Consider the following 226,170-nt stretch of genomic DNA (forward strand, 5'->3'; position numbering starts at 1 on the left):
GCGGGGTGGGATCCGTTATGTTGACCAGCGCAACGGCGAGCCCAATGCCCAGTGCCAGCCCGGTAAGCGCCTGCAGTCCCTGGCGCACGGATCCGGCGACGTTGTGGTACATCGCCACCAGGGCGCCCAAAGGGGCGTAGTAGGGGTAGTCCGCCGCCACCCCGGGCATGAGCGGTGCGATCAGGAAAGCCAGGCCGGCCGCCAGGGCCGCCTTCGCGGCGAGCTGGAGGCGCCGGGCCGCGAATGCCGCTGACAGTCCTGTGACTGTCTGTTTGAGAAACCGGGTCCCCCTGGCCCACCGGACGTCCGGACGTGCTTGAGAATTGCCCATCCGCCCAACCTTAGGTGGCCGATCCTTTCAGGACAACACTGCTGGTCAGGAGGTCATAGACCCCGGGGAAAGGGGGAACTACGCTGATTCTGCGGCCGAGCGGCGCACCTCGGCAGCCAGCCGGTGGGCCTTTCCGGGGGTCCGTCCTTCCTCCTGCCGCCGCGGGATGTAGCCAAAGCCCAGTGCGTAGGCGGGATCGGCGAAGCCCAACGCGGCGTTGGCCCCTTCATGGCCGAAGGCGCGATGGCTTCCGAAGTTGCGCGAGGGGTGCGGCTTCATGAAGACGACGGCGAAAGCGTTGTCCAGCCCGGAGGAACGGTCCAGTCCCCACACTTGCTCCCGTGACATGATTTCGATCGTTTGGGGGGTGAGGAAAGGGCTTCCACCTTCCACGCCGGTAGTTGCGGCGGCATACAGCCGGGCCAGTCCCTCAGCGGACCCCACGCCTCCGGCTGCTGACATTCCTGCGGAGCGGACGGCCGGGATGTTGGGAAGCTCCATGATGCCGCTGACGGGTGCATTGCTGTTCAGGCCCTCCAGGCTGAGCGGATCCCCCATGGCTGGTCCGGGGCGTCCTGGTAGAGGACGTCCCGATAGCGGGGTTCCAGCTCTTCGGGCAGGCCGAGGAAGAAGTCGACGCCCTCCGGCTTTCGGATCCGCCGCTCATAGACGCTTTGGAGTGATTCCCCAGCCGTCCGGCGGCAGAGTTCTTCCATGATGATGCCGATGGTAAGGGCGTGGTAGCCGAACTGCCGGCCCGGGTGCCAGATGGGGCGGGCGGCCGCGAGTCGGGCGGCGGCGGCCGGCGTGGTGAACTCTCATCCAGGCCGAAACCACCCTCCAGCCCCACGAGTCCGGCCTGGTGGGAGAGTGCTTCTCGGACCAGGAGCCGGTCCTTGCCATGCTCGGCGAACTCAGGCCAGTAATGCGCCACCTTCCCGTCGAGATCCAGCAGGCCGTCCTGGACCAGCAGGGCGATCACCATGGCCGCCACGCCTTTGGAACAGGAGTACGCACCCGTAACGGTGTCCGGGGTCATGCCAGGACCGCCGGTGAGGCCTACCACCCGCTCTCCGCGGTGATAAGCGGCAAGCTGGGCGCTGTAGCCCGCATCTTCCGCCAGGAAGGATTCGAACAGTTCCAGCACGTTTTCGTATCCGGGCGCTACGTAGCCTTGAGAAGTCTGCACTTTGCCAGTTTACCGAGAAAGCGTTTCCCCCTACCTTTGCGGGCCGTGTCCGGCTGCCACCTCTTCGCCTTGCCTGACCGGTCCCGGAGGGGTTCCGTCCCCGAACGGCCTGCCGCCGAGTGATTCCCGGGCATGGTCCTCGAGCCAACCGCCCAGGTCGGGGCCGGCAGGGACGATGCCGGTGGGGTTGATGTCCTCGTGGACAATGTAATAGTGCTGCTTGATCTGTACGAAGTCGGTGGTGTCGCCAAAACCCGGTGTCTGGAAAAGATCCCGTGCGTAACCCCACAAAGCGGGCATCTCACTCAGTTTCTGCCGGTTGCACTTGAAGTGGCCGTGGTAGACGGCATCGAACCTGGCCAGGGTAGTGAAAAGTCGGACGTCGGCCTCGGTGATGGTGTCGCCCACCAGATAGCGCTGGCGGGACAGCCGCTCTTCCAGCCAGTCCAGGGCTGCCCAGAGTCGCCCGTAAGCGGAATCGTAGGCCTCCTGTGAACCGGCGAAGCCGCAGCGGTACACACCGTTGTTGACCTCCGCGAAAACCCTCTTATTCACCTGATCGATCTCTTCGCGAAGGTGCTCCGGGTAGAGCTGTGGCGCGCCGGGCCGGTGGAGTTCCGTCCATTCTGTGGAAAAGTCGAGGGTGATCTGCGGGAAATTGTTGGTCACCACGGCGCCGCTGGACACCTCGACGATCGCCGGGACGGTGATACCTCGGGGATAGCCGGGGAAGCGCTTGAAATACGCTTCCTGCAGTCGTTCAATGCCGAGGACGGGGTCCACACCGCCGGGATCAAGGTCGAAGGTCCACGAGCGTGAGTCATGGGTGGGGCCGGGCTGGCCTAGGGAAATGGCGTCGTCCAGGCCCAGCAGCCGGCGAACGATAACGGCCCTGTTCGCCCAGGGGCATGCCCTCGCTGCGATGAGGCGGTAACGTCCCGGTTCCACCGGCCAACCGGGTTCGCCGTTATCGCCCGGCCTGCCGTCCCTGGTGATGCGGTCCTCGATGTAGTTCGTGTCGCGGGTAAATTCCGCACCGCCCTTTACATAGGCGCCGCGGGTGCTGTGTTCGGCCGCCTTACCGTCTGCGGCCTGCTGGATGCTGTCGGTTTCCTGGCTCATGGCACAAGCCTATGCGCCGCGGAGCAGGATCAGGGAGATCGGCTGCCACGCTACCAGCCAGGACCCGGTGACCAGGCCCGCAAACAAAGTGATCCAGATGGCCGAAGGCACGGCAGTGGCCCGGTACAGCAGATAGGCGTCGGACGTTGGAAGCCGGTCCCTCCTGCGGAGGTGGACGTGTGTCAGTTTGAGCAGGTCCCGAACGGCCCCCACCAGCAGTGCCAGGCCAAGGATGACCGCCACATGCCCGACGAAAGCGTCCGGCACCAGGAGGATCAGGGCGAGCGCGGCGACAATTGCGGAGGCAGTAATGAGGAAGCCTGCCACGTTGCGGAGGAAAAGCAGTGAAGCAGACAAGGCCACCGCGCTGCCCGCGATGGCTGCCGGCCCCCACCCGTTGAATCCGCACACCACGAATGCGGCACCGACGAGAGCAGGCACCGGATATCCCCAAAAACACGACCATGCGGCAGCAAGCCTGCTCCGGCTGTAGCTCGTAGTGGTCCCCGAGTGGTCAAGGCGCAGACGTATCCCCGACAACCGCTGCCCGGTTGTAAGGGCGGCAAAGGCGTGGCCCATCTCGTGGACCGCCGTGGCAAGCAGGCCGAAGTATTTCCAGGAGCGCCGGGGGATTGAAAGAACAGTTGCTGTCAGGACCGCCAGCAGGAGTTCCGGAAAGGTGATGACGGGAAGATCTGTGCGGTGGAAGGATTCGACCAGTGCCCGCCAGACATCTCCGGGTATGTTCATTCGCTCCTCCGGGAACGCGCGTGGTCACTCGTAGCCATTGCGGTCAACGCTACTGGGGGTGGGCGATGCTTAAAGCCGAAAGGCACGCCGGCCTGCAGCGTGCCTTTAGATCCGGCGGAGCTGCGGACTTCTCCGCAGCACCAGGTCGGCTGTGTTTACTAGCCCTCGCACTCGGTGCAGTAGCTGTGGCCATCCTTCTGGCGGGCAATCTGGGACCGGTGACGGACCAGGAAGCAGGAGTAGCAGGTGAATTCGTCCTCAGCCTGCGGAATGACCTGCACCACGAGTTCCTCGGCGACGAATTCGCCACCAGGGACGCCTGCGCCGTCGAGCCCGTCAGCCTCATCCAGTTCAAGGACAACGCTGCGCGCGTCGGGAGCATTTGCTGACTGGAGCTGCTCGAGTGAGTTGTCCTGCGATTCCTTGACGTCGGAACGCAGTTCGTCGTAATCGGTTGCCACTTTGGGTGCTTCTCTTTTCTTTGGTTCGCCTGTCGCGTATGAAACGTACAGCATCAGGCGGGTATTCCCCAATAGGCGGAGTATATTTGCCGCCGCCTGGGTAAAGGTTCAAGGAGGCGGGGCACAGGTTTATCAGGCTATTGTGGCCGCACGAGCAGCGGAGGCGCGGCAAACGGCGCGGTCTCCGCCCGAGTTGAAGGGGCGTTTGTGGAACAGCTCACTGCAGAGTTCGGTGGTGCCGGGCAGGTTGGCACAGGTGTGGGACCGGTGCTGGAAAAGTTCGATGCCGTATCCAGGATAGTTGTGCTGCGCGGTGGCGGACTGGGTGACTTGATTTTCGCAATCCCCGCGATGGCCGCGCTTAGGGCCGCTTATCCCGATGCGGCCATCACGCTCCTGGGTACCCCTATACATAAGGCATTGCTTGCGGCTGTTAAGAGTCCGGTGGACGAAGTGTGCGTCCTGCCGTTCTCCGAAGGCGTCCGGCCGGGAAGCGAAGACCCCGCGGAACTGGACGCATTTTTCGAGGAGATGAGGGCGCGCAGATTCGACCTCGCCGTTCAGGTTCACGGCGGCGGCCGGTATTCAAACCCTTTCCTGCTGCGGCTGGGCGCACGGCACACCGTGGGTACCCGGACGGCTGACGCCGCCAGCCTGGAACGGACCGTCCCGTACCTCTACTACCAGCACGAGCCCCTGCGGGCGGTGGAAGTGGCTGGTTTTGCCGGCGCTTTTCCGGTTGACTTGGAAGCGCGGCTCGAGCCTGTTGAAGGGCTGCGCCAGGGTGCTGCCGTGACGGACGACGACGGCGGGCAGCCCCTCGTGGTGATCCATCCCGGCGCAACGGATCCCCGCCGTCGTTGGCCGGCTGAGCGGTTTGCTGAACTTGCTGCCACGTGCGCCGCTGACGGCTGCCGGGTGGTGATCGATCGTCGGGGACAAGAGTGAGCAGGAGCTCGCGGACCGGATTACCGGCATGGCGGAATCAGGTGCTGTTCATTCCGTGGCAGGCGAACAGGACATGCCCGGCCTCGTGGCGCTGTTGGCGGACGCGGCCGTGGTGGTGGGAAATGACAGTGGCCCCCGCCATCTGGCACAGGCGCTCGGGGTGCCCACCGTAGGCATCTTTTGGGCAGGAAACGTCATCAACGCAGGAGCATTGGGCAGAAGCCTCCACCGCATCCACGCATCGTGGGTGACGGCTTGCCCCACCTGCGGGATAGACGTCACGCAGGTTGGCTGGACAGCGCCCCGTTGTCCGCACGACGACTCGGTGGTGGCCGGGATCCCGGTGCCTGATGTGTACGAGGACGTCCGAAGTCTTGTGGCCACCGGAGCCGCTAAGCAGGATGCATGAGCGGCGGGGGAGCCTTGGAGAGTGCAGGCAACAACAGCCTGATCGATGGAAAGCCCGAGCTTCTGGTCCTGCGCGCCCTAAAGCTGGGTGATCTGCTGGTTGCAGTGCCCGCGCTGAAGGCGCTTCGCCGGACGTTCCCGGAACACCGGCTCAGGTATGCAGCCCAGGGTTGGCTTTCGGAGGCGCTGGGCCTGGTGGGGGGCTATGAGCTGCTGCCCACGCACGGTCTTGACGAACCGCTGGCCATGGATCCGGGCGTGGTGGACGTTGCCGTTAACCTGCACGGCAGCGGTCCCGAGAGCCAGGGACGGATTGAAGCCCTCAAAGCGCGGCACACCATAGGGCATCGAAGCCAGTACCGGGACGGGCCGCCCTGGCGCCCGGAACTGCATGAACGGGAACGGTGGGTCCGGCTCCTGGAGTGGCACGGCATCGAAGCGGACCCGCTTGATGTCCGGCTGAACAAGCCGCACCTCCCCAGTCCCGTTCCCGGTGCCACTGTCCTCCATGTGGGGGCGGCATACGGCAGCCGGCTTTGGCCTGCCGAACGGTTCGCGGCCGTCGCAGCGGCCCTGGCCGGAGCCGGACACAACATCGTCTTCACGGGAGGCAGTTCCGAAAAGGACCGGGCTGAAGACGTTTGCGGCCGTGCCGGGCTGCCGCCGGAGGCCGTGCACGCCGGGCACCTTTCGCTGGGGGAGTTCGCAGCCACCATTGCCGCCGCCCGGCTGGTGGTCTCGGCCGACACCGGAGCCGCGCACCTGGCATCTGCGTACGGTACACCGTCGGTTGTGCTGTTTGGGCCTGCTCCACCCGAGATCTGGGGACCGCCGCCGGGGCCGCATGTTGTCCTGACCCAGGCTGGGCTGCGGCGGGGTGACACGTTCTCAGACAAGCCGGATCCGGCGCTGTTGGCAGTCACTGTGCAGGATGTCCTGGCTGCTGTCCGGGAGTTGGATTTGTTTTAGCCAAAGGGTGCATCAAGGCGCCTGAAGCCTAAAATGGAGGCATGGGCACGGAGATGGCAATCGCCTTGGTGTTGTTGACGACGCTGCTGTGGATTGCGGTGACGCTCGCGATTTTGTCTGCCATTGACCGTGCGGAAAGGAAAGCCCGCAGGCAGGAACGGCGTGCGAGCCGGACAGGCAAACGCAAACCAAAGGTTGAATATCAGCCTGTTGCTCCGGGGTCCCATGTTGAGGGGCGCGGCCGGCATCCACGGTCCCGGAGGCTGCGTCCGCACTGATCGGGAGTCTGCCGGTGCTGCAGCATCCCGCCGTCATGATGACGGATGCTGCGGAATGCAGCCGGCTGTCGGGAAAAAGCCTTCCCGTGTAGAGGCAAGTATTGGCAGCATTTCGGCCGGGTGCCCTTCCCGGCGCGACTGGAAGGGATCACTTGTCCTTCCGGGCGCGACCGGTAGGATCCCTAGAAACGGCAATGCTGATACATCTACTGAGGGTGGGTAATGCATGTTTCGCAGGACGCGATCGCTCGGGCATCTGCTGGTGGCCGGGTTGGCCACTATCAGTTTGGTTTTTCTGTCCGCCTGCGGGTCCGGGGATGAAAAGTCCGTGCACTTCACCGCTGCCGGAGATATAGGGCTGGGCGAGGGCGCTCTGACTGTGCTGGACACGATTGCCGATCTGGAGCCGGACTTCAACATCGCGCTGGGCGACTTTCCCTACGAACCTGACGCCGATCAGGAGTTCTGCGACATGGTTACCGGAAAGCTGGGCTCGGATTTTCCCTATCAGTTGATTGCGGGAAACCATGAGAGTGACGGCTTGGACGGGGATATCAACAAGTTGGCCCAGTGCCTGCCCAACAGGCTGCCTGGGTTGCAGGGCGAATACGCCAAGCAATGGTTTGTGGACGTTCCCCAGGAAGACCCTCTGGTGCGAATCATCCTTATATCACCGGGGATTCGATTTCCCGACGGCAAGCTGGATTATTCCAAGGGCAGCGAACGGTGGCGGTGGACGGAATCCGCGATCGACGGCGCGCGGTCCAGCAACATCCCGTGGACCGTAGTCGGCATGCACACGCCTTGTTACAGCATGGGCCGTTACGACTGCGACGCAGGGCAGTCACTTACCAATATGCTGATCAGCAAGAAGGTGGATCTCGTTCTAAATGGCCACGAGCACCTGTACCAACGGACTCACCAGCTCGGGTTAAGTGATGATTGCGCCTCCGTCACTGCCAAAGAGGTCAAGAAAAAGTGTGTGGTCGACACCGGAGACTCCATGACCCAGGGCAAGGGAACTGTTTTCGTCACGTCGGGCATTGGCGGGCGGGAACCCCGCGAGATCAACCGCGACGACCCCGAGGCACCCTATTTTGCCTCGTGGTCTGCAGGCAACCACAACTTGACCCTGGGGACATTGGAAGTGAAGGCAACCAGCACCCGCATGGATGTGAAACTTGTCCCCGCTGCCGGCTACACCTTCTCCGACTCCTTCAGCATTCACAAGTGATCCCGACTTCCGTTATCGAGCCGCCGAAAGCGGGTGCAACAGCCCAGCCGTCAAATTTCGGGTTCCTCTTCCTGTTGCACTCCGGCGACAACAACCGAATGAGGGCCAGGACGCCCGGTCCGGACGAGGGTGGCGATGGCCCGCGCAATCTTCCTTCCGCCCCGCGATGAAGGTTCGATCGGGTTAGCGTAGTCCTCATCTTCGTTGCAGATAAGCCGCAGGTCGATCAGCGGTGCTCCTGCGGAAAAGGCAGCACGCGTAATGACATCGTTGAAGAGGGACAACGCAGCCTTGATGACCTGCTGGTTCGGCTCGGATGGGGGAGTGTCATAAATGGTGCATACGGCCGCGGGCAGGCCACGAGCCAGGACGGCAGGAAGCATCGCCCGGTAGTCGGCGTCGAACCTGTCCCTCGCCGCGCCAAGCAGAAGCAATGCCTCCGCCACCGAAGCAGGATGCTCCTGCAGCAAAGGCGCGTAGCCGAGGGCATCGTTTCCGCCCACGCTCACCACCAGGTGGGTAGCGTCCAAGGGGAGTCCGCCCAGTTGGCGGGCGACGCCGCTGATCACGTCTCCGTCCAGTGCAAGGAGCGAGCATTTCCACCCCGGCAGTTCTTCCCGCAACTGGCTAATGACGTCCGGGCCGCCGTCAACGTAGGCGGCGTTATCGAAGATGGAATCGCCCAACAGGACCACGTGGCCCGTTTCCTGGCGCCCGTTCGATGCAAACTCCATGAGGCACATGTTGCACCCTCGCTTAGATATTTGCTACCTGCCGGGACGCGGCCATCAAGGGACGGCGCCGCCGGGATTCCTTGACCCCTTCTGGTTTCCTGTAAATTACGCGTAATTTGTCCAACGAAAGGAATTTTTGCCTCCTTCGGGCCTTACGATGAACGCGTCTCATCACTCTTAACCCATGGGGGAACCTTTGAGCTATCCGCAATACCCAACGCACCAGGAGAATCCGCAGCAGGGCTGGCAGGGCGGGGAACCGCCGCTCTGGGCTCCGTACTACGGGGCGCCCTTTCCAATAGCCGTCAAGCGGTTCTTCAAGAAGTACGCTACATTCTCGGGGCGGGCCAGCCGCAGCGAATACTGGTGGTGGACACTCATCGCCGCCGCGGTGAGCATCGTCCTTAACATCATCATTGGCGCCGGATCAACGACGTCGAGCGTTACTGGCGCGACGACTCCCGGCCCGGGCGCCACCTTCGGCTACATTCTGCTCGCCGTCTGGGCTTTGGCGACGATCGTTCCCTCACTGGCACTTTCGGTTCGACGACTGCATGACGGAAACTTCAGCGGCTGGCTGCTGCTGCTTATCCTGGTTCCGTTTCTGGGCGCTGTCGCACTGCTTGTGTTCATGATCCTGCCGTCCAACCCTGCCGGCCAGCGATTCGACCAACCGGCCGGCGCGTAGCCAGGAATAGTTGACCAGGAGGATCCGGCTGGACCACCAATGCAGAAGGGCCCGTTCACACGGACGGGCCCTTCCCGCTTGCCCGGGTGCGTCAGGAACGGCTCCGGGTCCCTCAGAGGCAGGGCAAAGAATCTGGCAGGAAAACGTGTTGACCAGTGAACCTGGATAAGGGTAGGTTATCGATTCTCGTTATTAACGATTACCGATAAATATCTGGGGGAATGATGAGGCCGACATACAACACTGACCGCCCATACAACGGAGGAAAAAAGTGGTTTCCCGTGCGGATGCGCTCTTCCTCATGATTGCTTCGGTAGCCGCTTCAGCCGCAACCACGGCGGCGACGGTGGCCGGAATTGCCGGGTATTTCACCGGTCCGGTAACTCTGGAGCTTCCCATTGCCACCGACCACCTGACAGTCAGCGAACTCGGACTGCAAGCCACCGGCCATTACACGGCTCTCCAAGCTACTGTCACAAATCTCCCGTCCGGGGACGCAGTCTTGCTGTCCTGGGCTGCGGCCCTAAATCAGATCGGAATTCTGGGCATCCTGGTACTGGTGTTCATGCTTGGATACAGGCTTAGGAGCTCGACCCTGTTCACCGCGGGTTCAGTCTGGATTGTCGGCGCCTGCGGAGCCGTCCTGGCGGTGGCAGCTACTGGCGGGCAGGTAGTCGACCAGATCGCCCGAGGGCGCCTTGCTGAAGCTATAGGGGTCAACAAGCGGAGCGCGGAGGAAGGCGTTATCTTCGTAGGTGAATTCGATTTGACACCGCTTATGGCCGGGTTGGTCCTCGTCCTTGTCGCCTGCGTCTTCGAGTACGGGCGCCGTCTCCAGAAAGACGCAGAAGGGCTGGTCTGATGCCCGCAGATGATTCCTCCGACATCCACTGCCGTCTCGATGAACTCCTTGAAGCGCGGGGCATGACCCTGACTGATCTCAGCAGGCAGGTCGGAGTAAGCCTGGTGAACCTGTCGGTGCTCAAGAACAACCGGGCCAAGGCCATCAGGTTCTCCACCCTGACGGCAATCTGTGACGTGCTGGAGTGCCAGGTTGGGGACCTGCTCGTAACTACCCGCTTCAAGTCGTGACCCAAAGGTAACCATCCCCAGTGCGCCCGTGAAGACGCTGTACGGCATCTCGTTGATCATCCTGGCCATCGGAACGTCAGGCTGCGGTATGGATCAGCTAAGTCCCAAAGGATATCCGGACGAACTGGGCGTGTGTCCGACGATCGGCTGGAGCAACTCGGCCGCCGTGGTCCTCGAGGGGCCGGCAGGCAGGGCTACCGCCCGCCGAACGCTGCGCGTCCGGATGGCCGGCAAGCGGAGCGGGCGGGACGTCTGGGTTGCGGCTATCGCTGGGCCTCCCCGCGCGTGCGCGCCGGGGAGTAGACTCACCGAAACGACGGATGGGGGACTCATGGGAATGCCAGCAGCGGCGTCACCAGCGGTGGCCGGCTACAACGGCATGGCCATCGTGTCCGTGGTATGCGCCGTCCTTGCGGTGGCCGGAACCATCTGCCGGATACTTCCTCGGAGTATTCGGGATCCTCACTGCGGTACTGTCCTTCGCCGCCTCCTCCACATGTCGGGATAGGGTGGTGCCCTCCATGAAGCCGATCATCCTTCTCGACATCGACGGCGTGCTCAACCCGAAAGTCCGCCGCGGGGACGGTGAGACTCCTGACCCGCAGCTCTCGGACGGGAAGGTTGCCCTGGTGCGGCGGCTCGCTTCCAAGGGCCGGATCGCTTGGGTGTCGACTTCACCTGCCGACGTTTTGTCTAGCCTGGAGGACCAGTTGCGTCTCGATGAGGAACCGCTGCGCGTAACCCTGACGATGAAGGACAGTGACGTTGATGAGCCAACCCCGAAGCTCCGGTCAGTAGCGAGGTGGCTGGAAAGGATGGAAGCCGACGGGAAGGCGGACTGGGACGCGGTCGTGTGGATCGACGACGTCCTCGGACCGGACGTGCACGAGTGGGCCCACGGTTACAGCAAGCCCGTCCTCCTGGAGAAGCCGTCGCCCGAGAAGGGGCTGACAGAGGAGCATGTTGTGGCGGTCCAAGTGTTCATCAACGACGGCTCTTGGGGGTTTCCATAGTGGTTTATTCATCTACGTCTTGGTCGAGAGATTCTTGGATATTGACGACCGCCAGGTGCCGCTGTTGCCTGCTCCGGCTTCATGATGATTGCCGGCCCCAAGATCGATTTCAACAAGGTTGCTAATGACGACTGCTTCTAAATCAACCGAGCGCAACTACTGGTTGGCATTGTCGGCCCTGTTCGGAGCGACGGTTAGTGTTGTGGCCATGACGGACCCGCCGTGGTCCGTGGCGATGGTCGTAGCCTTCGTTCTGTTCGTGGTTCTGCAGAGCATCAACTACAGACAGATCAGTCGCTACATTCAAGGGAAGCTTGCTACTGCCAACCCAGGGGTGGGAATCCTCGGTGCCGTCTTCGGCGGCGCAGCGGTGCTCATCCATGGCAGCCCGATAGCCCTGTGGGCAGGGCCCGTCCTGGGGCTCGTAACCTTCGTCGTTATGTACCTGTTCCTGCAGCGGTTTGGCCGCTTTCACCACAGTCCCAACACGAACTCCATCTGAACCAACCAGCGTCAGTTGATGGCCGTACGGGTGGGCATCACCAGACCCGTACGGCCCTCAACTCGTTTCGCGTCGTTGAGGCAGCAATTCGTCAATATCGCCGTGAGCCCTGCTGTTTCAAGAAATAAAGGCGGCGGCACCTTTCAAGGCGGGGCTGCGGCAGGCGGTTGGTGGACCTACTCCATCGAGTCGCAGCACAGAGTGCCGGGTCCACCAACGTCTGGACCAGTAAGCACCCCAGGTCAGCGTCTACTGCTGAATAAGCCCTCCATGTCCAGGGCGATCCCCGTACTGAAGTTTAGAAAGTGTCACGACGGCGTCGACCTGAACCCGGGCGCCAAGGGGCAGCCCGGCCACCTGGAGGGTTGTGCGCGCAGGAAAAGGCTCCGGGAATCGCCGGGAATAGACGGCGTTAATGGCTTGGAAGTCGTCGTAGTCGGTCAGATAGATGGTGGTGCTGAGGACATTCGCCAGGGAAATTCCCACTTCTTCGAGCAGGGTCTCCAGATTGGTCAGCATGGCCTCGCACTGGTCTTTTACCTCGGGGGAGACGAGACTGCCGTCGACGGGGCTTTGCCCGATGATCCCGGCCGTGTAGCCGGTGTCGCCGTGCCGGACAAGATGGGAAAAAGGGGCGGGGGACTGGTGCAGGTTGGGACTGAAGTGGTGGCTGGGCATCCCCTTGTCGGGTTCAGGCATTTTGGGGCAGGGCGTCTTTGCCCGCTCCTCAACGGGTTCGAGTTCCTGGAACAGGGTCACCTGAAGCCCGGCCGGCGCAGCGAGCCGTGAGTTCAGTGACCGCCAAGGGGTTTCCCGCGGTGTGGCGATCAGTTCGGCCCCTGCCTCGACAAGCTTGGTCGTCACGGCCTCCGTGTCCTCCACTTCGAAAGCGACCCGGAGCCTGGCGCTGGGCTGACCCTCCGCTTCCACCCGGTCGATGAGTTTTACCTGTGCAGGGTTGGACAGTTCGAGAGTGGCCCGGCCGGCATCAAGGATGGTGACGCGGGCATCGCCTTCTCCCTCATAGGCTTCCTGCTCCGGCAGCCCCAGGACATCGCGGTAGAAGGTCAGTGCCTTGTCGTAGTCGTCGGCTTCGACAACGAGGCGGAGCTGGCGGACGGGTGCTTTCGCTTTTTCCGTGGTCATGCATGTACCGTAACGTCCGCGCGGAAAGGCTGCACGGCAGGACTAGCGGCCCTTACTGCGATGCGCAGTGGGTCGAGGATGTCGGACGGTCCGCCCAGGCCTAGGCGCCGGCCTTCCTGACGTACTCCTCCACGGCGTCTTTTGGGATGCGGTAGGACTTGCCGAACCGCATGGCGGTCAGGGTGTGGGCGTGGACCAGTCGATAGACGGTCATCTTTGATACCCGCAGTACCTGGGCCACTTCAGCGATGGTCAGGTAGTGGCTGGGCAGGGTTGGGTTGGACATGACAATCTGGCTCCTGCACTGGGACCGGCTAGTCCTGCCGCCTCACCTGGCGGTGGTCGTAGAAGAAGATCTGTCCTGCTGTTTCCAGCCCCACAAACACGCCGTTCTTGACGGCCACCAAACCTTCCCTGCGGCCGTTGAAGGGATCATCACCGACGACTGGTTCACCGATTCTGAAGGGAACTGCCACCGTATGCACCCTGGCCAGGGCGTCATGGACAAACTCGGACAACCGGCCGGGTCGAGTCCGCAACATTGAGGTACTGGCTGGGGTTGCCCACATAGGATCCTCCTTCGCAGTAGCATCGTCGCTGATGCACTGGTGGTGGTGCGGACCGGCAAGCTGCGGGGAATGGTCTCCGTACCGGAGAAGCACCGTGGATGAAGACTAAGTCGTGAACCACACCAGCCACAAGAGCTAACTCTCACCTCAGCAGAATCGTAACCATCTACTTTTACGGATCCGTGCGACTTGGGGTGCAGCCACCCGAAAACGACTAAGACGTCGGCGGCTCGGGTATGAGCTTGCGCCGCTTCATCTCCGCAGTGATGTGCCCCGCGACGATCCGTTCTCCGATGCCTCATGAGGCTTCAATCACACTGGTGGTGCCGGTGAACATGATCCCGGAGACGCTGGCATCTACGACACCCCGATCCAACCTCAGGTGCGGCCGGTCTCATGAGCCCACATGGCGACCTCGACCCGATTACGCGCGCCGAGCTTGCGCATCAGGCTGGCCAGATGGGTCTTGACGGTGCTGGGACTGATGTGGAGATCGGCGGCGATCTCACTATTGGTTCGGCCCTGCGCCACGGTGAGGAGCACTTGCTCCTCACGGGAGGTGAGCGGTTCTATCGGCTGCGCGGATGGTCCCTTCTGGGATCTGGCAAACGCCGCAAGTAGGCGGACGGTGACGCTGGCAGCGATCAGAGCATCACCATCGGCTGCAGCGTGGATCGCCTGGGTCAGCAGCGCAGGTCCGGCGTCCTTGAGCAGGAAGCCCCGGGCGCCGGCCTTCAACGCCCCATGGACATACTCGTCGAGGTCAAAAGTGGTGATCACGACGATCGGCAGGGGGTCGGTGACCTCGGGTCCGGCGAGCTGGCGGGTGGCTTCGATACCGTCCATCAGCGGCATGCGGATGTCGAACAGGCACACGTCCGGGTGCAGCTGACGCGCCAGGCCCACCGCCTGTCGCCCATCGGTGGCGGCGCCCACGACCTCGATGTCGGGCTGGGCGTTCAGCAGCATCGTCAGGCCGGTGCGCACGATGTCCTGATCGTCGGCGATGAGCACCCGGATGGTCATCGGGGAGCGACCGCTCGGGGCAGCATCGCCTCGACCCGCCAGCCACCGCCCGCGCGCGGGCCAGCGTGGAACGTGCCACCCAGCAGCTTGGCGCGTTCCCGCATACCGACCAGGCCGTAGCCCGACGGGCTGCCGCCGGCCGTGCTGACGGCACCATCGTCATCGACCGTCAACTGCACCCGTTCGGCGTCACCCACGACACGCACGGCTACCCGCGTCGCGTAGCGGGCGTGCCGTCGCGCGTTCGTGACCGACTCCTGGGTCAGGCGGTAGAGCGCGGCCCCGACCACGGGGCTGAGATCGTCGAGCTCACCGGACAGCTCCACGTCGACCTGTGGCCCTCCCTCGGCTTGACCGGCGAGCCGCCCGAGGTCAGCCAGGCCCGGGCGTGGCGCGAAGTCCGCCCCCTCGGAGGCGCGCAGGACACCGACCATGGTGCGCAACTCGGTCAGCGTTCGCGAGGCCGCGTCCTCGATGACAGCAAGGACCTCAGCGGCACGCTCGGGGTGCGACGTTGCGACGGCACGTCCGGCCTGGGCCTGGATGGCGATGCCGGAGACGTGGTGGGCGACCGTGTCGTGGAGGTCACGCGCCAGCTGCTCGCGCTCCCGAGCTTTGGCCTCGTCGATGTCGCGGGTGCGCGTGTACGCGTGGTAGCGGATTGCAGCGCCCAGGGCTGCGGCGAACAGGAAGAAGGCGTATGCACCCACCGTATCTTCCGGGCTGGTCGGGTCGGCGACGTGGGTGATGACCAGCCAGACCAGGATGACCCCCAGGCCGGTCGCGGCCTCGCGGCCGGCTCCCCAGCGGAACAGCGCGTAGGTCAAGACGAGCACGCCCCCGATGCTCGTCAGCAGACCAGCCTCCTCGCCCGCGAGGATCCTCGCGACGTCCACAGCCGTCAGTGTGCCGAAGGAGATCGCGACCGCCGCCAGGGGGTGGGTGCGGCGCCACCACAAGGGAGCAAGGACCACAAACACGGCGGCGAGCACCAGCGGGCGCGACGTTAGGTCCTCGCGGAGCACCGCCTCCACCACCGACCACGCCAGGAGCACCGCGACGAGCGCCCCGTCCCGCCACACCCGCCGCGGGGGGTTCGCCGGTCGAGGCTCAGCCCACAACGAGCGCAGCGCCTTCGTCACCATCTGTCCAGCTTAGAGCCAGCGCGGCAGCGGCGGATCAGCCGAAAGCACGAGTGAGAGACCATGCCATCGGCCAGGCGAACTCCAGCCTCCGGGCCGATGTGCCCGCCGCCGGGCTCAGCGATCGTGGAACTACCGATCCTCACCACAACAACGGAGCCCATGATGAGAACACGTCAACCCACCAGCACACTGGAAGACCAGCGGATCCCGGTGCAAGCCAAGCTCGCGGCAGCCTGGACCAGCTTGATGTTCTTCTACATCTACATCGACTACTTCCACCTCTACAAGCCCGGCAGCATCGACCAAATCCGGAGTGGCGAAATCTTTGTATTCGACATCAGCGGGCCGTTGTTGACCATTTTCGTCGTGGTCATAGGGATCCCGGCCCTGATGGTGATGCTCTCCATGACACTGCCCGCCCGGGTGAACCGCGCCACGAACCTCGTCGTTGCATCGCTTTACATCCCCGTCACGGTGTTCAACGCGGCCTCGACGACCTGGGAATGGGCCTCCTTCTACGCCCTCTCCATCGGAATCGAGGTGCTGCTCCTGGCCTTCATCCTGCGCTCCGCCTGGACCTGGCCCCGCACCGCACCGTCGGCGACCATGCCGACCAGCCGTGACGCCGATCGCGCCCAGCAGCAAGCGTGAACCCAAGAGCAGTCCCCGTCCTGTTCGGAGCCATCTGCCTCGGTGCCGCGGTGTGGGCCTCCCGGCGGTGGGACACCAACTACCACTGGGACGTCGCGTAGGGGCCTTCCAAGGGCCCCTACCGGCAGGTCAGGTCATCGGATGCGCACAGGCCCACCGCATCGTCGACACCGACCCCAAGCGCGGCAACGTCGTCGTCCGCCTCACCGACCCGCCACGACGGACACGCCGAGCCGCCGTATCAGATCCGCCAGTCCCACCATCACCCAGGAAGGTCCCGGTCATGATCGAGGCACACGAGCTCACCAAGCGCTACCGCGACAAGACCGCCGTGCACACCCTCAGCTTCACCATCGCGTCCGGCACCGTGACCGGGTTCCTCGGCCCGAGCGGTGCCGGCAAGTCCACGACGATGCGCTTGATCATGGGACTGGACCGGCCGACGTCGGGCACCGCCACGGTCAACGGCAAACCCCTACGGGCAGCACCGTTCCCCGTTGCGGGAGGTCGGGGCCCTGCTCGACGCCAAGGCCGTGCACCCCGGCCGCAGCGCCCGCTCGCACCTGCGCACGATGGCCGCCACCTACAACATCAAGACCTCCCGCGTCAGCGAGGTCATCGGGATGACCGGCCTGGCCGGGGCCGCGACCAAGCGCGTCGGCCGGTTCTCCCTCGGCATGAGCCAACGCCTGGGCATCGCCGCCGACCGCCGACCACCTCCTCGTGATCGGCAGCGGTCACATCATCGCCGCCGGCTCGGTCCAATACGTCATCGACTCCGTCGCCAGCGGCGCTGTGCGGGTGCGCTCTCCGCGCGCCGGCGAGCACTGTGGTTTTGGTGCTTACCCGCTCCAAAGATCACGCGGAGGCCGCGGAGGGGGAGTAGCTGCTCAGAGGTGCGGCCTGACGACCAGGATCACAAGGTGGGGTTCGTTTGGGGCCGGGCTGTGACGTTCAGGAGGTACACGTACTCGCCGTCAGTTCCTTCAGAGTCACAGACAGTTGTCCTGCCGATGTCGCTCGATCGCCGCTGGCACATCTGGCTCGTCTTCATCTCAAAACCAACCTCGGAGACAACAGCTGGGACCTCTGCAGCGGTGAGCTCCTTGCCGGTGTTCCATCGCCGGTGGAAACTGGGGCACGGGTTCGTGCTTACGCACAGGAACCGTTCCGGCCGGACGACGTCGTCCTCCACCTGCCAGCCCCGGGGTACCCCATTCCGAAGGACACGCCCGCAGGCTCCACAAGACCGTCAGTGCCCGGGAGCACCATGGTCCTATGACGGCTCCAACTGTTGAGGCAGCCATTCATGAACTGATGGATCTGGCCTGGAACGTTGTTTATGACCTGCTCGAGGAGCGCGGCCTGCTCGGCGACGGGCTGGACGTTGAGGAGTACACGGGGATTCATTCCTGGGTGGAACACATGACCCGGTACACGGTGGTCCACTCCCGGACGATTGCGGTCCTGTTCGTGGACACCCGGCCCGTGGACGCCATCGTCTTCCACCACGATTTCCTGGGCGCCGACGATCCGAAGAGCTTCTTCAGCGCCTTGGAGTAGAAGGCTCAAGGGGCAAGGCTGTCCCGGGCCTCCAGCGCTGGACCGGAGGCGGGCAGGCCACGTTCTTCCAACAGTGCCGTCAGCCGCTCAACCTTTGCTGTCAACTGCCGGAGCTCCTCGCGGACGGGGGATTCGGCGGCCTCCATCTCCGTTACGGCTTCCCCGGCCACTGACTCCACCATCCAGGACGCAACCGAGGCGGTAACGACACCGAGGACTGCGATCCCGCCGATCATCAGCCCGACGGCTACACAGCGGCCCAGCACGGTCACCGGGTAGTAGTCCCCGTACCCGACCGTGGTGATCGTTGCGATCGCCCACCAGATCGCGTCCCCGATGTTTGTGACGTTGGCACCGGGATCGTCAGCCTCGACGTCCAGGATCGCCAGAGCCCCGGCATAAACCAGGAGTACCGCGGAGCCAAGAACATAGGTCAGGATACGGCCGCGCAAGGCGTTGCCGCCGATACCGTGCATGACCCGCAAAAGGGTGACAAGCCGCAGCAGCCGCAGTGGCCGGAGCGCGGGGAGGGCCACGATGGCAAGTTCGTGCAGGTTGCGCAGGAACCACCGTCCCCGTTGCGGAGCCAGCCATAAGTTCACCGCGTAGTCGGCGGCGAAGACAACCCAAGTGCCCCAGACCAGAACTTCAACCACCGGGGCCTCGGTATTGCCGATCACCTGCACGGAGTAAGCGCCGAGGAAGATGATGGACGCGGCCAGCAATGGCCATTCGGAACGCTTGCGCCAGGTTGCCTGAGTCATGGGTGCAGTTTATGCGGGCCATTGTTGCCAAGAGCAAAAAGCGGGGCCGAGGTCTTGCTTCCCGGTCTTAATCCGGATTGGTACACCTGGACGACTGCCCATCGTTGAGTCCCGGGTGAGCATTGCGGCGGGGGAGGCCTCGCGCCCAGAAGGCGATTACCAGTCCGGAGGTGGCTGCGCCGACGTGCAGCCAGGACGAGCTCCATGACCCTACCGGGGTGGGAGCATTATGGCCACCACGACGGCTGCCAGGGCAAGAAGTCCGTTCGGCGAATCCGGCCTCATTGGGGGGCCTCCAAAAGCCCAGGGCGCAATGTTCGGTCAAAGAATCCGACTGACCCCCGCACTGACCGTGACCTACTATCTGAATGGGATGATCCAGCCCGGGAATGGTGGAACCATGAGCGCAACGACGAGAAGAACTTCCGAACTATAACTCTCCGGGCAGCCCGGGCTGCCATTGGGTTTGTCCAGGCTGCGGTCACACCAACTCGGCGCTTTCCTTCGACTCCATCTTTTGAGTCATCCGGCTCTTGGATGCCGGGGCAATCCATCTGACGTATACGTCACTGAGCCGTTCTGACGTTTGCGTTTTTCGATACAAGCCATGCGATTTATTATGCGTCGCACCCCCTTGCGGGTGTCACACCTATATCAAGACGTGCTTGGAAACGCCCCTCGCGTGGTTGGAGACACAAAAAAACCCCGGTTTCCCGGGGTTTTTCTTGTGCGCGGAGGGGGACTTGAACCCCCACCCCCTTTCGAGGACTAGCACCTCAAGCTAGCGCGTCTGCCATTCCGCCACCCGCGCAGGTGGTGATTCGGAAACCGTTTCCGCTTTTCAGCGTTTCGCATTTCTCCGAAGCAGCGAGAAAAACTCTAACACGACTTTTCCCGAAACATCGAATCGGGCCAAGTGGGTAGGCTGAAGGCAGCACATCAGCGCTGCACCAGCCAGTCATTTCCCAGTGAGGAGCTTTCCATGCCTGACGTCCTGCCCGAGGATGAAGTTGTCCGGATCTGCCAGGAACTCATCCGGATAGACACCTCCAACTTCGGTGACGGGTCGGGCCCGGGTGAGCGTGCGGCAGCAGAATATGCCGCCGGCCTCATTGAGGAGGTCGGCATGGAGGCCGAGATCTTTGAGTCTGCTCCCGGCCGGGCAAACGTGGTCACCCGCATGGCAGGCGAGGACCCGTCCGCCAGTGCTCTGGTGGTGCACGGCCACCTCGATGTCGTGCCGGCACTGCGGGACCAGTGGTCCGTGGACCCGTTCGGCGCTGAACTGAAGGACGGGCTCATCTGGGGCCGCGGCGCCGTCGACATGAAGGACATGGACGCCATGATCCTGGCGGTCCTAAGGAGTTTCGCCCGCACGGGGAGGAAGCCCAAGCGGGACATCATCTTCGCCTTCTTCGCCGACGAGGAAGCCGGCGGCGTCTACGGAGCGCGCTACGCGGTGGACAAGCGCCCGGAGCTGTTCGAAGGTGCGACTGAAGCCATCTCGGAGGTGGGAGGCTTCTCGGCGACCATCGGCGGGCAGCGCACCTACCTGCTCCAAACCGCGGAAAAGGGCATCTCCTGGCTCCGGCTGGTGGCCCACGGGCGGGCAGGGCACGGGTCCCAGATCAGTACCGACAACGCCGTCACACGCCTTGCCGCAGCAGTCACCCGCATCGGCGAATACAAGTGGCCCATCGAACTGACGCCCACCACCAGGCAGTTCCTGGACGGGGTGACCGAACTCACGGGAGTGGAGTTCGACGCCGACAATCCAGACATCCTGTTAAGCCAACTGGGGACGGTGGCACGTTTTGTGGGCGCCACACTGCAAAACACCACCAACCCGACCTTGCTCAAGGGCGGATACAAGCACAACGTCATCCCTGAATCCGCAGAAGCCCTGATCGATTGCCGCACACTGCCCGGCCAGCAGGACCAGGTCCTGGAGATCGTCCGCGAACTGGCGGGTACCGGGGTGGACGTGAGCTACGTGCACAACGACGTTTCGCTTGAGGTCCCTTTCGCCGGCAACCTGGTGGACTCCATGATTGACGCCCTCCACTCCGAGGACCCCGGCGCCAAGGTGTTGCCCTACACGCTTTCGGGCGGCACGGACAACAAATCGCTGAGCAGGCTCGGCATCACCGGTTACGGTTTCGCGCCGCTGATGCTGCCGGACGAGCTGGACTTCACCGGCATGTTCCACGGCGTGGATGAGCGCGTGCCCGCAGACTCCCTCAAGTTCGGCGCAAAGGTACTCAACACCCTCCTCACCAACTACTGAGCCGGCCCTATGACCCCAGATGAAATCCTGCCCGACGCCCTCCTGGAAAAGATTCGCGCCCGCGCCGCAGGCTACGACAGCAACAACACTTTTTTCCATGAGGACCTTCAGGATCTCGTCGACGTCGGTTACCTGAAGCTGTTTGTCCCGGCGTCCGACGGCGGCATGGGCTTTGGCCTCGAAGCGGCGGCGCAGTGCCAGCGCAGGCTGGCAACCGCCGCTCCCGCCACAGCACTTGCCGTCAACATGCACCTGGTGTGGACCGGCGTCGCGCATGTCCTCGGAGCCCGGGGTGACCACTCCCTGGACTTCGTCCTTAAGGAAGCGGCCGGCGGCGAGATCTTCGCGTTCGGCAATTCGGAGGCCGGCAACGATGCAGTCCTGTTCGACTCCCGGACCACAGCCACGCCTTTGCCTGAGGGCGGGTACTCCTTCAGCGGAACCAAGATCTTCACGAGCCTCTCACCCGCGTGGACGAGGCTGGGAATCTTCGGCAAGGACCCCGCCGGCAGGGACGGCGAGGGCGAACTGGTCCATGGTTTCATCAGCCGCGAAACGTCCGGCTACCGGATTCTCGACGACTGGGACACCCTTGGCATGCGGGCCAGCCAGTCCGGCACCACCGTCCTGGACGGCGCCAGGGTTCCGGCGGACAGGATTTTCCGCAAACTTCCCGTAGGGCCCAATGCAGACCCCCTCATGTTCGCCATCTTCGCCTGTTTCGAAACACTGCTCGCCGCCGTCTACACGGGTCTGGGGGAGCGTGCCCTCGATGTGGGCGTGGAGACCGTCAAGCGACGCGCCTCGTTCAAGAACGGCGGACGCAGCTACGCGCAGGACCCGGACATCCGGTGGAAGGTTGCGGAGGCTGCCATGGCCATGGACAACCTTTATCCGCAGCTGAGGGCCGTGGCCACTGACGTGGACGCCCTGGCGGACCATGGACCGCAGTGGTTCGCCAAGCTGGTGGGGCTTAAGGTGAACGCCACAGAAACCGCGCGCCGCGTTGTTGACCTGGCCATCCGCGTCAGCGGGGGATCGAGCTACTTCCGGGGATCCGAACTGGAAAGGCTCTACCGGGACGTCCTGGCCGGTATGTTCCACCCATCCGACGACGAGTCCGCGCACAACACGGTTGCCAACGCCTGGTTGGGCCCGCTGGAAGACTGACTCCGGAGGGTCCTTCGGGGGCGGTCCTCTGTCCTGGGACTTGCAGACTGTCCTGGGACTTCAGACGGTCCGCTGGACCTGCATCACCCGGCGGCGGAGCCAAAAACGGCGTCCTCCGCCCACATACAGCTTGCTGCGCTCCAGCTCCCACTTGCCGTACTCGGAATGTTCCACCAGGCGGCGCAGTGCCTCATGCAGTGAATCGTCAGGGCTGACCGTCAGTACGAGGTACTCGTACTGCCTCAAATAGTCCCGTTCCCGCTGGACCGAGCTGATGAGAAATTGTTCCTTCATTGCTCTCCATTTTCGTCCTTTTCCGGCTAACGTGAAGTCATGAGCATCGATCCGCGTGTCGCGCTTCAGTCCTTGACCACCGCTTTGGAAGAACACCTTATAGCAGCATCCAACCGCCGCGGAGATGGTGATCCCTCCGTGGAGGCGGCGTTTTTTGCAGTCGCAGACGCCTTTGAAGTTTACGAGGATGCACTCTATGAGGCCTATAACGAGGTTACGCCGCTCCAGGTCTTTGACGACGAGGACGAAGAGGACGAGGAAAGCGACGTGGACGACGACGAGGACCTGGAAATTGTCCAGGAGTAGGACCGTAGAACTATTGGGGTGCTGAAACGTCCTCAAGTGCCCGGGCTATTTCCGGCGGCAGCGGCGTGAGCTGGGCGTCCAGCACTTCTTTAAGTTGTGCTGGCGTGCGGGGTCCCACGATGGCGGTGGCGACGCCCTGCTGCGACAGGAGCCAGCTGAGGGAAACATCCTGCGGCGTACGGCCCAGGCCCTTGGCCGCCATGCACACAGCCTCCACCGTCCGGGACGATTTCTCCTGCAGGTAAGGCTCCACGTACCCGGCATCGGCCGCTGACGCAGCCCTTGATCCCGACGGGATGCTGCCGCGGTACTTACCGGTGAGCACACCTCGGCCCAGCGGCGCCCAGGCCATGAGGCCGAGCCCGCCGTCCTCAACGGCAGGGATCAGTTCAGCTTCCGGTCTGCGCTGCAGGAACGAGTACTCGGCCTGGGCTGCAACCAGCGGGAATCCTGCGAGTGCTGCTGCTTTGGCTGTCTGCCAGCCGTTGAAGTTGGAGACTCCGGCGTAGCGCGCGCGGCCGGTGCGGACGGCGAATTCCAGTGCGGACAGGGTTTCCTCCAGCGGAACGTTTCCATCCCAGGCCTGGGCAAACCAGATGTCCACGTAGTCCGTGCCGAGCCGTGCGAGGCTGGCCTCAAGCCCGGACAGCATGGCGTTACGCGAGGTATCCACCCCGCGCCGGCCATCCGGCGTCGTCATTCCCGCTTTTGTGGAGATGGAAATCTCCGTCCGGGCAACCACGTCGCCCAGCATGGAACCGATCAGGGCCTCAGACCGCCCGTCGGCGTAGGACGCAGCAGTATCAACGTGCCGGCCGCCGGCGTTGAGGAAGGTGCGCAGTAGTTCAGCAGCGTCCTGCTCGTCAGTTTCGCCTGACCAGGACATGGTGCCGAGGGATAGGGCGGAAACCCGCAATCCACTGTTGCCGACGTAACGCTGCTGCATAGCAGCAAGCTTACGGGCAGAACCAGCACTGCCAATGCCGTAGGGTCTTAGCGTGAATTGGTTTGAGGCGGCCCTGCTGGGCCTTGTGCAGGGACTGACCGAATTTCTACCTATTTCATCAAGTGCGCATCTGCGGATCGTGGGGCAGTTCCTGCCCAATGCAGCGGATCCCGGCGCAGCTTTCACGGCCATCACCCAGTTGGGCACCGAGGCGGCCGTGGTGGTCTACTTCTGGCGGGACATCGTCCGGATTGTGAAGGCGTGGGCGGGGTCCCTCGCCGGAAAAGTAGCCAGGCACAACCCTGACGCCAGGATGGGCTGGCTTGTCATCCTGGGCAGCCTGCCCATCGTTGTCCTGGGCCTGCTGTTCCAGGACCAGATCGAATCCGTCCTGCGCAGCATGTGGATCGTCGCCACCATGCTGATCGTTTTCGGCCTGTTCCTTGCCGTGGCAGACGCAGTGGGGAAGCAGGAGCGGGACCTGAGCAGGCTGACCTACAAGCATGGAATCCTGTACGGCCTGGCCCAGGCGATGGCGCTTATCCCCGGCGTCTCAAGGTCCGGTGGAACCATCACCGCCGGCCTCCTGATGGGCTATACACGTGAAGCCGCGGCACGCTACTCTTTCCTGCTCGCCATCCCGGCAGTGTTCGGCAGTGGGCTCTTTCAGTTGTACAAAGTGGTTTCCAAGGACGGCGTTACCGGGCCCTACGGTTTGCCCGAAACGGCCCTTGCCACAGCTATCGCCTTCGTGGTGGGCTACGTCATCATCGGCTGGTTCCTGAAGTTCGTGTCCACCCGCAGCTACCGCCTCTTTGTCTGGTACCGCATTTTGCTGGGCATGGCCCTGTACCTGCTTCTCGGTTTCGGTGTCATCAGCGCCTAGCACTAGGCTTGGCTTGTGAAATCCTGGACTTCCCTCCCCGTTCCTGCCCTGCCCGGAAGCATGCCTGCCATCCGGTTGTTCGACACAGCAGCAGGCCGCGAGGTGCTGCTGGAGTCCGAAGCGCGGCCCTCCATGTACGTCTGCGGCATCACCCCGTACGACGCCACGCACATGGGCCATGCCGCCAGCTATGTGGCGTTTGACCTGCTGAACAGGGCATGGCGGGACGCCGGCCATGACGTCTCCTATGTCCAGAACGTGACGGACGTGGATGACCCGCTCCTGGAACGCGCCACCGCCACGGGGGTGGACTGGCAAGACCTTGCCGCGGGCCAGATTGAGCTCTTCCAGACGGACATGGAGGCGCTGAATGTCCTGTCCCCGGACCACTACGTCGGTGCCGTCGAATCCATCGGCCTGATCGTTCCCGAGGTGGAGCGCCTTGTCAGCCTCGGGCTCGCATACAGGGTGCAGGGCACCAACGGCGAGCCGGACGGGGACGTTTATTACGACGTCGAAGCGGCAGGCAAGCAGTCCGTCTCACCGGAAGCCTGGACTCTGGGCAGCATTTCCGGGCTGGCGGAAAGCGAGATGCTGGAGCTTTTCGCCGAACGCGGCGGTGATCCCGGCCGGGCCGGAAAGCGCCAGGCCCTGGACCCCCTGCTTTGGCGGGTGGAGCGGGAAGGCGAGCCGAGCTGGCCCGGCGGAAGCCTGGGCGCCGGCAGGCCCGGCTGGCACATCGAATGTACGGTCATCGCGCAGAAGTACCTGCCATCACCCTTCACCGTCCAGGGTGGCGGCTCCGACCTAATTTTCCCGCACCACGAGATGGGCGCGGGGCACGCCTATTCGCTCGCCGGCGTGCCGCTTGCCAAGCACTACGCGCACGCGGGCATGGTGGGACTCGACGGCGAAAAGATGAGCAAGTCCAAGGGCAACCTGGTACTCGTCTCCAAACTGCGGGCAGCGGGGGAGGACCCCGCCGCTGTCCGGCTGGCCATCCTGGCCCACCACTACCGCTCCGACTGGTCCTGGACGGAAGAAGGTTTCGCGGCCGCCAAGTCGGACGTGACGGCGTGGCGCCGTGCCCTTGACCACGCCCCCGAAGGCTCTGCCCAGCCGCTTGTGGCGGAAATGCGGGCAGCCCTTGCTGCCGACCTTGACGCCCCCGCGGCGGTAGCGGCTGTCTCCCGATGGGCACGGCAGGCCAACGAGGACGGCGCTGCCGCCAGCCCCTCGGACCAGGCCCTGGTGAAGGACGCGGTGGACGCCCTCCTGGGCATCATTCTCTGACCCTTCCGTTCCCTGCATTACCGCCGGACACGGACAGAACCGGTCAGGGCCTGTCCTGGCCCCGCCGCTTGAGATAGCGCTCAAATTCCCGCGCAATGGACTCGCCGGTGGCTTCGGGCAGGTCAGCGGTGTCCTTGGCTTCTTCCAGCTGCCGGACATACGCCGCGATTTCGGGGTCTTCGGTGGCGAGTTCATCCACGCCCCGCTCCCAGGCGTCCGCTTCCTCCGCCAGTTCGTGGGTGTCCAGCGGGACCTGGAGCAATTCCTCTATACGGTGCAGAAGCGCAAGCTGGGCCTTCGGCGAGGGGGCTTGGGCCACATAGTGCGGAACGGCGGCCCAAAGCGAAACCGTGGGGAGCCCTGCGAGCAGTGCAACCTCGGACAGGACACCCACGATGCCCACAGGGCCTTCATACTGTGAGGCTTCCAGGTTCATGCGTTCCCGCAGCGGGGCGTCGTCGGACGATGTGCTCACGGGAATCGGCCTGCTGTGCGGGACATCGGCAAGCAGCGCCCCGACCAGGACTACATAATCCACATTCAGGGCTTCCGCGTGGACCAGCAGCTCGGCGGTGTAGGCGCGCCATTTATAGGACGGCTCGGTGCCCTGGACGAAGATGACGTCCACGTTGGAGTTGGGTGCACTGGCCTTGTAAATCCTCGTGGAGGGCCATTTGATCTTGCGCTCACCGGCAGCATTCCTGCGGACGGTGGGCCGCGTGAACTGAAAGTCGTAATACTCGTCGGCGTCTATGGATGCGACTTTCTTGCCGCCCCACAGCTTGTTCAGGTACCGCAAGGAATCGCTCGCGGCTTCGCCGGCGTCGTTCCAGCCTTCAAAGGCGGCAAGCATCACTGTTACGCGCTGTCCGTCAGCCACTGGCTGCAGGAACCGTTCCCGCTCGGGTCCGGCACCCGGTTCGGCGGTGTCTCCCTCGAAGCTATTCATTTCTTCACCCTACGTCCAAGGACGTTCCCTGCGCATGGAATGAAGCGCCGCAAAATGCGTGGAAGCCCGCACACGAAGCAGAATTTGACGCCATATTCGCCAAGGGCGTAGCACGCAGGGGCGTCCAGCATGTCCCCGTAGACTTGGGGCATGCGATCGCCAGCTTCCAGTTCCCCACTCAAAGCCGTCCTCTGGGATATGGACGGCACCATCGTGGACACGGAACCCTACTGGATTGCCGCTGAACGGGCCCTCGTGGAGGCACATGGCGGAACGTGGTCGCATGAGCAGGCCATGCAGCTGGTGGGCCAGTCACTCACTTTTTCCGCCGGACTCCTCCAGCAGGCCGGTGTGGAACTGGAGATCCGCCAGATCATCGACACCCTCACGGCAGCAGTTATCAGCAGCATCAAGCAGCAGGTGCCCTGGCGGCCCGGCGCCCGGGAACTGCTGGAAGACCTTCACGTGGCCGGGGTGCGGTGCGCCCTCGTCACCATGTCCGAGGGTCCGCTCGCACGGCAGGTGGTGGACAGCCTTCCCCGTCCATACTTCGAAGTGCTCGTAACCGGAGATACCGTCTCCCAGGGAAAGCCACACCCCGAGGCGTACCTGACAGCCGTGGAACGGCTGCAGGAGGCCGATCCTGACCTGGCTATCCAGCACTGCGTCGCCCTCGAAGACTCCGCGCCTGGCGTCGCGGCGGCTGTAGCGTCCGGGGTTGCCACGGTGGCAATACCGCACATCGTCCCGCTGCCCCAGGACAACCGCTATACGGTCTGGGAATCACTGGCCGGCCGCTCCCTCTCCGACCTTGACGCCCTGCTCCGGGCGCGCCCGGCTTCCGCTGCCCCGGCAGGGGCCGCATCCGCTGTCGGGACCGCCCGTGACTGAACCCGGCACTCCTGCCCGCCGCGAAGGCATCCCCCTTGGCAGAATCGCCGGCGTTCCGGTGGTGCTCGCCTACTCATGGTTCATCATTGCCGCTTTCACGGTGATTGTTTACGGACCGGTGCTCGACCGCAGCAATCCCGCCCTCGGCGCCACCGCTTACATCGTCGCTTTCGCCTACGCAGTCCTGCTCCTGATTTCGGTCCTGGTCCACGAACTCGCCCACGCGCTGACCGCCAGGATCTACGGATGGCCAACCCAGAAAATCGTGCTCAACCTCTGGGGCGGCCACACCCAGTTCGAAAGCTTCACCGCCTCCCCGGGAAGATCGGTGCTGGTGGCATTGGCCGGTCCGGCTGCAAACTTTGTCCTGGCCGGGGGCGCCTGGCTGGTCCTGGGCACGGACAGCCTCGGGAGCGTTGCCGAAATACTCATCAACATCTTTATGTGGGCCAACTTCCTGATCGCTGTTTTCAATGTGCTCCCGGGCCTTCCGCTGGATGGGGGGCGCCTCGTCGAATCCGCGGTGTGGAAGGCCACCGGGAGCCAAGCAAAGGGAACGGTTGCTGCCGGTTGGGGCGGTCGGATCATCGTGATCGCAATCTCCTACTGGTTCATCCTCCGGCCACTCCTGGCCGGCAATGAGCCCGACTTCAGCCTGGTGTTGATCACTGTCCTCGTCGGCGGGTTCCTTTGGATGGGGGCCTCCGCATCCATCCAGCAGGGAACGCTCCGCGCCAGGCTGCCGTTGGTGACGGCGGCGGGCCTTTCGACGCCGGCCGTAGGGCTGCCCTTTACGGCTTCAGTCCAGGACGTCATCCGCCAGGGCGCACCCGGAACAACCTCCGTTGTGGTGTACGGACCGGACGGGCGGCCGCAGGGTGTCGTGGATCCCGCCGCGCTGGCTTCCGTTCCGCCGGACGCAGCAGATTCCACCCCCATCACGGCAGTGGCCTTTGCCCTGGCTCCCGGAGCCCACGTCCCTGAATGGTCGAAAGGACAGGAGCTCATTTCCTTCCTGTCCCAGCTCGAAGGGCGCCACTACGCCGTGGTGGACCACAACGGCAGGGTTACCGGACTGCTGTCCCAGGATGCTGTGGTGGCCGCCATCACAGGAAAGCGGCAGCGGCCCGATAAACGTCCGCAGGGCCAGAACCGGTAGAGTTACCTGCCGGTGTGCATTGCCGCCGCAGAAGCCACAATGTCTGTTAAGGACATACATGCGTTGGCACCACAGGTTTACAGGAGCGAGGAACATCATGAGCAGCGAAACTGCCGTCAATGAAGCCACGGCAGCAGCCCAGGCCGGTGCTGCCGCCGGCAGCTCGCAGCCGGTGGGCGCTGCCCGCCGCCGTGGCCCCTTCCGGGAAGGCGAACGGGTCCAGCTGACCGACGAGCGCGGGCGGATGAACACCATCACCCTCGAACGCGGCGGGGCCTTCCACACCCACCGCGGCTTCCTGAACCACGATGACATCATTGGCAAGGTAGACGGTTCGGTCGTGGTTAACAATGTGGGCCAGCAGTACCAGACCCTGCGCCCGCTGCTCTCAGACTTCGTCCTGTCCATGCCGCGGGGCGCCGCCGTCGTCTATCCAAAGGACGCCGGCCAGATCGTCACCATGGCTGACATCTTCCCTGGCGCGCGCGTCGTTGAGGCCGGCGTTGGCTCGGGCGCCCTCTCGATCTCACTTCTCCGCGCGGTGGGTGACCAGGGCTACCTGCACTCCTTCGAGCGGCGTGAAGAGTTCGCCGATATCGCCCGTGGAAACGTGGAAACGATTTTCGGCGGGCCGCACCCTGCCTGGCAGATCTCCCTGGGTGACTTCCAGGAAGAAGTTGTCCGCAGTGAGGCGCCGGGCTCGGTGGACCGCGTGGTGCTGGACATGCTCGCCCCCTGGGAATGCCTCGACGCCGTGGCCACCGTTCTTGCACCGGGCGGTGTCTGGATCAACTACGTGGCCACCGTCACACAGCTCTCCCGGACAGCAGAGGCCATCCGGGCAGACGGCCGGTTCACGGAACCCGACGCCTGGGAATCCATGGTCCGCGGCTGGCACCTTGAAGGACTTGCTGTCCGGCCCGACCACCGGATGGTGGCCCACACAGGCTTCCTCCTGGTGACCCGCCGGCTGGCCGACGGCGTCACCGGCATCTCGGTGAAGCGGCGCCCGTCGAAGACCGAATTCAATGAAGAGGACGTCAACGCCTGGACGCCCGGAGCCGTGGGGGAGCGGCTCGTGTCGGACAAGAAGCTGCGGCGGGCTGCCCGCGACGCCATCGCCGGGACCAATGTCAGGGACGCTCCGGAGGTCACGAACTAGTCCACATTTCGGGAGTCTCCATCCCTACCTGCCATCTTGGGGCTAATGTCTTAATAGAAGCGCAGGAAGGGGCTGATACAAATGGAGACTCCAAACCAGGACTCCGGACGTACACCGGCAGAGCAGTCTGCCGCCAATGACCTCTCGGTTGCCGACCGCCAGGTCAACATCCTCCGGGACAAGCTCAGGCACATCGACCGCCAGTTGGCTGCGGCAACGCAGAACAACACCAAGCTGGTCAGCATGCTCGAGACCGCGAAGGCCGAGATTCTGCGGCTCAAGAACGCGTTGGACCAGGAAGGGCAGCCGCCGTACAGCTTCGGCACGATCCTTCAGCTGAACCCGAAACGGCAGCCCACTCCGGGCAGCAGCGGGCAGGCGGCCACGGAGGAATCGGCGGACATCTTCAACGCCGGCCGGAAAATGCGGGTGGGCATCAGTCCTCTCGTCAACATCAATCAGCTCGCCGTGGGCCAGGAAGTCCTGCTCAATGAAGCACTGCTCATTGTGGCCGGGCTCGGATATGAGCGCGCCGGCGAATTGGCCACGCTGAAGGAGATGCTCGGCGCAGACCGTGCATTGGTTGTGGGACGGGCCGACGAAGAGCGCGTCGTCCGGCTCTCCGGTGCCCTCCTCCTGGAAAAGCTCCGCGTAGGGGACGCGCTGTCCATTGATTCGCGGACCGGCTACGCCCTGGAAAAGGTGCCCCGGTCCGAGGTGGAAAACCTGGTCCTGGAGGAAGTCCCCGACATCACCTACGAGGACATTGGTGGGCTGGGGCCGCAAATCGAGCAGATCCGCGACGCCGTCGAACTGCCTTTCCTCCACCCGGACCTCTACCGGGAACACGGGCTCAAGGCGCCCAAGGGCATCCTGCTGTACGGCCCTCCGGGCTGTGGCAAGACCCTCATCGCCAAGGCCGTGGCCAATTCACTCGCCGCCCGCGCCGCGGAGCGTTCAGGCAATGTGGACCTCAAGAGCTACTTCCTCAACATCAAGGGCCCCGAACTCCTGGATAAGTATGTCGGGGAAACGGAGCGGCACATCCGGCTGATCTTCTCCCGGGCCAGGGAAAAGGCCTCCGACGGCAGCCCGGTAGTGGTGTTCTTCGACGAGATGGATTCACTGTTCCGCACCCGCGGCACCGGCATTTCTTCCGACGTCGAGACAACCATCGTTCCCCAGCTCCTCAGCGAGATCGATGGCGTGGAGCGGCTCGATAACGTGATCGTAATCGGCGCGTCCAACCGTGAGGACATGATCGACCCCGCGATCCTCCGCCCCGGCCGGCTGGACGTCAAAGTCAAGATCCACCGTCCGGACGCGGAAGCTGCGGCCGACATTTTCAACAAGTACATCACCACGGACCTTCCGTTCCACGAGTCTGACCTGGCGGAGCACGACGGCGATGTCCAGGCGACCGTAGATGCCATGGTCCAGCGGACAGTAGAGGCGATGTACTCGACGGACAAGTCGAACGAGTTCCTGGAAGTCACGTACGCCAACGGCGACACCGAGATGCTGTACTTCAAGGACTTCAACTCCGGCGCCGTGGTCCAGAACGTGGTGGACCGGGCCAAGAAGTACGCCATCAAAGACCTTCTGACCACGCACCAGAAGGGGCTGCGGATAGAGCATCTGCTGCGGGCTGTGGTGGACGAGTTCCGTGAACACGAGGACATGCCCAACACCACCAATCCCGACGACTGGGCCCGTATCTCCGGCAAGAAGGGCGAGCGGATCACCTACATCCGCACCATCGTCCAGGGCAAGGCCGGCCAGGAACCCGGCAAATCGATTGAAACCATGCCCACCACGGGACAGTATCTATGACGGCTGCACCGGAACCCGCCGCCGGGGGCGCGCTCCCGGCCGGCGGGGCCATGCGGGTCATGGGCGCGGAAACGGAGTATGGCATCCATGCTCCGTCCGCCCCTTCGGCCAACGCGACCATGATGAGCGCACGGGTGGTGCAGGCGTACGCCCAGGTCACCAGGCAGCGTGCTGCCGGAGGAGCGGAGACCCGCTGGGACTACACGGATGAAGAGCCGCTGCACGACGCCCGGGGATGGACAGTTGACCGCGGGTCGGCCCACCCCAGCCAGCTGACAGACCAGCCGCCCGTACTCGATGCGGAAGCCGTGGCCCTCGCCTACGGCCGTGAGGAACTCGAACTCGATGGCCAGGACGAGTCCGGCACGCTCCTGATGAACATGGTCCTCGGCAACGGCGCACGGCTGTACGTCGACCATGCCCATCCTGAATACTCAAGCCCCGAGGTGACCAATCCGCGCGATGCCGTCACGTGGGATGCCGCCGGGGATCTGGTGGCGCTGGCAGCGGTCCGGCGGCTGGCGTCTGACCCGGACCTTCCGCACGTGAATCTCTACAAGAACAACACGGACAACAAGTCCGTCTCCTACGGCTCCCACGAGAACTACCTCATGCCACGGTCGGTCCCGTTCGGCGACATCGTGCGGGGCCTGACTCCCTTCTTCGTCACCCGCCAGATCATCTGTGGCGCGGGCCGGCTTGGAATCGGACAGGACAGCTCGGTGCCGGGCTACCAGATCAGCCAGCGTGCAGACTTCTTTGAAGCCGAAGTGGGCCTGGAAACAACCATCCGCAGGCCCATCATCAATACCCGGGACGAGCCGCACGCCACGGCGGACAAGTACCGGCGCCTGCACGTCATCATCGGTGATGCGAACCTCAGCCAGGTGTCCAACTACCTGAAGTTCGGTGCCACAGCCTTGGTCCTTAGCCTCATCGAGGCAGGACTGGCGCCAAAAGTTGAGGTGTACGAACCTGTCCAGGCTCTCCAGGCGGTAAGCCATGACACGTCGCTCACGGCAAAGCTGCGGTTGCTGGACGGCAGGCGGGTCACCGCCCTTGACCTGCAGTGGATGTACCACGAGGCCGCAGCCAAGCTCGCCCAGGACACCGGTGTAGGCGACCCCTTGGACGGCGACGGACACACGCACGATGTCCTGGACCGGTGGGCCACCGTCCTCACCCAGCTGGACAGTGACAGGGCGGCGGCGTCCAGCTCGGTTGAATGGCTCGCCAAGCTCTCCCTTTTGGACGGGTACCGCCAGCGCGACGGACTCGAATGGAACGACGCCCGCCTGGGCCTCGTGGACCTGCAGTGGGCTGACATCCGGCCGGAAAAAGGCCTGTACTACCGGTTCCTGGCCAGGGACAGGATGCAAAGGATTGTCGACGACGCCGCGATCGCTTCCGCGGTGGGTGAACCGCCGCCGGACACACGCGCCTTCTTCAGAGGCAAGTGCATCAGCAGCTTCGGCAAAGACGTGGTGGGCGCGAGCTGGGACTCAGTCATCTTCGACGTGCCCGGGTACGGACGCCTTCAGCGTGTCCCGACGCGGGAGCCACTTCGGGGAACCAAAGCCCTCACCGGAGCGTTATTCCAGCGCTATCGGGAAGCAGGGCCGTTCCTCGCGGAGCTCCTTGGACACAACAACGCTCCGCCTGCGGCATAAACCGCGCCAGACGACCGCTACCGTGGCAGGATGGGGATATCGGAGGATCCGCCGGATCCGATGACTGACAAAGGGAGGGGTAACGATGGCAGGCCAGGAGCAGCAGCAGCCGCAATCACGCGACAGCCAGGTCGACGAAGACATTCCTGAGGCGCCGCCCGCACCGCCGGAAGCCCAGGCTTCGGCATCCACGGAAGGCGTGGACGACCTGCTCGACGAAATCGACGGCGTCCTGGAATCCAACGCTGAAGAATTCGTCCGGGCGTTCGTCCAAAAAGGCGGCCAGTAACCCGGACCGGAGGGTGGCGGAAGCCCCGGACGGCCGGAATCTGTACCTACGTTGAAGTACCACGTTCAAGGAGTGCATGAGTGCAGGAATCAACCGCCAACCAGGTAGCCGCAAACGCCACCTCGTCCTTTACCGAACACCTGCAGCGGGACCGGCCGGAGCTTCTGCCCTTTGACCGGTCTTATCAGGGCGGTGCGTCCGCGGCCGCTCCGCTGCAGGTGCCGCACGCCACCACCATTGTTGCCATGAGCTACGACGGCGGAGTGCTGATGGCCGGGGACCGGCGGGCCACCATGGGCAACGTCATAGCCAGCAGGCACATCGAGAAGGTGTTCCCCGCAGACCGGTTTTCGGTGCTGGGCATCGCAGGAACTGCCGGCATAGCCATTGACCTCACGCGGCTGTTCCAAGTGGAACTCGAGCACTACGAAAAGATCGAAGGCACGCTCCTCAGCCTCGAAGGCAAGGCCAACAGGCTCGGGGCCATGATCCGCGGCAACCTCCCGCTCGCCCTGCAAGGCCTGGCCGTAGTACCCCTTTTCGCCGGTTTCGACAACAGCGCCGGTGTGGGCAGGCTCTTCTCCTACGACGTCACCGGCGGCAGGTACGAGGAACACGAACATCACACGGTAGGGTCCGGGTCCGTCTTCGCCCGGGGAGCCCTGAAAAAACTATGGCGGCCCAATCTCAATGCCGCCGAGGCCCTCTCCGTCGCAGTGGAATCCCTGTACGACGCCGCAGACGACGATTCAGCCACCGGTGGCCCCGACACCGTCCGCCAGCTCTGGCCGGTGGTGTACACAGTAGACAGCTCGGGCGCCCGCCGTGTTCCCGACCCCGAACTCGCGGCTGCCTCAAGGAACGTCATCGAAGCCCGCACCGCTGCCGGACGGGAGGCCTGAGATGACCCAGCAGTTCTATGTCTCGCCCGAGCAGCTGATGAAGGACCGTGCGGATTTCGCGCGGAAAGGCATCGCCCGCGGCAGGTCCGTTGTGGTCATCAGCTGCGCGGACGGCATCGCGCTCGTGGCGGAAAACCCCTCACCCTCCCTGCACAAAATAGGGGAGATCTACGACAAAATCGCCTTCGCCGCCGTCGGAAAGTACAACGAGTTTGAAAGCCTCCGGCAAGCCGGCGTCAGGTACGCGGATGTCCGCGGGTACTCCTACGATCGTGAGGACGTCACCGCCCGGGGCCTGGCCAGCGTTTATGCGCAGAGCCTGGGCGCCGTGTTCACCGCAGAGCAGAAACCGTTCGAGGTGGAACTGGCGGTCGCCGAAGTCGGACCCACCCAGGAAGAGGACCACCTCTACCGGCTGACGTTTGACGGCTCCATCGCCGATGAACACAGCTTCGTGGTCATGGGCGGCCAGGCGGACAAGGTCTCTAAGGCCATCGAGGGTGGCTGGCGCAGCTCCCTCAATTTCTCCGAAGCCGTGCAGCTGGCCATGTCAGGCCTGACCCCCACGGCCGAAACAGATGAACAGGCCAAGGCATTGCCGGCAAGGGCGCTGGAAGTCGCAGTTCTGGACAGGTTGTCCGAGAGTTCCCGCGGATCCCGCCGCGCCTTCCGCCGGTTGAACGACGCGGACATCACTGCACTGCTGGCCTAGGAGGACTCATGGACAAGAGAATTTTCGGGATCGAAACCGAATTCGGGATTTCGTATTCGAGTCCCGACTCCAGGCCTCTTGCTCCCGAGGAGGTGGCCCGGTACCTCTTCCGCAAGGTAGTCAGCTGGGGGCGATCCTCCAACGTGTTCCTTACCAACGGCTCCAGGCTGTACCTGGACGTCGGCTCCCACCCTGAATACGCTACGGCGGAATGTGACGACCTTGCACAGCTGATCGCCCACGACCGTGCCGGGGAGCTGATCCTTGACGACCTCGTGGACGAGGCCCAGGCCCGGCTTGCCGCTGAAGGTTTTAACGGCACCGTATATCTGTTCAAGAACAACACCGATTCCGCCGGAAACTCCTACGGCAGCCACGAGAACTACCTCATTCCACGCCGCGGCGAATTCTCGAGGCTGGCTGAGATCCTGATTCCGTTCCTGGTCACGCGGCAGCTCATCGCCGGCGCCGGCAAGATCCTCAAGACTCCGCATGGGGCCACCTATGCTTTCTCCCAGCGCGCCGACCACATCTGGGAGGGCGTTTCCTCCGCCACCACGCGGTCCCGTCCCATTATCAACACCCGGGACGAGCCGCACGCCGACGCCGAGTTCTACCGCCGCCTGCACGTGATTGTGGGCGACTCGAACATGTCCGAATCCACGGCCCTCATGAAAGTGGGCACCGTCGACCTTGTGCTGCGCATGATCGAAGCCGGTGTCATCATGCGGGACATGCGGATGGAAAACCCCATCCGCAGCATCCGCGAAATCTCGCACGACCTCAGTGGCAGGGCCCTTGTCCGGCTGGCCAACGGGCGCCAGCTCACCGCCCTTGAAATTCAGCAGGAGTACCTGACCAAGGTTACGGCTTTCGTGAAAGAGCATGGTGCGCACAACCCCCACGTTCCGCTGATCCTTGATCTGTGGGAGCGCACGCTTAAGGCCATTGAGAGCGGTGACTCCCGCAGCATCGACACCGAAATTGATTGGGCCATCAAGAAGAAGCTGATGGACAACTACCGCGCGCGCCACGGGCTGGGCCTCGACGCGCCACGGATAGCCCAGCTTGACCTGACGTACCACGACATTTCCCGCGGCCGCGGCCTCTACTATCTGCTGCAGTCCCGTGGTGCCGTGCGGCGGATCGTGGATGACACTGTCATCAAGGATGCCGTTGATGTCCCGCCGCAGACCACACGCGCCAAGCTGCGAGGGGACTTCGTACGCCGTGCCCAGGAACTGGGCCGTGACTACACGGTGGACTGGGTCCACCTGAAGCTAAACGACCGGGCCCACCAGACCATCCTGTGCAAGGATCCCTTCCGCAGCGTCGACGAGCGCGTGGACGCCCTTCTTGACTCTATGGGCTGACACCCAGCTTCAGGGGCTATTCTGGATGAGGTCCTTTATCAGGGCCTGCCGCGATTCTGTCCGCTGCAACGCGGAGCTTCGCATCCACCCTGCCCCTACGAAAGTTCTCTTACGTGCGCCGACTACTAGCAATCCTTCTTCCCGGTCTGCTGCTGCTTACTGCCTGCAGCGGCTCGCCCGCGGAGCCGGAACCCACCAGCCAGTCCGCTGGCGAAACTGCAAAGTTCGACTCCCTCAAACTGACTGACAACGGGGACAAAAAAGCTCCCGGCGTGGAATTCGACAAGCCGCTGGAAGTGGCGGAACCGACAGTCAAGGTTGTCAGCGAGGGCAGCGGGGAGGCCGTGAAGGCGAACCAGATCGCCAACATCTCGATCCTTGCCCTTAACGCCGCCGACGGCTCCACCCTTGAGGATACGTTCCCGAACGATCCCGAACCTCTCGAGCTTGACGAAGAGCTGAAGACCGGCAGCCCCGTCATCTACAACGCCTTTGTAGGTGCGAAGGTTGGCTCCAGCCTCGCGCTGGCCGTGCCCGGACAGGCGGCTACCGCCGGAGCTGAAGCACAGCCCACCCAGTTGCTCGTTATCAAGGTCCTGTCCACCACGGACGTAACGCCGGCCCTCGAAAAGCCCGAAGGCGAGACCGTCACCCCGCCCGCAGGGCTGCCCACGGTCAAGGAAAACAACGGGGTTCCCGAAATCTCGGTTGAAGGCGTCGAAGCTCCCAGCGAACTGGTGTCCCAGGACCTCATCAAGGGCAACGGTGCCACCGTCAAGGAAACCGATACCCTCACCGTCAACTACGTGGGCGTCAACCTTGTGGGCGGCACGAAGTTTGACTCGAGCTTCGACCGTGGCGAGCCCGCGAGCTTCGCTCTGAACCAGGTCATCAAGGGTTGGACCCAGGGCCTCACCGGCAAGGCCGTCGGCTCCCGCGTCCTGCTGGTGATCCCCAAGGACCTTGCATACGGCGAGGCGGGCCAGGGCGAGGCCAAGGGTGACCTGGTGTTCGTAGTGGACATCCTCGGCGCCAAGTAGCAACACTTACAACCAGTCCGCGGGTCCTTCCGCGGGACCCAACAGCAGCACTACCGACACAAAGGAGCAACCATGTCGTTTGGACAGCGGGACTTTGACCGCCAGAAGCCCGAAATCGATTTTCCGGAAGGCGACGTCCCCACCGAACTGGTCATCACAGACCTAATCGAGGGTGACGGCCGCGAGGCCAAGGCAGGGGACACCGTCTCCACCCACTACGTCGGAGTGGCCTGGTCCACCGGTGAGGAATTTGACGCTTCCTGGGGCCGTGGAGCGCCGCTGGACTTCCGCGTGGGCGTGGGCCAGGTAATCCAGGGCTGGGACCAGGGCCTGCTGGGCATGAAGGTGGGCGGCCGCCGCCGCCTGGAAATCCCTTCCGAGCTGGCATATGGCTCCCGCGGCGCGGGCGGAGCGATCAAGCCCAATGAAGCCCTCATCTTCGTAGTGGACCTCGTGGGCGTCCGCTGATCCGGTATCCCGCTGACAGCACGCAGTCAAAGCGCGGCAACATCAGGAACCCTCCTGTGTTGCCGCGCTTTCTGCGTTCCGCCCGGAGTTTAGTAACGTAACCAGAGTGTCCGTATCCCGCACTGAACGACTCCTTAATCTGCTGATCGCGCTCCTGAACACCCGGTATGGCCTGCGCCGCAGTGAATTGCGGGAAAAGGTGTATCACGACACGTCCGGCAATGACGTGGCTTTTGGCCGGATGTTCGAGCGTGACAAGAACGACCTGCGCCAGTTCGGGTTTGACGTGGAAACCCTGACCGACATGGGGTGGAGCGAGGACGACCCCGCCACCACCCGCTACCGCATCGGCAAGGAATCCAACCGCCTTCCGGAGGTCCAGCTCGAACCGGAGGAATGGACGGTGCTCCTCCTGGCCTCCCAGCTCTGGGAGCGCGCTGCCCTCGGCACGGCTGCGCAAAGCGCCCTCCGGAAGCTCCAGGCGTCCGGACGGATGGCGGACGTTGAATTGCCTGCGGGCCTCCAGCCGCGGATCAAGCCTGCCGGGCAGGCCTTTGACGACGTGGTGGCGGCCATGCATGCGCGGCATCCGGTCAGTTTCAGTTACCTTGCCGGCAGCACGGGGAAGGAAGAGTTGCGAACCGTGGAGCCGTGGGGCCTCGGCAGCAGGTTCGGACAGTGGTACCTGGTGGGCTATGACCGCGCCCGGAATGCGCCCAGGCACTTCCGGCTGTCCCGCTTTACCAGTGCCGTGACCACCCTGGACAAGGAGCAGTACTCGCCACCGGCGGACTTCAACATCCGGCAGGAACTGGACCGCCTCCCCGAACTGCCGCTCCGTACCGCCGTCGTGGATGTCAGGGAAGGCCGCCTGCTCGCCCTCCGGCGCCGGGCGCTTGAGCCCTCCGCGCTTGATGCTGCCGCGTATGGCGCTGCCGCGTTGAACCGTGAGGAAGCCGGCTATAACCGGATCAGCCTGCAGTTCCGCGACCCGGAAACCCTTGCCGAGGAACTCGCGTCATATGGGCCCAATGTCCTGGCCGTTTTCCCCGAAGAGCTCGCCGGCGCCGTCCGCCGGAGGCTCAAGGCGGCCGCCGACTTCAGCGCATCACCGCTGCCTGACTACTCGTTTTCGCCGGCGCGGGCGCGCCCGGTCCGCTCCAGGACCTCAGAGGACCAGCTCAAACGCATGCTCCAGTTGGTTCCCTTCCTGGTGCACAACCAGGGCCTGCATATCCAGGACGTAGCCAGGCACTTCGGAGTGACCCGGAAGGAGCTTGAGGACGACCTTCGGATCCTCATTTGCTCCGGACTGCCCGAGGGGTATCCGGATGACCTCCTGGACATCCAGTGGGAAAACGACCATGTTTTCATAACCCAGGACCTGGACCTCAAGAGACCGGTCCGGTTCACCGTGGACGAGGCCTGCGCGCTCCTCACGGGCCTTGAGACCCTGAACGGCCTGCCGGGCATCGCCGAGGGCGGGGCCCTGGAATCAGTGACCCTCAAGCTTCTGGCGGCCGCCGGAGAGGAGGGGCTCAGGGCAGCATCCCTTGCCGGCCCGGAGATGGAGCCAGCCGATGCCGCCGCGCACGCCACTGTGCGGCAAGCGATCGAGTCCCGCTCCCAGCTTCACCTGACATACCTGTCACCGCAGCGGGACAACGTCACAGAACGGGATGTGGATCCACTGCGGCTCTACTCCCTCGATAACACCTGGTACTTCGAGGCGTATTGCCACCTGGTCAACGGACTGCGGAACTTCCGCCTGGACCGCGTCCAGGACGTGCATCCGAACGGGCGGCCCATGGCAGAGGGCAGCACGCCCTCCGAAGGTGTCCCCGCCAAGCTTTTTACACCGAACGACGACGACACCACCGTCACGGTCCAGCTCACCCGGCAGGGGAGGGGGCTGGCGGATGATTATTATGCGGAGCGGACAGCAGAACTTCCCGACGGCGGACTGGTAGCCGACATAAGGTTCGGCCACACCGCATGGCTGCCCATGTTTGTTGCCCAGCACGGCGGTTCCGCCCGCATCCTGGCGCCGGAGCCCTTGGCCGCAGCGTCGCGGGAATGGCTGGAGGCGTCGTTGGCCAGGTACGGCGGCTAGACTTCTCAGCATGCCTTGGTGGTCCTGGATCCTGATATGGGTGGCGCTTGTAGCGCTGTCACTGCTCTTCTATGTCCTCCTGGGCATCCGACTTTTCCGCCAGTTCATGGCGACCGTCAAGGACCTGGGGGCAGCCGGCGACAAGCTCGGGCAGCTGGGCCCCATACAGGAGCACTTTGCACCGGAACAGCCCGGACACGCGCCGCCGGGTTCCGCTGTTTTTGCCTCACCTACCGTCATGCGACATGATTACGAGGCATCCACGTCAGCACGGCGGGAAGAACGCCGCCTTCGGCGGGTTCAACGCAAGACGTACCGGGGCCAGCCGCAGGCGCTCGGGGATCTCGACTTCACATAGAAGTAGGATGTATTGAGAGGAAAGGATTTCCCATGGGAAGACTCTTTGATGGCCCTTGGCCCATCGTCATTATCATCGTTGTTGCATTGCTGCTATTTGCCGCCCCTAAGCTTCCGGCTATGGCGCGCAGCCTCGGCCAGTCGATGCGGATCATAAAGTCCGAGGTCAAGGAAATGAAGAACGACGGCAAAACCGACACCACCGACGCCTCGGGTCCGGTGGAAGGCACCGTCGTGAACCACCCCAAGGCGAAGCCCGGTGAGCCGACAGACGGCACTGACGTTCCGCCGTCGACCCGCGCCTGACCCCCAGTGGCACTATCGCGGGCCCGTAAAGCCAACCCTGAGGGGCGGATGTCCCTGTGGGACCACCTCAAGGAGCTCAAGAACCGGCTGATCAAGTCGGCAATTGGCGTCGTCATTGGCGGCATCGGGGGCTGGATACTTTACGATCCGCTGCTGAAAGCGCTGGCCGATCCGGTCAACCGCATCTCGCAGCAAACCGGGGGACTGTCCGCAATCAACTTCGGCACCATTGCGTCCCCCTTTGACTTCAAGCTGCAGATGTCGCTCCTCATCGGAGCCGTGATATCCAGCCCCATCTGGATCTACCAGCTCTGGGCGTTTATTACCCCCGGCCTCACGTCCAAGGAACGCCGGTACACCCTGGGCTACATGGCCGCCGCTGTCCCGCTGTTCCTCGCCGGAATCTGGATGGGATGGCTCGTGGTACCCCAGGTGGTCCGGGCACTCACCCAGTTCACCCCCGACGGATCTTCGAGCGTCATTGATGCGCGCACCTACATCGAGTTCGTGACCCGAATGGTCCTGGTCCTCGGAATCGCGTTCCTGGTCCCGGTAGTGCTGGTCGGTGTCAATATGGCCGGCGTCATCTCCGGTCAGACCATCCTCAAGTCGTGGCGCATCACCGTCTTCCTGGTCTTCGTCCTGGCCGCCATTGCCGCCCCCGGGGCTGACGCTATATCCATGTTCATGCTGGCAGGACCGCTGCTTGTCCTGTTCTTTGCCGCCATCGGAATCTGCCTCATGAACGACAAGCGCCGCGCCCGCCGGGAAGCTAAACGCGCCGCGGAAACGGAGGCGACAGCAGACGTCGCCACCCCGGGCAGTGAGCTGAAGAACCTCTAAGCTCCCATTAGGCTTGGTGTATGTCCTCCAACACCGGGCCGCTCTCCACAGGTCCATCCTCCAGCGGACCTTTCTCCACAGCGCCCAGCGATCCTGAAGAGCTCTCACCCGCAGAAAGATACCGTGCCAGCGCCGAACGCAGGGCCGAGGCGGCCACGGATCTGGGAGCGTTCATCCGCACCCTGGACTTCGAGCTGGACGACTTCCAGCGTCAAGCGTGCCGCTCCCTGCAGGACGGCAGGGGAGTGCTGGTGGCAGCGCCAACCGGCGCCGGAAAAACCATCGTGGGGGAGTTCGCCATCTACCTGGCTCTCCAGCGCGGCCTCAAGGCTTTCTACACCACCCCCATCAAGGCGCTGAGCAACCAGAAGTTCACCGAACTCACGGAAAAGTACGGTGCCCAAAACGTGGGGCTGCTGACTGGCGACACCAGCATTAACGGAGATGCTCCCGTAGTGGTCATGACCACCGAGGTCCTCCGGAACATGCTCTATTCAGACTCGGCCACCCTGGGCGACCTGGGCTACGTGGTGATGGATGAGGTGCATTACCTCGCCGACCGCTTCCGGGGTGCTGTCTGGGAAGAAGTGATCATTCATCTTCCCAGCGAGGTGCAGGTGGTCTCCCTCAGCGCCACTGTCTCCAATGCCGAGGAGTTTGGTGCCTGGCTGGACACGGTCCGCGGCGATACGGACATCATTGTCTCCGAGCACCGCCCGGTGCCGCTCTGGCAGCACGTCATGGTTGGCCGGCAGATCATGGATCTGTTCGCCGGGGAAACCACGTTCGACGAAATCGCCCCGCCCGTGGATCCCGACGACCCACAGCAGGTGCCGGCAAAAGAGGCTGCTGCCAAGAGCCGCGGCTTCGACGTCAATCCCGACCTGCTGGCAGTTGCCCGCAGCGAAATCCAGCAAAGCTTCCGCAGCAGGCCCGGCCCGGGCGGCCGCGGCCAGCGTGGGCGCCGTGGCAATGACCGGCCCGGCCGGCCCGGAGACGAAAGGGGAGTGCGGCCCGCCAGCCGTCCCCAGGTGATTGCGAGCCTCGACCGCATGGACCTGCTGCCGGCCATCACCTTCATCTTTTCCCGGGCCGGCTGCGACGTGGCCGTGGCCCAGTGCGTCGGGTCCGGGTTGTGGCTGACCACCGAAAAAGAGCAGCGGATCATCGCCCAGCGGGTTGACGAGGCCGGACAGGACATTCCGCCGGACGACCTGGACGTCCTGGGCTTCTGGACGTGGCGGGACGGGTTGCTGCGGGGTTTTGCCGCCCACCATGCGGGCATGCTGCCCACGTTCAAGGAAGTGGTGGAGAAGCTCTTCGCCGACGGCCTGGTCAAGGCGGTCTTCGCCACGGAGACCCTTGCCCTCGGCGTCAACATGCCTGCCCGGTCAGTGGTGCTGGAAAAGCTGGACAAGTTCAACGGCGAAGCCCATGTGGACATCACAGCCGGGGAGTACACCCAGCTGACCGGACGCGCCGGCCGGCGCGGGATCGACGTCGAAGGCCACGCCGTGGTGCTGTGGCAGCCCGGGACGGACCCGACGGCAGTGGCCGGCCTTGCGTCAAGGCGCACCTACCCCCTGAACTCAAGTTTCCGGCCGACGTACAACATGAGCATTAATCTCCTGGCGCAGTTCGGCCGGGCGCGGGCGCGCGAGATCCTGGAATCCTCCTTCGCGCAGTTCCAGGCCGACCGCTCGGTGGTGGGGCTGGCCAGGCAGGTACGCAGCAGGGAGGAATCCCTCGCCGGGTACGCCAAGTCCATGACGTGCCACCTCGGCGACTTTACCGAGTACGCCCGGCTGCGGCGCGAGCTTTCCGACGCCGAAAGCGTCACGTCCCGTACCAAGTCGCGTGCCCGAAAGTCACTGAGCGATGATTCCCTGGCCAGGTTGTTGCCCGGCGACGTGGTGAATGTTCCTGGCGGGAGGGCACCGGGACCGGCGATTGTGCTCAGTTCGGACCACAGCAGCCGTGAGCCGCGGCCGGCAGTCCTGACGCTTGACAACCAGTTGCGCAGGATCGGGACGGACGACCTGGAGGGCCCCATTTCGCCCGTGACCAGGATCCGCATCCCGAAGTCCTTCAACGCCAAGGTGCCGAAGTCGCGGCGTGACCTGGCGTCCTCAGCACGCAACGCCCTCCGGGAAAACCGGCCGCCCGCCCCCGGCCACAACCGCAACAATGATTTCGGTCTGGCGGCAGCCCTGCCCAACCAGGAGAAGCGTATCGCCGATCTCCGGCGTGCCCTTCGCGCCCACCCCTGTCATGGGTGCAGCGAACGCGAAGACCATGCGCGCTGGTCGGAGAGGTGGTGGAAGCTTCGGCGGGAAACGGATGGCCTGGTCCGGCAGATCCAGGGCCGCACCAACACCATCGCCAAGACCTTCGACCGCGTCTGCGATGTCCTGTCCGCCTACGGATACCTGGAAGCCGCCGGTGACGGCGGGCTGGTGATCAGCTCCGATGGCCAGCGCCTGCGGCGCATTTACGGTGAGAAGGACCTGCTGATCTCCCAGTCGCTGAGGCTCGGCGCCTTCGAGGACCTGGACGCTGCCGAAGTTGCAGCCCTCGCCAGCGTGCTGGTGTACCAGGCCAAGCGGGAGGACCGGGGGCTCCGGCCCCGGATGCCCAGTATCTCCCTGGAAACTTCGGTGGACATTGTGGTGCGTGAATGGTCAGCCCTGGAGGATGTGGAAGAGGAAAACAAGCTTCCGCTGACCGGCGAGCCCGAGCTGGGGCTGGTGTGGCCCATCTACAAGTGGGCGCGCGGCCGCCATCTTCAGGACGTGCTGAGCGGCACCGACCTTGCGGCGGGCGACTTTGTACGGTGGGTCAAGCAGGTGATTGACCTGCTGGACCAGCTTGCCAAGATCCCCGGCCTCGATCCCCGTCTCGCCCGGCTGTGTGCCGAGGCGATTTCCCTGATCCGCCGCGGCGTCGTGGCCTATTCCTCCGTCCTTTAACCGTTTGCCCGCCGCTTCCGGCTGGCTGCCCCACTGTCAGGAGCCCTGCCCCGTATGATCGAACCTGGTCCCGCATCCCAACCGAAAGTTGTCCTCTACCGCAACGGGTCCGTCTACACTGCTGCCGATCCCTTCGCTACCGCGATGCTGGTGGACGGTGACACCGTGGCCTGGGTGGGGTCCGAACAGGCGGCGTCATCCATTGCGGACAGCTCCATGGAAATCATCGACCTGCGGGGAGCACTCGTTGCGCCGGGATTCGTCGATTCCCACATGCACCTGACCGAGACGGGCATCGCTTTGGACTCGCTCAGGCTGGGAGGAGTCTCCTCGGCCCGGGAGCTTCTGGACGCCGTGTCATCGGCAGCCGGTGAGGGCCCGGTCCTCGGCCACGGCTGGGATGAGACGACGTGGCTCGACCCCACACTGCCTACCCCGGACGAACTGGAAAGGGCATCGGCAGGCCGGCCCGTATACCTGGCCAGGGTCGACGTGCACTCGGCCCTGGTTTCGACGTCGCTTGCGCATGCGGCGGACCTTCCCGGCCGGGACGGGTTCGACGGCGGCGCACGCGTCAGGCGGGCAGCGCATACGGCAGCAAGGCAGGCCACCCGCCGGCTGCCGGAAGAGGACCTCCGCCGGTACCAGGCGCGCGCCCTGGCCGAGGCCGCCGCCAACGGGTACGTCGCCCTCGCGGAGATGGGCGCCCCGCATATTGGCGGCGTGGAGGACCTGCGGCTGGCGGCAGCATGGAACGATTCCGTTGCTGATGCGACCGTCCTTCCCGAGATCCTGCCCTACTGGGGCGAGCTGGCGCCTTCTGAAGAACACGCCCACAGCCTGCGGAACCAGTTCGGCTTCGAACTCCGGGGCCTTGCGGGTGACCTGAACATCGACGGCTCGGTGGGGTCGCGCACTGCCGCCCTTCGGTCCGGCTACAGCGATGCCCCCGGGGAGCGCGGCAGCCTCTACCTCTCCGTGGAAGAGGCGGCAGCCCACCTCGCGGCATGTTCCCTCGCGGGAATCCAGGGCGGCTTCCACGTGATCGGGGACGCCGGGCTGGACGCGGCTTTGTCCGCTTTGGACCTTGCGGCTGAGCGGGTGGGTGAGCAGCGCGTGCGTGCAGCAGGGCACCGTTTCGAACACGTCGAAATGGTGGATGCAGCGGCAATTGCCAGGCTTGGCAAATACTCCGTGACCGTCAGTGCCCAACCTGCGTTCGATGCCGCGTGGGGCGGCCCGGGAGGCCTCTACGAGCAGCGGCTGGGGGAGCGGGGCCGGTCCATGAACCCGTTTGCCGCCCTCTTCTCGGCCGGGGTTCCCGTGTGCTTTGGGAGCGACAGCCCGGTGACGCCATTGCGTCCCTGGTCCAGCGTGAGGGCCTGCCTGGAACATCACAACGAAGGTGAGCGTATTTCCGCCCGTGCCGCTTTTCTTGGCCACACCCGTGCCGGCTGGCGGTCAGCGAAATATCCCAATCCGATGGCAGGCCAGCTGGTGCCCGGCGCTCCCGCAAGTTTCGCTGTGTGGGAAGTGGAGGAGCTGATGGTCCAAGTGGCCGACGGGCGCGTCCAGTCATGGAGTACGGATCCCCGGGCCCGCACTCCGCTCTTGCCCGCGTTGGATACCGGCACGGACCCGGCCTGCCTGCAGACCGTCCGGAACGGCGCCGAATTGTATTCGAGCCCGGCACTTCGTTCCTGAGCCTGCTGCCGACCGGCCTATAATGGGTAGTTGCGCCTGCCGGCGGCCTGCTGGCCCCCAGGTGCACCGACCGCTCCCACCAGGAAAGGCCCTCTGTGCGCGTCCTTACAATCATTCCCACCTACAACGAACTGGAATCGCTGCCGAAGACGCTCCAGCGGCTCAGGTCGGCTGTTCCGGCGTCGGACGTGCTGGTGGTGGATGACAACAGTCCTGACGGCACCGGAAAGCTCGCCGATACCATCGCTGCCGCGGACTCCCAGGTCCATGTATTGCACCGGAAGGGCAAGGAAGGCCTGGGAGCCGCCTACATCGCAGGGTTCAAGTGGGGCCTGGACGCCGGCTATGACGTGCTCGTGGAGATGGACGCGGATGGATCCCACCAGCCCGAGCAGCTGCCCCAGCTTTTGGAAGCCGTAGACCAGGGCGCAGACCTGGCCATGGGTTCCCGCTGGGTCCCCGGCGGACGCGTCGTGAACTGGCCACTCTACCGCCAGGCCATTTCCCGGGTAGGCAGCACCTACGCCCGTCTCATGCTTGGCCTGAAGATCAAGGACGTTACCGGCGGCTACCGTGCGTTCCGCCGGACAACCCTGGAGAAACTCGACCTGGACCAGGTGGACTCTGTGGGCTATGGCTTCCAGGTCGACCTGGCCTGGCGGGTAGCACGGATGGGCCTGCGCATCGAAGAGCGTCCCATCACGTTCGTAGAGCGGGAACTGGGCGCCTCGAAGATGAGCGGCAACATCGTGGTCGAGGCCATGGTCAATGTCACCAAGTGGGGGCTTCAGGCTCGCTGGAACACGCTGACCCGCAAAAAGGCGACCGTCCGGCAGTAGCCCGGGCAGATAATTCTCCAGGACAAAAGAAAGGGGACCGTCCCTGCACTTGTGCAGGGACGGTCCCCTTTCTGGTTCGAGACGTGTTAAGCGGAGCGGCGTTCTCCGCGGCGTTCACGCAGGATGGTCAGCCGGTCTTCGAGAATCTGTTCGAGTTCGGGCAGGGAGCGGCGTTCCAGCAGCATGTCCCAGTGTGTACGGACAGCTTTGTCGTTGCTGGTGTCGGGACGTTCGCCGTCGACCAGAAGCGCTTCCTTGCCAGTCTTGGAAACCCAGACAGGGGGGATCTCCGCTTCGGAGGAAAAGGTGACGAAGACCTGCTCGCCGTCCTCGCAACGGTACTCGACGCGCTGACGCGGAGCCGGCTCGACTCCGGACTCGGTCTCCATGCTCTGCGCACCAAGGCGCATGCCCCGCAGGCTGCGATCGCTCATGATTTCTCCCTCTTATCGGTTCGCGGAGCAGAACCCCGCGCCAGCCGGTGGCGATAAAGCACCGCCGGGCTACTGTTTGCTCTGTGCTGCATCATAAGATTCAACGCATCGCGAAGCTTGGTTGTTCCAGCGGATCGCTCCTGCCGGACAAATACACAATTATACCTGGGTCATGCCCCGGAGACCAAAACAAAGGGAGGGATCCGCGTCGACCGCGGATCCCTCCCTGCCTCTCGGCGCTGCTTATGGCTCGGAGGACTTCGCGCCTACCTCGTCAAACAGCCCACCGGCAGCGCCTGGATCGGGATTGGTCCCGCCCAGGGCGTTTCCGATGCCCTTCAGGGCTTCACCGACTTCACTGGGAATGATCCACAATTTGTTGGACGAGCCCTCCGCCAGCTTCGGCAGGGTTTGCAGGTATTGGTACGCCAGCAGCTTCTGGTCCGGGTTGCCCTTGTGAATTGCGTCGAAGACCTTTTGGATGGCCTGTGCCTCACCGTCAGCGCGGAGGATGGCAGCCTTGGCGTCGCCTTCCGCGGCGAGGATGGAAGCCTGCCGCTGTCCCTCTGCGGTGAGGATGGCTGACTGCTTGGTTCCTTCAGCGGTGAGGATGGCTGCCCGGCGGTCACGCTCGGCCCGCATCTGCTTCTCCATGGAATCCTGGATGGAGTGGGGCGGATCAATGGCCTTCAGCTCCACCCGCGACACCCGGATACCCCAGCGCCCGGTGGCCTCGTCCAAAACGCCGCGGAGCTGCCCGTTGATCTGGTCGCGCGAGGTAAGTGCTTCTTCGAGGTTCAACCCGCCCACCACGTTGCGCAACGTGGTTGTGGTGAGCTGCTCCACTGCCTGGATGTAGTTGGCAATTTCGTAGGTTGCTGCACGTGGGTCAGTGACCTGGAAATAGACCACGGTGTCGATGGAGACCACCAGGTTGTCCTCGGTAATGACCGGCTGCGGCGGGAACGACACCACCTGTTCGCGCAGGTCCAGCAGTGGCAGGAGCCTGTCCACGAAGGGAATCAGGATTGTGAGTCCTGGATTAAGCGTGCGCTGGTACTTTCCGAGACGCTCCACGACGCCCGCCCTGGCTTGCGGAATGATCCGGACTGCCCGGACCAGGACGATTATCACAAACACGATCAGGACTACCAGCACGATGGCCAATGCGGCTCCTCCTGCGTTTTCCATAAATCTCCTTTTTCCCCAATTGATAAGGCTGTGTCAGGACTGGCCGGTGACGGCCGGCGGTGCCGAAACCACTGCAGTGGCGCCGTCAATGGCAGCCACAACCACCTTTTGGCCCGCGGGAAGAACTCCCGCTGCTGAACGTGCACTCCAGATGTCGCCGCCGATTTTCACCAGGCCGCCGTCAGCCGTCACGGCTTCCATCACAACGGCCTGTTCACCGATCAGGCGGTCGATGTTGCTGCGCTGCCCGGCCGGGCTTTTTTTCAGGTGGGACAGTGCCACCGGACGGACGAAAGCAATCATGAGCAGCGACACGACGCAGAACACGACGATCTGCAGCCACATGTCAGCACCTGCGAAGTCGGCCACCAGGGCGGCGAGCGCTCCGCCGCCGAGCATGATGAAAAACAGGTCAAGGGTGATCATCTCGATCACTGCAAATGCCAGGAAAGCCGTGAGCCACAGGGCCCACCAGTTTTCCCCCAACCATTCGAACACCGGTTCCCCCTTCGTTACGGGGAACCGCGGCCGCGGACCCTCCAGTAACTGTCCTTCCATCCTAGTCCGGGGCCACCGACTGTGGGCTGGGTCATGTCCACCGCTAAGTGATAGTGGCCAAGTCGTTACGCGGCAGCCACGTTTTTGGGCCGGAAAACCAAAAGCCGGAACTTCGCTTCGGTCCGTACAGGCTCCGCCCTGTCTTCCAGCCGTTCAACGATCTCTCGCCTTTCCAGGTGGTGCCCTGCCGGTCCCATGAAGGCCAGGTCTGCTGCTTCAGGGCGGGTCAGCGCCAGGGGAATGTCGACGTCGGAGCTCGCCTCAAGATCAAAGTGCCGGCCCATTGCCGCTGCCAGCCGCACGTCCTTCCCCTCCTCGATTGCGAGCATTCCGGTCATGGCAGCTATCTCCGCAAGGTGGCCGTCCCGGGGCGTTACTACCACCAGGCGGCCGGTTGGCCGCAGCACGCGTGCAAACTCAGGGGGGTTGCGCGGCGCGAACACCACTGTGACAGCATCGACTGACCTGTTGGCCAGCGGCAGCGGCTGCCACACATCCCACACCAGGTTGACTGCCTCCGGGTTCAGCCTGGCTGCCCGCCGCAGCGCGAACTTGGAAATATCCAGCCCCACCGCACTTACCGGGCGGCCCTGCGCAGCAGCGGTGTCCAGTAGCACCCGCAGGTAGTGGCCGGTACCCGTCCCGGAGTCCAGGACCACAGCGCGCTCTTCGGAGATACAGGGCACGACGGCGGCTGCCACCGCTTCTGCCAGCCGGCGGTAGTGTGCGTGGCCCAGAAAATTGAAGCGGGCTTCCACCATCCCGGCGGTGTCAGCCTCGAATGCCGTGCCTTTGCCCACCAACAGGTTGAAATACCCTTGGCGGGCGGCATCGAAGCTATGCCCGGATGTGCAGGCAAGCCGGTGTTGCCCTGGCGCAGTGGAACCTCCCGCGTTGGCGTCGGAAAAAACCAGCTGGCCCGAGCACACCGGGCACAGCAGGGGGAGATCCGTGGAAGTGGGCATTGCACCATCCTAAGGCGGCTTGCCCAACACCGGCCGGAGGCGGCAGGCTGCCGCGCCACGGAAACTGTCAGCAGACGCTGATGCCCGCCGGCCCGTCGTCGAAACCGAGGCCCTCCCGCGCCCTGCTGATTCCGGGCTCAGCCCAGTGTGCCGCGTACTCGGCGTTGTTGCTGAGGGACCTCAGCTGCGCACGGTCAAGGTAGAGGATGCCGTTAAGGTGGTCCGTCTCATGTTGAACGATGCGGGCCTGCCAGCCTGTGAACTCCTGCTGCACCGCAGCGCCTTCAGGCGTTTCATATTCGAGCAGGACCTTCTCCGGCCGGGCTACGACGGCCTGGAGCCCGTTAAGGGAAAGGCACCCTTCGTAAAAGGAGGCAAGGCCGGACCCCTGCGCCGTGTACGTGGGGTTGAGGACGGCGAGGAATTCCAGGGGGCTGCGGTGACGGAGGGCGGCAGCCTCCTGGTCGACGTCGAACTGATCCTCCATCACAGCGATCTGAAGGGGTATCCCGAGCTGGGGCGCCGCCAGTCCCACTCCCGGTGCCTCGTGCATGACCTGGCGCATGAGGGCGATCAGGCGGCTCAACTGCTCCGCCGGCAACTGACCGTCAAAAGCGGCAGCCCGCTGGCGCAGTGCAGGATGGCCTGCCTGGACGATGGGAGGCAACTCCCCGGCAGAGAGGATGCGGTCCACGGTTTCGCGGATCTGTTCTGCGGTTAGGGCGGTTTGGGGCGCTGCGTGGTTCATGACGAAAGCCTACTGGGCGACAGCGGGCTCCCGGGGCTGGGTAAGGTCGGTTCCATGGCTGAATACCCCTCCTTCCGCGCCTCCCCGCTGGACCTCGTCCTCCAGTTCATTCAGGTACTCGAAGCCGGCGGGGGAGCGGCCGGGATCAGGCCTTTCCTGTCCGACGCATTCGTGCTGGTTGAGGCCCCGCACCTCTTGTCTCCGGAGGGTTCCACCCGGACCCTGGATGATGTGCTGGCCGGCGCAGACCAAAGTTCGCAGGTGGTGTCGGACCAGAAATTCACCATCCGCCGCACCACCTGCGAAGGCAGCAGGGTGGCGGTGGAAGCCGACTGGTCCGCGACGGTGCTGATGGACCTCCGGTACTGGGACCGGGGAGACACTATCCGGGCGAGGACGTCGTCCGTTTTCGAAGTCAGCGCCGGCCTGGTCGTCAGCCAGGACAGCTACGACTGCTACTTCCGCTGACGCTGGTGGCCCCTGTCGGCTGGCAGTTGCTCCTATTGCATGGTGAAACGCCTTGCCACCCACCGGTTCACGGCCGGGGTTGCGGCTGCGGCGCCGATGCCTGCATTCCGAAGGCGGAGCAATCCCAGCGGCAGAGGACGTCCCAGCATCATGTTGATCTCGGACTGGCGCCTGGCCAGTACTGCGGCCCGTTGCCGGTCGGCGTTGAATTTCCGAAACCCGCGGTCCGTCTGCCGGCCGGCCAGGGCTTCACGGATGAGTGGAACCAGCGCCTGGGCATCCAGCCAGCCAAGGTTCATGCCTTGGCCTCCAATAGGACTGATTTCATGGGCTGCATCCCCGATGAGGACCGTACGGCCTTCCACCATGCGGCGCACAAGGGCGGAGCGGACGCTGAACGCACTGAGCATGGTGTTGGTATCGGGATCAGGCGTCATTCCCGTACGCCGCATGACAAGTTCCGCCAGGGTCTCCGCGCCCGCTGCAACGGCCGGCTGTCCGAGACGGACAACCCAGCGCCTGAATCCGCCCGGAAGCGGAAATGACTCGACGATCCCGTCGGGCTCGAGGAACAGCACAGCCTTGCTTCCAAAGGGCCCGGGATCCTGGAAGTCCCCCATGAGGTAGTGGTCCGGGTACGTCCGTTTTTGCACCGGCACGCCCATGACATCGCGAAGGTGGGACCGGGCGCCGTCGGCACCCACCACCAGGGACGCCGTGAACTCCTTCTTGCCCATGGTGGCACCCGGGGCCGCTTCGACGGTGACGGCGAGGCGGCCGCCGTCGTCCATCAGCGCCCTGGCCTCGACACCCCTGACCAGCGCCGCGCTGTCGAGGGTGCGCACGCGGTGCTCCAGCAGTTGTTCAGTTCGGAACTGGGGGAGGGCCAGAACGAACGGAAAGACGTCCGACACAGTGTCGAACCGCATGGTGCCTACCGTCTTTCCGCCGCTCACAGCCATTCCCGTCCGGATCTGCACGCCCTCCCGCACCATTGCCGGCGCCACCTGGACCGCGTCCAGCGCTGCAAGGGCGGGTGGATGGATGCCGATGGCCCGTGAGTGGGGCTCCCTGGACTGCCTCCGCTCGAGCACCCGGACGGTGATTCCCTCCTGGAGAAGTGCCGCGGCGAGGTACAGGCCCACGGGCCCACCGCCCACGATCACCACATCCGCAGCCATGGTCAGTTCCTGCGGCAGGCGAGGACCTGGTGGAACATTGCGGTTCGCTCAACGGTCCAGCCGGGGGGAGCCAGTGCCGATAACTCCGGGGGCGTGTAGCTGCGGCGTATCGAGGTCAGGCCGTCCGCCCGGATGTAGGAGTTGCGGAAGGGCAGGGCAGCCACCCCGAAAAGTGCGTATGCTGCGGGGCTGCGGCGGAGGTCATTGTGCAGGGCCTTTTGCGTGGACAGTAGTTCCGAATGCTCCAGCAGCTGCTGCAGCTCCTCCTGAGCCAGGTGGTGGAGGACATGGTTGGAAATCACGGCGTCATAGGTCCTGCCCTCCTGCACGAGGTCGGCGCTGTGGGCCTGCCGGAATTCAACGCCCCGTACCGGAGGCCGCTTCGAAGCAAAGGCAGCAGCCCGCGGATCCGGATCGATGCCTGTGATCCGTAGCGTCAGTCCGTCGCGTTCCGCCCAGCGGGCCAGCATGACGGCGAGGTCGCCGCCACCGCAGCCAATGTCCAAAAGCGTGCCCGAACCGGAGCCGGCGGTGAGGACCGGCCGCAGTTCCCGCCGGTACAACCGCCGCCAGCCGCTGAGGACCCTGTTGACGACGCCGAACTGGCGATAGGTGTTGTCCAGGAGCCGTGGGTCGCAGTCCGGCAGGTCCATCAGCTCCACGGCTTCGGCGGCCCGGTCCCGCATCATGAATGCCACCCGGTCAAGCCACCGGTGCTTCCAGGGGCTGTTCAAGATGGTCCCGCTCGGCCTCCTGATTCAACGCTCCCGGCGCCTGCCGCAGCCTGGTGAACAGTGCAGTTTCAACAGTGAGCCCGGGACCGAAGGCCATGGAGCATATCCGGTTGTCCCCGGGCCCCTCGTCACCGGTGCCGGCGTTGGGGTTCCGGGGTTCGATGTCCTGGTCAAGGATGTGTTTGAGGACGAACAGCACCGTGGCGCTGCTCATATTGCCGTAGTTCCGCAGGACCTCGCGGGCAGGGACCAGCTGGTGGTCGGTCAGGCCGAGCCGGGACTGGACCTTGTCCAGGATGCTCCGCCCGCCCGGATGGATGGCCCAGTGCTGGATGTCGTTGTAGGGGAGTGCTGCCAGCACGGGGTCCCGGGCCAGGAGGGGTTGCAGCGCCCCAACGATATGGTCGTCGATGATGTGCGGGACGTAGTTGCCAAGCACCATTTCGAAGCCGTGGTCCCCGATGTTCCAGGCCATGGAGTCTTCGCCAACAGGCGTGAGTACCGTTTCGAAGTGGTCCAGCTGCAGCAGCGAGTCTTCTGCGGCGCCTGGCCGGGCTGTCACGACGGCGGCAGCGGCACCGTCCGCAAAAAGTGCTGAGCCCATGATGGTGTCCGGGTCGTTTGATGTCCGCACGTGCAGGGAGCACAGTTCAGCGCAGACCACCAGGACGACGGCGTCGGGGTCGGCCTCGCAGAAGAGCTTGGCGGCGCGCAGCGCGGGAAATGCGGCGTAGCAGCCCATGAAGCCAAGGTGGTACCGCTGGACCGCCGGATTCAAGCCAAGCTCGCGCACGATCTTGTAGTCCGGTCCGGGGTTGAAGAAACCTGTGCAGGAGACGGTGATGACATGAGTTATGTCAAGTAAATCAAGCTCCGGGCAGGCGTCCAGTGCTGCGCGGGCCGCTTCCACAAAGAGTTTGGTGGCCTCCCGGGCGAAAATGCCGTTGCGTACCTTGGTGCTGGGGTTCAGGAGGAGCCCCGACGCCTGGTCGTAGAACTGCGGATCAGTGGAGCGGAACTCGTTGGTGAGTTCGTCGATGGCGGTATAGCGCGTGTCGATGGCCGCTGAGTCGAAGCAAGTTCCTACCAGCCTGGAGCCCAGCCTCGATAGCCCCGGCTGGGCCGCAAATACGTCACGGGCTTCAGACTGGACCAGCACAGTTTTCGGGACTGCTGTTTCAAGGGATCGCACGTAGACCGTCATTGACTCATTCTTAACGAGGCCCCGGGATAAGACAATGCTTCCGGCGCTGACCTGCGGAATTGTTCACTTGGCGGCTCGTAAAGTGTTGCCGGCTGTAGAGGTTGGCTCAGGAGATCAACCGCCCCTTCCGGCCCTTCCCATAACGCCGATAATCTACATTATGTAAAGCTGCGGTCAGAAGGGGCGAAAAGAGGGCGCGAAAAGTCCATGTTTGCTGGACCAGGCCTTGGAACGGGCTGCATCAGCCTTCGCACTCGACGCAGTATGAATGGCCGTTGCTCTCCCGCTCTACCTGAGACCGGTACCGGACGAGGAAACAGGAATAGCATGCCAGCGATATCGAGGCGTCCAGTAAGACGTGTGGCAACGCTTCACGCCCCGCGCCAATAAATACGTAAAGACGAATTGGGTGCTCCACGCTTCAGAAAAACACACTGCCCTGAGCAATGGCGAAGCTCTGGTCAAATAGCGGTTGACCGGAGCTTCTGGGAGGCTGGCGATCCACAGATCCACCACCGCCACTCTGGCACGTCTGCAGACCAGGCCTTGAAGCCAAAATGAAGCAGTCGAGCCGCTCCCCCGCCAGTGTCCCTCAGGAAAGGACACCTCAACCGTCCGTAGCCAGCGGGTGGTCCTGTTTCAGGAAACACGTACGGATTACTCGGGTATCTCTCAACTTTTCGCCATAGCGTCATAAGCGGAGCCGGCGACGAGGGCCTTCGTCTGAGACCGCGATCGCCACCCCCAGCCGCCGCCGGCTCCACGCCGCTTCCACTGATCCCCATTAGATTGTCGCTGCCGCTTACCCGTGATTAACGGCCCGTTCAAGAAGCTCCGCGTGATGGCGTTTCGCGGAAATTTTTCAATGAGGCAACGACGCAGCCTTACCGGTGGTGTTGCAACGGGGCAACAGGCCAGTCGTGTCGCCTCCCGGAGGGCACACTACGCGCCAGCCAGGTACTCGAAGTCAGGCTGCCGCAACCTCGTATGGCCGTCCTCCCGAAGTCCAGCCTTTGACCGGTCTCTTGCCCGCCCCCCACCGCTGGACGTAGGCTCATGGTGTGAGTGGCGGGGACGGCAATCCGAAAAGCGGATCCGGCCCGCGACCCGTGAAGGAAACAAGCATGGCAACAGGTACGGTCAAGTGGTTCAACGCCGAAAAGGGCTTCGGTTTCATCGCCCCCGACGACGGAAGCGCTGACGTGTTCGCACACTTTTCGGCAATCGCCTCCAGCGGTTACCGCTCCCTAGACGAGAACCAGAAGGTTCAGTTCGACGTCACCCAGGGCCCTAAGGGTCCGCAGGCGGAGAACATCCAGCCGCTCTAAGCGGTTGTAAAGAAGCTGGCCGGCACAAGCCGGTCAGCTTCTTTTTGTTCCCACACCGCTAAGCCCGCCTCGTCATTCAACCGCGTTCTCTTCGGTCAGCTAAGCCTGGGACCCTTACCTAGTTGCCCTCATCGGACTTCGCCTAAATGCTAAAAGCTGATAGCCAGCGTTATTTAAAGCTGCGGTCACAAGGGGCGAAAGAGTGGCTCGAAAAGTGCGTGTTTGCTGGACCAAGGCTGTAAAGCTTCCTCAGCCCTCGCACGCGTGGCAGTATGAATGGCCGTTGCTCGCCCGCGCTACCTGGGACCGGTGGTGGACGATCGGCGTGGACATGTCACGGGCGGTAAGCACGCCGACACCGACCATGGGCGGATATACAAGAATTTTTGCCGGCGCACTGGCGTCACGCGTCCGGAATCCCGGTAACTGATGGTCCTGCCGCCAGCTGGCTGACGAGTCCCACCGTGGTTCCCTCGCTGTCCCGTATGAAGGCCATCCACTCGTCCATGCCGGGCGGACCAAGCATCCCGTCACTGTGCCTGTAGATGATGTGCGGGGCAGTTACCAGCTCTACTCCCCTGCCCGTGAGCTCGGCCACGGTCTTCCTCACATCGGGAACGCCGAGGTACAGAAGTGCCCTCGGGGCGTTTGCTTCCAGCAGCAGCCGCACGCCGTCGAGATCGAAAAACACAAGGCCGGGCGGGTCAAACACCGCTGTTGGCTGAACCGCCAGCAGATGGGAATAAAACGCCGCCGCCCGACGAAGATCACCGGCGTACTGGGCAACCTGAATCAAGCGCATAGTTCCTGCCTTCCCTGTATCTGGTCAGCCCGGCTTGGTCCATCCTGCTCACTCACACGAAGTCCGGCAAGAGCCGGCTGCCAGGGCTGGCCCGCGGGGGTGCCGGCAATTAGCGTGAGGTGCGACAAGTGGAAACTGCCGCGGTGTACTCCTTCGCGAAACCGGGCAGTCATGGATCAACTTGTGGCACCCACTCCGCAAGCTCAGCCCCGGTCTACATCGCCGCCCGATCAAGATGAAATGCTGGTCACGAGTGGTGCGTTTTGACAGGCCTCGCCACGACAGGGTTGGCACTTACTGACGACGGGTGCGGTAGGGGCCGTCGCCTGTACCGGCGTCAGGGCTTCTGGCTGTAATAGCTGGTGCGCACAATTGGTATATGGCGTCATCGATTCCATCTGATTCGCTCATGGTGTTCCCCCTTGCACTTGGTGTGATTCTTTATCGGTCGAGCACAGGGCCGGATTCGCGCCCTGCCTGTTGGTAAGTTTTCGCAGGCATCGGAATGGTCGGTACTGCAGAACCTGGGCGGATGGGAGCCATGCCGCGGAGACCAAGCTCCACGAACTTCGGCACCGGCGTCTTCTCTGATGCGGCTTGTTCCGGGGCTCCCACCGTGACCGGCTGGGGCATGGTCGCTGCGAAGGGCTTCAGTTGTTCGGTCACCACGGCGCGGATCCGCTGCGCTTCCCTTGTTCGTCCGGATTGTTGATACATCTCGTGGATGGCAAAAGCGGTGGTCACCAGCTGCAGCATGAGGGCCGATTGGGCAGCGGTTTTGTTCTTGCTCGATGCCGCCATGAACAACATGGCTGTACCGGCAATGGACGGTAGGGCTACGGGCTTGCTGTACTGGCGTGGTGAGCGCAGCTGCGTCGTGCGGGACAGTTCGGAAGCGGTCGCTGCCAGTGGTCCGGGCGTCGGTTCCAGGCGATGTGAGCATGCCGCGAATGCCCCTGATACTTCCCGTGCCGCCTTCGCCCAATGGCGTGGTCATCCTTCGGCAGGACGCGCAGCTTCGGGCTAGCTCCTGGTGCCTATTCCCGCACCCACCAGCGCGCCCAGTCCCAGGCCCAGTGCAAAGCCCACAACCGGGCTGTCGAAGACGGCGAGTCCAAGGGTGATGCCAACTGCAGCGCCCAGCAGGCAACAGATCCACAGGGGCTTGTTCAAAGAGCCTCCAAAAGGTTGCTGTGTTGGCGTCAGCCGTCGTAAGCCTTTTGCAGTTCCGCAATGTCCAGTTTTCGCATGCCCAGCATGACCTGCATTGCGCGCTGCGATCCCTGTGGATCCGGTCCGGCGATCAGCGACGGAAGGACTGTGGGAACAATCTGCCACGACACGCCGTACCTGTCCCGGAGCCAGCCGCACTGGCTTTCCGCGCCGCCGTCAGTTAAGGCTGTCCAGTAACGGTCCACTGCAGCCTGGTCCTCGCAGTCCACCACAAAGGAAACCGCTTCGTTGAAGCTGGAGCCGCGGGCGCCATTCAATGCAGTAAAGCCGCGCCCTTCCAGCTCGAAGTCGACGGCGATCGCCTCCCCCGGCGTATCCGGGGCGCCCTCCCCGAACCGGGAGATGTTGAGGATCCTGGAATCGTCGAAAACGCTGGTGTAGAACTGCGCAGCCTCTTCGGCCTGATTCTCGAACCAGAGGCAGGTCCCAATTTTTCGCGGCATGATTGCTCCCTTCCGGCTTGAGCCTAGTGTGGATCGCGCTGCCCGGGAATGGGAGGCTAGGCTCGAATCCATGAGTTTTTGGAATGTCGAGCCTGCCAGGTCCCCCTCAGCCAAGTTGCTGGCGGGTGCGGCGCTGACAGACATCGTGCTGATCCTGGTTTTTGCCGCCATTGGACGTGATGCCCACCAGCGCGGGGACGTTGTGTCCGGCGTGCTGCTCACGGCGTGGCCGTTCCTGGCAGGAGCGGCGGCCGGATGGTTGGCAACAAGGGCATGGCGGCACCCGTTGTCCCTGCGCAGGGCCGGATTGGGAGTGTGGCTTGGCAGTGTGGTGGGCGGCATGCTGTTGCGTGCCATCACGGGCCAGACCGTTGTCCTCCCCTTCATTATCGTGGCGCTGCTCAGCCTGGGCCTTTTGCTGCTCGGCTACCGTTTGCTGCTTGCCGGCATCCGTCGCCGCAGGAGCGTGTGACCTCCCCGCACGGCTGACCGGCTGGCGTCGGGCTGACGTCGGCCAGGTCGGAGGCTGATGTAATAGGCTGACAGCACCGAAACGCTTGCCGGGCCTAGCCGCGGCGCAACAGATCCGGAAGGGTTCACGTGATCACCGCATTCGTTCTGATCAAGACCGACGCTGCCCGCATCCCAGAGACAGCCGAGGAGATTTCCGCGATCGAGGGCATCAGCGAGGTGTACTCGGTGACCGGCGAATGGGACCTGATCGCCGTTGCACGCGTACACCGGCACGAGGACCTGGCAGACGTCATTGCCGACCGGCTGTCCAAAGTTCCGGCCGTAGTCCACACCACCACCCACATCGCCTTCAGGGCCTACTCCCAGCACGACCTGGATGCGGCATTCTCCCTGGGCTTCGAGCAGTAGGCGGGCCTAGGAGCTGGTGAGGGATACCCACTTCTCCAGCACAGCAGCGGCAGCACCGGAATCGATCGATGCGGCGGCGCGGCCGTAGGCATTACGCATCCGGTCGATGAACGGCCCCTCGGCAGCCCTGTCGAAGGCCACCAGCCCGGCTGCCGCGTTGAGCAGCACTGCATCCCGGGCGGGCCCTTCCTTGCCCGCCAGGACTTCCCGCACAACAACCGCGTTGGCCTGGGCGTCGCCACCGCGGAGCTGTTCGACCGTTGCCAGGCTGATTCCGAGGTCCCGGGGCGAAAAAGTCAGTTCCCGGACAGCGCCATCGCGGATTTCCCAGACCGTGGAAGGTCCGGTGGTGGTGAGTTCATCCAGTCCGTCGTCACCGCGGAACACCAGGCCACGGCTCCCCCGCCGGGCCAGGACACCCGCCACCAGCGGCGCCATCCCGGCATTCGCGACACCCACGGCAGAAGCCTGGACCTTGGCCGGGTTGGTCAGTGGGCCGAGGAAATTGAACGCGGTGGGGATGGCAAGCTCGCGCCTCGGGACTGCGGTGTGCCGGAATGAGGGATGGAAGACCTGGGCGAAGCAGAAGGTGATTCCCGCCTCCTCGGCGTTGCGCGCCACCTGGGCAATGGACAGGTCAAGCCTGACGCCAAGAGCCTCGAGCACGTCCGCAGACCCCGACGACGACGACGCGGCCCGGTTGCCGTGCTTGACCACCTTCGCGCCGGCACCGGCCGCCACCAGGGCAGCCATGGTGGAAATGTTCACTGTGTTGAGCTGGTCCCCGCCGGTCCCGACGATGTCGAGCTTTTCGCCCGAGATCGACACCGGATTGGCGTGTTCCAGCATCGCCGCCACCAGGCCCGAAAGCTCCTCCACCGTTTCACCCTTGGCACTGAGGGCGACCAGGAAGCCCGCGATCTGTGCAGCGGTGGCCTCCCCCGACATGATGGTGTCCATCGCCCATGAGGTGTTGTCCGCCGTGAGGTCCTTGCGATTGATCAATGCCGAGATCAGCCGGGGCCAGGTGTTGCCGGACGCCGGGGAAGCCTGTGAAGTCACCTCCTGATGCTATCGAGCGATGACAGGGACTGACCAATATGAACGGGCACCGGAACTTTTCGCGGCGATTTCGCGTCTTTGTAGAAAAAGTCCCCCGAAAAGGCGGTTTGCGTTGGGCAGCACGGACTTTTGCAGACATAATGTCTATGTGACATCTGCGACCCATGCCCCCAGTACCCCGGCGCACCCCACGCTGAACCGCCCAAATATGGTTTCCGTTGGAACCGTTGTGTGGCTGTCCAGCGAGTTGATGTTCTTCGCCGGTCTCTTCGCCATGTACTTCACGCTGCGCTCCACGAGTGCACAGATGTGGGCGGACGAGACGGCCAAGCTCAACTTCCCCTTTGCGCTCGCCAACACGATCGTCCTCGTGGCCAGTTCCTTCACTTGCCAGATGGGCGTCTTCGCCGCTGAGCGGCTCCAGCCGCGCCGGACCGGGGGTGTGTTCAAGTTCTCCCGCTGGGGAATGAATGAATGGTTCACCCTGACGTTCCTCATGGGCGCGTTCTTCGTCGCCGGCCAGGCCACGGAATACGCAATGCTGGTTTCCGAGCACGTCTCGCTCTCCTCCAACGCCTATGGCTCGGCCTTCTACATGACCACCGGCTTCCACGGCCTCCACGTCATCGGCGGATTGATCGCGTTCCTGCTGATCATGGGGCGGTCCTTTGCCGCGAAGAAGTTCGGGCACTTCGAGGCAACGTCCGCGATCGTCACCTCTTACTACTGGCACTTTGTCGATGTCGTGTGGATCGGCCTCTTCCTGGTCATCTACGTACTCAAGTAGCCAGCTTTGATTCTTTTTCTACAAGAGGCAGAATTTCAGGTAGCGGCTCCCGGAGCCGGCGCAGGAACGAATAAAGGAACCACCACGTGAAGGCACTCTCGCAAAAGCGGCGTCACCCACTAGCAGCAATCGCATTGCTACTCATGGGGCTCCTCGTCACTGGTGGGCTCTACGCCGTGGCCACCACCGTCAATGAGGCAAAGGCTTCCACCACCACCTACAGCGCAAACGACGTCGAGGAAGGCGGCAAGCTTTTCGCCGCCAACTGCTCCACCTGCCACGGCATGGGCGCCAGCGGGTCCCAGGCTGGACCGTCCCTCGTAGGCGTCGGCGCCGCGTCTGTTGACTTCCAGGTGGGCACCGGCCGTATGCCGATGCAGATGAACGGTCCCCAGGCCATGGAGAAGCCCGTCCAGTTCAACGATGAGCAGACCCGGCAGCTTGCAGCCTACGTGGCTTCCCTGGGTGCCGGTCCGGCAATCCCTGACGAAAGCCTGCTGGATGAGGGCGGAGACGCTGCCGTCGGTGGCGAGCTGTTCCGCACCAACTGCGCAATGTGCCACAACGCCGCTGCTGCCGGTGGTGCACTGACCCGGGGCAAGTTCGCTCCCGAGCTGGCAGGCGTATCAGGAAAGCACATCTACGAGGCCATGGTGACCGGCCCGCAGAACATGCCGGTTTTCAGCGACTCAAACATCACTCCCGAGGGTAAGCGCGACATCATCACCTTCCTGAAGCAGATCGAGTCCACCGGCTCCCCCGGTGGTGCCGCCCTCGGTTCCCTGGGCCCCGTTGCTGAAGGCCTGTTTGTCTGGGTTGCCGGCCTGGGTGTCATTATCGCGTTCACCATCTGGCTGACCTCGCGCACGTCCTGACGTACCGCGAACCAAAAAACTTCTGCTGCCCTGTCAGCAGGTTGATATTAGAAACTAACCCGGCACCCGCCGGGACGAGAGAAGGATGAGGCGAATTATGGGCAACCATAGTGACGGCAGTCCGATCCACTCGGGCACCGTAGCTACGGCTGGTCAGAATGAGGTGGAGAAGTTCCAGGACCCTGGACTTCCTCCGCACCGTTTGCGCCTGGCTGACACGGACCCGAAGGCCGCAAAGCGGGCAGAACGGCAGGTCGCCTTACTATTTGGCATCTCCGTTGTTGGCACCCTGATCTTTCTGGTGGCGTATTTTGCCATTGATCTTGGGGTTGGAGAATCTACCATTGCCACCATCCGGCTGCAGAACATGCTGCTGGGTCTGGGAACGGCATTCTCAATGCTCGGCATTGGTACCGGCATCGTGCACTGGGCCAAGGCCCTGATGCCCGACCACGAAGTCTCTGAAGAGCGCCACAAGATCCGCTACGAAGAGGACCGTGTCGCCGCCGTGCGCATCGTCGACGACATCGTCGAAGAGACGGGCATCAAGCGCCGGCCGCTGATCCGCAACACCCTTCTGGGTGCCGTGGCCCTCGCGCCGCTGCCCGCAGTCGCCATCTTCGGCGACCTCGGACCGCGCCCGGACGACAAGCTTGCCCACACCATGTGGGCCCCCACCGACGGGCAGCTTAAGCGTCTTGCCCGCGACCCCGACGGCACCCCCATCAAGGCCTCGGATGTCACCATCGGCTCGGCTTTCCACGTTATTCCGGAAGGCCTGAACGAACTCCACGAGGGCAAGCTCAACGAGAAGGCCAAGGCCGTTGTGCTCCTCATGCGCCTGGACCCCGCGTCGTTGAACCCTTCCGCGGGCCGCGAGGACTGGGGCTACAACGGAATCGTTGCCTACTCCAAGATCTGCACCCACGTCGGTTGCCCTGTTGCCCTGTACGAGCAGCAGACGCACCACCTGCTGTGCCCGTGCCACCAGTCCACCTTTGACCTCACCCAAGAGTGCAAGGTGATCTTCGGCCCCGCCAGCCGGCCGCTCCCGCAGCTGCCCATCGCAGTTGATGACGAGGGCTACCTGGTCGCCACCAGCGACTTCAAAGAACCCGTAGGACCAAGTTACTGGGAGCGTGATATGCATGAGCGCAGCATCGACAGCTGAGCCCGCTTTCGCCGCCAAAACCAAGACCGGTCGGGTTACCGACTTTGTCGATTCACGTGTTGGCGGATCCGGAATCCTCCGGGAATTCGGCCGTAAGGTCTTCCCCGACCACTGGTCCTTCATGTTCGGCGAAGTGGCACTGTACTCCTTCGTTATCCTGCTGCTCTCCGGCACGTTCCTGACGTTCTTCTTCGACCCGTCCATGGCCGAGACACACTACGACGGTTCGTACGTTCCCCTCAAGGGCGTCGAAATGTCCGTCGCCTACAGCTCCTCCCTGGACATCTCGTTCGATATCCGCGGCGGCCTCTTCATGCGCCAGGTCCACCACTGGGCAGCACTGCTGTTCGTGGCGTCCATTGCCGTGCACATGCTGCGGGTTTTCTTCACAGGTGCGTTCCGCAAGCCGCGTGAGATGAACTGGGTAGTGGGCGGAGTCCTGCTCATCCTGGCCATGGCTGCCGGCTTCACCGGATACTCGCTCCCCGACGACCTGCTGTCCGGCAACGGCCTGCGGATTATCGACGGCGTGATCAAGTCCATCCCGATCGTCGGTACGTACATCTCGTTCTTCCTCTTTGGCGGAGAGTTCCCGGGAACGGTAGTTATTGGGCGGCTTTACATGCTGCATATCCTGCTGGTTCCGGCCCTGATCCTGCTGATGATCGTCCTGCACCTGTTTATGGTTGTCATCCACAAGCACACCCAGTACCCCGGCCCGGGCCGCAACGACAACAACGTTGTCGGCTACCCCCTCGGTCCTGTCTACGCTGCGAAAGCCGGTGGATTCTTCTTCATCGTCTTCGGTGTCCTGGCTCTGATGGCAGGTTTCTTCACCATCAACCCGATCTGGAACTACGGTCCGTATGACCCCTCCCCTGTGTCGGCCGGTACCCAGCCTGACTGGTACATCGGCTTCGTTGACGGTGCCCTGCGCCTGATGCCCGGTACGTTGGGAGACTGGTGGGTAGAGCAAGTCTGGTTCGGCTACGTCTTCAGTTTCAACGTCCTGCTGCCGGCCCTTGTGCCCGCCGGAATTCTGTTCACGGTGATGTTCATGTACCCGTGGATCGAGCGGTGGATCACCAAGGACGACCGCGAGCACCACGTGCTGGACCGTCCCCGCAACGCACCGACCCGCACCGCGATCGGCATGGCTGGGTTTGTCTGGTACTGCGTAATGTGGGCAGCTGCAGGTTCCGACCTGATTGCCACACACTTCGGTGTCTCCCTGAACGACGTCACGTACTGGCTCCGCGCCCTGTTCGTCATCGGCCCGATCATCGCGTTCATCGTTACGAAGCGCGTGGCCCTGGCCCTTCAGCGCAAGGACCGCGAGATCGCACTCCACGGCCGGGAGACCGGGCGAATCGTCCGCCTCCCGCATGGAGAGTTCATTGAGGTGCACGCACCGCTGGACGAGTACAAGCGCTACAAGCTGGTCGGCTTCGAGTCGCCTGAGGTTCTTCCGGCCGTCCCGAACGAGCATGGCGTGGTGACCCGCAAGGAGAAGCGCCGGGCGTTCCTTTCCAAGTGGTTCTTCGAGGACCGCGTGGCTCCGGCAACGCCTGCTGAGCTGGAAGCCGCCCACGGCCACGGCCATGCAGCCGTAGAAGCCCCGGAAGAAGCAAAGAGCCTTTCCCACTAAGCTCGGCATGCCACACAGAGAAGGCCCGGTCCGAATGGACCGGGCCTTCTCTGTTCCCCGGTTCGGATGCTTTCCACGACCGTCCTGCACATCCTGACGGGTGCCTCGACGGTTCCCCGGCAGTAGTCCTAGTGGTTGCGTGCCCTGCGTGCCCCCGGACGCTGCAGGGGCACCCACAGCTTGTATCTGTCCGCCCGGTAATAGGACACCGAGTAGTCCACCATTGCGCGTGCCACAAAGGCATGCCGCTGGATTTTCAGCAAAGGCGATCCCACCTCCACGTTGAGCAAGCGGGCGGTGGACGGGGAAGCCGCTGTGGCTTCGATCATGTCCTCTCCCCACTCCATCACCAGTCCGAATTGCTCGCTGAGGACGTTATAGAGGGACGTGGGCGGTTCCCCGTCCAGGAGTCCGGGTACCCGGTGGGCAGGGATGAAGTTCTCATCGACGCTCATGGGCTCACCATCCGCCAGGAGCAGCCTGCGGAACCGGACCAGCGGCGTCCCCTCGTCCAGCTGCAGCTCACGCGCCAGGAAGGCACTGGCCCCGATCTGTTCGAAGCTCAGCACCTTGGCCGCCGGGACCATTCCGCGGCGCTGCATCTCTTCGCTGTAGGAGGTCAGTTTTACCTGCAGGTCCAGTTTGGGCCGGCGGACGAAAGTGCCCAGTCCCACCACGCGTTCGATGACCTCTTCACCGACCAGCGCGTCGATAGCCTGCCGGACGGTCATCCTGGCAAGGCCGAACCGTTCCGCAAGATCCCGCTCTGAGGGCAGCGCGGAACCGGGCGGGCACGACTCGGCAATGTAGGTCCGCAGGATTTCCCGCAGTTGGATATAGATCGCCGTGCCGCTGGTGCGGTCGATGTCGCCCTTAATGCCTTTAGCGCCAACCGCCATGGTCTGTCTCCCCTGCCGTCGAATTTCCCCTTCAATGGTAGGGCAGGTCTAGACGAGCCGGTTCCGGCCTGGGGCGCCCTGGGCATTGTGCAGGATGAAGGCCCGCTATATTAGGTCAGGAAATTCTGTTACCCGACGGATGGGGGCCGTCACGACGAAGGAGTCCCCTTTGCCAACACACAAGGCCGTAGTCACAGCCGCTGTCGGACTGCACGCCCGTCCTGCCGCAGTCTTTGTCCGGGCCGTCACCGACACCGGCCTTCCTGTAACCATCGCCAAACCCGGTAACGCCGGTGTGGATGCCCGGTCCCTGCTCCAAGTGATGACCGCTGACTTCCAGCACGGCTGCGAAGTGGTGCTGGGCATCAATGAGAGCGCCCTGAGCGGGCCTCTGAGCCGCGAGAAAGCTGACGACGTTCTCGGGTGTCTCGTAAGCCTCCTCGAGTCCCAGGGCGTTGTGCAGGCTTCCTGAGAACCATAGCGTTTCAGCACTAACAAAATAACGACGTCGGGCCCCACCTTAGGTGGGGCCCGACGTCGTTATTGATATTGACTAGTGTGCGTGGTCTCCGCGGCTGTACTCGTAAACCCAGCCGATGAGGGCTACCACAGCAAGACCGGCTGCGATGTAAACAATCCACCAGCCAACTGCCAGGCCAAGGAAGCCACCCGCGCAGGCGAGGCCCAGCACCAGTGGCCACCAGCTCCAGGGGCTGAAGTGGCCCTGTTCGCCGGCGCCTTCGTGGATTTCAGCATCGCTGCGGTCCTCGGGACGCAGCCCGATACGCTTGCCCGTGAAGCCGAGGTATCCGCCGATCATGCCGGCGAGGCCGCCGACAAGGAGGATGCCCAGGATGCCAACCCACTCGCCCCAGTTGGTCAGGAAACCGTAAACCACGGCTACCGGGACAAAGAAGAAAACTCCGGCTCCAAAGATCCAGGATTCGATTTTCACTGTGCGGTGTCCTTCTGGTCGGCGTTGCCCAGAGCCTGGGCTGCAAGAGCGGGGGACTCAACGGTCTGGACCTGGCGAAGTTCCGGGTGGTGAAGGTCCAGTGCAGGACGCTCGGAACGGATCCGGGGCAGCGAGGTGAAGTTATGGCGGGGCGGCGGGCATGAAGTGGCCCACTCAAGCGAGGCACCGAAGCCCCAGGGATCGTCCACCTGGACCCTCTCAGCGCTGCGCCACGTGATGTAGACGTTCCAGAAGAACGGAATCAGTGAAGCACCCAGCACGAAGGAGGCAACGGTGGAGAACTGGTTCATCCAGGTGAAGTTGTCCTCCACCAGGTAGTCAGCGTAGCGGCGCGGCATGCCCTCAACGCCCAGCCAGTGCTGGATGAGGAACGTGCCGTGGAAGCCGAGGAAGAGGAGCCAGAAGTGGATCTTGCCAAGGCGCTCGTTGAGCATCTTTCCGGTCCACTTGGGCCACCAGAAGTAGAACCCTGCGAACATCGCGAACACCACGGTGCCGAACACCACGTAGTGGAAGTGTGCCACCACGAAGTAGGAGTCGGAGACGTGGAAGTCCAGCGGCGGGGAGGCCAGGATGATGCCGGTCAGGCCGCCGAAAAGGAAGGTGATCAGGAAGCCGATGCTCCACAGCATCGGGGTCTCAAAGGTCAGAGATCCCCGCCACATGGTGCCGATCCAGTTGAAGAACTTCACGCCCGTGGGAACTGCGATGAGCATGGTCATGAAGGCGAAGAACGGGAGCAGAACGGACCCGGTGACGTACATGTGGTGCGCCCACACGGTGACGGACAGCGCTGCGATGGCGATGGTCGCGTAGACCAGGCCTTTGTAGCCGAAGATCGGCTTGCGGCTGAAGACCGGGAAGATCTCTGACACGATGCCGAAGAACGGCAGCGCAATGATGTACACCTCCGGGTGGCCGAAGAACCAGAACAGGTGCTGCCACAGGACGGCACCGCCGTTCTCCGGGTCGAAGATGTGGGCACCGAAACGGCGGTCCGCGCCGAGGGCGAACAGGGCTGCTGCCAGCGGCGGGAAGGCCATAAGGACCAGGATGGCCGTGACCAGGGTGTTCCAGGTGAAGATCGGCATCCGCCACATGGTCATGCCCGGAGCGCGCATGCAGATGATGGTGGTGATGAAGTTGACGGCACCAAGGATGGTTCCGAAGCCGGACAGGGCAAGCCCGAAGACCCACAGGTCTCCACCGATGCCGGGGCTGAAAGTGGTGTTGGACAGCGGCGCGTAGGCGAACCAGCCGAACGAGGCAGCACCCTGGGGGGTGATGAAGCCCGAGACCGCGATGGTGGAGCCGAACAGGAAGAACCAGAAGGCCAGGGCGTTCAGGCGCGGGAACGCCACGTCCGGAGCACCGATCTGCAGCGGCATGATGACGTTCGCGAACCCGGCGAAAAGCGGGGTGGCGAACATTAGGAGCATCACTGTGCCGTGCATGGTGAACAGCTGGTTGTACTGCTCCTTCGTCTGCAGGATCTGCATGCCGGGCTCAAAGAGCTCGGCGCGGATCAGCAGCGCCATGACGCCGCCCAGGCAGAAGAAGATGAAGGACGCGATCAGGTACATGTACCCGATGGTCTTGTGGTCTGTGGAGGTAATCCAGTTGACGACGATGCGCCCCTTGGACTTGGGAACCACGGGAGCCGTCAGGACTCCGGTGGGTGCGGATTGAGTGTACGTAGCCACGTCGCTCCCCTTACTTAATTTCGTTCAGGTTCGGGTTGCGGTCGTACTCCACACCGAGGAGGCCTGTGTTGCCCGCTGCCTTCAGGTCGTCCAGGTGGGCCTGGAATTCAGATTCCGACACCACCTTGACGCGGAACAGCATCTCGGAGTGGTACTCGCCGCAGAGTTCAGCGCACTTGCCGTCGTAGGTGCCCTCTTTAGTGGGCGTAAACCGGATGTAGTTGGTTTTGCCCGGGATCATGTCGCGCTTCTGGAGGAAGGCGGGAACCCAGAAGGAGTGGATGACGTCGCGTGCGTTCAGTTCCAGGTCAACGGACTTGTTCACCGGCAAGTACAGGGTGGGGAGCTGTTCCTTGTCGATCGTGTTTCCGGTGAGGTGCGCCTGGACGCCGGCTTCGTAGACGTCTTCTTCGATGACGTCGCCGGCCTTGTAGTTGAAGTCCCAGGCCCACTGCTTGCCGCGGACGTCAACAACGACGTCGGCGGGCTGGGAGCGGTCATCAATGGCCTGCTGGTCGCGGTCGGTGAAGTAGAAGAACACCAGGACCATGAACAGCGGGATGGTCAGGTAAAAAACCTCGAGGGGAAGGTTGAAGCTGGTCTGCCGCGGGAACCCGACGGTGCCCTTGCGGCGCCGGTAGGCGACCAGGCACCAGACGATCAGGCCCCAGGTAATGATGCCCACGACCAGGGCGGCAATCCATGAGTTGACCCAGAGGTCCATGATGCGGTCGGTGTTGCTGGTGGTGCCACGTTCAGTGGGCAGCCACCCCTTCTCTACCTCTGGCGAACATCCGGTCAAAACCAACGCGCCGGCAATAGCCAAGCCAGTGATCGTTGTAATCGTTTTGCGTCGGCTGCCGGTTCGGTTCTGCGAACTCACAGACGGCCCTTCCTACTTGTTGCTGTTGTCCGGGCAGCCATCGGCAGCCCCGGGCACACTAAAAGTTTTACTACTCGGTGTAGAGCTTACCGCTCCGCCGGGCGTTTCGCCCACATGTCGGCGCCGTGCCCCCGTGCCAATGTATATGGCAGGTGACACGGCGCCGGCATCAGGCGAAACAACCGGGCCTAGTGGAAGGAATCTCCACAGGCGCAGGAGCCACCGGCGTTGGGGTTGTCGATGGTGAAGCCCTGCTTTGAGATGGTGTCTTCGAAGTCGATGCTCGCACCGCTCAGGTACGGCACGCTCATCTTGTCCACGACGACTTCGACGCCGTCGAAGTCGCGGACGGCGTCCCCGTCGAGGAGCCGCTCGTCGAAGTAGAGCTGGTAGATCAGTCCGGAGCAGCCGCCGGGCTGCACGGCAACCCGAAGGCGCAGATCCGTACGGCCTTCCTGCTCGAGAAGGCTGCGGACCTTGCCTGCTGCGACGTCGGTCAGGTTGACCTCGTGGACCGGCAGTTCGCCGGCAGCGCTGGTGGTTTCGGTGCTGTTCTCATTGGTTGCGGTGCTCATTGGCCTACCTTCTTAGGACGGGTCCTGGCGGCGCCGCCTTGGCGGTGCCAGCCCCTACGGATTGGGTATGGGCTATAGCTACATGCTACGTCGGACAGCCGTGTAGCTCTAACTACTGACGTAACCATGGAAGGACACCGGTTGTTCCCGGGACGCCACATTCAGGCAGGGGGCCGCTGCAGCCCACCGCTGTTGAGGCTGGCCAGCATCAAGGCTTCGGCCAGGATGGCTTTCCGGAAGTCACCGAGGTGCAGGGACTCATTTGCACTGTGCGCGCGTGAGTCGGGATCCTCCACTCCGGTCACCAGGATCTGGACGTCCGGATAGAGCTCCATCAGGTCGGCGATGAAAGGAATTGAGCCGCCAATTCCGGTCTCGACGGCGGGCACACCCCAGGCTTCCCCCAGTGCCCACATGGCCACCGTGGCCGCTGCGGAGGAGGTGTCGGTCTGGAACGGGTTGCCGCTCTCCCCCGGCGTGAAGACGACCCTTGCACCAAAGGGTGCATTGGCTTCGACGTGGCGTCGCACTGCTTCCATGGCCTCGGACGGAACCTGGCCCGGCGCCAGCCGCAGGCTGAACTTGGCCCGTGCCCGGGGCAGGAGGGTGTTGGACGCGACGTCAACGGCTGGAGCATCGAAACCGATGATGGACAGCGCCGGCTTGGTCCCGAGCCTGGACGTGATGCTGCCCGACCCGGCCAGGCGTACGCCGTCGAGCACGGACGCATCGGCGCGGTAGTCCGCTTCGGGCAGGTCCACTGTTGCGTTGTCCGTGGACACGAGGCCCTCAATGGCGACGTTTCCCTGGTGGTCGTGGAATGTGGCGATCAGGCGGGAAAGCAGGGTGGGCGCGTCCAGTACAGGACCGCCATACATTCCGGAGTGGACCGCATGCTCAAGCACCTGGACGTCAATAACTCCATCTACGAGCCCGCGCAGGCTCGTGGTGAGTGCAGGGACGCCCACTTTCCAGTTGCTGGAATCCGCGACAACGATGACGTCGGCCCGGAGCAGCTCGCGGTTGGCTTCGAGGAACGGCCGGAATGTGGGTGAACCGGCTTCCTCCTCCCCCTCGAAGAAGAAGGTGACGCCCAGCCCGAGTGCATCACCGAGGACCTCGGAAACAGCGGCATAGGCTGCCAGATGGGCCATGATGCCGGCCTTGTCGTCTGCTGCGCCGCGGCCGAACAGCCGTCCGTCCTTCTCCACCGCGGTGAAGGGCCTGGTGTCCCAGAGCGTTTCGTCTCCGGCGGGCTGGACATCGTGGTGGGCATATAAAAGGATGGTGGGTTTACCCTCGGCAGCAGGTCGTCGGGCGACGACGGCGGGCCCGCCCGGAGTGCCGTCCGCCTTGTTGCATCCCAGGATCTGCACCCCGTCCATGCCCGCGCCGCGGAGCAGTTCCGCCACAGCTTCAGCGCTGCGCTCCAGCGGGGTCCGGTCAAAGCTGGGCCAGGCGATGCCAGGGATGGCGACGAGTTCCTTGAGCCGGTTCAGCGTGACGTCAAAGGAGCGGTCAATCGAGGTCCGGAGCTCTTCTGTCCAGGAGTTTTCGTCAAGGCCCGGGTGTGTGGGGCCGCTGGAGTTGTGCGGGGTGGCCGTCGGCGATGAAGTCATGCCAAAAACACTACCCCCGTCACATTCACCCCCAGCGGAAGGCGATAGTGGCGCCAGGAATTCCGGGCTCGCCCGCAAGGTATTCTGTTGTGGTGTTCGGACGTAAAAAGGAAGCGCCTTCGGCGCAGGAATTAGTAGACCAGCAGGCGGCAGAGGCGGCGGCGCGGCAAGGCGGCGTGGCCGGCAAAGGCGCCCCGACTCCCACCCGCAGGGCGCAGGAGGCGGCACGCAAGCGTCCGCTCGTGCCGGAGGACCGCAAAGCGTCCAAGGCTGCCGAGCGCCAGGCCATCCAGGATCAGCGGCAAAAGATGCGCCAGGCGCTGGACACGGGTGACGAAAAGTTCCTGCCCCTGCGGGACAAGGGTCCCCAGAAGCGCTTCGCGCGCGATTATGTGGACGCCCGCTTCAGCCTGGGTGAGTACCTGATGTTCGGCGCGCTCGTCTTTGTCCTGGTGTCCCTGATGGTGCCGGCTTCCAGCGAACTGATGATTTATGTCCTGGGCGGATTCTGGGTGATGTTCCTGGCCGTTTTCGTGGACGTGTTCATCCTCTCGCGTAAGCTCCGCAGGCGGCTGACCGAAAAGTTTGGCGAGGTGGAACGCGGCACCGTCTGGTACGGCTCCATGCGCTCGCTCCAATTCCGCAAGCTGCGGTTGCCCAAGCCACAGGTCAAGCGCGGCCAGTACCCGGCCTGACCAGGCCGTCGCCAGTTATCGAGAGCATTGGCACGACCAGCCCCGGCGGGATCACCCGCCGGGGCTGGTCGTTTAAGAAGCCTGGCTGACCCGGGCCCTTGCCTTTTTCGCCAGCTGCCGGTTGATCCGGGCTGCCCAGAACGGTCCCTCATAGAGGAAAGCTGTGTAGCCCTGCACCAGGGTTGCACCGGCATCGAGCCTGTCCTGGACATCCTGCGCGGTTTCCACGCCACCCACAGCCACCAGAGTCAGGGCGCCCTCGGTTGCATCCTTGAGGCGGCGCAGAACTTCCAGGGAACGCTGCTTCAGGGGCGCGCCGGACAACCCTCCGGCCCCGCACGCTTCCACCTGCTCAGCCGGGGACGTGAGCCCGGTCCTGGAAATGGTGGTGTTGGTGGCGATAATGCCGTCCAGTTTGAGGTCGAGGGCAAGGCGGGCGACGTCGTCGATGTCCTCGTCGCTCAGGTCTGGCGCGATCTTCACCAGCAGCGGCACATGGCGCCCCGCTGCCCGGTCAGCCTCCTCACCCACCGCAGTGAGCAAAGGCCGAAGGGTTTCCACGTCCTGCAGCAACCGCAGTCCGGGAGTGTTCGGGGAGCTGACGTTGACCACCAGGTAATCGGCGGCGGGTGCGAGGCTGCGGGCGCTGACCAGATAGTCATCGACCGCATCGGCGAGTTCCACCACCTTGGTTTTGCCGATGTTGACGCCGATCACCGGCCGGAGGGCCGGGTGGCGGCGCTGAAGCGCAGCCCGGGCTGCCTTGAGCCGGGGGGCCAGGGCGGCGGCGCCGTCGTTGTTGAACCCCATCCGGTTAATCACCGCACGGTCCTGGACCAGGCGGAAGAGCCGTGGCTTTTCATTTCCCGGCTGGGCCTGGCCGGTAATGGTTCCTACCTCCACATGTCCGAAGCCGAGCTCGGTGAGGGCCTCGATGCCGTGGCCTTCCTTGTCAAAACCGGCCGCAAGCCCAAAAGGCGAGGGGAAGGTAAGGCCAAAGGCAGTCGTCTGCAGGGATGGCGCGGGTGCCATGACCTTCTGGAGGATCCTCCCGGCGCCGGAGCTATGCGCAAGCCGAATGCCCCTGAATCCGATTTTGTGGGCGCGCTCGGCGTCCATCCATGAAAAAGCCAGCCTGAAGAAAGTGGGGTAAACGCGCATGCCTCTAGTTTTCCGCCTCGGACGGCGCAGACCAAACGGCGCAGTCCGTGGGGACGTCGGAATAACATGAGTTCATGGAATGGCAGCGGGACATCCTGGGCGAAGAATTCGAATCCCACGCTTTCCTGGCCGCCGGCCCGGACGGTGTGGAACGCACGGCCACGCTGGTCCGTTTCCGCCCGGCGACACGTAACGCAACGCCTTCGCCGGACCGCCGCAGGGCTGTCCTTTTCCTGCACGGCTGGAGCGACTATTTCTTCAACGTTGACCTGGCGCGTTTCTGGTCTTCTGCGGGATACGACTTTTATGCCCTGGACATGCATAACCACGGCCGGAGCCTCCGTCCCGATTTCCCCGGCGGGTACGTCTCCGACCTTGCGGATTATGACGCGGAAATTGAACAGGCCTGCCGCTTGATCAGCAGGGAGAGTGCACCTGCCCCGCTGACCCTGATGGGGCATTCGACAGGCGGACTCGTGGCGGCGCTCTGGGCCAGCAGGCACCCGGGGGCCGTGTCGCAGCTGATCCTCAACAGTCCATGGCTGGACATGCACGGAAGCACGCTGGTTCGGCGCGCTGCCTCAAGCATGGTGGCACCGGTGGCGCGGTTCCGTCCCGAGGCAGTGCTGCGGCTTCCGGAGCGGGGCTTCTATTGGCGGACCATCAGCAGTGCGGCGGACGGGGAATGGGCCCTGGATGAACGGTACCGCCCGCCCATGGCCTTTCCGGTACGGGCCGGGTGGCTGAACGCGGTCCTCGCTGGCCACGCGCGCGTGGCACGCGGCCTTAACATCGAGGTGCCCATCCTGGTCCTGCTGTCCGGCGGAAGCGCCAACGGGCTTTTCTGGTCCGAGGAGATGCGGCGCACCGATGCCGTCCTGGACGTGAGCGTCATTGGCGCGCGGGCGCTCACCCTTGGCCGCACAGTGACCGTCGAACGGATCGACGGCGCCCTGCACGATGTGTTCCTCTCCCCCGCCGGCGTGCGCGCGGACGCATACGCCCGGCTGGCCCGCTGGCTGAAGGCCTACGGGGACCAGCTGGACAAGCCCTGAGCTAGGAAGAAGTGACCGGGCTTTCCCTGACCTTCTCAGCCGGTTTTGCTGCATCCACGGCGCCACCGTACCTGCGGTCCCGCTGGGCGTACTCTTCCACGGCCGCCCACAGCGTACGGCGGTCCACATCAGGCCATAGCGTATCCATGAACACGAACTCTGCGTATGCGGACTGCCAGAGAAGGAAGTTGGACAGCCGCTGCTCCCCCGAGCTGCGAAGAAACAGGTCCACGTCGGGAAGGTCCGGTTCGTCCAAATACTTCTGGATGGTCCGCTCGGTGATGGCCCCCGGCTTCAGCCTTCCGGCGGCGACCTCGGCGGCAATGGCGGACACGGCGTCGGTGATTTCCGCGCGCCCGCCGTAGTTAACACACATGGTCAACGTACAGGTGCTGTTGCCGGCGGTGAACTCCTCGGCCTCTTCGAGCTCCCGGATGACGGACCCCCAGAGCCTGGGCCGCCTCCCGGACCAGCGGACGCGGACTCCCCATTCGTCGAGCTGGTTCCGCTGACGACGAAGCACATCCTTGTTAAATCCCATCAGGAAGCGGACCTCCTCGGGTGACCGCCGCCAGTTTTCGGTGGAGAAGGCGTAGACGCTGACGTACTCGATGCCGAGTTCGATTGCCCCTGCCATCACGTCCAGCAGCGCGGGTTCACCGGCCTTGTGGCCCTCAATCCGCGGCAGCCCGCGCTGGTTGGCCCAGCGCCCGTTGCCGTCCATCACGATGGCCACGTGGCGGGGAATGAACTCCGGCGGAATGGACGGCGCCACGGCTCCGGACGGATGCCGGTAGGGGGCCACCACAGGATGGGTCCGCCTGCGGGAGGTATTGTTCTTTTTTCCCAGGGCCACTATCAGCTACGCTCCACATGCTTGAGGGATTTGAGGACTCGTTCGAGGTGCCATTGCAGGTAAGCCGCCACCAGGCCTGCGGCCTCCCTGCGGTGGACAGGCAGGGATCCGTCCGCGGTGGCCCAGTCGCCTGTGAGCAGGGCTGCCAGCAGGACGACAGTTTCAGGGGCGGGGGCCGGGGATCCCGGCGGACGGCACGCGCTGCAGACCATTCCGCCAAGCGGGGCGGCAAACGCAGTGTGCGGGCCCGGCAGGCCGCAGCGGGCGCAATTGGTGAAACTGGGTGCCCAGCCGCCGGTGGCCAGCGCCCGCAGCAGGTAGGAGTCAAGAATGAGGCCGGCGGCGTGTTCATCCCGGCTCAGGGCCGCCAATGCGCCCACCAGCAGGTTGTACTGCGCGGTGCCGGATTCGCCGTCCACGTCCGTAAGCTTCTCGGCGGTTTCGGTCATGGCCGCTGCGACGGTATAACGGCCGTAGTCCGCGGCGATGCTTCCCCCATAGGCCCCTTTGGCGACGGCCTGGGTGACGATGTCCAGGGTCCGGCCGGACACCAGCTGAAGGTCTGCCACCATGAATGGCTCCAGCCGGGCACCGAACCGGCTGCTGGTGCGGCGCACCCCTTTGGCGACGGCGCGGACCTGCCCGTGGTGCTTGGTCAGCAGCGTGATGATGCGGTCGGCCTCGCCCAGCTTGTGGGTACGGAGCACCACGGCGTCGTCCCGGTACGCCCGGGAAGCAAAAGACTGTTCGACCACGCTTTATCTTCCCATCCTCTCCGGGCGTCACGCTGCCGGATGCTGCCGTGCCGCCGGGAAGTCCCGGCGGCACGGCCCGGAGGCATCAGGCCTGGGCGTCGCGGATGGCGCGGTTCACGGCGGAGATGACGGCCTTCAGGGAGGACATGCTGGTGTTGGCATCGATGCCCACGCCCCACAGGACCCGCTCCCCCACGGCGCATTCGACGTAGGCAGCAGCCATCGCGTTGCCGCCTTCGGAGAGCGCGTGCTCGCTGTAGTCGAGGACCCGGACGTCCACGCCGTCCTCCCGCAGGATGCTGAGCAGCGCGGCGATGGGTCCGTTGCCGGTCCCCGTCCGGTCTACCTGCACACCGTCAACGGTGAGGGATGCGTGAAGCGTCATGCCGCCGTCGTCATCCGTTTCGGTCTTGACGGCGCCGAGGGAATAGCGGCCCCACTGCCCGTCAGTGCTGCCCGAGGGCAGGTACTCGTCCTGGAAGACCTGCCACAGCTGTGCACCGCTGACCTCACCGCCAACGGTGTCCGTGCGCCGCTGGATAACGCCGGAAAATTCGATCTGGGCACGGCGCGGCAGGTCCAGGCTGTGTTCGTTCTTGAGCAGGTAGGCCACGCCGCCCTTGCCGGACTGGGAGTTCACCCGGATCACGGCCTCATAGCTGCGGCCCAGGTCCTTGGGGTCCACGGGCAGGTACGGGACCTGCCAGGTGAAGTCGGCAACGTCCTTGCCTGCGGCGGCGGCGTCGCGTTCCAGGGCTTCGAAGCCCTTCTTGATGGCGTCCTGGTGCGATCCGGAGAACGCGGTGAACACGAGGTCGCCGCCGTAGGGCGAACGCTCAGGGACCGGCAGCTGGTTGCAGTATTCAACGGTGCGGCGGATGTCATCGATGTTGGAGAAGTCGATCATGGGGTCAATGCCCTGGACGAAGAGGTTCAGGCCCAGGGTGACCAGGTCGACGTTTCCGGTCCGCTCACCGTTGCCGAAGAGGCAGCCTTCGATCCGGTCGGCGCCGGCCATGTAGCCGAGCTCGGCCGCCGCTACCCCGGTGCCGCGGTCATTGTGCGGGTGCAGGGACAGGATGATGCCTTCGCGCGGGTGCAGGTGCCTGCTCATCCACTCGATCGAATCGGCGTAAACGTTCGGAGTGGCCATCTCCACGGTGGCCGGCAGGTTGATAATGACCTGGCGGTCAGCTGACGCCTCGAAAATGTTGGCAACGGCGTTGCATACCCGGACGGCGTACTCCAGTTCGGTGCCGGTGAAGGATTCCGGGGAGTATTCGTAGGTGACGTGGGTGTCAACGAGGGTTTCCTCGTACTTTTTGCACAGCCGCGCGCCCTGCAGGGCTATGTCCAGGATGCCGTCTTCGTCCTGGTTGAAGACTACGCGGCGCTGCAGGACCGAGGTGGAGTTGTACAGGTGGACGATGGCCTGCTTGGCGCCCACGAGGGATTCGTAGGTCCGCTCAATCAGGTGTTCCCGGGCCTGCGTGAGGACCTGGATGGTGACGTCATCCGGAATGTGGTTGCCCTCGATGAGCTGGCGGACGAAGTCGAAGTCGGTCTGGGACGCTGAGGGGAACCCGACTTCGATCTCCTTGTAGCCCATGCGGACCAGCAGATCGAACATCTTCATCTTGCGGGCCGGGCTCATGGGATCGATCAGGGCCTGGTTGCCGTCGCGCAGGTCCACTGCGCACCAGCGGGGAGCTTTGGTGATGACCTTGTCCGGCCAGGTGCGGTCCGGCAGCTCGACTTTGATCTGGTCCTGGAACGGCGTGTACCGGTGGGCAGGCATTCCTGAGGGCTTTTGTGCGTTTCGCATTACTTGGGGCCTTTTCTGGAGATCTTCATTGAAAGGGTGGCCGGGCAACACAAACTCCGCAGCGAGGGTGGGCCTTGCGCTAGATCGCGTCTGGGGCCTCGCCGCGGCAGCTAAGGAGAAGGAGCTCTGCACGCACCTTTTGAGAGTAACACGCGTGCGTAAGATGAAAGGGCACTACCGTCCGTAACGTCCAATATGCAGACCCCGCCGGTGTTTCAGCCGGCCGCGGCCTTTCAGCAAAAGGAGTTTCAGTGCCCATTTCGGGGATCGACCTGTCCACCATTGATCACACGGTCCGGCCGCAGGATGACCTGTACCAGCACGTAAACGGTGCATGGCTCAAGGCCACCGAGATTCCCGACGACCGGCCCCTCGAAGGAACGTTCACCGCACTGCGGGACGGCTCCGAAATCGCTGTCCGCGACATCATTGAGGAAGCAGCCGCCAAGGCTGAGGCCGCCAGTGGGATCGAGCGGAAGATCGGCGGCCTGTACAACAGCTTCATGGATGAGGCAGCCGTGGAAGCCAAAGGCATGGAACCCATTCGCCAGCGGCTCGCCGGGGTTTTCGCCACCACCTCCATCAGCGGCCTCATCTCGTTGGCCGGCCGGCTGTTCCGCTCCGACGTGGGCGGTCTTTTCTATATCTACCCGGCCCCGGACGCCGGGAATCCGGACCGTGTCCTGTTGTACACGGGACAGGGCGGCCTGGGACTTCCCGACGAGTCCTACTACCGTGAAGAGAAATTTGCGCCGATGGTGGCCGCGTATACGTCCCATGTGCGGACGATGCTTGCACTGGCGGATGTCCCGGATGCCGAGGCTGCAGCCGGGCGGGTTGTGGAGCTGGAAACAAAGCTGGCCTCGCACCATTGGGACAACGTCACCCTCCGGGATCCGCAGAAGACCTACAACCTGAAGAGTGCGGAAGAAGCGTCGGCGCTTTTCCCCCACCTGTCCACGTGGTTCGAGGCCGCAGGCATCGAAGCGGACAAGCGTCAGGAAATCGTAGTGAGCACGCCCGATTTCTTCGCCGGCGCGGCGGGGCTCCTCGAGTCGGAACCGTTGTCCGTGTGGCAGGAATGGCTGGCCATGCGGGTTATCAGTGCAGCAGCGCCTTACCTGTCCTCCGCTTTCGTGGATGCCAACTTCGCGTTCTACGGAACCACCATCAGCGGAACACCCCGGAACAAGGACCGCTGGAAGCGCGGGGTGGGCGTTGTGGAAGCGGCGCTGGGCGAGGCCGTGGGCCAGATCTACGTGGCCCGGCACTTCCCGGAGTCGCACAAGGCACGGATGCAGTCACTGGTCGCGAACCTGATCGAGGCATACCGCCGGAGCATCACGGACGTGGGCTGGATGGGCGAGGACACCAAGGCCGAGGCCCTCCGCAAGCTTGAGGGGTTCCGGGCTAAGATCGGCTTCCCTGACGAATGGATTGACTACTCTGCGGTGGAGATAGACCCCGACGACCTGCTGGGCAACGTGGAGCGGGCCCATAACGCCGACGTCGACCGCCACCTCGACGAGGTGGGCAAGCCGGTGGACCGCAACAAGTGGCTGATGACACCGCAGACCGTCAACGCCTACTACCACCCGATGATGAACGAGATCGTGTTTCCGGCAGCAATCCTGCAGCCCCCGTTCTTCACGGCAGACGCTGATGATGCAGTCAACTACGGCGGTATTGGCGCAGTGATTGGCCACGAGATCGGCCATGGTTTTGATGATCAGGGTTCGCAGTTCGACGGCGGCGGCGCCCTGCGGAACTGGTGGACGGATGAAGACCGCCAGGCGTTCGAGCAGCTCACCGCGAAGCTTGTGGCCCAGTACGACGCCCTGTCACCGTCTGCGGCACCGGGGCATAATGTCAACGGCCGGCTCACGCTGGGCGAAAACATTGGCGACCTGGCAGGACTGGCAATTGCGTACAAGGCGTACCGGATCAGCCTGGACGGAAAGGAACCCGAGGTCCTGGACGGGCTCACCGGGGAGCAGCGCTTCTTCGCTTCCTGGGCTGCCGGCTGGCGCCAGGTGATCCGGCAGGAGGAGGCCATCCGCAGGCTGGCCACGGATCCCCACTCCCCCAACGAGTTCAGGACAAACGCCATTGTGAAGAACCTGGACGCCTTCCACGAAGCGTTTGACGTCTCCGAGCAGGACGGCATGTGGATGCCTCCGGAAGACCGCGTCAGCATCTGGTAAGAGGACGCAAGGCGGGCCCACCGGTTAGTGGGCCCGCCTTGTCCGTTTTAAGCCTTTTCGAAACCCTTCCGCGGCAGCGGGACGGCTAACCCTGGACGATAAGCGCCGGGTTTGCCTGTTGGCAGGAGGCATCCTTGGCTGTCTGGTTGACGATGTCATCAGGCAGCGCGGCAGGAGCCTTGTAGGTGACTCCCGTTGTGAAGTCGGTGCCCAGAAAAACCTGCACGCCCGCGGCATTGGGGCCGGGCACTACCTGTGCTGCGGGTATCCCCAGCGCCGCGGCGACATCCGCTGCAACGTCCGCGAAATCCGGCGCGTAGTAAACCACTGTCTGTTCCACTGCTGTGGCCTCGAACTGGGCGGCCTGGGTGAAGCCTCCCGAGATCAGGGCCTGCACGATGTCCTGGGCGCGTCCCGGAACTCCGCTTCCGTTAGCCACTGTGACGGGCTGCAGGGCTTTGTCGTACGGCGGGAGCGGAGGCGCGGTCTCGGACGGGGCTGCTGTCGGTGGTGCAGGCGATTCCGTGGGTGACGGGGAAGGTGCCGTCGGGTCCGTCAGGTCAACGTCCTTCCGGAGGGCGGCGAACAGTTGGGAACCTGCGGGTTCGGCTATCTGCAGCCTGTTCTCGTCGAGGACGGCGGGCATGGTGGGGACAGCCACGAACGCCACCTTGCTGATGTCGATGTCCTTAAGCCGGTTGCCGATAGTCAGCAGGCTGGGCACCGAGGCCAGTCCTTCATCCACGGTCAGGTTCTGGGTGACAACGTCCGCGATTTTGAGCATCTTGCCGGGGTCCGACAACGTTCCGTCGTCCTTGATCTTGCGGGTGAGGGAGGACAGGAAGCCCTGCTGGGCCTTGATCCGGCCCAAATCGCCGCCGTCGGCAAAAGCGTGCCGTGTACGCAGGAAAGCGAGGGCCATTTCACCCTGCACCGTCGAGGTGCCTGCGGGCAGCCGAAGACGCGAATCCGGATCGTAGACGGCGTCGCTGATGCACACGTCTACTCCCCCAACAGCGTTGGAGAGTTCCTTCACCGCCGTGAAATCGGCCATCATAAAGTGGTCCACTTCCATGCCAGTGAGGTTATTGACGGTGTCCACTGCGCAGCCAATGCCGGCTTCTGCCATGGCCTCGTTGATCATCACATCCCTGCGGGCAGGATATACCTTGTTGGTTTCTTCATCCTTGCATTCTGGAATGTCAACCAGCAGGTCCCGCGGAAAGCTGATGACGCTGACGCGCTTGTTGTCCTCGGAGATGTCCATCATCATCATGACGTCAGACTTGCCGTAGCCCCTGGAATCGTCCGCGGTGCCGTATTCGGCGTTCTTCCCGTCACGTGTATCTGAGCCAAGGATCAGGATCTGCATCCGTCCGGTGGCGTCGTTCACCTCACCGTTGCCTCCGCCGGCATTCAGCGGTGCCTTGGAAATGTTGTTCTGGAGGCGGATGAACCAGAATCCGGCAAAGACGATCCCGCCTATGATGGCCAGCGACAGGACGGCAGTGACAGCTTTCAGCCAGACCGGCATTCCACGGACGGACCCCAGATGACGGGCAGCCCCTAGGGTGCCTTCTTCCGCGTGCCTCGACACTGGTCCCCTGGCTGACGCGTCAGCTCCATTTTCCTGCATGTCGCGGCCTCGCCCCACGTGATGAACCTTCCTCTAAAATCAAAATCCGGTCCATTTTAGTGGTCCAGTCTGGGAAAATCCCGGGCAGCCGTCCAATGGCGCCCGGTGAAGCCGGGTCAGAAACCCAGTTTGACCAGCTGCTTTGGGTCCCGCTGCCAGTCCTTCGCCACCTTCACGTGGAGGTCCAGATAAATGCGTGTGCCCAGGAGCGCCTCGATGCCCTTGCGCGCATTCGTCCCCACTTCACGCAACCGGCTGCCGCCCTTGCCGATAATAATTGCTTTTTGGGAGGGACGCTCCACGTAAAGGTTGACGCGGACGTCCAGAAGCGGGCTGTCCTCGGGCCTGTCCTCCCGGGGAATGATCTCTTCGACCACCACGGCGAGGGAATGGGGCAGTTCGTCACGGACGCCTTCGAGGGCGGCCTCGCGGATCAGTTCGGCGACCATGACGGCCTCCGGCTCGTCAGTCAGTTCGCCGTCGGGATACAGCGGGGGCGACGGCGGCATGTGGCTGATCAGCACATCCGTTAGGGTTTCCACCTGGAAACCATCGGTGGCGGATACAGGCACGATGTCCTTCCAGCCCTCTTCCCCCATCACTTCGCGGCCCAGCGCCGCGACTGCCAGGAGCTGTTCGGTGAGGGCCTGGCGGTCCACCAGGTCCGCCTTGGTGACGATGGCGATCACGGGCTTGCGTCCCACGGCAGCCAACTGGGCGGCAATGAACTTGTCACCCGGGCCGATTTTTTCGTTGGCCGGCAGGCAGAAACCGATGGCGTCCACCTCGGCAAGGGTGTCCGCCACAAGGTCATTCAGGCGCTTTCCCAGAAGGGTACGCGGCCGGTGGAGGCCCGGGGTGTCCACGAGGATCAACTGGGCGTCCTCCCGGTGCACGATTCCCCGGATGGTGTGGCGCGTGGTTTGCGGTTTGGCGGACGTAATGGCCACCTTTTTGCCTACCAGGGCGTTTGTCAGGGTGGACTTGCCCGCGTTCGGGCGCCCCACCAGGACTGAAAAACCTGCGCGGAAGCCGCCAAAGTCTTCCTCTGTTGCGGCTTTATTTTTCTTGCTCACGTGGAACTCCCTGCTGGGTTGCTTCCGCCTCTTCGAGGAGGTCTTCAAGGTCAGTGTCTACTCTTGGCACCGCTGCCGCAATGATGTGGCTGACGCGGTTCCGCCGGCCTTCAAGCCGGTCGGCCCGCAGCGAAACCCCGTGGACCTCCACGTGGCTTCCAACAATGGGAACCCTGCCGAGCGCTTTGGCGAGCAGGCCGCCCACGGTGTCCACTTCGTCGTCGTCAAGCTCGATGTCGAAGAGTTCGCCGAGGTCGTCGATGCTCATCCGCGCGCTGACCCGGTAGGAGCCGTCGCCCAGTGGCACCGCCTCGGCGCTTTCGGTGTCATACTCATCCACGATTTCGCCCACGATCTCTTCGATCAGGTCCTCCAGGGTAACGAGCCCGGCGGTACCGCCGTATTCATCGATGACGATGGCAACGTGCGTGGATTCCTTTTGAAGTTCACGCAGCAGGTCGCTCACCGGCTTCGATTCGGGTACGTACCGGACCTCCCGGGCCAGGGATTCGACCAGTGGCGGTTCCTCATTCGGGGCCAGCTCATGCAGGACGGCGGCAACGTCCTTGAGGTAGATGATCCCCAGGATGTGGTCTGTATCCTCGGCGATCACGGGGATCCTGGAATAGCCAGAGCGCAGGAACAGCGACATGGCCGTGCGAAGGCTGGAGCCAGCCTCAATGCTGAGAATGTCCGTCCTGGGCACCATTACAGCGCGCACCAGCGTGTCGCCGAAGTCGAAGACCGACTGGATCATCTCAGCCTCGGTGTCCTCAATCATGTCGGACTCACTGGCGCGCTCCACCAGTTCGCGGAACTCCTGCTCGCTGAAGAACGCTTCATCGCCGCCGGGGGCGCCGGGGGCAGCCGTACTTCCCAGTGCCACGAGCCAGCCCGGAATCGGGCCCAGGACCCAAGTAAGGAACCGGATCATGGGGGCGGTGAAGCGGACCACGGCAGCGGAGTGCAGCCTGCCCAACTGGCGGGGCGAGACGCCCACGATGACGAATCCCAGCAGGGCCATGATGCCGGTAGCTGCCAGGCCGGCAAGCCAGATGTTGTCCAGCAGGCTGTAAAGCAGGACGGCGACAGCCACTGCCGAGGCCATTTCGAACCAGATGCGCCAGAACCTCAGGGCCCGGATGTGGGCCACGGGCTGGGCGAGGATCCGCCGCATGGACGTGCTGCGGCTCCTCATGAGAGCTTCCTCGGCGTCGTGCCGCGGGAGGAAGTTGAAGGCCGCCTCGGCCGCTGTCAGCACCGCCGCGATACCCAGGAATACCAGGCCCATCGCGACCAGGAGCACCGGGGTCACTGGGTGGTCTCGGCAGGTGCTTCTTTGCCGGTGAAGCCGGACAGGAGTTCCCGCTGGAGCCCGAACATCTCGGCCTTCTCCTCGGGTTCTGCGTGGTCGTAGCCCAACAGGTGCAGGATTCCGTGGGTTGTCAGGAGCAGCATTTCATCCTGGAGCGGATGGCCCGCGTTCTTGGCCTGGACCGTGGCGACCTGGGGGCAGATGGCGATGTCGCCCAGCATTCCCTGGGGAGTGGGCCGGTCCGGTGTTCCGGGGGTGAGTTCGTCCATGGGCACGGACAGGACATCGGTGGAGCCGGGCTCGTCCATCAGCTCGATGTGCAGCTTTTCCATGGCCGGCTCGTCCACCAGGAGGATCGAGAGTTCGGCCTGGGGATGGATATACAGCTGTTCAAAGATGTACCGGGACAATGCAACGAGTTCAGCTTCGTCCACCTGGACGCCGGACTCGTTGTTCACCTCGATGCTCAAGCGTGTTCCCCCTGTTTTTCCTTGCTTGTCGAATGCTTGACGCGGCTCCGCTGCGTATCGTCCCAGACGCTGTAGGCATTGACGATGTCACCCACCAGGCGGTGCCGGACGACGTCGGCCGCGTCCAGGACGGAGAAATTCACACCCTCGATGCCCTGCAGGATCTCCTCCACGATGCGCAGGCCGGAGCGGGTGCCGAAGGGCAGGTCAACCTGGGTAACGTCACCGGTGACCACCATCTTGGATCCGAAGCCCAGCCGCGTCAGGAACATTTTCATCTGTTCGGGCGTGGTGTTCTGCGCCTCATCGAGAATGATGAACGCGTCGTTGAGGGTGCGCCCGCGCATGTAGGCGAGGGGTGCCACTTCGATGGTTCCGGCGGCCATGAGCCGCGGAATGGATTCGGGGTCCATCATGTCGTGCAGTGCGTCGTAGAGCGGGCGCAGGTACGGATCGATTTTGTCGCTCAGGGTTCCCGGGAGGAAGCCCAGGCGCTCCCCGGCCTCAACTGCCGGACGGGTGAGGATGATGCGGCTGACCTCTTTTTGCTGCAGCGCCTGGACCGCCTTGGCCATGGCAAGGTAGGTCTTGCCGGTTCCGGCCGGCCCGATGCCGAAGATCACGGTGTTGTCATCAATGGCATCAACGTAGTTCTTCTGGTTCAGCGTTTTCGGGCGGATGGTCCGGCCGCGGCTGGACAGGATGTCGTGGGTCAGCACATCCACCGGGTTCTGCAGGGACTGGGTACGCAGCAGGGCTACCAGCTGCTGCAGCACGGTTGGACTGATCACCGTCCCGCGGGCTACGAGGCCGCGGACTTCGTGGAGGAGCCGCATGATCCGTGGTACGTCAGTGGTGGGACCGCTGATGGAGAGCTCGTTGCCGCGGACGTGGAAATTGACGTCCGGAAACTGTTCCTCGATGTACCGCAGCGCTTCATCATGGCTGCCAAGTGATTGGACCATCTGATCGGAGTTGTCGAAGAGGACTACCTCGGTCCGGATGCCGGGGAGGGAGTGGGGAAATTCCCCGGCCGTGCCCTCTCCTGTGGTGAGCCGGCGCTTTCCGTTCGCTGATTCAGTCATGGTGCTGGCCCGCAGGCCTGTGATCCCCTCGAGGTCGGTTCAGTTGTTGACGCTGATGCGGGGAGTCCGTTGCCCGTTCTCCTTGCCCGGCGATCCTTCCATCTTACGCCAGCACGTCCCTCCGCCGGATACCCCAATGCAGGCCACCCGGGTGAAAAAGGGGCAAGGCAAGGGACCCGTTTACGTCATTAGGTATCAACTTCATATCGGCCGGATATCGTTCCCGTTGCAGTTGGGCACCCGGCCGGCCGCGCGGCACGTGGCCCCCGCGGGTTGTGTAATGCTGGAAATCCAGCATCAGGCCGCCCGGGGATCGGCCCTCCATGTCATGAAAGGACGGGCAACAAAAGTGCCGGAAACCGCCGCGCCCAAGAGGGCGGCCCGAGCCGTGGGCCGCGCGCGCACGCTCTCGCTTGCCGTTCTGTTGGCAGCTGTCCCGGGCCTGACCGGTTGCATTGCGGAAGCCGGGCCGTCACCCACAGCCACGCTGGTCACAGGGCCGGCTGTCTCAGGCACAGCCCAGGCTCCGGCCACCAGTGCACCGCTGGAAACCACCCAGTCCTCCAATAAGGCACCCGTCTACTGGATTGGCCGCAGCAACAGCGACGTTTTCCTGTACCGGGAATTTCGGGATGTTCCCGAGCAGGAAAATCCTGTGACGCGTGCACTGCGCGCCATGATGTCGGACAAGCCGCTGGACCCTGACTTCTTTACGCCGTGGCAGAACCCGAGCAAGCTCGCTAGCTCGATTTCCGGCAAGGACGTCATCACCGTTGATGTTTCAGAGGATGCCTTCAACAGCAACGTCGACGCCGACATGGCAGCGCGGGCCATCCAGCAGCTGATCTACACGGCAACGGCCGCGGCCGCCAGCTCGGGCCTGGTTGACTCCGGGCAGCAAATCCGGGTGCGGATCCTGGTGGACGGGCATACGGACTACGTGGCTTTCGACCACATCCAGCTGGGGGCCCTGATGACCCGGACTTCCGGACTGGTGGCGCCAGTCTGGATCATCGATCCGCAGGAAGCCGTGGAAGTCCCGCAGGGCAGCGTCAAGATCACCGGACGCAGCACGACCGCGGGCGGCAAGCTCCGCTGGCAAATCCTCCAGTCCCGGGACAACGGCGACAAGGAGCCTTTTCTGACCGGCGAAACCACCGCTTCGCCGGAGCAGGGACAGGCCGGCGTATTCACTCTGGCGCTTAACCTGCCGGCGGGCGACTACGAGCTGCGCGTCGCCCAGGCCGGCTCCGGCGGCCAGCCGGACCAGTACGAGGACAGCCGCGCCTTTAAGGTCCGGTAGCGGTCCAGCGTCCCAGTACGTCGCTGGCGAGGACGACGGCGGCGGGACCGGCGGTTGATGAGCGCAGGACGTGATGCCCCAGCAGAGCTGTGACCGCGCCTTTGTCACAAAGCTTCGTGACTTCCCGGGGGCTGATGCCGCCTTCGGGACCCACGATCAGGAGCACTTCCCTCGGCTCTGCTCCCCCGGCACCGTCCCACGCTTCGAGGACGTCCCGCAGGGGGCGTACCGCGTTTTCGTGGAGGATGACCGCCAAGCCGGCGGCCGCCACGGTGGCGGAGAGGGCGGCTGTGTCCACGGCGGGACGGACTTCCGGAACCCAGGCCCGGCGCGCCTGTTTGGCCGCCGCAGTGACAACGGACTGCCACTTGGCGTGGGCTTTGGCAGCCCGGTCACCTTTCCACCGGACGATGGAACGCTCGGACTGCCAGGGAATAACGGCGTCGATTCCGAGTTCCGTGGCCGTTTCGATGGCCAGTTCGTCCCGGTCCCCCTTGGCCAGCGCCTGGACCAGCACCAGCCGAATGCCGGGTCGGTCTTCGACAGCTACGGAGGTGCACTCCACCTCGAGCCGGGAGGAGGAAGCCGCCGTGACGCGCCCGCTCATCCTGGTGCCCGCACCGTCCACGATGTCGACGGCTTCACCGGGGGAAAGCCGTTTTACCGCTACCGCATGCCTGGCCTCGGGTCCTTCCAGGGTGAAAAGCGCTTCGGGCGCCATGCCGTCCAGCGACCCGGCAGGAGTGAAAAAGACGGGGTTGCTCACCGCTACAGGTTACCGAGCCGGTCCCGGAGTTTGGCGAACATGCCGCCGCTCGCTGCGAGCTTGCCGTCCGTGATCTGCTCGCCGCGAAGTTTGGCGAGCTGGCGCAGGAGGTCTTCCTGGGCCGGATCGAGCCTGGCCGGGGTCTCGACCTGGAGATGCACTTTCAGGTCCCCCCGGCCGTAGCCGCGCAGGTGGGTGACGCCGAGGCCGCGAAGGGTGATGATCTCGCCGGACTGGGTTCCGGGCTTGACGTCGATGTCCTGGGTTCCGTCGAACGTTTCCAGGCTGACCTCGGTGCCAAGGGCAGCGGCGGTCATGGGGATGTTCAGGGTGGCGTGGAGGTCGTCGCCGTCGCGGACGTACGTGGCGTCATTGTTGACGCGGATCTCCACGTAAAGGTCACCGGCGGGTCCGCCGGCGGGTCCTGCCTCGCCCTGGCCGGAGAGCTGGATCCGGGTGCCGGTGGCGACGCCGGCGGGAACCTTGATGGTCAGCGAGCGGCGGCTCCGGATGCGCCCCTGGCCACTGCATTCATTGCAGGGGTCCTTGATGACGGTGCCAAAGCCCTCACAGGAGCCGCAGGGCGCGGCCGTCATGACCTGGCCCAGGATGGAGCGCACGGCGCGCTGAACCTGGCCGCTGCCACCGCAGATGTCGCAGCGCTCCGGGTGCGTCCCCGGCCGGCAGCAGGATCCCTCGCAGGTGGGGCAGGTAACCGCGGTGTCCACTTCAAGCTTCTTGTTGACGCCGAACACGGCGTCGCGCAGGTCGATACGAACACTGATGAGTGCATCCTGGCCGCGACGGACGCGGGAAGCAGGACCGGACGAGCCGCCTGCACCGAAGAATGTGTCAAAGATGTCCTGGAACGCGAAACCCTGGCCGGCGTAGCTGCCGCCGCCAAAGCCGTTGTCCGTGCCGTTTTCGTTGCCGGTGGTGTCATAAACCCGGCGCTTTTGGGGATCGGACAGAACTTCGTATGCGTGGGTTACTGCCTTGAAGCGGTCCGCGGCGTCCGCGCCCGGATTAACGTCCGGGTGCAAGGTGCGGGCCAGCTTGCGGTAGGCCTTCTTGATCTCTTCTCCGGTGGCCTCCGGTGAGACTCCAAGGACGTCATAGTGGCTGCTCAAAGTTCGTATCTCTTCCTTGTTGTACTGCTTGCATATGGGCTGCCCTGCTCGTGCTCCCGGCCGCCGTGGCGCCGGGACAGACCAGTCAGGGTCCCAGGATCCGGGAAAGGTAACGGGCAACAGCCCTGACGGCGGCCATGGTGGTGGGATAGTCCATGCGCGTCGGGCCCAGCACGCCAATCTTTGCTGCACTGTCCGGGCCGTATCCCGTGGCCACCACCGACGCCTCGGCGAGGCCGTCGTAGGGGTTCTCCCTGCCGATGCTTACTGCCACTCCGCGGGGGTCCTGCGCCATCTCGCTCAGCAGGCGCAGCATCACCACCTGCTCTTCGAGGGCTTCCAGCACCGGGCCGATGCTGAGCGGGAAATCCACGTTGGACCGTGCGAGGTTCGCCGTGCCTGCCATGACCATCCGGTCCTCGCGGCTGTTTTGGGCCAGGCCCTCCAGCCCATGGGCCAGTGCCTGGGCCGCCTGGCGCCGGCCCGGGCTTACCGCGGAGACGACGGCGGGAAGGGCCTGGGCCAGCTGGCTTAGGGGTGTCCCCGCGAGGGAACCAAGGAACCGGCTCCGCAGGCCGGCCAGTGCGTCGTCTCCCAGATCCTGACCGACGTCGATGACGCGCTGCTCCACCTTGCCGCTGTTGACAATCAGGACCACCAGGACCTTGCGCGGTGCAAGCAGGACGAATTCGATGTGTCGGATCAGGGCACGGCTCAGGTGCGGATACTGGACCACAGCCACCTGGTTGGTCAGTTGTGACAGCAGGCGGACCGTGCGGTCCAGGACATCGTCAAGGTTATCCGAGCCTTCGAGCAACGACTGGATGGCGCGTCGCTCCGCCTGGGACAGGGGCTTGACGGCAGAAATCTGATCGACAAACAGGCGGTAGCCCTTATCGGTGGGAATCCGGCCCGCACTGGTGTGCGGCGCCATGATCAGGCCCTCATCCTCCAGAGCCGCCATATCGTTGCGGATGGTCGCACTGGACACCGAGAGATGATGCCGTTCGACCAGGGCTTTGGAACCGACCGGCTCACGGGAGTGGACGTAGTCCTCCACGATGGCCCGCAGTACTTCCAGCTTGCGTGGCTCGCTCACACTCCACCTCCATCCAGGGTCAGGGCGGCTGCAGCGCCCGCACCGTGCCACCACCAGGGTTAGCACTCGACATGCCTAAGTGCTAACAGTCTATTATGCCTCGCGCCGTTGTTAGCATTGGTACCGCTCCGGGCGAAATTCCGGGGGCACTGTTCTAGCGCTAGGCGGAGTCGATCATGGATTACCAGAACTGGGGGCCCCGGGACATGTCCGCTCCCGTCCGTACCCAATTGTCCGAAGTGCCGGTTGAGCGCGGAATGGTACTGGAGGATGTCCAGTCCGGCTGGGTTGGTGCAGTTATCCGGGTTGAAAAGTCCGGCGGTATGCACGTGGTGGTGCTGGAGGACCGGCGCGGCAAGTCGCGCACCTTCCGGCTGGGCTTCGGTTTCCTCCTTGAAGGCCGCGCCATCCGCCTGATGCCGCCTGCAGCGCGACCGGCAGCGTCCGGCCCCGCCGCCGGAAGAACCGCGTCAGGATCCGTGCGGGTAGCCGGGCAGCGGGCGCAGGTAGCCAAGGCCAGCCGCATCTGGGTGGAGGGCAAACACGATGCCGAACTGGTGGAAAAGGTCTGGGGAGACGACCTCCGGGTGGAGGGCATCGTCGTCGAACCCCTGCACGGAATTGACGACCTCGCCGGGGCGGTGGCGGACTTTCGGCCGGGACCGGGACGGCGCCTGGGCGTGCTCGTGGACCACCTGGTGCCGGACTCCAAGGAGTCCCGCATCGCCGATGCCGTGATGGCCTCTCCCGGTGCCGCCGGGAACGTGCTCATCGTTGGCCATCCGTACGTCGACGTCTGGCAGGCCATCCGGCCCGCTGTCCTGGGTATTGAACAATGGCCTGTTGTTCCCCGCGGGCAGGACTGGAAGACCGGAATCCTCGCAGCGTTCGGGTGGCCCCACTCCACGAAGGAAGATATTGGGCTGGGCTGGCAGAAGCTGCTGGGCGCCGTCCGGAGCTATGCAGACCTGGAAGCATCGCTGCTGGGGCGGGTTGAGGAAGTGATTGACTTCCTCACTGTTCCCTGAGTGGGCGGCGAACTTCCCGAAAGCCAGTATTCTTGGTAAAGCGGTGCCTGCAACCATGCAGGTCCGGCCAGGAACCATGCAATTGCACCATTTGCACTCTCGAAGGAACAGACTGTGGCAGAAAACGCACGTGATCACAGGGACAGCCAGGGTGGCACAGGCCGCTCCGAATACCACGGTGTCCCGGCGAATGCGCTGCCCCTGACGGCCAGCGAAGACCGGCAGTGGGCCACGCTGGCCCACTTTGGCGGGATCCTCGGCTGTGTACCTGCACTCCTGATCTTCCTGATTTTCCGGGACCGCGGGCCGTTTACCGCCCAGGAGTCCAAGGAAGCCCTGAATTTCAGCCTTCCGCCCACCATCGCGGCCGTGGTGGCGAACATCCTGGTTTTCATCCCGGTGATCGGCAACATCTTTGCCGTCATCGCGACGTTGATCTGGATTGCCTTGACCTGTTTCTCGGTGGCGGCCGGCATTCACGTAAACCGTGGCCAGCCGCACCGCTATCCGTACAACCTGCGCTGGATCAAATAGGGGCAGGACTTTCGCAGGACCTGCTAAGCGGAGTCCCGAGGGTTCCACTTGCGAGTGTTGGGAAAGGGGACCCGCGCGTTAGTCCGGCAGGATCCGGCGTACCACAGCGTCAGCCAGCAGCCGCCCTTTGAGGGTGAGGACCAGTTTCCCCCGGAACGCCGCAGTGGGGTCCACCAGGCCGTCCGCAATCAGGCCTGCGATTTCGTGCCGTCCGGCAGTGCTTAGGGTGGCCACTTCAAGGCCTGCCTGGAGCCGGGCCTCAAGCATAATGCGCTCGATGTTGCGGGTTTCCGGGTCCAGGGTTTCCCTGCCGGCCGCGGGTGAGTCGCCCTGGGCGAGCCGGTTCGCGTAGGCCGTGGGGTGCTTGACGTTCCACCAGCGGACGCCGCCCACGTGTGAATGCGCGCCGGGTCCAATCCCCCACCAGTCATCGCCGCGCCAGTAGGCAAGGTTGTGGCGGCACGCCTGCTCCGGGGTGCGGGCCCAGTTGCTGACCTCATACCAGCTGAGGCCGGCTTCCGTGATCAGCTGGTCGGCGAGTTCATACTTGTCGGCGTGGTCGTCGTCGTCGATACCCGGGACTTCACCACGGCGCATCTGGGCGGCGAGCTTGGTGCCTTCCTCGACGATCAGCGCGTAGGCGCTGATGTGGTCGGGCCCGTAGGACAGGGCGGTCTGCAGCGAGTGCCGCCAGTCATCGAGGGATTCACCGGGCGTTCCGTAGATCAGGTCCAGGCTGACGACGAGTCCGGCCTCCCGCGCCCACTGCACCACCTGCGGAACCCTGCTGGGTGTATGCGTCCGGTCGAGGACCTTCAGCACGTGCGGAACCGCGGACTGCATGCCGAACGAGACCCGGGTGAACCCGGCCTCCTTGAGGATGGCAAGGGATTCAGGAGTTACCGAATCCGGGTTTGCCTCGGTGGTGACCTCGGCCCCGTCCTCGATCCCCCACTGACCTACGGCAGCCCGAAGGATCAGGGCAAGGTCCTCCGCGGGAAGCAGGGTAGGAGTGCCGCCGCCGAAGAAGACGGTGCTGAGCTTCCGGGCAGGGAGTCCGGACCCGGCCAGCACCTCGGCCGCCAACGCCACTTCGGACACCGCCGTCCGGGCATAGGCATCCTGGGACGCCCCGCCACCAAGTTCGGTGGCGGTGTACGTATTGAAATCGCAATAGCCGCAGCGGACGGCGCAGAACGGAATGTGGACGTACAGGCCGAACGCCCGGTCCGCCGAACCGACCGCTGCCTGGGCGGGCAGCAGGCCGTCCGACGGCGCCGGGTCGCCGAGCGGAAGAGTGCTAGGCATTGCAGGGGCCTCCGGTGTTGCCGGACGCTGTGTTCACTACTTCTTGGCCTTGTCCTTGGACTCGTCTGTGGTCAGCGCGGCGATGAAGGCTTCCTGGGGGACCTCAACGCGGCCCACCATCTTCATCCGCTTCTTGCCTTCCTTCTGCTTTTCCAGCAGTTTGCGCTTACGCGAGATGTCACCGCCGTAGCACTTGGCCAGCACGTCCTTGCGGATGGCGCGGATGCTTTCGCGGGCGATGATCCTTGAGCCGATGGCCGCCTGGATGGGCACCTCGAACTGCTGGCGGGGAATGAGCTCGCGCAGCTTGGTGGTCATCATGACGCCGTAGGAGTAGGCCTTGTCGCGGTGTGTGATGGCGGAGAAGGCATCCACCTGCTCACCCTGGAGCATGATGTCCACCTTCACCAGGTCGGCCACCTGGTCGCCGTCGGCCTTCCAGTCCAGCGAACCGTAGCCGCGGGTCTTGGACTTGAGGATGTCGAAGAAGTCGAAGACGATCTCGGCCAGCGGCAGGCGGTACCGGATTTCCACCCGGTCCTCGGACAGGTAGTCCATGCCGCCCATAACGCCGCGCCTGCTCTGGCACAGCTCCATGATGGCGCCGACGAATTCATTCGGAGCCAGGATGGTGGCGGACACCATCGGTTCACGGACCTCGGAGATCTTGCCGGAGGGGTATTCGCTGGGGTTGGTCACGTGGACCACTTTCTTGTCCTCCAGCGTTACCTCATATTCCACGTTGGGGGCGGTGGAAATCAGGTCCAGGTTGTATTCGCGCTCGAGCCGCTCGCGGGTGATTTCGAGGTGGAGCAGGCCAAGGAAGCCCACGCGGAAGCCGAAGCCCAGCGCGGCGGAGGTTTCCGGCTCATAGACAAGGGCGGCGTCGTTGAGCATCAGCTTCTCGAGCGCATCGCGCAGCACCGGGTAATCCGTGCCGTCCAACGGATACAGGCCGGAGAAGACCATCGGCTTGGCATCGGCGTACCCGGGCAGCGAATCAGCGGCGGGCTTGGCAAGGTTGGTGACGGTGTCGCCGACCTTGGACAGGCGGACGTCCTTCACCCCGGTGATGAGGTACCCCACTTCGCCGACGCCCAGTCCCTTGGAAGGGGTGGGCTCCGGGGAGCTCACCCCAATCTCGAGGAGTTCATGGGTGGCCCGGGTGGACATCATCTGGATGCGTTCGCGCGGGTGCAGCATTCCATCCACCACGCGGACATAGGTAACCACGCCCCGGTAGGTGTCATAGACGGAGTCGAAGATCATGGCACGGGCAGGAGCATCGGCATTGCCCGTGGGTGCCGGCAGGTCGCGGACGATTTTGTCCAGCAGGACTTCAACGCCCATTCCGGTCTTCCCCGAGACGCGGAGCACGTCCTCCGGATCACCGCCGATCAGGCTGGCCAGTTCGGCGGCATACTTCTCGGGCTGCGCTGCCGGGAGGTCGATCTTGTTCAGCACCGGAATAATGGTGAGGTTGTTTTCCATCGCCAGGTAGAGGTTCGCGAGGGTCTGGGCCTCGATGCCCTGTGCGGCGTCGACGAGGAGGATCGCCCCTTCACAGGCGGCCAGCGAGCGGGAAACCTCATACGTGAAGTCCACGTGGCCGGGGGTGTCGATCATGTTCAATGCGTAACTGGTGCCGTCGAGTTCCCAGGGCATACGGACCGCCTGGGACTTGATGGTGATGCCGCGCTCGCGTTCGATGTCCATGCGATCCAGGTACTGGGCCTTCATATCGCGGGATTGCACCACGCCGGTGAACTGCAGCATGCGGTCCGCCAGGGTGGACTTGCCGTGGTCAATGTGCGCGATGATGCAGAAGTTCCGAATGAGGGCCGGATCTGTCGCGGCGGGCACCGGGGCGGTGCGGGCCATGGGAGACACGCAGGGTCCTTACTGTTGGCATTCACGCGGCCCGGCCGGGGCGCTGCAAAGGGCCCCTGCGGTTAAGCCGCACATCTGGAACCTCCAGTGTCCCACGTCCCGGGCTGCCGCACCGCATCCTTGCCGGGTTGAGCATTCATGCCATCGGACAGGTCCCGGCGATAGGGTGGCGGGATGGCTATCAATCTCCGTTCGCTGGGAAACGCCGTCCGAAGCGGCCTTCGGCTGCTGCGCGGTTCCGCGCCGGCAAAAGCTCCTGCCGGTCCCCTGCCGCCAGCTGGCCGTGCTTCCCCTGGTTCCGCATCCCGGGACCCCCTATCAAAGGGCGCCGTGTCATCCGGCCCTTCCGGCGATGCCTACCCCGGAGACTTCCGCGGGCATGCAGCAGTCCGGTATGCGCCCCAGCCCGACGGCGAACCGGATCCTGGCGAGGTGGTGTGGACCTGGGTTCCGTACGAGGAGGACCATACCCGCGGGAAGGACCGGCCCGTCCTGCTGGTGGGCCGGAGTGGGGAGTACCTGCTGGGGCTGATGCTCACCAGCAGGGACCGGATTCCCGCAGCGTCGGTCTCCATGGACTATGTGGACCTTGGCGTCGGGAACTGGGACAGGCAAGCCAGGCCCAGCGAAGCCCGGCTGGACCGCATCCTGCAGATCAGCCCCGGAAGCATCCGCCGGGAAGGCGCCGTGCTGGACCGGACCCGCTTCGAGAAAGTGGCGGCAGGGCTGCGCCGGCGACACGGCTGGGCCTAACCGGCCAAAATGGCCAGGTCCGCGGCTGACCTGCTATTCTTTATAGCTGTGTGTCCGTGCAGGTCGACGGCCACTGATGGTTGGCCGCCATAGGTATCCCCACGCCGCTCAGTCAATGGCCAATCTGAAAGCCCTCTAGACCATTTCCGCATTAAAAAGAGAGTTCACACGTGGCGAATATCAAGTCCCAGAAGAAGCGCATCCTCACCAACGAGAAGGCACGCCTGCGCAACAACGCAGTCAAGTCCGAGCTGAAGACGGCCATCCGCGCCGTCAACACCGCCGTTGAGTCCACGGACAAGGATGCAGCTGCTACTGCCCTGGTTACTGCCAGCCGCAAGCTGGACAAGGCTGTCAGCAAGGGTGTTCTGCACAAGAACAACGCAGCGAACCGCAAGTCGGCGATCTCCAAGAAGGTCAACGCACTGTAAGGTTTCCAGTTCATCTGAACTGATGGTTGTGGCCGGTACCCTAGGGTACCGGCCACACATCTTTAAGCAACGCCAGGTGCCTTTAAGCATCAGCAGGTGCCGGGTTTAAGCAGGATCTACTTCAGGCACCGGGGCGCCAGGTTACCTGCCCTGCACGGACATCGCTATCACGGTCACGGCGTGTTCCACGGCGTACACCGGATCGCGGGACAGTCCCTTGACCTGGGCGTCAGCCTCGGCGGTTGCCTGGATGGACCGGACGAGCCCCTCCGGGGTCCAGCGGCGGACGTCACGCTGCGCCTGCTCCACCAGCCAGGGCTGCATCCCCAGTTCCGCGGCGATCTGGGCGGCCGATCCCGATGCTCCGGCAACCCGGGCCACTGTCCTGAGCTTCGCTGCCAGGGCAGCCACCAGCGGAACGGGGTCGGCGCCCGTGGCGAGGGCATGGCGGAGCGTGGAGAGCGCCAGCGGCCCGTTTCCCGCCATCGCGGCATCAGCCACTTTGAAGGCCGTGGCTTCAATCCGGCCGCCGTAGTATCGGTCCACAACCTCGGCAGTCACTGCGGTTCCCGCGTCGGCGATCAGTTGGCTGCATGCCGCGGCCAGTTCGGAAAGATTGGCCCCGACGGCGTTGACAAGCGCATGGACGGCTTCCTGCTCAATACGCCGTCCGGAGGCTTTGAATTCAGTGGAGACGAACGCCATTTTGTCGGCGTCCTTCTTGAGGGGCTGGCAGTCCACTACGGGCCAGCCGCCTTTTTTGACGGCGTCGAGGAGCTTCTTGCCACGCGCTCCCCCGGCGTGCCGCAGGACCAGGACGGCATCCGGTTCCGTGTGGTCCACGTACCGAAGCGCATCTGCGAGGAAGGCGTCGTTCATTGATTCGAGACCTTCGACCTCGATCAGTTTGCTTTCCCCGAAGAGCGATGGACTGACCTGCATCAGCAACGTTCCCGCTTCATAGCCTGCAGCATCGATGCGGCTCACTTCCACATCCGGTGCCGCTGCCCGGACCTTCGCGCGGATGGTGTCCATTGCCCTGATCCCCAGGTATTCCTCGGGCCCGCTGACCAGGACGACGGCGGCCGGGTTAACGTCGCGCCAGGTGGCTGTGTTCGACGCCGGGGCACGGGTTGCTCGCTTTTGCGCGGCGGCCATCGGGGGTTCCTTCCGGAAAGTTTTGTGGAGTATCCCAGCCTGCCACGTCCGGGGCCGCGGTCAAAGCTGCAGCGGTGCCGGGCGGCGGTCATGCGCCGCTCCAGCACTTCAAGGAGCAGTACTGCGCGCTGGTGGCAGGCCAGTACCAGTTGTACTGCCCGCAGGGGCCTTGCCGCTGCCCACACCACAGCACCTGTCAGCACCGAGAGAAGGAGCATGGACAGCATCCCGGGCACACCCTCCGGCCAGGCAAGCGTGGAGCCGGGAAGCTGTGCGGCGATCCGGGCCGTACCGGCAACACCTGCGCTGAAGGTTCCCGCCACCGCGATGAGTATGGTGGCTGGCCACGGTGCCAGGACTACGAGTGGAACAGCCGCCGTCCCCAGCAGCGTAACCGGGGCCACCAGGGGCGAGGCGACCACGTTGGCCAGGAGCGAATACGTGGAGAACTGGGGCTGCAGCAGCACAATGACCGGCCCGCACAGAAGCTGGGCCGATAATGGGACGGCCACTGCCGCCGCTGCCCAGCGGGGAATGGCCGCGGGCGTCCAATCGATCATTCGCCGTCCCAGGACGATGATCCCTAGCGTCGCGAGAACGGACAGCAGGAACCCGAAACTGCCGCCCAGCCCGGGGTCCGTCAGGAGCAGGCCCATGACCGCCAGGCAGAGGAAGCTCAACCCCCGCCCGGATCGGCCGCCCGCCAGAGCGGCAACGGCCACCGCCCCCATCAGGGCTGCCCGCAGGACGCTCGCATCCGGGCCGACAAGGACCACGAACAGGCCCAGCCCGGTAAGGGCAACGATGGCCGCCGGAATACGGGGCAGGCGGAACCGCCGGCAGGCCAGCAGCACAGCACCCAGAACCAGGCTGCAGTTGGCTCCACTGACGGCCGTCAGATGGGTCATGCCCACCGCCTTCATCGCGTTTTCGAGCCCCTGGTCCAGGGCGCTTGTATCCCCGGTGACCATTCCGGGCAGCAAGCCAGCGGCATCTGGCGGCAGAAAGGCCGAGGCATCCACAAAACGGGTCCGTAAATCCTTGGCCGCCGCCAACAGCTTGGACCCGCCGACGGGCTTCCCAGGGGCGGATGACGCAGCAAGCGTGCCTGCTTCCGGCCGTCCCGGGTCAGCGGGACGAAGCTTTCCGGTGGCGCGCACGGTCTGTCCGGGAACCAGGGTGCCCCAGGCGCCGCCGCCCATGACAACCAACTGTGCCCGCGTCCGGAGCAACACGCCGCCCGTGGTTACCTCCCCGGTCACCACCGGCAGGGCCCAGCGTGTCGCCTGCCCGGCCTCTCCGGGCGCGTCGAGGGCGCGCGGCGCCCCGGCCACCTCGACGACGGCGACAACGGACTTACCGGAGGCTATGGCTGCGGCAAGCGGGCCGTCAAACCGCTGGCTGGACGCCACGGACGAATGTGCTGCGGCGGCAGCGGCCAGCAGGCAGGCGACAGCAGCGGTGGCGGGAAAGCTTCGCCTGCCCCGTGGCCGGACAGCCCGTGATGCCAGGGAGAGGCGTGCCAGCACGAGTACCGCCAGGGCGGACAAACCGAAACACATCACCACCAAAACAGACGGCGGCAACCACAGTCCCGCGATGGACGCACCCCAGACCATCGCGGCCGGCAACGCGAGGCGCACGTCTGTACGGCGCCTCCGTACTTCACTGCCGGCGTCGTTACCGCTTCCCCCGCCCTTCCCGCCGGCACGCTTCCGCACATACCCGGAAGCCCTGTCGCGGTATTCATGGAAGTTTCCGCGGCACGCCCGCGCGAGCCGGAGCGCCGGCCATTCCTGACGCATGTCTCTTGGATCCTGCGCAGCGGCATCCCGGGCAGGCAGCGGGAGGTCGTCCCTGGCCCCGCCCAGCTCAACGCCTGCAGCTTCACTGGACCCACCCTTGACGGCAGACTCGACGTAGCGGCTCCAGGGACTGGTTCCCCGCCACCCTGCGCTGTTACCCAACGGGCTGGCTGTTCACGGGGAATCCCATCACACCGTCACCAGGGGCAACAATGCTTCAAGCATTTTGGGCCCCACCCCGTCTACGGCGTCCAGTTCCTCGATGCTCTTGAAGGCACCGTGTTCCGTGCGCCAGTCCACAATCCGCTGGGCCAGGACGGGGCCTACCTTGGGCAGGGCATCGAGTTCCGCGGCGTCCGCGGTGTTGATGTTGATCTTCGAACCCGTTCGTGTGCCTGCTGCCCCACCGGCGCCTGCCCCTGCACCTGGCGTCCCTTCAGCTTCCGGTCCGCCCGGTGTCGCTTCACCGCGCCGGGGGACATGGATTTTCTGGGCGTCCTCGACAACAAGTGCAAGGTTGAGGCTGTTCAGGTCGGCATCCGGCGTCCCGCCCCCGACGGCTGCAATAGCCTCATGGAGGCGGCTTCCTGCCGGCAGCCGGACCACACCGGGCGCGGAGACGGCACCTGCCACGTGGACCACCACGGAGCCGGCGGCTGAATCACCCGGGGAAGGCCCGGTAGCGTCGGGTTCCCCGGCACCTCTTGGCTGCCCAACATTTTCGTCCTGCCCGCTAACCTCACCCGCATCCCCGTCCGGCGACACGGAAGCATCGGCCGCTGCAGAACTGCCCGGGCCACTCCCGCCCAGCGGCAGGATTTCCGGCCGGCCGGACGCAGTCTGCCACCAGAAAACGGCCCCCGCAGTAATGGCAAGGATTCCAAGGAGTATTGCAACACGCAGGCCCAGCCGCCACCGCAGCGCCGGACCACTCATTGTTACGCCCGCGGATTCCAGGTCCCCTCCGCCGTGCCCGGCCGACTGCCCTTCGGGGCCCGGCGGCGCAGGTTCTTCGGGCCCGCGGTATACGAACGCCTGCTCCCCGTCGCCCTCCAGCAGGAGACCCCGCGGGCCGGTCCCCAGGGTGGCCTGCAGCCTGTCCCTGGCATGGCGCGCCTTGTGACCTGCTGCTCCATCAACCCTGCGTGACATGCCTTCACGCTAGGGAACCCCGGGCGCCGGACGACAGGGCCGGAAGCGGCTATGTGGACAGAGGTCCGGGCACAATCCCGGCCACAGCCGTGTCCTGCCCGATGATGACGGCGAGGACTCCCAGTCCGGCATGCGCGGCCAGCACGGCGGGCAGGGAACTGATCTGGGCAGGCGGGCAGTTGGGCAGCGCCGCCGCAAGCCTGCCGGCCAGGCTTTCAGCTTCGTCATGATTGCCGAAGTGGTGGACGGCCAAACGGATGGACTGGCCGGGACGGGCCTGGGCCTCGGCGGCGACAATCTCCTCCAGGCGTGCCACTGCCTTGGCTGCTGAGCGCACCTTTTCCAGCGGGACGATCCTGCCGCCGTCGACCGCGAGGATGGGCTTGATGGCAAGCATGGTGCCAAGCAGGGATGCTGCGGCACCAATCCGTCCACCGCGGCGAAGCTGCTCGAGGCTGGGAACGTAGAAATAGACTTTGGTCCGGGCTGCCTGGCCTGCTGCTGCAGCGGCCACTGTGGCCGGGTCGGCTCCGGCTGCCGCCGCGGCCACTCCGGCCTGGACGGCCATGCCCAAGGCCATTCCAACGGTCAGCGAGTCGACCACTTCAACGGGAATATCCACCCGGGCAGCCGCGAGGCGGGCCGCGTCCGCCGTCCCCGAAAGCTCCCCGGAGATGTGGACGGAGACCACAGCCTCGTACCCCTGCCGGCGGGCGGCACGGTACGCCTGCTCGAACTGGCCCGGGGAGGGCCGGGACGTCTTGACGGGCGTCCCCGCTGCCAGGGCCAGCGCGATGGTCTCGAGGATGTCGTCTTCACCCTCGCCATAAATATCCGTCCCCACCATGACGGGCATGGGGATGATCCTGAGCAGTCCTTCTGCCTCCAGCCCGGACAGCCAGTCCGCGGGGAGGGCAGCAGCAGAGTCGGTCACCACCGCCGTCCGTACGACGCCGGTTCCTGGCTTGGGTGCGGGGCGGAGGCCCGCCAGGCGCGCGCGGAACCAGGGCCAGGCGGCGGCATTTCTCTCGGGCAAGGGGCCTCCTGGTGTCGGTGACCGGCCACCGGAATTTTTCCGGTGGCCGGGGCCGGCTTGCTGTGTGGCTGCTAGGCCGGGACGATGTTCACCAGTTTAGGTGCGCGGACGATGACCGTGCGGATGCCGCGGCCGTCCAGGGCACGCTGCACGTTCTCCGAGGCCAGCGCCAGTTCGCGCAGCCGGTCTTCGGAAACGTCCGGGGAAACGTCGAGCCTGTCCCGGACCTTGCCCTGCACCTGGACAACGGCGGTGACCGTGTCCTGCACGAGCAGGGAGGGGTCGTGCCGGGGCCAGCCGGCGTTCGCGACGGATGCAGGGTGGCCCAGGACGTTCCACATGTCCTCTGCGGTGTAGGGCGCAAAGAGGCTGAGGATGACAGCCACGGCTTCGGCTGCTTCCCGGACTGCCGGATCGGTGCCGCCGGCACCGGAGTCGATGGCCTTGCGGGTGGCGTTGACCAGCTCCATCAGCTTGGCCACCACAACGTTGAACTTGTTGGCGTCCAGCAGTTCCGCGGCGTCCGCGATAGTGCGGTGGGTGGCGGAGCGCAGCGTCCGGTCCCCACCGGCGGCGTCCGTGCCGGGAGCGCTGGCCACGTCCTGTGCCAGGCGCCAGGCGCGGGCAAGGAACTTGGCGGAGCCGGACGGGGAAACGTCGGCCCAGTCCACGTCGTCCTCGGGCGGGGAGGCGAAGATCATGGTCAGGCGCACGGCGTCCACACCGTACTTGTCCAGCTGCTCGCCCAGGTCCACGCCGTTGCCCAGGGACTTGCTCATGGCCTTGCCGCCGTTGAGCACCTGGCCCTGGTTGAGGAGGGCAGTGAAGGGCTCGTTCGCTTCGATCATTCCAAGGTCGTTGATGACCTTGGTGAAGAAACGGGCATACAGCAGGTGCAGGATGGCATGCTCCACCCCTCCTACGTACTGGCCCACGGGCATCCAGTCGTTGATCTTCTGGGGATCAAAGGGGCCCTCGGTGTAGTGGGGCGAGACGAAACGCAGGAAGTACCAGGACGAGTCCACGAAGGTGTCCATGGTGTCCGTGTCGCGCTTGGCGGGGCCGTGGCAGGTGGGGCATTCGACGTTCACCCAGGCTTCAGCTGCCGCCAGGGGCGAGGTGCCCTTCGGCGACAGGTCCTCACCGCGCAGGTCCGAGGGCAGCGTCACGGGCAACTGCTCATCCGGGACCGCCACCTCGCCGCAGGACGGGCAGTGGATGATCGGGATGGGCGTGCCCCAGAACCGCTGGCGGCTGAGCAGCCAGTCGCGCAGCCGGAAGTTCACGAACTTCTCTCCCGTGCCCTGGCGCTCCAGGATGGCGATCGCGGCCGGGATGGCTTCCGCCTTGGGCAGGCCGTTGAGCTCGCCTGAGTTGATCAGGGTGCCCTCCCCGGCTGTGGCGGTTCCGGAGACAGCCGGATCCTCCCCGCCGGTATCGAGCACCGCCCGTACTGGCAGGTCGAAGGTACGGGCGAAGTCGAGGTCCCGCTGGTCGTGGGCGGGAACGGCCATGATGGCGCCGGTGCCGTAGTCAGCCAGGACGTAGTCGGCGGCCCAGACGGGCAGCTTCTCATCGTTCAGCGGGTTGATTGCGTAGCGGCCGGTGAAGACGCCGGTCTTTTCGCGTTCAGTGGACTGGCGCTCGATTTCCGTGAGCGCCTTGACCTGCTCGCGGTAATCCTCCAGGGCAGCGGCGTGTTCGTCGGTGACGAGCTCCACGGCCAGCGGTGCATCCGCGGCAACCACAAAGAACGTGGCGCCGTACAGGGTGTCGGGGCGGGTGGTGAAGACCGTGACCTCTTTGGCGGGCTTGCCGCCGTCGGCCTCAATCACGAAGTTGACGTGGGCACCTTCGGAGCGGCCGATCCAGTTTTTCTGCATCGCCAGGACGCGCTCGGGCCAGTGGCCGCGCAGCTGTTCCATGTCATCGAGCAGGCGGTCGGCGTATTCGGTGATCTTGAAGTACCACTGGTTGAGCGACTTCTTGGTGACGGTGGTGCCGCAGCGTTCGCAGGCTCCGTTGACAACCTGCTCGTTGGCCAGGACGGTCTGGTCCTTGGGGCACCAGTTGACCGGCGAGTCCTTCCGGTACGCCAGGCCGCGCTCGTAGAAGCGCTTGAAGAGCCACTGCGTCCATCGGTAGTACTCCGGGTCGGAGGTGTGCAGCCGGCGCGACCAGTCAGCCGAGATGGCGTATCGCTTGAAGGACGCAGCCTGGGTGTCGATGTTCGCGTAGGTCCACTCGCTGGGGTGGGCATTGCGCTTGATGGCGGCGTTCTCGGCAGGCAGCCCGAAGGAGTCCCAGCCAATCGGGTGGAGCACATCGTAACCCTGCTGGCGCAGGTAGCGGGCCACGACGTCGCCCATGGCGAACGCCTCAGCGTGGCCCATGTGCAGGTCACCTGACGGGTAGGGGAACATGTCCAGCACGTAGCGGCGTTCCCGCGATCCGTCGTCGACAGGGGTGAAGACCTTCAGGTCTTCCCACACCTGGGGCCATTTGGCCTCCATGGCCGTGAAGCTGTACGTGCCCTCCTCGGGCCCATCCGCTGCCACTGTTGCTGCTGTTCCGGTCTCTGTCTCCGGCTGAACGCCCACTGCTGCCCTCTTCTGTTCTGTTACGGCATCTGTGCTGCCATAACGGCCTGATCCCCCTGCTGCCGGCCCGGAAATTCTCCCCGGACACACAAAAGCCCCTCACCATGGAGGGGCTGCCGCTCAGCTGTCCGTTGTCTCGGACACCCGGCGGCTAACTAAGCAGAAGGATCGCACGCATGGAACTACTTTAGCGCACCTGCGGCGGCCTGGGCCGAGCGGAAGGCCTATACCCCGCCCAAGGCTCAAAACTAGACTGTAGCCGGGCCGCGCGGCCCAGGATCCGGCAGGTGAACCATGCATGACGCTGCGGAGAACCACCCAGGCGGGGAGCCCGCCTTCCTACGTCTTGGTGAGGAAAATCGGCTCACACGGGAACAGGCAGGCGGCAAGGCCGCTGCGTTGTCGCTGCTGCGCGCGGCCGGGTTTTCCGTGCCGGCAGGATTCGTTGTAGCACGCGCAGCATTCGATTCCGGTTCAGGCCGGGACGATTGGGGGCAGCGGTTGAAGGATGCCGCCCGCGCTGCAGGCCCGGGCCCCTACGCCGTCCGTTCCTCTGCCGCAGCCGAAGACCTGCCGGGCGCTTCCTACGCCGGGATGTATGAAAGCCACCTTGGCGTGGGTGCCGCAGATCTTGCTTCTGCCGTAAACCGGTGCTTTGAGTCCGCCCGGACCGACAGGGTACGGGCCTACCACGAGTCCCGCGGGCGGTCGGACGGGCAACGCGACGCGGGGCAACCGGAATGGGGGGCCATGGCGGTACTGGTCCAGCAGATGGTGGACGCCGCAGCGGCAGGAGTGGCCTTCACCGCCAACCCGCTGACCGGTGACCGGGACCAGACGGTGATCTCGGCCGTGCCGGGCCTCGCGGACAACCTCGTCGCCGGCTCCGAGAGCGGAGAGGAATGGACGGTACGGAAGGGGCGCGCCAGCTGCACCCGCGGCGGCAGCGTCCTTACGTCAGAAAGCGCGACGGCGGTGGCCGCCGTCGCGCGGAAAGTCGCCAGGCATCGGGGTGCTCCCCAGGATGTGGAATGGGCCCTGGACCGGTCCGGCCAGGTGTACATCCTGCAGGCACGGCCGATGACAGCAGTACCGGACCCTGTTGTATGGCGCCGGCCGGGGAAGGGCGTCTGGTTGCGCAACTTCCGTCTCGGAGAGTGGTTGCCCGAACCGTGACGCCGCTGTTCATGGACTGGATAGTACCGGGCATCGACGCCGGCTATAACCGGGCGGTGGCCCGTTCCGCCGGCGTCAGCATCCCGATGGGACATGCGGCAGTCAACGGCTGGTACTACGTGGCCCCACCGACCCCACAGGCACTCCCCCGCCTTTTGTTTGGCGGCACGTTGCGCTCGCTGCCCTACATCTTCAACTCGGTGGTCCGGCCCATGATGGACCCCGCCGGGGCCGACCGGGCAGTTCTTCGAAGCCTGGAGGACGAATGGCGGAGCAGTTGCCTTCCCGCCTACCGGAGCCTGTCAAACGCACCGGACGGCGACGACGAGCCGGCCACCCTGCCGGAACTCGCCGCCCTGGTTGAACAGGTAGCCCGGGCAGCGGGTGAATACCTCTGGTACTTCTCCGCCGCGGGTGGTGCCGCCTGGAAAATGGAGATGGCCCTGGCCCGCTTCTGGCGCCGGCACCTGGCTGCGGCATCGGTACAGCGCCCCATGGGGGCCTCCGGCGCCGAGGGCTACCAGGTTCTGCTGGGTGGCCTGCTGACGTTGCCGCCGGGCTTCACGCCGCACGCGGTGTACAGCCTGGACTGGTACCACCGGACGGCCGGCAAGGAGGCCCTGCCAGCGGTCCCGACCGCCCAGGATGTCCCCGGACGGCGGGTTGCCGCCACCGCGGGTGAACGGCGCTGCGCGGCAGAGGCTGCATCGCGGAGCGTCCTGCGGGGCTCCCGTCACCTGCGCCGTTTCGACACCCTCCTGGCCGTCGCACAGCATTATGCGCTGCTGCGCGAGGAGCAGGCCCGCGACTTCACCCTGGGCTGGCCCCTGTTGCGACGCTGTGCCGCACGGATGGGAAGCATACTGCAGCAGGCAGGGGTCATCGGCAGCCCTGACGACATCTATTTCCTGACCCGGCAGGATTGGCGTACCGATGCGCCGCCCCAACATGCTGCCGTAGCCCGGCGGCGCGAGGACTGGCTGCGGCAACGGAAACTCGACGCGCCGCTCATGCTGGGAACTCTTCCCTTCATCGGCAACACCTTCGACCGGATCGCCAACAGCGCCCGGAGCAGCCGCACACTTCCCGGCGGTGCCCTGAAGGGCCACCCGGCAAGCCCTGGGCGTGCCCGGGGCCGGGTTCGCATAGTGGATGGTCCGGCGGGGTTTTCCAGCTTCCGGCCAGGCGAAGTGCTGGTGGCAAGGGCAACGGCTCCGGCATGGACCCCGCTCTTCACAGACGCGGCGGCCGTCGTCACGGACACGGGCAACCTGGCCGCCCATGCCTCCCTCGTAGCCCGCGAGTACGGAATCCCGGCAGTAGTGGGCACCGGCAACGCCACCCGGCTCCTGAGAACAGGACAATTGGTCACAGTGGACGGCAGCAGAGGAATAGTAGAAATGCACGAGGGCTAAGCAGGCCACTTTTTGCGGAAAGGGCTACCTCACATCCTCGTCCACCCAATCCATGGACTTGGTGACTGCCTTCCGCCAGAGCCGCAGCTGGCGGTCCTGTTCGGCTTGGTCCATCTGCGGCTCCCAGCGCTTGTCCTCGGACCAGTTTGCCGAGAGTTCGCCGAGGTCCTTCCAGAACTCGACCGCGAGGCCCGCGGCATAGGCTGCACCAAGGGCGGTGGTTTCCACCACCTTGGGACGGATGACCGGGACACCCAGGATGTCCGCCTGGAACTGCATCAGCGCGTCGTTGGCCACCATGCCGCCGTCGACCTTCAGTTCGGTGAGCGGCACGCCGGAGTCTGCGTTGACGGCGTCAAGCACCTCGCGGGTCTGGAACGCCGTGGCTTCCAGGGCGGCCCGGGCGATGTGATTCCTGTTCACGAAACGGGTCAGGCCCACGATGGCGCCGCGGGCATCGGAACGCCAGTACGGGGCGAACAGGCCTGAGAACGCCGGGACGATGTACACGCCTCCGTTGTCCTTCACCGAAGCCGCCAGGGTTTCCACCTCGGGAGCGCTGCTGATCATTCCCAGGTTGTCGCGCAGCCATTGGATGAGCGAGCCCGTGACTGCGATGGAGCCTTCCAGGGCGTAGCGCGGTGCGGCACCGCCCAGCTTGTAGCCGACGGTGGTGAGAAGTCCGTTCTTGGAGTGGACAATCTCTTCGCCGGTGTTGAAGATCAGGAAGCAGCCGGTGCCGTAGGTGTTCTTGGCTTCGCCGGTCTGGAAGGCTGCCTGGCCGAAAGTGGCCGCCTGCTGGTCGCCCAGGATGCCGGCCACTGGAGTCTTCCGGAGCAATTGCGAGGTGTGGACTGTGCCGTAGACCTCGGAGGAGGACCTGATCTCCGGCATCATGCTCCGGGGCACACCGAAGATGCCCAGGATCTCGTCGTCCCACTGCAGGGTTTCCAGGTCCATGAACAGTGTGCGGGAGGCGTTGGTGACATCCGTGACATGGACACCGCCGTCCACGCCGCCGGTCAGGTTCCACAGCACCCAGGCATCGGTGTTGCCGAAGACCAGGTCCCCGGCTTCGGCCCTCTCCCGGGCGCCCTCCACGTTGTCCAGGATCCATTTGATCTTGGTGCCGGAGAAGTACGTTGCCAGTGGCAGGCCCACCTTCTGCTTGAAGCGGTCCGCCCCGCCGTCCTTCGAGAGTTCATCCACAATGTCCTGCGTGCGCGTGTCCTGCCACACGATGGCGTTGTACACGGCTTCACCGGTCGTTTTGTCCCACACCACGGCGGTTTCGCGCTGATTGGTGATTCCGACGGCGGCAATGTCGTGCCGTGTCAGGTTCGCCTTTGAGAGGGCGGAGGCGATGACCTCGCGGGTGTTGTTCCAGATCTCGGCCGCGTTGTGTTCCACCCATCCCGCCTTGGGAAAGATCTGCTCGTGTTCCATTTGGCCTGAGGAGACAATGGCGCCGCTGTGGTCGAAGACGATGGCGCGGGTGCTGGTGGTGCCCTGGTCGATGGCGATTACATACTGGCTCATGATGACGTCCTTGTCTGGTTATCGCTTCTCATAGTAAGTACAGCAGCCCGACGGCCGGCGGCAGGGTTGCCGGTAGCCGGGCTGCCAGTAAATACCTAGTCCCGCAATTGGCTCGAGTTTCGGGCCCTATTGTCCTTCGCACGGGCGTAAGCGCTGCGTCAAAACCCGGAGAGCGTGCGTCAGGCCGGGTCGTTTTCGCCGTTCCTGACCTGACGAACCAACTAAGCCACCAGGCTATGGGTTTCTACCCGGTGGAAGCGCCTGAGCACGTCCTGGGCGTGCGCGATTTCCGCTGCCCGGGCTGCGGCGTCCCAATGCAGCGGAGCGGCGAGGACTTCCGCCGCTTCGTTGAGCAGCTCGCCGGTGACGAGCCCCCGGAACGCCAGGGATGTGCGGCGGATGAGGACGTCCACCAGGTGCCCCACCTGCTCGTGCGCAGCCATGAACTCCAGTTCACGCACGCTCAGTTCGCGGGTGGAGCGCAGCAGCCGGTCCGGTCCGGCGTCGAGATACTCCATGACGGACTCCGCCCGGGTGCCGTAGCGGGTCAGGAGCCCGGCCGTGCGGTCTGCATCCCGGCCGGCGGCCATATGCGATTTGATCCACTTCTGCACACCTGCCTCGTCGGCCGGGAAGCCGGCGCCGCCGCCGATGGGAAGCTGTGCCGTGGAAACCTTGCGCTCCATACCCAGTTCAGCCAGCACATCGTTGGTCATGTGCTCGGCCAAGGCGCGGAATGTGGTCCATTTGCCGCCCACGAGGCTCAGTACGACGGCGGCTGTTCCGTCTTGTCCGTGGCTGCACCGTTCGATGCGGTAGTCCCGGGAGACAAAGCCCGGCTGGGTCGCGTCGTGCCGGGGCAGGGGCCGCACACCGGAAAAGGTGTAGACGATCTGGTCATGGGTAACCGGGATGGTGGGAAATACGTGGCCGATCAGGTCGAAGAAGTAGGCGATTTCCTCGTCGGTGCAGACGGCGTCCTCGGCCATACTGGCATCCACGTCGGTGGTGCCCACCAGGACCCGGTACCCCAGCGGGTAGATGAGGACGATCCGGCCGTCGGTATGCTCGAAGAAGATCTCCCGCCCCCGGCAGGCCTCCAAAAGTACCGGGTTGTCCAGCACGATGTGAGAGCCCTTGGTCCCGCCCATGAAAGATGACGCGGTTCCCATGGCTTCGTTGGTGAGGTCCACCCAGGCGCCGGTGGTGTTCACGATGACGTCCGCGGTGAAGTCGAATTCCTCCCCTGTCAGTTCATCACGGAGGCGGACAGTACCGCCCCTGCCGGTGCCCGGATTGGGCCGGGCGGGGCCGACCTGAACATTTTGGCCATGTCCGATGTCGTGGGCGACGTTGCCACAGTCTTTTTCCGCGACGACGGGTCCTCGGACGGTATCGTCCTCAACGAACGGTCTACCGGTCCGCCCTTTCCCAGTTGCGGCAGGTGCGGCGGAGGATTTGCGTAGTTTCCGCGTCTCCAAGATCAACGGCCTGCGGGGCGCCCTGGCGGCAAACCGGGCCACCGACCTGGTCCTGAATGAGGCCACCGCGCCGCGGATGGTGGATTTCGAAGGCCTCGCCACACTCAATGGGTAGAGTCGAGGCTATGAGAACCCCACCCCGGCTCAGCCTGAACAACGGTGTGCTGATCCACCAGCTTGGCTTCGGGCTGTACAAGGTTCCGCCGGCGGACGCGGCGGGGCTCGTCGCCGTCGCCCTTGCTGCCGGCTACCGGCATTTCGACACCGCAGCCATGTATGGCAACGAACTTGGCGTGGCACGCGGTATCAGCCCGGAGCTCAGTGCCCGGCCGGGCAGTGGCGGATCGGGTGAACTTTTCCCGGCGCTGTCCCGGGACGACGTGTTCATCACCACCAAGGTGTGGAACGACCACCACGGCTACGATGCGACGCTGCGGGCATTCGACAACTCCATGGTTAACCTGGGGTTGGACTACATAGACATGTACCTCATCCACTGGCCCTGCCCCCGCCGGGGCCTCTTTCCGGAGACGTACCGGGCACTCGAGACGCTCTACCGGGAAGGGAAGGTGCGCGCCATCGGCGTCAGCAACTTCCAGCCCGCCCACCTTGACCGGTTGCTGCAGACGGCCGAGGTGGTGCCCGCCGTCAACCAGATCGAGCTGCACCCATGGCTGCAGCAGGAGGAACTGCGCAGCAAGCACCGCGAACTGGGCATCATGACCCAAGCGTGGAGTCCCCTGGGCCGCGGCCAGGTCCTGGCCGATCCTGTTGTCCAGGCATGCGCCGCCGAACACCACAGGACCCCCGCCCAGGTCATCCTCCGCTGGCACATGCAACTGGGACACATCGCCATCCCCAAAGCCAGCTCGGAGGCGCGGATCCGCGAGAACCTGAATGTGTTCAACTTCGAACTTTCCGATCGGGATATGGCAGCACTCGCAGGACTGGAGCGCGGACAACGCATCGGCTCCCATCCGGACAACGTCAACTAGGACCACGGCCCATGAAAACTACCACTCCAGGGCAATCGGCTGCGCCTGCCTACATCAGCCCCGGCCTTACGGAACGCACCGCCGCCTCCACCATGGAATTGGACGGTACAACGGTGGCCTTCTGGACCTGTGAGCCCCTGAGGCCCGGCCCGGCGACCCGGACCATCCTGGTCATCCACGGGTTCCGCGGTGACCATCACGGCCTCCTGCGGGTTGCCGACCAGCTTCCGGAAATGCGGATCATTATGCCGGACCTCCCCGGGTTCGGCACTTCGGGGCCCTTCCAGTCCGGCCCGCACTCCGTGGAGCGCTACGGCCAGTTCATCACAGACTTCATGGCGGCCCTGGAACTCGGCCCGGACACGGTTCTGCTGGGCCACTCCTTCGGGTCCATCATCGCGGCACATTTCGTTGCCGACCATCCGTCAGCCGTCAATCCGCTGATCCTCATCAATCCCATTGCCGCTCCGGCACTTGAGGGACCAAAGGGAATCATGACCCGGTTGGCTGTGCTGTACTACCGGCTGGCCGCACGCCTCCCCCGTCCCCTGGGACTGGCGCTGCTGCGCAGCCCGCTCATCGTCCGGGTGATGAGCGAAGCGATGGCGAAAACGCGGGACCGCAACCTCCGCCGCTTTATCCATGGGCAGCACCATGCCTACTTCAGCGCGTTCGCCAACCGGGACAGCCTCCTCGAATCGTTTACCGCATCGGTCAGCAGCCACGTTGCCGAAGTAGCCGGCAGGCTGGCCCTGCCCGTACTGCTGATCGCCGGCGAGAAGGACGAGATCGCCACGCTCCCGGACCAGCACCGGCTGGTGGCCCTGCTTCCAGACGCGGAGCTTAAGGTAATTCCCGGCGTCGGCCACCTGATCCACTACGAAACACCCGCACCGGCTGCAAACTACATCCGCAGTTTCCTACAGGAGCACCCCGCGTGAAAATCGTCATCGATGCCCGCTTCACCAGGACAGACCACCACGACGGCATCAGCCGCTATGGAGCAAGCCTGATCGCAGCCACGGCGAAGGTCGCTGACGTATCCATGCTGATTTCCGACGTCCGACAGCTGGCCCTGCTGCCGGACGTTCCCTACACCCTGATCAGCAGCCCGCTGTCGCCGCTGGAGCTGTTCGTGGCCCGGAAAGTCAACGCCCTGGGGGCAGACGTGGTGGTGTGCCCGATGCAGACCATGGGAACCTGGGGGCGCAAGTACGGCCTGGTCCTGACATTGCACGACCTCATCTACTACGAGCACCCCGAACCGCCCGGTTTCCTGCCGGCCCCGGTACGGGTGCTGTGGAGGCTTTACCACAAGGCCTTCTGGCCGCAACGGCTGCTCCTGGACCGGGCCGACACGGTGGCCACCATCAGCAGGACCACTGAAGCGCTGATCGCCAAGTACCGCCTGACCCGCCGCCCGGTCCGGATCATCAGCAACGCTCCCCAGCCTGAACAGGATCCCCGCCCTGCGGAAGCAGGCGCGGAGAAATCGATTGTCTACATGGGGTCCTTCATGCCCTACAAGAACGTGGAAACCATGGTGGCCGGCATGGCGGAGCTTCCGGGCTACACCCTCCACCTGCTCAGCAGGATCACGCCGCAACGCCGGGCAGAGCTGGAGGCCCAGGTCCCTCCGGGTGCCTCCGTGGTCTTTCATAACGGTGTCACGGACGAGGAGTACGCCGCATTGCTGAGGACGGCCACGGCGCTTGTGAGCCTCTCCCGGGCGGAGGGATACGGGCTCCCGCTCGTGGAGGCGATGGCGCTCGGCACGCCCGTCATTGCCAGTGACATTCCCATCTTCCGTGAAGTGGGCGGAGACGCGGCAACCTATGTGGATCCTGCATCTCCGGAGCAGTTCGCCGACGCGGTGGCGAAGTTGCAGAACGGCAAAACGTGGGAGCAGGCATCCCGCAGCTCGGTGGCCCGCGCGCGCGAGTTCAGCTGGGATGAATCGGCCCGCCAACTGGTGGACGTGGCCGCCGGAATCGTGAAAAGGCGCCGCTAGAGTACGTCCACGCCGTCCAGCCGGACCTGAACCGGGTCCATGGTGCGCTTGGCCGCCGCCGCTGCCCGCGTTACCCGAAGCAAACGGACGACGGCGGCCGCCTGGCTGTAGGGGAAGAACAGCAGGGTGCGGACATCTTCGGTCGAGCGCCGGGAGGAGGGCGCACCGTTCAGCAGCACCGGTGCCGGGCCTGCGGTGCGCAGCGTTATCCCTGCCGTTGCGAGCTCTGCTTCCACCGCTCCGGTGTAGTGTTCCACCGCGGAACGGGGTCCTGTGACGGAAGCAATCCGCACCGCCGGGGGAAGCTGCAGTTCGGTCCGCAGGGACAGTTCCCGCTGGGCATACCCGGCAGGGTCCCACCGGAGCAGGGCGCCCACGGCAGCGGTGTCCGTTGCCGTGACCACCACCAGACCGCCTTCGGATGCGGGCCGCACCAGGGCTGCGGCGTTGAACCAGCGGCGCACGGTATCCTCGCCGGCCCGCAGCGTTTCGCGGCGCAGCAGCGAATCGCCGTCCAGCAGCAGGGCCGCGGCGTAGCCGCCGTCGGCCACGGGTTCCGCCCCGACGGTAGCCACTACCAGCGCCTTACCCCCGCTGACGGATGCCTTCACCTGGTCCCCAGAGGAGGTGACGACGGTCTTTCCGGGAAAGGCGCGGCCCAGTTCTTCCGCTGTACGCAGCACCCCGGTGGCACCTTTGCGGAGCCGCCAGCCACCACAATGCTGGCACCGCCAGTCCGCTGCGGGCGTCGAACACCAGCGGCACTGGGGCATGGCGGACGTTCCGGCAAGAGCCAGCGGCCCCTGGCAGGCGCCGCAACGGGCCGGCTCGCGGCAGGTCTCACACGCAAGGGAAGGCGCATAACCGGCCCGGGCAACCTGGACCAGGACCGGGCCCCGTTCCAGGCCGTCCTTGGCAGCCCGCCAAGCTGCACCGGGAAGACGCGCGATGGTGGCCAGCGGGTCGCGTTCCTGCTCGAAACTGTCCGCAGTATTGACCACCCGGGGTACGGTGCGGCGGGTGGCGGAGCGGTCCGAGTCAACAGACAGCGCCCAGCCGGCATCCACCAGCCGCTGAACCTCGGAGCTGCGGGCATGCCCTGCCAGCAGGCAGGCGGTGTCCTCCTGCCCGGCGCGCAGGAGCAGCACCTCCCGCGCATGGGCATAGGGTGCACGCTGCTCGATATGGAGCTCGTCGCCGTCATCCCAGCAGACCACCAGGCCCAGGTCCTGGACGGGGGCGAAAGCAGCAGACCTGGTGCCGATGGCCACCCTGGCGGTCCCAGCCAGAAGGCGCAGGAAGTTACGATAGCGGGGCGTGGGGCCATCGTCCGCTGCGAGCCGGGCCACGGCTTCGTCCGGCAGCAGGGGTTTCAGCGCGTCTTCGAGCCGGTCCAGATCGCGGTAGTCCGGCACTACCACCACCGCTCCACGCCCAGCGGCGTAAGCAGCGGCGACAGCCTCGGCAAGCAGGCGGGGCCAGCCTGCCGGTCCGTATCCCTGAAGCGGGTTGAGCACGGCATGGGGGGCTCCGCCGTCTGAGACGTGCCGTAGGAATGCCGGGCCGTTGCGGTACGCGGCCCAAGCTGAGGCTGAGGCGGGCGGCAGGTCCCCGCTGCCTTCCCTGCTCTTGGCCCCTTGTCCGGGGACGGCCGCAGCCTCGGCCGCTGTGCCCGGCATCTCCTTCTCCAGGCGGGCCACCCTCGGCGGCACGGCGACGCGGAGGACATCGCTGACAGTTCCTGCGTATCGGGCGGCAACGGCGGTGGCCAGATCCCGCACTGCAGGCGTCAGGACCTGGACCGGGGACACGACTTTCGCCAGCGGTACCAGCGTGTGGCCGGCGTCGGACGCGGCAACCCGCTCCAGAAGGAAACCGGTGAGGTCCTGGCCGTTGAAGCTGACCTTGACCCTGACGCCAGGCTTGGCAGCCTGGTCGAGGGTTGCCGGAACCGCGTAATCGAAGGGGCGGTCAAGATGCGGCAGGGATGATTCAATCAGCACCCGGGCTACCGGAAGGTTCCCGGCAAGGGTGATGCCGGCCGGCAGCCTGCGTGACGGGAAGCCCTGGAGGAGGGAAGGCTGGACTGCCTGTGCGGGCACGCCGGGAAGATCCAGCGCCGGCTGGACGGAGCTGTCACCAGAGGGCCTGTGAGCAACCACTTCGGCTACCTCCGTTCAGCTCCCGGGTGGACATGACCAGCCAAGCACCGGGCACCGACATTTGTGCCGGTGGCCCTGCGGGAGTGGTTCTAGGCGTTGAAGAATGCCTTCAGGTCGTCCACGCGGTCCAGGCGCTCCCATGTGAAGTCGGGTTCGTCGCGGCCGAAGTGGCCGTGCGCTGCCGTCTTCGCGTAGATGGGGCGCTTCAGGTCAAGTGCATCGATGATGGCACGGGGGCGCAGGTCGAAGATCTCCGCAATGGCGGCACTGATCCGGACGGGATCCACTGTTTCGGTGCCGAAGGTTTCCACGTAGGTGCCCACAGGGCGGGCCTGGCCGATGGCGTAGGCAATCTGGATCTCGGCGCGCTTGGCCAGGCCGGCGGCCACAACGTTCTTCGCGACCCACCGCATGGCGTAAGCTGCGGACCGGTCCACCTTGGACGGGTCCTTTCCCGAGAAGGCGCCGCCGCCGTGCCGGGCCATGCCGCCATAGGTATCGACGATGATCTTGCGCCCGGTCAGGCCGGCATCGCCGACGGGGCCGCCGATGACGAACTCGCCCGCCGGGTTGAGGATGTTCGATACCCGGGAAATGTCCAGGTTGGAACCTGCCAGAACCGGATCAATGACGATCGAGGCGAGGTCCGCCCGGAGCCGTTCCAGGCTCGCACCTTCGGCGTGCTGGCTGGAGATGACCACGGTTTCCACCGAGACGGGCACGTCACCCTCGTAGCCCACTGTCACCTGGGTTTTGCCGTCCGGCCGCAGGTAGGCCAGTTGGCCGGACTTGCGGACTTCGGTAAGGCGTTCGGACAGCCGGTGCGCCAGCCAGATGGGCGTGGGCATGTAGGACGGTGTTTCGTCGCTGGCGTAGCCGAACATCAGGCCCTGGTCACCGGCGCCCTGCAGGTCATAGTCGTCCTCCTGGCGTCCCTCGCGGGCTTCCAGCGAGTTGAAGACGCCGCCGGCGATGTCGTTGGACTGCTGGCCGATGGAGACGGAGACGCCGCAGCGGGCGCCGTCGAATCCGTTGGCCGAGGAGTCGTAGCCGATGCCCAGGATGGTTTCGCGGACGATCTGCGGGATCTCAACATACGCGTCGGTAGTGACCTCGCCTGCCACGTGCACCAGCCCGGTGGTGGCCATAGTTTCCACGGCTACCCGGGATTCCGGATCTGCTGCCAGCAGGGCGTCCAGGATGGCGTCACTGATCTGGTCGCAGATCTTGTCCGGGTGGCCTTCGGTGACCGACTCGGACGTGAAGAGCCGGAGCGCGGAGGGCGTGGCCCCGGAGGACTGGGGAATGTGCAAGGGTAAAGTCACTCAACTACCTTACTGGTTGGCATCCGTACTCCCCGCAGGGAGACGTCAGCAGATGTCCCTGTGCTAAGCGAACGTGGCGTGGAACACTCAGGCGCGGGGCGACACGTGGTTCAGTTCGAAGCTGATCCGGCTGATGATGGCCGTGGAAACCTCAGTCTTGGTTCCCGAGGCCTCCTGTGGTTCAGAGCCGGAGCGGCTCAGGATGACGACCGAATTGGTGTCCTGCCCGAACACCTTGTCGGAACCGACGTGGTTGACCACCAGCAGGTCGCATCCCTTTCGCTCGAGTTTTGCTTCTGCGTAGGCCAGGACGTCGCCCTGGCTGTCTCCGGTTTCGGCGGCGAATCCCACGATCAGCTGATATCTGCCTGCCGGCCCGACCGCGTTCCGCAGCTCCACCAGTTCGTGAAGGATGTCCGGGTTCCGGACCAGGGTGATGATGGGATCGGCGCTGTCATCACGCTTCTTGATTTTGGTGTCCGACACGGCGGCCGGACGGAAATCAGCCACGGCGGCAGACATGATGACGACGTCGGAATCAGCGGCGGCGGCCAGTGCTGCCTCACGCAGCTGCAGGGCTGTCTCGACGGCTACCACTTCGACGCCGGCGGGCGGCGGAACCTCCATGTGCGCTGCGAGCAGCCGCACGGTGGCCCCCGCGTTGCGGGCGGCTACCGCCAGCGCGACCCCCTGCTTGCCGGAAGAACGGTTGCCGAGGAAACGCACCGGGTCCAGGGGTTCCCGGGTTCCACCCGCACTGATGGTGACTGTCCGGCCCGCCAGTGGCAGCTGGTAGTCGGCCTGTCCCTCGACCAGGGCCATGGCCGCCTCGAAAATGACCTCGGGCTCAGGAAGCCTGCCTGGCCCGGAATCTGCTCCCGTCAGCCTGCCGGTGGCAGGCTCCAGCACTGCGGCGCCGCGCGTACGGAGCGTATCCACGTTGGCACGGGTGGCGGCGTGCTGCCACATTTCCGTGTGCATGGCGGGCGCGAACAGCACCGGCCCGTGGGCCATCAGGAGCGTGTTCGTGAGGAGGTCGCCTGCCTGCCCGGTGGCAGCCTTGGCAAGAAGGTCCGCCGTGGCGGGCGCAACGACCACCAGGTCGGCTTCGTGGCCCAGCCGGACATGGTTGACCTGGTGAACATCGTCGAAAACGCTGTTGCTGACCGGATTTCCGGACAGCGCCTCCCAGGTTGCGGTACCCACGAAGCGGGTGGACGCCTCCGTGGGGATCACCGTGACATTATGGCCGGCTTCAGTAAAAAGCCGGAGGAGCGATGCCACCTTGTAGGCGGCAATCCCTCCCCCGACTCCGAGGACTATGCGCACGTGACCTCCGTCAACAGCAAGTCAGTTCAGCGGCAGGTTACTCTGCGGCTTCGATCGGCGTGGAAACCAGTTTGCCTTCGTTGATCTCCCGCAGGGCGATCGAGAGCGACTTTTCGTTCAGCTTGGTGTCAACCAGCGGGCCGACGTACTCGAAAAGGCCCTCGTGAAGCTGGGCGTAGTAAGCGTTGATCTGACGAGCACGCTTGGCACCGAAGATCACCAGGCCGTACTTGGAATCGGCTGCCTCGAGCAGCGAATCGATCGGCGGGTTGATGATGCCTTCAAGGTTCGTGGACACGAATTCTCCAAAATTTCTAGCGGGCTGACGGTTCCGGCAGGTGTGGATGCGGGGTCAGCCCCATGAGTGAAACAAGCTCGTCCGCTGCCCGGCGGACGTCATCATTGATGACGGTGTGGTCGAACTCCGGTTCAGCAGCAAGTTCCAGTTTAGCGGTTTCCAGCCGTCGCTGCTGTTCCTCGGGCGTTTCGGTGCCGCGGCCCACCAGGCGGCGCACCATTTCATCCCAGGTGGGCGGGGCGAGGAAGACAAACTGTGCGTCCGGGACGGCCGCCTTGACCTGCCGGGCGCCCTGCAGGTCAATCTCCAGGAGCACCGACCGGCCCTCGGAAATGGCCTGGTTCACCGTGCTCTTCAAAGTCCCGTAAGTGTTCTGGCCATGGACCACGGCCCATTCGAGGAGTTCACCGGCAGCAATGAGCTGTTCGAACTCCTCCCTGGTTTTGAAGAAGTAGTGGACGCCGTCCACTTCGCCCGGGCGGGGCGCCCGCGTGGTGGCTGAGACTGAGAGCCAGACTTCGGGATAGTTGTCGCGGATGTAGGTGGACACGGTGCCTTTGCCAACAGCCGTCGGACCTGCGAGGACTGTCAGTCCAGGTTTCTTGCTCACGTATTCCTTTACCGGAGTTTGGGGGTGGCGGGCCCCAGGCCGCCTTAATGCTCGTCTATAAAATCTACCAGCGCCCGGCGCTGGTGCACGCCCAGGCCGCGCACCCTGCGGGACGTTGCAATGCCCAGCTGGTCCATGATGGCGGCCGCCCGGACCTTGCCGATGCCCGGCAGCGCCTCAAGGAGCTCGGAAACCCGCATCCTGGCCAGCGCATCGTCCTGCATGGCGGAGTTGATGATGTCCGCCGCAGACCTCTCGCCGTTCTTCAGGCTTTCCTTGGCTGCCGCCCGGGTAGCCCTGGCCGCGGCTGCCTTGTTCAAGGCATCAGCCCGTTCCGTTGCGGATAGCGGTCGCAGCACCATGAAGGACACCCCCGGATTCGGCGGATTTCATCCAAGGGCGGTCGCCCTTGGACCTGTCCTGAAACTACCCTTTGGTGCTGCCTGAATCAATGCATCACCTAAAACGGCAGCCTATTCGCCGCGCAGCCCGTCAAGCGTCCGCAGGGCAGCTTCCCGGAGTCCGCGCGGTTCGGGTCCTGCTGACAGGATGTCCCTGCTTGATGTGCCCAGAACATACGGGTAAGCGGCCCCGAACGTGGCCCGAAGGTCCGCCGGCGTTGCCCCCTGGGCACCCAGGCCGGGCGCCAGGATGGGCCCGCGCACGGCGGCCAGGTCCAGGTCGAGGTCCGTCAGCGCGGTACCGACTGTTGCGCCCACCACCAGCCCCACGGAGCCAAGGCTTCCCTGGTAGCGGTTGTTTTCCTCCGCCGCTGCGCCGGTGATCCGGCGGGCCACCGAGTCCGCTCCCCCAGCGTGCTGGACAGAGGCGCCTTCCGGGTTCGAGGTCAGCGCCAGGACAAACACTCCCCGGCCTGTCTCCGCCGCGAGGTCCAGCGCGGGCCGCAGGGACTCAAAACCCAGGTAGGGGCTGAGGGTCACCGAATCCGCAGCCAGCGGGGACCCGTCCCGGAGCCATGCGTCTGCGTAAGCGGCCATGGTGGATCCGATGTCGCCCCGCTTTGCATCGGCGATGGTCAGCACCGATTCGTCCCGGGCGGCAGCAAGTACCTCTTCGAGCACGGCCATTCCGGCCGAGCCGTGGCGTTCGTAAAGCGCCACCTGGGGCTTGACCGCGGCAGCGAGCGATGCCACCGCCTCCAGGACGGTCAGCGAAAACTGCCTCAGCCCGGCGGCGTCGTCGTCCAGTCCCCAGCTCTTCAGCAGGGCAGGATGCGGGTCAATACCCACGCACAGCGGGCCGCGCGCAGCCATGGCCGTGCCGAGCCGGGAGCCGAAGGACTCCCGGCCGGCGCCGGATACCTGCTCAGGCATGCTGCAGGGCCGCCTTCTGGGACGCGGCCAGGGCAGCGGCGTGTTCCTGCAGGCTGGTGACCGACCACTCGTAGGTGCGCATGGCCTCGATGGCCTGGACGGCGGCGTTGAACTCGGCCACCGTGGTGATGCAGGGGATGCCGATGGACGTTGCGGCGGCACGGAGTTCGTAACCGTCGCTGCGCGCTTCGCCGCCGGAAGGCGTGTTGAAGACCATGTCGATCTCGCCCGCGATCACCAGGTCAGCGATGGTGCCTTCGCCTTCGGCGCTGCTGCCTTCGGCCACCTTGCGGACCGGCGTGGCCTGGATGCCGTTGCGGCGCAGCACGTCGGCGGTGCCGCCGGTGGAGACGATCTCGAAGCCGAGGTCCGAGAGCCGCTTGACGCCCATGATCACGGAGCGCTTGTCGCGGTTTGCCACGGAGACGAAAATCTTGCCTTCGGTGGGCAGTGCGTTGTTGGCTGCGGCCTGGCTCTTCGCGAATGCGGTGTCGAAGTGCTTGTCGATGCCCATCACCTCGCCGGTGGAGCGCATTTCCGGGCCGAGCAGTGAGTCCACAACCTTGCCTTCCAACGTACGGAAGCGGCTGAACGGCAGGACTGCCTCCTTTACGGAGACGGGGGCGTCCAGGGGCAGGGTGGATCCGTCACCGGTCTCGGGCAGCATCTTGTAGGCGCTGCGGAGCTGGCCGATGGTGACACCGGTGCCGATCAGGGCTGCCGCCTTGGCCATCTGCACGCCTGTGGCCTTGGACACGAACGGCACGGTCCGGGAAGCGCGGGGGTTGGCTTCCAGGACGTACAGGACGTCGGAGGCCAGCGCGAACTGGATGTTGATCAGGCCGCGCACGCCTACGCCTTCGGCGATGGCCCGGGTTGCGGTGCGGACACGCTCCAGGACGTTGGTGCCCAACGTGATGGGCGGCAGGACGCAGGCGGAGTCACCGGAGTGGATACCGGCTTCCTCGATGTGTTCCATGATGCCGCCGAGGTACATGTCCGTGCCGTCGAAGAGCGCGTCAACGTCGATTTCGACGGCGTCCTCGAGGAAGCGGTCGATCAGCACCGGGTGGTCCGGGGTGATTTCCGTGGCGTTGGCGATGTAGCGGGACAGGTTGGGCTCGTCGTAGACGATCTCCATGCCGCGGCCGCCCAGTACGTAGGACGGGCGGACCAGGACGGGGTAGCCGATCTCGTCAGCGATCTTCTTGGCGTCCTCGAAGGACACCGCGGTGCCGTTCTTCGGGGAGATCAGGCCGGCCTTGTCCAGTACCCGCGAGAACGCGCCGCGGTGCTCGGCAAGGTCGATGGCTTCCGGGGACGTGCCCAGGATCGGAACCCCGGCGTCCGCCAGCTGCTGGGCGAGCTTCAGGGGTGTCTGGCCGCCGAGCTGGACGAAGACGCCCATCACGCCACCGGTGCGTTCCTCCGCGGCGATGACCTCCAGGACGTCCTCGAGCGTCAAGGGCTCGAAGTACAGGCGGGTGGAGATGTCGTAGTCGGTGGAGACGGTTTCCGGGTTGCAGTTGACCATAACGGTCTCGTAGCCGGCCTTGCGCAGTGCCATGGAGGCGTGGACGCAGGAGTAGTCGAACTCGATGCCCTGGCCGATGCGGTTGGGGCCGGAGCCGAGGATGATGATGGACGGCTTGGAGTGCAGCGCAACCTCGTCCTCCTCGTCGTACGCGGAGTAGTGGTACGGGGTGTAGGCGGCGAACTCGGCGGCACAGGTATCCACGGTCTTGTAGACGGGACGGATGCCCAGCGCCTGCCGTACTCCCCGGACCACGGCCTCGGGGTTGTGCGTGAGCGCGCCGATTTGTTCATCGGAGAAGCCGTGGCGCTTGGCGCGCTGGAGCATCTCCTTGGTGAGGGCGCCGGCCTGGCGGATTTCGTGGGAGATCTCGTTCAGCAGCTGGAGCTGGTCGAGGAACCACGGGTCGATCTTCGTGGCCTCAAAAAGCTGCTCCACGGTGGCGCCGCCCAGGAGGGCGCGCTGGACCTGGTGCAGGCGTTCCGTGGTGGGGCGCTTGGCCTTTTCGATGAGCTCGGCCACCTCCCACTCGGGGACGCTGCTGAAGTCCAGCTGCGAGCCTTTCTGCTCCAGGGAACGAAGGGCCTTCTGCAGGGCTTCGGTGAAGTTCCGGCCCATGGCCATGGCCTCGCCCACCGACTTCATGGTGGTGGTGAGGGTGTTGTCCGCGGCGGGGAACTTCTCGAACGCGAACCGCGGAACCTTGACAACCACGTAGTCGAGCGTGGGCTCGAAGGATGCCGGCGTCTTCTGCGTGATGTCGTTGGGAATCTCATCCAGCGTGTAGCCGAGCGAAAGCTTGGTGGCGATCTTGGCGATGGCGAAACCGGTGGCCTTGGAAGCCAGTGCCGAGGAGCGGGACACGCGGGGATTCATCTCAATGACCACAACACGGCCCGTGGCGGGGTCGATGGCGAACTGGATGTTGCAGCCGCCGGTGTCCACGCCCACTTCACGGATGACGGCGATGGAAATGTCGCGCAGCCGCTGGTACTCACGGTCGGTGAGGGTCAGTGCGGGGGCAACCGTGATGGAGTCGCCGGTGTGCACGCCCACGGGGTCGAAGTTCTCGATGGAGCAGACCACCACGACGTTGTCGTTCTTGTCCCGCATCATCTCGAGCTCGTATTCCTTCCAGCCGAGGATGCTCTCTTCGAGCAGCACCTCGCTGGTGGGGCTGTACTGCAGGCCCTGGCCCACGATGCGGCGGAGGTCATTCTCGTTGTAGGCCAGTCCGGAGCCCAGGCCGCCCATGGTGAACGAGGGGCGGACCACCATCGGGTAGCCCAGGTCCTCGGCGGCTTTGAGGGCCTCGTCCATGGTGTGGATGATGTGGCTGCGGGCGGATTCGGCGCCGCAGCGCTCCACCACGCCCTTGAACTTTTCCCGGTCCTCGCCGAGCTCAATGGCGGCAATGTTGGCGCCGATGAGCTCCACGTTGTACTTCTCGAGCACGCCGTTCTTGTCCAGCGCGATGGCGGTGTTCAGCGCGGTCTGTCCGCCCAGGGTGGGCAGGACGGCGTCCGGGCGTTCCTTGGCGATGATCTTCTCCACCACCTCGGGGGTGATGGGCTCGATGTAAGTGGCATCGGCGAACTCGGGGTCGGTCATGATCGTGGCCGGGTTGGAGTTCACCAGGATGACCCGCAGGCCCTCCTCCTTGAGGACGCGCAGCGCCTGGGTCCCGGAATAGTCGAATTCGGCAGCCTGGCCGATCACGATGGGTCCCGATCCGATGACCAGAACGCTCTTAAGGTCAGTTCTCTTAGGCATTACTTCTTGTCCTCAGTCTTGTTGTCAGCGGCGTTGCGTTCGATCGGGTTGTGCACCGAGTCCACGGGGTCCTTGGACAGGTTGGCGGTCCTGCCGTCCCGCGTTCCCTCCATCAGTCCGATGAATCGGTCAAAGAGGTAGGCGGCGTCGTGGGGCCCGGCAGCCGCCTCGGGGTGGTACTGCACGGAGAACGCCGGGATGTCCAGGCAGGCGAGGCCTTCAACGACGTCGTCGTTCAGGCTGACGTGGCTGACCTCGACGCGCCCGTAGCGTGCCTCCGGAGCCTGGGTGGCGCCGTCGAGCGGTGCGTCCACGGCAAAGCCGTGGTTCTGGGAGGTGATTTCCACCTTCCCGGTGCGGCGGTCCATGACGGGTTGGTTGATGCCGCGGTGGCCGTAGCGGAGCTTGTAGGTACCGAAGCCCAGTGCGCGGCCCAGGATCTGGTTGCCGAAGCAGATGCCGAAGTAGGGCAGCTTCTCGTCCAGGACGGAGCGGAGCAGCTTGACCTGGGCGTCAGCGGTGGCGGGGTCGCCGGGGCCGTTGGACATGAAGAAGCCGTCGGGGTTGACGGCCTTGACGTCTTCCAGGGTGGCGGTGGCCGGGAGGACATGGACGCGGACGCCGCGCTCGGCGAACCGGACGGGTGTCATGGCCTTGATACCAAGGTCGACGGCGGCGATGCTGAACCGGGGTTCGCCGTCCCAGCCGTGGTCTTTGGGTTCCACCACGTAGGCCTCGTCCACGCTGACTTCTTCAGCGAGTCGGGCACCTTCCATGGGGGCGCTGGCCAGGACGGCTTCGAGGAGTTCCTTGTCCGTCGCCTGGGCTGATTCACCGGAGAAGATGCCGGCGCGCATGGTCTTGTGTTCGCGCAGGTGCCGCGTGATGGCGCGGGTGTCAACGCCCTGGATGCCCACGATCCCCTGCTCGGCCAGTTCCTCGTCAAGGGAGCGCTCTGAGCGCCAGTTGGAGGGCCGGCGGGCGGCGTCACGGACGATGTAGCCGGCAACCCAGATGCGGCGGGACTCGGCGTCCTCGCTGTTGACGCCGGTGTTTCCGATGTGGGGAGCGGTCTGGACTACCAGCTGGCGGGCATAGGAAGGGTCCGTGATGGTTTCCTGGTACCCGGTCATGCCGGTGGCGAAGACGGCCTCGCCCAACGCCGTTCCGGTGGCGCCGTAGCTGGTCCCGCGGAAAATGCGGCCGTCTTCGAGGACAAGGGCTGCCTGGGCGGAGGTAGGTGATGTCACTGTATTCGCTTTCACTGCTGGGTGTGTTGCTGCTGGTGTGTTCACTGCGTGGTCCGTCACTGTCTTACTTTCCACTGTTGGCGTCGGCCGCCGGGGCTGACGAGATCAATTCCTGAAGTGCTGTGTACAGCAGGTCCTTGTCTGCGGCACGGCGGGTGCGGAAGCCGGTATCGAGCTCGTGGGAGCCGAGCATCCACGTCACCACCAGCAGGCCGTCCTTCTCTACGAACTTGCCGGCCATGCCGCTGTCCTGCCGTACGCCGCCGAGGGAGGCGGCAGGGATGTAGAGGTCCGGGGCGCCGGAACGGTCGAACAGGACACCGTGCCGGTACACCGCAAGGGTTGAGTTGGTGCGGATGCCCAGGCCATGCACGGCGATCCGGTCCAGCCAGTCGCCGCCGGTGGTGGAAGCGACGTACTGTCCCTCGGCGGTGGCGAGCGGCTCGCCGGGTGCCGTGGGCACCGGCGGCAATTGTTCGACGTCGGCCTGGCGCTTCAGGCGGTTCCGCCAGCCGATGGCCAGCAGGACAAAGACGACGGCGATGATCGCCAGCATCAGGAGTCCGGGAAGGATTTTGTCCATCAGGCGGCGCCGGCGCGAGCTGCTGCGGAGGTAAACGGCGTGTTGAGCCGGCCGTCCAGGACGGTGGGGTGTCCCTTGAAGAACGTGGCCACCACCTTGCCCGGCAGTTCCCGGCCCTTGAAGGGCGAATTGCGGCCCATGGTGGCCATTTGGAAGGGGTCCACGGTCCAGCGTGCGGCAGGATCCACCAGGATGACGTTGGCAGGCTCCCCTGCCTCCAGCGGCCTGCCCTGGTCCTCGAGCCGGCCGATTTTTGCCGCCGCGGTGGAGGTGACGCGCGCGAAATCCGCCCAGGTCATCAGGCCCGTTTCAATCATGGTGTCCTGCACCACTGACAACGCGGTCTCCAGGCCGGTCATGCCCATGGCGGCCTGTGCCCACTCACATTCCTTGTGCTCGCTGGGGTGCGGGGCGTGGTCGGTACCCACAACGTCGATGGTGCCGTCCGCCAGCCCCGCCCGCAGCGCCTGGACGTCCGCGTCCGTGCGCAGCGGCGGGTTGACCTTGTAGACGGGGTCGTAGCTGCGGACCAGGTCATCGGTCAGCAGCAGGTGGTGCGGCGTTACCTCGGCGGTAACGTTGATGCCGCGTTCCTTGGCCCAGCGGATGATTTCCACCGAACCTGCGGTGGAAACGTGGCAGACGTGCAGGCGGGAGCCTACATGCTGCGCCAGCAGGACGTCGCGGGCGATGATGCTTTCCTCGGCAACCGCCGGCCATCCGGTGAGCCCCAGCACGGCGGACACTTCGCCTTCGTTCATCTGGGCGCCGGCCGTGAGCCGCGGCTCCTGCGCATGCTGGGCCACTACACCGTCGAACGCCTTGACGTACTCCAGCGCCCGGCGCATCAGCACGGGATCGTGGACACAGATGCCGTCGTCGGAGAACATGCGGACCCGGGCACGGGAATCGGCCATGGCGCCCAGTTCCGCGAGTTGCTCCCCAGCGAGGCCTACGGTGACGGCACCCACGGGGCGGACGTCAACCCAGCCGGCCGCCTGGCCCAGCGAGTAAACCTGCTCCACCACGCCGGCGGTGTCGGCCACCGGCGTGCTGTTGGCCATGGCGTGTACCGCGGTGTAGCCGCCCAGCGCTGCGGCGCGGGTCCCCGTTTCCACCGTTTCGGCGTCCTCGCGGCCGGGTTCACGGAGGTGGGTGTGCACGTCCACCATTCCCGGGAGTGCCACCAAACCTGCGGCGTCGATGACGGTGCCGCCGTCAGCCGAAAGGCCGGTGCCGGTTTCGGCGATGATGCCGTCACGGATGAGCAGGTCCGCCGGATCCCCGCCCAGGATGGCGGCGCCTCGGATCAGGTAGGTTCCGGTGTTGGCTGCCATCAGTTGCTCTCCTTGGTGGAATGGGCGGTGCCGGCTGAAATAGCCATGACCGGGGTGGCGGCTGGTTCGCGGGTGTCCCCGGAGAGCAGCAGGTAAAGTGCGGCCATCCGCACGGAAACGCCGTTGCGGACCTGTGCCAGCACGGTGGACCGCGGTGAGTCCGCGGCGGCCGCGCAGATTTCCAGGCCCCGGTTCATGGGGCCGGGGTGCATGATGATGGTGTCCTTCATGCCGAGGTTGTCCAGGGACCGGAGGCGGTTGTCGTCGAAGCCCCAGCGGCGCGAGTACTCACGGGTGCTGGGGAAGAAGGACGCGTTCATCCGTTCGCCCTGCACGCGGAGCATCATGACCGCATCCACGCCTCCCGCGAGTGTTTCGTCCAGGTTGTAGCTGACCTTGCAGGGCCACTTGTCGACGCCGATGGGCAGCAGCGTAGGCGGGGCCACCAGGGTGACGTCCGCGCCGAGGGTGCGCAGGAGCCAGACGTTGGATCGGGCAACCCGGGAATGCAGGACGTCGCCGGCAATTGCTACGCGCATGCCCTTGAGGTCGGCGCCTTCGGAGCCGGTGCCGGCCAGGCGGGCCCAGTGCCGGCGCATGGTGAATGCGTCCAGAAGTGCCTGCGTGGGATGTTCATGGGTGCCGTCCCCGGCGTTGATGACGGCGGCATCGATCCAGTCCGTCGAAGCCAGCCGGTGGGGTGCGCCGGAGGCCCAATGGCGGATCACGACGGCGTCCGCACCCATCGCGGACAGCGTCTGGGCTGTGTCTTTCAGGGATTCCCCCTTGGACACCGAGGATCCCTTGGCGGCGAAGTTGATGACGTCCGCGGAGAGGCGCTTGGCAGCGGCTTCGAAGGAGATGCGGGTCCGGGTGGAGTCCTCGAAGAAGAGGTTCACCACCGTGCGGCCCCGCAGGGCGGGCAGCTTCTTGACTTCCCGGTCCCCGACTGCCGCCATTTCCTCGGCGGTGTCCAGGATGCGGATGGCGTTCGAAAGGCTGAGGTCCTGGGTGGAGAGCAGGTGCTTCACGATCCGCCTTCGATCACTACTTCATTGACGGGGGTGCCGCCGGGGGGCGTGTCGATCTCTTCGAGCCGGACCCGGACTTTTTCCGCGGAGGACGTGGGGAGATTCTTTCCTACATGGTCCGCGCGGATGGGAAGTTCCCGGTGGCCGCGGTCGATCAGCACGGCGAGCCTGACGATGCGGGGACGTCCGAGGTCGATGAGGGCATCCAGGGCGGCGCGGATGGTGCGGCCGGAGTAAAGGACGTCGTCGATCAGGACCACGACTTTGTTGTCGATGCCCGTACGCGGCAACTTTGTGGGATAGGGCGGACGCGTCCCCTGGTGGGAGAGGTCATCCCGGAACATGGTGACATCCAGTTGGCCCACAATGGCGGCGGCATCAACGGTGTTGTCTGCGGCGGCGATTTTTTCAGCCAGCCGGACTGCCAGCGGATAACCGCGGCGGGGAATGCCCAGCAGGACGAGGTCCTGGGATCCCTTGTTGGCCTCGAGAATCTCATGGGCGATACGAGTGAGTGCCCGGTCAATGTCTGCCTGGCTAAGGACTACCCTGGCTGGAACCGGTGCGCTGGTGACAGAAGTCAACGCTCGTCTCCCCTTTCCCCGCCTCACAGGACGGAATTAAAAAAGGATCATGTGCGTTCCAAAATTACCACACGGGTTCCCCCGGACGGGTGCCGGCAGAAAGCGTTGATGGTCACATCCGGTCCGCCGCCGTCCTGAGGTCCTTGGTACCGCGCCGCCTCCCCCCTAGGCTTTCGGATATGTCGATGTATCCCCGCCACCCGTCACCCGGCCAGCCGGAAGAGCCGCATTTCGGGAGGCCCGCGCCACTGCCAAGTGAGGCGAATCCGAGCTGGATGGGCCATGTCCAGCCGGAAAACTACCGCCCCGCCCCGGGGCACCAGGGCATGCCCGTGCATGCGGTGGTGCCGCCGCAGTACCAGGGCGCGGCAATCAGCGCGGCACGGACACGCGGCGGGCTGCTGGGGCTTACGGTGGCCGGCACCGCCCTGGCGTTCCTCAGCCTGTTCCTGGTGGTGCCCTTCCTGTTGTCGAACACCGGCACGGCTGGGTTCCTAATTGGATTCCTTGCGTCGCTGCTCCCGCTTTCCGTGGTGCTCCTGGCTGTTTATGTCATCGACAAGTGGGAGCCCGAGCCGAAACGGCTGCTGTATTTTGCCTTTACCTGGGGCGCGGCGGTGTCCATTGCCGTGACGCTCCTCATCCAGCCGTTCTTCGTGCTGGCGTTCCAGTTTTCCGACGTCCCGGACCTGCAGACATACATGGCCACTGTGCAGGCGCCCATTGTTGAGGAGTTTGCAAAATCCCTGGGCCTGCTCCTGCTTCTGCTCTTCGCCAGGAGGCATTTTGACGGGCCGGTGGACGGGGTGGTGTTCGCGTTCACCATTGCGGGAGGTTTCGCCTTTACCGAAAACATCCTCTACTTCGGCAGGGCCATCGCGGAGTCGGCGAGCCCGGCTAGCGACTTCGCCCAGGTCTTTTTCCTCCGCGGTGTTATGTCCCCCTTCGCCCATGCGATTTTTACGGGCACTACCGGCCTCATCATGGGTTTTGCGGCCAGGCGCTGGCATGCGGGCGCCTCTGTTGCCGCGTTCTTTGTGGGGCTCCTGCCGGCCATGATCCTGCACAACCGCTGGAACAGCATGGGCCAGGGCTTCCTGGTGGACTACATCCTGGTCCAGGTCCCCATCTTCTTCCTGGCGATAGGCGGCATCATCCTGTTGCGGGTGGCGGAGAAGCGGCTGACGCGCCAAAGGCTGCTTGAATACTCCGCCGCAGGCTGGTTCACGCCGGCCGAGGTGGAGCTTCTGGCGACGCTGGGCGGCCGGCGCACGGCCCTGAGCTGGGCGAGCGGCTACGGCAGGAAACGGCAGATGAAGGAATTCCTGAAAGCCGCGACGCACCTCGCGAACACCAGGCAGCGCATCCTCAGTGGACGCGACGTCCAGCTGCACCAGGCTGAGGAGAGGCAACAGCTGCAACGCATCCTCGCCCTGCGGGCGGCAGTAGCCGGTTGAGGCCTGTGCCGGGGGGAAGTTAAACAGCGAAAGGGCCGGCCCTCCACGGTGGTGGAGGCCGGCCCTTCGGCTGCAGTCAGGTGACCCGGCCTGCTAGGCGAGCAGCGAAGGCTTCAGCTGCTGCAGGCGGCCCAGGAGGCCGTTGATGAACTGGGGCGACTCGTCGGTGGAAAGGGTCTTGGCCAGCGACACGGCTTCGCTGACCGCCACTCCGTCCGGGACGTCGTCGTTGTACAGAAGTTCCCAGGTACCGATCCGCAGGATGATGCGGTCCACGGACGGCATCCGTTCAAGGCTCCAGCCCTGGGAGTAGGTTTCCAGGAATTCATCGATTGCGGGTTGCTGGGACAGCACGCCCTCAACGATTTCCAAGGTGTAGGGATTGACTATCTGGTCCGTCTTTTCCCGGCGTGCCCGAAGGACGTCGAAAGCAGATACCGAACGTTGCTCGGCCTCGAAAAGAACGTCCAGGGCCCTGCTGCGGGCTTTACCGCGTGCGCTCACTACTCGGTGACCCGGCCGAGGTAGCTGCCGTCACGGGTGTCCACCTTGACCTTGGTGTTGTTCTCGATGAACAGCGGAACCTGGATCTCGTAGCCGGTTTCCAGGGTGGCCGGCTTGGTGCCTGCCGAGGAACGGTCGCCCTGCAGGCCCGGTTCGGTGTAGGTGATCTCCAGCACGACGCTCGGCGGCAGTTCAAGGTAAAGCGGGGTGCCCTCATGGATGGCGATGTTGACCATCTGGTTTTCGAGCATGAAGTTGGTGGCATCGCCCACGGTGGCACCCGAGACCGTGATCTGGTCGTAGTCCGAGGTGTCCATGAATACGAAGTCCGCGCCGTCCTGGTACAGGTACTGGTAGTCGCGGCGGTCCACGGTGGCGGTCTCGATCTTGAGGCCGGCGTTGAACGTCTTGTCCACAACCTTGCCGGACATCACGTTGCGCATCTTGGTCCGTACAAAGGCGCCACCCTTGCCAGGCTTGACGTGCTGGAATTCAATGATGTTCCAGAGCTGGCCCTCAAGCTTCAGGACCGTTCCGTTCTTGATGTCGTTAGTGGTTGCCACTGGTTTCCTCTGGTTTCTGTGTCTGGTTACGTAGTCAGACGTTCTATGCCGGCCGGGCAGGCCAAAACGGCTTGCCGGCGCGTGTTTGTCAAAAATCGCGTGTTTCGAAAAAATCCAAGAACCATTCTACCGGTAAATGACCGCAAGCTTCCCGGTGGTCCATTCGGGCTGGTTCAGCAGGCCAGGTCAAGGACGTCCCGCGCCCGCTGAAGGGACAGTGTGGACGAATAGATCAGCGCCGCGTCCGCCGACTCTGCAACCTGCAGGTCCAGGGCACGCGCGAACGACTCAACCGCCGCGGAGGTCTGGCCGGCGGTGTACTGGGTCTTGCCAAGGAACTGCAGGACCAGTGCTTCCCGCGGCGTCCCCTGGACCTCGGCAAGGAGTTGGCGGAAAAGCTCCACGGCCCGGTCCAGGCGGTTGGTGACCCGGAGGACTTCGGCTTCAAAGGCACGCAGCCGGAAGGATTCGGGATCCTTGAACCGGGCTTCGGCCAGCAGTTCGGCAGCCTCGGATGCGTGCCCTTCCACGAGGAGGACAAAAATATGGTCCGCAGGATCGGCTGAGGCCGCCAGGGCCTCCCGGCATGCATCCTCGTTGACCATCTCGGGCAGCAGGGTTTCCGGGTTGATCCGGATCCCAGGGAACCCCGCTTCCGGCCAGTCTGCTGTACCCGTCACATCGCCCTGCATCAGGAGGCAATTTCCTGGTAGGCGGCGAACAGGAGCGACGTATCCGGAACGTCCAGTATTCCCGGCTTGGCGACGCCGTCCAGCACAACGAAGCGCAGCAGGTCACCCCGGGACTTCTTGTCGCGGCGCATCCCGTCCAGGAGGCCCTGCCAGCGGTCCCGGCGGTACGTGACGGGAAGCCCCATCCCGTCCAGGATGCTGCGGTGCCGGTCGGCATCGGCATCGCTGAGGCGTCCCACGCTCCGGGCCAGTTCAGCGGCGAACATCATACCCACGGACACGGCAGCCCCATGGCGCCAGGAATAGCGCTCCACCAGTTCGATGGCGTGGCCCAGGGTGTGCCCGTAGTTGAGGATTTCACGCAGCCCGGATTCCTTCAGGTCCTCCGAGACCACCTTCGCCTTGACGGCGATGGCCCTTTCGATGAGTTCCCGGATGGTGTCCGACTGGGGGTCCACCACGGCCGCAGTGTCCTTTTCCACCAGGTCCAGGATGGCGGGATCGGCGATGAAACCGCACTTGATGACCTCGGCCATGCCGGAGATGATTTCGTTTTTGGGCAGCGTGTTCAACGCGTCCAGGTCAGCGAGTACCGCGGCCGGTGGGTGGAATGCGCCCACCAGGTTCTTGCCCTCGGCGGTGTTGATGCCGGTCTTCCCGCCAACGGAGGCGTCCACCATTCCCAGCAGGCTGGTGGGCATGTGGATGACTTTGACGCCACGCAGCCACGTCGCGGCGACAAAACCGGCGAGGTCCGTGACCGCTCCCCCGCCCACGGCAACAATGGCGTCCGAGCGGGTGAAGTCGTTCTGCCCCAGGACCTGCCAACAAAAAGCGGCTACCTGGATGTGCTTGCCTTCCTCGGCATCCGGTATCTCCGCCGTCAGGGAGGTGAAGCCGGCGGCTGCCAGCTCATCCCGCACCGTGTCGCCGGTGAGCCGAAGGGCACGCGGGTGGATGACCAGGACACGCCGGACGCGTTCTCCGAGCAGCCCCGGAAGGTCACCCAGCAGCCCGCGTCCGACGACGACGTCGTAGTTATTCGCGGCGGATTCGCCGGTGACCTTGATCACTGTTGATTCGGTGCTCACTTTTCAACTTCCTGTTTGGCAGCTGCGTAGTTCCGCAGTGCTGCTTCGAGCCGCGCTCCAAGGTCGGAAACCGAGCCGTGGCGCACGTCCAGGGTGATGTCTGCCAGCCGTTCGTAGACCGGCTTGCGGGTGGCGAACATTGCTGTCCAGCGCCCCATGGCGTCCCCTGCCAGCAGTGGCCGCCCGGAATTGCGGGCGATCCGGCTGGCGACGGTATTGGCGTCGCATTCGAGATATACAACTGTGCAGCGGCTGAGCAGCTGCTGGGTTCCGGAATCAAGGACAGCCCCGCCGCCAAGGGAGATCACGGTGGTGGTGCCTTCAGCGGCCTCGACCGCGCCGGCAACCGTCCGGGCCTCAATCTCGCGGAACGCATGTTCACCGCGCCCAGCGAAGATCTCGGTTATGGAGCCGTGCGCCGCCACGATGACGGCGTCGGTATCCACGAAGGGGGCACCCAGCTGCTGGGCCAGCTGCTGCCCTATTGCAGACTTGCCCACAGCCATCGGACCGATCAGGACGATCGGCCGGTCGCCGACAGGACCAGTGTTGCTCCGGTGCGGCACTACTGGCCGATCGAGTCCAGGGACGCCGGAATGTTGTCCAGGTAACCCTTGATGTTCCGGGCGGTTTCGGCCACGGAGTCTCCGCCGAACTTCTCGGTAATGGCCTCGGCCAGGACCAGCGCCACCATGGCTTCGGCCACGACGCCGGCTGCGGGGACAGCACAGACGTCCGAGCGCTGGTGGTGTGCCTTCGCAGGCTCGCCGGTACTCACGTCGATGGTCCTCAGTGCACGGGGCACTGTGGCGATGGGCTTCATGGCAGCACGGACACGAAGGACGTCCCCGATGCTCATGCCGCCTTCGATGCCGCCTGCGCGGTTGCTGGTACGGATGATCCGGCCGTCTGCGTCCCGGACAATTTCATCGTGGGCAGCCGAACCGCGGCGTGCAGCGGTGAGGAAACCGTCACCTACTTCCACTCCCTTGATGGCCTGGATGCCCATCAGGGCGGCCGCCAGCCTGGAGTCCAGCCGCCGGTCCCAGTGCACGTAGCTGCCCAGTCCCGGGGGAAGGCCGTACGCGAGGACTTCCACCACGCCGCCGAGGGTTTCGCCTTCCTTGTGCGCGGCATCCACTTCCGCCACCATGGCGTCCGAGGTTTCACGGTCGAAGCAGCGCAGCGGATCAGCGTCAAGCGCGATCACGTCGGCCGGGACAGGCAGGGGACGTCCCTCCGGAACGGTCACGCTGGCGATGGAGACGGTGTGGCTGACCAGTTCGATCCCAAGGTGCTTGAGGAACTGCGCTGCCACGGTGCCCATGGCAACCCGGGTTGCGGTTTCGCGGGCGCTGGCCCGCTCCAGGACGGGACGGGCTTCGCCGAATCCGTACTTCTGCATGCCCGTGAAGTCGGCGTGGCCGGGCCGTGGCCGGGTCAGGGGGGCATTCCGCGCCTGTTCGGCGAGCAGTTCGGGATCCACCGGATCCGCTGACATGATCTGCTCCCACTTGGGCCATTCGGTGTTGCCCACCTGGATGGCAACGGGGCCGCCCTGGGTGAGGCCATGACGGACGCCGCCGAGGATGGTGACCACGTCCTGTTCAAACTTCATGCGTGCGCCCCGCCCGTAGCCCAGGCGCCGGCGGGCCAGAGAGTCTGCGATGTGCCCGCTGGTGATTTCCACACCGGCGGGGACGCCTTCAATAATTCCCATCAGAGCCGGACCATGGGATTCACCGGCAGTCAACCAACGCAACATAATTTCCATCCTGCCACGTAGGGCGGTCACAACGCCCGTCGGGCAAGGCCGACTGCGTCACACATCACATCTATGACAGCTGCATTAACGTCATCTCCGCGGCGGGTGAAAAGGCGCACCTGCTCCACGGCCTGGTACAGCAGCATTTCCAGGCCGGGCACAACGGCGCCGCCGCCTGCCTGCCACACGGAGGCGATCAGGCTTGGCCAGGGATCGTACGCCACGTCCAGCAGTACGCCAGGCGTTGGGGTTTTGAGGGCTGCGATCCCGGCCGCGAGAGAGTCTGCCGCCCGGGGCGGGAGGGTGGAGATGACGACGTCGGCACTGGCCGTTGGCTGGGCCGCTTCAGCGAGGGGACGAATGTGCAGGCCCACGCCAAGGCTTGCGGCTGCCGCGCGTACGTCCGCTGTGCGGGACACGTCCCGGACAAAGACCTGGGCGTTGTCCGTCCCGAGTTCCTTCAGGGCCGCGACGGCCGACGCTGCGGTTCCCCCGCCCCCGAGGACGACAGCAGAGGGGGCTGCTCCCGTCCCGGCGTGACGGAGGGCGTTGACGATTCCGGCCACGTCGGTGTTGGAGCCGATGGCCTTTGGCGCTCCATCGTGGTCTTCAAAGGAAACGGTGTTCACCACGCCCAGTGTCCGGGCGACGCCGCGTACTTCGTCCACGTGGCTGAGCATGGCGGTCTTCAGCGGCATGGTGACCGACAGCCCGCGCCACCCCGGCTGGTCGCGGATCTGCCGCATCAGCGACGGCAGCAGCTCCCCGGTGACGTCAATTGCCGTGTAACTGATCCCGATGCCGAGCTGCGTGTAGGCAGCAAGGTGCAGTGCCGGAGACTTCGAATGGCTGATCGGGTGGCCCAGGACGGCGGCCCGCAAACTCATGTGCAGCGGCCCACATTTGCCATGCACCAGGCGTTGTACTGCTCCACATAGACGTTGTGTTCGGCCAGGGTCCGGGAGAACTTTGTTTCCTTGGTGTCCAGGTTGATGGTCACCCAGTACAGGAAGTCATTGGACTTTGGCTTGGCCGCAGCGTCGATGGCCGTCTTGCCCGGCGAACCGATGGGTCCCGGCGGAAGGCCCGGGTTGGCGTACGTGTTGTACGGATTCGACTTGTCCCGGCGCTGCTCGTCCGTGAAGTTGTAGCTCTTGGTGCCAAGACCGTAGGTGACCGCTGAGTCCACCTGCAGGAAGCCGTTGGTCTGGTCGTTGGGCTCGAGCCGGTTGTAGATGGCACCGGCCACGTCGCCGTACTCTGCCTGTCCCCCCTCGGCCTGGACGATGCTGGCGACGATGACGGCCTCGTACTGCTTGGCAGGATCGGAAATTCCCTGCTCAACGAGTTCGTCGACCGTTATTTTGACCAGGGCCTGCAGGATGTCCTTTGCCGGTGTACCAAGCGGGAAGCGGTGCTCCCCCGGTGCAAGGTAGCCTTCCAGGTTCTTCGCATTCCCGGGCAGGCCGAACTGCGCCGGCTGGTCGCTTAATGCCTGCAGGTCCTGCATCGATATGCCGGATCCCTCGGAGATGGCCTGGAGCGATTCGCCGATGCGCAGCCCGGCGCTCAAGGCAAAGTAGATGACCTTGGTTTTGTCCTGGCCAAGCAGCACCTTGACGGCGTCGGCGTTCTTCATCTCGGCCTTGAAGGTGTAGTCACCCGGCGACAGCGTTCCGCCCGAAGCGTTGAACGCCTGCAGGAACGTGTCGGCGTTGGCCACGACGCCCTTGCTTTCGAGATCGGTGGCAACCGAGCGCGTGCCTTCACCGTTATCCACCGTCACCTGGACCTCTCCGGATCCCGGGCCCGGGAAATCGCTGGGCTTATCGGTGCCAAGGAGGGGCTTAAGGAACTGGGCGCCCACAGCCACGGCCGTGACGAACACCGCGAGTGTCAGGAAGAGCGCCAGGATCCTCCTGTTGCGCCGGACCTTCTTGGAGGGTTTGGCCACTACCTGTGCTGCGGATGAACCGGGGAGGAACTCATGGTGGGTTCCGGCGTCGTGGTGCACGTCGTAGTGGCTGGGGCCGGGATGGCCGTCCCCGTAGTGGGCCTCGTCCTGATACCCCTGCCCATGGTGTACGCCTTCCTGATAGTCATGCCCGGCCGCATGGTGCAGTGGGTCGGCGTAGTGGGTATCGGCTGCATGCTGGTACCCCACCAAAGCGGGCTCAGCGTGGGTGTCAGTCGCATCGTCGCCAGACATTCCGTCGTGCCGGGCATGCCCCTGATACTGAACGTCCTCAGGTGACGCAGCAGGTTCAGCGTGGTGTTCCACTTCGGCGGGAAGTGTTTCCTGGATGGAAGGAGGCGTCTCAGGAGCTGCGGGAACGTGCTGCGCGTCGGGAACGTGCTGAACCGGCGGTGCGGGAACGGCAGGCGGATCGGCGGGGGGCGGCGGAACATCATGTCCCGTTTCGTATGCCTGCTCGGGAACAATGTCCTGATCGCCGGTGTTGTGGCTCTTTTCGCGTGCCCGTATTTCCTTGCGGGTCAACGGCTTCGCTGTCCCGGCCCCGAAAGGGCCGGAAGCGTCGTCAATGTTGGCAGGGCTCACTGTTGCCTTCCATTATCTGAAGATCGGTCCGTGTCCCCCGGGCTGGCGGGGACAGACTGGTCCACCTCGCTGACCCCCAGGTCCACTGAAGGGGATGGCGCCGTCACGCGTGAGCCGACGTCCGCTCCCCTGGCTTTCTGCATGTCGATGGCGTGCTGAAGGATACCTGCCGCCGCGACCTGATCCACTACTTTACGGTGATTCCTGCTGCTCATGCCAGCTTCGTGCAGGTTACGGTGGGCCGCAACGCTGCTGAGCCGTTCATCCACCAGGTTTACCGGCACCGCCAATCCACGGCCGGCAAGCTCAGCGGCCAGCAGCAAAGCGTAATCGCCGGCCATCCGGGCGGATGCGTGCTCTTCGCCTTTCATGGTCCGGGGCAGCCCTACGATGACCTGCACAGCTCCCAGTTCCTCGGCCAGCTTGGCGATGACGCGGACGTCGGAGTTCTTCTTGGCGTTCCGGTCCAAGGTTTTGTAGGGCGTTGCGAGAATGGAATCACGGTCACAGATGGCCACCCCCACCCGGACCGTGCCGACGTCCACCCCCAGTTTGACGCCCTGGGGGTAACCGCCGGCAGCTGCAGGATTGCTCATGGCCGGATTAGCGCCGTTCGACGGCGTCGACGACGGCTGCCAGGGCTGCCCCCACCTTGCCGGCGTCGGTGCCGCCGCCCTGGGCGACGTCGTCCTTGCCGCCGCCGCCACCGCCGAGGATGCCGGCCGCCAGCCGTACCAGGGCACCGGCCTTGACCCCGGCAGCCCGGGCTGCTTCGTTGGTGGCGACCAGGATCATCGGGCGGTCGTTTGTTACGCCGGCCACGGCCACGGTGGCTGCTGCGGAACCCAGGCGGTTCCGCAGGTCGAGGGCCAGTCCCCGGAGGTCGTCGGCGCCGCTTACCGTGCCGGTGTCGTGGGCGATGATGCTAACGCCCGCGGCGTCCCTGGCGCTGTTGACCAGCTGGGCAGCGGCGGCAAGGAGCTGCTCCTTGCGCAGGCGGTCCAGCTCCTTCTCGGTTGCCTTAAGCTTGGCGAGCGTGGCCGCGATCCTGTCTGCCAGCTGCCCGGAGGGAACCTTCAGCATGTCGGTCAGTTCCGTCACCAGGGCGCGCTCGGCGGCGAGGTGCCGGAAGGCGTCCATGCCCACGAAGGCCTCAACCCGGCGGTTTCCTGATCCGACGGACTGCTCGCCAAGGAGGGAGAGGCTTCCGATCAGCGAGGTGTTGGCAACGTGGGTGCCGCCGCAGAGCTCGCGGGACCAGGCGCCGTCGATTTCCACAACACGGACTTCGCTGCCGTAGTTCTCGCCAAAGAGCGCCATCGCGCCCAGGGCCTTGGCCTCGGTCAATCCCATGACCTTGGTTTCCACAGCGTAGTTGTTGCGGATGGCCAGGTTGGAGACTTCCTCGATTTCCGACCGGGTGGCGGTGCTCAGTCCCTCGCCCCAGGCGAAGTCGAAGCGCAGGTAACCGGCTTTGTTGAAGGACCCGCGCTGGGTGGCTTCAGGCCCGAGGATCTGGTGGAGTGCGGCGTGCACAATGTGCGTGCCGGTGTGGGCCTGCTCGGCAGCATGCCGGCGGTCACGGTCAACGGCGGCGCGGACCAGGGAATCAGATCCGATCTCGCCCTCCCGCACGATGGCCTTGTGCACGCTGAGGCCCTTCAGTGGCCGCTGGACGTCGAGGACCTCGACGACGAACCCGTCACCTGTGATGAGCCCGGTATCGGCGGCCTGTCCACCGGCTTCAGCGTAGAACGGGGTCTCCGCGAGCACCAGCTCGATCTCATCCCCGGTTGAAGCCTGCTGTACCGGCCGGCCGGCCGCCAGCAACCCGCGGACACGGGACTCGCCGTCGAGCTCGGTGTAGCCGGTGAAGACCGTCTCGCCCTGGCCGAGGATCTCCTGGAAGGCGGAGAGGTCTGCGTGGCCGCCCTTCTTGCCCTTCGCGTCGGCCTGGGCGCGCTGGCGCTGCTCCAGCATGAGGCTGCGGAAGGCTGCTTCATCCACCTTCAGCCCCGCCTCTTCAGCCATTTCCAGGGTGAGGTCGATGGGGAAGCCGTAGGTGTCGTGCAGGGCGAAGGCATCGGCGCCGGACAGCGGCTTGTTTGCGGCCTTGGACTCCCTCACGGCGTCTTCAAGGCGTGCCGTACCGGAGGCGATGGTGCGAAGGAAGGCTTTCTCCTCGGCGTAGGCGATGCGGCTGATCCGGGCGAAATCGGTTTCGACAATCGGGTACACGCCCTTCATGGCGTCCCGGGAGGCCGGCAGCAGGTCGGGCAGGCAGGCCTGCTCCACACCGAGAAGGCGCATAGAGCGGACGGCACGCCGGATGAGGCGGCGCAGGACGTATCCGCGGCCCTCATTGGAAGGGGTGACACCGTCGGAAATCAGCATCAGGGCCGAGCGGATGTGGTCACCGACGACGCGCATCCGCACGTCGTCCGTGTGGTGCGGATCCTCGTCGGTTTCCGCGGAGGTGTATTCCTTGCCCGAAAGTTCGGCAGCTTTGTCGATGACGGGCCGGACCTGGTCCGTCTCGTACATGTTTTCGACACCCTGCAGGATCATGGCCAGGCGCTCCATGCCAAGGCCGGTGTCGATGTTGCGCTTGGGCAGCTCGCCCACCACATCGAAGTCTTCCTTGGAACGGACATTTTCGATCTGGTACTGCATGAACACGAGGTTCCAGATCTCGATGTAGCGGGTTTCGTCCGCCAGCGGACCGCCTTCAATGCCGTAGGCGGGGCCGCGGTCGTAGTAGATTTCCGAACAGGGGCCGGCCGGGCCGGGCTGGCCGGTGTGCCAGTAGTTGTCCGACTTGCCCATCTTCTGGATGCGCTCGGCGGGCACGCCGGTGTTTTTCAGCCACAGTTCCTTGGCTTCGTCGTCCTCTTCGTAGACCGTCACCCACAGCAGTTCGGGCGCAAGTCCATAGCCGCCGTCGTCAACGCTCTTGGTGAGCAGTTCCCACGCGAACCTGATGGCGTCTTCCTTGAAGTAGTCCCCGAAGGAGAAGTTGCCGCACATCTGGAAGAAGGTTCCGTGCCGTGCCGTCTTGCCCACTTCTTCGATGTCGCCCGTGCGGATGCACTTCTGCACACTGGTGGCCCGGGAGTAGGGGGCTTCTTCGCGGGCGGTGAGGTAGGGAATGAACGGAACCATGCCGGCCACCGTGAAAAGCAGCGAGGGGTCGCTGGAGACCAGCGATGCGGAGGGAACCGCCGTGTGGCCCTTGCTGACAAAAAAGTCCACCCAGCGCTTTGTGATCTCCTGCGACTTCATGAGCTGTTTTCTTACCCTTCTTGGTCCGCGCACTGGACGGCGCGGGGTGTTCGTTCGCGTGGCAGGATCCCAGGTACGGTTCCTGCCGGTTTGTTTCGACGGCTGGCCAGGCCAGTGCCTGCCGGTCAGCGGCGGGCCACTTCCCCTGACTCAACGCCAAGGGCGGCCCGAAGATCGGTTTCCCGTTCAAGCATTCCGGCGCGGACGGCGTCAGCGAAGTCGTAGACTCCGTCGGCAAGCCGGCCCACTGCCCGGTTGAGGCCTTCCGGTCCCAGGTTGGACTGCGCTTCGGTCACCTTGCGGAAGGCGATGACTCCGATGGCCACGCCGATTCCCATCCAAACAAGTCGTTTCATTTTCGTTCTCCGGGATTCAGCGGCTGCGGCGGCCGGCAGCGGGCTTCTTGCGGTTGGCCAGCGCGCTGCGCACGCCGTAGCTGAACGCCGCCACCCTGATGAGCGGCGAGCCTACGGTGGCGGCAACCAGGGATGACAGGGCCGAGAGGTTGGCGGAGGCGTCCGAGACGTTGGACGAGATGCCGTCCACCTTCTTCAACTGCCGGTTGGTGGTTGACACCGTGGCAGTGACCTCGTCCATCAGGGGCGTGGCGCCGTCGCTGATGGACCTGATGGCGGTCCGTACCTCGTCAAACACCTTGCCAAGCTTCAGGATGGGCACTGCGAGCAGCAGCACCAGCAGCGCAAACACCCCGGCAGCGATCAGGCCGGCAATATCGCCACCAGACATAGACGTTCATCTCCTCGAAATTCTGTGGTTCGGTCCATCCTGCACGCGCTGATGAAGCGCGTTCCGCAGATGTCCCCCAAGTACCTTACATACAAAGAAGCCCGTGGCGCTTGCCACGGGCTTCTTTGGATACGCTGCTGGAATTTAGCGTGCGTAGAATTCGACGACCAGCTGCTCTTCGCAGGTCACGGGGACCTCGGAGCGCTTGGGGCGGCGAACCAGGCGTGCCTGGAGGGCTTCCAGCTTGACGTCCAGGTATGCCGGAACGGTGGGCAGGACGTCGCGGTGGGCGCCGGCTGCTGCTACCTGGAGCGGAACCATGGTTTCGCTGCGGCTGTGGACGTGGACCAGCTGGCCCTCGCCGACGCGGAACGACGGACGGTCAACGCGGACGCCGTCAACCATGATGTGGCGGTGCACAACCAGCTGGCGGGCCTGGGCGATGGTGCGGGCAAAGCCGGCACGCAGGACCAGGGCGTCAAGACGCATTTCGAGCAGTTCGATGAGGTTTTCACCGGTCAGGCCCTTGGTGCGGCGGGCCTCTTCGAAGGCACGGGTCATCTGTGCTTCGCGGATGCCGTACTGGGCGCGCAGGCGCTGCTTTTCGCGCAGACGTACGGCGTAGTCGGAGTCCTGCTTCTTGCGGGCACGGCCATGCTCACCGGGGCCGTACGGGCGGCGCTCCATGTACTTGGCGGCCTTGGGGGTCAGAGCGATGCCGAGGGACCGCGAGAGGCGGGCCTGACGGCGAGCACGAGTGTTGTTAGCCACTTGTGTCCTTCCAATATCTGCGGTGTGTCAGTGTTACTGGCCTCCACGATGGAGAGCATCGGCCAACCGCTGCCTTTTGCTACTGGGCGCAGGCATAACCTTCTCAACGTAAAATTGGGGAGATTGTGCGTCCGCGCCTTGCCAGACAAACATCTATCCTACCACGGCGGCTACTTGCCCCGGACGATCTTCCGCAGCCGCTCCAGCCGCACCGCAATGTCCCGCTCCGCGCCGTTGGCGGTGGGCTGGTAGTAATCCTTTCCCACCAGGTCATCGGGCGGGTACTGCTGGGTGGCAACCCCGTGTGGAGCATCATGGGCGTACTTGTAACCGAGGCCGTGGCCCAACTGCTTCGAACCCGGATAGTGCGCGTCCCGCAGATGGGCGGGGATGCCGTTCCCCAGCCCCGCCCGAACGTCGGCGATTGCTTTGTTGATGCCCGTGTAGGCGGCGTTGGACTTTGGTGCTGTCGCGAGGTGCACCACAGCCTCGGCCAGGACGATGCGCCCCTCGGGCATGCCGATCAGCTGCACCGCCTGGGCTGCGGCCACAGCCGTCTGCAGGGCAGTGGGATCAGCCAACCCCACGTCCTCGGCTGCGGAGATCACGATCCGGCGGGCGACGAAGCGCGGGTCCTCCCCCGCTTCCAGCATCCTGGCGAGGTAGTGGAGGGCGGCGTCCACGTCGGAACCGCGGATGGATTTGATGAAGGCGCTGGCCACGTCATAGTGCTGGTCCCCCGCGCGGTCATAGCGGACAGCGGCGGCGTCGAGGGCGCGCTCGGTGTGCTTCAGTTCAACCTTGACGGGCCCGGCTTCGGCGTCGTCAGCATCACCGAAGGCCACTCCGGCCGCCGCTTCAAGGGCGGTCAGGGCGCGTCGGGCGTCGCCGCCGGAGAGCCGGACGAGGTGGGCCAGCGCTTCCGGATCGAGTTCAACCTTGCCGTCGAGGCCGCGCTGGTCCTGCACGGCCCGGACCAGGAGGCCTTCAATGTCTGCGTCTGTCAGCGGGCGGAGCGTGAGCAGCAGGGAACGGGACATGAGCGGCGATACGACGGAGAAGGACGGGTTTTCGGTGGTGGCGGCCACCAGCACCACCCAGCGGTTTTCGACGCCGGGCAGCAGGGCGTCCTGCTGGGCTTTGTTGAAGCGGTGGATCTCGTCCAGGAACAGGACAGTGGTGGTCCTATAGAGGTCGCGGGCGGTGAGCGCATCGTCCATCACGCGGCGGACATCCTTGACGCCCGCCGTGATCGCTGAGAGTTCAACGAACTTCCTGCCGGGACCGCGCGCGATGACGTGCGCGAGCGTGGTTTTTCCGGTTCCGGGCGGACCCCAGAGGATCAGCGAGGTGGGTCCCGCGGGGCCGGATGTGTCCGCTCCCGCCCCTGCAGCAAGTTGGCGCAAGGGTGACCCTTGGCCGAGGAGGTGTTGCTGGCCCACTACCTCGTCAAGGGTGCGGGGGCGCATCCGGACGGCCAGCGGGCCACGGGGAGAAGCGTTGCCCCCTCCTCCGGCGGTCCGGCCGGCGGCCGGCGCGCCGTTGTCGCCGTCGTCATCATTGCCTGGCCCGTGCCCGAAGAGATCATCCACATAGATAGGCTACTTCCAGTCGTTCGGCTTTCCCGCCGAAGTCCAGCTACCCCTAAGGATGCCGCCATGTCCGCACGAGCCGCCGGCGACCGGCCGCCCTCCGTCCGGACAGCTTTCGTTTCCGGCAGCCGGTTGGCCGGTTGGGCAGAGCGGTTCGCAGCCGCCCACGGCGGTTATCTGGAACGGGATGACGACGACGGGCTGCGCCTCCTGGCAGCCGACGGCACGGAAGCACTCCTGCAGGCGCCCTGGCCCGCGGACGGACGGCCCGGACGTGGGAGGGACGGGGTGGAGCGACTGGCGTCGCTTGCCTCGCAGCCCCGCCGTCTTGGCTTGTTGCTGGTCCGCCGGGGTGGTTACGGAGTGGGAATCGCCGCCGAAGGGGAACTGCTGGCTTCCAAGGTGGGCACCAGGTACGTGCAGTCCCGCACGGCGGCCGGCGGCCAGTCCCAGCAGCGGTTCGCCCGCCGCCGCTCCAACCAGGCCGATGCGCTCGTGGAGGCGGTGGCCGCGCAGGCTGCTGAGGTGTTCAGCCGGGAATCGTTCGAGTATGTGCTTCCCGGGGGCGACCGGCCGCTGGCGGACCTGGTCCTGGAACACCCCGCGCTGCGGGGATACGCCCGGCTGCCGCGGCTGGCCTACCTCGATGTGCCGGAGCCGAAGGCAGCCGTTGTGAAGAAGGCCGCGGTGGACGCCTGCTCGGTGCGGGTACAGGTAACGGACGCACCGGCCGCGTAGCGCCTGCCCCGGCAGCGGAGTCAGCAGCCCGTCGGCGCGCGCCGGGGACGTTCCTGGCGGTAGAGGTAGCGGCCCTCCTCCCGGAACCCGGCCTTGGCATAAAGCTCCTGGGCACCATGGTTGGCTGCGGTGACCAGCAGCCAGTAGCCGTCCAGCTTTCGGGAGGCCCCCTCCTGCAGCAGGGCGCGGAGGACATCGCTGCCATAGCCGCACCGGCGGGCGTCCGGATGCGTGGCCATGCAGTAGATGCCGCCCAGCGGCCCCGGCGTTGTGTCCGGTAAAACAAGGCGTCCGACGGCGGCGGGCCGGCCGTCGTCGCCGCGCACCAGTGCATACACCGAAGGGCAGCCTTCAAGGATTTCCCGGGCGGCTGCCGGGGCCTCCGCGCCGCCGCGCCCATCCACGTCCCACCACACCTCCAGCCATTCATCCGACGGCTGGGATGCCAGTTCCACGGGGCGGTCAGGCGGCGTGGTGCCCAGCGAGGCCTGACGGGTAAGGATCAGGGTTTCGGACTGCCGGGTGAAGCCTTCGGCATCAAGGAATGCATTGAGGGACGCGGTCCGGGGATCATCAAAAAGTTGGAAGATCACCGGCAGCCGGCGGCTGCGGTACCAGGATCTGGCCTCCCTGAGCAGTCCAGGGAACCCTTGTGCGCCGCCTTCCGGGTCCCGGCGCGGCCAGATGGAGTTGGCACGTTGCGTTACTCCGTCCGCGGCCCGGAAAACCCAGGCGTCCGTTTCATACCGTTCCAGACCAGGCCAGGCAGCATCCATTGCTGCCTCCACTTCTGAGGGTGATGTATGAACGACCGGCACGGAAGTGTCCACGAAAACTCCTTTACTCATAGGAGAGGCTCCCCGGCGCTGCCGGGGAGCCTCTCCTGCCATACAGCTGTCAGCGGCTACTTGGCGACCGCTTCGACTTTCTTCGCTTCGACCGGCTTGGTGGCCTCGGGCTTGAAGTCCACGCCCGCTTCCTTCCGCTGCTGAGGCGTGATGGGGGCCGGAGCGTCCGTGAGCGGGTCGTGGCCGCCGCCGGACTTCGGGAAGGCGATGACGTCGCGGATGGAGTCCACTCCTGCAAGCAGTGACACCACGCGGTCCCAACCAAAGGCGATTCCGCCGTGCGGGGGTGCGCCGTATTTGAAGCCCTCGAGCAGGAAGCCAAACTTGGTCTGGGCGTCCTCCTTGTCCAGGCCCATCAGCTCGAAGACGCGCTCCTGCACCTCGCGCTGGTGGATACGGATGGAGCCGCCGCCGATTTCGTTGCCGTTGCAGACAATGTCGTACGCGTAGGACAGTGCGGACTCGGGGTCCTTGTCGAAGGTGTCCAGAAACTCCGGCTTGGGCGACGTAAAGGCGTGGTGGACGGCCGTCCACTGGCCGGCGCCCACCGCTACGTCACCCGAGGCGACGGCGGCGGCGGCAGGCTCGAACATGGGTGCGTCCACGACCCAGCAGAACGCCCAGTCGTTGGGGTCGATCAAACCGGTCCGGTGGCCGATTTCCACGCGTGCGGCACCCAGGAGGGCGCGGGACGGCGTCTTTTCGCCGGCGGCGAAGAAGATGCAGTCACCGGGCTTGGCACCCACGGCGTCGGCCAGGCCGGCACGCTCGGTGTCGGTGAGGTTCTTGGCCACCGGACCGGCCAGCTCGCCGTCCTCCTTATACAGGACGTAGGCCAGTCCCTTGGCGCCACGCTGCTTGGCCCATTCCTGCCAGGCGTCCAGGGCGCGGCGTGCCTGCGAAGCTCCGCCGGGCATGACCACGGCGCCGACATACGATGCCTTGAAGACACCGAAGTTGGTGTCCTTGAAGAATTCCGTAAGCTCCGTCAGTTCCAGTCCGAAGCGGAGGTCCGGCTTGTCCGAACCGAAGCGGGCCATCGCATCGGCGTAGGTGATCCGCTGGATGGGTGTGGGGATCTCGACGTCGATCAGCTTCCACACTGCCTTGACGATGTTTTCGCCCAGCGTGATGATGTCGTCCTGGTCCACGAAGCTCGCCTCGATGTCCAGCTGGGTAAATTCCGGCTGGCGGTCCGCGCGGAAGTCCTCGTCCCGGTAGCAGCGGGCAATCTGGTAGTACTTTTCGAAGCCGCCCACCTGCAGGAGCTGCTTGAAAAGCTGCGGGGACTGCGGAAGGGCATACCAGGAGCCGGGCGCCAGGCGTGCCGGAACCAGGAAGTCACGGGCGCCTTCCGGCGTCGACCGCGTCAGCGTGGGGGTCTCGATTTCCACAAAGCCGTCCTGGTGGAGCAGTTCGCGGGCCACCCGGTTGGCTTCGGAGCGCAGCCGGAGGTTGCGGCTGGGGCCGGGGCGGCGGAGGTCCAGGTAGCGGTGCTTGAGGCGCGCTTCCTCGCCCACTTCCACGTGCTCGTCGATCTGGAACGGCAGCGGGTCCGAGGTGTTCAGGATGGTGACATCCTCGGCAATGACCTCGATCTCACCGGTGGCAAGCGCCGGGTTCTCGTTGCCTTCCGGCCGCTTCGAAACGGTGCCCTTGACCTGGAGGACGTACTCGTTGCGCAGCCCGTGGAAGACCTCTTCCTCGCGGACCACAACCTGCGCCACGCCGGATGCATCGCGCAGGTCCACGAATGCCACACCACCGTGATCACGACGGCGGCCCACCCAGCCGGCCAGGGTTACGGTTTGTCCAATGTGCTCGGAGCGAAGGGATCCGAGGTCATGTGTGCGCAGCACAGCACGCCTTTCTGCGGGAAAACAGTGGGAAATTTAAATGGACCATTCCAGGAACGGTCCCGTCCGAGTTTACCCGCTGGACAGGGACTGTCACCGCATGATGCACCGGGTGCGGGTAAAGCGGCTAAACCGCCGTGGCCACCGGGGCTGTCGTGGCCACTTGCACAGCGAGGTCCTCCGACGGCGGCGCCCAGGTTTCAGGGGCGGCCACCACCTGCTCCCCCGACCGGATGTCCTTGACCTGGTGCGTGCCGTCGTCGTCCGTGAACCAGACGAACGGGATGCCGCGCCGGTCGGCGAACTTGATCTGCTTGCCGAACTTCTCCGCCTTGGCAGCCACTTCGGTGGGAATGCCGCGGCTCCGCAACTGGGCTGCAACGTCCTGTGCCGCGCCCCAGCTGCCGTCATGCGTCAGGGCCACCAGTACAGCGGTGGGAACCGAACGCGAGGCCCTGGCCAGGTCCTGGCTCAGGATGCGGGAAACCAGCCTGGTAACTCCGATGGACAGCCCGACGCCGGGGAACTTCCGGTTGCCTTTGGATGCCAGGGCATCGTACCGGCCGCCGGAGCAGATGGAGCCCAGCTGCTCGTGGCCAACCAGGACGGTTTCCACCACTGTTCCCGTGTAGTAGTCAAGACCGCGGGCGATGCTGAGGTCTGCCACCACCTTGCCGGGGGCCCGCTGGACAGCGGCTTCAATCACCTGTTCCAGCTCGTTCAGGCCTTCGTCCAGCAGTTCGTTGCTGACGCCAAGCGCCCGGACCTGTGCCACGAAGGACGTGTCCTCCGTGCGGATCCCCGCCAGCTGCAGCGCCTTTTGCGCCTGCTCGTCGGTGGCACCCAGTTCTTCCTTCAGCAGCTCGGCCACTTTGGCCGGGCCCACCTTTTCCAGCTTGTCGATGCTGCGGAGCACTCCCGCCGTGTCCTCGAGGCCGATTCCCCGGTAGAAGCCTTCCGCCAGCTTGCGGTTGTTGATGCGCAGCCGGAAGTCCGGGATGGGCAGCGCGCCCAAGGCTTCCGCGATCACCAGCGCGATCTCAACGTCATAGCGGAAGGGCAGTTCGCCGTCGCCCACAACATCAATGTCCGCTTGCGTGAACTCGCGGGCCCGGCCTTCCTGCGGACGCTCACCCCGCCACACCTTCTGGATCTGGTAGCGCCGGAACGGGAACGCCAGGTATCCGGCATTTTCAACGACGTAGCGGGCGAACGGGACGGTGAGGTCAAAGTGCAGGGCAAGGGCGTGCGGATCCGCTTTGCCTGCCTTAACAGGGTTGTCGCTCTCGTCCTCCTGGAGCCGGCTGAGGCCGTACACTTCCTTGTCGATCTCACCCTTACGCAGCAGCTGCCCCACGGTCTCCACGGCGCGTGTCTCGATCGAGCCGAACCCGTGGAGTTCGAAGACCCGGCGCAGGGTGTCCAGAACATGGAGTTCCACCAGCCGCTCCTCGGGAAGCCACTCGGGGAATCCGGACAGGGAGGCGGTGCGTGCCATGGAAGTTCTCCTCTTGGTGCGCCGGAAGCTGCCCGCATTCCGCCCTTTACGGGCGCCGAACCGCGGCAGTCCAGCCAGTCATGCATAAACTATGTGCGGCAGTCAGTTTATGCGTCATCCGTGTGCATCTCTAATGCAGCGGACCGGCAGGGCTCGGCCGTCAGAAAACTGCGCCTGCGGCCTTCATGCCCATCGCGCAGCAGCCCGACAATAAGGAGGACCCTTGGCGGCCAGTTCACGCAGTGCCCGCGAAGCCAAACGGCGCATCCAGCAGATGGAGGCCAAGCGCGAGCTCAGGCGGGACCAGGAGAAGCGCCGCAAGCGCGACAATCTTGTGGCCGCAGGTGCCGGAACCGCCGCAGTGCTGCTCGCCGTCGTACTCCAACTCACTGCCTTTGCCGGGAACCCCACGGAGGAGGAGTTCGCAGCAGCCGAGGCCGGGCTTGCCAGCCCGTCAGCCCCGGCTGACCCGTCCGCAAGTCCGTCCGCCCAAGCCACGAACGGCCCCAACATCCCGGCCCCGGACACTGCCGCAGGCAAGACCTTCACCGGGGAACTGGTCCTGAACGGGAGCCCGCTGGGCGTGGAGCTGGATGGGGTTAATGCACCGCAGGCAGCAGCCGTCTTCAAATCCCTGAGCGATGAGGGCTTTTACAACGGAAAGACCTGCCACCGCCTCACCACCGCCGACGCATTCGGCGTCCTGCAGTGCGGCTCCCCCACGGGCGACGGGCAGGGCGATCCCAACTACACGTGGGGACCGCTGGAGAATGTTCCGGCCGACAATACCTACCCGGCCGGTACCATCGCCGTGGCCCGGACCGGCAATAACGCCTACGGCAACGGAACCCAGTTCTTCATTGTCTACAAGGACACCACCATTCCTGCCGACTCCGCAGGCGGCTACACGGTAGTCGGGAAGGTGACATCGGGGCTGGACGTGGTGTCGGATATCGCTGCCGCCGGGATCACGCCGGGCGGCAGCGACACAGACGGCGCGCCTGTTGAACCAGTCACGATAGACTCGTTTTCTCTGAAGTAGGAAGCCCGGCCGAGGTGGCCGTGGTGCAGAACGTGAGTATTTCCCTCCAAGCGAAAGACTTTTAGCGGTGACAGACAGTCAGAAATCCGACGAAACAGCAACAGACCTGACCGAGGCGGCGGCCCACGCCACGGAAGACGCAGGAGCTGAAGCAACCACTACACCGGACACGGAAGCTCCCGCCGGGGACGCCCCTGAAAGCAGTACTCCCACAGCGGATCCTGTCGAAGCGCCCGCCGGTGAGGCTCCGGCGGAGGAAGAACCCTCCGGTGACGCCCCGGAATCCGCTGCCCCCGCTCCTGCACCGGCTCCCGGCCCCCGGCCGTCCGCCCCTTCCCCTGCAGCCTTCGCCTCGCGTCCCAAGCCGGCAGCAGCAACCCCGGCCGCGGCACCCGTCCAGGCCCCGCCGTCAACGTCCTTGGCTGAGGCCTCGAAGTGGGGCCGCGTCGAAGGCGACGGACACGTCTTCCTGACCATCGATGGCAGCGAGCACCCTGTGGGGCAGTACCCGGGCGTGAGCGACGACGAGGCCCTGGCCTACTTTGCGCGGAAATACGACGACGTGGTGGCCCAGATTGTGCTGCTCGAACAGCGCGTCAGCTCAAAAGCCCCCAGCACGGACATGCAGAAAACGGTGACCCACCTCCGGGAGCAGCTCGCTGAACGGAACATGGTGGGCGACCTCCGGGCGGCCGAGGCCCGGCTGGACAGCCTTTCCACGCAGATCGCCGAACTCGAAAAGGCGGAGAAGGCGGAGCACGACGCCGTCCGCGCGTCCGAGCTCGCTGCCCGTGAGGCCATCGTTGCTGAGGCTGAGCAGATTTCCGGCCAGGATCCTGCCCAGACCCAGTGGAAGACCTCCAGCGCCAGGATGAACGAGCTCTTTGAGAGCTGGAAGACTGCGCAGAAGAGCGGCGTCCGCCTTGGCCGCAGCAATGAAGACGCCCTGTGGAAGCGGTTCCGTGCCGCCCGCACAGTTTTCGACCGCCACCGCAGGGCCTACTTCTCCCAGCTGGACAGCAACAACTCCGCGGCCAAGGCCGCCAAGGAAAAGCTGATTGCCGAGGCTGAGTCGCTGTCCACGTCCACCGATTGGGGTTTCGCCGCCGGCGAGTACCGCCGCCTGATGGACCAGTGGAAGGCCTCCCCGCGCGCCAGCCGCAAGGACGACGACGCCCTCTGGGCCCGTTTCCGTGCAGCCCAGGACGTCTTCTTCGCCAACCGCCAGGCTGCCAATGACGAGATCGACCAGGAGTACTCCGCCAACCTCACGGTCAAGCAAGCCCTCCTGACCGAGGCCAATGCCATTCTTCCCGTCAAGGACCTGGGGGCGGCCAAGAAGGCGCTGCAGTCCATCCGGGACCGGTGGGAGGAAGCGGGCAAGGTGCCGCGGGCGGAAATGGGCCGTATCGAGGCCGGGCTCCGCAAGGTTGAGGACGCTGTGCGCCAGGCCGAGGAAGAGCAGTGGCAGCGGTCCAACCCGGAGCGGAAGGCCCGCACCAACAGTGCCCTGTCCCAGCTTGAATCCGCCATTGCCGGGCTCCAGGACGATCTGGCCAAGGCTGAAAAGAGCGGTGACCAGCGCAAGATCAAGGCCGCGCAGGAAGCACTTGAAGCGCGCCAGGCCTGGCTCGACCAGATCCAGCGTTCGGCCAGCGAGCTTTCCTGACCTTCCGGCTGTTCGTTTCCCCGGCAGGCCCGGTTCCGGTTTTCCACATAACCGGAACCGGGCCTGTGTCGTTTAGGGCGTACGCGGCAGGATGGACGGATGGCGACACCACCGGCTTCTCCCCCTGCTGCCGCAGGCACGGATCCATCAGCGGGCAGCCAGGCTGCTGCCCCCCGCTTTCCGGAACTGTACGCGCCGGGCAGGCCCTTTGCCTGGCCGGAACTGCAGTCCCTCGCAGCGGACGGGCTGCTGGCCCGCTTCCATCAGCACGGCTATACCCTGCCTGAGGTGCCGGCGTCCCCGCAGCTGCGCGCGAGGGCGGCAGCGTGCGCTGTTCCGGCCTCCGTCCGGCAGCGCGTTGTTGCCGGTCGCATGACAGCTGCATGGATCTACGGCTGCGCCAAGGAGCCGGACAGGCTTGCTCTTCTCGTGGATGCAAAGCGCCGGGTGTCCAGCCTTCGCAATACCAGGGGCTGCACACTCCACGAGGTGAAGCTGGGGCCGCTCGACGTTGTCAGCCTTGGCGGCCTGATGGTCTCGAGTCCGTTGCGGACGGCGCTGGATGTCGCGTTGCACGTCGACGCCGAACGCGCCGTCCCTACACTCGCTGCTTTGCTGGCGCGTCCCCAAAATGATGTGCGGCTGCGTCTGCTGGTCCTCGCAATCGAGGCGTCCCCGCGGGTGCCACACAAACGCGCAGCGCTGGAAAAGCTCGCGCGGCTAGTTCCGGCGCTTGTTTCCGGTAGTGCGGTAGACGTCAAAGACCCCGTCAATCCGGCGGACAGCACTCAGGACGTGGCTCAGGTACTTGGGGTCACCCATTTCGAAGGCGAATTTTGAGATGGCCACCCGGTCGGTGGAGGTATGGACGCTGGCGGCCAGGATGTTCACATGGTTTTCCGACAGGACCCGGGTCACGTCGGACAGCAGGGACTTGCGGTCCAGGGCCTCCACCTGGATCTCGACGAGGAAAACGCTCGACTGGGTGGGCGCCCAGTCCACGTCGACAATCCTGTCCGGCTGGTCCTTCAGGTCCGAAATGTTGGTGCAGTCTGTCCGGTGTACGGACACGCCTGAGCCGCGGGTTACGAATCCCAGGATGGGGTCCGGCGGCACTGGCGTGCAGCAGCGTGCCAGTTTGACCCAGACATCGCCAACGCCGCGGACCACCACGCCGGAGTCGGAGAAACGTGTCTTGGTGACCTGGGTGGGAATGCTGACTTCGGTGATGTCGTCGTCGGCGCTCTCGTTTCCGCCGAGGCTTTCGACGAGTTTCTCCATCACAGCCTGGGCAGAGGTGTGGCCGTCACCCACTCCGGCGTAAAGGCCGGAGATGTCAACGTACTTGAATTCCTCGGCAACCGCCGCCAGGGCCTCGTGCGTCATGAGCCGCTGCAGCGGAAGGTTCTGCTTCCGCATGGCACGGGTCAGCAGTTCCTTGCCGCGGTCGATCGCCTCTTCGCGGCGTTCCTTGCTGAACCACTGCCGGATTTTGTTCCGCGCCCGGGCGCTCTTGACGAAGTGCTGCCAGTCCTGGCTTGGCCCGGCACCCTCCGCCTTGGAGGTGAAGATCTCCACCCAGTCGCCGTGGTTCAGTTCGCTGTTGAGCGGGACCAGTTTGCCGTTGACACGGGCGCCGATGGTCCGGTGGCCCACCTCCGTGTGGACCGCATAGGCAAAGTCGACGGGGGTGGACCCGGCCGGCAGCGCCATCACCTCACCTTTGGGGGTGAAGACGAACACTTCGCGGGCGTTGATTTCGAAACGCAGCGAGTCCAGGAACTCACCGGGATCGGACGTCTCCTGCTGCCAGTCCACGAGGGAACGAAGCCATCCCATGTCGCCATCCCGGGGACTGCCGGGACCCACGGCGGTGCGGTTGGGCTGGTCCTTGTACTTCCAGTGGGCGGCCACGCCGTACTCCGCGCGGCGGTGCATCTCGTGGGTCCGGATCTGGATCTCCACAGGCTTCCCGCCGGGGCCGATCACCGTGGTGTGCAGCGACTGGTACATGTTGAACTTGGGCATCGCAATGTAGTCCTTGAACCTGCCGGGCAGCGGGTTCCAGCGCGAATGCATGGTGCCAAGGGCAGCGTAACAATCCCGGACGGAGTCCACCAGGACACGGACACCCATGAGGTCGTTGATGTCGTCGAAGTCCTTGTCGCGGACAATCATCTTTTGGTAGATCGAGTAGTAATGCTTGGGCCGGCCGGTGATGGTGGCCTTGATCCGGGCGGTGCGCAGGTCCTCGGTGATCTGGTCGCGGATGACGCTCAGGCTCTTCTCACGCTCGGGAGTCCTGTCCCCCACCATCCGCACGATCTCTTCGTACACCTTGGGGTACAGGGCCGCGAAGGAGAGGTCCTCCAGCTCCCACTTAATGGTGTTCATACCCAGGCGGTGCGCCAGCGGGGCGAAGATCTCCAAGGTCTCACGGGCCTTGCGTGCCGAGGATTCCGCCGAGACGAAGCGCCAGGTGCGGGCATTGTGCAGCCGGTCGGCCAGCTTGATCATCAGGACGCGGATGTCCTTGGCCATGGCAACGACCATCTTGCGGACCGTTTCTGACTGTGCCGCCTCCCCGAAGCTGACCTTGTCCAGCTTGGTAACCCCATCGACCAGCATGGCCACTTCCGGGCCGAAGTCCCGCTTCAGGTCAGCAAGGGTGTAGGGGGTGTCCTCCACCGTGTCGTGCAGGAGTGCCGCTGCCAGGGTGGTCCCGCTGAGCCCCAGTTCGGCGAGGATGGTGGCCACCGCCACCGGGTGGGTGATGTACGGATCACCGCTTTTCCGCTTCTGGCCCCGGTGGCTCTGCTCCGCCACGTCAAAGGCGCGCTGGATAAGGTCGAAATCCTCTTTGGGATTATTGGCCCGCACAGTCCTCAACAGCGGTTCGAGGATGGGCGAATAGGTGGCAGTGCCGCGGCCGGTGAGGCGGGCCAGCCTGGAGCGCGTGCGCTCCCTGCGCCCCGGGAACGTGGCGCGGGACCCGGAGTTGTCAACGGGCACCAAGGAACCAGGGCGTGCGGTTGCCGCCACCCCGGTTTGTACACCGGCAGGATTTTTGTCTCCCTGTGCCGTTGGCGCCGACGCCGAACGTTCTTCCAATGAAGCACCCCTCACCACCGTTTAATTACTTCAGTCTATTCCTCACGGCGGTGACTTTTAAAACCGGTCCATAAAAGTGAACGGGCCGGACACCATGAAGCTCATGGTGTCCGGCCCGCTGCCATCTTTCAGGCCGTTCCTACACTGTTTTGGTACGCCGTGGTTCAGGCCTGGGCAGGTTCCGCCGAAGCAGGCCGGTCCGCGGAGCTGGCACGGCGGTGCTCCACACGCTTGGCCTGCCGGACCAGGTCGGGCTCGTTCCGGCGCAGAAACGCATACATGGGGGCCGCCACGAAGATTGTGGCGGCCGTGCCGATCAGGATACCGACGAACAGTGCCAGCGAAAGGTCGCGGAGGGTGCCCGCCCCCAGCAGGCCTGCACCGATGAACAGGATCGCACCCACGGGGAGGATGGCCACCATCATGGTGTTAATCGAACGGACCAGGGTCTGGTTCACGGCGAGGTTAACCTCCTCTGCGAAGGTTCGGCGCGTCGAGGCGTCGAGGTCGGCGGTGTTCTCGCGGATCTTGTCGAAGACCACCACCGTGTCGTACAGCGAGTAACTGAGGACGGTGAGGAAGCCGATGATGGCTGAGGGCGTGACCTCGAAGTCACTGAGGGCATACACGCCGGCCGTGATGAACATGGTGACCACCATGCCCGCGATTGCCGAGAGCGACATTTTCCAGGTGCGGAAGTAGAGCGCCATCAGGACGGACGCCAGAAGCACGAAAACCACCAGGCCGATCAGAGCCTGCTTGGTGACGTCGGCACCCCAGGTGGGTCCGATGAAGGTTGAGGTCACCTCGTCGTCCGTGACGCCGTACGCCGCGGTGAGCCCTTCCTTGATACGGAGGGTTTCATCGTCGGTGAGCTTGTCCGTCTGGATCCGCATGGTTGTCCCGGCCACGTTGGCGACGCGCGGAACGCTGCCCTCCACGACGTCCGTGACGGCCTTCTCGCCCAGGGCCGCTTCCGTCGTCTGCACATTGGAAACGGTGAACTCGGAACCGCCCCGGAATTCGATGCCCAGGTTGAAGCCGCCCTTGGCCACCGGAATGATGATGGAGAGGGCAACCGCGACCGCAGCGATGGTGAACCAGATTTTCTTGGAACCCACAAAGTTGTAGGAACGCTTCCCGGTGTAGAGCTCGTTACCGAAATTGGCGAAGCCTGACATTATTTGTTCTCCTTCGCTGCGGTCCTTGAAGAGCCAGCGAGTTGTTCCTGCTTCTCCGCCAGGCGGCGTTCCGCGATGGTCATCCTGCGTTCAGCTTCTGCCGCAGCACCGGCGTTCTTGGCACGAACCAGAACCGGCTTGTCCTCCGGGGTGCGCACACGCCCGGCTCCCCGGTAGAGCGGCACGGCGCCCAGCCGTTTCGGATCGAGCCCGGAGAGCCGGTGGCCTTCGCCGAAGAACCTGGTGCGGGCCAGCAGCTGCAGCGTCGGGTGCGTGAACATAAACACCACAATGAGGTCCGCAATCGCGGTAAGGCCGAGCGTGAAGGCAAACCCTCGGACGTTGCCGACGGCCACGAAGTACAGGACCAGGGCAGCCAGCAGGTTGACAGCCTTGGATGCCAGGACCGTGCGCTTGGCCCGCTTCCAGCCGTTTTCGACGGCGGACACCAGGCCGCGGCCCTCGCGCAGCTCATCGCGGATGCGTTCGAAGTAAACGATGAACGAGTCTGCGGTCTGGCCGATGGCCACGATGAGGCCGGCGACGCCGGCCAGGGAAAGCCGGTAGTTTTCCGTCCAGCCGAGGATGGCTATGGCCAAATACGTGAGGATGCCCGCCACTACGAGCGAGGCGATGGTGACAAAGCCCAGGGCGCGGTACTGGAAGAGCGAGTAGAACACCACCAGGAGGAGCCCGATGATGCCCGCCAGGAGGCCCATGCGGAGCTGTTCACCACCCAGCGTGGCGGAAATCTGCTGCTCGCTCTGGATCTCGAAGCTGATGGGAAGGGCACCAAACCGGAGCTGGTCGGAGAGGGCCTTGGCCGTCTGCTCCGTGAAGCCGCCGGTGATCTGCGGGCGGCCGTCAGTGATGACCGCAAGCGATCGGGGCGCGGAGATGACCTGGTCGTCGAGGACGATGGCGAACTGGGCCTTGGGGTCATTGCCGGAGTCCCCGCCGGCAGCCACATAGAACTGGTTCAGGCGTTCGGTGACCTCTTTGAACTTGGCTGTGCCTTCCTCGTCGAACTGGATGTTCACAGCCCAGTCGTTGGTGACGGCGCCCTGCGCACCCTGCTGCAGCTGGAAGGAGGAGGTGACAATGTTGCTGCCTTTGACTTCCACCGGACCCAAAATGTACTTGATGGCAGGTGTGGTGGCAGTGGCGGGCTCACACGTGACCAGCGGTTTGGCCGGGTCCGAGCGTTCCTGCTCGTCCTGCGACGGATTGTCGCAGTCCAGGGCCTCGAACTGGCGGTAGATTTCGGGCGTGATCCAGTTGATGTCACTGCTGTTGGCGGGCTCGGCCGTCGGCTTGGGCAGTTGGTCTTCGGGCGTTCGGGATTCCTCGGGAACGGGTGCGCCTGCACCGTTGAGGAGCACGGGCCGGAAGTTCATGTCAGCGGACGCCTGGATCAGGTCGCGGGTCTGGCTGGAGGGGGTTCCCGGAAGGCTGACCACCACGTTGCGCCCGGACTGCGTGCTGATTTCGGCTTCGGCCACGCCGGAGCCGTCAACGCGCTGGCGGATGATGGCCACCGCCTGGTTGAGCTGCTCTTCGTTGATGTCCGAACCGCCCTCGACCTTCGGCGCCAGGATCATCTGGGTTCCGCCTTCGAGGTCCAGTGCCAGTTTGGGCGCCCAGCTTGCCTGCCCGCCCAGGGTGCCGCCGGCCAGGACAGCAGTCAGCGCGGCGATGATTACACCAAGCCAGACCAGGACCCTGAGGCCTGGTTTCTTGGGACCAGTTCGTGCCATTGTCGATCTTTCTCTTATTCACGGAGGAACCGCCGGCGCCTGCTGTGGCTTGCACCGGCGGTTAGCCGCGGCGGTAGAGGGTAAAAGCGGTCAGCGGGACTAGCTGTCCTTTTTGCCCTCGTCGTTGAGGCGCTTCACTGTTTCATCCGGAGTCTCGACCGATGTCGCGGAGCTTCCGCCCTCGCGGTCGGTCAGGGACGATGCGTCGTCGGGCACGGCCGGGGATTCAGCCTCCGGCACGGCGGCGGGTTCGACGATCTTGGTCACTGCCTGGCGGTGGACCGTGGCGAGGTTGCCCGGGGAAAGTTCAAGCGTGACCTTGTTCTCGGCATCGTCGATGTCCACGATCCGGCCGAACAGGCCAAAGCTGGTCATGACCTCAATGCCGGGCGCGAACTGAGACTGCAGTGTTGCCTGCTGCTGCTGGGTCTTCTTGTTGCGGCGGAACATCATGAAGATGAAGATGCCGAGCATCACGAACAGCAGGATCGACATGATGTCGATGCCGCCGCCGGGCTGGGTAGTGGTGGTCTGGGCAGTGATATGTCCGAACACGGGGAAGTTCCATTCTGTACTTGCATAGAGCCGGTTGACAGCGCCGTCCGCTTTGAACGTGAGGACTGGCGGTACTGCTTGCCATCCATCCACGGGCTGCCGGTGTCGGTGCCTGCGGGAACAAAGACCCGAACGTGCCGAGCGTCATACCAGTCTAAAGGGAAAAGCTGAAGGTAGCCTGCTATTGGCTTTCCGGGGCCCAGTCCCCCGGCGCTTCCACGCTGCCGGATTCCGGATCGAAGAGGTCCAGTTGCTCCTGGGCGAAAACCCCGGACGGGATGGCGTAACCAAGGTGCGTCCAGGCCGGTGCCATGGCGATCCGGCCCCTGGGTGTGCGGCCCAGGAGGCCTTCACGGACCAGGAAGGGCTCGGCCACTGTTTCCACGGTTTCAGTCTCTTCGCCGACAGCGATAGCCAGTGTCGAGAGCCCCACCGGACCGCCGCCGAATTTGGTGATAAGCGCCTCAAGGACCGATCGGTCCAGCCGGTCCAGGCCCTTTTTGTCCACCTCATACATGTCAAGGGCCTCAGAGGCCGCCCGGGAATCAATCTGTTCGATGCCATGGACAAGCGCCCAGTCCCGTACGCGCCGCAGCAACCTGTTGGCAATACGGGGCGTGCCGCGCGAACGCCCCGCGATTTCGCTGAAGCCTGCCGAATTCACCTTGAGATCCAGAAGTCCGGCCGAGCGGCGCAGCACCAGCTCGAGTTCCGGCACCGAGTAGAACTCCAGGTGGCCGGTGAATCCGAACCGGTCGCGCAGCGGCCCGGGAAGCAGCCCGGCCCGGGTGGTGGCACCTACCAGTGTGAACGGCGGCAGTTCCAGCGGGATGGCCGTGGCGCCGGCACCCTTGCCCACCACGATGTCCACCCGGAAGTCCTCCATGGCCATGTACAGCATTTCTTCGGCCGGACGGGACATGCGGTGGATTTCGTCGAGGAACAGGACCTCGCCTTCGGAAAGGGAGGACAGGATGGCGGCAAGGTCGCCTGCGTGCTGGATGGCAGGCCCGCTGCTGATGCGCAGCGGGGCGTTCATCTCGGAGGCGACAATCATGGCCAAGGTGGTCTTGCCAAGGCCGGGCGGACCGGAGAACAGCACGTGGTCGGCGCTGCGTCCACGCATGCGGGAGGCCTGCAGCACCAGGGAAAGCTGTTTGCGCACCCGGTGCTGGCCTACGAAGTCGTGCAGGTTCTTGGGCCGGAGGGCAGCTTCGATTACACGTTCCTCCGGCTCCTCCCCTGCGGCCACCAGTGACGGTTCAGCCACGGCTGCCTACGCGGTTGCCGGCGCGTGCCCCGTCCTGGCCGAGCCAGCGCAGGGTGGTCCGCAGGATTTCCGGCACGTTGCCCCGGAAGGAGACCTCGGGGTCGTCCGCCAACGCCTTGTCGATGCTGGAGGACGCGTCCTTTTCGGACCATCCGAGGCTTGTCATGGCTGCAACCACCTGCGGTTTCCAGGCGGTCTCGGCAGCAGTGGGGGCCGCGGGCGAACCGGCGGTGCCCTGCGGGACGAGCTTTCCGGCCAGCTCCAGCACGATCCTGCCCGCGACTTTGGGTCCGATGCCGGGAACTTTGGTGAAGGTTTTGCTGTCCCCGGTGTGCGCCGCAACCCGGATAGCCTCGGGATCGTGGACAGCCAGGACCGCCAGGGCCAGCCGCGGCCCTACTCCGCTGACACTGAGCAGCACATCGAACACTTCGCGTTCGCCGTCGGAGGCGAAGCCAAAGAGCGTGAGCGAATCCTCCCGGACGATCAGGGAGGTAAACAGCTTTCCCTCCTCGCCGGTGCGCAGCCCGCTGAGGGTTTGGGGAGTGGCATGGACGCTCATCCCGGCACCGTTGAGGTCAATGACGGCCGTGGACAGGCCTACGTGCGCTACTGTTCCGCGGAGGAAACTGATCAAGGCCGGGCTCCTGGTGTACGCCGGGCCTCCGCTAAAGAGGACCGGTTATCCGAACATATCTACGAATACCCTAGCAAGGAGCCGGGACATTCACCGCGCACGCCGCGCCTTGGCTTCGGCTTCAGCCCACGCCAGCTGCGCCGGGGTGAGCGAGGAGCTCCCCGGGCCGGTGGTGGCCACTGCTGCACCGCTGCCGGCGCGCCAGGCGTGGGTAATAGCCAGGGCCAGGGCGTCTGCCGCGTCAGCAGGGCGGGGCGGCGCCTCCAGCCGGAGGATCTTGGTGACCAGCTTGGTCACCGCCTCCTTGTTGGACGAACCGCTGCCCGTGACTGCCGCCTTAACCTCCGAGGGCGTGTGCAGGGCTACCGGTATCCCCCGCCGGGCGGCGGCGGCGATGACCACTCCGGACGCCTGGGCCACGCCCATCACCGTACTGACGTTAAGCTGCGAGAAAACGCGTTCGACGGCGAGTACCTGGGGTTCGTAGCGGTCCAGCCATTCGTCGATGGCCGTCGCGATCACAAGGAGCCGCCGGTCCAGCGTCTCGTCCGGGGATGTTCCCACCACTCCGACGGCCACCATGGTGGCCCGCCTGTTGCGCTCGACATCCACCACGCCAATTCCGCAGCGGGTGAGGCCGGGGTCCACCCCCAGGACACGCAGCGTCACGGGCGCACGCGTTCGGCGGGCAACCCCGGTTCAGCAGGCAAGGCGGGACGTCACTCGGATTCCAGGGCGGCCTGGACGTCGTCGCTGAGGTCGGCGTTGCTGTAGACGTTCTGGACGTCGTCGAGTTCCTCAAGGGCATCGGCAAGCTTGAGGAACTTCCGGGCGCCGTCAACGTCCAACTCCACCTGCATGGAGGGAACGAACTCCACTTCATCGGTGTCGTACTCGATGCCGGCTTCCTTCAGGGCCTCGCGGATGGCGGGCAGGTCACCGGGCTCGGAATGGATCTCGAAGGCGTCCCCGTTGTCCTTCACTTCCTCGGCACCGGCATCCAGCACTGCCATCAGGACGTCATCCTCGCTGAGGCCGTTCTTCGGCAGGTTCACCACGCCCTTGCGGGTGAACAGGTAGCTGACCGAGCCGGGGTCAGCGATGGTGCCGCCGTTCCGGGAGATGGCCAGGCGGACCTCCGACGCGGCGCGGTTCTTGTTGTCCGTCAGGCACTCGATCAGCAGTGCGGAACCCTGGGGGCCGCGCGCTTCATACATGATCTCCGTGTAGTCCACCACTTCGCCGGTGAGGCCGGCGCCGCGCTTGATGGCACGGTCGATGTTGTCGTTCGGGACCGAGGTCTTCTTGGCCTTGGTGACTGCCAGTTCGAGGCCGGGGTTGCCGGCAAGGTCAGGTCCGCCCATCCGTGCCGCAACTTCGATGTTCTTGATCAGCTTGGCGAACGACTTTGCGCGGCGGCTGTCAATGATCGCCTTCTTGTGCTTGGTCGTCGCCCATTTGGAGTGGCCTGACATGCTTTACGCTTCTCCTCTGATCATGCGGATAAAAAGTTCGTGTACGCGTTTTTCCCCGGTCACTTCCGGATGGAAGGAGGTGGCCAGCAACTGGCCGGAACGCACTGCGACAATTCTAGCCGCCCCCGGCAGCGGGGCCGCGTGGGACGCGTGCTCCGGGTCCGCCGGTTCCACCTGGGCCAGGACCTCCACATCCGGGCCGACGCGCTCCACCCACGGGCCGCGGATGAAGACGGCGTGCACGGGAGCCACGCCTGTATCCGTGGCGCTGAAGTCCAGTCCCTTGAAGTCGAGGTCCGTTTCGAAGGACTCCCGCTGGCGGCCAAAGGCGTTTCGCCGGACGGTGATGTCCAGCCCGCCGAACGTCTGCTGCGGCGCGCCGGCCAGATCCGTCGCCGGATCGGCGATGTCCGAGGCCAGCAGGATCATGCCGGCACAGGAGCCAAAGACGGGCAGCCCCTCGGCAATGCGCTCCCGCAGCGGTTCCGCTATTTCGAACGCCCGGGCCAGCTTGTCAATCGCTGTTGATTCGCCGCCGGGAATGATCAGCCCGTCCAGGCCGTCCAGTTCCTTGGGGCGGCGGATGCTGACGCCTTCGGCGCCCGTCGCCTCCGCTGCCCGAAGGTGCTCACGGAAATCGCCCTGGAGCGCCAGCACGCCGATCCGCAGGCCTGAGCCGACGCGCGTCGAAGCAGCAGAAAGGGAATTTGTCATCCCTCCAGCATACGGGGCCTGTCCTTCCACCCTGTTCCTGCCGGAAGCAGTGCCGCAGGGTTGCATGCCGCTGCTGGGATATATTCGAATCATGTTCTCCTTCAGTGTTCCGCTCGGCAAGCTTGTCCGTCGGGCGTCCCGGCTCCGGGGCGGCGGTTCCGCCCTGCCGGGCCTCGTGGTCGAAAAGATCGACCCCGGCTTCATGCGGCGGACGCTCAGCACCCTCCCCCACGGCGTTGCGGTGGTCAGTGGCACCAACGGCAAAACCACCACCACCAAAATGGTGGTGGAATTACTGGAGAGCCAGGGGCTCAGGGTCTTCACCAACCGCACCGGCAGCAACTTCACGCGCGGCGTCGCCGCCGCCCTGCTGGGCGAGGTGGACTGGCGGGGCAGGCTTGATGCCGATATCGCCGTCCTGGAGCTTGATGAGGCCCATGCCGTCCACTTCGTCAACAGCGTGCCGCCCCGTTACTGCCTCCTGCTGAACGTCCTCCGCGACCAGCTGGACCGGTTTGGTGAGATCGATAAGACGGCCCAGCTGCTCCAGCAGATCGCCGCCAAGACCACCGGGACGGTTGTGCTCAACCGTGAAGACCCCCGCGTGGCAAGGATTGCCGACACCCTCACCGGCCAGGAAGTCAGGTACTTCGGCCTCGACGATTCGCTGCTGGGCACCTTCCCCAACGACGACGACATGCGCGCGTCGCCTGGCAGCCCCGCGCTGGCGGGCCTGCCGGAAAAGCCGTCAGCCGACGTCGTGCTCCGCGAGGTGGGCGCGGACAGCGCCGTCTTTGAGTACGACGGCGCCACGGTCACCACGGCGATGAAGCTCCGGGGTGTGTACAACATTTTCAACGCAGCAGCGGCGCTGACACTTGCACGGAGCATTTGCGGCGGGGGTGCCGCCGATGCCAACCACGAGACGCTGCTGGAAGCGCTGTCGCAGGTTGCGCCGGCGTTCGGCCGCGGCGAAAGCCTTACCGTGGACGGCCAACCCCTGGACCTGGTGCTGGTCAAGAACCCCAGCGGCTTCAGGCTGGGGCTGAAGTCCTTCCCCGCGGGCGGCTACGCCACCATGATCGCCATCAATGACAACTATGCGGACGGCCGGGACATGTCCTGGCTGTGGGACGTGGACTTCGACTCCCTCCGCGAAGAGGGCGTGGACCAGCTCACCGGATCCCGCGCCTACGACATGGCGCTGCGGCTGCAATACGACGACGTCCGCATCGGGGCTGTACAAACCGAGATTGCCCCCGCCCTCGCGGCCTTCATCCGGGAAGCCCAGGGCAAGCCCAAACGCATTTTCTGCACCTACACCGCCATGCTCGCAATCCGCCGCGAACTGTCCAAAATTACTACTGTGGAGGTTGTCTCGTGAGCGCGCAAACACCCGCCGTTGCGGACAGCAAGGGCACTATCCGGGTCGTGCAGCTCTACCCGCGCGACATGAACATCTATGGTGACTGGGGCAACGCACTGGTCCTGCAGCGGCGCATCGCCTGGCACGGCTACACGGCCGAACTGCTCGAGTACAACGTGGGGGATCCTTTCCCCGACCACGTTGACATCCTTTTGGGCGGCGGCGGCCAGGACAGCGGACAGCTGGTCATCCAGGACGACCTTCAGGAACGGGCAGGCGTGCTCAAGGACCTGGCAGAGGACGGCGCTCCCATGCTGGTCATCTGCGGGCTCTATCAGCTCTTCGGACGCTTTTTCAAAACCCGAACCGGTGCCGTGATTCCCGGAATCAGCGTCCTAGACGTCGAAACCCAAGGCACAGACGAACGCCTGATCGGCAACGTCAAGGTATCGACGCCCGAGTTCGGCGATGTCCTTGGCTACGAGAACCACAGCGGCCAGACCACCCTGGGCAACGGCGTCCGCCCATTGGGTACCGTTGCCAAGGGGACGGGCAACAACAGCAACGACGGGCATGAAGGTGCCCGCTACCGCAACATTGTGGCCAGCTACCTGCACGGTTCGCTGCTGCCGAAGAACCCTGCCATTGCAGACTTCCTGATCCGGACTGCAGCCGAACGGAAGTTTGGGACGTTCGAGCCGGGCCACCCGGACGACCGGTTCGCGGAACTGGCCAGGGAACACGCGGCACGCCGCCCCCGCTGAACTGTCAGGGTTCGCCGGTGATGAGGAGTTCGTGCGCCCCGGCGGCCGCGGCACCCATCGACTCCACGACGGCCAACGTGCGCTGCCGCGTTGCTGCGTCGGCTTCGGGTCCGGCACAAGGCCCTTGCGGCGCGTCCGAGGCCACGGAACACCACCGGTAGGGGTCACGGACCATCACCGACGGCGCCCAGGCGAGGTCGGTGGCGGTCCACTTTCCGGTCTCATCCTGGCCGAACTGGGCACGGACCAGGAGGCCTTCATTGTTGACGACAAACCCGGGTGAGAGCTCGGTGACACCGTTGCCCAGGCCGTACACGATCCACGTGCCCTTATAGTTCTCGATGGGCAGGACCGAGTGGGTGTGGTGCCCGTAGACCATGTTGAACTGCCCGCTGTCCACCAGGGCGTGCGCCACGTCCCGCTGCTGGGCATTTGGCTCGCTCGCGTATTCATCACCCGCGTGGATGCCTCCCAGGACGATATCCGCACCCAGCGCCCGGGCCTTCTCTGCCTTGGCGATCATGGTTGGCGCGTCCAGCATGTCCACCTGCCAGGGATATTCCGCCACGAGTCCGTTCAGCCCGTAGGTGGCCTGGATCAGGGCGACCTTGGCCGCCGCTGTCTGCAGGATCAGAATTCCCTGGGACTCCGTTTCGGTGCGGTAGGAGCCGGTGTGCTTGAGGCCTGCTTCGTCCAGCGCGTCGAGGGTCCGCAGCAGGCCGTCGGTGCCCCTGTCGATGGTGTGGTTGCTGGCCGTCGTGCACGCCGTGTAGCCCACCTCCTTGGAGGCCGTAATGATCTGGGGCGGAACGTTGAAGGACGGATAGGAGGAGAAGGGCCCTTCCGGTCCTGCCACCGGTGTTTCCTGGTGGCAGATGGCAAGGTCGCTGTTGTTGATGTAGCGGCGCTGGCCCTCCAGCAGGGGTACGAAGTCCAGGCCCGGTTTTCCGGCGGCAGCGGCGTCCTGCTCCGCCTGCTGCCAGAGCTCGTCGTGAACCAGCATGTCGCCGGTGACCAGGACTGATGTGCAGCGAAGTACCGGGCAATCGGGACCCTTGCCAGGTGTGGGAGTGGGGCTTGGTGTGGGAACAGGGGTAGATACCGGACTCGGTCCTGTCCCCGTCCCTGGAACCGATGGGGCGGCTGCGGAACCCGCAGGTCCCGACGGATTCCCATTCTGTTCAGCAAGCAGGCCGCAACCCGCCAGCGCACCGGTCATGCACAATGCTCCGGCCAATGACATCGCCAAGACGCTGGCGCCAAAGCGCCCCGCCGCCTTGCCGGCTACGGTCCCCATAACCGCCATTCTAGGGAGGTACGGGCCCGGTGCCTGCATTTCGCCACATTGAGAAGCGTGCCCTGCTGTGAAAGGTTTACGTCATGACGAACCCGCTCCTGGTCCCCAGTGCCCTGCCCTACGGACTCCCGCCGTTTACCGACATTTCGGCGTCCCACTATGCGGAGGCCATCGAAGCCGGGCTGGCCGAACACCTGGCTGAAATCCAGGCGATCGTGGACAACGCGGAGCCGGCGGATTTTGATAACACAGTGGAGGCGATGGAGCGCTCCGGCCGGCTGCTGGAGCGCGCGGCAGCCTCGTTCTTCACGCTGGTCTCGGCAGATGCTTCGGACCAGATCCGCGACCTCGAGACCGGGTTCTCGCCCCGGTTCTCCGCGCACCAGGACGAGATTTTCCTGAACCATGCCCTGTTCGAGCGGTTTGCAGCCGTTGACGCCGCGGACTGCGATGCGGAATCAGCCCGCCTGGTGGAGGAGTATCTGAAAGAGTTCCGGCAGTCCGGTATCCAGCTGGACGGACCCGGACAGGAGAGGCTCAAGGCGATCAACGCGGAGCTTGCCCGCCTCGGCACCGAATTCGGCCAGCGGGTCAAGGAAGGCATGAAGTCCGGGGCACTGCTGCTGGACAGTGCCGAAGAGCTCGCGGGCCTGCCGGCGGATGACGTGGCCAGCGCCGCCGAAGCCGCACGGGCGGCCGGGCACGACGGCAAGTTTCTGCTCACCCTGGTCCAGCCCGGCAACCAGCCTGCCCTCGCCGGCCTCGAGAACCGGGAGGTCCGCCGTCGCCTTTATGAAGCTTCCGTGGCACGCGGCAGCGGCGGGGGAAGCCTTGATGTGCTTGAGGTTGCAAGGTCGATGGCCGGACTGCGCGCGGAGAAGGCCTCCCTGCTGGGCTTCGCCAACTATGCCGAGCTGGTGGTGGACCGGCAGACCGCTCCGGATTTCGGGTCCGTCCAGAACATGCTCAGCAGGATGGCCCCGGCCGCAGTCCGGAACGCCGACGCCGAGGCGGCTGCCCTGGCTGCCGTGGCCGGCCACCCGCTGGAGCCCTGGGACTGGGCCTACTATTCGGCCAGGGTCCGCCGGGAAAAGTATGACGTGGACGAGCAGGCGCTCCGTCCGTACTTCGAGCTGGACCAGGTCCTGACGGATGGTGTGTTCTTTGCCGCTACTTCCTTGTACGGCGTCACATTCCATGAGCGGACGGACCTGGTTGGCTACCACCCGGACGTGCGGATCTGGGAGGTCCGCAATGAGGACGGCAGCGGGCTGGGCCTCTTCCTGGGCGACTACTACAGCCGTGAGTCAAAGCGCGGCGGGGCATGGATGAATTCGCTCGTTGAGCAGTCAGCCCTGCTGGGGACCCGGCCCGTGGCCATCAACAACCTGAACATCTCCAAGCCGCCCGCCGGCGAACCGACGCTGCTGACCCTGGACGAACTCCGCACCACCTTCCACGAGTTTGGACACGCCCTGCACGGCCTCTTCTCCAACGTCACGTATCCGAGGTTCTCCGGCACGTCCGTTCCCCGCGACTTTGTGGAGTACCCGTCCCAGGTAAATGAGATGTGGATCATGTGGCCGGAGGTGCTGTCCAACTATGCACGGCATTACGCCACGGGCGAGCCGCTCCCCCTGGATCTCGTGGGGCGGCTTAACGAATCCCGGCTGTGGGGTGAGGGTTTTGCCACCACCGAGTACCTGGGCGCCGCGCTGCTGGACCTGGCATGGCATGTGCTGGACCGTGGCGACGTCCCGGAGGACGCGCTGGAGTTCGAGGCAAAAGCCCTCGCCGACGCAGGGATAGCCCATCCCCTGATCCCGCCGCGGTACCGGACCGGCTACTTCCAGCACATTTTTGCCGGTGCCGGGTACGCTGCGGGCTACTACTCGTACATCTGGAGCGAAGTGCTGGACGCCGAAACCGTGGATTGGTTCACGGAGAACGGCGGCCTCACGCGCGCCAACGGTGAACGGTTCCGGCGCGAACTGCTCGCCCGCGGGAACAGCCGTGACCCGCTGGAGTCCTTCCGCACCCTCCGGGGACGCGAAGCACGGCTGGAACCCCTTCTGAAGCGCCGCGGCCTCGACTAACCCGCATCACATCCCCGTAAACGGACGACGGCGGCGGGTCACCTGCGAAGGTGGCCCGCCGCCGTCGTACTGCTTCTGCTGGTGTTACCAGCCGCGCTCGGCAAGGCGGTGCGGCTGCGGGATCTCGTCGACGTTGATGCCCACCATGGCTTCACCCAGGCCGCGGGAGGCCTTGGCGATGACATCGGGATCGTCAAAGAAGGTGGTGGCCTTCACGACGGCGGCCGCGCGCTGCGCGGGGTTGCCGGACTTGAAGATGCCGGAACCGACGAACACGCCGTCCGCACCGAGCTGCATCATCATGGCAGCGTCGGACGGGGTGGCGATGCCGCCGGCGGTGAACAGCACCACGGGGAGCTTGCCGGCAGCGGCAACTTCCTTGACCAGCTCGTACGGGGCCTGCAGTTCCTTGGCCGCAACATAGAGCTCGTCCTCGGGCAGGGCTGCGAGCTTGGCGATCTCGGAGCGGATCTGGCGCATGTGCCCGGTGGCGTTGGAGACGTCACCGGTGCCGGCCTCGCCCTTGGAGCGGATCATCGCCGCGCCCTCGTTGATGCGGCGCAGGGCCTCCCCGAGGTTGGTGGCACCGCAGACGAAGGGAACGGTGAAGTTCCACTTGTCGATGTGGTTGACGTAGTCGGCCGGGGTCAGGACCTCGGACTCGTCAATGTAGTCCACGCCCAGGGACTGCAGCACCTGGGCTTCGACGAAGTGGCCGATCCTGGCCTTGGCCATGACCGGAATGGAGACGGCGTCGATGATCTGGTCGATCATGTCCGGATCGGACATCCGGGACACGCCGCCCTGGGCACGGATATCGGCCGGAACGCGTTCCAGCGCCATGACAGCCACAGCACCGGCATCTTCGGCGATGCGGGCCTGTTCGACGTTGACGACGTCCATGATGACGCCGCCCTTGAGCATCTCAGCCATGCCCCGCTTCACGCGGCTGCTGCCCGTGACGCTGTTCGCGGACGAACCGGCTTCGCTGCTTACATCAGGTGTAGACACAAAAACCCCTATGGGTAGATAGATGACCTTCGCCGGGCGTGCAGGCGGCAAATGCCGGACTGTGCACACTCGGATTCGCCGGATCCATTGACCGGTCAGTCCTAATATACTAGTCCCACCGCGGCCAGCCGCTTAATCGTGCTTAATCCGCCGGGCTTGGTTCCGCCTGGGCCTGCCGGTGCACGAAAACCACGCGCTGGACCACAGTGATAAGGCTGGCCAGGGCAAGCAGGACCAGGGTCACCAGGAGCACCACCTGGGGCAGGCCCAGGCCGGTAAACCCGGTGACCACCAGGACCGAGACAAGGCGTTCGGCCCGCTCGGCGATCCCAATGTTGGCCGTGAACCCGAGCGACTCGGCCTTGGCCCTGGCGTAGGAGACCACCATGCCAAGGACAAGGCAGACCATTGCGGAGACGGCAATGGGCGTGTTGGCGCCACCGGTGAAGAACCACACGGCCAGCCCGGCGAAGAGCGCGCCGTCCGCGATCCGGTCGAGGGTGGAGTCAAGGAAGTTTCCCCACCGGCTTTTCACGTCCTGCATCCTGGCCATGATGCCGTCCAGGACGTCGGAGAAGATGAACGCCGTGATGAACAGCGTTCCCCACCACAGGTGGCCCAGTGGATAGAAAACCAGGGCTCCGACCACTACACCGGCGGTACCGATAATGGTGACCGCATCGGGCGAAACACCTATCTTCAGGAGCCAGCGGGCAAGCGGGGTAAACAGCGCGGTGAAAAATCCGCGTGCGTGCCTATTCAGCATCCGTCTCCCCGGGCCAGGCGTCGGCCACTTGCTGGCGGACCTCATCGAGGGTCTGGGTGATGGCCTTGGTCTGGGCAATGATGGGGAAGAAGTTCCCGTCCCCACCCCAGCGCGGAACAATGTGCTGGTGCAGGTGGGCGGCGATACCCGCGCCGCCCACCACGCCCTGGTTCATTCCGAGGTTGAACCCGCCCGGGTTCGCCACTTTCCGCAGGACACGCATGGCCGTTTGCGTCAGTTCGGCGAACTCCGCGGTTTCCTCAAGGGTCAGGTCCGTGTAGTCGGGAACGTGCCGGTATGGGCACACCAGCAGGTGTCCCGGGTTGTAGGGAAAGAGGTTCAGCACCACGTAACACGTCTTACCGCGGTGGACGATCAGTGCTTCCTCGTCCGTCCGGCCCGGCCCCACGCAGAAAGGGCAGTCATTTTCATTCTTGAACTGGTGCTGCCCGCCCTTGATGTAGGCCATGCGGTGCGGAGTCCACAGGCGCTGGAAAGCGTCCGGGACACCGGCGAGGTCAAAGTCGTCGGTAACGCCCGCATCACCGGGATAACCGGCGCCTGTGTTCTCCTGCACGTGGTTTCCGTTCCGCTAGCTGGTCCGGTTACGGACGGCTTCCGTGATCCGCTTGACTGCCTCTGCAACGGGCACGCCGTTGTCCTGGCTTCCGTCACGGAAGCGGAAGGAAACGGCACCTGCTTCGGCATCGTCGCCGCCGGCGATCAGCACAAACGGGATCTTGTCCTTGCTGGCGGTGCGGATCTTCTTGGGGAACCGGTCCGAAGAAGTGTCCACCTCCGCCCGGATTCCGGCGGCCTTGAGCTGATCAACGACGTCAAACATGTACTCGTTGAACGTCTCGGCCACCGGGATGCCGACTACCTGGACGGGGGCCAGCCAGGCGGGGAAGGCACCTGCATAGTGTTCGGTGAGCACGCCCATGAACCGCTCTATCGACCCGAACAGGGCGCGGTGGATCATCACCGGCCGCTGGCGGGTGCCGTCGGCCGCCTGGAATTCGAGTTCGAACCGTTCGGGCAGGTTGAAGTCCAGCTGGATAGTGGACATCTGCCACGTGCGGCCCAGGGCGTCCTTTGCCTGTACCGAGATCTTGGGACCGTAAAATGCTGCTCCACCCGGGTCGGGAACGAGTACCAGCCCTGATTCGTGGGCTACCTCGGCGAGGGTCCTGGTGGCCTCTTCCCACGCGGCGTCATCGCCGACATACTTTTCGGGATCCTTGGTGGAGAGTTCAAGGTAGAAGTCGTTCAGCCCGTAGTCCTTGAGCAGGCCCAGGACGAAGTTCAGCGTCTTGGTGAGCTCGTCCTTCATCTGCTCGCGGGTGCAGTAGATGTGGGCATCGTCCTGTGTCATGCCGCGCACCCGGGTAAGGCCGTGCACCACGCCTGACTTTTCGTACCGGTAGACGGAGCCGAATTCGAACAGGCGCAGGGGAAGCTCACGGTAGGAACGTCCGCGGGACCTGAAGATGAGGTTGTGCATGGGGCAGTTCATCGGCTTCAGGTAGTAGTCCTGCGCCGGCTTGCGGATGGTGCCGTCGGCATTGAGTTCCTCGTCGACGCGCATCGCGGGGAACATGCCTTCCTTGTACCAGTCCAGGTGGCCGGAAACCTCATAGAGGTGGCCCTTGGTGATATGCGGCGTATAGACGAACTCGTAGCCGGCCTCGACATGGCGCTGCCGCGAGTAGTCTTCCATCTCCTTGCGGATGATGCCGCCCTTGGGGTGGAATACGGGCAGGCCGGAGCCCAGTTCGTCCGGGAAGGAGAACAGGTCCAGTTCGACGCCGAGCTTTCGGTGATCGCGGCGTTCGGCTTCGGCGAGGCGTTCCTGGTAGGCCTTGAGTGCTTCCTTGGTGGGCCAGGCAGTGCCATAGATGCGCTGGAGCTGCTGGTTCTTCTGGTTTCCGAGCCAGTACGCGGAGGACGAACGGGTCAGGGCGAAGGCGTTGGAGATGAGCTTGGTGTTGGGCAGGTGGGGCCCACGGCAGAGGTCGCACCAGACAGTGGTTCCCTCCTTGCGTTCCACGTTGTCGTAGATGGTGATGTCGCCGGCGCCGACCTCCACGTTGACGCCTTCTCCTGCTTCGGCGGCGTCGTTCTTCCTGCCCAGCAACTCAAGCTTGTAGGGCTCGTTTTTCATCGCTTCGCGGGCTTCGTCCTCATTGACCACGCGGCGGACGAACTTCTGGTTCTGGTTGACGATCTTCAGCATCATCTTTTCGAGGGTCTTGAGATCCTCGGGGGTGAAGGGCTCGGCGACGTCAAAGTCGAAGTAGAAACCGTCAGTGATGTAGGGACCAATGCCCAGCTTGGCCTCCGGGCGCAGCTGCTGGACAGCCTGGGCCATGACGTGGGCAGTGGAGTGGCGGAGTACGTTCAGCCCGTCAGGGGAATCGATGGTGACAGCCTCGATGTCGGCACCTTCAGGCAATTCCTGGTCCAGGTCCTTCAGCTCGCCGTTAACGCGGGCCACAACAACGTCGCGGCGCTCAAAGAAGAGATCCGCACCGGTTGTCCCGGTAGTCACCTTGGTCTCTTCGCCATCGACGAGAAGGGTGATCTGCTGGGCATCTGACACGGGTGTCTCCTATTCAAAGTTAAGGCTTCATAGCTTGTGGCGTACGGGGACCACAGCCAGCCATCGTCAATGCTATCGGTTCAGCGATGGGCCGACCAACGCGGCGCACGGCAGGCTCAGCCGTTAAATCCCGTGATGGCGAGGCTTCTGTTGATTCCATCCAGGGGGTGTGGCACATCCGGCCCCTGCCCGGTTGGCTCCGGAAACGGCAGGGTTTCGGTCCTGCTAAGGTCCCAGGCCATGCTGGCACTCAAGCTGATCCCACGAGGACCTGTCCGCCGGGTGGTGCCGCGAATCAGCAGCAGCCGGGTACCGAACAGGAGCATGCCGGCCTTTTCCTGCGCTTCATGGAAGAAGACCGAATCGATACAGCCGGTGCCGTCATCGATGCTGATGAACACCACCCTCCTGCCGCCCCGCATGGGGGGTGTTTGAGTGGCAACACGCACTCCTGCCACCAGCACCTCCGTGCCGTTGCGCAGGCCGAGAAGTTTGTCTGCCGTGGTGACCCCCAGCCTGTCCAGCATGGGCCGGTGGCTGTCCATCAGATGGGTGCTGACATCAACTGCCATCAGGTCAAGCTCAGCCCGGACGTTGTCCACCAGAGTAGGTTCAGGCAGCCCGGGGGTGACGTTGCGCAGTTCAACATCACCCAGCGGGAGGGACAGTTGCCCCTCGAGCACTTCCACTCCCTTCCTGCTGGCTCCGGATGTGGAGAGTTTCTGCAGATGGTGCACCAGGTCGGCCCGGTTTGCCGTGCCCCCTGCTTCCCGGTGCAGCGAATCAAAGGCACCCAGCTGAGCCAGCCGTTTGATGCTCGGTTTACTGATCCTTGACCGTGCCCGAAGGTCAGCAAGGGAGTCATAGGGCTGGCCCGCGACGATCCTTTTCAGTTCTGTTGCCGAAAGCCCGTATATCCCGTTGAGGCTCAGGCGGATTCCCAGCTTTCCGGTCTCTGGCCCGGACTGTACCCGCTCAACCCGGTATTCAGCCTTGCTCAGGTTGATGTCCAGCGGAAGGATCGGAATGCCGAGCCTTCGAGCCTCCGCCACCAGCAGCCGCTTGGGGTACATGCCGGGATCATGCTCCCACAACCCGGCAAGGAACGCCTCGGGATGGTGCGTTTTCAGCCAGGCTGACTGATAGGTGGGTACAGCGAAGGCAGCACCGTGTGCTTTGCAGAAGCCAAAGCTGCCGAAAGCCTTCAAGGTTCCCCAGACGTTATCCACCACCTCCGGTGAATAGCCTTGCTTCCGGGCGGCTTTGCGGAAAAACGCCTCCACCTCTGGCTCCAGCGCTTCGTTTCCCAGGGCGCGGCGGAATTCGTCAGCACGTGCCAGGCCGCATTTCGTCATGACATGGAAGGTCTTGAGGATCTGTTCATGGAAGACGGTGACCCCGTGGGTTTCTGCCAGGACCGGTTTCAGGTCCGGGTGGGGATAGACCTCGGGGGCGAATCCATGCCGGTGTTCCAGGAAGGGCCGCACCATGTCCGATTTCATGGGTCCGGGGCGGAACAGTGAGATGTCGATGATGAGGTCGTTGAACTCCCGCGGAGCCATCTTTCCGATCAGTTCACGCTGGCCCGGGGATTCGATCTGGAAGCATCCGAGGGTGTGCGTGCTCCTGATGAGTTCAAAGGTTGGCTCATCATCAAGGGGTACGGCATTGAGGTCGATACGGCCGTTGTCCGCAATGTAATCCGGCCCAGAACCATCCTGGCCGGGAGGATGGTTACCGGCCGCCACCACTTCCTCCTTCGAGGGATGGATCCGGATGATCTCCCGGACCGCGAAAGCCATTGCGCTTTGCATCCGGACACCCAGGACATCGAGCTTGAGCATGCCCATGGGATCCATATCATGCTTATCGAACTGGCTCATGGGCAGCCCGAGTCCGCTGGGCTGGACAGGGGTACGGTCCAGCAGGGTGGCATCGCCCAGGATCACCCCGCACGGGTGCATGGAAATATGGCGGGGCAGACGGTCCAGGCGTTCGGTCAGGTCAACCAGCAGGTCCAGTTGCTGGTTACCGTCAGCATCGCGGCGCTCCACCCTTCCGGCAAACTCGCGCAGTTCAGGTTTCTCCTGCAACGCCTCACGGAATTTGCGGGCCGAAAAGCGCCACAATTGCTTGGCGATCTCCCCTACCTCGCCATCGTCCATCCCCAGCGCCATGCCGGCGTCCCGGACGGCACCCCTTGCCCGGTAGCCGTTCTGCATGCTCATCAGCGTGACCCGTTCAGCACCGAACCGCTCGAAGATCCGCCGGTAGACGTTGTGGCGCTCAGCGCTTTCGACGTCGATGTCTATGTCCGGCAAAGTGGCGCGGTCCCGGGAAAGGAAGCGTTCAAAGATCAGGTCATGCTGGAGCGGGTTCACCTGGCTGACATCAATGAGGTAGTTCACCAGGCTGGAAGCCCCTGATCCGCGGGCAGCAGCACGGACACCCATCTCCTGGATCATCCGTGACACTTCCGCGACCGTCAGGAAGTAGGAGGAAAAGCCCAGGTTGTGGATGATGCCCAGTTCATGGTCAAGCCGGGAGAGCATGGTCCTCTCGGCCGCCCCGTGGATTCCCGGGAACCGCCTGCCGATTCCGGATTGGCATCGCTGGACAAGCTCAATGTGCGGATCCTGGCTTATTCCAATCACTGAAGCCTCAGGCACCACCGGCTGCTTCCACCCCATGTCTATGACGGGATCAATCCTGCAGAGATCCGCGAGCGCCTCGGTTTGCGCCATCAACTGTTTGAGGTCTGCGGCACCGTAGCCGGCAGCAGAAATAATTTCCCTGGCAAGCCGGAGCATCTGGTCATGCGTTTTCAGCCATCCCTGGCCGTTGGGCTGAAGCAACGGCTCGGCGGCAAGTTCCGGGAGCGATTTCAATGTGCGTGCCGAGTCCAGGACATCAGCTGTGGGGGCACCGTCCGCAGCGCAGTACCGGACTGCATTGGTCAGGATTGCCGGTACGTGATGTTCCTCTGCGAGCCGAAGCATGCGGATGGCGTGCGCGGTGCTCAGCGGTGAGCCCGGGGCACTCAACTGGGAGACGATCTCGGTCACCACTGTCCCTCCGGGCATGGCATCCAGCCATTGCTTGAACAGTGTCCTCGGACGGAGGAAGCGCCGGCCCCCCATTGCCCTGCCAACATCGGAATCCGGGCCTATCAGGACCGTCAGCACCGGCTTTAAGGTGTGGGGGTCAAGGGTGCGGGAGGCAAGCTCTGCCCTGGTGACAGCAACCGGTACTGATCCCCCGGATTTTCCTGTGGTCCTGGCATGGGCGTCGGAAATCAGCCGGCATAAAGCACGGTACCCGGCACCGTTGTTGTGCCCGCGGGCAAGCACCACCACCCTGCCCGCCACCTGGGTGCGGTGATCGCCGTCGTCGTCAAGGACTGCAAGATCCACCCCGACAATGGGATCCAACCCGGCTGCCATGCATGCCTTGAGGTGCTTGATGGTTCCGTACAGGCCGTCGCGGTCTGTACAGGCGAGCGCCGTGGCGCCGTCTGCCGCGGCAGCCTGTGCCAGTTCTTCCGGCCAGGAGACGCCATAGTGCGCACTGAAGGCCGTGGAGACGTGAAGGTGGGTAAAGCTCATGCTGTTCGGGGTTTAATCGCGTCATGGATCCGCAGAAGCCGCCAGCGGCCGCTTCGGAGATGCAGGGAGAGGTCGAGGGTGAGCGGTTCCTCCCGCTGCTGGTCCTTGCCGCTCGGGTTGCTGGCCGGAAGGACCTGGACGCGCCAGATTTCATGGTCCACCACCCCGGGGCCGCTCCCCAGCGGTGCCCGGCTTTCTTCGGCCCACCATTGACGCCTTTCATACCAGCGGACGGGTTCAGCACATACAGAGTAGGAACATCCTGCCCAGGTAAGGCTCACTGGCTGGCCCTCAGGTGCGCATACGACATCAACGGATTCGCTGAACATGCCCATGGGCGCCTCCCGGTGGAACTGGCCTTATTCGAATATGTGTTCGAACAGTTCAAGTCTACGCCCGGCGGCGGACAAAGCATATTCCCAACTACTGCAGGACAAGATGGGCTTCTGAAAGGCCAGTGTCGGTTTTTCTGGTGCTTACTGCGGCTTATTGGCCAGCGTCACTACCTTGGCCAGCATCACCAACGGGCAGGGGAATAATGCGCACTGAGGCCCCGGTGCACCCGCAATGCAAGCTTTGGGTGGCAGCGGGAGCATCGTTCCGGGGAGGAATGCTGCGTTGTTAAACCTGGCAGCCCGACACTAAAAGCATCTCCGGCCGCCCGTGTTTTCCTCAGCACAGGGGGTGGACGGACCGAACGGCAGGGAGCAGGATGGTGCCATGAGCACCCAGGACGCACTCCTCAAGCAGGTAAGCATCAAGGCCGAGGACTCCATCCTCGTGGCCACATTCGAGGTCGACGGCGACATTCCCGGTTCCGGCGCCTATGTGGTGGGACTGGTGGCGGCCAGCCCGGACTATTCCTCGCAGCGACGGCTTGGCATTGAATTCATGAACGGGCATCCCATCGCTTTCTACTCGTTCAACCACGAGCAGAGTACGGAAGAGAACTATGACCTCTCGGGAGTGACCCACTCAGCCAATTCCATCACCGGCAACTTTCCCCTCGCGGCCATCAACGGGCTCGACAAGGCGCATGTCATGACAGCCTTCAGCGAAGCGGACGGCCGGGAGTTCCAGTCGGGCGTCCCCGTGGAGGAATCGCTTTAGACGGGCTTCCGACCGGCGGACTGTACCCGGTTGTCAGCCGTTCCCTTTGTGGACCCGCATCTCGAGCTCGATAAAGCCGGAGATCATGGCGCGGTACGTGGATTCCACGATGTCCGGGTCGATGTCTTTCTTCTCGGCCGCCGAACGGACGTGTTCGATGATCCGCTCCACCCGCCCTGGGGCGCGGACTTCAGCGTCGTCGCCCTTCAGGGTTCCGGCGATGCGGATCAGCCGTTCGCGGCGGGCGATGAGGGTGACAATCTGGTCATCCACTTCGTCAACAGCAATCCGGACGGCAGCGAGCTGTTCCTTGTCGGCCAAAGCATCTCTATCGTTTCCTTGAATTGTCGCCATCGTCTGACAGTATCGAAGCATGCAGCCCCGAGTCGACTTCTTCTCATTAGGTGTCCGCAGCGTTCCGGCGTCCCGGGCGTTCTATGCTGACGGCCTCGGATGGCCGGTCCACAAAGAGGTGCCCGGCGAAGTGGTGTTCATCCAGGTGAACCACGGCCTGGTGCTGTCCCTGTGGGACGCCAGGCAGATGCAGGCCGAGGCGGGCGTCAGCGCTCCAGGCCCGGTCCCCTGCATCACGCTCAGCCACAACCTCGCCAGTCCGGAGGAAGTGGACCGGGTTATGGCGGAGGCCGCGGCAGCAGGCGCCGCCGTCATCGCCGAGCCGGTGACGCAGCCCTGGGGCGGTTACAGCGGCTACTTCGCCGATCCCGACGGATTCCGCTGGGAAGTGGCATACAACCCGGGCTGGGCAGTGGACGACGACGGCACGGTCACCGTATAGCTCCACGTCAACTGCCAACAGGGGTTAGAACAACGGGGGCTAGAACAGCGCCTCCACCGGCCGGATCAGTTCCGGCCCGTTGTTGCGCACGTTGCCCACCTCTTTGCCTACCGACTCCACGCGCCAGTCCGCTGCCACATCCTTGACCCCGGAGCGCACCAGGTCCACCAGCCCTGCGGCGTCGTCCACGTCGGGATCGAGCCAGGCCTGCATGGTTGCCTTGTCCATGGGCAGGGGAACCCGGTCATGCAGCGCCGTCAGCTTCCCGAACACGGTCGATTCACTGCCCGCGGGCGGCGTATCCGTGGTCAGGATCGATGTGGACAGCAACCATTGGCCCGGCTCTCCGGCAGGGACGGACGGATCCTTCCACCATTCATAGAGGCCGGCGAAAACCAGCCCCCGGTTCTCTCCGGGGTGCACGTAGTAGGGCTGCTTCGATTTGCCGGGGCCCTGCTTCCATTCGTAGTAGCCGTCGGCCGGCACCGCGCAGCGCCGTGACTGGATGGCCTTCCTGAATGCGGGCTTCTCCAGTACCGATTCACTCCTGGCGTTGATCATCCGTGACCCGATGCCGGGATCCTTTGCCCAGGACGGGACCAGGCCCCAGCGTGCCACGTGCAGCTGCCGTACCCGCTGCTGTTCAGTGCTGTCATCGATCAGCCGTTCCAGGACAATGGGGACGGCATCCGTGGGCGCCACATTCCACGAGGGCGGAATGTTCACCTCGTCCTCCAGTTCGGCGTCGAACTCTGCCAGGAGGTCCCCCACGGCACGTGCCATCACATAGCGTCCACACATGGCTCCAGCATGCCATCGGCGCCACATACTGTCATCCGGGCCGCACCGGGACCGCCGGGGGAAGGGAATACAGGCCGGCGCGTTACCGTTGACACGAACGAAACCAACATCGACGCAGAGGAGAATCCTGTGGACTTCACTCCCGAATCCGGCACCATCACCATGTTTTCCACCACCTGGTGCGGCTACTGCAACCGGCTGAAGAAGCAGCTGGACGCGCAGGGCATCGGCTACACCGAGATCAACATCGAGGAAGTGGACGGCACGGCCGAACTCGTGGAGCAGCTGAACGGCGGCAACCGCACCGTTCCCACCGTCCTGTTCCCCGACGGTACTGCCGCCACCAACCCCTCCGCGGCGGAGGTCAAGTCGCGTCTGGCAGCGTAACCCCCGACGGCCGCAAGGCCGGTCAAACCGGTGCGGGTCATGCCCCCAAACTGCTGAATGCAGCAGTTTTCAGGGTGGCATGGCCCGCATACGTTTGCAGCACCGCGTCCGCCACGGCCTCCACATCCAGTCCTGGCACGAGGTCGTTGACGGCGCCGGCGGTGGCAGGGTCCCAGTCCAGCCCCAGGGCTGCGTAGCTGTCGGTCAGGACTTTCCGGATGGACGCCGAGTTCTCCACGACGATCACCGAACTGAACAGCCACCCGCCGGCCACCACCCGCTGCGCCGTACCCACGAGTTTCACCCGGTGGGAAGTGTCGGCCGGGTCGGTGCCGTGGACGCTGAACTCGCCCGGGCAATATTCACCGGGTATTTCCCCGACTGCCGCCTTTACCCCTGCGGTCCGCAGTGCCTGGGCAAACAGTTCCCCGAAGTAGCCGAACCGGGTTTTGGAGCCTGCAATGGCGTCCGGGTCCGGCTCGATGTGGTCCACCACCAGGGTCCCCTCGTGATACGCGGCGGCCCGTCCGCCTGCTCTACGGACCAGGGGTTCGAAGCCATTGTCCCTGCATGCCTGGGCGGCTGCTTCGAATCCCGGCAGGCGGGTATCACGCTGGCCGAAGGCGACGGTTGGGGCGGGCCGGTAGAGCCGCAGCGTAGGGCCGATCCCGCCCGCCTTTGCCCTGGCCAGGAGCTCCAGGCCGAATTCCAGGTCCCGTCCTGCTCCCAGCGAGTCTTCCTGCCGCACCACTGTCAGCGTGCGGGCTCCCGGACCGGCGTCGTGCATGTTGCTAGGCTCCCCTATGGTCATCTTGCAATTCCTTGTTGTTGCCGCCGCATTCGCAGTGATTGACGCCATCTGGCTCAAACTGATGAACCCGTTTTACCGCAGCCACATTGGCGACCTGCTGGCGGACAAGCCTCACCTAGGTTACGCCGTGGCCTTCTATGTCATTTACATCGCCGGCATCGTGTTTTTTGCCCTCCGCCCCGCGCTCGACGGCGGCAGTTGGCTCACAGCCGCGGGTTACGGAGCGGCACTGGGCGCCTTCGCCTATGCCACCTACGACCTGACCAACGCGGCCACCCTGAAGGTGTGGCCGCTGCAGCTGATTGTGGTGGATATGCTGTGGGGCGCAGCGCTTACGGGCTTGTCCACCCTGGCCGGCTGGCTGGTGTTCAACGGCCGGGCGTGAATGGCGGAACGTTGGAAGAACTGCCCGGATGGGCAGCGCGTCAGGTCCTGCGGAGTGTAAGGATCTGTTCGGCCCGTCCGAACGGGCCCTGCCGGTCGTGCAGGACCGTTGACGTCAGTCCGATGCCGTCCCGGCCAAAGGACACTGCGTTGTCCAGCCCCAGCCACTCCCCCTCCGGGCGGCGGTACATGTGGATCTGCAGGTCCAGGTTGGGGAAGGCGTAGCTGTCCTTGCCGGGCGGCACCCGCGCGGCGATGCCGTTGGCGGTGTCCACAAGGCCCATCAGCCGGGCCAGGTCACTGCTGTCGTTTTGATCCGTCAACGGGTGCTGGGTGCGGAGCCAGACCTTGCCGGCGCCCGGCCGGTGTCCTTCCGCCGCCCGCATCTCCAATGACCTGATGTAACCGCCGGGCCACACGGCGGATCCGTCGTAGGGCTTGCAGTCGTCGGGCCCGGGAATTGCTGCATCCTCGATGGCTGCCACAGCAGAGGTGTCGCTGGTGACCATCCGCCAGGCTGTGGCACGGATGGCGGTCCGGCCGCCGGCCACCAGCTCGGCCTGCAGCAGTTCAATGGTCCTTCCAGGCCGCAGGGTGGAGGTTTCGATCTGGAATTCGCCGCCGGGGATCAGCCCCAGGATCTCGTAGCTGAGCCGGGCCATCCGCATGTCCTCCCGCGGCTGGTACCGTTCCAGGGCGTCGGCCAACAGGCCGGCGGCAGGTGCCATGTGCTGCTCGTGGACGTTCCAGGCACCCTGCGCATGGATGGTGGAGCGGAAGCAGCCGCCGCCCAGGTTTTGGTAGTAGGCGTTGCCTTCCGCCAGTTCAGGAAGCTCTTCAGTCAACGGGTGACCTTTCGCGGATCTCAGTGAATTGGCACTAACTCTATCCGTTGGCCCCGGAACGTCCGCCAGCGGGTCGCAATGAAATGTTTGAACTTGCGGGAAGGCAGCGGACTAGACTCAGGAACTGGTCCTGTCAGCAACCCTCGGAAGAGGTGTTCCATGCGCGTCATCAGTTACAACCTCCGCAAGCACAAGGCGAGCGGCGAACTCCTCGCCCTGGCGCGGAACCATGACGTCGATGCGCTGTGCCTCCAGGAAGTGGATTCCAGCGACCTTCCCGAGACTCTGGGTCCCCTGCACCTGGCCGACGCCACCAAAGGCAACCGGCTGGGCCTGGCCATCTACTACCGCACCAGCCGCTTCACCGCACTGGACACGCAGTCCTTTGCGCTGAAGAAGTCGATGCACGACAGGTTGCTGGCGCCGGCCCACGAGCGGCTGATCGGGACGCGGGTCATCGACAATGACACCCAGCACGAACTGGTGATCGGGTCGTTCCACGCCGCACCGCTTACCGCGTCCAATTCGCTGCGGCGGAAGCAGATCCACGCTGCCCACGCCGAGCTCCTCAGCATGGGCAAGGGGCTGATGACCCTGATGGTCGGCGACTTCAACTACCCGTTTTTCACCAAGAACCTCGATGTCCACATGAAGAACTCGGGCTATGCCCTTTCCCTCAGCAACCGCCGTACCTACACCCGCTACAAGGTGTTCAAGGGCCACTTTGACTTTGCCACGTCGCTGGGCCTGGATATCCAAAGCGTGGAGACGCTTCCCCGCGGGAACTCCGACCACCTTCCCATCCTGGTCAACGCCGAGTACGGCCCGGATTACTAGGAAGCCAGCCGTTCCCGCAGCGCCGGCCAGGCGGCTGCGAAGCCGGGGTGCAGCTCCCTGGTGTCCACATCGGGCAGCGGAACCCACAGCAGTTCGATGCTCTCCGGATCGCTGATGACCGGTTCAAAAGGCTCCCTTACCAGCACCACAACCGTGGTGTAGGACCAATAGCCAAAATCCAGCACGGTAGTGAAGAGGACCTCGACGCTCTCCGGCGGCACTGCCGCTTCCTCGTTGGCTTCGCGGAGGGCGCCGGTGACGGCTTCTTCACCTTCATGGAGCGCCCCGCCCGGCAGGCCCCAGGTCCCGCCATTATCGCTCCAGACTGCGCGGTGCTGCAGAAGCACGCCCTTGGACGGATCGTACGCAAGCACGCCGGCGGCTCCGAACCGGCCCCAGTAACGGCCGCGCTCCCCGTCCACCCAGGCGTCGCCGGGGTCCCGGGGACCGGTGCGGACGGGCGGGGTGGAGGACGCTGCGGAAGCCAGTGAATGATCCATCAATCCAGTCTGACAGGTGCGCCAGGCCCAGCCCAGCTCCGCCTGCGGTCAGCTGCCGCGCCCGCGTTCGACGGCGAAATCGCCGCCGGGATACATGATGGTTTCGTGCCCGTCGTCAAAGCGGACCAGATAGGGCGGTGTCCCGCCCTGGCCACGCACTTCCAGGATCACCCCGTGACGGTCCGTGGAACCGACAGTCCTCCCGTGGACGATGATGCGGTCGCCCTGCGCTGCCTCCATGGCAATCACCTCCCAGCCCCCAGATTACGCGGCCGCGGCGGGCCGGAACAGGCCCTGTGTGGAAGGATTTCCTTATGCCGTTGAACCTCCTCCTGGTTGCCGATACCCACGTTCCCAAGCGGGCCAGGGACCTTCCAGCCCAGGTATGGTCCGCCGTCGAACGCGCTGATGTTGTCTTCCACGCCGGCGACTGGGTGGAGGCAGCCTTGCTGGACCGGTTCGAGCAGCGAAGCCGCGCCCTGGTGGGCGTCTACGGGAACAACGACGGGCCGGATCTCCGCAGCCGCCTCCCCGAAACGGCTCACGTCACCCTGGAGGGCGTCCGTTTTGCCATGGTGCACGAGACCGGGCAGGCAAAGGGGCGGGAGCTGCGCTGCGAGGCGATTTACCCGGAAGCCGATGTCCTGGTCTTCGGGCACAGCCACATCCCTTGGGACACAACGTCCCCTGGGGGCCTGAGGCTCCTGAACCCCGGCTCCCCCACCGACCGGAGGCGGCAGCCGGCCTGCACGTACATCACGGCAAGTGTCGACGACGGTCGGCTGACGGAGGTGCGCCTGGTGGAAGTCCAGCGGGGATAGCAGTCGGTGGAAGGCGGGGCTGCTTGGCACGTGCATGCCGCATTGCCTAGGCTAGGAACGGTAAGCATGCTTAGCTTTATGGCATGAGCCATTGCTGCGGCTTCACCGGACTGAGTTTTCCGGCTTGGTACCGGCCCGTGTTCCAGCCCTATCCATCAGGAGGACCACCATGACAGACCAGTACACCTTCCGTAACCCCGTCACTGCCTACGAGCACATCTCTCCCCCTGAGCAGCACCAGCCCGAGCCCGGCCTGGACGCAGACCTGACGCCCAAGGCGGATCTCGGCGAGGAGACCTATCGCGGCACCGGCCGGCTGGAGGGCCGGAAGGCAATCGTCACCGGGGCTGACTCCGGAATCGGTGCAGCGGCTGCCATCGCCTTCGCACGGGAGGGGGCCGACGTCGTGCTGTCCTACCTGCCGCAGGAGGAAGAGGACGCAGCCCGGATTGCCGGAATTATCGAAGCCGCAGGCCGCAAGGCCGTCAAGGTTCCCGGCGACCTCAAGGACCCCGCAGTCTGCCGTGACCTGGTGGACACCGCAGTGGCCGTCCTCGGCGGCGTGGACATCCTGGTCAACAATGCAGGCAAGCAGGTGGCCCAGGAGGAACTCACCGCCATCAGCGACGAGCAGTTCGACCACACGCTGAAGACCAATGTGTATGCGATGTTCTGGTTGACCAAAGCCGCACTCCCGCATATGCCGGCGGGCTCCACGATCATCAACACGACGTCAGTCCAGGCCTACAACCCGTCACCGACGCTCGTGGACTACGCCACCACCAAGGGCAGCATCAACAACTTCACCAAAGGCCTGGCGCAGCAGCTCGCGCCCAAGGGAATCCGGGTCAACGCCGTCGCGCCCGGCCCCATCTGGACGCCGTTGCAGGTCAGCAGCGGCCAGCCCAAGGAGGAACTGCCGGAGTTCGGGCAGTCCACTCCCCTGGGCCGTGCAGGCCAACCCGCGGAGCTTGCCCCCGCATACGTGTTCCTGGCTTCGCCCGAGTCCAGCTATGTGGTGGGTGAGACCCTGAACGTCAACGGCGGCAGCCCGACGCCGTAGCGGCTACGCTCCGTCCTGTTCGGCCAGCAGCGCGTCGGTGGCTTCGTCCGGCTCGCCGTCAAAGAACTGTGCCAGGACTGTTTTGAACACGGTTTCGCCGGGCGCGGCGCGGAGGAAAAGGGTCATGGACGACTGCAATTTGCGGGCGTCGATGCCGCCCAGGATATCCTCCGCGGAGCGCCCGGCATGGGTGGTGAGTGCCTGGGCGCACTCGAGCAGGCGCGGGCCCAGAACGTCGTGCTCAAGGTACGCGCGCGCTTCATCCAGGGAGCTGATCGCGTATTTGCGGGACGTGGCACTGTGTCCCAGGCCTGCGATCTGCGGAAAGATAAACCACATCCAGTGGCCGGCCTTGTTGCCGAGCTGCAGTTCGGCAAGGGCCTGCCCGTATGTCCCGCCGCTGTCCTGTGCCGACACGAATCGTTCGAGGTCATGGGGCTCGTTCATGTTGTCTCCTTTTCGGGGGTACTTGCATTTATCGCGGCGACCGGATGCGGCTCCTGCTCAGGGTAACGAGTGCCCGGCCGCTTCCGCTGCAAGAGCCAGCCGGTTGTCCGGATCCTGCCTCCACCTGGCCAGGACCGCATCCGCCCGCTGCCGGTCCCGTCCTGACAGCCCGGCGAGCAGCGGCACCACCACGTCCGCCGCCAGGGGTTGGGCCAGCTCCGGGGTCAGCGCCGAGCGGAGGAAGCCTTCGATCCGCGTCAGGTCCGAATGCCGCAGCAGGCCAACCTTCGACTGGAGCAGCACCACGGCCGCGAGCCGCCGCTCGAATACGGGCTTGGCGCCCGGCTTTGGCTGGCCCCAGAGGGCGGAGGCGAGCAGGACCACGCCGTCATGGTCCAGGTCCTTGAACTTCCGGAGCGCATCGCGGACGGTTCCCCGGACCGCGCCCACCGAGGAGCCATAGGAGGCAAGGACCCCGCCCAGCCGGCTGCCGACGTCGTCCGCCCGGTACCAGGCGCCTTCGTTCTGCAGCGTACGGTCAATGAATTCGGCTGCCACGGCGACCATATCCGGGCTGCCGGTCAATGCCGGCCTGCTGAAGCGTGGTTGATGCAAAACGGTGTCCAGGGCCTGGCCTCCAAACGGCCCTCGGCGATGGGCTCGCCGCAAACGGCGCAGGTACCGTAGGTCCCGGCGGCAATCCGGGCAAGGGCCGCTTCCACCTGGTCCAGGCCGGCTGTGCTCTGCTGCAGCAGCGCCGAAGCCTGTGAAAGTTCGAAGGCGATCGTGGAGCCCTCCGGATCATGCTCGTCGTCCACATTCGAGTCCTGGCGGGCCGCATTGGCTGAGGCGATGTCCGCGCGCAGGGCCGGTAGCAGGGCCACCTTCCGTTTCCGCTCCTCTTCGAGCAGGATCCGGAACCGTTCGATATCAGGCATGTGAAAAGCCTAGCGCGCCCTAGACTTGCTGCATGGGCCGGAAGGGTGCACCAGCAGGAAGCACTGTTTTCCGTCCGCCTCTCCGCCGGTTGCGGTTCCTTGCAGCAGCGGCAGCCCTGGCGGCGGTGCCGGCAACGTCAGCGTGTACAGCCTCCCCTGCGCCACCGGACCCAGGCGTGGCAGCCCCTTCCGGACCGGCAGCCGTGTCAGAGGCGGCAGCAACGCCAAGGCCGGAAGAGGGGCCGGTAACTGTCGAGGTTAACCAGTCGCGGGACCAGTACGGAAAGCCGGAGATCCAGCTGCAGTTCACCAATTCGTCAGGCAATCCGGTGACGGTGAGCATGGCAGAGCTTGCATCTCCCCTGTTTCAGGGGGCAATCCGCTGGGAGCCTGCCGGAGGCGGCATCGAACTGCCGCCCCGCCAGCCCAAGAGCCTGCCGGCAGCGCTTCCGGAACCCAGGTGCGGCGGCCCGGTGGGCTCCCCACCCGGGGAGGAGGCCACCGCTACCCTGCTCCTTGCGGCGCCCGGCCACTCCCAAGCCAGGCCAGTGACCGTCAACGCAGGGGACCCTTTCGGCGTGCTCCAACGCAACAACACCGAACTCTGCCTCACGGCAGCGGCGGCCGCCGTGGCAGACATCGCCCTGCGCACCCAACTTGAGGTGGCGCAGGACTCCCGCACCGCCGTCGTCCGGCTTGTGGTAACACCCCGGCCAGCAGCGGACGGGAACAGGCCAGGTGAGGCAGCGGACTCCCTGACCATCAGGAGCGTGGACGGCACTCCCCTCCTGGCCGAGGTGCCCGGGGATCCGTGGCCCACGAACATCACCGTCAAGCCGGGCGATGGGTCAGCTCAATGGCCGCTCCGCATCCGCCCGGCACGGTGCGATCCGCATGCCATTGCGGAGGACAAGGTGGGAACCTTGCTGCCTCTCCACATCGTCGTCGGCCCCTTGGACGGCCGGGTGAAGATCGCCGCCGATCCCTTGTTGCGTGCGGAACTTTATGACTTTGTTACGTCCGCCTGCGCCGCGGGGTAAGAGGCCGTATCAGCCGAGGTCAGCGGCGTATGGTCACGGACTATCAAGACGATTGCTTTATCCGATAGAAGGACCTCGCATGTTATCCAAATGTGACAATAGGCGTCCGGGCGGGATAAGGTCTTCACGTGTCCCTCCCAAGCGGGACATTCCCCTCAGCATGCCGAGCCCTGCCGCTGAACCGGGATTCAATCGTTTCCAGTTGGCAGGGACGGGGGAACCAAGTTTCCGCGGCTTCACTGAAGTCTTGGGGTTAAGTCGATAGCGCCTCCTTTCGTTATGGGGTTGCTTTCGGCCGGGTATCTCCAACCCGAACCCGACAGCTCACCCCGCAGGCATGGGAGAGGCGATCAACCGTGTCAAAAAATTCCACCACCGCCCGTCACCGTGCGACTCCGGCCCGCTCAATCGTGCTTCAGGGACTGGCTGTTTCGGCCAAGTCCCAGGCCCGGACGATCGGCCGCCCGGCCCTCGCAGTTGCCGCCGCATCCGGCATTGCGTTCGGCGTCGGAGCTCCGGCCCACGCTGGCGTGACCGGCCCGGACACCAACGAGACCACTAACGTCCAGGCACACTCGGCACCCGCCGCAGCAGTTGCAGCCCCCGCAGCAGCAGCCAACGTCCACACCGTCGTTTCCGGTGACACCCTGGGCGCCATCTCGGCAGCTCACGGCGTCAGCCTGAACGACGTCCTGGCCGCCAACGGACTGGGTGTCTCCACGATCATCTACCCGGGCGACCAGATCAGCATCCCGGGCGCCGGATACGCTGCACCCGCAGCCGCCCCGGCCGCAGCTGCTCCGGCTCCCGTCCAGGCCGCAGCCGCTCCTGCGAACACCGGAATGAACATCTCATACGCCTCCACCGCAGCTGCCCCGGCCCCGGCCCCTGCCCCGGCTCCCGCTCCCGCAGCAACCGGCACGGGCACCGGCGCCGCCATCCTGGCGAACGCCTATGGCCAGCTCGGCGTCAGCCAGGACTGCACCGCAATGGTGGAGAAGGCTCTCCGCAACGTGGGCAAGTCCGTTGGAGACCTGGCCCCGGGCCAGTTCTACCAGTACGGCTCCGTGGTGGGCACCCCGGCCCCCGGTGACCTGGTAATCACCGCCGGCCACGTGGGCGTCTACGCCGGCGACGGCCAGGTAGTCAGCGGTGGCGTTGACGGATTCAAGACCGAGGTTCACTCCATCAGCTGGCTCGGTGGCGCTTCCTTCGTCCGCGTAGCGTAGGCACCGCTCGCACAGCAAAGCAACGCAGACATAAGGGCGGCAGCCGGGTAGTCCCGGCTGCCGCCCTTATTGGTTCCCGGCCTGCTGCGCCTGCAACCTCCTGCTCGCAGGCCTGCCGGCTAGGTGCCGCAGAACGTCATGTAGGTTCCGAAATCTTCCGGTGCGCCTTCCGCATACCGTTCGAGTCCGGGACGCTCGCTGTAAGGAGCGCTGACGGCTTCAAGCAGCCGGGTCACCGGGTCCAGGTCGCCCCCTGTGGCGGCCGCGAGTGCTTCCTCCACCAGGTGGTTGCGCGGGATGTACACCGGGTTGACCCTGTCCATCAGGTCCGGATCCGGGTTCGTTGCCAGCCAGCGCCCGGCCCAGGCATCGAATGCTGCGAGGTCCAGCACCATGCCGCGGGCGGGCCGGACGTTTCCACGGGCGGCGCCGCCGAGGTTCCGGAAAAACTGCGTGTAGTCAACGGGTCCGTCCTTCAGCAGCGCAATGACGCCGTCCACCAGTTCCGATGTGGTTTCGTCCTCCGGGCTTCCGGCCGGGCTTTCCGGCAGGCCCAGCTTGGTTTTCATTCCGCTGAACCATGCATTGCTGTATTGCTTCCGGAATTCCCCCAGTGCTTCCACTGCCGGGGCAACGGCCTGCTCCTGGTCCTCGTGGATGAGCGGCAGCATCGCTTCAGCAAGGCGGGCAAGGTTCCACTCGGCCACTACCGGCTGGTTGGCGTAGGCATACCGTCCGCCCACGTCAATGGAGCTGTAGACGGCGGCTGGATTAAAGGCGTCCATAAAGGCGCACGGGCCGTAGTCGATGGTTTCGCCGGAGATGGTCACATTGTCCGTGTTCATCACACCGTGAACAAAGCCCACCAGCATCCACTGCGCCACCAGCGAGGCCTGGGCGGACACCACCGAACTGAACAGCGCCAGGTACGGATTCTCAGCTTCTGCCGCAGCAGGGTGGTGCCGGGCGATGGCGTGATCCGCCAGCCGGCGCAGAAGGTCGATGTTGTCCGTTGCCCGCGCATATTGGAAACTGCCCACGCGCAAGTGGCTGCTGGCAACGCGGGCCAGGACGGCGCCGGGCAGCATCTCGTCCCGGCGCACGGGCCGCCCTGTGGCCACCACCGCCAGGGACCGCGTGGTGGGAATGCCCAGCGCGTGCATCGCCTCGCTCACCACGTATTCCCGGAGCATCGGCCCGACGACGGCACGTCCGTCTCCTGCCCGTGCGAAGGGTGTGCGCCCCGAGCCCTTGAGGTGGACGTCCCGCAGCCGGCCGTTGGCGTCAGCAATCTCGCCCAGAAGAAGGGCCCGTCCATCCCCGAGCAGGGGCGAGTAGCCTCCGAACTGGTGGCCGGCATAGGCCTGGGCTACGGGCGTGGCCCCCTCCGGGACATGGTTGCCCAGGAGGAGCCGAATACCCTCTGGGCTCCGCAGGTAGCCCGGGTCGAGTCCCAGCTCATGTGCGAGCGCTTCATTGAAGACCAGGAGCTTCGGTTCGGGAGCTTCCTCGGCCTGCCAGGGAACTGCCATTTCCGCCAGTTCCCTCGCGAAACGGCCGTCAAATGTAACCGTTGATTCTGCAGCGGCAGTCATGGATTAACCCTATCGTTGTCGTTGGTTCTGCGGTTGATCAGCCAGGTAATAAGCCACAGGATTACCCCGATCGCCATCAGTCCGCCGGCGATCTGGTATTGAATCACGTTGCGGCCCACCCACGGTCCGGCAAGGAACGCGCAGAGCAGGGCCGCGACGAGCGGAAGCTGCCCGGGCGAGGTGAAGAACACCTTCCGGTTCGGGTCCCGCTTCCGCCGCAGCACCACGCAGGCCACGTTGACCACAGTGAAGACGCACAGCAGCAGGAAAGCCGTGGTGCCGGAAAGGTTGGCCACAATGTTACTTTCGGGATCGCTGGTCACGTACAGGATGAGTCCCAGCGCGAGGATGGTCGAGAAAGCGATGCCGGCCCACGGCGTACGCCGCACGGGCAGCACCTTTCCCAGGGGCCGCGGCAGGACATGCTGCCTGGCCATCCCGTATATCAGGCGGCTTGCCATCAGCATGTTGATGAGGGCTGTGTTGGCGACGGCGAAGACGGCCAGGAACGGGAAGACCCGGTCGATTGGGAAATCGGGTGAGCCCTTGTGGACGACTTCCAGGAGTGCGGCGCCTTCGGCTTCCCTGATGTTTTCGAGCTCCACGGGTGTCAGCACGCTCACCACGGACACCGCCACCAGCATGTAGAGGAGCACGGCAATGCCGAGTCCGGTGAGCATGGTCCGCGGGAAGATCTTTTCAGGGTTTTGGGTTTCCTCCACCATGTTCACCGAGTCTTCGAAACCCACCATGGCAAAGAAGGCGATGGAGGTGGCGGCGGTGACGGCGAGGAACAGGCCCTTGTCCTGGTAGTCGTTGAAGACGAAGATCTCACCAGGATTGCCTGTCCCCTGGGCCATAACAAAGAAGCCGACGCCGATCACGATGCAGAGTGCGATCATCTCCACCAGTGTGAGCACTACATTGAATTTGACGCTCTCCCCAACTCCGCGCAGGTTGATGGCTGCCAGAAGGAGCATGAACCCGAGGGCCACGGCGGTTATCGCGCCCCTCCCCGGGTCACCCATCACACCGTTGATCTCCAGTCCGCCGAAGAAGTTCTGGGCGAGGACGTTGGCGGAGGTCGAGGCGCTGGTGATTCCGGAGCAAACGACGGCGAACGCCACAAGGAAGGTCACGAAGTGGATGCCGAACGCTTTGTGCGTATAGAGGGCAGCGCCGGCGGCCTGTGGGTACTGGGTGACCAGCTCGAGGTAGGAGAAGGCGGTCAGTGTGGCCACCACGAAAGCCAGCAGGAACGGCAACCAGACAATCCCGCCCACTGTGCCGGCCATGGTGCCGGTCACCGCGTAAACGCCGGCGCCCAGGATGTCCCCCACGATGAAGAGCAGGAGGAGTTTGGGACCCAAGACCCGCCTAAGCGCCGGTTCCTTGTCTTCGGGAGTAACGTCAAACACTTCTTCGGAAGTTGCGCTCAATGTCGGCCTCCACAGCAGATTGGGTGGCTGGGCTCCGAGGCGGATGCCATGTATTTCACTCTGATCCTCCTGTCCGGGCTTTGGCAATGTTTCCGGCCTGGTCCTCCAGTCCGGCAGGGACCCCGGCCACCGGCAACCGCCGGCGTTGCGGAAAGGCAACACGTTGAAGATCGTGGGCAGCAATCACTGTTGCCTTTCCGGCCCGCGCGCCTGCCTGCTCCGCGAGGAGCCTGACGTCGTCGCCGTAGCGGGAGGAGAAGTGCGTGAGTACCAGCGTGCCGGCGCCGCCCCTGGCGGCCAATTCCCCTGCCTGCCCGGCCGTGAGGTGCCGGTATTCGTGTGCCAGGCCGGCGTCGTCGTCGCTCAAGGTCGACTCGGCAACCAGGAGGTCCACGCCGTCGGCCAGTTCTTCCGCCCCCGGGCAGGGGGCTGTGTCCATGACGAAAGCGAAACACTGCCCGGGCCGGGCGGCGCTGACATCGTGCAGGCCGACGCCGGCGAGGGCGCCTTCGCGCTGCAGGCGGCCGACGTCGGGGCCCTGTATGCCCGCAGCCGCAAGCCGTTCAGGGAGAAGGGTCCGGCCATCGGGTTCGTTGAGCCGGTAACCGTAGGTTTCGATGCGGTGCTTCAGCGGCCGGACCTCGAGTCCTTCCGCCACAGGACCGGGTGCGCCATGAGGGTGAAGCCTCAGATCGATGCCGGGCGAACTGATGGATACCAGGGCCTGGACCACGCCCTCCCCCGAGACCGGGTAGTGAAGGTGAACCGGGTACGTGACGCCGTCGAGGGCCATGCGGGACAGCACGCCGGGGAGCCCGAAACAATGGTCGCCGTGGACGTGGGTCAGACAGATTCTGGTCACCTGGGTTGCAGATACGCCGGCATGGATCATCTGGCGCTGGGTGCCCTCTCCAGGGTCGAAGAGCAGGCCTTCACCGTCCCATCGCAGCAGGTACCCGTTGTGGTTCCTGGTGCGGGTGGGAACCTGCGATGCAGTTCCGAGGATAACGAGTTCACGCATGGCTTTGTTGAAAACCAAAAAGCAGGTACCGGAAGGATCCGGGACCTGCTTTAAAGTCTTCTTCTTAGTTAGCGCCGCTTAAGCATTCCCATAATGCGGCCGGCGATGCCGCCCTGCCTGCCTCCCATCGCACCCGTGGTGTGCGGCGTGCGGCCGGTTGTGCCCATGCCCGGCCGGCGTGCTGTTCCCGCGGTCCCGGTCCTCCCTGAGAATCGTCCAGCGGCGTTCCTGATCATGCTTCCCAAGTTCATGTGAAACTCCTTCAGTCTTGATCTGCCAACCGATATTCATCAGTCTGCTTAGTATTTTAGCCCACTTTGGGCCTGTGGCTAGGTGGTTCCGCTGCGGGTTTTAGCGCTCCAGGTCATCAGGGTCGAATTCACTGAGCGGAGAACCGCCGAAGTTTTCCGAGTCATCGCTGCCTTCAGCCTCCGGGCCGGCCGGATTTTCACCAAAGTCAACGTCTGCAACAGCCTCGCCGAGGGTGGGCGTGGTCGCCGGAAGCTCGCCACCTGCCCCGTCGGTCGTCGCCTTCATGTCGTCGCGCAGGGTCTGGTCGCTGAGGAAATCCTCCTCTTCCCCGGAGACTTCCTCTTGAAGCAGTGGGTCCTCCTGCCAGCGGTCCGGATTGTTTTCTGCGGCCCCCGGATAGCTGTCAGGCTCACCGGAAACCGGGTCAAGCTCAAGGGATGAAGCGGCGCCGGGAGTCTCATCGAGAAGCACGTCGTTTTCCTCGACTACTTCCAGCTCGTCGTCGGGGAGGTTCTGTTCAGTCATGGTGATGCCTTCCTCGTGATCGGCTTGTCCAACAATAGTAAGCATACTGATGACTGGTTGGGGGTGAAAACCTGCCCCGCGTGGGACTCAGAGGTGCTGCCCGAACCAGGCCAGTGTGTCATTCCACGCTGCCGTGGCTTGTGCCTCGTTGTAGCGCTCGCCGGTGTCGTTGTGGAAGGCATGGTCAATGCCGGGATAGACCGTGAGCTGATGCGTCACCGAGGTTCCGGCCAGTGCGTCGCGAAGTCCCTGCATGGCACCGGTGATGCGCTGGTCCAGCTCCGCATAGACGCCGAAGACCGCCGCCCTGATGGCGGGTACTTTGCTGAGGTCCGGGGCAGGCCCGTAAAACGCGGCCGTAGCTTTGAGCCCACTCAGTTCCGTTGCGGCTTGCCAGGTAATGCCGCCGCCGAAGCAGTAGCCGTTCATACCTATGCGGGCCGGGTCGACAAAATCCTGTGCTGCCAGGTAGTCGAAGGCGGCAGCAAAGTCCCCCACGTGGCGTGGTGCGCCGGCATTGGTCAGCGCACCCGGCACGGCGTCGGGGTCCATTCCCGCCGTTCCGCCTTCCCTGCTGAGCAGGTCAAGTGCCAGTGCGCTGTAGCCTGCCTTCGCGAAACGCCGGGCCACGTCCAGGATGTGAGGCGTAAGCCCGCGGTTCTCATGGCAGATCATCACGGCCGGGCCGGCCGCTGCTCCATCAGGCCGGGCAAGGTAGCCACTGATGTCCGTGCCGCCCGTGGGGAAGGTGACAGTCGACGTCGTCAGCCCCGGAGTACCCTCCGGTACGGACAGGGGGCTCTTGGCTCCCGGGTCGGCACCGGCGGCCGCGGTGCCGTTACCCGCCGTCGGCGATGAAGGAGTGGGTGTGGGCATCGGGTCTGTGCTGCGCGGAACTTCCTCGGGCGTACAGCCCACCAGCAGCATGGCAGCGGAGGCGGCGGCCATGCTCCCGGTGATGAACGCGACGCGGCGGGTGAAGGTCCGGTGGGTCATCTCGCCGGCGCGGTAATCGTCGAAGAATTCCTCGATTAAATACTCTTCGAACTTTCCCAACCGGACCATGGCGACCTCCTGAAGTAGATCATCATCGTTTCCTAAATTCGGACCGACAACAAGGGTCGGCAAAGCCGAAGCTGACAGCTGGCGGAATGCTTCCGTAACCGTTCTGGCAGTGGAACCAATCCGCCGTCAGTGCCGTTGCTGAGAAATGCCTTCCGGAAGCGCTAGTCTCAGGAATGCAGGGGAGGAAAGCCGTGGCAGCAGTAATTCTGGGTTGGAATGCGGACCGGTGGGACCGCTGGAACTACCGTGCCGTCGTCGAGCAGGTCCTCGAATCCGGTAGGTTTCCAGACCGCTGGGATGTCGGTCCGAACTGGAGTATCCAGCCGGAAACGGAAGCCTGGCTGCTGTTCCAGGGCACCAGCGAGGCGGGTACCGGCCTGATTGGCCACGGCGTTGTGCTCTCCGAAACCCTCGAGGCCGAACATCTTCCGGACGCGGGGAGCGGCGGACGGTACGCCGCCGTCGTCTTCGACGCTCTGCTGCCCCTTGGCGAGCAGATACGGTCGGACGTGCTGATTGAAGCAGTCCCCGGCATACCTTGGGTCGATGCACTCCACCGCCCGGTGGTGTCCGTCCCGCCGTCCGCGGAGCCGGGACTCCGCCAGCTGTGGCGGGACCTGGGGCCCGCGGCCATCGAGCCTACCGAACTCGTCCCCGGAACCTACCCGCTGAACGCGATCAGCAGCATTGTGGTCAACCGCTACGAGCGGGACCCCGACGCGCGGCGTGTCTGCCTGGCATTCCACGGAACGCAATGCGCCGCCTGCGGATTCTCCTTCGAGGCCTCATACGGCGACATCGGGGAAGGTTTCATCCACATCCACCACACTGTGCCGGCGTCCCTGCTGGCCAGTGGGTACGAACTCGATCCCGTCGCCGACCTCGTGCCGTTGTGCGCCAATTGCCACGCCATGGCGCATCGTGGGGTCAGCACGGCGCGTACTGTCACCGAACTGCGGAACATCATCTCCGGCGCCGGCCACCTTCGGGGTGAAATGGTCAGCGAGCAAGCGCTGGAGGCCCAGGAAAACGCCCGGCGCATCATCGAAGGCCACCACGACTGAACAGCTGGCCAGAAGCCACAGCACCTGCAAAGCCACGGCGCAGGACTGAGGCCTAACGCCCTGCCAGCCCCTGGAGGATTGCCGCCCCCAACTGGGCCCCGTTGGCAAGCACCACAAACCCGGCCGCCGGGATGCCAAGCGCCCAAGCCGCCCGCCGCCGTCGCGCCTGCACCACGAGCAGCCGGAGCGCATGGAAGCTCTGTTGGAGCGCGAGCGGGTCGCCCAGTGGTACGGGCCGGCGATGCCAGGTTCCAGGGTGGACAGCCGCGGCGGCAATCTGCGCCACTTCCCGGGGACCCAGTTCGCGCGGACAGCGGCTGAGCCAGCGCAGCAGCTGCGTGTCGCTGACCACGGCAGCGTTCTCCGGCCGGGCCTTGATGGTCAGGCTTTTCGGTTCCACAACCACGACGACGCCGGTCACCTCCACGGCGGCGCCCACCGCAACGCTGAGCAGCTTGGCCGCGCGCGCCGCTTCGTGCGCCGCGTTGTAGTTGTAGAGGTGCCGCGTCTTCCTTCCCGCCACCATGAGTGTCCGGCCCGCCACCCACACGGACTGGCCGGAGTGGTTCTTTGTGTTGAGCGTAAAGACGCCGGGCGGGCCGATGAGCACATGGTCGATGTCTGCAGAACCGGCACCGACGGGAACGGCATGCAGAACGAGCCACTCGGGTCCCAGCCTTTCGAGGATCCCGCCGACAGCCATCTCACCGAGGGCGCCCTTGTACCAGGACAGGCTCTCTGAACTGAGCGGGTTGGCACCGAAGATTCGCTGAAGTGTTGTCCGGGGCCTCACCCGGCTTTGGACCGCCAGCAATTCCTCAATCACTGCCTGTGCGGGAACACGGTCACCCAATTGCGCTGGGGCCGGACCGGTGGTCATAGCGTGTGCTTCAGGAAGTGGCTCATGAGACCTGAGCCTAGGGACATTCGGACTGGTGAGGCGAGGTCCCGGGCAGCCGGCGCTCCATTCTTTCCCGAATCCTTGGGTGACGGTGGGGGAAGCTTGCACTTTCCCCCGGGCCGGATGCTGATCGCGTGCCGCCGAGTCTGTCCAGCACCGGGGATCCGGACTACGATTTTCCACCACACGGTGACCAATACGGCGGGGAGACGGGGAGTGAGGAAAACGCTGTGACCGAAGGCAGGAGACTAAGCGGGCCGCACTGGCGGCGGGTCATGGCAGCCCTCGCCAACAACGACGCCCGGACCGCGTACGCACAGATAGTTCTCGGCACCGATCCAGGGGATGTACTGGCGGATTTCAACGAGCAGCGGAAGAATCGGGCCATCGCTACGCTGCTGGATTCCGGGCTGGTGGAACCGAATGCTTCCGGTGGCCTGGAGGCGCCTGCGTCGATTTTCCGCGACCTTCTCAGTCAGCAATCCCGTCAGCCGCAGACAGGGCTGGACCGCTTCATGCGCCTGGGCAGGATCGAAAGGTATCCAGCCAATGTGGCGGAGCGGCGGGAGCTTCTGGCATGGATCGCCGGGGAGGCTATAAAGCCAGGTGAACAGCTGACGGAACGGCAGGTGAACGAACGGCTCCTCAGCTATACCGACGACGTTGTGCTGCTGCGCCGTTACATGGTGGACTTCGGGCTCCTGGAACGGACGCCCTCGGGCTCTTCCTACTCCCGGCAGGAATAAGAGGCTGGGGACCAGACCCGGCTCGACTTCCAAATCGCGCCGCTTGGCCGCCCGGGCTGATTCTTCGCCAGAAACTACGGGCTGCCGGTGCTGTTTGTTTGGATAACCAGCATCTGAAGAAGTAGGAGCCCCTCGCCCTTGACGTCTACAAAACGTTTTGCATATAGTGATGCACAACATACAAAACGTTTTGCAAAGGAACGAAGTCGATGGCGACCAAGGTAAACATCCGGGACGTGGCAAAGGCCGCAGGCGTCTCTGTGACCACTGTGTCGCATGCCCTGAGCGAAACCCACAGCTCCCGGGTCAACGCCCGGACCGTGGAGCACATCAAAACCGTGGCCGGCGACCTCGGCTACGCACCGAACCGCCTGGCAAGCGGCCTGCGGAACCAGCGCTCGCAGATCCTCGGCCTTGTCAGTGACGAGATCACCACCACCCCTTTCGCCGGGGCCATGATCCAGGGCGCACAGGACGCCGCTTCCGAGCACGGCCACCTGCTGATGGTGGTGAACTCGGGCCTCGACAACGAACTTGAGCGTCAGGAGATCCGGGCCCTGCAACAGCACCAGGTGGACGGCATTATCTACGCCCGCATGTTTCACCAGGAGGTGTCCGTCCCATCTGGGCTGAGCGCAGCTCCCACCGTGGTCCTCGACGCCACGCCGGACAATCCCGAACTGTCCTCGGTGGTGCCGGACGAGTTCGGCGCCGGCGAGTCCGCCGCCGAGCTCCTGGTAGCGGCCGGGCACCGCCACATCGCCATGATCAACAACGAGGACGATATTCCCGCCGCCCACGGACGGCTCGCAGGCTTCCGCGCCGCCCTGGTCCGCCACGGCATGCAGTTGCCACCGGATTGCCTGGTGGCCGCACATCCCAGCACGGCGGGCGGCCGGGAAGCCGCCCTGCACCTGCTGTCCCGGGATGAATTGCCTACCGCACTGTTCTGCTTCAACGACCAAATGGCCATGGGCGCCTACCAGGCAGCCGGCCACCTTGGCCTGAAAGTTCCGGCCGATGTTTCGATTGTGGGCGTCGACAACCTCGAACTCATCGCCGACGGCCTCTGGCCGGGCCTGTCCACCATGGCACTCCCCCACTACGAGATGGGCCGGTGGGCTGTGCTGAAACTCCTCGACGAGCTCGAGAACCCCGGAGCCCCCCGCTCGCACGAAAAAATCCCCTGCCCGCTCGTGGAGCGGGAATCTGTCGGTCCGCCCAGGGGCTGACAGGCAGGACCCGCCGGGCAACCCGGCCGGGCAAGGCGCCATCCATCCAACACCCTCCCTTAAAAACGGGAACGCAGCCGTTGCAGCGGCCGCGTTCCCTGCAGGACCCTCATCAATCCCCCGTGTCCAAACAGAAAGACTGACCCATGAACAAGAAGTTCACCAAGATCCTGGCGACCAGCATAGCCGCAGCCGCCCTGACTGCCACCCTCGCCGGCTGCGGCAAGGGCAGCGCCTCCTCCTCCACGGAAGGATCCGGCGAGATCGCGCTTTGGACGCACAACGCCGGCAACCCGGACGAGCTGGCCGCAGTCCAGACAATCGTCGACTCCTACAACGGCAGCCAGGACAAGGTGAAGATCAAGGTCCAGGCCTTTCCCCAGGACTCCTACAACGACTCAGTGGTCTCCGCAGCAGCTGCCGGCAACCTCCCCTGCATTGTGGACATCGACGGCCCGAATGTTCCCAACTGGGCCTGGGCAGGCTACCTGAAGCCCCTCGAACTGGACACGGACCTTTCCGGGTACCTCCCCAGCACTGTGGCTCAATGGGATGGAAAGCCCTACGCGGTGGGTTACTACGACGTGGCACTGGCCATGATGGCACGCGCTTCGGACCTGAAGGCCGCCGGCGTACGCGTGGCCACCATCGAGCAGCCGTGGACCAAGGAAGAGTTCCAGGACGCCCTCACCAAACTCAAGGCCCTGGGCAAGTGGGAGCACCCACTGGACCTTGGCACGGCCGGCACCGGCGAATGGCTTCCCTACGCCTACTCGCCCCTCCTGCAGTCCTTCGGCGGCGACCTGGTCAACAGGGACGGCTTCCAGAGCGCCGAGGGTGTACTGAACGGCGACAAGGCAGTGGAGTGGGCCGACTGGTTCCGCGGCCTGGCGGACCAGGGCTTCATGGCCAAGAAGAGCGGCAAGGACTCCACCCAGGACTTCCTGAACAACAAGAGCGCGGTCGTCTACACCGGCTCGTGGGCCGTGGACAAGGCCAGGGCGGCTATCGGGGACGACCTGGTGGTCATGCCGCCGGTGGACCTCGGTGAGGGTCCGAAGATTGGCGGCGCCTCGTGGCAGTGGGGCGTCACCAGCGGCTGCAGCGATGCTGAGGCGGCCATGGACTACCTCTCCTACTCGCTGAAACCGGAGAACATTGCCGCGGTGGCCAAGGCCACAGGCACCATTCCCGCCAGCGAAGAGGCAGCGGCCCAGATCCCCGAATTCGCCGAAGGCGGCACCAACCGGATCTTCATGGACTTCTCCCGCAAGTACGCCGTGATGCGCCCTGAGACGCCCGCCTACCCCTTCATCGCCACCGAATACGGCAAGGCCGTCCAGGACATCCTCAACGGGGCAAACCCGAAGTCCACCCTGGACAACGCCGTGAAGGCGATAGACGCCAACATCAAGTCCAACGGCGGCTACAAGAACTAGCCGGAGCGGCCGGAGGGCTGCCGCACAACGCACCGCAGCCCTCCGGCAGCCCGATCTACGGAGACCCTCATGGCAACTGTTCCCCTTCCCACACGCCCACGTCCGGCCGCCCCGGAACCGGCCCTGCCGCCGTCGGACGCGAAAAGCAAGGCCCGCAGGGCCCACCGCCGGCCCGGCTTCCGACGCGAACAGCTCAGCGGCTGGGGCATGATCGCCCCGGCAGCGCTGCTGCTGCTGGCGTTCATCTTCATCCCGGCCATCCTTGGCTTCGGCCTGGCCTTCACCAACGCCCGGCTCATCTCGCCCCGTCCGGTTGAATTCGTGGGCGTGGAGAACTTCGCCCGCCTCTTCTCGGACCCCACCTTCTACCGCGCCCTGCTCAACGTCGCCTATTTCACCGTCATCGTCGTTCCGGTGCAATCCGGCCTCGCCCTGGTGATGGCGCTGCTGATCAACAAAAAATTTCGCGGCGTGAACTTCTTCCGCACGGTGTACTTCCTGCCAGTGGTCACCTCCATGGTGGTGGTCTCGCTGCTGTGGCTGTTTATGTACCGCAAGGACGGCCTGATCAACGAGATCCTCTCCGCCGTCAGTTTCGGCCTGATCGACGGCCCGGACTGGCTCGGCGACCCGAACACCGCCATGCCGGCGATCATCATCCTGTCCATCTGGCAGGCCGCCGGCTTCCACATGATCATCTGGCTCGCCGGGCTGCAGGGCATCTCCGGCGAACTGTACGAAGCGTCGCAGCTGGACGGCACCAGCCGGTGGCAGCAGTTCCGGTATGTCACGTGGCCCGGCCTGTTCCACACCCGCAGCCTGGTGCTCGTTACCATCACCATCCAGGCCCTTGGCCTCTTCGACCAGATCAGTGTCATGACCCAGGGCGGCCCGATGGACTCGACCACCACCATCATTTATGAGGCGGTCCAGTCCGGCTACCGGCAGCAGGAAACCTCCTACGCCTCGGCCATCTCACTGGTGTTCTTCGTCCTCGTGCTGATCGTCTCCGCGGTGCAGCGCTACCTCACCCGGGAGAAAGACTGACATGAAAAACCAACTGCTCCTGAAAAGCGCGGGCACCATGCTGGTGCGCATCCTCTTCGCGGTCGTCGCCGCCTTCCCCATCGTCTTTATGCTGGTGTCCTCGCTGAAGCCGGACCAGCAGATCTTCGGCGACATGTCCTCCCTGGCAGCGTTCCTGCCGGTGGGCAACATCTCCTTCGACAACTACGCGGCCGTCTTCGACCGGGTCCCGGCCGCCCGCTTCCTGCTGAACTCGGTGGGCGTCTCCGCCGTCACCGTCATCCTGGGCATCTTCGTCAACAGCCTCTGCGCCTTCGCCCTGTCCCGCATGCAGGTCCGTGGCAAGAAGATTGTGTTCACCGCGATCCTGGCCACGCTCATCGTGCCCTTCCAGACCCTGGCCCTGCCGCTGGTGTGGTGGGTCAACCAGCTCCCCTACTTCGAGCTGAACGGGTTCAGCCTCGAATTCTCCAAGGGCTGGCTGGACACCTACCAGGTGCAGATCATTCCGTTCATTGCCAACGCCTTCTCCATCTATCTGTTCCACCAGTACTTCGAGTCCATTCCCAAGGAACTGGACGAGGCAGCACGGATCGACGGCGCCGGCTGGTTCAAGATCTACCGCCAGGTGGTCATGCCGCTGTCCGGCCCGGCCACTGCCACGGTGGCGATCCTGACCTTCCTGCCGGCCTGGAACTCCTACCTCTGGCCGCTCATGGTGGTCCAGTCCGAGGAGCTGCGCCCGGTGATGATCGGCATCCAGTACTTCTTCCAGCTGAACGTCTCCTGGGGAGAGGTGATGGCTTACGCGTCAGTGATCACGGTCCCGGTGGTGGTGCTCTTCATCGCCTTCCAGCGTTCCTTCGTCAACAGCATCGCCTCCAGCGGCGTGAAGGGCTAAGTCACACATGAACTCATTGACGACGACGGCGGCCTACCCGGCAGTTGCCAGCACCGACCCTTTTCGCCCCAAATGGCACTACACGTCCGAACGCAACTGGCTGAACGATCCCAACGGACTGGTCTACCTGAACGGCACCTACCACCTCTTCTACCAGCACAACCCCTTGGGTCCGGACTGGGGCAACATGTCCTGGGGCCACGCCACTTCGCCGGACCTGCTCCATTGGGAGGAGCAGGCTGTAGCCATCCCGTGCGACGCCCAGGAGGCCATATTCTCCGGCTCGGCGGTGTTCGATGAGCACAACACCAGCGGACTTGGCACCGCGCAGAACCCTCCCCTCGTGGCCGTCTACACCAGCGCCTACAGTGACGCCTCGCCGCTCGCCGGCCGGCAGGCCCAGTCCCTCGCCTACAGCCTGGACGAGGGCAGGACCTGGACCAAGTACCAGGGCAACCCTGTCCTGGACCGCGCCTCCGCAGACTTCCGCGATCCTAAAGTCTTTTGGTACGACGGCGCCGCCGGGAGTTACTGGGTAATGGTCGCCGTGGAGGCGGTGGAGCGCCAGGTGGTGCTGTACAAATCCGGCGACCTTAAAACATGGGAGCAGCTGAGCAGCTTTGGTCCTGCAAACGCCACCGGAGGTGTCTGGGAGTGCCCGGACCTGTTTGAGCTCCCCGTTGACCGCGATCCGGGCGACCGGAAGTGGGTCCTCATCGTGAACATCAACCCGGGAGGCATCGCCGGCGGTTCAGCGGGGCAGTACTTCGTGGGAGAGTTCGACGGCGTGGAGTTCCGGTCCGGGTCGACCGTCACGGAGGGCCTCCAGGAGGACGGCAGCCGGATGCGCGAGTACGGCTGGCTGGACTGGGGCCGGGACTACTACGCCGCGGTTTCCTTCAGCGGCATCGCTGACGGCCGGCGGGTCATGATCGGCTGGATGAACAACTGGGACTACGCAGGCTCCACTCCCACCGGCGGCTGGCGGAGTGCCATGTCATTGCCGCGCGAGGTGACGCTGACCCGGCTGGACGGCAAAGTGGTGCTTCGGCAGGAGGCCACCGACCCCTTTGAAGGACCCGGTCTGGGGTCCTTCAGCCTCGGACCGCAGCCCTTGGCGCCGGGCACACTGGAACTCCCCGTCACTGCAGAAGTGGCGCGGATTGACGTCGAGTTCGAGCCGGGCCCTGCAAGCAGCATCGGGTTGATAGTGAGGGCGGGTGGCACCGAACGGACGCTCCTCACCTACGACGTTGCCGGGGGGATGCTGCGCCTGGACCGGCGGGAGTCGGGGCATGTGAATTTCCACGAGGCCTTTCCCTCGGTTGAAACCGTAGCCGTGCCGCTGCAGGAAGGCCGGCTCCGCCTGCGCGTCTACCTCGACCGCTGCTCCGTGGAGGCCTTCGCCCAGGACGGCCTCGCTACCATCACGGATCTCGTGTTCCCCGCTGAGGCGGGCACGGGCCTGGCGGTCTTTGCCGTAGGTGAGGGCGCGCAACTGCTGGCGCTCGACGTTGTCCGCTCCTGATCCTGCAGCAGTGCCCTGCACCGGATTCCGGTGCAGGGCACTTGCACTACGCGGCCGGGCGATGCTGTTCCAGGAGCTCGAACACGGCGATCCCGTCCCCAGCCGTGAATTACTGCCCGGCTGCTGAGGTTCCAAACATCAGGGTCCGCCGCCGCACGTCGTAATAGACGGTTGCCGAACGTTTCAGGAGATTTTGGAGAACCTCTGCATCCTCAGCATCTAGCGTGAGCACTTCTTCCCAGGCCCCCTGGTCAAGGACCAACTGGAGGGTCCAGGTGCCAGGTTGTCCTGCGTCACCGGCCACCCAGGTGAACTGGTAGTGGCTGAGCTGGCGGACTTGGATGCTGTCATCGGTTATCGGCTGTTTTGGTGTGGGGCTCATGGTCGCCCTCCTGGTTCGATGGTGAGTGGGCCCTCTGCATAAGCCAAGCACCAATTTAGACCCGCTGCACCCACTTGATCCAGACCCATCACATGGTTGGAAGGCGGGCAGGGCTACGCGCCATCCCGTCCCCCTCCGGTTCCTGCCCCGGTTAACCACCGGGAGCGCGCCCTGCCGTGACCTTTGGCCCTATACCTCAGGGGTGCACAGAGCCAGTCTTGAAGTGGCCACTCGGGAGCAAGCAGGAAGTCCGGCCATGCAACCGTGAGCCCATTGCTGACGCCACCCGCGGCTGACCGGACCTTTTTCGCGACTCCCGCCCCACACCTGTTCCCTCTGCCAATTCGGGGTTCGGCATCATGAAAAAGACCGTTTCAGTAATAATGCTCATCCTGGGGATCCTCATTTCGATCCTGGGCTTCACCGCACTCGCCGGAGGTGCTGTGGCGTCAGTTGTGGGGACCGCCCAGGGTGACGGATACATCACGTCAGGCAATGCCCGCCTTTCCGTCGGGTCCCACGCACTGACCTCGCCCCGGCTTGAAGCAGTAGGCGAGGGTGTTCCGCCACTCCTGCCTTTCGACGTCGGTACGCTCAGGCTGCGTGCCTCGTCCATGGAGCCCGGCAAGGAGATTTTCATAGGGGTCGCTCCCCAGGCCGACGTCGAGCAGTACCTCGCGGGGGTGCATCATTCGGAGCTTCTCGAGGTGGACAGCCGGCCCTTCCGGGCGGAATACCGTGACATTCCCGGCACCACCGTGCCGGCGCCCCCGGGAGAACAAACGTTCTGGAGCGCTTCCGCCTCAGGCCCCGGAGAGCAAGAGCTGACCTGGGACCTGGCCGCCGGCAATTGGGCAGTAGTGGTCATGAACGCTGATGCCAGCCTTGGAGTCGATACCCAGGTGCAGGCCGGGTTCCGGTCGGACCTGATACAGCCGGCGGCAACCGGCCTGCTGATTGGAGGTGTTCTCGCACTGGTGATCGGGATTCCGCTGCTCGTCCTGGGTGCCATCGGACTCGGTCGGCATGCAGAGCCGCCTTCCCGTAGACCCGGAGTGCCAACACCGCAGTTCGCGGGTGGAGCGCCGGGAGCGCCCGGAATACCGGCAGCCCCGGGAGCGCCGGCGCTTCAGTCAGCCGCCCAGCCCCGTGCCGCAGCACCTGCTGACGACGTTCCCTACCCGGCCCGGCGCTTCAGTCAGCCGCCCAGCCCCGTGCCGCAGCACCTGCTGACGACGTTCCCTACCCGGCCCGGCGCTTCAGTCAGCCGCCCAGCCCCGTGCCGCAGCACCTGCTGACGACGTTCCCTACCCGGCCCGGCTCTTCGGTGAGCTGGACCCGGCCATGTCGCGATGGCTGTGGCTGGTGAAATGGTTCCTTGCCATTCCACATTTCATCCTGCTGGTCTTCCTCTGGTTCGCATTCCTCGTGACCACAATCGTTGCAGGGTTCGCCATCCTGTTTACGGGCCGATATCCCCGTCCCCTGTTCGCATTCAATGTCGGAGTTCTGCGCTGGAACTGGAGAGTAGCCTTTTATGCCTATGCCGCGGCAGGCACCGACCGCTACCGGCCTTTCACCCTGGCACGCACCAGCTACCCTGCCGACTTTGAGGTGGACTATCCGGAGCGGCTCTCCCGCGGACTGGTCCTGGTTAAGTGGTGGCTCCTGTCCCTCCCGCATCTGCTCGTCGTCGCGGCACTCTCGGGCACCACCTGGACATGGCAGGAAACCGGTGATCCGGGGACGACATATGAACGTGGAGCGGGGCTTTCCCTGCTGGGTCTTCTGGTCCTGATCGCAGTCGTGGCCCTGCTCTTTACCGGCCGGTACCAGCGTCCCTTGTTCGGTCTGATAATGGGGATCAACCGCTGGATTTACCGCGTTCTGGCCTACGCGGCGCTGATGCGGGATGAGTATCCGCCGTTCCGGCTCGATCAGGGGCCAGGTGAGATCCCGGGGCCGGCTGCGGGCCCGCCGCTGTATGGAGCGGCACTGCCAGGAGCCGGACCGACGCCACGGCCATGAAGCTGGCTGGCCAGGCAACGGATGGGCAGTGACGTTCGGCCCTACCTCTCCGGATCTCACGGGGGCATTATTGCGAGTGGCCGCATCGGTCCGATGAGGAGTAAAGATGAGCATTGCTGGAGCACCGTTCGCCCGGATTGTTGTGGGGGTCGACGGGTCGGAGGCTTCGGTCGAGGCGCTGCGCCAGGCCCAGCGCCTGGCAGTACCCCTCGGCGCCAAGGTCCTCGCCACCGCATACTGGGACTATCCGCAGGTTTATGCGGGGTACCCCATGGTGGGCAGAGAGGGCTTCGAGGAACGTGCCGCGATGACCCTCGATGAAGCCGTGAAAACAGCGTTTGGCAGCGAAACGCCGTCGAACGTCATCACCAGCCTGGTGCGGGGCCAGCCGCGGGAATCGCTGATCGAAGCCAGCAGCGAGGCCGACATGCTTGTGGTGGGACGGCGGGGACATGGCGGTTTTGGCGGCCTGTTGCTGGGGTCGGTCAGCTCGGCGCTGGTGGCCCATGGCCATTGCCCGGTGCTGGTGGTCCACACACCGGAGGAACGGCCGGAGGCGCACTAAAGGGTTGCGTCGCCGTGGACACTGGCAACCGCCCCGGTCCTGGGCCTGCTACTCCGGCCGGCCCGCCAAAGTGTTCCTTCCTTCAAGGCGTTTTAGGAGCTGCACCATCACCAGACCGCTCACCGCGGCCATGGTCACTGCCATCAAAACCGCTGCAGCAATCCCGATGGCGGCTACAAGCCACAAGTCCTGGCCAGGCTGCCACAGCGGAGTTGATGCCGCGATGAAGACAGCCAGCCCGGCTGCCCAGGCCCCGGCGCTTCCGGGGACCCAGCGCCAGGCTCCCGGTATATGCTCCCGAAGTTCAATCCACTGTGCGAATCCGATCGAGACCAGCAGCACAACGGCTGCCACAGTGCCGGCTGCTATCTGGACATCTGTCCGCCAGGCCTGAAAGAAGATGCCGGCGGCGGGCAGCAAACCCAGCGTCCAGGCGACTGCGGCCGCGGCTGCCGTGAACAGGACCCACCGACGGACGGAAACAGCGGGAAGCCGGGTTCGGAGCACCTTGACCTGAAACCATCCCAGGACCGCCCCCTCCAAAGACCCAGCGATGATGAGCAACGGAACCATGGCGGCCGGCCACAAGGCAGCTGCCATGAGCTGCGCAAGCGCCGGGGCAAGGAAGCCCAGGCTTTCACCGAGGGTCACCCATCCCACCCACCGGCGAAGGAATGCGCTCCTGGCTGTCACGGCAAGCCTCGCGGAGCCTTGGCAGGAGAGGGCCTTTCGGCAGTGGCATGGGTCGGAACCCCGCCCTCGTCGCCGTCTTCTTGCGGTGCAGGGACCACCAAAACGGGACAATATGCGTGGCTTACGCAGGCGGCACTGACCGAACCGGGCACAAAGCCTGCGTGCCCCCGCCTTCCAACGACGAGGAGGGAGGCCGTCCGGCTGCCCTCGATTAACTGTGGGCCGGCTTTGCCGCGCACAAGCCGGGGCTGCACATTTTCTGGCCTGTCCTGCCCGAATACATCAGCCAGGGCCTGTTCCAGGACCTGTTTTGCGGCATATTCGAATCCTTCAATCCCTACAGCCAGATAGAGCCCGAACCCAGGTGGAACATCCCAGCACGCCCAAACTTCAACTGATGCTTCAAGGGGCCCCGCCAGACGGTGCGCAGTCCGGAGCGCTGCAACGGATGCGTCGGAGCCGTCGACGCCCGCAATGATTTTGGGCTGCCGTTGGTGGGCCTCCATGATGCGGGCTCCGTCCTGTCAGGTTCTGGTCCAATCGTGAACAAAGACTCGTTTCCGGGATAGGGCCGAAAGTCACCGGACAACCTGTATCAGTACAGTCGTTGCCGGACCCGGACCCTTGTTTGACCAGGATTCAAGACTTTGGTCCCTTCCAGCCCGCCTGCGGGAAAGTGAACAATGGGATGAAGCCCTGGCAAGGCCTGCCTGGCTTTTCGAGTGCAGGTTGGTCCTTAGGAAAATGGGAGCATTAGGTGCAAAGGCATGAGTCAGGCTCTGAAGGAGCTCCAGATCATCAGGAGCCGGTCCGCGTGTTCATTCTGGATGATCACGAACTTGTCAGGCAGGGACTGAAGGACCTGCTTGAGGGCGAAGGCTTCGTGGTTGTCGGTGAAAGTGGATCGGCTGCGGAAGCAACGCGCCGGATCCCTGCCCTGCAACCCGATATCGCAATCCTGGACGGCCGGCTGCCGGACGGAACAGGAATCGAAGTCTGCCGGGATGTCCGTTCGCTTGATCCCCGCCTGCATTGCCTGATCCTGACCAGTTACGACGACGAGCAGGCCCTGCGCGGCGCCGTTCTGGCAGGAGCGTCCGGATACATCCTCAAGCAAATCAGGAGCGATGACCTCCTTGCCGGGATACGCAAGGCTGCTGCAGGCGGGTCCCTCTTCGAGCCGGGAGTTGAGCAGCGAATCATCGAAGGGCTGTCCAAAACCCAAACGGACCCGCGGATGGACGCGCTCAGCGCCCAGGAGAAAAAGGTCCTGACGCTTATCGGGCAGGGGTTGACCAACCGGCAAATAGGAGAAGAACTCTTCCTGGCCGAGAAGACAGTCAAGAACTATGTATCCTCAATCCTTGCGAAATTGGGATTTGAAAGGCGGACCCAGGCTGCAGTCTATGTAACCCGCAACAGCCAGGAAACGCGGTAGGGTGCGGCGGCGGGGAGTGCCGCTCTACCGTAGTGTCCTATGGCTACCGCTGGTAAGCAGACCACTTCACCTGGGTGCCTTCCCCGGGCGCGCTGTAGATAATGCAGGCGCCGCCCAGCAACTCCGCACGGTGACGCATGTTGGCGAGTCCGCTCACGCGTTCGGGTTCTTCGAACCCTTGCCCGTTGTCCGTGATCAGAAGCTCCACGCGTTCCTGGCCCATTGAGACGTTGACGCGGATGTCATCTGCCCCTGAGTGCCGCGCGGCATTGCTCAGCCCCTCTGAGAGAACGGAAAGCAGGTGGCCGGCCACGTTCTCCCGGACCGCCTCGTCGACCGGCCCGGCAAAGGCAACTGTTGGTGCGACGGGATAGCTGCGCGAGTGTTCCTGGATGACCCTCAGGACCCGGCTGGTGAGTGGTTCACGGTCTTCCTCCCCTGTCCGAAGGGAGTAAATGGTGTCCCTCAGCTTCCTGATGGTGTCGTCGAGTTCCGACGTGACGGCGGCGATGCGCTCTTGGGCAATGGGATCCATTGTGTAGCGGCGCAGGCTCTGGATGCTCAGCCCTGATGCGAAGAGCCGCTGGATCACAAGGTCGTGCAGGTCGCGGGCAATCCGTTCACGGTCCGTGAACAGCAGATTTTGTTCACGCAATGCATGAATACGGGCCAGATCAAGCGCCAGGCCGATCCTGCTTCCGAACAGCGAGCTGGACTCGACCTCGGATTGGCTGTAGGCCGCTGACCCTTGCGGACGGGCGAGCAACAATACGCCGTTTTCACTGTTGCTGTGCCCCATGGCGCACACGAGGACAGAGCTCAGCTTCTCCGCCATCCCGTCGTCGAACACTTGCTGTGGATCCGGGGCAACGCGTGATTCTCCCGCCTCTATTACGGAGGAAATGATCTTGGATAGGGCAATTTCCTGCCCTGCCTGAAGACCCTGCACGCCAAGCGATGTCCGGCATCTGAGGACACCGTTGCCTGCGGGAACAGCAATAACGGCGAGCGCCGAACCGGAGACCTTCAAAGCGGTTTCGGCAACGAGGTCGAGGTTGTCTGCAGTGCCTGGGTGCGGGGCCATGATTAATCGGCTGCTTAGTTCCATGCCGGCCTCCAGCCATTTCTGGCGGCGCTTGCTGTCCTCAAAAAGGCGGGCATTCTGAATGGCGATACCGGCAGCCGCGGCCAAAGCTACGGCAAGGTCTTCATCCTCCGGGGTGAAATCCTGCCCGCCGTCCTTCTCCGTCAGGTAGAGGTTTCCGAACACCTCACCACGAACACGCACCGGCACTCCAAGAAAAGTGTTCATGGGGGGATGGTTAGGCGGGAAACCCGAGGCAATGGGGTGCTGGCCGAGGTCGTGCAGGCGCAACGGCTGCGGCTCGCGGATCAAAAGTCCCAGGACTCCGTGCCCGGTTGGAAGGTCCCCGATGGACCTGGCTTCTTCCTCTTGAATTCCCACGGTGATGAAGTGGCTGAGGCTGCGGTCCTCCCCTATGACACCGAGTGCGCCGTACTTTGCCCCGACAAGTTCACATGCAGAGCGAACAAGTCGGTCCAGAACAGCCTCCAGGCTTAAGTCCTCGGCAAGAGCCACGACGGCGGCCAGCAGGCCGTTCATCCGTTCCTGTGTGAGCAGCAGTTCGTCCGCGCGGGCAACGAAGTCCCGCAGCAGGTCTTCAGCCCTTTCCTTCATGGGAGAGCGCCACGGCTCAGTACTCATGTCCGACCTCCTGTGGCAGCTGCCCGCGTCCTTGCGGGCCCTCAGCAGAGTTCCATGCGTCCGGGAGTACTGGGGGTACCCGACAAGATCACCTTCGCCGGTGCACGGCGGGATGTCTTGGGACAAGTCTAAAGACCAAGTCAAGGCGGAAATTACCCAGGATCAGAGCCAGTTGGAAGGTCTTTGGGCCCTGTTGGGGAACTGGTCCCCGCCATAGGATCTGGACATGACCGACAAGAACATGGTGCCTGAAGCAGAAAGGTCGAGGCTGTTCAGGATGATGCCGCCGGGCCGGCCTTGACCGAGACGCGTCGCGGACTGTTTCCCTGGCAGGGTGTTGGCAAGGACCACCTCATCCGCATCGTTCCCCAATCGGTGACAGGCAGGAGGTTCACCATGTCAGCCACTGGGACCTGGCGGACCTCTCTGGACGATGCCACCCGGGCAGGGCTCGAATAGCCACGGGCCGTTCCCGTGAAAGGGCAGCAAATCCTGGACTGTTGCCCGCTTTTATAGGATCGCCCGCCGCGGCCCTACCTATGGTTCAAGCAGTCCCCTGACCAGGAGCGAAGAAGCTATGCAGGATTCCAGATCCATCGTCGCCGGCTACGACGGTTCCGCTGAAGCTGCAGCCGCCATCCATTGGGCAGCGCAGCAGGCGCGGCTGCGCGGCTGTCCCCTCTACGTTGTGCACTGTTCCATCTGGCCTCTGCTGACGAAAAACCTCGGCCCGGTTCCAGGTGTCGCGGACAGCGGGCTGGAGCGGGCGGCGGAGGCAATTCTTGAGGAGGGTGTCAGCCGTGCCGAAGCGGCAGCACCCGGGCTGGACGTTCAAGGCACACTGTTGCATGGACTGCCCGCATCGTACCTCGCCGAGGTCTCTGCCGGTCAGGAGATGATCGTCGTCGGCAGCCGCGGCCTGGGCGGATTCCTGGGCTTGCTGGTGGGATCCGTGAGCCTGGAGCTGGCGGCCACCGCAACATGCCCCGTAGCTGTCATCCGGCCAGCCCTTCACCCTGACGGGCCCATCGTCGTCGCGGTGGACGTATCAGGTTCCCCCGCAGCATTGGAGGATGCGTGTGCACTTGCGTTGGACTGGCGGGCGGGCCTGACCATCGTCCACGTCCACCACACGCCGCCCGGGTACGGGCAGCGGGGTCCGCTGGACGCTGACGCTGCTGCCGGAGACGTGCTCAGCTCAGTCATGAGCCGTGCGCGTGCGCTCGCAACCTCTGTTCCTGTGGAGGGCAGGTTGCTCACCGACACCTCAGTCCCCCATGCCATCCTCAAGGCCTCGGAAGGTGCGCGGATGCTGGTTGTGGGAAGCAAAGGCCATGGGTTTCTCAGGGAGACCATAGGTTCCACCGCGCACGCCGTTCTTCACCACGCCCGCGGCCCGGTTCTTATCTCCCGCCGCCGTCAACCCTGACGAGCAACGCGGACGCTCTGGGGTCTGGACGGCAGGGAAGCAACATGGCACAGTGTGACGGCTCGGATCATGGCTTTGAAGGGCCCGCGTTCGCGTCAGCAGCCCGCAACCATGTGGTGAGAACCTTGCAGGCGAGCTCCAGGTTTCCCATCTGGCAGTGCTGGTCGGCCTGCTCGGCCCGCATGAACATGCGCGTCGTGACGCTCCGGGCGGCCACGAGCGCTTGAGCCTGCGCTTGGGTCAGTGCCGGTGGTTGGAAGGTGTCATGCTCCCCGCACATCAGCAGCACATCCTGGTTCACCCGTCCGCTGTCCAGGTGCTCGGCGTTCATGCTCAGGAACCACTCGGCCACATCGGCCGGATCGTCGCTGTCGAGCATGTACAGGACCTGGTCGACCACAACGCGCAGGGTCGGCAACAGCCGGGCACGGGTACGCACACTCCAGCGCATGAAGCCCCGGTGCCGCACCATCATGCGGGCCGGGCTGCGCAACACGGGTGGCGCCCTGTGAAGCCAGTCGTACACCGGCGGCCAAGCCACGACGCGGTGGATCCGAGGCTCGCGCCCTGCGGCACGCAACGCCCAGTACCCACCCATCGAAATGCCGACCAGGGCGGCCCGATCGAGCCGGAAGTGGTCTAATACCGCCCCGACCGGCTTTTCCCAATCGTGGTCGCAGGTGAGCCTGTTCAGTGCCCGCGCACCACCTTGTCCCGGGCCCTCGAAGGCAATCACGTTGAAACCGTTGGCAGCGATACGTTGACAGATGGGAAAGAATTCTTCGATCAAGGAGTCGAACCCTCCATGCAGGAGCACCGTGTCGCCAGTTGGGGTCCCGGACGCCGGAAGCGAATAGGCCGGGAGTGCCGTTCCGGCATAGGGGATCTTGTGACGCATGAGGCCAGCATCTGTAAATGTCGCGTAGAAGAGCGCCAGATAGCGCCGGTAGCGAATAGTCTTCTCCTCCGACTGTGGCGGCGTGAAGAATTCCGCGATCCTCGCATATCCCGCCGCATGCCGAGGCCGGGCAACGGCGGCTACCCGGCTCGACAAGGCCTCGAACACGGTGACACAGTCAGCCATCGACCGTAAGTGTGCTGCGGCGTCGACCAGCTCATCGTGGTCAGCAAAGCCCAGCGAATGTGCCCGGTTCAGTTGGTAGTTGATGAAGTCCCGTCGATGGAATCGTCTGAACCCCACTGGCAGAGGCACAAGCTCTGGATCGCTCACGTCGTGATCGTACTCCTGGGGTGGCGGGCACAGTAGGCCGAAATGCCCCGGCACGGCAGCCGGAGCAGGCGTTAGGACGTGGAAACCCCAAAGTTCAATGAAAATATCAATCCCAACACTCACATGGCGCCGGCCGGGGTTATCCTCAAAATGCGTATCCAGTTGCGGGGGCATGGGCGGGGGGCGAGGCGCACCCGCGGTGTAACTGCCGCGGGCCAGTTTCATTACTTGTATTCATACCGGGGAAACCCGGCCGGATTCAAAGGAAACGAGCATGGGCCGCCGACACGCAGCATCTGACCCGATCTATCCACGCTGGGTCTGGATCGCCGCGGCGGCCACCGTGGCAGTTCTCATTATTGGCGGAGGATTCTTACTGCGAAATCTGATCTTCCCCGCCGGTTCAGCGGAGGGCGGGATTGCAGCCGAGAGCGGCAGCACACCTTCAACAGGCGACCCCTTGGCTCAGGACAGCCCTGCCGCGGTCACCGGGGCCTCTCCCTGCATTTCCTTGAACATCCTCACTTCGCTGGAGAACGCCGACATGGTCCGGGCCATGGCGGCGGAATACACGGAGAAACCACGCAGCGTGGACGGCAAGTGCGTAACCCCGGCAGTGACCCAGGAAAAATCGGGAGTCGCTGCCGGCAAGGTTGCTGCGCAGTTCCCCGGCGTTCCGGCCGGCGACAGGCCCGTTATCTGGCTGCCGGATTCCTCCGCATGGCTACGGATCGCGGGGGAAGCCGCCGGCGGAAGCCCTGTCCCGCAAGAGGGAATCAGCATCGCCCGGAGTGCGATCGTCGTGGCCATGCCGGAGACGATGGCTGGTGCCCTTGGCTGGGACAGCAAGCCGCCGTCGTGGTCTGAGGTCTTTAGGATGGCCGGGGACCAGGACGTCTGGGAACGTCTCGGTCACGCCGATTGGGGGAAGTTCAAGTTCGGCAAGGCCAGCCCCCTGGTCTCGACGTCGGGTTTGATGGCCCTTGCTGCCTCCTACGGTGCCGCCGGCGGCAGCGTAGGGGGTTTGGACGACATGGAACTGGGCGCACCGTCCCTGGTGGAGAAAGTGCGCGCCGTGGAGCTCGGCACCAGCCACTATATGGCCACCCCCGAGCATTTCCTTTGGCACGCAAGGGAGGCTGACGACGCCGGGAACGTCTCCGAGTTCCTCTCCGCCGTGATCGTGGATGAAAAATCCGTCTGGGACTACAACCGGGGAGTGGTCAGCGAGGACGGAAAAACAAAGCAGTCCGGTCCCGCGCCCAAGGAGCCCCTGAGGACTATATATCCCCAGGACGGCGTTCACGTGGCGGACAACCCGGGAGTAGTCCTTGACGGGAATTGGGTGGGGAGCCAGCAACGGTTGGCTGCCCGGGATTTCCTCGCGTTCGCAGTGACGCAACAGGGACAAAACGTTGTCAAGGCATCCGGGTACCGGACTATCCAGGGCACGCTGGACACGGAGGTGGCCGAAACCGGACGGTACGCTGGGACGCTCCAGCCGCTGCCACTGCCCAAGGCGGAGGCGCTTGTTGCCATGCAGGACAGCTTCCCCGAGGTCCGCAAGCGTGCCAGGGCCCTGTTCCTGCTGGACGTCTCGGAGTCCATGGTGCAGGAACCCGGCGTGACCAAGCTGCAGCGGGCCAAGGATGCCGTTCGGAAGGCGCTGGACCATTTCGAGGGTGAGGATGAGATCGGGCTGGCCGCTTTCTCCCATGTGGACGACGGCCCTTTGCAGCCGGGAATCGTCAGCCCGGTCGCACCATTCAAGACCAATAAAGAACACCTCCTTGCCCAGCTCGATGAGCTCAAGGCAGTGGACGCCACTCCACTTTTCGAAGCGGTGAGCCGGTTCGCGGGGGATCAAGCCAAGGAATACAAGGACACCTTCATCAACACCATCGTGCTTTTGAGTGACGGCAAAAACGACACCACCCACCCCGGAGACCTGGGCGGACTGTCCCAACAGTTGAGCCATCAGAACCACGCGACGCCGGTGCTCGTCTTTACGCTCGCATACGGGCCCGACGCCGACGTTCCCACTTTGCTGGAAATCGCCAGGGCCAGCGGGGCGCACTACTATGACGCCACGGATCCGAACAAGCTCGAAGAGGTGCTCGGCGAACTGGTCACGAGTTTCTAGGCAGGCGCTGATGAGTCTGGGCTGCCCGACCGGTGCCTCCTTGAGAGTGGGGCTTCCTTCGGCCGCCCGGGACACGGCGGCCGGGAAATAGCCCTCGCGGCAGCCGCGATGCCGGGAGCATACTGAGACATGGCTGACCGCGATGATTTTCTTGCTTGGGTGCGGACCTCCCTGTACGAGGCGGAACTGGCCATCCACAACGGCGATGCGGGCCCGCGCAGGGCGGTCTGGTCGCGCAGTGAACCGGTAGGTGTCCTGGGCGCATGGCGAAACGCCTTCGGGCAGCAGGAGCTCGACAAGCTGTTCACCGGCCTTGCCAAACAGTTCTCCAACTGCACGTCGTACGAGTTCGAGCTGCTGGCTTACGACGTCGAGGGCGACATGGCATACACTGCCGGCCTCGAACACACCTCCGCTTCAGTGGACGGCGAGCCGCGCAGCTACGTTCTGCGAGTCACCCAGATCTACCGTCGTGAAGACGGCGAATGGAGGGTGGCCCATCGTCACGGCGACACCGTTACCGGGTGATGGCCTGAGCCGCTGCCGGGCAGGACAGCGTGACGACGGCGGGTTACCACCACTTCGTCAGATCCCACCCGTTTTGGCGCCGTCCCCGCCGTCGCCATCCTTACCGCAGCGCAAACAGCGCTTATAAAGACCACCGTCGTCAGTGTGCTCCACGTGCCATTCGTGGCCAACATTCAATTTGCACAGCAGAGCCTGGAGCATGGCCAATTCCAATCTGAAGCGCTCTATGACTCCAATGATGGCCTTCACACCACAGCAATAGAAGAGGATGGACCAATCACCCCTGGAACACGTTTCGGTAACTGCGGATCGATTCAGCTTAAGCGACCTACCATGTTCCTCATGGCATGTTCTGCCCGGTTTCGCCGATGGCAGGGATCGACGATCACATTCTCGGCATCTACGCAATCCTGGTGGCGCCGGCTGATGGTTTGCCGGGAAGCCTGGTCGGCGGCGGTGCCGCCCCGCCTCCGGGCGGCCAAGGAATCCGTCCAGAGGAACCTGTCATGCATGTCTTGATCATGTCGTTCGGGACCCGCGGCGACATCCAGCCCTACGCCGCCCTCGCCGGTGCGCTTGCCCGCGCGGGGCACGACGTTACCCTCGCTGTTCCGGCAGGGTTTGCTGATCTGGTGCCACACGCCGGTCCCGGAACCATCACGCACCATCCCGCGGGCTCCACGATGCTGCGCCTTGTCCAGGAGGTCATGCCCGAGCTGAGCGGCCCCCGGGATGCACTGCGGACACTGGGGATCATGACCTCCGCGATGCGCGAGCTGAACGCGGAGTGCCGGGCTGCGGCGCAGGCCGCGCGCCCCGACGTCGTCGTGTACCACCCCAAGTGTCTTGCCGGCCCGCACATCGCCGAGGCCCTGGGGGTGCCCGGCGTGCTTTCCCTTCCATTGCCGTTCTTTACCCCGACGCGTGCGCACGCCATGCCGTTTTTCGGCGGCGCCTCCTTCGGGGCGTGGGGAAACCGCGCCTCCTACGTGCTGCGCCGGATGAGCGGGGCCATGTACGGCAGCATGATCAACGACTTCCGACGCGATGTCGGCCTGGGCCACGTCCGCCGTCTCGCCGACCCGCTGAGGAATCCGGACGGCAGTCCGGTCCATGTCCTGTACCCGTACAGCAGGCACGTTGTGCCCATCCCGGACGACTACCCGTCTTCGGCCCACGTCACCGGCTACTGGTTCCTGGATCACAGCGACGACGACCATGCCTGGGATCCGCCCGCGCAACTGGTGGACTTCCTCACGGCCGGCGAGCCTCCGGTCTACATCGGGTTCGGCTCCATGGGCTTCGGCAAGGGAGCGAAAGAGCGCCGGAACGCCGTCCTGGCCGCGCTGCGGGTTCATGGCCTACGCGGAATCGTCGCGACCGGCTGGGGCGGCATCGCGCCCGGCGAGTCCGGGACCGACGACGTCCTGGTCCTGGAGGGCGCGCCCCACGAATGGCTCTTCCCGCGTGTCGCGGCAGTCGTGCACCACGGCGGTGCGGGCTCGACGGCGGCCGGCATACGGGCGGGTCGGCCGACGCTGGTCGTGCCGTTCCTTGCGGACCAGCCATTCTGGGGCGCGCGGGTCCATGCGCTCGGCGTCGGACCCGCCCCGCTCCCGGCCAGGCATCTCGGCACACTCCTGACCGACCGTCTCGGCGACCTCGTCCACACCGGCTCTTACGCCTCCCGTGCCGATGAGGTGGGAGCCGCAATCCGCGCCGAAAACGGTCTCGCCGCCGGTGTGCATGCCCTAGAGCAGATCAGGGGTGTTACTGCCGCCGACGAATAGACCACCCGACGTACAACGATTGTATTGAACCGCAGGGTCGCCCACCATTAAAGAGTGGGAATGAAGGACAGACGGCACCTGCTTGCGTTTACCTTGTGTCTGCTGATCCCTTGTGGCGGTATGACGGGGTGCTCGTATGACTACCCCGAACCCGAGCCCGTACACACCCGGACAGCTGACCCCGCGCCTGCACCGGCGTCCCTCCAGCCATACAACAATACGCAGGTCCTGGAGCAGGAAGCAGAGAACTACGCTGAGCTGGAGCGGCTCCTCAGGACATCACCGGGTCCAACCCTCCTCTCCGATGTGGGACCACTGGACGGCCCTGTCAGGGGCTTTGGCAAATTCGAGAAAGTGCCCGAGGCCGGGCAGTACACGGTCACCGCAGCCTGTGTTGGTGCTTCCGGTGCAAAGGTCTTCGTCGGGCAGGAGTACCCCGGTGCCGCCTTTCAGCCGGTGGAGCTGGTGCTGGATTGCGCCGGAGCCACTACGCAGGCCATTGCCCTTCAGCCGGGGTACGTTTTCGCGCATCTGGTCCTGCCCAGCCCGGGCGATACGCCGTGGACGGGTGCGGTTGGTGGTGTGCGTGTAAGCAAGTCCGGTTGAAGAGTCATGGACTGACTGGAATCCCACGGAAGCCCTTGCTTGCAACCCTTATGTTGCACCTGCCGCGGAGGTTAGGGAAGGTCATGAACGGGTAACGGCAACACCGCTGCAATCACGTGTTAGTAACCCTTGCGGTTCAGGGAGGCTATCCACCCCGCCCTGTCCCTAAAATTAGCCATGGATTCGATCCCAGCGGTGCTCCTGATCTTCGGTGCCGCTTTCGCCTGGATTGGTTTGACAGTGTTCGTCATCCTGACGTTGCGCCGCCGCCGGAACGGGTCCTCACTGGTGGCTTCGGCTCCTCCTACCGCCGCAGCCGACAGCAGCCGTCCTCACAGGCCATGGCGCCGTGTCCGGCCCCTGTCAGGGCAGACCCCGCGTCGACGGCGGCTGCGGCCCGGGAAGGTGCGCGGGTGAAGGCTTCTGTCGGGTCAAGGCCTGCCGCTTCAGGGAACCCGCTGGACGGCATCCGTCTCCACTCCCCCGATCATCTTCACGGCTGGTGAACGTTGAGTACCGAAATGTGTGGCGCTTCTTTCTGCCTATGCCCGAAACCCTATGCCGGATGAAGGTTTCGACTCGCGTCCGCGATGGTCGCCTGCAGCCAGCAGCGCGCTGTCCCTCACGTCAACGGCCGTGTACCGCTGCAAGCGGCCTTCCCCCCGGCAGCGCCGATATCAGCAGGGGCGTTTTGGTCGAAGATCCTGAGCCGAGTGCGGAGGCAGATGAGGTGCAATTCCCGTCGGACCGTGCAACTCATCTTCAGCTTCCGTCAACACCATGACTACCCTCCAGCCGGACCAGTGGGATTGAAACTACCGTAAAGTTTTTCCACCCGGGCCTTCGGCGGGCCGAACTTTTCCTTCGCCTCGGCAGCGCTGGGAGGCTCTCCCCACGGCAGTTTTCCGACAACCAGTTTCGGCACATTGATGTATATGCGGCCATCCATTCGGTGGGTCACCGCATCCATCGGAATGTAGGTGTCCCGGTCAAACACAATGCCGCGTTTGACCAGCAGGTAATCCTGACCGCCGTCTTTACCCGCGACAACCTCCACCACCTCACCGATCTCGCCACGATCGGAGCCGACCACTGTGTCACCCGGCATGGGGACCTGCCGTTCAGTGGCAACAAGACCGGCCAGGAACTCATCCACTTCCATCACCATGTTGCCGATCAGCGGGTAGTTGACATGGATTGATGCTTCATAGGCGGGCAGGCTTTCCGCGCCGATAGCATCGGACAGGAAGGTCACCGCGTAACCGTGCTCGGTAGCATGCCGGCCGGTGGACTCGCAGCATAGGTTGGCTGTCATGCCGGCAATCACCAGCTGTTCAGTGCCGAGGCGTTCCAGGTGACCCGGGAGGTCGGTTTCGAAAACGTCCGTCCCCTTGTGGGGCTGCAGGACGATGTCGGTTCCTTCTGGTCGCAGGTCCGGGTGGAAGTCTGCTCCCCAGGAGCCGGCGAGGAACATCTTGTTTTCGAACATCAGCCGGTTGATGCCGCTGCGCTGCTGGAACCGGGCGTCCGCGTAGTCCTCTTCGGTGTAGGCCATCGGCCCGAAGAGCACCGGTACACCGGCAGCACGCGCCCCGGAAATCAGCCGCTGCAGCTGACTTACCACATTGTTCTTTTTCACCGTTGATTTGGTCATCTCCCAGGCCGCTCCGCCCTCGGAGAGGAAATCGTTGACCGGATCGATTACCAGCAGGGCGGTGTGCTGCGGGTCGAATCCTGAACTGCGTCCGCCCGTGGTGTCTGTTTTGGTTTCACTCATGGTTCCTCCTTGGGTATCGGGTATCCGTTGCCGCGCCTTCGGCCTTATGCACCCTGGCCGACCATCTGCATCAGGCCGCCGTCCATCACATAAGTTGCTCCTGTTACGTAATCGCCGTCCGCTGAGGCCAGAAAAACAGCAAGCCGGCCAATCTCAGAGGGTTGGGCAGCCCGCTTCAGCGGGATGCTTTGGACCTGTTGCTCGAGGTACTCAGGGTCATCGATCGCCTTTTGGTTGAACGGCGTAAGCACCATCCCGGGGGCAATGTTGTTCACGGTCATGCCGAGTTCGGAGATTTCGAGGACAAGGGTCCGGGTGAGGTTCCGCAGCGCGCCCTTGGAACAGTCGTAATCTGCTGCACCGGCCCGCGGTTGTTCTTCATGCACTGAGGTGGTGTTGATGATTTTGCCGCCGCCGCCCTGCTGCTTGCGGTGGTTGATGAAGTGTTTGCAACAGATGAGCTGGCCGATGAGGTTGCTTCGCAGCGTGCGTTCAAAGTCGGCGATGTCCAGATCGGCGACGTAGGTTCCTGAGGCATCGGCGCTGGCGTTGTTCATCAGGATATCCACCCGCCCAAAGGCCTCGAACGCCGCTGCGAACATCTTTTTGACCTTTTCTTCGTCACCGTGGTCGCCCTCGACGATGATGGCCCGGCGCCCGTGGGACTCTATCTGTTCCCGCGTGGACTCTGCCCCGTCCCGGTCGTGAAGGTAATGGACGACGACGTCGGCTCCTTCGCGGGCAAATTCGACTGCTGTGGCCTGCCCGATCCCGGAATCAGATCCGGTGATGAATGCCACCTTGTCCTGCAGCTTTCCCATGATTCTTCCTCTCGTACTTTCGGTGGTTTCAGGTTTGGCCGGCCTGGGCATCCTCGGCCTGGGTAATCGCCCAGGCCGCGTTGATCAGGCCGATGTGTGAGAGCCCCTGCGGAAAGTTCCCGATCAGGCTGCCGTCCTGAATGTCGATCTCTTCCGAAAGGAGCCCCAGATCATTGGCGTATCCGGTGACTTCATCGAAGATCTCCCGGGCCCGTTCCGGCTCGCCCGCCATGGCCCGCGCTGCCGCCAGCCAGTAGGAGCAGATGATGAATGCGCCCTCGTCCCCCGAGCCCGTCCAGCGCTGGATCAGATTGCGGGTGGTGAGTTCACGCTCCACCGCGTCCAGTGTGGCCAGCATGCGCTCATCGTCGGCCGGAAGGAATCCCATGATCGGCATCAGGAGCACACCGGCGTCAAGATGGTCCGAGCCGAAGGCTCCGGTAAACGCCTTGACGTTGCTGTTCCAGCCCTTGCCGAGGATCGCAGCGTGGATCCTCTCCCTTTCGCGCTCCCATGCCGGCACCTTCTGGGCGGCATCCAGGCGATCAGCGAGTTTCAGCGCACGGTCAAGAGCCACCCAGCACATCAGCTTGGAAGTGACGTAGTCCCGCGTTCCTTCCCTTCCTTCCCAAATGCCGGAGTCGCTTTCCTGCCACTTTTCTGCAGCCCTGTCGGCGACGGCAACCAGAAAGTTCCGGGTCTCGACGGGAAAGCCACCGAGTTGGTCGCGCAGGACCCACGCGCACTCGAACACCTCCCCGAGGACGTCAAGCTGCTTTTGGTCCCAGGCGTCGTTGCCCACCCGGACCGGCCGGGACCCGGCGTAGCCCGCCAGGTGGTCGAGCTCATGTTCAGTGAGGTCATGCTCTCCGCCGACGCCGAACATGATCTGCAGGTGTCCGTCGCCGAGTGCACCGGCAGACATGGTTATCCAATCGAAGAACTGCTGTGCCTCGTCGGGACAAGCTGCCACCCATAACGCCTTGAGGGTAAGGCTGCCGTCACGAAGCCAGCCGTACCGGTAGTCCCAGTTTGCGCGCCCGCCCGGCTCCTCGGGCAATGAGGTGGTCGGGGCTGCGGCAACTGCTCCAGTGGGACTATAGGTGAGGGCCTGAAGCACCAGGGCGCTGCGGTGCACCTGCTCCCGGTAGGCGCCGCGGTAGCCCTGATGCATCCCGCTCCAGGACCGCCACGCGGCAAGGGTGTTTTCAAGCTCAACGGCGCCGTTGGCGGCCGGTGGCGGGGAGCCGACGGCGCCCCGGTGGCGGAGGGCGAAAACGGCAGCCTCCCCTGCCTCCAGCGTGAACGTTCCGCCCACGGTCCCGTCTTCGGCGGTCAGGCTGAGGCCGGCGGTCAGGGTCAGGCGGTCCGCTCCCCCGCTGATCTCCCACCCGGTGGTTGTCTGCACGACATGGGGCGTGATCAGTCCGAATTCCGGTCTCGGTGCCACCTCGACCACCACCTCAACGGTTCCCCGGATGACCTCGACCCGGCGCAGCAGCATGTGCGGGGAATCATGTCCCACCTCGTGACCCCGTTCCCCCGGTCCTAGCGCCAGAGCATCGGTCAGGCGGAGGCTCCCGCCGTCACACTCGAACTCCGTTTCGAGCACCATGGTGCCGGCGAGATAACGGCGGGAGACCGTATATTCTCCCGTTGGGCGGATCGACCAGTGGCCCGCGGCGGGATCGAGCAGGCGGCCGAAGACGCTGGGGTGATCAAACCTGGGAGGACACCACCAGTCGATCGAGCCGTCCAGCGAGACAAGAGCAGATCCCTGGCAGTCTCCGAGCAGGCCGTAGGCGGAAATCATGGCCGCCTTGCCACCCGGTGTTTGCATAATGAAACCCCTGTACGTGAGGTTTTCAACCTAAACCTTCCCTCTAGGTCAGGGTCAAGGGCCATCGTTTTTCCGCCGGTCCCGATGTGCGGGCCTTTAAGGATGCTTAAGCCGTAGCCGGACATCTCCCATGCACGGCCAGCCAAGACCAAGGTGTGTGTCTCAGATCGCTGAAGCCGGACTTTTATCCCCCTATCGTGGCGGTCACAGAACATGAATCATTTGGGCGCATTGAAAACGCCATTCCGGCACCCCAAGGGATACGGTCTACCGGCTGATCCGGAGGTTGTACCCCAGGCGTACGGAAATGATCAGAATCAGTAGAAGGGTACGACCATGGTCAGGGCTATCTGGAATGGAACGGTCATTGCCGAGTCAGAGGACACGGTGGTGGTTGAGGGAAACCACTATTTTCCGCGGGAAGCGGTGAACCCGCTGTATCTCAAAGACAGTGATATGTATTCGGTCTGCCCGTGGAAGGGGCAGGCTGGCTACCACACCCTGGAAGTTGACGGCAAAGTCAACGTCGACGCTGCCTGGTTCTACGACGAACCAAAGAAGCGTGCCCTGCCGATTAAGGGCAGAATCGCCTTCTGGCGGGGCGTGGCGATTGAAGAATGAGGGGGGCCGGTTAGAGGTAGCTGCAAATCCTGGACTGGTCACAGGCAGCCGGATCGCCGGCTGCAACAGCTTCATACGAAGCCGCAACGCCCGCCCGGAGCGCACTTAGCTCTGCGATTTTCAGGTCGAGTTCGGCTAACTGGCGCCCGAGGATCTCGCGGACGTGGGTACAGGGTGCATTGCCCGGCTCCCGGACGGCAAGTATGCTCCGGATCTGATCGATTGACAGTCCCGCGGCCCGGCCGCGGGCAATGAAATCGAGACGCGCTACGCTGTCCTCGCCGTACTGCCGGTATCCATTAGGGCTGCGCCGTGCCGGCGGGAGGAGCCCCTGCTCTTCGTAAAAGCGAAGGGTCTTGGGCGTCATCCCCGCAGCTTTGGCAACTTCACCAATGAGCATTCCTACCTCAGTTCCAACCGGACGGGAGCATCAGGCGCTGTGAACCGTTCATGAAGGTCCTTTGGGTTCCAGTATAGGTAAGGGTTGGCGGTGCCGCAGGGGTTCAACATCGATTGGTGGAACTTGAGGCTCTTGACTCTCCCCTCTAAGGAAGGCTCAGGCACGCGGGCTTATCGGCTGCCAAAACGCGGCGCAGACAGTTAGGGTTAGCGCACTAGATGCTTGGGGGAGCACAAGATGGAACCAATTGCTGTCAGCGGTGGCAAGGCCACCATAGAACTTGGTGCAGATGGGGTGATCCACCTTGCATGGAAGCCTGGAATCGTTTTAGAGGCTGCTGATGCCCATGCGGCCATGGCAGCGGTCAACGAAGTAGCGGGCGTGCAGGAATATCCGATGCTGATCCATGTAGAAAGCACCGAAGCCGTTACCCGCCAGGCCCGTGCCGTTTTCTCCATCCGGTGTGCAGCGTCGCGAACAGCCTTACTCGGCTCCAGCCCGGTGGATCGCGTCCTTGCCAACTTCTTCCTCGGAGTGCACTTGCCGCCCTGCCCGACACGTTTTTTCACCTCGCGGGACGAAGCTATGGACTGGCTGCTGCCCGGTTCGAAGGCTTGACGCGAGTTATTGCCCCGGCCAAACCCGCGACGGGAAAACTGCAGTGCGGCACTAGCGGTCCTGGACTCCGGCCAGCAGCGGGTTTATGGCGGCTGCGACCGTTTCGGGATGGTCTTCCGGCGTGAAGTGCTTGCCGCCGGCGATCCGGATGAGTTCGCAGCCCAGGTCCGCCGCCAGCCGTTCACCAAACCTGATCTTTTGGAAACCGTCGGCCTCGCCCCACACCACGCGCGCCGGCAATCCCAGTGTGCGCAGCCGCCCGGAAATGGATTTTGTATCCTCCGCGGTCAAGGGGCCGACCTGGCGCATGAGGGCCTGCGCTGCCCCATGGGTCACGTAAGGCGTCCAGTGTTCCCCGATGGATTCGAGTGCCCGCTCCCGGTTGTCATGACCGCGGTGAAAGAGCTGGACCAGGGCGGGGTAGACCAGTGTTGCAGGAAGGCGGGCCAGGACAGGCGTAAGCCGCTGCATCATCTTCACACTGGGGATAGGCCACGAATCATAGGCCACAGAGTTGGTCAGCATCAGACCGGCCAAAGCATCCGGCTGCCTGACGGCGGAGATCTGGGCCACTCCCCCGCCCAGGTCATGGCCGACCAGTACGGGCTTGGTCCCAAGTCCCAGTGAGCCGATCCAGTCCAGAACGTAACCCGCCTGGGCTGAAAGGCTGAGGTCCTTATTGGCACTTTGAGGGATGCTTGTGCCGTAGCCGGGCATTTCCCAGGCCAAGGTCCTCCCGTGGACCAATGGCATGACGCGGCGCCATAGCCGCGGTGAAGCGGGTATCCCATGGATGAGGATGACCGGAGCCCCTGTCCCGTGTTCAACCCACCGGCCAAAGACGTTTTCCAGTAACGGCTGGCGTTCGATCATGACCGTCTCCTTGAGTGTGGACCTCCACCCATAAGTGACCACGTTAGCCTGCCGGGCATCCCGGCGAAGCTGGTCAAAGACCGCATGGCCTTCCGGCGGGGAGTAGGAATTGTTGTATGAGTCGGCAGGAGAATACTCGGAAATCCGTGTTCCTTGACATTTACCCACGGGGAAGGTTCAGGGTTGTGGGAAGAACGTCATGCGGATCCATCGAGGAGCCGCCGTTCTCCGGGGAACGTCTTCCCCGCTATTGGCGGAGGTTTCGTGGCGGCACAACGGGTTGACTTTGACCTGGCGATCATCGGCTCCGGCGGGGCCGCGTTCGCTGCTGCAATCCGGGCCACCAATCTGGGGAAGAGTGTCCTGATGGTGGAACGGGCAACAGCCGGCGGGACCTGTGTGAATACCGGCTGCGTTCCCTCGAAAGCGCTGATAGCAGCAGCCGATGCCCGCCATGTGGCTCTTGAAGCCGGCAGCAGGTTCCCGGGCATTATTGCCTCTGCCGGTCCGGTGGACATGCCGGCACTGATCGGCGGAAAGCAAGCCCTGGTGGAGGGGATGCGCGCGGAAAAATACGATGCGCTGATCGCTGATTACGGTTGGGACTTCAGGCAAGGGGATGCGGCGTTCGCCGGGACACCGGAGGACCCTGCGCTGGAGATCACCTCGCCCGACGGCAGGCGGGATACGGTAACGGCGGCCCACTATCTGGCGGCCACCGGCTCAACGCCGTGGACTCCCATCGTGCCGGGACTGGCGGACGTTGATTATCTGACCTCCACCACCGCGATGGAACTGGAAGAGGTTCCGGAAACCCTGCTGGTGGTCGGCGGGGGCTACGTAGCGTTGGAACAGGCCCAGCTGTTCTCGCGACTGGGATCCAATGTGACCATGGTGGTCCGCTCACGGCTGGCTTCGGCGGAAGAACCGGAGGTCTCGCTGGCGCTGACGAACGTTTTCGCCGATGAAGGCATAAGGGTCACACGCCGGGCCGCCCTGGTCTCGATCAGCCGCGACGCGGCGACGGGCGGCGTGAAGGCACTGGCAGACGTCGCCGGCGGCCGGGAGGAACTGCGGGCCGCGCGGCTGCTAATGGCCACCGGGCGCCGCGCAGTTACCGAAGGGCTGAACCTGTACACCGTCGGGGTGAAAACCGGGGACCGCGGTGAAGTCCTCGTGCGGAAGACGATGGCAAGCACGAACCCCCGGATCTGGGCCGCCGGCGATGTGACCGGACACCGGGAGTTTGTTTACGTCGCATCCACCCATGGCGCCCTCGCGGTCGAAAATGCCTTCACCAACGCCGGCCGCGAAGTTGACTACAGCCACCTGCCGAGGGTGGCCTTCACCACCCCCGCCCTGGCCGCCGTCGGCCTGACCGATGAAGAGGCAAAGGACGCGGGCATCAGCTGTGACTGCCGTGTTCTGCCGCTGGAGTACGTTCCGCGCGCCCTCGTCAACCGGGACACCCGGGGCTTTATCAAGCTGGTGGCCGAGCACGGGACCGGCAGGATCCTCGGACTCACCGCCGTCGGGAAAGAAGCCGGTGATATTGCCGCCGCGGGAGTCTACATCCTGGAGGCAGGGATGACCGTCGACCAGGTAGCGAACCTATGGAGCCCTTACCTGACCATGGCCGAGGGCATCAAAATCGCTGCGCAGTCCTACGCCACGGACATCTCCAGGCTGTCCTGCTGCGCAACCTGACCGCGTCCCCGGGATACGGCACACGATGAAAGGCACCAACTGATGGAACAACACTTTGATGCAGCCATCCTGGGCATGGGCCCGGGAGGTGAGGTTGCGGCCGGCCGCCTGCTGAAAGCCGGCAAAAGCGTGGCTGTAATCGAACGCGAATTGATCGGCGGCGAATGCGCATACTGGGCCTGCGTCCCCTCCAAGTCGTTGCTGCGGGCACCGGAAGCGCGTACCGCAGCGGACCGGGCCGCCGGTGTCACCGGAGCCGGGCTGGACTGGGCTGCCACCAGCGATTACAGGGATTACATGATCAGCCATCTCGACGACACGGCCCAGGCGGACGGGTACGAGAAACAGGGCGCTACCGTCATCAAAGCCGAAGCCCGAATCACCGGACCGGGCACCCTCCAGGCAGGTGGCACCACACTCCAGGCGGAGCACATCATCATCGCCACCGGGTCCGAGGCAGTGATCCCGGCACTGGACGGCGCTGAAAACGTCACCGTCTGGACCAACCGCGAAACCTTCACCGCCACAACCCTTCCCGAAAGCGCCGTCGTCATTGGCGGCAGCGCAGTCGCCACCGAAACCGCAACCTTCCTGGCCCGCTTCGGGGTGACGGTCACCCTGCTCCACCGCGGACACCGGCTCCTTGAACGGGAGGAACCCCGCGTCGGAGAACTGGCCGGGCTTTACCTCCAGGAGGCCGGCGTTGACGTGCGGCTCAACTCCGCCGCCACCCGCGCGAGGAGGAACGGTACGGGCAGTGCGCTGGAGCTCGACGACGGCACTTCCGTGGACACCGACGTCGTAATTTTTGCGACGGGGCGGCGTCCGCGCAGCAAAAACCTGGGTTTTGACAGGGCAGGAGTCACCCTTGACGCACGGGGAGCGGTGACTATCGATGACCAGTGCCGGGCCGCGCGCAACGTCTGGGCCATCGGCGACGTCACCGGTGTCATGCCCTTCACCCACGTGGCCAAATACCAGGGCAGGGTCGCAGCAGACGCCATCCTCGGCGGGACAAGGAACGCGACGTATGAGGGGATCCCGCGGGTGGTTTTCGGAGACCCGGAGATTGCCGCCGCAGGCCTCACGGAGGACCAGGCAGCTGACCAGGGCCTGAGCACGGCCTTCGCTGAAGTGGACCTCGCCGAAGCGATCGCACGGCCCTGGACGTATGAGCAGGAACCTCGCGGGCACCTGGGCCTGCTCGCCGACACGGACAAAGGCGTTCTTATCGGGGCCTGGGCTGTGTCCCCGCTGGCTGGTGAATGGATCCACCAGGCTTCCCTGGCGATCCGCGCAAAGATCCCCATCGCCGTCCTGCACGACCAGGTGGCCCAGTTCCCCAGCTACAACGAAGCGTTCCAGGTTGCCCTCGACAAGTTCAGGTACCGGAAGGAAACATGATAACCACACAACCCGAAGGAGACGCTGCCCCCGTGAGTCCTTCCACCATTGTTTTTGATGTCAATGAAACCCTGTCCGACATGTCCTCCCTGGCCGAACGGTTCGAAGAGGTAGGTGCCCCGGCGTCGCTGGCGAAGCTGTGGTTCGCCACGCTGCTGCGCGACGGGTTCGCCCTCACAGCAGCCGGAGACAATCGACCCTTTGCCGAGATCGGCGCCGAAGCACTCCGCGGCCTGTTCGCGGGCATGGATCTGGACAGGACACCGGACGGTGCCGTGGACCATGTCATGGCAGGATTGGCGGGGCTGGGACTGCATGC

The 226,170-nt window shown here is 64.5% G+C and carries 218 protein-coding genes, 1 tRNA gene, 6 pseudogenes and 1 riboswitch (2 of these 226 cut by a window edge); of the genes and pseudogenes, 96 read left to right on the forward strand and 129 right to left on the reverse strand.

The genetic code is table 11. The annotated features are described in order from the left end of the window. The 5 genes and pseudogenes from NXY83_RS10160 to NXY83_RS10180 form a co-directional block, all read right to left on the reverse strand. Positions 1–331, reverse strand: partial view of an FUSC family protein gene (locus NXY83_RS10160; protein ID WP_258805982.1) — the start only. The gene continues 788 nt to the left of window position 1, outside the view; only the first 331 of its 1,119 coding nucleotides appear in the window; it begins with the start codon at positions 329–331; the stop codon falls past the left edge of the window. Between the two features lie 78 nt (positions 332–409). After that, a pseudogene (locus tag NXY83_RS21070) lies at positions 410–1,520 on the reverse strand (serine hydrolase domain-containing protein). 30 nt (positions 1,521–1,550) lie between these two features. Further along, the gene (locus tag NXY83_RS10170; protein ID WP_258805983.1) at positions 1,551–2,642 is read right to left on the reverse strand and encodes a glutathione S-transferase family protein; all 1,092 of its coding nucleotides are present in this window, start codon (positions 2,640–2,642) and stop codon (positions 1,551–1,553) included. Between the two features lie 9 nt (positions 2,643–2,651). Next, entirely contained in the window at positions 2,652–3,392 is a 741-nt protein-coding gene (locus NXY83_RS10175; RefSeq protein WP_258805988.1) for a M50 family metallopeptidase, read from the reverse strand. 158 nt (positions 3,393–3,550) lie between these two features. Next, positions 3,551–3,853: a DUF4193 domain-containing protein gene (locus NXY83_RS10180; RefSeq protein ID WP_066275770.1), complete on the reverse strand. Its 303-nt coding sequence runs from the start codon at positions 3,851–3,853 to the stop codon at positions 3,551–3,553. Positions 3,854–4,060: 207 nt separating this feature from the next. Between NXY83_RS10180 and NXY83_RS10185 the strand changes: the two are divergent. The 3 genes and pseudogenes from NXY83_RS10185 (at position 4,061) to NXY83_RS10195 (ending at position 7,690) form a co-directional block, all read left to right on the forward strand. After that, positions 4,061–5,210 (forward strand): annotated as a pseudogene (locus tag NXY83_RS10185) (glycosyltransferase family 9 protein). Next, positions 5,207–6,178, forward strand: coding sequence for a glycosyltransferase family 9 protein (locus NXY83_RS10190; RefSeq protein WP_258805990.1), 972 nt, complete (start codon positions 5,207–5,209; stop codon positions 6,176–6,178). Before NXY83_RS10185 ends, NXY83_RS10190 begins: the two are co-directional and overlap by 4 nt. A 504-nt stretch (positions 6,179–6,682) precedes the next feature. Next, entirely contained in the window at positions 6,683–7,690 is a 1,008-nt protein-coding gene (locus NXY83_RS10195; RefSeq protein ID WP_258805991.1) for a metallophosphoesterase, read from the forward strand. A 50-nt stretch (positions 7,691–7,740) separates the two neighbouring features. On the opposite strand, the gene NXY83_RS10200 is transcribed toward NXY83_RS10195, so the two are convergent. Further along, on the reverse strand, positions 7,741–8,424 hold the full coding sequence (locus NXY83_RS10200; protein ID WP_258805992.1) for an SGNH/GDSL hydrolase family protein: 684 nt from the start codon (positions 8,422–8,424) through the stop codon (positions 7,741–7,743). A 184-nt stretch (positions 8,425–8,608) separates the two neighbouring features. Here NXY83_RS10200 and NXY83_RS10205 point away from each other — a divergent pair, with 184 nt between their 5' ends. The 6 genes from NXY83_RS10205 (at position 8,609) to NXY83_RS10230 (ending at position 11,719) form a co-directional block, all read left to right on the forward strand. Then, positions 8,609–9,112 carry a DUF805 domain-containing protein gene (locus tag NXY83_RS10205; protein ID WP_258805993.1) on the forward strand — a complete coding sequence of 168 codons (504 nt, stop codon included), beginning with the start codon at positions 8,609–8,611 and terminating at the stop codon, positions 9,110–9,112. 271 nt (positions 9,113–9,383) lie between these two features. Further along, positions 9,384–9,974 (forward strand): hypothetical protein, encoded by a 591-nt coding sequence (locus NXY83_RS10210; RefSeq protein ID WP_258805994.1) that lies wholly within the window; start codon positions 9,384–9,386, stop codon positions 9,972–9,974. Then, the gene (locus tag NXY83_RS10215) at positions 9,974–10,204 is read left to right on the forward strand and encodes a helix-turn-helix domain-containing protein (protein ID WP_258805995.1); all 231 of its coding nucleotides are present in this window, start codon (positions 9,974–9,976) and stop codon (positions 10,202–10,204) included. Before NXY83_RS10210 ends, NXY83_RS10215 begins: the two co-directional genes overlap by 1 nt. A gap of 28 nt (positions 10,205–10,232) precedes the next feature. Further along, positions 10,233–10,712 (forward strand): hypothetical protein, encoded by a 480-nt coding sequence (locus tag NXY83_RS10220; RefSeq protein ID WP_258805996.1) that lies wholly within the window; start codon positions 10,233–10,235, stop codon positions 10,710–10,712. Positions 10,713–10,725: 13 nt separating this feature from the next. Then, positions 10,726–11,217, forward strand: coding sequence for an HAD domain-containing protein (locus NXY83_RS10225; RefSeq protein ID WP_258805997.1), 492 nt, complete (start codon positions 10,726–10,728; stop codon positions 11,215–11,217). A 124-nt stretch (positions 11,218–11,341) separates the two neighbouring features. Beyond that, positions 11,342–11,719, forward strand: a complete 378-nt coding sequence (locus NXY83_RS10230) for a hypothetical protein (RefSeq protein WP_258805998.1) — start codon at positions 11,342–11,344, stop codon at positions 11,717–11,719. Positions 11,720–11,968: 249 nt separating this feature from the next. Here NXY83_RS10230 and NXY83_RS10235 read toward each other — a convergent pair whose 3' ends face one another. The 5 genes from NXY83_RS10235 to NXY83_RS10255 all read right to left on the reverse strand — a co-directional run bounded on the left by NXY83_RS10235 (position 11,969) and on the right by NXY83_RS10255 (position 15,605). Further along, positions 11,969–12,865: a Rid family hydrolase gene (locus tag NXY83_RS10235; protein WP_258806002.1), complete on the reverse strand. Its 897-nt coding sequence runs from the start codon at positions 12,863–12,865 to the stop codon at positions 11,969–11,971. A gap of 100 nt (positions 12,866–12,965) precedes the next feature. After that, positions 12,966–13,151, reverse strand: coding sequence for a helix-turn-helix domain-containing protein (locus NXY83_RS10240; protein WP_258806003.1), 186 nt, complete (start codon positions 13,149–13,151; stop codon positions 12,966–12,968). A gap of 28 nt (positions 13,152–13,179) precedes the next feature. Further along, complete coding sequence (locus NXY83_RS10245) at positions 13,180–13,434, reverse strand: hypothetical protein (protein ID WP_258806004.1); 255 nt, start codon at positions 13,432–13,434, stop codon at positions 13,180–13,182. Between the two features lie 378 nt (positions 13,435–13,812). After that, the gene (locus tag NXY83_RS10250; RefSeq protein WP_258806005.1) at positions 13,813–14,460 is read right to left on the reverse strand and encodes a response regulator; all 648 of its coding nucleotides are present in this window, start codon (positions 14,458–14,460) and stop codon (positions 13,813–13,815) included. After that, positions 14,457–15,605, reverse strand: coding sequence for a sensor histidine kinase (locus NXY83_RS10255; RefSeq protein ID WP_258806006.1), 1,149 nt, complete (start codon positions 15,603–15,605; stop codon positions 14,457–14,459). Before NXY83_RS10255 ends, NXY83_RS10250 begins: the two co-directional genes overlap by 4 nt. Positions 15,606–15,764: 159 nt before the next feature. On the opposite strand from NXY83_RS10255, the gene NXY83_RS10260 reads away from it, so the two are divergent. From NXY83_RS10260 to NXY83_RS10270, 3 genes and pseudogenes are all read left to right on the forward strand, one after another. Further along, positions 15,765–16,256 (forward strand): DUF6326 family protein, encoded by a 492-nt coding sequence (locus NXY83_RS10260; protein WP_258806007.1) that lies wholly within the window; start codon positions 15,765–15,767, stop codon positions 16,254–16,256. Between the two features lie 283 nt (positions 16,257–16,539). Beyond that, a pseudogene (locus NXY83_RS10265) lies at positions 16,540–17,081 on the forward strand (ATP-binding cassette domain-containing protein); the annotation flags it as partial. Between the two features lie 453 nt (positions 17,082–17,534). After that, positions 17,535–17,819, forward strand: coding sequence for a hypothetical protein (locus NXY83_RS10270; protein ID WP_258806008.1), 285 nt, complete (start codon positions 17,535–17,537; stop codon positions 17,817–17,819). Between the two features lie 5 nt (positions 17,820–17,824). Here NXY83_RS10270 and NXY83_RS10275 read toward each other — a convergent pair whose 3' ends face one another. Both NXY83_RS10275 and NXY83_RS10280 read right to left on the reverse strand, forming a co-directional pair. Next, a complete protein-coding gene (locus tag NXY83_RS10275; protein ID WP_258806009.1) occupies positions 17,825–18,583 on the reverse strand; it encodes a potassium channel family protein in 759 nt (252 codons plus the stop codon). 728 nt (positions 18,584–19,311) lie between these two features. Next, positions 19,312–19,394, reverse strand: a tRNA-Leu gene (locus tag NXY83_RS10280). Positions 19,395–19,565: 171 nt separating this feature from the next. Here NXY83_RS10280 and NXY83_RS10285 point away from each other — a divergent pair. Together NXY83_RS10285 and NXY83_RS10290 are read left to right on the forward strand one after the other, a co-directional pair. Beyond that, the gene (locus NXY83_RS10285; RefSeq protein ID WP_258806011.1) at positions 19,566–20,870 is read left to right on the forward strand and encodes a M20/M25/M40 family metallo-hydrolase; all 1,305 of its coding nucleotides are present in this window, start codon (positions 19,566–19,568) and stop codon (positions 20,868–20,870) included. A gap of 9 nt (positions 20,871–20,879) precedes the next feature. Continuing rightward, positions 20,880–22,040 (forward strand): acyl-CoA dehydrogenase family protein, encoded by a 1,161-nt coding sequence (locus NXY83_RS10290; protein WP_258806012.1) that lies wholly within the window; start codon positions 20,880–20,882, stop codon positions 22,038–22,040. Between the two features lie 60 nt (positions 22,041–22,100). Here the strand turns inward: NXY83_RS10290 and NXY83_RS10295 are convergent, their stop codons facing one another. Continuing rightward, complete coding sequence (locus NXY83_RS10295) at positions 22,101–22,334, reverse strand: DUF5703 family protein (RefSeq protein WP_258806014.1); 234 nt, start codon at positions 22,332–22,334, stop codon at positions 22,101–22,103. 39 nt (positions 22,335–22,373) lie between these two features. Here NXY83_RS10295 and NXY83_RS10300 point away from each other — a divergent pair, with 39 nt between their 5' ends. Then, positions 22,374–22,640 (forward strand): hypothetical protein, encoded by a 267-nt coding sequence (locus NXY83_RS10300; protein WP_157242319.1) that lies wholly within the window; start codon positions 22,374–22,376, stop codon positions 22,638–22,640. Between the two features lie 10 nt (positions 22,641–22,650). Here the strand turns inward: NXY83_RS10300 and NXY83_RS10305 are convergent, their stop codons facing one another. Next, positions 22,651–23,586 carry an aldo/keto reductase gene (locus NXY83_RS10305; protein ID WP_258806015.1) on the reverse strand — a complete coding sequence of 312 codons (936 nt, stop codon included), beginning with the start codon at positions 23,584–23,586 and terminating at the stop codon, positions 22,651–22,653. A gap of 52 nt (positions 23,587–23,638) precedes the next feature. Between NXY83_RS10305 and NXY83_RS10310 the strand changes: the two genes are divergently transcribed. Together NXY83_RS10310 and mshC are read left to right on the forward strand one after the other, a co-directional pair. Beyond that, positions 23,639–24,472, forward strand: a complete 834-nt coding sequence (locus NXY83_RS10310; protein WP_258806016.1) for an undecaprenyl-diphosphate phosphatase — start codon at positions 23,639–23,641, stop codon at positions 24,470–24,472. Positions 24,473–24,487: 15 nt separating this feature from the next. Then, positions 24,488–25,765, forward strand: a complete 1,278-nt coding sequence (gene mshC, locus NXY83_RS10315) for a cysteine--1-D-myo-inosityl 2-amino-2-deoxy-alpha-D-glucopyranoside ligase (RefSeq protein WP_258806017.1) — start codon at positions 24,488–24,490, stop codon at positions 25,763–25,765. A 43-nt stretch (positions 25,766–25,808) separates the two neighbouring features. On the opposite strand, the gene NXY83_RS10320 is transcribed toward mshC, so the two are convergent. Further along, positions 25,809–26,714 (reverse strand): PAC2 family protein, encoded by a 906-nt coding sequence (locus NXY83_RS10320; RefSeq protein ID WP_258806018.1) that lies wholly within the window; start codon positions 26,712–26,714, stop codon positions 25,809–25,811. 150 nt (positions 26,715–26,864) lie between these two features. On the opposite strand from NXY83_RS10320, the gene NXY83_RS10325 reads away from it, so the two are divergent. The 18 genes from NXY83_RS10325 to NXY83_RS10410 all read left to right on the forward strand — a co-directional run bounded on the left by NXY83_RS10325 (position 26,865) and on the right by NXY83_RS10410 (position 47,344). Further along, positions 26,865–27,605, forward strand: coding sequence for an HAD family hydrolase (locus tag NXY83_RS10325; RefSeq protein WP_258806019.1), 741 nt, complete (start codon positions 26,865–26,867; stop codon positions 27,603–27,605). After that, on the forward strand, positions 27,598–28,764 hold the full coding sequence (locus NXY83_RS10330; protein ID WP_258806020.1) for a site-2 protease family protein: 1,167 nt from the start codon (positions 27,598–27,600) through the stop codon (positions 28,762–28,764). Before NXY83_RS10325 ends, NXY83_RS10330 begins: the two co-directional genes overlap by 8 nt. 97 nt (positions 28,765–28,861) lie before the next feature. Then, positions 28,862–29,926 carry a tRNA (adenine-N1)-methyltransferase gene (locus NXY83_RS10335; protein WP_258806021.1) on the forward strand — a complete coding sequence of 355 codons (1,065 nt, stop codon included), beginning with the start codon at positions 28,862–28,864 and terminating at the stop codon, positions 29,924–29,926. A gap of 81 nt (positions 29,927–30,007) precedes the next feature. Then, positions 30,008–31,759, forward strand: a complete 1,752-nt coding sequence (arc, locus tag NXY83_RS10340) for a proteasome ATPase (protein ID WP_258806023.1) — start codon at positions 30,008–30,010, stop codon at positions 31,757–31,759. Next, positions 31,756–33,429: a depupylase/deamidase Dop gene (gene dop / locus NXY83_RS10345; protein ID WP_258806024.1), complete on the forward strand. Its 1,674-nt coding sequence runs from the start codon at positions 31,756–31,758 to the stop codon at positions 33,427–33,429. The genes arc and dop overlap by 4 nt, the downstream gene beginning before the upstream one ends. 85 nt (positions 33,430–33,514) lie before the next feature. After that, complete coding sequence (locus NXY83_RS10350) at positions 33,515–33,718, forward strand: ubiquitin-like protein Pup (RefSeq protein WP_015937113.1); 204 nt, start codon at positions 33,515–33,517, stop codon at positions 33,716–33,718. A gap of 80 nt (positions 33,719–33,798) precedes the next feature. Next, positions 33,799–34,620, forward strand: a complete 822-nt coding sequence (gene prcB / locus NXY83_RS10355; protein WP_258806025.1) for a proteasome subunit beta — start codon at positions 33,799–33,801, stop codon at positions 34,618–34,620. A 1-nt stretch (position 34,621) separates the two neighbouring features. Next, positions 34,622–35,332, forward strand: a complete 711-nt coding sequence (gene prcA, locus NXY83_RS10360) for a proteasome subunit alpha (protein WP_258806026.1) — start codon at positions 34,622–34,624, stop codon at positions 35,330–35,332. Between the two features lie 8 nt (positions 35,333–35,340). Next, entirely contained in the window at positions 35,341–36,705 is a 1,365-nt protein-coding gene (gene pafA, locus NXY83_RS10365) for a Pup--protein ligase (RefSeq protein WP_258806027.1), read from the forward strand. A gap of 113 nt (positions 36,706–36,818) precedes the next feature. Next, positions 36,819–37,745 (forward strand): FKBP-type peptidyl-prolyl cis-trans isomerase, encoded by a 927-nt coding sequence (locus NXY83_RS10370; protein ID WP_258806028.1) that lies wholly within the window; start codon positions 36,819–36,821, stop codon positions 37,743–37,745. Between the two features lie 72 nt (positions 37,746–37,817). Beyond that, positions 37,818–38,213: an FKBP-type peptidyl-prolyl cis-trans isomerase gene (locus NXY83_RS10375; protein ID WP_079596136.1), complete on the forward strand. Its 396-nt coding sequence runs from the start codon at positions 37,818–37,820 to the stop codon at positions 38,211–38,213. Between the two features lie 106 nt (positions 38,214–38,319). Continuing rightward, positions 38,320–40,326 (forward strand): helix-turn-helix transcriptional regulator, encoded by a 2,007-nt coding sequence (locus tag NXY83_RS10380; protein WP_258806030.1) that lies wholly within the window; start codon positions 38,320–38,322, stop codon positions 40,324–40,326. A 10-nt stretch (positions 40,327–40,336) separates the two neighbouring features. Then, on the forward strand, positions 40,337–40,684 hold the full coding sequence (locus NXY83_RS10385) for a hypothetical protein (RefSeq protein ID WP_258806031.1): 348 nt from the start codon (positions 40,337–40,339) through the stop codon (positions 40,682–40,684). Between the two features lie 32 nt (positions 40,685–40,716). Beyond that, positions 40,717–40,989 carry a Sec-independent protein translocase subunit TatA gene (gene tatA / locus NXY83_RS10390; protein ID WP_258806032.1) on the forward strand — a complete coding sequence of 91 codons (273 nt, stop codon included), beginning with the start codon at positions 40,717–40,719 and terminating at the stop codon, positions 40,987–40,989. Positions 40,990–41,037: 48 nt separating this feature from the next. Next, positions 41,038–41,832, forward strand: a complete 795-nt coding sequence (gene tatC / locus NXY83_RS10395) for a twin-arginine translocase subunit TatC (protein WP_258806036.1) — start codon at positions 41,038–41,040, stop codon at positions 41,830–41,832. 20 nt (positions 41,833–41,852) lie between these two features. Then, entirely contained in the window at positions 41,853–44,801 is a 2,949-nt protein-coding gene (locus NXY83_RS10400; RefSeq protein ID WP_258806037.1) for a DEAD/DEAH box helicase, read from the forward strand. Positions 44,802–44,855: 54 nt separating this feature from the next. Next, entirely contained in the window at positions 44,856–46,505 is a 1,650-nt protein-coding gene (locus tag NXY83_RS10405) for an amidohydrolase (protein ID WP_258806038.1), read from the forward strand. A 95-nt stretch (positions 46,506–46,600) separates the two neighbouring features. Beyond that, on the forward strand, positions 46,601–47,344 hold the full coding sequence (locus tag NXY83_RS10410) for a polyprenol monophosphomannose synthase (protein WP_258806039.1): 744 nt from the start codon (positions 46,601–46,603) through the stop codon (positions 47,342–47,344). 86 nt (positions 47,345–47,430) lie between these two features. On the opposite strand, the gene NXY83_RS10415 is transcribed toward NXY83_RS10410, so the two are convergent. The 5 genes from NXY83_RS10415 to NXY83_RS10435 all read right to left on the reverse strand — a co-directional run bounded on the left by NXY83_RS10415 (position 47,431) and on the right by NXY83_RS10435 (position 51,240). Then, positions 47,431–47,778, reverse strand: a complete 348-nt coding sequence (locus NXY83_RS10415; RefSeq protein WP_013600997.1) for an RNA polymerase-binding protein RbpA — start codon at positions 47,776–47,778, stop codon at positions 47,431–47,433. A 243-nt stretch (positions 47,779–48,021) separates the two neighbouring features. Beyond that, positions 48,022–48,969 carry an SPFH domain-containing protein gene (locus tag NXY83_RS10420; RefSeq protein WP_258806040.1) on the reverse strand — a complete coding sequence of 316 codons (948 nt, stop codon included), beginning with the start codon at positions 48,967–48,969 and terminating at the stop codon, positions 48,022–48,024. Between the two features lie 33 nt (positions 48,970–49,002). After that, on the reverse strand, positions 49,003–49,467 hold the full coding sequence (locus NXY83_RS10425) for an NfeD family protein (protein WP_258806041.1): 465 nt from the start codon (positions 49,465–49,467) through the stop codon (positions 49,003–49,005). A 125-nt stretch (positions 49,468–49,592) separates the two neighbouring features. Next, complete coding sequence (locus NXY83_RS10430) at positions 49,593–50,492, reverse strand: methyltransferase domain-containing protein (protein ID WP_258806042.1); 900 nt, start codon at positions 50,490–50,492, stop codon at positions 49,593–49,595. 67 nt (positions 50,493–50,559) lie between these two features. Then, positions 50,560–51,240, reverse strand: coding sequence for a peptide deformylase (locus NXY83_RS10435; protein WP_258806043.1), 681 nt, complete (start codon positions 51,238–51,240; stop codon positions 50,560–50,562). Positions 51,241–51,294: 54 nt separating this feature from the next. On the opposite strand from NXY83_RS10435, the gene NXY83_RS10440 reads away from it, so the two are divergent. Next, positions 51,295–51,708, forward strand: coding sequence for a nuclear transport factor 2 family protein (locus NXY83_RS10440; RefSeq protein ID WP_258806044.1), 414 nt, complete (start codon positions 51,295–51,297; stop codon positions 51,706–51,708). Positions 51,709–51,740: 32 nt separating this feature from the next. Here the strand turns inward: NXY83_RS10440 and NXY83_RS10445 are convergent, their stop codons facing one another. The 4 genes and pseudogenes from NXY83_RS10445 to NXY83_RS10460 all read right to left on the reverse strand — a co-directional run. Beyond that, positions 51,741–52,889, reverse strand: a complete 1,149-nt coding sequence (locus NXY83_RS10445) for an FAD-dependent oxidoreductase (protein ID WP_258806045.1) — start codon at positions 52,887–52,889, stop codon at positions 51,741–51,743. 2 nt (positions 52,890–52,891) lie between these two features. Beyond that, positions 52,892–53,575 carry a class I SAM-dependent methyltransferase gene (locus tag NXY83_RS10450; protein ID WP_258806159.1) on the reverse strand — a complete coding sequence of 228 codons (684 nt, stop codon included), beginning with the start codon at positions 53,573–53,575 and terminating at the stop codon, positions 52,892–52,894. 16 nt (positions 53,576–53,591) lie between these two features. Continuing rightward, the gene (locus NXY83_RS10455; RefSeq protein ID WP_258802187.1) at positions 53,592–54,827 is read right to left on the reverse strand and encodes a type III polyketide synthase; all 1,236 of its coding nucleotides are present in this window, start codon (positions 54,825–54,827) and stop codon (positions 53,592–53,594) included. Positions 54,828–55,068: 241 nt separating this feature from the next. Next, positions 55,069–55,158 (reverse strand): annotated as a pseudogene (locus tag NXY83_RS10460) (DUF4193 family protein); the annotation flags it as partial. Positions 55,159–55,951: 793 nt separating this feature from the next. On the opposite strand from NXY83_RS10460, the gene cspE reads away from it, so the two are divergent. Beyond that, complete coding sequence (gene cspE, locus NXY83_RS10465) at positions 55,952–56,155, forward strand: transcription antiterminator/RNA stability regulator CspE (protein ID WP_104046164.1); 204 nt, start codon at positions 55,952–55,954, stop codon at positions 56,153–56,155. Between the two features lie 403 nt (positions 56,156–56,558). On the opposite strand, the gene NXY83_RS10470 is transcribed toward cspE, so the two are convergent. From NXY83_RS10470 to NXY83_RS10485, 4 genes are all read right to left on the reverse strand, one after another. Continuing rightward, positions 56,559–56,957, reverse strand: a complete 399-nt coding sequence (locus tag NXY83_RS10470) for a VOC family protein (protein WP_258802188.1) — start codon at positions 56,955–56,957, stop codon at positions 56,559–56,561. A 441-nt stretch (positions 56,958–57,398) separates the two neighbouring features. Next, positions 57,399–57,758: a hypothetical protein gene (locus NXY83_RS10475; protein WP_258802189.1), complete on the reverse strand. Its 360-nt coding sequence runs from the start codon at positions 57,756–57,758 to the stop codon at positions 57,399–57,401. Positions 57,759–57,980: 222 nt separating this feature from the next. Next, entirely contained in the window at positions 57,981–58,130 is a 150-nt protein-coding gene (locus tag NXY83_RS10480; protein WP_258802190.1) for a hypothetical protein, read from the reverse strand. Between the two features lie 29 nt (positions 58,131–58,159). Next, positions 58,160–58,633, reverse strand: a complete 474-nt coding sequence (locus tag NXY83_RS10485; RefSeq protein ID WP_258802191.1) for a VOC family protein — start codon at positions 58,631–58,633, stop codon at positions 58,160–58,162. A 70-nt stretch (positions 58,634–58,703) separates the two neighbouring features. Here NXY83_RS10485 and NXY83_RS10490 point away from each other — a divergent pair, with 70 nt between their 5' ends. Together NXY83_RS10490 and NXY83_RS10495 are read left to right on the forward strand one after the other, a co-directional pair. Continuing rightward, positions 58,704–59,105 (forward strand): DUF3054 domain-containing protein, encoded by a 402-nt coding sequence (locus NXY83_RS10490; protein WP_258802192.1) that lies wholly within the window; start codon positions 58,704–58,706, stop codon positions 59,103–59,105. A 128-nt stretch (positions 59,106–59,233) separates the two neighbouring features. Further along, positions 59,234–59,515, forward strand: a complete 282-nt coding sequence (locus tag NXY83_RS10495) for an Lrp/AsnC family transcriptional regulator (RefSeq protein WP_013601017.1) — start codon at positions 59,234–59,236, stop codon at positions 59,513–59,515. A gap of 6 nt (positions 59,516–59,521) precedes the next feature. On the opposite strand, the gene trpD is transcribed toward NXY83_RS10495, so the two are convergent. Beyond that, positions 59,522–60,577, reverse strand: a complete 1,056-nt coding sequence (trpD, locus tag NXY83_RS10500) for an anthranilate phosphoribosyltransferase (protein ID WP_258802193.1) — start codon at positions 60,575–60,577, stop codon at positions 59,522–59,524. Positions 60,578–60,806: 229 nt separating this feature from the next. Here trpD and NXY83_RS10505 point away from each other — a divergent pair, with 229 nt between their 5' ends. The 4 genes from NXY83_RS10505 to NXY83_RS10520 all read left to right on the forward strand — a co-directional run bounded on the left by NXY83_RS10505 (position 60,807) and on the right by NXY83_RS10520 (position 65,058). Beyond that, a complete protein-coding gene (locus tag NXY83_RS10505; protein ID WP_397427600.1) occupies positions 60,807–61,364 on the forward strand; it encodes a heme-copper oxidase subunit III in 558 nt (185 codons plus the stop codon). Positions 61,365–61,450: 86 nt separating this feature from the next. Then, the gene (locus tag NXY83_RS10510; protein ID WP_258802195.1) at positions 61,451–62,239 is read left to right on the forward strand and encodes a c-type cytochrome; all 789 of its coding nucleotides are present in this window, start codon (positions 61,451–61,453) and stop codon (positions 62,237–62,239) included. 97 nt (positions 62,240–62,336) lie between these two features. Then, positions 62,337–63,410, forward strand: a complete 1,074-nt coding sequence (locus tag NXY83_RS10515) for a ubiquinol-cytochrome c reductase iron-sulfur subunit (RefSeq protein WP_258802196.1) — start codon at positions 62,337–62,339, stop codon at positions 63,408–63,410. Continuing rightward, positions 63,388–65,058 carry a cytochrome b gene (locus NXY83_RS10520; RefSeq protein WP_258802197.1) on the forward strand — a complete coding sequence of 557 codons (1,671 nt, stop codon included), beginning with the start codon at positions 63,388–63,390 and terminating at the stop codon, positions 65,056–65,058. Before NXY83_RS10515 ends, NXY83_RS10520 begins: the two co-directional genes overlap by 23 nt. Positions 65,059–65,186: 128 nt before the next feature. On the opposite strand, the gene NXY83_RS10525 is transcribed toward NXY83_RS10520, so the two are convergent. Next, positions 65,187–65,957 (reverse strand): GntR family transcriptional regulator, encoded by a 771-nt coding sequence (locus NXY83_RS10525; protein ID WP_258802198.1) that lies wholly within the window; start codon positions 65,955–65,957, stop codon positions 65,187–65,189. A 169-nt stretch (positions 65,958–66,126) separates the two neighbouring features. Between NXY83_RS10525 and NXY83_RS10530 the strand changes: the two genes are divergently transcribed. Beyond that, positions 66,127–66,429 (forward strand): HPr family phosphocarrier protein, encoded by a 303-nt coding sequence (locus NXY83_RS10530; RefSeq protein WP_258802199.1) that lies wholly within the window; start codon positions 66,127–66,129, stop codon positions 66,427–66,429. A gap of 81 nt (positions 66,430–66,510) precedes the next feature. On the opposite strand, the gene NXY83_RS10535 is transcribed toward NXY83_RS10530, so the two are convergent. The 5 genes from NXY83_RS10535 to NXY83_RS10555 all read right to left on the reverse strand — a co-directional run bounded on the left by NXY83_RS10535 (position 66,511) and on the right by NXY83_RS10555 (position 71,713). Next, the gene (locus NXY83_RS10535) at positions 66,511–66,912 is read right to left on the reverse strand and encodes a cytochrome c oxidase subunit 4 (protein WP_258802200.1); all 402 of its coding nucleotides are present in this window, start codon (positions 66,910–66,912) and stop codon (positions 66,511–66,513) included. Beyond that, the gene (ctaD, locus tag NXY83_RS10540; protein ID WP_258802201.1) at positions 66,909–68,636 is read right to left on the reverse strand and encodes a cytochrome c oxidase subunit I; all 1,728 of its coding nucleotides are present in this window, start codon (positions 68,634–68,636) and stop codon (positions 66,909–66,911) included. Before ctaD ends, NXY83_RS10535 begins: the two co-directional genes overlap by 4 nt. Positions 68,637–68,646: 10 nt before the next feature. Then, on the reverse strand, positions 68,647–69,519 hold the full coding sequence (gene coxB / locus NXY83_RS10545) for a cytochrome c oxidase subunit II (RefSeq protein ID WP_258802202.1): 873 nt from the start codon (positions 69,517–69,519) through the stop codon (positions 68,647–68,649). A 188-nt stretch (positions 69,520–69,707) separates the two neighbouring features. Next, positions 69,708–70,094: a HesB/IscA family protein gene (locus NXY83_RS10550; RefSeq protein WP_009359026.1), complete on the reverse strand. Its 387-nt coding sequence runs from the start codon at positions 70,092–70,094 to the stop codon at positions 69,708–69,710. A 161-nt stretch (positions 70,095–70,255) separates the two neighbouring features. Next, positions 70,256–71,713, reverse strand: coding sequence for a dipeptidase (locus NXY83_RS10555; protein WP_258802203.1), 1,458 nt, complete (start codon positions 71,711–71,713; stop codon positions 70,256–70,258). A 92-nt stretch (positions 71,714–71,805) separates the two neighbouring features. Here NXY83_RS10555 and NXY83_RS10560 point away from each other — a divergent pair, with 92 nt between their 5' ends. Next, positions 71,806–72,408, forward strand: coding sequence for a DUF3043 domain-containing protein (locus NXY83_RS10560; RefSeq protein ID WP_258806160.1), 603 nt, complete (start codon positions 71,806–71,808; stop codon positions 72,406–72,408). Positions 72,409–72,480: 72 nt separating this feature from the next. Here the strand turns inward: NXY83_RS10560 and NXY83_RS10565 are convergent, their stop codons facing one another. Next, positions 72,481–73,569, reverse strand: coding sequence for a quinone-dependent dihydroorotate dehydrogenase (locus tag NXY83_RS10565; protein ID WP_258802204.1), 1,089 nt, complete (start codon positions 73,567–73,569; stop codon positions 72,481–72,483). Positions 73,570–73,643: 74 nt separating this feature from the next. Here NXY83_RS10565 and NXY83_RS10570 point away from each other — a divergent pair, with 74 nt between their 5' ends. After that, positions 73,644–74,624 carry an alpha/beta hydrolase gene (locus tag NXY83_RS10570; protein ID WP_258802205.1) on the forward strand — a complete coding sequence of 327 codons (981 nt, stop codon included), beginning with the start codon at positions 73,644–73,646 and terminating at the stop codon, positions 74,622–74,624. Position 74,625: 1 nt separating this feature from the next. Here the strand turns inward: NXY83_RS10570 and NXY83_RS10575 are convergent, their stop codons facing one another. The 3 genes from NXY83_RS10575 to leuA all read right to left on the reverse strand — a co-directional run bounded on the left by NXY83_RS10575 (position 74,626) and on the right by leuA (position 78,060). Beyond that, positions 74,626–75,480 carry an isoprenyl transferase gene (locus tag NXY83_RS10575; protein ID WP_258802206.1) on the reverse strand — a complete coding sequence of 285 codons (855 nt, stop codon included), beginning with the start codon at positions 75,478–75,480 and terminating at the stop codon, positions 74,626–74,628. Between the two features lie 2 nt (positions 75,481–75,482). Next, positions 75,483–76,235, reverse strand: a complete 753-nt coding sequence (recO, locus tag NXY83_RS10580; RefSeq protein WP_258802207.1) for a DNA repair protein RecO — start codon at positions 76,233–76,235, stop codon at positions 75,483–75,485. An 85-nt stretch (positions 76,236–76,320) separates the two neighbouring features. Beyond that, positions 76,321–78,060, reverse strand: a complete 1,740-nt coding sequence (gene leuA / locus NXY83_RS10585) for a 2-isopropylmalate synthase (protein WP_258802208.1) — start codon at positions 78,058–78,060, stop codon at positions 76,321–76,323. A gap of 251 nt (positions 78,061–78,311) precedes the next feature. On the opposite strand from leuA, the gene NXY83_RS10590 reads away from it, so the two are divergent. Next, positions 78,312–80,264 carry a M13 family metallopeptidase gene (locus NXY83_RS10590; RefSeq protein WP_258802209.1) on the forward strand — a complete coding sequence of 651 codons (1,953 nt, stop codon included), beginning with the start codon at positions 78,312–78,314 and terminating at the stop codon, positions 80,262–80,264. An 85-nt stretch (positions 80,265–80,349) separates the two neighbouring features. Here NXY83_RS10590 and NXY83_RS10595 read toward each other — a convergent pair whose 3' ends face one another. The 5 genes from NXY83_RS10595 to NXY83_RS10615 all read right to left on the reverse strand — a co-directional run bounded on the left by NXY83_RS10595 (position 80,350) and on the right by NXY83_RS10615 (position 85,846). Next, positions 80,350–81,900 (reverse strand): LCP family protein, encoded by a 1,551-nt coding sequence (locus NXY83_RS10595; protein WP_258802210.1) that lies wholly within the window; start codon positions 81,898–81,900, stop codon positions 80,350–80,352. A gap of 116 nt (positions 81,901–82,016) precedes the next feature. Continuing rightward, on the reverse strand, positions 82,017–82,976 hold the full coding sequence (gene era / locus NXY83_RS10600) for a GTPase Era (RefSeq protein ID WP_258802211.1): 960 nt from the start codon (positions 82,974–82,976) through the stop codon (positions 82,017–82,019). Continuing rightward, positions 82,960–84,291: a hemolysin family protein gene (locus tag NXY83_RS10605; RefSeq protein ID WP_258802212.1), complete on the reverse strand. Its 1,332-nt coding sequence runs from the start codon at positions 84,289–84,291 to the stop codon at positions 82,960–82,962. The genes era and NXY83_RS10605 overlap by 17 nt, the downstream gene beginning before the upstream one ends. Then, positions 84,288–84,761 (reverse strand): rRNA maturation RNase YbeY, encoded by a 474-nt coding sequence (gene ybeY, locus NXY83_RS10610; RefSeq protein ID WP_258802213.1) that lies wholly within the window; start codon positions 84,759–84,761, stop codon positions 84,288–84,290. The genes NXY83_RS10605 and ybeY overlap by 4 nt, the downstream gene beginning before the upstream one ends. Then, positions 84,758–85,846, reverse strand: coding sequence for a PhoH family protein (locus NXY83_RS10615; protein ID WP_258802214.1), 1,089 nt, complete (start codon positions 85,844–85,846; stop codon positions 84,758–84,760). Before NXY83_RS10615 ends, ybeY begins: the two co-directional genes overlap by 4 nt. 388 nt (positions 85,847–86,234) lie before the next feature. Between NXY83_RS10615 and NXY83_RS10620 the strand changes: the two genes are divergently transcribed. Then, the gene (locus tag NXY83_RS10620; protein ID WP_397427601.1) at positions 86,235–87,149 is read left to right on the forward strand and encodes a GerMN domain-containing protein; all 915 of its coding nucleotides are present in this window, start codon (positions 86,235–86,237) and stop codon (positions 87,147–87,149) included. Here NXY83_RS10620 and NXY83_RS10625 read toward each other — a convergent pair. The 3 genes from NXY83_RS10625 to hrcA all read right to left on the reverse strand — a co-directional run bounded on the left by NXY83_RS10625 (position 87,136) and on the right by hrcA (position 90,144). Further along, positions 87,136–87,915 (reverse strand): 16S rRNA (uracil(1498)-N(3))-methyltransferase, encoded by a 780-nt coding sequence (locus tag NXY83_RS10625; protein ID WP_258802216.1) that lies wholly within the window; start codon positions 87,913–87,915, stop codon positions 87,136–87,138. The two genes, NXY83_RS10620 and NXY83_RS10625, sit on opposite strands and share 14 nt — an antisense overlap. 2 nt (positions 87,916–87,917) lie before the next feature. Then, positions 87,918–89,045, reverse strand: coding sequence for a molecular chaperone DnaJ (gene dnaJ / locus NXY83_RS10630; protein WP_258802217.1), 1,128 nt, complete (start codon positions 89,043–89,045; stop codon positions 87,918–87,920). 85 nt (positions 89,046–89,130) lie between these two features. Continuing rightward, positions 89,131–90,144 carry a heat-inducible transcriptional repressor HrcA gene (hrcA, locus tag NXY83_RS10635; protein ID WP_258802218.1) on the reverse strand — a complete coding sequence of 338 codons (1,014 nt, stop codon included), beginning with the start codon at positions 90,142–90,144 and terminating at the stop codon, positions 89,131–89,133. Between the two features lie 176 nt (positions 90,145–90,320). On the opposite strand from hrcA, the gene NXY83_RS10640 reads away from it, so the two are divergent. Both NXY83_RS10640 and NXY83_RS10645 read left to right on the forward strand, forming a co-directional pair. Continuing rightward, complete coding sequence (locus NXY83_RS10640; RefSeq protein ID WP_258802219.1) at positions 90,321–91,172, forward strand: DUF3097 domain-containing protein; 852 nt, start codon at positions 90,321–90,323, stop codon at positions 91,170–91,172. A gap of 114 nt (positions 91,173–91,286) precedes the next feature. After that, a complete protein-coding gene (locus tag NXY83_RS10645; protein WP_258802220.1) occupies positions 91,287–91,706 on the forward strand; it encodes a DUF4870 domain-containing protein in 420 nt (139 codons plus the stop codon). Between the two features lie 78 nt (positions 91,707–91,784). Here NXY83_RS10645 and hemW read toward each other — a convergent pair whose 3' ends face one another. After that, positions 91,785–93,014 carry a radical SAM family heme chaperone HemW gene (gene hemW, locus NXY83_RS10650; RefSeq protein WP_258802221.1) on the reverse strand — a complete coding sequence of 410 codons (1,230 nt, stop codon included), beginning with the start codon at positions 93,012–93,014 and terminating at the stop codon, positions 91,785–91,787. A 36-nt stretch (positions 93,015–93,050) separates the two neighbouring features. Then, on the reverse strand, positions 93,051–94,904 hold the full coding sequence (gene lepA / locus NXY83_RS10655; protein WP_258802222.1) for a translation elongation factor 4: 1,854 nt from the start codon (positions 94,902–94,904) through the stop codon (positions 93,051–93,053). 174 nt (positions 94,905–95,078) lie between these two features. On the opposite strand from lepA, the gene NXY83_RS10660 reads away from it, so the two are divergent. Together NXY83_RS10660 and rpsT are read left to right on the forward strand one after the other, a co-directional pair. Then, entirely contained in the window at positions 95,079–95,657 is a 579-nt protein-coding gene (locus NXY83_RS10660; protein WP_258802223.1) for a type II toxin-antitoxin system PemK/MazF family toxin, read from the forward strand. A gap of 170 nt (positions 95,658–95,827) precedes the next feature. After that, positions 95,828–96,088 (forward strand): 30S ribosomal protein S20, encoded by a 261-nt coding sequence (gene rpsT, locus NXY83_RS10665; RefSeq protein ID WP_230119666.1) that lies wholly within the window; start codon positions 95,828–95,830, stop codon positions 96,086–96,088. Between the two features lie 141 nt (positions 96,089–96,229). Here the strand turns inward: rpsT and holA are convergent, their stop codons facing one another. The 5 genes from holA to leuS form a co-directional block, all read right to left on the reverse strand. Continuing rightward, positions 96,230–97,123: a DNA polymerase III subunit delta gene (gene holA, locus NXY83_RS10670; RefSeq protein WP_258802224.1), complete on the reverse strand. Its 894-nt coding sequence runs from the start codon at positions 97,121–97,123 to the stop codon at positions 96,230–96,232. Next, positions 97,072–99,213 carry a ComEC/Rec2 family competence protein gene (locus NXY83_RS10675; protein ID WP_258802225.1) on the reverse strand — a complete coding sequence of 714 codons (2,142 nt, stop codon included), beginning with the start codon at positions 99,211–99,213 and terminating at the stop codon, positions 97,072–97,074. Before NXY83_RS10675 ends, holA begins: the two co-directional genes overlap by 52 nt. A gap of 27 nt (positions 99,214–99,240) precedes the next feature. After that, a complete protein-coding gene (locus NXY83_RS10680; RefSeq protein WP_258802226.1) occupies positions 99,241–100,203 on the reverse strand; it encodes a helix-hairpin-helix domain-containing protein in 963 nt (320 codons plus the stop codon). 49 nt (positions 100,204–100,252) lie between these two features. Next, the gene (locus tag NXY83_RS10685) at positions 100,253–101,239 is read right to left on the reverse strand and encodes a DegV family protein (protein WP_258802227.1); all 987 of its coding nucleotides are present in this window, start codon (positions 101,237–101,239) and stop codon (positions 100,253–100,255) included. 71 nt (positions 101,240–101,310) lie between these two features. After that, positions 101,311–103,839, reverse strand: a complete 2,529-nt coding sequence (gene leuS / locus NXY83_RS10690; RefSeq protein WP_258802228.1) for a leucine--tRNA ligase — start codon at positions 103,837–103,839, stop codon at positions 101,311–101,313. A gap of 294 nt (positions 103,840–104,133) precedes the next feature. Between leuS and NXY83_RS10695 the strand changes: the two genes are divergently transcribed. Then, a complete protein-coding gene (locus NXY83_RS10695) occupies positions 104,134–105,015 on the forward strand; it encodes a PEP/pyruvate-binding domain-containing protein (RefSeq protein WP_258802229.1) in 882 nt (293 codons plus the stop codon). A gap of 11 nt (positions 105,016–105,026) precedes the next feature. After that, positions 105,027–106,430, forward strand: a complete 1,404-nt coding sequence (locus NXY83_RS10700) for a PEP-utilizing enzyme (protein WP_258802230.1) — start codon at positions 105,027–105,029, stop codon at positions 106,428–106,430. 24 nt (positions 106,431–106,454) lie between these two features. Here the strand turns inward: NXY83_RS10700 and glpK are convergent, their stop codons facing one another. Together glpK and NXY83_RS10710 are read right to left on the reverse strand one after the other, a co-directional pair. Next, positions 106,455–107,969, reverse strand: a complete 1,515-nt coding sequence (glpK, locus tag NXY83_RS10705; protein WP_258802231.1) for a glycerol kinase GlpK — start codon at positions 107,967–107,969, stop codon at positions 106,455–106,457. Positions 107,970–108,190: 221 nt separating this feature from the next. Further along, positions 108,191–109,243: pseudogene (locus NXY83_RS10710) on the reverse strand (glycerol-3-phosphate dehydrogenase/oxidase); the annotation flags it as partial. A 39-nt stretch (positions 109,244–109,282) separates the two neighbouring features. On the opposite strand from NXY83_RS10710, the pseudogene NXY83_RS10715 reads away from it, so the two are divergent. From NXY83_RS10715 to NXY83_RS10730, 4 genes and pseudogenes are all read left to right on the forward strand, one after another. Further along, positions 109,283–109,565 (forward strand): annotated as a pseudogene (locus NXY83_RS10715) (sugar-binding domain-containing protein); the annotation flags it as partial. A gap of 10 nt (positions 109,566–109,575) precedes the next feature. After that, the gene (locus tag NXY83_RS10720; RefSeq protein ID WP_258802232.1) at positions 109,576–110,445 is read left to right on the forward strand and encodes an aldo/keto reductase; all 870 of its coding nucleotides are present in this window, start codon (positions 109,576–109,578) and stop codon (positions 110,443–110,445) included. Between the two features lie 11 nt (positions 110,446–110,456). Beyond that, positions 110,457–111,386: an alpha/beta fold hydrolase gene (locus tag NXY83_RS10725; RefSeq protein ID WP_258802233.1), complete on the forward strand. Its 930-nt coding sequence runs from the start codon at positions 110,457–110,459 to the stop codon at positions 111,384–111,386. Then, positions 111,383–112,456 (forward strand): glycosyltransferase family 4 protein, encoded by a 1,074-nt coding sequence (locus tag NXY83_RS10730; RefSeq protein ID WP_258802234.1) that lies wholly within the window; start codon positions 111,383–111,385, stop codon positions 112,454–112,456. Before NXY83_RS10725 ends, NXY83_RS10730 begins: the two co-directional genes overlap by 4 nt. Here NXY83_RS10730 and NXY83_RS10735 read toward each other — a convergent pair. The 13 genes from NXY83_RS10735 to pyrR form a co-directional block, all read right to left on the reverse strand. After that, positions 112,453–114,558, reverse strand: coding sequence for a primosomal protein N' (locus NXY83_RS10735; protein WP_258806161.1), 2,106 nt, complete (start codon positions 114,556–114,558; stop codon positions 112,453–112,455). The two genes, NXY83_RS10730 and NXY83_RS10735, sit on opposite strands and share 4 nt — an antisense overlap. 149 nt (positions 114,559–114,707) lie before the next feature. Then, positions 114,708–115,943 (reverse strand): methionine adenosyltransferase, encoded by a 1,236-nt coding sequence (gene metK / locus NXY83_RS10740; protein ID WP_258802235.1) that lies wholly within the window; start codon positions 115,941–115,943, stop codon positions 114,708–114,710. An 87-nt stretch (positions 115,944–116,030) separates the two neighbouring features. Then, positions 116,031–117,272, reverse strand: coding sequence for a bifunctional phosphopantothenoylcysteine decarboxylase/phosphopantothenate--cysteine ligase CoaBC (gene coaBC, locus NXY83_RS10745; protein WP_258802236.1), 1,242 nt, complete (start codon positions 117,270–117,272; stop codon positions 116,031–116,033). Positions 117,273–117,309: 37 nt separating this feature from the next. Next, positions 117,310–117,570 carry a DNA-directed RNA polymerase subunit omega gene (rpoZ, locus tag NXY83_RS10750; protein WP_003800778.1) on the reverse strand — a complete coding sequence of 87 codons (261 nt, stop codon included), beginning with the start codon at positions 117,568–117,570 and terminating at the stop codon, positions 117,310–117,312. A gap of 16 nt (positions 117,571–117,586) precedes the next feature. After that, positions 117,587–118,180, reverse strand: coding sequence for a guanylate kinase (gmk, locus tag NXY83_RS10755; RefSeq protein WP_258802237.1), 594 nt, complete (start codon positions 118,178–118,180; stop codon positions 117,587–117,589). A gap of 44 nt (positions 118,181–118,224) precedes the next feature. Next, a complete protein-coding gene (gene mihF, locus NXY83_RS10760; protein ID WP_258802238.1) occupies positions 118,225–118,542 on the reverse strand; it encodes an integration host factor, actinobacterial type in 318 nt (105 codons plus the stop codon). Positions 118,543–118,653: 111 nt separating this feature from the next. Further along, positions 118,654–119,514 carry an orotidine-5'-phosphate decarboxylase gene (pyrF, locus tag NXY83_RS10765; protein ID WP_258802239.1) on the reverse strand — a complete coding sequence of 287 codons (861 nt, stop codon included), beginning with the start codon at positions 119,512–119,514 and terminating at the stop codon, positions 118,654–118,656. Next, the gene (gene carB / locus NXY83_RS10770) at positions 119,507–122,821 is read right to left on the reverse strand and encodes a carbamoyl-phosphate synthase large subunit (RefSeq protein WP_258802240.1); all 3,315 of its coding nucleotides are present in this window, start codon (positions 122,819–122,821) and stop codon (positions 119,507–119,509) included. The genes pyrF and carB overlap by 8 nt, the downstream gene beginning before the upstream one ends. Further along, on the reverse strand, positions 122,821–124,116 hold the full coding sequence (carA, locus tag NXY83_RS10775) for a glutamine-hydrolyzing carbamoyl-phosphate synthase small subunit (RefSeq protein ID WP_397427046.1): 1,296 nt from the start codon (positions 124,114–124,116) through the stop codon (positions 122,821–122,823). The genes carB and carA overlap by 1 nt, the downstream gene beginning before the upstream one ends. Before the next feature lie 19 nt (positions 124,117–124,135). Further along, a complete protein-coding gene (locus NXY83_RS10780; protein ID WP_258802242.1) occupies positions 124,136–124,654 on the reverse strand; it encodes a hypothetical protein in 519 nt (172 codons plus the stop codon). Then, positions 124,654–125,991 carry a dihydroorotase gene (locus tag NXY83_RS10785; protein ID WP_258802243.1) on the reverse strand — a complete coding sequence of 446 codons (1,338 nt, stop codon included), beginning with the start codon at positions 125,989–125,991 and terminating at the stop codon, positions 124,654–124,656. Before NXY83_RS10785 ends, NXY83_RS10780 begins: the two co-directional genes overlap by 1 nt. Further along, the gene (locus NXY83_RS10790; RefSeq protein ID WP_258802244.1) at positions 125,991–127,022 is read right to left on the reverse strand and encodes an aspartate carbamoyltransferase catalytic subunit; all 1,032 of its coding nucleotides are present in this window, start codon (positions 127,020–127,022) and stop codon (positions 125,991–125,993) included. Before NXY83_RS10790 ends, NXY83_RS10785 begins: the two co-directional genes overlap by 1 nt. After that, entirely contained in the window at positions 127,019–127,606 is a 588-nt protein-coding gene (gene pyrR / locus NXY83_RS10795; RefSeq protein ID WP_258802245.1) for a bifunctional pyr operon transcriptional regulator/uracil phosphoribosyltransferase PyrR, read from the reverse strand. Before pyrR ends, NXY83_RS10790 begins: the two co-directional genes overlap by 4 nt. A gap of 179 nt (positions 127,607–127,785) precedes the next feature. On the opposite strand from pyrR, the gene NXY83_RS10800 reads away from it, so the two are divergent. Further along, positions 127,786–129,063, forward strand: coding sequence for a PrsW family intramembrane metalloprotease (locus NXY83_RS10800; protein ID WP_258802246.1), 1,278 nt, complete (start codon positions 127,786–127,788; stop codon positions 129,061–129,063). 93 nt (positions 129,064–129,156) lie between these two features. Here the strand turns inward: NXY83_RS10800 and nusB are convergent, their stop codons facing one another. The 14 genes from nusB to NXY83_RS10870 form a co-directional block, all read right to left on the reverse strand. Further along, entirely contained in the window at positions 129,157–129,567 is a 411-nt protein-coding gene (gene nusB / locus NXY83_RS10805; protein WP_258802247.1) for a transcription antitermination factor NusB, read from the reverse strand. Beyond that, the gene (gene efp / locus NXY83_RS10810) at positions 129,567–130,130 is read right to left on the reverse strand and encodes an elongation factor P (RefSeq protein WP_258802248.1); all 564 of its coding nucleotides are present in this window, start codon (positions 130,128–130,130) and stop codon (positions 129,567–129,569) included. The genes nusB and efp overlap by 1 nt, the downstream gene beginning before the upstream one ends. 173 nt (positions 130,131–130,303) lie before the next feature. After that, positions 130,304–130,822 (reverse strand): tetratricopeptide repeat protein, encoded by a 519-nt coding sequence (locus tag NXY83_RS10815; RefSeq protein WP_258802249.1) that lies wholly within the window; start codon positions 130,820–130,822, stop codon positions 130,304–130,306. Beyond that, positions 130,822–131,913 (reverse strand): 3-dehydroquinate synthase, encoded by a 1,092-nt coding sequence (gene aroB, locus NXY83_RS10820; RefSeq protein WP_258802250.1) that lies wholly within the window; start codon positions 131,911–131,913, stop codon positions 130,822–130,824. The genes NXY83_RS10815 and aroB overlap by 1 nt, the downstream gene beginning before the upstream one ends. Next, positions 131,910–132,479, reverse strand: coding sequence for a shikimate kinase (locus NXY83_RS10825; protein ID WP_258802251.1), 570 nt, complete (start codon positions 132,477–132,479; stop codon positions 131,910–131,912). Before NXY83_RS10825 ends, aroB begins: the two co-directional genes overlap by 4 nt. Continuing rightward, complete coding sequence (aroC, locus tag NXY83_RS10830; RefSeq protein WP_258802252.1) at positions 132,479–133,678, reverse strand: chorismate synthase; 1,200 nt, start codon at positions 133,676–133,678, stop codon at positions 132,479–132,481. The genes NXY83_RS10825 and aroC overlap by 1 nt, the downstream gene beginning before the upstream one ends. A 26-nt stretch (positions 133,679–133,704) precedes the next feature. Next, positions 133,705–134,565: a shikimate dehydrogenase gene (locus NXY83_RS10835; RefSeq protein ID WP_258802253.1), complete on the reverse strand. Its 861-nt coding sequence runs from the start codon at positions 134,563–134,565 to the stop codon at positions 133,705–133,707. After that, complete coding sequence (gene mltG / locus NXY83_RS10840; protein WP_258802254.1) at positions 134,562–136,238, reverse strand: endolytic transglycosylase MltG; 1,677 nt, start codon at positions 136,236–136,238, stop codon at positions 134,562–134,564. The genes NXY83_RS10835 and mltG overlap by 4 nt, the downstream gene beginning before the upstream one ends. Beyond that, on the reverse strand, positions 136,235–136,834 hold the full coding sequence (gene ruvX, locus NXY83_RS10845) for a Holliday junction resolvase RuvX (protein ID WP_258802255.1): 600 nt from the start codon (positions 136,832–136,834) through the stop codon (positions 136,235–136,237). Before ruvX ends, mltG begins: the two co-directional genes overlap by 4 nt. A 7-nt stretch (positions 136,835–136,841) precedes the next feature. After that, a complete protein-coding gene (alaS, locus tag NXY83_RS10850) occupies positions 136,842–139,520 on the reverse strand; it encodes an alanine--tRNA ligase (protein WP_258802256.1) in 2,679 nt (892 codons plus the stop codon). 125 nt (positions 139,521–139,645) lie between these two features. Further along, positions 139,646–139,876, reverse strand: a complete 231-nt coding sequence (locus NXY83_RS10855; protein WP_258802257.1) for a DUF6167 family protein — start codon at positions 139,874–139,876, stop codon at positions 139,646–139,648. A gap of 16 nt (positions 139,877–139,892) precedes the next feature. Next, positions 139,893–140,267, reverse strand: coding sequence for a DUF948 domain-containing protein (locus tag NXY83_RS10860; RefSeq protein ID WP_258802258.1), 375 nt, complete (start codon positions 140,265–140,267; stop codon positions 139,893–139,895). Between the two features lie 144 nt (positions 140,268–140,411). Beyond that, on the reverse strand, positions 140,412–141,038 hold the full coding sequence (gene rpsD, locus NXY83_RS10865) for a 30S ribosomal protein S4 (protein ID WP_258802259.1): 627 nt from the start codon (positions 141,036–141,038) through the stop codon (positions 140,412–140,414). Positions 141,039–141,208: 170 nt separating this feature from the next. Beyond that, complete coding sequence (locus tag NXY83_RS10870) at positions 141,209–142,630, reverse strand: replication-associated recombination protein A (RefSeq protein ID WP_258802260.1); 1,422 nt, start codon at positions 142,628–142,630, stop codon at positions 141,209–141,211. Between the two features lie 66 nt (positions 142,631–142,696). Here NXY83_RS10870 and NXY83_RS10875 point away from each other — a divergent pair, with 66 nt between their 5' ends. Continuing rightward, complete coding sequence (locus NXY83_RS10875) at positions 142,697–143,368, forward strand: acVLRF1 family peptidyl-tRNA hydrolase (protein ID WP_258802261.1); 672 nt, start codon at positions 142,697–142,699, stop codon at positions 143,366–143,368. Between the two features lie 20 nt (positions 143,369–143,388). On the opposite strand, the gene NXY83_RS10880 is transcribed toward NXY83_RS10875, so the two are convergent. From NXY83_RS10880 to hisS, 3 genes are all read right to left on the reverse strand, one after another. Continuing rightward, the gene (locus tag NXY83_RS10880) at positions 143,389–144,144 is read right to left on the reverse strand and encodes a GNAT family N-acetyltransferase (RefSeq protein WP_258806163.1); all 756 of its coding nucleotides are present in this window, start codon (positions 144,142–144,144) and stop codon (positions 143,389–143,391) included. 128 nt (positions 144,145–144,272) lie between these two features. After that, positions 144,273–146,075: an aspartate--tRNA ligase gene (aspS, locus tag NXY83_RS10885; RefSeq protein WP_258802262.1), complete on the reverse strand. Its 1,803-nt coding sequence runs from the start codon at positions 146,073–146,075 to the stop codon at positions 144,273–144,275. Between the two features lie 124 nt (positions 146,076–146,199). After that, positions 146,200–147,570 (reverse strand): histidine--tRNA ligase, encoded by a 1,371-nt coding sequence (gene hisS / locus NXY83_RS10890; protein WP_258802263.1) that lies wholly within the window; start codon positions 147,568–147,570, stop codon positions 146,200–146,202. Between the two features lie 223 nt (positions 147,571–147,793). Here hisS and NXY83_RS10895 point away from each other — a divergent pair, with 223 nt between their 5' ends. The 3 genes from NXY83_RS10895 (at position 147,794) to NXY83_RS10905 (ending at position 151,121) form a co-directional block, all read left to right on the forward strand. Beyond that, positions 147,794–148,612, forward strand: coding sequence for a peptidylprolyl isomerase (locus NXY83_RS10895; protein WP_258802264.1), 819 nt, complete (start codon positions 147,794–147,796; stop codon positions 148,610–148,612). 67 nt (positions 148,613–148,679) lie between these two features. Then, positions 148,680–150,281 carry a DUF349 domain-containing protein gene (locus NXY83_RS10900; protein ID WP_258802265.1) on the forward strand — a complete coding sequence of 534 codons (1,602 nt, stop codon included), beginning with the start codon at positions 148,680–148,682 and terminating at the stop codon, positions 150,279–150,281. Between the two features lie 99 nt (positions 150,282–150,380). Continuing rightward, entirely contained in the window at positions 150,381–151,121 is a 741-nt protein-coding gene (locus tag NXY83_RS10905) for a type IV toxin-antitoxin system AbiEi family antitoxin (protein WP_258802266.1), read from the forward strand. On the opposite strand, the gene NXY83_RS10910 is transcribed toward NXY83_RS10905, so the two are convergent. The 9 genes from NXY83_RS10910 to pdxT all read right to left on the reverse strand — a co-directional run bounded on the left by NXY83_RS10910 (position 151,002) and on the right by pdxT (position 160,981). Continuing rightward, a complete protein-coding gene (locus tag NXY83_RS10910; RefSeq protein WP_309484069.1) occupies positions 151,002–153,392 on the reverse strand; it encodes a RelA/SpoT family protein in 2,391 nt (796 codons plus the stop codon). The two genes, NXY83_RS10905 and NXY83_RS10910, sit on opposite strands and share 120 nt — an antisense overlap. A gap of 164 nt (positions 153,393–153,556) precedes the next feature. Then, a complete protein-coding gene (secF, locus tag NXY83_RS10915) occupies positions 153,557–154,573 on the reverse strand; it encodes a protein translocase subunit SecF (RefSeq protein ID WP_258802268.1) in 1,017 nt (338 codons plus the stop codon). Beyond that, the gene (gene secD, locus NXY83_RS10920) at positions 154,573–156,330 is read right to left on the reverse strand and encodes a protein translocase subunit SecD (protein ID WP_258802269.1); all 1,758 of its coding nucleotides are present in this window, start codon (positions 156,328–156,330) and stop codon (positions 154,573–154,575) included. The genes secF and secD overlap by 1 nt, the downstream gene beginning before the upstream one ends. Positions 156,331–156,429: 99 nt before the next feature. After that, on the reverse strand, positions 156,430–156,825 hold the full coding sequence (gene yajC, locus NXY83_RS10925) for a preprotein translocase subunit YajC (protein ID WP_258806166.1): 396 nt from the start codon (positions 156,823–156,825) through the stop codon (positions 156,430–156,432). Between the two features lie 241 nt (positions 156,826–157,066). Further along, complete coding sequence (ruvB, locus tag NXY83_RS10930; protein ID WP_258802270.1) at positions 157,067–158,155, reverse strand: Holliday junction branch migration DNA helicase RuvB; 1,089 nt, start codon at positions 158,153–158,155, stop codon at positions 157,067–157,069. Further along, positions 158,148–158,792, reverse strand: coding sequence for a Holliday junction branch migration protein RuvA (gene ruvA, locus NXY83_RS10935; RefSeq protein WP_258802271.1), 645 nt, complete (start codon positions 158,790–158,792; stop codon positions 158,148–158,150). Before ruvA ends, ruvB begins: the two co-directional genes overlap by 8 nt. A gap of 90 nt (positions 158,793–158,882) precedes the next feature. After that, positions 158,883–159,461, reverse strand: coding sequence for a crossover junction endodeoxyribonuclease RuvC (ruvC, locus tag NXY83_RS10940; RefSeq protein ID WP_258802272.1), 579 nt, complete (start codon positions 159,459–159,461; stop codon positions 158,883–158,885). 50 nt (positions 159,462–159,511) lie between these two features. Beyond that, positions 159,512–160,267 carry a YebC/PmpR family DNA-binding transcriptional regulator gene (locus NXY83_RS10945; protein ID WP_258802273.1) on the reverse strand — a complete coding sequence of 252 codons (756 nt, stop codon included), beginning with the start codon at positions 160,265–160,267 and terminating at the stop codon, positions 159,512–159,514. Between the two features lie 3 nt (positions 160,268–160,270). Then, a complete protein-coding gene (gene pdxT / locus NXY83_RS10950; protein WP_258802274.1) occupies positions 160,271–160,981 on the reverse strand; it encodes a pyridoxal 5'-phosphate synthase glutaminase subunit PdxT in 711 nt (236 codons plus the stop codon). A gap of 91 nt (positions 160,982–161,072) precedes the next feature. On the opposite strand from pdxT, the gene NXY83_RS10955 reads away from it, so the two are divergent. Both NXY83_RS10955 and NXY83_RS10960 read left to right on the forward strand, forming a co-directional pair. Continuing rightward, the gene (locus NXY83_RS10955; protein WP_258802275.1) at positions 161,073–162,365 is read left to right on the forward strand and encodes a Mur ligase family protein; all 1,293 of its coding nucleotides are present in this window, start codon (positions 161,073–161,075) and stop codon (positions 162,363–162,365) included. Between the two features lie 68 nt (positions 162,366–162,433). Continuing rightward, positions 162,434–163,111, forward strand: coding sequence for a type 1 glutamine amidotransferase (locus tag NXY83_RS10960; RefSeq protein ID WP_258806168.1), 678 nt, complete (start codon positions 162,434–162,436; stop codon positions 163,109–163,111). Positions 163,112–163,115: 4 nt separating this feature from the next. On the opposite strand, the gene NXY83_RS10965 is transcribed toward NXY83_RS10960, so the two are convergent. Continuing rightward, the gene (locus tag NXY83_RS10965) at positions 163,116–164,417 is read right to left on the reverse strand and encodes a CapA family protein (protein ID WP_397427061.1); all 1,302 of its coding nucleotides are present in this window, start codon (positions 164,415–164,417) and stop codon (positions 163,116–163,118) included. Between the two features lie 74 nt (positions 164,418–164,491). Between NXY83_RS10965 and NXY83_RS10970 the strand changes: the two genes are divergently transcribed. Then, complete coding sequence (locus NXY83_RS10970) at positions 164,492–166,504, forward strand: M3 family metallopeptidase (RefSeq protein WP_258802277.1); 2,013 nt, start codon at positions 164,492–164,494, stop codon at positions 166,502–166,504. An 84-nt stretch (positions 166,505–166,588) separates the two neighbouring features. On the opposite strand, the gene pdxS is transcribed toward NXY83_RS10970, so the two are convergent. From pdxS to NXY83_RS11000, 6 genes are all read right to left on the reverse strand, one after another. Continuing rightward, positions 166,589–167,515 carry a pyridoxal 5'-phosphate synthase lyase subunit PdxS gene (gene pdxS / locus NXY83_RS10975; protein ID WP_309484070.1) on the reverse strand — a complete coding sequence of 309 codons (927 nt, stop codon included), beginning with the start codon at positions 167,513–167,515 and terminating at the stop codon, positions 166,589–166,591. Between the two features lie 142 nt (positions 167,516–167,657). Further along, positions 167,658–168,281, reverse strand: a complete 624-nt coding sequence (gene pgsA / locus NXY83_RS10980) for a phosphatidylinositol phosphate synthase (RefSeq protein ID WP_258802278.1) — start codon at positions 168,279–168,281, stop codon at positions 167,658–167,660. Further along, positions 168,271–168,858 carry an HIT family protein gene (locus NXY83_RS10985; RefSeq protein WP_258802279.1) on the reverse strand — a complete coding sequence of 196 codons (588 nt, stop codon included), beginning with the start codon at positions 168,856–168,858 and terminating at the stop codon, positions 168,271–168,273. The genes pgsA and NXY83_RS10985 overlap by 11 nt, the downstream gene beginning before the upstream one ends. Before the next feature lie 15 nt (positions 168,859–168,873). After that, positions 168,874–170,883: a threonine--tRNA ligase gene (thrS, locus tag NXY83_RS10990; RefSeq protein WP_258802280.1), complete on the reverse strand. Its 2,010-nt coding sequence runs from the start codon at positions 170,881–170,883 to the stop codon at positions 168,874–168,876. A gap of 116 nt (positions 170,884–170,999) precedes the next feature. Next, positions 171,000–174,488, reverse strand: coding sequence for a DNA polymerase III subunit alpha (locus NXY83_RS10995; protein WP_258802281.1), 3,489 nt, complete (start codon positions 174,486–174,488; stop codon positions 171,000–171,002). Then, on the reverse strand, positions 174,485–174,823 hold the full coding sequence (locus tag NXY83_RS11000) for a hypothetical protein (RefSeq protein ID WP_258802282.1): 339 nt from the start codon (positions 174,821–174,823) through the stop codon (positions 174,485–174,487). The genes NXY83_RS10995 and NXY83_RS11000 overlap by 4 nt, the downstream gene beginning before the upstream one ends. 385 nt (positions 174,824–175,208) lie before the next feature. Between NXY83_RS11000 and NXY83_RS11005 the strand changes: the two genes are divergently transcribed. Further along, positions 175,209–175,598 (forward strand): hypothetical protein, encoded by a 390-nt coding sequence (locus NXY83_RS11005; protein WP_258802283.1) that lies wholly within the window; start codon positions 175,209–175,211, stop codon positions 175,596–175,598. Between the two features lie 33 nt (positions 175,599–175,631). On the opposite strand, the gene NXY83_RS11010 is transcribed toward NXY83_RS11005, so the two are convergent. After that, positions 175,632–175,952 carry a chorismate mutase gene (locus NXY83_RS11010; protein WP_258802284.1) on the reverse strand — a complete coding sequence of 107 codons (321 nt, stop codon included), beginning with the start codon at positions 175,950–175,952 and terminating at the stop codon, positions 175,632–175,634. A gap of 19 nt (positions 175,953–175,971) precedes the next feature. Here NXY83_RS11010 and NXY83_RS11015 point away from each other — a divergent pair, with 19 nt between their 5' ends. Beyond that, complete coding sequence (locus NXY83_RS11015; RefSeq protein ID WP_258802285.1) at positions 175,972–176,394, forward strand: VOC family protein; 423 nt, start codon at positions 175,972–175,974, stop codon at positions 176,392–176,394. A 39-nt stretch (positions 176,395–176,433) separates the two neighbouring features. Here NXY83_RS11015 and NXY83_RS11020 read toward each other — a convergent pair whose 3' ends face one another. Continuing rightward, entirely contained in the window at positions 176,434–177,177 is a 744-nt protein-coding gene (locus NXY83_RS11020; protein ID WP_258806171.1) for an SOS response-associated peptidase, read from the reverse strand. Between the two features lie 147 nt (positions 177,178–177,324). Here NXY83_RS11020 and NXY83_RS11025 point away from each other — a divergent pair, with 147 nt between their 5' ends. Next, entirely contained in the window at positions 177,325–177,582 is a 258-nt protein-coding gene (locus tag NXY83_RS11025; protein ID WP_141941622.1) for a mycoredoxin, read from the forward strand. Between the two features lie 37 nt (positions 177,583–177,619). Here NXY83_RS11025 and NXY83_RS11030 read toward each other — a convergent pair whose 3' ends face one another. Beyond that, on the reverse strand, positions 177,620–178,369 hold the full coding sequence (locus NXY83_RS11030) for a lipoate--protein ligase family protein (RefSeq protein WP_258806173.1): 750 nt from the start codon (positions 178,367–178,369) through the stop codon (positions 177,620–177,622). A 16-nt stretch (positions 178,370–178,385) separates the two neighbouring features. Here NXY83_RS11030 and NXY83_RS11035 point away from each other — a divergent pair, with 16 nt between their 5' ends. Continuing rightward, positions 178,386–178,778, forward strand: coding sequence for a DUF2177 family protein (locus NXY83_RS11035; RefSeq protein WP_258802286.1), 393 nt, complete (start codon positions 178,386–178,388; stop codon positions 178,776–178,778). Between the two features lie 40 nt (positions 178,779–178,818). Here NXY83_RS11035 and NXY83_RS11040 read toward each other — a convergent pair whose 3' ends face one another. After that, positions 178,819–179,622 (reverse strand): thioesterase family protein, encoded by an 804-nt coding sequence (locus NXY83_RS11040; RefSeq protein WP_258802287.1) that lies wholly within the window; start codon positions 179,620–179,622, stop codon positions 178,819–178,821. A gap of 159 nt (positions 179,623–179,781) precedes the next feature. Between NXY83_RS11040 and NXY83_RS11045 the strand changes: the two genes are divergently transcribed. Beyond that, positions 179,782–180,459, forward strand: coding sequence for an endonuclease/exonuclease/phosphatase family protein (locus NXY83_RS11045; protein WP_258802288.1), 678 nt, complete (start codon positions 179,782–179,784; stop codon positions 180,457–180,459). On the opposite strand, the gene NXY83_RS11050 is transcribed toward NXY83_RS11045, so the two are convergent. Together NXY83_RS11050 and NXY83_RS11055 are read right to left on the reverse strand one after the other, a co-directional pair. Further along, complete coding sequence (locus NXY83_RS11050; RefSeq protein WP_258802289.1) at positions 180,456–180,959, reverse strand: NUDIX domain-containing protein; 504 nt, start codon at positions 180,957–180,959, stop codon at positions 180,456–180,458. The two genes, NXY83_RS11045 and NXY83_RS11050, sit on opposite strands and share 4 nt — an antisense overlap. 48 nt (positions 180,960–181,007) lie before the next feature. Beyond that, positions 181,008–181,199 (reverse strand): DUF1918 domain-containing protein, encoded by a 192-nt coding sequence (locus NXY83_RS11055; RefSeq protein WP_258802290.1) that lies wholly within the window; start codon positions 181,197–181,199, stop codon positions 181,008–181,010. A 74-nt stretch (positions 181,200–181,273) separates the two neighbouring features. Here NXY83_RS11055 and NXY83_RS11060 point away from each other — a divergent pair, with 74 nt between their 5' ends. Together NXY83_RS11060 and NXY83_RS11065 are read left to right on the forward strand one after the other, a co-directional pair. After that, a complete protein-coding gene (locus NXY83_RS11060; RefSeq protein ID WP_258802291.1) occupies positions 181,274–181,780 on the forward strand; it encodes a metallophosphoesterase family protein in 507 nt (168 codons plus the stop codon). 169 nt (positions 181,781–181,949) lie between these two features. Continuing rightward, positions 181,950–182,843: a glucose 1-dehydrogenase gene (locus NXY83_RS11065; RefSeq protein ID WP_258802292.1), complete on the forward strand. Its 894-nt coding sequence runs from the start codon at positions 181,950–181,952 to the stop codon at positions 182,841–182,843. Between the two features lie 3 nt (positions 182,844–182,846). Here the strand turns inward: NXY83_RS11065 and NXY83_RS11070 are convergent, their stop codons facing one another. Genes NXY83_RS11070 through NXY83_RS11080 form a run of 3 tightly spaced genes read right to left on the reverse strand, consistent with a single transcriptional unit; the run spans position 182,847 to position 184,228 of the window. Further along, positions 182,847–183,290, reverse strand: a complete 444-nt coding sequence (locus tag NXY83_RS11070) for a DUF1810 domain-containing protein (RefSeq protein ID WP_258802293.1) — start codon at positions 183,288–183,290, stop codon at positions 182,847–182,849. 57 nt (positions 183,291–183,347) lie between these two features. Beyond that, positions 183,348–183,875 (reverse strand): DNA alkylation repair protein, encoded by a 528-nt coding sequence (locus tag NXY83_RS11075; protein WP_258802294.1) that lies wholly within the window; start codon positions 183,873–183,875, stop codon positions 183,348–183,350. Further along, positions 183,872–184,228: a TraR/DksA family transcriptional regulator gene (locus NXY83_RS11080; protein ID WP_258802295.1), complete on the reverse strand. Its 357-nt coding sequence runs from the start codon at positions 184,226–184,228 to the stop codon at positions 183,872–183,874. Before NXY83_RS11080 ends, NXY83_RS11075 begins: the two co-directional genes overlap by 4 nt. 32 nt (positions 184,229–184,260) lie before the next feature. Here NXY83_RS11080 and NXY83_RS11085 point away from each other — a divergent pair, with 32 nt between their 5' ends. Next, entirely contained in the window at positions 184,261–185,268 is a 1,008-nt protein-coding gene (locus NXY83_RS11085) for a hypothetical protein (RefSeq protein ID WP_258802296.1), read from the forward strand. A 164-nt stretch (positions 185,269–185,432) separates the two neighbouring features. Continuing rightward, positions 185,433–185,621: riboswitch (cyclic di-AMP (ydaO/yuaA leader) on the forward strand. Positions 185,622–185,624: 3 nt separating this feature from the next. Continuing rightward, entirely contained in the window at positions 185,625–186,497 is an 873-nt protein-coding gene (locus tag NXY83_RS11090) for a C40 family peptidase (protein WP_258802297.1), read from the forward strand. A gap of 119 nt (positions 186,498–186,616) precedes the next feature. On the opposite strand, the gene NXY83_RS11095 is transcribed toward NXY83_RS11090, so the two are convergent. The 6 genes from NXY83_RS11095 to NXY83_RS11120 all read right to left on the reverse strand — a co-directional run bounded on the left by NXY83_RS11095 (position 186,617) and on the right by NXY83_RS11120 (position 192,394). Then, a complete protein-coding gene (locus NXY83_RS11095; protein WP_258802298.1) occupies positions 186,617–188,092 on the reverse strand; it encodes a protein adenylyltransferase SelO in 1,476 nt (491 codons plus the stop codon). Continuing rightward, positions 188,089–189,531: an APC family permease gene (locus NXY83_RS11100; protein ID WP_258802299.1), complete on the reverse strand. Its 1,443-nt coding sequence runs from the start codon at positions 189,529–189,531 to the stop codon at positions 188,089–188,091. Before NXY83_RS11100 ends, NXY83_RS11095 begins: the two co-directional genes overlap by 4 nt. Positions 189,532–189,586: 55 nt before the next feature. Further along, the gene (locus NXY83_RS11105; protein ID WP_258802300.1) at positions 189,587–190,552 is read right to left on the reverse strand and encodes a ribonuclease Z; all 966 of its coding nucleotides are present in this window, start codon (positions 190,550–190,552) and stop codon (positions 189,587–189,589) included. A gap of 68 nt (positions 190,553–190,620) precedes the next feature. Next, the gene (locus NXY83_RS11110) at positions 190,621–190,803 is read right to left on the reverse strand and encodes a hypothetical protein (RefSeq protein WP_258802301.1); all 183 of its coding nucleotides are present in this window, start codon (positions 190,801–190,803) and stop codon (positions 190,621–190,623) included. Between the two features lie 100 nt (positions 190,804–190,903). Further along, complete coding sequence (locus NXY83_RS11115; protein ID WP_258802302.1) at positions 190,904–191,329, reverse strand: hypothetical protein; 426 nt, start codon at positions 191,327–191,329, stop codon at positions 190,904–190,906. An 87-nt stretch (positions 191,330–191,416) separates the two neighbouring features. Next, positions 191,417–192,394, reverse strand: a complete 978-nt coding sequence (locus NXY83_RS11120; RefSeq protein ID WP_258802303.1) for a dienelactone hydrolase family protein — start codon at positions 192,392–192,394, stop codon at positions 191,417–191,419. A gap of 191 nt (positions 192,395–192,585) precedes the next feature. Here NXY83_RS11120 and NXY83_RS11125 point away from each other — a divergent pair, with 191 nt between their 5' ends. After that, the gene (locus NXY83_RS11125; RefSeq protein ID WP_258802304.1) at positions 192,586–193,458 is read left to right on the forward strand and encodes an HNH endonuclease; all 873 of its coding nucleotides are present in this window, start codon (positions 192,586–192,588) and stop codon (positions 193,456–193,458) included. A gap of 52 nt (positions 193,459–193,510) precedes the next feature. Here the strand turns inward: NXY83_RS11125 and NXY83_RS11130 are convergent, their stop codons facing one another. Further along, entirely contained in the window at positions 193,511–194,338 is an 828-nt protein-coding gene (locus NXY83_RS11130) for a nuclease-related domain-containing protein (protein ID WP_258802305.1), read from the reverse strand. A 251-nt stretch (positions 194,339–194,589) separates the two neighbouring features. Here NXY83_RS11130 and NXY83_RS11135 point away from each other — a divergent pair, with 251 nt between their 5' ends. The 6 genes from NXY83_RS11135 to NXY83_RS11160 all read left to right on the forward strand — a co-directional run bounded on the left by NXY83_RS11135 (position 194,590) and on the right by NXY83_RS11160 (position 201,231). After that, positions 194,590–195,105, forward strand: a complete 516-nt coding sequence (locus NXY83_RS11135) for a DUF2087 domain-containing protein (protein WP_258802306.1) — start codon at positions 194,590–194,592, stop codon at positions 195,103–195,105. A 209-nt stretch (positions 195,106–195,314) separates the two neighbouring features. Further along, positions 195,315–196,337, forward strand: a complete 1,023-nt coding sequence (locus NXY83_RS11140) for a LacI family DNA-binding transcriptional regulator (protein WP_258802307.1) — start codon at positions 195,315–195,317, stop codon at positions 196,335–196,337. A gap of 146 nt (positions 196,338–196,483) precedes the next feature. After that, complete coding sequence (locus tag NXY83_RS11145; RefSeq protein WP_258802308.1) at positions 196,484–197,776, forward strand: sugar ABC transporter substrate-binding protein; 1,293 nt, start codon at positions 196,484–196,486, stop codon at positions 197,774–197,776. Positions 197,777–197,845: 69 nt separating this feature from the next. After that, complete coding sequence (locus NXY83_RS11150) at positions 197,846–198,823, forward strand: carbohydrate ABC transporter permease (protein WP_258802309.1); 978 nt, start codon at positions 197,846–197,848, stop codon at positions 198,821–198,823. A gap of 1 nt (position 198,824) precedes the next feature. Beyond that, entirely contained in the window at positions 198,825–199,703 is an 879-nt protein-coding gene (locus NXY83_RS11155) for a carbohydrate ABC transporter permease (protein ID WP_258802310.1), read from the forward strand. Between the two features lie 7 nt (positions 199,704–199,710). Further along, positions 199,711–201,231 (forward strand): glycoside hydrolase family 32 protein, encoded by a 1,521-nt coding sequence (locus NXY83_RS11160; protein ID WP_258802311.1) that lies wholly within the window; start codon positions 199,711–199,713, stop codon positions 201,229–201,231. Positions 201,232–201,340: 109 nt separating this feature from the next. Here NXY83_RS11160 and NXY83_RS11165 read toward each other — a convergent pair whose 3' ends face one another. Next, on the reverse strand, positions 201,341–201,613 hold the full coding sequence (locus tag NXY83_RS11165) for a hypothetical protein (protein ID WP_258802312.1): 273 nt from the start codon (positions 201,611–201,613) through the stop codon (positions 201,341–201,343). A gap of 359 nt (positions 201,614–201,972) precedes the next feature. On the opposite strand from NXY83_RS11165, the gene NXY83_RS21075 reads away from it, so the two are divergent. The 3 genes from NXY83_RS21075 to NXY83_RS11175 all read left to right on the forward strand — a co-directional run bounded on the left by NXY83_RS21075 (position 201,973) and on the right by NXY83_RS11175 (position 204,206). After that, on the forward strand, positions 201,973–202,911 hold the full coding sequence (locus tag NXY83_RS21075) for a hypothetical protein (RefSeq protein WP_397427076.1): 939 nt from the start codon (positions 201,973–201,975) through the stop codon (positions 202,909–202,911). Between the two features lie 46 nt (positions 202,912–202,957). Beyond that, a complete protein-coding gene (locus tag NXY83_RS21080; protein ID WP_397427078.1) occupies positions 202,958–203,641 on the forward strand; it encodes a DUF4389 domain-containing protein in 684 nt (227 codons plus the stop codon). Between the two features lie 106 nt (positions 203,642–203,747). Continuing rightward, complete coding sequence (locus tag NXY83_RS11175) at positions 203,748–204,206, forward strand: universal stress protein (RefSeq protein WP_258802313.1); 459 nt, start codon at positions 203,748–203,750, stop codon at positions 204,204–204,206. Between the two features lie 48 nt (positions 204,207–204,254). Here the strand turns inward: NXY83_RS11175 and NXY83_RS11180 are convergent, their stop codons facing one another. After that, positions 204,255–204,899: a hypothetical protein gene (locus NXY83_RS11180; protein WP_258802314.1), complete on the reverse strand. Its 645-nt coding sequence runs from the start codon at positions 204,897–204,899 to the stop codon at positions 204,255–204,257. Further along, entirely contained in the window at positions 204,896–205,405 is a 510-nt protein-coding gene (locus NXY83_RS11185) for a universal stress protein (RefSeq protein ID WP_258802315.1), read from the reverse strand. Before NXY83_RS11185 ends, NXY83_RS11180 begins: the two co-directional genes overlap by 4 nt. 308 nt (positions 205,406–205,713) lie before the next feature. Between NXY83_RS11185 and NXY83_RS11190 the strand changes: the two genes are divergently transcribed. Next, positions 205,714–206,337 (forward strand): response regulator, encoded by a 624-nt coding sequence (locus NXY83_RS11190; RefSeq protein WP_258802316.1) that lies wholly within the window; start codon positions 205,714–205,716, stop codon positions 206,335–206,337. A 43-nt stretch (positions 206,338–206,380) separates the two neighbouring features. On the opposite strand, the gene NXY83_RS11195 is transcribed toward NXY83_RS11190, so the two are convergent. Further along, complete coding sequence (locus NXY83_RS11195) at positions 206,381–208,063, reverse strand: GAF domain-containing sensor histidine kinase (RefSeq protein ID WP_258802317.1); 1,683 nt, start codon at positions 208,061–208,063, stop codon at positions 206,381–206,383. A gap of 577 nt (positions 208,064–208,640) precedes the next feature. On the opposite strand from NXY83_RS11195, the gene NXY83_RS11205 reads away from it, so the two are divergent. After that, positions 208,641–209,492: a universal stress protein gene (locus NXY83_RS11205; protein WP_258802318.1), complete on the forward strand. Its 852-nt coding sequence runs from the start codon at positions 208,641–208,643 to the stop codon at positions 209,490–209,492. A gap of 67 nt (positions 209,493–209,559) precedes the next feature. On the opposite strand, the gene NXY83_RS11210 is transcribed toward NXY83_RS11205, so the two are convergent. Then, complete coding sequence (locus NXY83_RS11210; RefSeq protein WP_258802319.1) at positions 209,560–210,723, reverse strand: alpha/beta hydrolase family protein; 1,164 nt, start codon at positions 210,721–210,723, stop codon at positions 209,560–209,562. Positions 210,724–210,997: 274 nt separating this feature from the next. Here NXY83_RS11210 and NXY83_RS11215 point away from each other — a divergent pair, with 274 nt between their 5' ends. The 4 genes from NXY83_RS11215 (at position 210,998) to NXY83_RS11230 (ending at position 215,790) form a co-directional block, all read left to right on the forward strand. Beyond that, a complete protein-coding gene (locus NXY83_RS11215) occupies positions 210,998–212,866 on the forward strand; it encodes a vWA domain-containing protein (protein ID WP_258802320.1) in 1,869 nt (622 codons plus the stop codon). 129 nt (positions 212,867–212,995) lie between these two features. Beyond that, positions 212,996–213,394, forward strand: coding sequence for a nuclear transport factor 2 family protein (locus tag NXY83_RS11220; protein WP_258802321.1), 399 nt, complete (start codon positions 212,996–212,998; stop codon positions 213,392–213,394). 506 nt (positions 213,395–213,900) lie between these two features. Beyond that, positions 213,901–215,184 (forward strand): glycosyltransferase, encoded by a 1,284-nt coding sequence (locus tag NXY83_RS11225; protein ID WP_258802322.1) that lies wholly within the window; start codon positions 213,901–213,903, stop codon positions 215,182–215,184. Between the two features lie 120 nt (positions 215,185–215,304). Beyond that, a complete protein-coding gene (locus NXY83_RS11230) occupies positions 215,305–215,790 on the forward strand; it encodes a hypothetical protein (RefSeq protein ID WP_258802323.1) in 486 nt (161 codons plus the stop codon). A 784-nt stretch (positions 215,791–216,574) separates the two neighbouring features. On the opposite strand, the gene NXY83_RS11235 is transcribed toward NXY83_RS11230, so the two are convergent. From NXY83_RS11235 to NXY83_RS11245, 3 genes are read right to left on the reverse strand one after another with little or no spacing between them, the layout of a single operon-like run. After that, positions 216,575–217,567 (reverse strand): cysteine hydrolase family protein, encoded by a 993-nt coding sequence (locus tag NXY83_RS11235; RefSeq protein ID WP_258802324.1) that lies wholly within the window; start codon positions 217,565–217,567, stop codon positions 216,575–216,577. A gap of 44 nt (positions 217,568–217,611) precedes the next feature. Beyond that, entirely contained in the window at positions 217,612–218,388 is a 777-nt protein-coding gene (locus NXY83_RS11240) for an SDR family NAD(P)-dependent oxidoreductase (protein WP_258802325.1), read from the reverse strand. Positions 218,389–218,416: 28 nt separating this feature from the next. Beyond that, on the reverse strand, positions 218,417–220,228 hold the full coding sequence (locus NXY83_RS11245) for a glycoside hydrolase family 15 protein (protein ID WP_258802326.1): 1,812 nt from the start codon (positions 220,226–220,228) through the stop codon (positions 218,417–218,419). 336 nt (positions 220,229–220,564) lie between these two features. On the opposite strand from NXY83_RS11245, the gene NXY83_RS11250 reads away from it, so the two are divergent. Next, positions 220,565–220,849: a DUF427 domain-containing protein gene (locus NXY83_RS11250; RefSeq protein WP_258802327.1), complete on the forward strand. Its 285-nt coding sequence runs from the start codon at positions 220,565–220,567 to the stop codon at positions 220,847–220,849. Between the two features lie 10 nt (positions 220,850–220,859). Here NXY83_RS11250 and NXY83_RS11255 read toward each other — a convergent pair whose 3' ends face one another. Next, positions 220,860–221,249, reverse strand: a complete 390-nt coding sequence (locus tag NXY83_RS11255) for a heavy metal-responsive transcriptional regulator (protein WP_258802328.1) — start codon at positions 221,247–221,249, stop codon at positions 220,860–220,862. A gap of 237 nt (positions 221,250–221,486) precedes the next feature. On the opposite strand from NXY83_RS11255, the gene NXY83_RS11260 reads away from it, so the two are divergent. Further along, on the forward strand, positions 221,487–221,867 hold the full coding sequence (locus tag NXY83_RS11260; protein ID WP_258802329.1) for an STAS/SEC14 domain-containing protein: 381 nt from the start codon (positions 221,487–221,489) through the stop codon (positions 221,865–221,867). 51 nt (positions 221,868–221,918) lie between these two features. On the opposite strand, the gene NXY83_RS11265 is transcribed toward NXY83_RS11260, so the two are convergent. Beyond that, complete coding sequence (locus tag NXY83_RS11265) at positions 221,919–222,740, reverse strand: alpha/beta fold hydrolase (RefSeq protein WP_258802330.1); 822 nt, start codon at positions 222,738–222,740, stop codon at positions 221,919–221,921. A 264-nt stretch (positions 222,741–223,004) separates the two neighbouring features. On the opposite strand from NXY83_RS11265, the gene merA reads away from it, so the two are divergent. The 3 genes in view from merA to NXY83_RS11280 are tightly spaced (at most 42 nt apart) and all read left to right on the forward strand, a layout consistent with a single transcriptional unit that may run on beyond the window. Beyond that, a complete protein-coding gene (merA, locus tag NXY83_RS11270) occupies positions 223,005–224,447 on the forward strand; it encodes a mercury(II) reductase (RefSeq protein WP_258802331.1) in 1,443 nt (480 codons plus the stop codon). A gap of 42 nt (positions 224,448–224,489) precedes the next feature. Continuing rightward, positions 224,490–225,851: a dihydrolipoyl dehydrogenase family protein gene (locus tag NXY83_RS11275; protein WP_258802332.1), complete on the forward strand. Its 1,362-nt coding sequence runs from the start codon at positions 224,490–224,492 to the stop codon at positions 225,849–225,851. A gap of 32 nt (positions 225,852–225,883) precedes the next feature. Beyond that, on the forward strand, positions 225,884–226,170 hold the start of the coding sequence (locus NXY83_RS11280) for a haloacid dehalogenase type II (RefSeq protein ID WP_258802333.1). The gene runs 379 nt beyond the window's last position; only the first 287 of its 666 coding nucleotides appear in the window; the start codon lies at positions 225,884–225,886; the stop codon falls past the right edge of the window.

The sequence above is a fragment of the Pseudarthrobacter sp. NS4 genome, from assembly GCF_024758005.1.
Taxonomy (GTDB): Bacteria; Actinomycetota; Actinomycetes; order Actinomycetales; family Micrococcaceae; genus Arthrobacter.

What these genes read in the sequence shown, in the direction of transcription:
- NXY83_RS10475 (WP_258802189.1), bottom strand. Translation starts at nt 57,758, where the DNA reads ATGGCGGCATCGAGCAAGAACAAAACCGCTGCCCAATCGGCCCTCATG.
- NXY83_RS10215 (WP_258805995.1), top strand. Translation starts at nt 9,974, where the DNA reads ATGCCCGCAGATGATTCCTCCGACATCCACTGCCGTCTCGATGAACTC.
- NXY83_RS11155 (WP_258802310.1), top strand. Translation starts at nt 198,825, where the DNA reads ATGAAAAACCAACTGCTCCTGAAAAGCGCGGGCACCATGCTGGTGCGC.
- alaS (WP_258802256.1), bottom strand. Translation starts at nt 139,520, where the DNA reads ATGAAGTCGCAGGAGATCACAAAGCGCTGGGTGGACTTTTTTGTCAGC.
- NXY83_RS10430 (WP_258806042.1), bottom strand. Translation starts at nt 50,492, where the DNA reads ATGCCCACTTCCACGGATCTCCCCCTGCTGTGCCCGGTGTGCTCGGGC.
- NXY83_RS10555 (WP_258802203.1), bottom strand. Translation starts at nt 71,713, where the DNA reads ATGACTTCATCGCCGACGGCCACCCCGCACAACTCCAGCGGCCCCACA.
- NXY83_RS11045 (WP_258802288.1), top strand. Translation starts at nt 179,782, where the DNA reads ATGCGCGTCATCAGTTACAACCTCCGCAAGCACAAGGCGAGCGGCGAA.
- prcA (WP_258806026.1), top strand. Translation starts at nt 34,622, where the DNA reads ATGACCCAGCAGTTCTATGTCTCGCCCGAGCAGCTGATGAAGGACCGT.
- NXY83_RS10615 (WP_258802214.1), bottom strand. Translation starts at nt 85,846, where the DNA reads ATGACTGAATCAGCGAACGGAAAGCGCCGGCTCACCACAGGAGAGGGC.
- NXY83_RS10400 (WP_258806037.1), top strand. Translation starts at nt 41,853, where the DNA reads ATGTCCTCCAACACCGGGCCGCTCTCCACAGGTCCATCCTCCAGCGGA.
- NXY83_RS11245 (WP_258802326.1), bottom strand. Translation starts at nt 220,228, where the DNA reads ATGCAAACACCGGGTGGCAAGGCGGCCATGATTTCCGCCTACGGCCTG.
- NXY83_RS11235 (WP_258802324.1), bottom strand. Translation starts at nt 217,567, where the DNA reads ATGAGTGAAACCAAAACAGACACCACGGGCGGACGCAGTTCAGGATTC.
- tatA (WP_258806032.1), top strand. Translation starts at nt 40,717, where the DNA reads ATGGGAAGACTCTTTGATGGCCCTTGGCCCATCGTCATTATCATCGTT.
- NXY83_RS11120 (WP_258802303.1), bottom strand. Translation starts at nt 192,394, where the DNA reads ATGGTCCGGTTGGGAAAGTTCGAAGAGTATTTAATCGAGGAATTCTTC.
- NXY83_RS10995 (WP_258802281.1), bottom strand. Translation starts at nt 174,488, where the DNA reads ATGAGCTTTACCCACCTTCACGTCTCCACGGCCTTCAGTGCGCACTAT.
- NXY83_RS10470 (WP_258802188.1), bottom strand. Translation starts at nt 56,957, where the DNA reads ATGCGCTTGATTCAGGTTGCCCAGTACGCCGGTGATCTTCGTCGGGCG.
- NXY83_RS11030 (WP_258806173.1), bottom strand. Translation starts at nt 178,369, where the DNA reads ATGCACGACGCCGGTCCGGGAGCCCGCACGCTGACAGTGGTGCGGCAG.
- NXY83_RS11140 (WP_258802307.1), top strand. Translation starts at nt 195,315, where the DNA reads ATGGCGACCAAGGTAAACATCCGGGACGTGGCAAAGGCCGCAGGCGTC.
- NXY83_RS10285 (WP_258806011.1), top strand. Translation starts at nt 19,566, where the DNA reads ATGCCTGACGTCCTGCCCGAGGATGAAGTTGTCCGGATCTGCCAGGAA.
- NXY83_RS10525 (WP_258802198.1), bottom strand. Translation starts at nt 65,957, where the DNA reads ATGGCGGTTGGCGCTAAAGGCATTAAGGGCGACATCGACCGCACCAGC.
- NXY83_RS10260 (WP_258806007.1), top strand. Translation starts at nt 15,765, where the DNA reads ATGATGAGAACACGTCAACCCACCAGCACACTGGAAGACCAGCGGATC.
- secD (WP_258802269.1), bottom strand. Translation starts at nt 156,330, where the DNA reads ATGGCACGAACTGGTCCCAAGAAACCAGGCCTCAGGGTCCTGGTCTGG.
- NXY83_RS10255 (WP_258806006.1), bottom strand. Translation starts at nt 15,605, where the DNA reads ATGGTGACGAAGGCGCTGCGCTCGTTGTGGGCTGAGCCTCGACCGGCG.
- NXY83_RS10175 (WP_258805988.1), bottom strand. Translation starts at nt 3,392, where the DNA reads ATGAACATACCCGGAGATGTCTGGCGGGCACTGGTCGAATCCTTCCAC.
- NXY83_RS11260 (WP_258802329.1), top strand. Translation starts at nt 221,487, where the DNA reads ATGGAACCAATTGCTGTCAGCGGTGGCAAGGCCACCATAGAACTTGGT.
- glpK (WP_258802231.1), bottom strand. Translation starts at nt 107,969, where the DNA reads ATGAGCCAGTATGTAATCGCCATCGACCAGGGCACCACCAGCACCCGC.
- NXY83_RS10290 (WP_258806012.1), top strand. Translation starts at nt 20,880, where the DNA reads ATGACCCCAGATGAAATCCTGCCCGACGCCCTCCTGGAAAAGATTCGC.
- NXY83_RS10880 (WP_258806163.1), bottom strand. Translation starts at nt 144,144, where the DNA reads ATGGATGCTGCCTGGCCTGGTCTGGAACGGTATGAAACGGACGCCTGG.
- NXY83_RS11160 (WP_258802311.1), top strand. Translation starts at nt 199,711, where the DNA reads ATGAACTCATTGACGACGACGGCGGCCTACCCGGCAGTTGCCAGCACC.
- NXY83_RS10680 (WP_258802226.1), bottom strand. Translation starts at nt 100,203, where the DNA reads ATGTCACGCAGGGTTGATGGAGCAGCAGGTCACAAGGCGCGCCATGCC.
- hemW (WP_258802221.1), bottom strand. Translation starts at nt 93,014, where the DNA reads ATGCCTAGCACTCTTCCGCTCGGCGACCCGGCGCCGTCGGACGGCCTG.
- NXY83_RS11010 (WP_258802284.1), bottom strand. Translation starts at nt 175,952, where the DNA reads ATGGCGACAATTCAAGGAAACGATAGAGATGCTTTGGCCGACAAGGAA.
- NXY83_RS11230 (WP_258802323.1), top strand. Translation starts at nt 215,305, where the DNA reads ATGACGGGGTGCTCGTATGACTACCCCGAACCCGAGCCCGTACACACC.
- dop (WP_258806024.1), top strand. Translation starts at nt 31,756, where the DNA reads ATGACGGCTGCACCGGAACCCGCCGCCGGGGGCGCGCTCCCGGCCGGC.
- NXY83_RS11185 (WP_258802315.1), bottom strand. Translation starts at nt 205,405, where the DNA reads ATGGAGGCCCACCAACGGCAGCCCAAAATCATTGCGGGCGTCGACGGC.
- NXY83_RS10700 (WP_258802230.1), top strand. Translation starts at nt 105,027, where the DNA reads ATGGACTGGATAGTACCGGGCATCGACGCCGGCTATAACCGGGCGGTG.
- NXY83_RS11265 (WP_258802330.1), bottom strand. Translation starts at nt 222,740, where the DNA reads ATGATCGAACGCCAGCCGTTACTGGAAAACGTCTTTGGCCGGTGGGTT.
- NXY83_RS11130 (WP_258802305.1), bottom strand. Translation starts at nt 194,338, where the DNA reads ATGACCACCGGTCCGGCCCCAGCGCAATTGGGTGACCGTGTTCCCGCA.
- NXY83_RS11215 (WP_258802320.1), top strand. Translation starts at nt 210,998, where the DNA reads ATGGGCCGCCGACACGCAGCATCTGACCCGATCTATCCACGCTGGGTC.
- NXY83_RS10235 (WP_258806002.1), bottom strand. Translation starts at nt 12,865, where the DNA reads ATGACCACGGAAAAAGCGAAAGCACCCGTCCGCCAGCTCCGCCTCGTT.
- NXY83_RS11000 (WP_258802282.1), bottom strand. Translation starts at nt 174,823, where the DNA reads ATGGGCATGTTCAGCGAATCCGTTGATGTCGTATGCGCACCTGAGGGC.
- NXY83_RS10905 (WP_258802266.1), top strand. Translation starts at nt 150,381, where the DNA reads ATGGCGACACCACCGGCTTCTCCCCCTGCTGCCGCAGGCACGGATCCA.
- NXY83_RS11055 (WP_258802290.1), bottom strand. Translation starts at nt 181,199, where the DNA reads ATGGAGGCAGCGCAGGGCGACCGCATCATCGTCCACGGGAGGACTGTC.
- NXY83_RS10485 (WP_258802191.1), bottom strand. Translation starts at nt 58,633, where the DNA reads ATGCCGCGAAAAATTGGGACCTGCCTCTGGTTCGAGAATCAGGCCGAA.
- NXY83_RS10520 (WP_258802197.1), top strand. Translation starts at nt 63,388, where the DNA reads ATGAGCGCAGCATCGACAGCTGAGCCCGCTTTCGCCGCCAAAACCAAG.
- NXY83_RS10815 (WP_258802249.1), bottom strand. Translation starts at nt 130,822, where the DNA reads ATGCAGGGCGATGTGACGGGTACAGCAGACTGGCCGGAAGCGGGGTTC.
- secF (WP_258802268.1), bottom strand. Translation starts at nt 154,573, where the DNA reads ATGTCAGGCTTCGCCAATTTCGGTAACGAGCTCTACACCGGGAAGCGT.
- NXY83_RS10695 (WP_258802229.1), top strand. Translation starts at nt 104,134, where the DNA reads ATGCATGACGCTGCGGAGAACCACCCAGGCGGGGAGCCCGCCTTCCTA.
- NXY83_RS10640 (WP_258802219.1), top strand. Translation starts at nt 90,321, where the DNA reads ATGGATTACCAGAACTGGGGGCCCCGGGACATGTCCGCTCCCGTCCGT.
- NXY83_RS10800 (WP_258802246.1), top strand. Translation starts at nt 127,786, where the DNA reads ATGTCGATGTATCCCCGCCACCCGTCACCCGGCCAGCCGGAAGAGCCG.
- NXY83_RS21080 (WP_397427078.1), top strand. Translation starts at nt 202,958, where the DNA reads ATGTCGCGATGGCTGTGGCTGGTGAAATGGTTCCTTGCCATTCCACAT.
- cspE (WP_104046164.1), top strand. Translation starts at nt 55,952, where the DNA reads ATGGCAACAGGTACGGTCAAGTGGTTCAACGCCGAAAAGGGCTTCGGT.
- NXY83_RS10965 (WP_397427061.1), bottom strand. Translation starts at nt 164,417, where the DNA reads ATGGCGGTTATGGGGACCGTAGCCGGCAAGGCGGCGGGGCGCTTTGGC.
- NXY83_RS10325 (WP_258806019.1), top strand. Translation starts at nt 26,865, where the DNA reads ATGCGATCGCCAGCTTCCAGTTCCCCACTCAAAGCCGTCCTCTGGGAT.
- NXY83_RS10270 (WP_258806008.1), top strand. Translation starts at nt 17,535, where the DNA reads ATGACGGCTCCAACTGTTGAGGCAGCCATTCATGAACTGATGGATCTG.
- NXY83_RS10190 (WP_258805990.1), top strand. Translation starts at nt 5,207, where the DNA reads ATGAGCGGCGGGGGAGCCTTGGAGAGTGCAGGCAACAACAGCCTGATC.
- NXY83_RS10970 (WP_258802277.1), top strand. Translation starts at nt 164,492, where the DNA reads ATGACGAACCCGCTCCTGGTCCCCAGTGCCCTGCCCTACGGACTCCCG.
- NXY83_RS10225 (WP_258805997.1), top strand. Translation starts at nt 10,726, where the DNA reads ATGAAGCCGATCATCCTTCTCGACATCGACGGCGTGCTCAACCCGAAA.
- NXY83_RS10170 (WP_258805983.1), bottom strand. Translation starts at nt 2,642, where the DNA reads ATGAGCCAGGAAACCGACAGCATCCAGCAGGCCGCAGACGGTAAGGCG.
- NXY83_RS10550 (WP_009359026.1), bottom strand. Translation starts at nt 70,094, where the DNA reads ATGAGCACCGCAACCAATGAGAACAGCACCGAAACCACCAGCGCTGCC.
- NXY83_RS10405 (WP_258806038.1), top strand. Translation starts at nt 44,856, where the DNA reads ATGATCGAACCTGGTCCCGCATCCCAACCGAAAGTTGTCCTCTACCGC.
- NXY83_RS10295 (WP_258806014.1), bottom strand. Translation starts at nt 22,334, where the DNA reads ATGAAGGAACAATTTCTCATCAGCTCGGTCCAGCGGGAACGGGACTAT.
- ruvX (WP_258802255.1), bottom strand. Translation starts at nt 136,834, where the DNA reads ATGAGCAATCCTGCAGCTGCCGGCGGTTACCCCCAGGGCGTCAAACTG.
- NXY83_RS10245 (WP_258806004.1), bottom strand. Translation starts at nt 13,434, where the DNA reads ATGTGGGCAACCCCAGCCAGTACCTCAATGTTGCGGACTCGACCCGGC.
- NXY83_RS10440 (WP_258806044.1), top strand. Translation starts at nt 51,295, where the DNA reads ATGGCTGAATACCCCTCCTTCCGCGCCTCCCCGCTGGACCTCGTCCTC.
- NXY83_RS10450 (WP_258806159.1), bottom strand. Translation starts at nt 53,575, where the DNA reads ATGCGGGACCGGGCCGCCGAAGCCGTGGAGCTGATGGACCTGCCGGAC.
- NXY83_RS11150 (WP_258802309.1), top strand. Translation starts at nt 197,846, where the DNA reads ATGGCAACTGTTCCCCTTCCCACACGCCCACGTCCGGCCGCCCCGGAA.
- NXY83_RS11195 (WP_258802317.1), bottom strand. Translation starts at nt 208,063, where the DNA reads ATGAGTACTGAGCCGTGGCGCTCTCCCATGAAGGAAAGGGCTGAAGAC.
- NXY83_RS10195 (WP_258805991.1), top strand. Translation starts at nt 6,683, where the DNA reads ATGTTTCGCAGGACGCGATCGCTCGGGCATCTGCTGGTGGCCGGGTTG.
- NXY83_RS10595 (WP_258802210.1), bottom strand. Translation starts at nt 81,900, where the DNA reads ATGCAGGAAAATGGAGCTGACGCGTCAGCCAGGGGACCAGTGTCGAGG.
- NXY83_RS21075 (WP_397427076.1), top strand. Translation starts at nt 201,973, where the DNA reads ATGAAAAAGACCGTTTCAGTAATAATGCTCATCCTGGGGATCCTCATT.
- NXY83_RS10875 (WP_258802261.1), top strand. Translation starts at nt 142,697, where the DNA reads ATGTCCGCACGAGCCGCCGGCGACCGGCCGCCCTCCGTCCGGACAGCT.
- pdxT (WP_258802274.1), bottom strand. Translation starts at nt 160,981, where the DNA reads ATGACAAATTCCCTTTCTGCTGCTTCGACGCGCGTCGGCTCAGGCCTG.
- arc (WP_258806023.1), top strand. Translation starts at nt 30,008, where the DNA reads ATGGAGACTCCAAACCAGGACTCCGGACGTACACCGGCAGAGCAGTCT.
- NXY83_RS11250 (WP_258802327.1), top strand. Translation starts at nt 220,565, where the DNA reads ATGGTCAGGGCTATCTGGAATGGAACGGTCATTGCCGAGTCAGAGGAC.
- NXY83_RS10855 (WP_258802257.1), bottom strand. Translation starts at nt 139,876, where the DNA reads ATGAAACGACTTGTTTGGATGGGAATCGGCGTGGCCATCGGAGTCATC.
- pgsA (WP_258802278.1), bottom strand. Translation starts at nt 168,281, where the DNA reads ATGCTGAATAGGCACGCACGCGGATTTTTCACCGCGCTGTTTACCCCG.
- NXY83_RS10515 (WP_258802196.1), top strand. Translation starts at nt 62,337, where the DNA reads ATGGGCAACCATAGTGACGGCAGTCCGATCCACTCGGGCACCGTAGCT.
- NXY83_RS11085 (WP_258802296.1), top strand. Translation starts at nt 184,261, where the DNA reads ATGGGCCGGAAGGGTGCACCAGCAGGAAGCACTGTTTTCCGTCCGCCT.
- NXY83_RS10945 (WP_258802273.1), bottom strand. Translation starts at nt 160,267, where the DNA reads ATGTCAGGCCACTCCAAATGGGCGACGACCAAGCACAAGAAGGCGATC.
- NXY83_RS10860 (WP_258802258.1), bottom strand. Translation starts at nt 140,267, where the DNA reads ATGTCTGGTGGCGATATTGCCGGCCTGATCGCTGCCGGGGTGTTTGCG.
- carB (WP_258802240.1), bottom strand. Translation starts at nt 122,821, where the DNA reads ATGCCTAAGAGAACTGACCTTAAGAGCGTTCTGGTCATCGGATCGGGA.
- NXY83_RS10350 (WP_015937113.1), top strand. Translation starts at nt 33,515, where the DNA reads ATGGCAGGCCAGGAGCAGCAGCAGCCGCAATCACGCGACAGCCAGGTC.
- NXY83_RS10720 (WP_258802232.1), top strand. Translation starts at nt 109,576, where the DNA reads ATGAGAACCCCACCCCGGCTCAGCCTGAACAACGGTGTGCTGATCCAC.
- NXY83_RS11035 (WP_258802286.1), top strand. Translation starts at nt 178,386, where the DNA reads ATGGTCATCTTGCAATTCCTTGTTGTTGCCGCCGCATTCGCAGTGATT.
- NXY83_RS10490 (WP_258802192.1), top strand. Translation starts at nt 58,704, where the DNA reads ATGAGTTTTTGGAATGTCGAGCCTGCCAGGTCCCCCTCAGCCAAGTTG.
- NXY83_RS10415 (WP_013600997.1), bottom strand. Translation starts at nt 47,778, where the DNA reads ATGAGCGATCGCAGCCTGCGGGGCATGCGCCTTGGTGCGCAGAGCATG.
- NXY83_RS11105 (WP_258802300.1), bottom strand. Translation starts at nt 190,552, where the DNA reads ATGCGTGAACTCGTTATCCTCGGAACTGCATCGCAGGTTCCCACCCGC.
- NXY83_RS10375 (WP_079596136.1), top strand. Translation starts at nt 37,818, where the DNA reads ATGTCGTTTGGACAGCGGGACTTTGACCGCCAGAAGCCCGAAATCGAT.
- leuA (WP_258802208.1), bottom strand. Translation starts at nt 78,060, where the DNA reads ATGCGAAACGCACAAAAGCCCTCAGGAATGCCTGCCCACCGGTACACG.
- NXY83_RS11145 (WP_258802308.1), top strand. Translation starts at nt 196,484, where the DNA reads ATGAACAAGAAGTTCACCAAGATCCTGGCGACCAGCATAGCCGCAGCC.
- NXY83_RS11065 (WP_258802292.1), top strand. Translation starts at nt 181,950, where the DNA reads ATGACAGACCAGTACACCTTCCGTAACCCCGTCACTGCCTACGAGCAC.
- NXY83_RS10320 (WP_258806018.1), bottom strand. Translation starts at nt 26,714, where the DNA reads ATGAATAGCTTCGAGGGAGACACCGCCGAACCGGGTGCCGGACCCGAG.
- NXY83_RS11205 (WP_258802318.1), top strand. Translation starts at nt 208,641, where the DNA reads ATGCAGGATTCCAGATCCATCGTCGCCGGCTACGACGGTTCCGCTGAA.
- NXY83_RS11060 (WP_258802291.1), top strand. Translation starts at nt 181,274, where the DNA reads ATGCCGTTGAACCTCCTCCTGGTTGCCGATACCCACGTTCCCAAGCGG.
- NXY83_RS11225 (WP_258802322.1), top strand. Translation starts at nt 213,901, where the DNA reads ATGCATGTCTTGATCATGTCGTTCGGGACCCGCGGCGACATCCAGCCC.
- NXY83_RS10570 (WP_258802205.1), top strand. Translation starts at nt 73,644, where the DNA reads ATGGAATGGCAGCGGGACATCCTGGGCGAAGAATTCGAATCCCACGCT.
- NXY83_RS10960 (WP_258806168.1), top strand. Translation starts at nt 162,434, where the DNA reads ATGAACATCTATGGTGACTGGGGCAACGCACTGGTCCTGCAGCGGCGC.
- NXY83_RS10335 (WP_258806021.1), top strand. Translation starts at nt 28,862, where the DNA reads ATGAGCAGCGAAACTGCCGTCAATGAAGCCACGGCAGCAGCCCAGGCC.
- NXY83_RS10250 (WP_258806005.1), bottom strand. Translation starts at nt 14,460, where the DNA reads ATGACCATCCGGGTGCTCATCGCCGACGATCAGGACATCGTGCGCACC.
- NXY83_RS10435 (WP_258806043.1), bottom strand. Translation starts at nt 51,240, where the DNA reads ATGAACCACGCAGCGCCCCAAACCGCCCTAACCGCAGAACAGATCCGC.
- NXY83_RS11020 (WP_258806171.1), bottom strand. Translation starts at nt 177,177, where the DNA reads ATGGCACGTGCCGTGGGGGACCTCCTGGCAGAGTTCGACGCCGAACTG.
- holA (WP_258802224.1), bottom strand. Translation starts at nt 97,123, where the DNA reads ATGGACACCATCCGCGCGAAGGTCCGGGCAGCGGCACCGGATGTGGAA.
- NXY83_RS10445 (WP_258806045.1), bottom strand. Translation starts at nt 52,889, where the DNA reads ATGGCTGCGGATGTGGTGATCGTGGGCGGTGGGCCCGTGGGCCTGTAC.
- NXY83_RS10955 (WP_258802275.1), top strand. Translation starts at nt 161,073, where the DNA reads ATGTTCTCCTTCAGTGTTCCGCTCGGCAAGCTTGTCCGTCGGGCGTCC.
- NXY83_RS10200 (WP_258805992.1), bottom strand. Translation starts at nt 8,424, where the DNA reads ATGGAGTTTGCATCGAACGGGCGCCAGGAAACGGGCCACGTGGTCCTG.
- pafA (WP_258806027.1), top strand. Translation starts at nt 35,341, where the DNA reads ATGGACAAGAGAATTTTCGGGATCGAAACCGAATTCGGGATTTCGTAT.
- NXY83_RS10420 (WP_258806040.1), bottom strand. Translation starts at nt 48,969, where the DNA reads ATGGAAAACGCAGGAGGAGCCGCATTGGCCATCGTGCTGGTAGTCCTG.
- NXY83_RS11165 (WP_258802312.1), bottom strand. Translation starts at nt 201,613, where the DNA reads ATGAGCCCCACACCAAAACAGCCGATAACCGATGACAGCATCCAAGTC.
- NXY83_RS10275 (WP_258806009.1), bottom strand. Translation starts at nt 18,583, where the DNA reads ATGACTCAGGCAACCTGGCGCAAGCGTTCCGAATGGCCATTGCTGGCC.
- NXY83_RS10725 (WP_258802233.1), top strand. Translation starts at nt 110,457, where the DNA reads ATGAAAACTACCACTCCAGGGCAATCGGCTGCGCCTGCCTACATCAGC.
- yajC (WP_258806166.1), bottom strand. Translation starts at nt 156,825, where the DNA reads ATGTCGATCCTGCTGTTCGTGATGCTCGGCATCTTCATCTTCATGATG.
- NXY83_RS10205 (WP_258805993.1), top strand. Translation starts at nt 8,609, where the DNA reads ATGGGGGAACCTTTGAGCTATCCGCAATACCCAACGCACCAGGAGAAT.
- NXY83_RS10660 (WP_258802223.1), top strand. Translation starts at nt 95,079, where the DNA reads ATGGCTATCAATCTCCGTTCGCTGGGAAACGCCGTCCGAAGCGGCCTT.
- NXY83_RS10305 (WP_258806015.1), bottom strand. Translation starts at nt 23,586, where the DNA reads ATGCAGCAGCGTTACGTCGGCAACAGTGGATTGCGGGTTTCCGCCCTA.
- NXY83_RS11050 (WP_258802289.1), bottom strand. Translation starts at nt 180,959, where the DNA reads ATGGATCATTCACTGGCTTCCGCAGCGTCCTCCACCCCGCCCGTCCGC.
- NXY83_RS10385 (WP_258806031.1), top strand. Translation starts at nt 40,337, where the DNA reads ATGCCTTGGTGGTCCTGGATCCTGATATGGGTGGCGCTTGTAGCGCTG.
- hisS (WP_258802263.1), bottom strand. Translation starts at nt 147,570, where the DNA reads ATGGCACGCACCGCCTCCCTGTCCGGATTCCCCGAGTGGCTTCCCGAG.
- NXY83_RS10300 (WP_157242319.1), top strand. Translation starts at nt 22,374, where the DNA reads ATGAGCATCGATCCGCGTGTCGCGCTTCAGTCCTTGACCACCGCTTTG.
- NXY83_RS11015 (WP_258802285.1), top strand. Translation starts at nt 175,972, where the DNA reads ATGCAGCCCCGAGTCGACTTCTTCTCATTAGGTGTCCGCAGCGTTCCG.
- NXY83_RS10835 (WP_258802253.1), bottom strand. Translation starts at nt 134,565, where the DNA reads ATGAGTTTGCGGGCCGCCGTCCTGGGCCACCCGATCAGCCATTCGAAG.
- NXY83_RS11175 (WP_258802313.1), top strand. Translation starts at nt 203,748, where the DNA reads ATGAGCATTGCTGGAGCACCGTTCGCCCGGATTGTTGTGGGGGTCGAC.
- NXY83_RS10785 (WP_258802243.1), bottom strand. Translation starts at nt 125,991, where the DNA reads ATGGCAGCCAACACCGGAACCTACCTGATCCGAGGCGCCGCCATCCTG.
- NXY83_RS11275 (WP_258802332.1), top strand. Translation starts at nt 224,490, where the DNA reads ATGGAACAACACTTTGATGCAGCCATCCTGGGCATGGGCCCGGGAGGT.
- NXY83_RS11255 (WP_258802328.1), bottom strand. Translation starts at nt 221,249, where the DNA reads ATGCTCATTGGTGAAGTTGCCAAAGCTGCGGGGATGACGCCCAAGACC.
- NXY83_RS11070 (WP_258802293.1), bottom strand. Translation starts at nt 183,290, where the DNA reads ATGAACGAGCCCCATGACCTCGAACGATTCGTGTCGGCACAGGACAGC.
- NXY83_RS10565 (WP_258802204.1), bottom strand. Translation starts at nt 73,569, where the DNA reads ATGCGCGTTTACCCCACTTTCTTCAGGCTGGCTTTTTCATGGATGGAC.
- NXY83_RS11110 (WP_258802301.1), bottom strand. Translation starts at nt 190,803, where the DNA reads ATGAACTTGGGAAGCATGATCAGGAACGCCGCTGGACGATTCTCAGGG.
- NXY83_RS11005 (WP_258802283.1), top strand. Translation starts at nt 175,209, where the DNA reads ATGAGCACCCAGGACGCACTCCTCAAGCAGGTAAGCATCAAGGCCGAG.
- NXY83_RS10230 (WP_258805998.1), top strand. Translation starts at nt 11,342, where the DNA reads ATGACGACTGCTTCTAAATCAACCGAGCGCAACTACTGGTTGGCATTG.
- pyrF (WP_258802239.1), bottom strand. Translation starts at nt 119,514, where the DNA reads ATGCCTGAGCAGGTATCCGGCGCCGGCCGGGAGTCCTTCGGCTCCCGG.
- NXY83_RS11080 (WP_258802295.1), bottom strand. Translation starts at nt 184,228, where the DNA reads ATGCCTGATATCGAACGGTTCCGGATCCTGCTCGAAGAGGAGCGGAAA.
- NXY83_RS10240 (WP_258806003.1), bottom strand. Translation starts at nt 13,151, where the DNA reads ATGTCCAACCCAACCCTGCCCAGCCACTACCTGACCATCGCTGAAGTG.
- NXY83_RS10455 (WP_258802187.1), bottom strand. Translation starts at nt 54,827, where the DNA reads ATGACGGTCTACGTGCGATCCCTTGAAACAGCAGTCCCGAAAACTGTG.
- NXY83_RS10780 (WP_258802242.1), bottom strand. Translation starts at nt 124,654, where the DNA reads ATGGACAAAATCCTTCCCGGACTCCTGATGCTGGCGATCATCGCCGTC.
- aroC (WP_258802252.1), bottom strand. Translation starts at nt 133,678, where the DNA reads ATGTTGCGTTGGTTGACTGCCGGTGAATCCCATGGTCCGGCTCTGATG.
- tatC (WP_258806036.1), top strand. Translation starts at nt 41,038, where the DNA reads ATGTCCCTGTGGGACCACCTCAAGGAGCTCAAGAACCGGCTGATCAAG.
- NXY83_RS11220 (WP_258802321.1), top strand. Translation starts at nt 212,996, where the DNA reads ATGGCTGACCGCGATGATTTTCTTGCTTGGGTGCGGACCTCCCTGTAC.
- mihF (WP_258802238.1), bottom strand. Translation starts at nt 118,542, where the DNA reads ATGGTGCTGCGACCGCTATCCGCAACGGAACGGGCTGATGCCTTGAAC.
- NXY83_RS11115 (WP_258802302.1), bottom strand. Translation starts at nt 191,329, where the DNA reads ATGACTGAACAGAACCTCCCCGACGACGAGCTGGAAGTAGTCGAGGAA.
- NXY83_RS11095 (WP_258802298.1), bottom strand. Translation starts at nt 188,092, where the DNA reads ATGACTGCCGCTGCAGAATCAACGGTTACATTTGACGGCCGTTTCGCG.
- NXY83_RS11240 (WP_258802325.1), bottom strand. Translation starts at nt 218,388, where the DNA reads ATGGGAAAGCTGCAGGACAAGGTGGCATTCATCACCGGATCTGATTCC.